The 228106-nt window shown below is 59.6% G+C and carries 214 protein-coding genes, 1 tRNA gene and 3 pseudogenes (2 of these 218 running past the window's edge); 83 read left to right on the top strand and 135 right to left on the bottom strand.

The genetic code is table 11. From position 1 onward, the window contains the following. Nucleotides 1-484, bottom strand: partial view of a sulfite exporter TauE/SafE family protein gene (locus tag AC06G5_RS04860; protein WP_480459043.1) — the 5' portion only. The gene continues 284 nt to the left of window position 1, outside the view; 484 of the gene's 768 nt are visible here — the first part of the coding sequence; its start codon is at nt 482-484; its stop codon lies beyond the left edge, outside the window. A gap of 99 nt (nt 485-583) precedes the next feature. On the opposite strand from AC06G5_RS04860, the gene AC06G5_RS04855 reads away from it, so the two are divergent. The 4 genes from AC06G5_RS04855 (at nt 584) to leuA (ending at nt 5905) form a co-directional block, all read left to right on the top strand. After that, on the top strand, nt 584-1474 hold the full coding sequence (locus AC06G5_RS04855) for a LysR family transcriptional regulator (RefSeq protein WP_413423117.1): 891 nt from the start codon (nt 584-586) through the stop codon (nt 1472-1474). A gap of 42 nt (nt 1475-1516) precedes the next feature. Beyond that, on the top strand, nt 1517-2896 hold the full coding sequence (gene xseA / locus AC06G5_RS04850; RefSeq protein WP_413423119.1) for an exodeoxyribonuclease VII large subunit: 1380 nt from the start codon (nt 1517-1519) through the stop codon (nt 2894-2896). 3 nt (nt 2897-2899) lie between these two features. Continuing rightward, entirely contained in the window at nt 2900-3721 is an 822-nt protein-coding gene (locus AC06G5_RS04845; protein ID WP_413423121.1) for a peptidoglycan DD-metalloendopeptidase family protein, read from the top strand. A 504-nt stretch (nt 3722-4225) separates the two neighbouring features. Next, nucleotides 4226-5905 (top strand): 2-isopropylmalate synthase, encoded by a 1680-nt coding sequence (gene leuA, locus AC06G5_RS04840; RefSeq protein WP_413423123.1) that lies wholly within the window; start codon nt 4226-4228, stop codon nt 5903-5905. A gap of 179 nt (nt 5906-6084) precedes the next feature. Here leuA and AC06G5_RS04835 read toward each other — a convergent pair whose 3' ends face one another. The 21 genes from AC06G5_RS04835 to trmJ all read right to left on the bottom strand — a co-directional run bounded on the left by AC06G5_RS04835 (nt 6085) and on the right by trmJ (nt 25040). Next, entirely contained in the window at nt 6085-6876 is a 792-nt protein-coding gene (locus AC06G5_RS04835; protein WP_480459042.1) for an amidohydrolase, read from the bottom strand. Continuing rightward, nucleotides 6864-8012: a pyridoxal phosphate-dependent aminotransferase gene (locus AC06G5_RS04830; protein WP_480459041.1), complete on the bottom strand. Its 1149-nt coding sequence runs from the start codon at nt 8010-8012 to the stop codon at nt 6864-6866. The genes AC06G5_RS04835 and AC06G5_RS04830 overlap by 13 nt, the downstream gene beginning before the upstream one ends. 122 nt (nt 8013-8134) lie before the next feature. Continuing rightward, nucleotides 8135-9607 carry a ribosome biogenesis GTPase Der gene (der, locus tag AC06G5_RS04825; protein ID WP_413420826.1) on the bottom strand — a complete coding sequence of 491 codons (1473 nt, stop codon included), beginning with the start codon at nt 9605-9607 and terminating at the stop codon, nt 8135-8137. A gap of 236 nt (nt 9608-9843) precedes the next feature. Further along, on the bottom strand, nt 9844-10995 hold the full coding sequence (gene bamB / locus AC06G5_RS04820) for an outer membrane protein assembly factor BamB (protein WP_413420828.1): 1152 nt from the start codon (nt 10993-10995) through the stop codon (nt 9844-9846). After that, the gene (locus AC06G5_RS04815; protein ID WP_413420830.1) at nt 10988-11629 is read right to left on the bottom strand and encodes a YfgM family protein; all 642 of its coding nucleotides are present in this window, start codon (nt 11627-11629) and stop codon (nt 10988-10990) included. The genes bamB and AC06G5_RS04815 overlap by 8 nt, the downstream gene beginning before the upstream one ends. A gap of 41 nt (nt 11630-11670) precedes the next feature. Continuing rightward, nucleotides 11671-12960 (bottom strand): histidine--tRNA ligase, encoded by a 1290-nt coding sequence (gene hisS / locus AC06G5_RS04810; RefSeq protein ID WP_413420832.1) that lies wholly within the window; start codon nt 12958-12960, stop codon nt 11671-11673. A gap of 37 nt (nt 12961-12997) precedes the next feature. Then, nucleotides 12998-14107, bottom strand: coding sequence for a flavodoxin-dependent (E)-4-hydroxy-3-methylbut-2-enyl-diphosphate synthase (ispG, locus tag AC06G5_RS04805; RefSeq protein ID WP_003185136.1), 1110 nt, complete (start codon nt 14105-14107; stop codon nt 12998-13000). A gap of 3 nt (nt 14108-14110) precedes the next feature. Next, nucleotides 14111-15151: a RodZ domain-containing protein gene (locus AC06G5_RS04800; protein ID WP_480459040.1), complete on the bottom strand. Its 1041-nt coding sequence runs from the start codon at nt 15149-15151 to the stop codon at nt 14111-14113. Further along, nucleotides 15151-15909 (bottom strand): type IV pilus biogenesis/stability protein PilW, encoded by a 759-nt coding sequence (gene pilW / locus AC06G5_RS04795; protein WP_480459039.1) that lies wholly within the window; start codon nt 15907-15909, stop codon nt 15151-15153. The genes AC06G5_RS04800 and pilW overlap by 1 nt, the downstream gene beginning before the upstream one ends. 12 nt (nt 15910-15921) lie before the next feature. Continuing rightward, nucleotides 15922-17070: a dual-specificity RNA methyltransferase RlmN gene (gene rlmN, locus AC06G5_RS04790; RefSeq protein ID WP_008020261.1), complete on the bottom strand. Its 1149-nt coding sequence runs from the start codon at nt 17068-17070 to the stop codon at nt 15922-15924. Nucleotides 17071-17098: 28 nt separating this feature from the next. After that, on the bottom strand, nt 17099-17524 hold the full coding sequence (gene ndk / locus AC06G5_RS04785; protein ID WP_007903599.1) for a nucleoside-diphosphate kinase: 426 nt from the start codon (nt 17522-17524) through the stop codon (nt 17099-17101). 88 nt (nt 17525-17612) lie between these two features. Beyond that, on the bottom strand, nt 17613-17813 hold the full coding sequence (gene iscX, locus AC06G5_RS04780; RefSeq protein WP_413420839.1) for a Fe-S cluster assembly protein IscX: 201 nt from the start codon (nt 17811-17813) through the stop codon (nt 17613-17615). Nucleotides 17814-17827: 14 nt separating this feature from the next. After that, complete coding sequence (gene fdx / locus AC06G5_RS04775) at nt 17828-18169, bottom strand: ISC system 2Fe-2S type ferredoxin (RefSeq protein WP_085715824.1); 342 nt, start codon at nt 18167-18169, stop codon at nt 17828-17830. Nucleotides 18170-18171: 2 nt separating this feature from the next. Further along, nucleotides 18172-20034, bottom strand: coding sequence for a Fe-S protein assembly chaperone HscA (hscA, locus tag AC06G5_RS04770; RefSeq protein WP_480459038.1), 1863 nt, complete (start codon nt 20032-20034; stop codon nt 18172-18174). Nucleotides 20035-20085: 51 nt separating this feature from the next. Beyond that, nucleotides 20086-20607, bottom strand: coding sequence for a co-chaperone HscB (gene hscB / locus AC06G5_RS04765; protein WP_413420843.1), 522 nt, complete (start codon nt 20605-20607; stop codon nt 20086-20088). A gap of 8 nt (nt 20608-20615) precedes the next feature. Then, on the bottom strand, nt 20616-20939 hold the full coding sequence (gene iscA / locus AC06G5_RS04760; protein ID WP_003227904.1) for an iron-sulfur cluster assembly protein IscA: 324 nt from the start codon (nt 20937-20939) through the stop codon (nt 20616-20618). Between the two features lie 34 nt (nt 20940-20973). Further along, complete coding sequence (iscU, locus tag AC06G5_RS04755) at nt 20974-21360, bottom strand: Fe-S cluster assembly scaffold IscU (protein ID WP_007982746.1); 387 nt, start codon at nt 21358-21360, stop codon at nt 20974-20976. 101 nt (nt 21361-21461) lie between these two features. After that, a complete protein-coding gene (locus AC06G5_RS04750; RefSeq protein ID WP_413420845.1) occupies nt 21462-22676 on the bottom strand; it encodes an IscS subfamily cysteine desulfurase in 1215 nt (404 codons plus the stop codon). A 50-nt stretch (nt 22677-22726) separates the two neighbouring features. Beyond that, nucleotides 22727-23218 (bottom strand): Fe-S cluster assembly transcriptional regulator IscR, encoded by a 492-nt coding sequence (gene iscR, locus AC06G5_RS04745; RefSeq protein WP_007974010.1) that lies wholly within the window; start codon nt 23216-23218, stop codon nt 22727-22729. A 272-nt stretch (nt 23219-23490) separates the two neighbouring features. Then, nucleotides 23491-24267, bottom strand: a complete 777-nt coding sequence (cysE, locus tag AC06G5_RS04740; protein ID WP_413420847.1) for a serine O-acetyltransferase — start codon at nt 24265-24267, stop codon at nt 23491-23493. A 2-nt stretch (nt 24268-24269) separates the two neighbouring features. Next, nucleotides 24270-25040, bottom strand: coding sequence for a tRNA (cytosine(32)/uridine(32)-2'-O)-methyltransferase TrmJ (gene trmJ / locus AC06G5_RS04735; protein WP_085715829.1), 771 nt, complete (start codon nt 25038-25040; stop codon nt 24270-24272). Between the two features lie 146 nt (nt 25041-25186). On the opposite strand from trmJ, the gene suhB reads away from it, so the two are divergent. After that, complete coding sequence (suhB, locus tag AC06G5_RS04730) at nt 25187-26005, top strand: type III secretion system regulator SuhB (RefSeq protein WP_007982736.1); 819 nt, start codon at nt 25187-25189, stop codon at nt 26003-26005. A 262-nt stretch (nt 26006-26267) separates the two neighbouring features. Here the strand turns inward: suhB and AC06G5_RS04725 are convergent, their stop codons facing one another. The 6 genes from AC06G5_RS04725 to queA all read right to left on the bottom strand — a co-directional run bounded on the left by AC06G5_RS04725 (nt 26268) and on the right by queA (nt 32352). Further along, nucleotides 26268-26816: a glycine zipper 2TM domain-containing protein gene (locus AC06G5_RS04725; protein WP_085717085.1), complete on the bottom strand. Its 549-nt coding sequence runs from the start codon at nt 26814-26816 to the stop codon at nt 26268-26270. A gap of 120 nt (nt 26817-26936) precedes the next feature. Then, on the bottom strand, nt 26937-27851 hold the full coding sequence (gene secF, locus AC06G5_RS04720; RefSeq protein ID WP_008020247.1) for a protein translocase subunit SecF: 915 nt from the start codon (nt 27849-27851) through the stop codon (nt 26937-26939). A gap of 9 nt (nt 27852-27860) precedes the next feature. Continuing rightward, nucleotides 27861-29729, bottom strand: coding sequence for a protein translocase subunit SecD (gene secD, locus AC06G5_RS04715; protein WP_413420851.1), 1869 nt, complete (start codon nt 29727-29729; stop codon nt 27861-27863). A gap of 64 nt (nt 29730-29793) precedes the next feature. Next, complete coding sequence (gene yajC / locus AC06G5_RS04710) at nt 29794-30129, bottom strand: preprotein translocase subunit YajC (RefSeq protein WP_007956696.1); 336 nt, start codon at nt 30127-30129, stop codon at nt 29794-29796. 43 nt (nt 30130-30172) lie between these two features. Continuing rightward, the gene (tgt, locus tag AC06G5_RS04705; RefSeq protein WP_162130437.1) at nt 30173-31288 is read right to left on the bottom strand and encodes a tRNA guanosine(34) transglycosylase Tgt; all 1116 of its coding nucleotides are present in this window, start codon (nt 31286-31288) and stop codon (nt 30173-30175) included. Between the two features lie 14 nt (nt 31289-31302). Then, a complete protein-coding gene (queA, locus tag AC06G5_RS04700) occupies nt 31303-32352 on the bottom strand; it encodes a tRNA preQ1(34) S-adenosylmethionine ribosyltransferase-isomerase QueA (RefSeq protein WP_008020244.1) in 1050 nt (349 codons plus the stop codon). Between the two features lie 107 nt (nt 32353-32459). On the opposite strand from queA, the gene AC06G5_RS04695 reads away from it, so the two are divergent. From AC06G5_RS04695 to AC06G5_RS04645, 11 genes are all read left to right on the top strand, one after another. Further along, nucleotides 32460-32544 (top strand) — tRNA-Leu (locus tag AC06G5_RS04695). A 151-nt stretch (nt 32545-32695) separates the two neighbouring features. Continuing rightward, entirely contained in the window at nt 32696-33025 is a 330-nt protein-coding gene (locus AC06G5_RS04690; protein WP_480459037.1) for a hypothetical protein, read from the top strand. A gap of 499 nt (nt 33026-33524) precedes the next feature. Continuing rightward, nucleotides 33525-34352 (top strand): hypothetical protein, encoded by an 828-nt coding sequence (locus tag AC06G5_RS04685; protein WP_480459036.1) that lies wholly within the window; start codon nt 33525-33527, stop codon nt 34350-34352. A gap of 2 nt (nt 34353-34354) precedes the next feature. Continuing rightward, nucleotides 34355-35470 carry an AAA family ATPase gene (locus tag AC06G5_RS04680; protein WP_480459035.1) on the top strand — a complete coding sequence of 372 codons (1116 nt, stop codon included), beginning with the start codon at nt 34355-34357 and terminating at the stop codon, nt 35468-35470. Continuing rightward, nucleotides 35467-37743, top strand: coding sequence for an alpha-ketoglutarate-dependent dioxygenase AlkB (locus tag AC06G5_RS04675; protein WP_480459034.1), 2277 nt, complete (start codon nt 35467-35469; stop codon nt 37741-37743). Before AC06G5_RS04680 ends, AC06G5_RS04675 begins: the two co-directional genes overlap by 4 nt. A 611-nt stretch (nt 37744-38354) precedes the next feature. Then, nucleotides 38355-38666 carry a DUF3077 domain-containing protein gene (locus AC06G5_RS04670; protein WP_480459033.1) on the top strand — a complete coding sequence of 104 codons (312 nt, stop codon included), beginning with the start codon at nt 38355-38357 and terminating at the stop codon, nt 38664-38666. A 263-nt stretch (nt 38667-38929) separates the two neighbouring features. Then, on the top strand, nt 38930-39370 hold the full coding sequence (locus AC06G5_RS04665; protein WP_480459032.1) for a hypothetical protein: 441 nt from the start codon (nt 38930-38932) through the stop codon (nt 39368-39370). Nucleotides 39371-39899: 529 nt separating this feature from the next. Then, nucleotides 39900-40376, top strand: a complete 477-nt coding sequence (locus tag AC06G5_RS04660) for a formate dehydrogenase subunit gamma (protein WP_413420873.1) — start codon at nt 39900-39902, stop codon at nt 40374-40376. After that, nucleotides 40376-41935: a formate dehydrogenase beta subunit gene (locus AC06G5_RS04655; RefSeq protein ID WP_413703528.1), complete on the top strand. Its 1560-nt coding sequence runs from the start codon at nt 40376-40378 to the stop codon at nt 41933-41935. Before AC06G5_RS04660 ends, AC06G5_RS04655 begins: the two co-directional genes overlap by 1 nt. Next, nucleotides 41932-44808 carry a formate dehydrogenase subunit alpha gene (fdhF, locus tag AC06G5_RS04650; protein WP_413420877.1) on the top strand — a complete coding sequence of 959 codons (2877 nt, stop codon included), beginning with the start codon at nt 41932-41934 and terminating at the stop codon, nt 44806-44808. The genes AC06G5_RS04655 and fdhF overlap by 4 nt, the downstream gene beginning before the upstream one ends. Continuing rightward, nucleotides 44805-45026: a formate dehydrogenase subunit delta gene (locus AC06G5_RS04645; RefSeq protein ID WP_413420879.1), complete on the top strand. Its 222-nt coding sequence runs from the start codon at nt 44805-44807 to the stop codon at nt 45024-45026. Before fdhF ends, AC06G5_RS04645 begins: the two co-directional genes overlap by 4 nt. 114 nt (nt 45027-45140) lie before the next feature. Here the strand turns inward: AC06G5_RS04645 and AC06G5_RS04640 are convergent, their stop codons facing one another. Continuing rightward, the gene (locus AC06G5_RS04640; protein WP_413420881.1) at nt 45141-45482 is read right to left on the bottom strand and encodes a potassium channel family protein; all 342 of its coding nucleotides are present in this window, start codon (nt 45480-45482) and stop codon (nt 45141-45143) included. A 641-nt stretch (nt 45483-46123) separates the two neighbouring features. Here AC06G5_RS04640 and AC06G5_RS04635 point away from each other — a divergent pair. After that, complete coding sequence (locus tag AC06G5_RS04635; RefSeq protein ID WP_413420883.1) at nt 46124-46843, top strand: helix-turn-helix transcriptional regulator; 720 nt, start codon at nt 46124-46126, stop codon at nt 46841-46843. A 73-nt stretch (nt 46844-46916) separates the two neighbouring features. On the opposite strand, the gene AC06G5_RS04630 is transcribed toward AC06G5_RS04635, so the two are convergent. From AC06G5_RS04630 to AC06G5_RS04590, 9 genes are all read right to left on the bottom strand, one after another. Then, nucleotides 46917-47834 carry a metal-dependent hydrolase gene (locus AC06G5_RS04630; RefSeq protein WP_413703529.1) on the bottom strand — a complete coding sequence of 306 codons (918 nt, stop codon included), beginning with the start codon at nt 47832-47834 and terminating at the stop codon, nt 46917-46919. Nucleotides 47835-47896: 62 nt separating this feature from the next. After that, nucleotides 47897-48811 carry a hypothetical protein gene (locus AC06G5_RS04625; protein ID WP_413420887.1) on the bottom strand — a complete coding sequence of 305 codons (915 nt, stop codon included), beginning with the start codon at nt 48809-48811 and terminating at the stop codon, nt 47897-47899. Between the two features lie 72 nt (nt 48812-48883). Continuing rightward, nucleotides 48884-49618, bottom strand: coding sequence for an SDR family NAD(P)-dependent oxidoreductase (locus tag AC06G5_RS04620; RefSeq protein ID WP_413420889.1), 735 nt, complete (start codon nt 49616-49618; stop codon nt 48884-48886). Continuing rightward, nucleotides 49615-50409 carry a MaoC/PaaZ C-terminal domain-containing protein gene (locus AC06G5_RS04615; protein ID WP_413420891.1) on the bottom strand — a complete coding sequence of 265 codons (795 nt, stop codon included), beginning with the start codon at nt 50407-50409 and terminating at the stop codon, nt 49615-49617. The genes AC06G5_RS04620 and AC06G5_RS04615 overlap by 4 nt, the downstream gene beginning before the upstream one ends. A 1-nt stretch (nt 50410) precedes the next feature. Then, on the bottom strand, nt 50411-51667 hold the full coding sequence (locus AC06G5_RS04610; protein WP_413420893.1) for a beta-ketoacyl-[acyl-carrier-protein] synthase family protein: 1257 nt from the start codon (nt 51665-51667) through the stop codon (nt 50411-50413). A 31-nt stretch (nt 51668-51698) separates the two neighbouring features. Beyond that, the gene (locus AC06G5_RS04605) at nt 51699-51953 is read right to left on the bottom strand and encodes a hypothetical protein (RefSeq protein ID WP_413420895.1); all 255 of its coding nucleotides are present in this window, start codon (nt 51951-51953) and stop codon (nt 51699-51701) included. Further along, nucleotides 51953-52642 (bottom strand): flavin reductase family protein, encoded by a 690-nt coding sequence (locus tag AC06G5_RS04600; RefSeq protein WP_413420897.1) that lies wholly within the window; start codon nt 52640-52642, stop codon nt 51953-51955. Before AC06G5_RS04600 ends, AC06G5_RS04605 begins: the two co-directional genes overlap by 1 nt. Before the next feature lie 695 nt (nt 52643-53337). Continuing rightward, nucleotides 53338-54600, bottom strand: a complete 1263-nt coding sequence (gene fabF, locus AC06G5_RS04595) for a beta-ketoacyl-ACP synthase II (protein ID WP_480459030.1) — start codon at nt 54598-54600, stop codon at nt 53338-53340. A 230-nt stretch (nt 54601-54830) separates the two neighbouring features. Then, nucleotides 54831-55403 carry an acyl-homoserine-lactone synthase gene (locus tag AC06G5_RS04590; RefSeq protein ID WP_413420901.1) on the bottom strand — a complete coding sequence of 191 codons (573 nt, stop codon included), beginning with the start codon at nt 55401-55403 and terminating at the stop codon, nt 54831-54833. 224 nt (nt 55404-55627) lie between these two features. On the opposite strand from AC06G5_RS04590, the gene AC06G5_RS04585 reads away from it, so the two are divergent. Next, nucleotides 55628-56425, top strand: a complete 798-nt coding sequence (locus tag AC06G5_RS04585; RefSeq protein WP_480459028.1) for an acyl-CoA thioesterase — start codon at nt 55628-55630, stop codon at nt 56423-56425. 284 nt (nt 56426-56709) lie between these two features. Here AC06G5_RS04585 and AC06G5_RS04580 read toward each other — a convergent pair whose 3' ends face one another. The 7 genes from AC06G5_RS04580 to AC06G5_RS04550 form a co-directional block, all read right to left on the bottom strand. Continuing rightward, the gene (locus AC06G5_RS04580) at nt 56710-58353 is read right to left on the bottom strand and encodes a fatty acid--CoA ligase (protein WP_480459027.1); all 1644 of its coding nucleotides are present in this window, start codon (nt 58351-58353) and stop codon (nt 56710-56712) included. A 24-nt stretch (nt 58354-58377) separates the two neighbouring features. Beyond that, the gene (locus tag AC06G5_RS04575) at nt 58378-60156 is read right to left on the bottom strand and encodes an acyl-CoA dehydrogenase C-terminal domain-containing protein (protein ID WP_413703531.1); all 1779 of its coding nucleotides are present in this window, start codon (nt 60154-60156) and stop codon (nt 58378-58380) included. Between the two features lie 6 nt (nt 60157-60162). Beyond that, nucleotides 60163-62682, bottom strand: a complete 2520-nt coding sequence (locus AC06G5_RS04570; RefSeq protein WP_413420909.1) for an efflux RND transporter permease subunit — start codon at nt 62680-62682, stop codon at nt 60163-60165. Nucleotides 62683-62698: 16 nt separating this feature from the next. Continuing rightward, nucleotides 62699-63790, bottom strand: a complete 1092-nt coding sequence (locus AC06G5_RS04565; RefSeq protein ID WP_480459026.1) for a WD40/YVTN/BNR-like repeat-containing protein — start codon at nt 63788-63790, stop codon at nt 62699-62701. Between the two features lie 227 nt (nt 63791-64017). Next, complete coding sequence (locus tag AC06G5_RS04560) at nt 64018-65376, bottom strand: DUF1329 domain-containing protein (protein WP_480459025.1); 1359 nt, start codon at nt 65374-65376, stop codon at nt 64018-64020. 41 nt (nt 65377-65417) lie between these two features. Next, nucleotides 65418-67421 (bottom strand): DUF1302 domain-containing protein, encoded by a 2004-nt coding sequence (locus AC06G5_RS04555; protein WP_413420914.1) that lies wholly within the window; start codon nt 67419-67421, stop codon nt 65418-65420. Between the two features lie 124 nt (nt 67422-67545). Further along, complete coding sequence (locus AC06G5_RS04550; RefSeq protein WP_413703532.1) at nt 67546-68112, bottom strand: RBBP9/YdeN family alpha/beta hydrolase; 567 nt, start codon at nt 68110-68112, stop codon at nt 67546-67548. 356 nt (nt 68113-68468) lie between these two features. Between AC06G5_RS04550 and AC06G5_RS04545 the strand changes: the two genes are divergently transcribed. Next, on the top strand, nt 68469-69503 hold the full coding sequence (locus tag AC06G5_RS04545) for an AraC family transcriptional regulator (RefSeq protein WP_413420918.1): 1035 nt from the start codon (nt 68469-68471) through the stop codon (nt 69501-69503). 138 nt (nt 69504-69641) lie between these two features. Here the strand turns inward: AC06G5_RS04545 and AC06G5_RS04540 are convergent, their stop codons facing one another. The 7 genes from AC06G5_RS04540 to AC06G5_RS04510 all read right to left on the bottom strand — a co-directional run bounded on the left by AC06G5_RS04540 (nt 69642) and on the right by AC06G5_RS04510 (nt 76037). Beyond that, nucleotides 69642-70652, bottom strand: coding sequence for a YeiH family protein (locus tag AC06G5_RS04540; RefSeq protein ID WP_008020215.1), 1011 nt, complete (start codon nt 70650-70652; stop codon nt 69642-69644). Then, nucleotides 70649-70975, bottom strand: coding sequence for a Rieske (2Fe-2S) protein (locus tag AC06G5_RS04535; RefSeq protein WP_413420921.1), 327 nt, complete (start codon nt 70973-70975; stop codon nt 70649-70651). Before AC06G5_RS04535 ends, AC06G5_RS04540 begins: the two co-directional genes overlap by 4 nt. After that, nucleotides 70972-71634: a DsbA family oxidoreductase gene (locus AC06G5_RS04530; protein ID WP_413703533.1), complete on the bottom strand. Its 663-nt coding sequence runs from the start codon at nt 71632-71634 to the stop codon at nt 70972-70974. Before AC06G5_RS04530 ends, AC06G5_RS04535 begins: the two co-directional genes overlap by 4 nt. Continuing rightward, nucleotides 71631-72962, bottom strand: coding sequence for an MFS transporter (locus AC06G5_RS04525; protein WP_413420925.1), 1332 nt, complete (start codon nt 72960-72962; stop codon nt 71631-71633). The genes AC06G5_RS04530 and AC06G5_RS04525 overlap by 4 nt, the downstream gene beginning before the upstream one ends. A 91-nt stretch (nt 72963-73053) precedes the next feature. Further along, nucleotides 73054-74106, bottom strand: coding sequence for a beta-keto acid cleavage family enzyme (locus AC06G5_RS04520; RefSeq protein WP_413420927.1), 1053 nt, complete (start codon nt 74104-74106; stop codon nt 73054-73056). Between the two features lie 88 nt (nt 74107-74194). After that, nucleotides 74195-75043 (bottom strand): TauD/TfdA dioxygenase family protein, encoded by an 849-nt coding sequence (locus AC06G5_RS04515; protein WP_008001204.1) that lies wholly within the window; start codon nt 75041-75043, stop codon nt 74195-74197. Nucleotides 75044-75056: 13 nt separating this feature from the next. Next, nucleotides 75057-76037 (bottom strand): quinone oxidoreductase family protein, encoded by a 981-nt coding sequence (locus AC06G5_RS04510; protein ID WP_413420929.1) that lies wholly within the window; start codon nt 76035-76037, stop codon nt 75057-75059. Between the two features lie 255 nt (nt 76038-76292). On the opposite strand from AC06G5_RS04510, the gene AC06G5_RS04505 reads away from it, so the two are divergent. The 4 genes from AC06G5_RS04505 (at nt 76293) to AC06G5_RS04490 (ending at nt 80038) form a co-directional block, all read left to right on the top strand. Further along, nucleotides 76293-78215: an alkaline phosphatase D family protein gene (locus AC06G5_RS04505; protein ID WP_413420931.1), complete on the top strand. Its 1923-nt coding sequence runs from the start codon at nt 76293-76295 to the stop codon at nt 78213-78215. Nucleotides 78216-78832: 617 nt separating this feature from the next. Further along, on the top strand, nt 78833-79324 hold the full coding sequence (locus AC06G5_RS04500; RefSeq protein WP_413703535.1) for a P-loop NTPase family protein: 492 nt from the start codon (nt 78833-78835) through the stop codon (nt 79322-79324). 208 nt (nt 79325-79532) lie between these two features. Continuing rightward, a complete protein-coding gene (locus tag AC06G5_RS04495; protein WP_057716335.1) occupies nt 79533-79787 on the top strand; it encodes a type II toxin-antitoxin system prevent-host-death family antitoxin in 255 nt (84 codons plus the stop codon). Then, nucleotides 79784-80038: a Txe/YoeB family addiction module toxin gene (locus AC06G5_RS04490; protein ID WP_413420935.1), complete on the top strand. Its 255-nt coding sequence runs from the start codon at nt 79784-79786 to the stop codon at nt 80036-80038. Before AC06G5_RS04495 ends, AC06G5_RS04490 begins: the two co-directional genes overlap by 4 nt. On the opposite strand, the gene AC06G5_RS04485 is transcribed toward AC06G5_RS04490, so the two are convergent. Continuing rightward, entirely contained in the window at nt 80032-81222 is a 1191-nt protein-coding gene (locus AC06G5_RS04485) for an aspartate aminotransferase family protein (protein ID WP_413420937.1), read from the bottom strand. The genes AC06G5_RS04490 and AC06G5_RS04485 overlap by 7 nt on opposite strands. 102 nt (nt 81223-81324) lie before the next feature. On the opposite strand from AC06G5_RS04485, the gene AC06G5_RS04480 reads away from it, so the two are divergent. Continuing rightward, the gene (locus tag AC06G5_RS04480) at nt 81325-82242 is read left to right on the top strand and encodes a LysR family transcriptional regulator (protein ID WP_413420939.1); all 918 of its coding nucleotides are present in this window, start codon (nt 81325-81327) and stop codon (nt 82240-82242) included. A gap of 23 nt (nt 82243-82265) precedes the next feature. Here AC06G5_RS04480 and msrA read toward each other — a convergent pair whose 3' ends face one another. Genes msrA through msrB form a run of 3 tightly spaced genes read right to left on the bottom strand, consistent with a single transcriptional unit; the run spans nt 82266 to nt 85331 of the window. Then, nucleotides 82266-82973, bottom strand: coding sequence for a peptide-methionine (S)-S-oxide reductase MsrA (gene msrA, locus AC06G5_RS04475; protein ID WP_480459024.1), 708 nt, complete (start codon nt 82971-82973; stop codon nt 82266-82268). A 30-nt stretch (nt 82974-83003) separates the two neighbouring features. After that, nucleotides 83004-84779: a cytochrome c biogenesis protein DipZ gene (locus AC06G5_RS04470; RefSeq protein ID WP_413420943.1), complete on the bottom strand. Its 1776-nt coding sequence runs from the start codon at nt 84777-84779 to the stop codon at nt 83004-83006. 33 nt (nt 84780-84812) lie between these two features. Beyond that, nucleotides 84813-85331, bottom strand: a complete 519-nt coding sequence (msrB, locus tag AC06G5_RS04465) for a peptide-methionine (R)-S-oxide reductase MsrB (protein WP_480459023.1) — start codon at nt 85329-85331, stop codon at nt 84813-84815. A 276-nt stretch (nt 85332-85607) separates the two neighbouring features. On the opposite strand from msrB, the gene AC06G5_RS04460 reads away from it, so the two are divergent. From AC06G5_RS04460 to AC06G5_RS04445, 4 genes are all read left to right on the top strand, one after another. After that, nucleotides 85608-86327, top strand: a complete 720-nt coding sequence (locus AC06G5_RS04460) for a response regulator transcription factor (RefSeq protein WP_480459022.1) — start codon at nt 85608-85610, stop codon at nt 86325-86327. Further along, entirely contained in the window at nt 86324-87844 is a 1521-nt protein-coding gene (locus AC06G5_RS04455; protein WP_413420949.1) for a sensor histidine kinase, read from the top strand. Before AC06G5_RS04460 ends, AC06G5_RS04455 begins: the two co-directional genes overlap by 4 nt. Before the next feature lie 324 nt (nt 87845-88168). Beyond that, nucleotides 88169-88873 (top strand): hypothetical protein, encoded by a 705-nt coding sequence (locus AC06G5_RS04450; RefSeq protein ID WP_413420951.1) that lies wholly within the window; start codon nt 88169-88171, stop codon nt 88871-88873. Between the two features lie 218 nt (nt 88874-89091). Then, the gene (locus tag AC06G5_RS04445) at nt 89092-90522 is read left to right on the top strand and encodes an aminotransferase-like domain-containing protein (protein ID WP_480459021.1); all 1431 of its coding nucleotides are present in this window, start codon (nt 89092-89094) and stop codon (nt 90520-90522) included. A 116-nt stretch (nt 90523-90638) separates the two neighbouring features. Here AC06G5_RS04445 and AC06G5_RS04440 read toward each other — a convergent pair whose 3' ends face one another. From AC06G5_RS04440 to AC06G5_RS04395, 10 genes are all read right to left on the bottom strand, one after another. After that, nucleotides 90639-91439: an N-acyl homoserine lactonase family protein gene (locus AC06G5_RS04440; protein ID WP_413703541.1), complete on the bottom strand. Its 801-nt coding sequence runs from the start codon at nt 91437-91439 to the stop codon at nt 90639-90641. A gap of 14 nt (nt 91440-91453) precedes the next feature. Further along, nucleotides 91454-92413, bottom strand: coding sequence for a diiron oxygenase (locus tag AC06G5_RS04435; protein ID WP_480459020.1), 960 nt, complete (start codon nt 92411-92413; stop codon nt 91454-91456). A 68-nt stretch (nt 92414-92481) separates the two neighbouring features. Beyond that, the gene (locus AC06G5_RS04430) at nt 92482-93240 is read right to left on the bottom strand and encodes a TauD/TfdA family dioxygenase (protein WP_413420959.1); all 759 of its coding nucleotides are present in this window, start codon (nt 93238-93240) and stop codon (nt 92482-92484) included. 21 nt (nt 93241-93261) lie between these two features. Beyond that, nucleotides 93262-94134, bottom strand: a complete 873-nt coding sequence (locus AC06G5_RS04425) for a branched-chain amino acid aminotransferase (RefSeq protein ID WP_413420961.1) — start codon at nt 94132-94134, stop codon at nt 93262-93264. 31 nt (nt 94135-94165) lie between these two features. Further along, nucleotides 94166-95506: a KamA family radical SAM protein gene (locus AC06G5_RS04420; RefSeq protein WP_480459019.1), complete on the bottom strand. Its 1341-nt coding sequence runs from the start codon at nt 95504-95506 to the stop codon at nt 94166-94168. Nucleotides 95507-95538: 32 nt separating this feature from the next. After that, entirely contained in the window at nt 95539-96183 is a 645-nt protein-coding gene (gene yfcF, locus AC06G5_RS04415) for a glutathione transferase (protein ID WP_480459018.1), read from the bottom strand. A 244-nt stretch (nt 96184-96427) separates the two neighbouring features. Then, nucleotides 96428-96913, bottom strand: coding sequence for a cupin domain-containing protein (locus AC06G5_RS04410; protein WP_413420967.1), 486 nt, complete (start codon nt 96911-96913; stop codon nt 96428-96430). 83 nt (nt 96914-96996) lie between these two features. Beyond that, nucleotides 96997-97491 carry a RidA family protein gene (locus AC06G5_RS04405; RefSeq protein ID WP_413420969.1) on the bottom strand — a complete coding sequence of 165 codons (495 nt, stop codon included), beginning with the start codon at nt 97489-97491 and terminating at the stop codon, nt 96997-96999. Between the two features lie 48 nt (nt 97492-97539). Continuing rightward, nucleotides 97540-98820 carry an ATP-grasp domain-containing protein gene (locus tag AC06G5_RS04400; protein ID WP_413420971.1) on the bottom strand — a complete coding sequence of 427 codons (1281 nt, stop codon included), beginning with the start codon at nt 98818-98820 and terminating at the stop codon, nt 97540-97542. Nucleotides 98821-98863: 43 nt separating this feature from the next. After that, the gene (locus tag AC06G5_RS04395) at nt 98864-99964 is read right to left on the bottom strand and encodes a hypothetical protein (RefSeq protein ID WP_480459017.1); all 1101 of its coding nucleotides are present in this window, start codon (nt 99962-99964) and stop codon (nt 98864-98866) included. A 148-nt stretch (nt 99965-100112) separates the two neighbouring features. Here AC06G5_RS04395 and AC06G5_RS04390 point away from each other — a divergent pair, with 148 nt between their 5' ends. After that, entirely contained in the window at nt 100113-101531 is a 1419-nt protein-coding gene (locus tag AC06G5_RS04390) for an aminotransferase-like domain-containing protein (RefSeq protein ID WP_480459016.1), read from the top strand. Between the two features lie 502 nt (nt 101532-102033). Continuing rightward, nucleotides 102034-102312: a DUF3077 domain-containing protein gene (locus tag AC06G5_RS04385; protein WP_480459015.1), complete on the top strand. Its 279-nt coding sequence runs from the start codon at nt 102034-102036 to the stop codon at nt 102310-102312. A gap of 72 nt (nt 102313-102384) precedes the next feature. On the opposite strand, the gene AC06G5_RS04380 is transcribed toward AC06G5_RS04385, so the two are convergent. From AC06G5_RS04380 to cyoA, 7 genes are all read right to left on the bottom strand, one after another. Then, a complete protein-coding gene (locus AC06G5_RS04380) occupies nt 102385-103884 on the bottom strand; it encodes a Fic family protein (RefSeq protein ID WP_413420980.1) in 1500 nt (499 codons plus the stop codon). A 103-nt stretch (nt 103885-103987) separates the two neighbouring features. Beyond that, a complete protein-coding gene (locus AC06G5_RS04375) occupies nt 103988-104170 on the bottom strand; it encodes a hypothetical protein (RefSeq protein ID WP_413420982.1) in 183 nt (60 codons plus the stop codon). Nucleotides 104171-104731: 561 nt separating this feature from the next. After that, nucleotides 104732-105619 carry a heme o synthase gene (gene cyoE / locus AC06G5_RS04370; RefSeq protein ID WP_413420984.1) on the bottom strand — a complete coding sequence of 296 codons (888 nt, stop codon included), beginning with the start codon at nt 105617-105619 and terminating at the stop codon, nt 104732-104734. An 11-nt stretch (nt 105620-105630) separates the two neighbouring features. Beyond that, nucleotides 105631-105978, bottom strand: a complete 348-nt coding sequence (cyoD, locus tag AC06G5_RS04365; protein WP_008018862.1) for a cytochrome o ubiquinol oxidase subunit IV — start codon at nt 105976-105978, stop codon at nt 105631-105633. Beyond that, a complete protein-coding gene (locus AC06G5_RS04360; protein WP_008000700.1) occupies nt 105979-106605 on the bottom strand; it encodes a cytochrome o ubiquinol oxidase subunit III in 627 nt (208 codons plus the stop codon). Nucleotides 106606-106608: 3 nt separating this feature from the next. Next, nucleotides 106609-108639, bottom strand: coding sequence for a cytochrome o ubiquinol oxidase subunit I (cyoB, locus tag AC06G5_RS04355; protein WP_111281029.1), 2031 nt, complete (start codon nt 108637-108639; stop codon nt 106609-106611). Nucleotides 108640-108642: 3 nt separating this feature from the next. After that, on the bottom strand, nt 108643-109578 hold the full coding sequence (cyoA, locus tag AC06G5_RS04350) for a ubiquinol oxidase subunit II (RefSeq protein WP_008018861.1): 936 nt from the start codon (nt 109576-109578) through the stop codon (nt 108643-108645). 27 nt (nt 109579-109605) lie between these two features. Between cyoA and AC06G5_RS04345 the strand changes: the two genes are divergently transcribed. Next, entirely contained in the window at nt 109606-109866 is a 261-nt protein-coding gene (locus tag AC06G5_RS04345) for a hypothetical protein (protein ID WP_413420987.1), read from the top strand. A gap of 550 nt (nt 109867-110416) precedes the next feature. On the opposite strand, the gene AC06G5_RS04340 is transcribed toward AC06G5_RS04345, so the two are convergent. Together AC06G5_RS04340 and hmpA are read right to left on the bottom strand one after the other, a co-directional pair. Beyond that, complete coding sequence (locus tag AC06G5_RS04340) at nt 110417-110926, bottom strand: disulfide bond formation protein B (protein WP_413420989.1); 510 nt, start codon at nt 110924-110926, stop codon at nt 110417-110419. A gap of 292 nt (nt 110927-111218) precedes the next feature. Beyond that, nucleotides 111219-112400 (bottom strand): NO-inducible flavohemoprotein, encoded by a 1182-nt coding sequence (hmpA, locus tag AC06G5_RS04335; RefSeq protein ID WP_413420991.1) that lies wholly within the window; start codon nt 112398-112400, stop codon nt 111219-111221. A 153-nt stretch (nt 112401-112553) separates the two neighbouring features. Here hmpA and norR point away from each other — a divergent pair, with 153 nt between their 5' ends. The 4 genes from norR (at nt 112554) to AC06G5_RS04315 (ending at nt 116159) form a co-directional block, all read left to right on the top strand. Then, nucleotides 112554-114104, top strand: a complete 1551-nt coding sequence (gene norR, locus AC06G5_RS04330) for a nitric oxide reductase transcriptional regulator NorR (RefSeq protein WP_480459014.1) — start codon at nt 112554-112556, stop codon at nt 114102-114104. A 189-nt stretch (nt 114105-114293) separates the two neighbouring features. Then, the gene (locus AC06G5_RS04325; RefSeq protein ID WP_413420995.1) at nt 114294-115196 is read left to right on the top strand and encodes a chemotaxis protein CheV; all 903 of its coding nucleotides are present in this window, start codon (nt 114294-114296) and stop codon (nt 115194-115196) included. A gap of 27 nt (nt 115197-115223) precedes the next feature. Further along, nucleotides 115224-115682 carry a GNAT family N-acetyltransferase gene (locus AC06G5_RS04320; RefSeq protein WP_413420997.1) on the top strand — a complete coding sequence of 153 codons (459 nt, stop codon included), beginning with the start codon at nt 115224-115226 and terminating at the stop codon, nt 115680-115682. Between the two features lie 150 nt (nt 115683-115832). Continuing rightward, entirely contained in the window at nt 115833-116159 is a 327-nt protein-coding gene (locus AC06G5_RS04315) for a hypothetical protein (protein ID WP_413703550.1), read from the top strand. 119 nt (nt 116160-116278) lie between these two features. Here AC06G5_RS04315 and AC06G5_RS04310 read toward each other — a convergent pair whose 3' ends face one another. Further along, nucleotides 116279-116536, bottom strand: a complete 258-nt coding sequence (locus AC06G5_RS04310) for a hypothetical protein (RefSeq protein WP_413421001.1) — start codon at nt 116534-116536, stop codon at nt 116279-116281. A 179-nt stretch (nt 116537-116715) separates the two neighbouring features. On the opposite strand from AC06G5_RS04310, the gene AC06G5_RS04305 reads away from it, so the two are divergent. Together AC06G5_RS04305 and AC06G5_RS04300 are read left to right on the top strand one after the other, a co-directional pair. Continuing rightward, nucleotides 116716-117690: a 2-hydroxyacid dehydrogenase gene (locus AC06G5_RS04305; protein ID WP_413703551.1), complete on the top strand. Its 975-nt coding sequence runs from the start codon at nt 116716-116718 to the stop codon at nt 117688-117690. A gap of 192 nt (nt 117691-117882) precedes the next feature. Continuing rightward, the gene (locus AC06G5_RS04300; protein WP_413421005.1) at nt 117883-118392 is read left to right on the top strand and encodes a DUF2165 family protein; all 510 of its coding nucleotides are present in this window, start codon (nt 117883-117885) and stop codon (nt 118390-118392) included. 12 nt (nt 118393-118404) lie between these two features. Here AC06G5_RS04300 and AC06G5_RS04295 read toward each other — a convergent pair whose 3' ends face one another. Beyond that, entirely contained in the window at nt 118405-119307 is a 903-nt protein-coding gene (locus AC06G5_RS04295; RefSeq protein ID WP_413421007.1) for a DMT family transporter, read from the bottom strand. 151 nt (nt 119308-119458) lie between these two features. On the opposite strand from AC06G5_RS04295, the gene AC06G5_RS04290 reads away from it, so the two are divergent. Next, entirely contained in the window at nt 119459-120334 is an 876-nt protein-coding gene (locus tag AC06G5_RS04290) for a helix-turn-helix domain-containing protein (RefSeq protein WP_413703552.1), read from the top strand. 155 nt (nt 120335-120489) lie between these two features. Here AC06G5_RS04290 and AC06G5_RS04285 read toward each other — a convergent pair whose 3' ends face one another. The 8 genes from AC06G5_RS04285 to AC06G5_RS04250 all read right to left on the bottom strand — a co-directional run bounded on the left by AC06G5_RS04285 (nt 120490) and on the right by AC06G5_RS04250 (nt 128732). Further along, nucleotides 120490-122919: a TonB-dependent siderophore receptor gene (locus tag AC06G5_RS04285; protein WP_480459013.1), complete on the bottom strand. Its 2430-nt coding sequence runs from the start codon at nt 122917-122919 to the stop codon at nt 120490-120492. Nucleotides 122920-123136: 217 nt separating this feature from the next. Continuing rightward, nucleotides 123137-124126, bottom strand: a complete 990-nt coding sequence (locus AC06G5_RS04280; protein ID WP_413703554.1) for a FecR family protein — start codon at nt 124124-124126, stop codon at nt 123137-123139. Beyond that, nucleotides 124123-124695 carry an RNA polymerase sigma factor gene (locus AC06G5_RS04275; RefSeq protein WP_413703555.1) on the bottom strand — a complete coding sequence of 191 codons (573 nt, stop codon included), beginning with the start codon at nt 124693-124695 and terminating at the stop codon, nt 124123-124125. The genes AC06G5_RS04280 and AC06G5_RS04275 overlap by 4 nt, the downstream gene beginning before the upstream one ends. A gap of 4 nt (nt 124696-124699) precedes the next feature. Further along, the gene (locus tag AC06G5_RS04270) at nt 124700-125026 is read right to left on the bottom strand and encodes a DUF3325 domain-containing protein (protein WP_413703556.1); all 327 of its coding nucleotides are present in this window, start codon (nt 125024-125026) and stop codon (nt 124700-124702) included. Then, nucleotides 125027-126598: a PepSY-associated TM helix domain-containing protein gene (locus tag AC06G5_RS04265; protein ID WP_413703557.1), complete on the bottom strand. Its 1572-nt coding sequence runs from the start codon at nt 126596-126598 to the stop codon at nt 125027-125029. It abuts the gene before it with no gap. Beyond that, on the bottom strand, nt 126595-126900 hold the full coding sequence (locus tag AC06G5_RS04260) for a DUF3649 domain-containing protein (RefSeq protein WP_480459012.1): 306 nt from the start codon (nt 126898-126900) through the stop codon (nt 126595-126597). Before AC06G5_RS04260 ends, AC06G5_RS04265 begins: the two co-directional genes overlap by 4 nt. Nucleotides 126901-127159: 259 nt before the next feature. Next, a complete protein-coding gene (locus AC06G5_RS04255) occupies nt 127160-127570 on the bottom strand; it encodes an HPF/RaiA family ribosome-associated protein (protein WP_413421023.1) in 411 nt (136 codons plus the stop codon). Nucleotides 127571-127784: 214 nt separating this feature from the next. Continuing rightward, nucleotides 127785-128732 (bottom strand): LysR substrate-binding domain-containing protein, encoded by a 948-nt coding sequence (locus AC06G5_RS04250; RefSeq protein WP_007986794.1) that lies wholly within the window; start codon nt 128730-128732, stop codon nt 127785-127787. A 135-nt stretch (nt 128733-128867) separates the two neighbouring features. On the opposite strand from AC06G5_RS04250, the gene AC06G5_RS04245 reads away from it, so the two are divergent. Both AC06G5_RS04245 and AC06G5_RS04240 read left to right on the top strand, forming a co-directional pair. Then, nucleotides 128868-130244: an L-serine ammonia-lyase gene (locus AC06G5_RS04245; protein ID WP_413421025.1), complete on the top strand. Its 1377-nt coding sequence runs from the start codon at nt 128868-128870 to the stop codon at nt 130242-130244. 305 nt (nt 130245-130549) lie between these two features. Continuing rightward, nucleotides 130550-130867, top strand: a complete 318-nt coding sequence (locus AC06G5_RS04240; RefSeq protein ID WP_413421027.1) for a DUF3509 domain-containing protein — start codon at nt 130550-130552, stop codon at nt 130865-130867. Here AC06G5_RS04240 and AC06G5_RS04235 read toward each other — a convergent pair. Then, nucleotides 130864-131364, bottom strand: coding sequence for a phosphate-starvation-inducible protein PsiE (locus AC06G5_RS04235; RefSeq protein ID WP_413421029.1), 501 nt, complete (start codon nt 131362-131364; stop codon nt 130864-130866). The genes AC06G5_RS04240 and AC06G5_RS04235 overlap by 4 nt on opposite strands. Nucleotides 131365-131640: 276 nt before the next feature. Between AC06G5_RS04235 and AC06G5_RS04230 the strand changes: the two are divergent. Then, nucleotides 131641-131880: pseudogene (locus AC06G5_RS04230) on the top strand (YebG family protein); the annotation flags it as partial. Nucleotides 131881-132068: 188 nt separating this feature from the next. Here AC06G5_RS04230 and AC06G5_RS04225 read toward each other — a convergent pair. Continuing rightward, entirely contained in the window at nt 132069-133088 is a 1020-nt protein-coding gene (locus AC06G5_RS04225; RefSeq protein ID WP_413421031.1) for a Glu/Leu/Phe/Val dehydrogenase family protein, read from the bottom strand. Between the two features lie 183 nt (nt 133089-133271). On the opposite strand from AC06G5_RS04225, the gene AC06G5_RS04220 reads away from it, so the two are divergent. Then, nucleotides 133272-134075, top strand: a complete 804-nt coding sequence (locus AC06G5_RS04220) for a SirB1 family protein (protein ID WP_413421033.1) — start codon at nt 133272-133274, stop codon at nt 134073-134075. Nucleotides 134076-134119: 44 nt separating this feature from the next. Here AC06G5_RS04220 and AC06G5_RS04215 read toward each other — a convergent pair whose 3' ends face one another. From AC06G5_RS04215 to hmgA, 4 genes are all read right to left on the bottom strand, one after another. Then, entirely contained in the window at nt 134120-135505 is a 1386-nt protein-coding gene (locus AC06G5_RS04215) for an MFS transporter (protein WP_480459011.1), read from the bottom strand. Nucleotides 135506-135670: 165 nt separating this feature from the next. Continuing rightward, on the bottom strand, nt 135671-136306 hold the full coding sequence (gene maiA, locus AC06G5_RS04210; protein ID WP_413703560.1) for a maleylacetoacetate isomerase: 636 nt from the start codon (nt 136304-136306) through the stop codon (nt 135671-135673). A 12-nt stretch (nt 136307-136318) separates the two neighbouring features. Next, complete coding sequence (gene fahA, locus AC06G5_RS04205) at nt 136319-137623, bottom strand: fumarylacetoacetase (RefSeq protein WP_413421039.1); 1305 nt, start codon at nt 137621-137623, stop codon at nt 136319-136321. Nucleotides 137624-137626: 3 nt separating this feature from the next. Further along, a complete protein-coding gene (gene hmgA / locus AC06G5_RS04200) occupies nt 137627-138931 on the bottom strand; it encodes a homogentisate 1,2-dioxygenase (RefSeq protein ID WP_480459010.1) in 1305 nt (434 codons plus the stop codon). Nucleotides 138932-139096: 165 nt separating this feature from the next. Between hmgA and AC06G5_RS04195 the strand changes: the two genes are divergently transcribed. Next, nucleotides 139097-139894: an IclR family transcriptional regulator gene (locus AC06G5_RS04195; protein ID WP_413703562.1), complete on the top strand. Its 798-nt coding sequence runs from the start codon at nt 139097-139099 to the stop codon at nt 139892-139894. Nucleotides 139895-139912: 18 nt separating this feature from the next. Here AC06G5_RS04195 and AC06G5_RS04190 read toward each other — a convergent pair whose 3' ends face one another. From AC06G5_RS04190 to AC06G5_RS04180, 3 genes are all read right to left on the bottom strand, one after another. Then, nucleotides 139913-142456: a LuxR C-terminal-related transcriptional regulator gene (locus tag AC06G5_RS04190; RefSeq protein ID WP_480459009.1), complete on the bottom strand. Its 2544-nt coding sequence runs from the start codon at nt 142454-142456 to the stop codon at nt 139913-139915. 142 nt (nt 142457-142598) lie between these two features. Then, nucleotides 142599-143966 (bottom strand): DUF1329 domain-containing protein, encoded by a 1368-nt coding sequence (locus tag AC06G5_RS04185; RefSeq protein ID WP_413703564.1) that lies wholly within the window; start codon nt 143964-143966, stop codon nt 142599-142601. A 23-nt stretch (nt 143967-143989) separates the two neighbouring features. Beyond that, nucleotides 143990-145783, bottom strand: coding sequence for a DUF1302 domain-containing protein (locus AC06G5_RS04180; protein ID WP_413703565.1), 1794 nt, complete (start codon nt 145781-145783; stop codon nt 143990-143992). A gap of 574 nt (nt 145784-146357) precedes the next feature. Here AC06G5_RS04180 and AC06G5_RS04175 point away from each other — a divergent pair. The 3 genes from AC06G5_RS04175 to AC06G5_RS04165 all read left to right on the top strand — a co-directional run bounded on the left by AC06G5_RS04175 (nt 146358) and on the right by AC06G5_RS04165 (nt 149798). After that, nucleotides 146358-147149, top strand: coding sequence for an N-acetylmuramoyl-L-alanine amidase (locus tag AC06G5_RS04175; RefSeq protein ID WP_480459008.1), 792 nt, complete (start codon nt 146358-146360; stop codon nt 147147-147149). A 668-nt stretch (nt 147150-147817) separates the two neighbouring features. Beyond that, nucleotides 147818-149551, top strand: coding sequence for an S-type pyocin domain-containing protein (locus AC06G5_RS04170; RefSeq protein WP_480459007.1), 1734 nt, complete (start codon nt 147818-147820; stop codon nt 149549-149551). Continuing rightward, a complete protein-coding gene (locus AC06G5_RS04165) occupies nt 149541-149798 on the top strand; it encodes a bacteriocin immunity protein (protein ID WP_413703568.1) in 258 nt (85 codons plus the stop codon). Before AC06G5_RS04170 ends, AC06G5_RS04165 begins: the two co-directional genes overlap by 11 nt. A gap of 56 nt (nt 149799-149854) precedes the next feature. On the opposite strand, the gene AC06G5_RS04160 is transcribed toward AC06G5_RS04165, so the two are convergent. The 4 genes from AC06G5_RS04160 to AC06G5_RS04145 all read right to left on the bottom strand — a co-directional run bounded on the left by AC06G5_RS04160 (nt 149855) and on the right by AC06G5_RS04145 (nt 153291). Continuing rightward, on the bottom strand, nt 149855-150766 hold the full coding sequence (locus AC06G5_RS04160) for an SDR family oxidoreductase (RefSeq protein ID WP_480459006.1): 912 nt from the start codon (nt 150764-150766) through the stop codon (nt 149855-149857). A gap of 161 nt (nt 150767-150927) precedes the next feature. After that, on the bottom strand, nt 150928-151830 hold the full coding sequence (locus AC06G5_RS04155; protein WP_413421055.1) for an alpha/beta fold hydrolase: 903 nt from the start codon (nt 151828-151830) through the stop codon (nt 150928-150930). After that, entirely contained in the window at nt 151830-152612 is a 783-nt protein-coding gene (locus AC06G5_RS04150; protein ID WP_480459005.1) for a class II aldolase/adducin family protein, read from the bottom strand. The genes AC06G5_RS04155 and AC06G5_RS04150 overlap by 1 nt, the downstream gene beginning before the upstream one ends. 223 nt (nt 152613-152835) lie before the next feature. Next, the gene (locus AC06G5_RS04145; protein WP_413421059.1) at nt 152836-153291 is read right to left on the bottom strand and encodes a flavodoxin; all 456 of its coding nucleotides are present in this window, start codon (nt 153289-153291) and stop codon (nt 152836-152838) included. 102 nt (nt 153292-153393) lie between these two features. Here AC06G5_RS04145 and AC06G5_RS04140 point away from each other — a divergent pair, with 102 nt between their 5' ends. Beyond that, nucleotides 153394-153870 (top strand): PAS domain S-box protein, encoded by a 477-nt coding sequence (locus AC06G5_RS04140; RefSeq protein ID WP_413421061.1) that lies wholly within the window; start codon nt 153394-153396, stop codon nt 153868-153870. A 54-nt stretch (nt 153871-153924) separates the two neighbouring features. Beyond that, complete coding sequence (locus tag AC06G5_RS04135; protein ID WP_413421063.1) at nt 153925-154530, top strand: hypothetical protein; 606 nt, start codon at nt 153925-153927, stop codon at nt 154528-154530. A gap of 3 nt (nt 154531-154533) precedes the next feature. Here the strand turns inward: AC06G5_RS04135 and AC06G5_RS04130 are convergent. Beyond that, a pseudogene (locus AC06G5_RS04130) lies at nt 154534-155494 on the bottom strand (MerR family transcriptional regulator). 212 nt (nt 155495-155706) lie between these two features. Between AC06G5_RS04130 and AC06G5_RS04125 the strand changes: the two are divergent. The 7 genes from AC06G5_RS04125 (at nt 155707) to AC06G5_RS04095 (ending at nt 160357) form a co-directional block, all read left to right on the top strand. Next, entirely contained in the window at nt 155707-156276 is a 570-nt protein-coding gene (locus tag AC06G5_RS04125; protein ID WP_413421065.1) for an antibiotic biosynthesis monooxygenase, read from the top strand. A 174-nt stretch (nt 156277-156450) separates the two neighbouring features. After that, nucleotides 156451-157161 carry a dihydromonapterin reductase gene (folM, locus tag AC06G5_RS04120; protein ID WP_413421067.1) on the top strand — a complete coding sequence of 237 codons (711 nt, stop codon included), beginning with the start codon at nt 156451-156453 and terminating at the stop codon, nt 157159-157161. A gap of 20 nt (nt 157162-157181) precedes the next feature. Further along, complete coding sequence (folE, locus tag AC06G5_RS04115) at nt 157182-157757, top strand: GTP cyclohydrolase I FolE (protein ID WP_413421069.1); 576 nt, start codon at nt 157182-157184, stop codon at nt 157755-157757. A gap of 2 nt (nt 157758-157759) precedes the next feature. Beyond that, complete coding sequence (folX, locus tag AC06G5_RS04110) at nt 157760-158131, top strand: dihydroneopterin triphosphate 2'-epimerase (protein WP_007970304.1); 372 nt, start codon at nt 157760-157762, stop codon at nt 158129-158131. Between the two features lie 83 nt (nt 158132-158214). Next, nucleotides 158215-158511 (top strand): DUF1244 domain-containing protein, encoded by a 297-nt coding sequence (locus tag AC06G5_RS04105; protein ID WP_015093518.1) that lies wholly within the window; start codon nt 158215-158217, stop codon nt 158509-158511. Then, the gene (locus tag AC06G5_RS04100; protein WP_413421072.1) at nt 158504-158842 is read left to right on the top strand and encodes a HopJ type III effector protein; all 339 of its coding nucleotides are present in this window, start codon (nt 158504-158506) and stop codon (nt 158840-158842) included. The genes AC06G5_RS04105 and AC06G5_RS04100 overlap by 8 nt, the downstream gene beginning before the upstream one ends. Before the next feature lie 264 nt (nt 158843-159106). Continuing rightward, nucleotides 159107-160357 carry a 2-aminoadipate transaminase gene (locus AC06G5_RS04095; RefSeq protein WP_413421074.1) on the top strand — a complete coding sequence of 417 codons (1251 nt, stop codon included), beginning with the start codon at nt 159107-159109 and terminating at the stop codon, nt 160355-160357. Here the strand turns inward: AC06G5_RS04095 and AC06G5_RS04090 are convergent. After that, a pseudogene (locus AC06G5_RS04090) lies at nt 160357-160449 on the bottom strand (outer membrane lipoprotein carrier protein LolA); the annotation flags it as partial. The gene AC06G5_RS04095 and the pseudogene AC06G5_RS04090 overlap by 1 nt on opposite strands. A gap of 87 nt (nt 160450-160536) precedes the next feature. Continuing rightward, nucleotides 160537-161493: a thioredoxin-disulfide reductase gene (gene trxB, locus AC06G5_RS04085; RefSeq protein WP_007970300.1), complete on the bottom strand. Its 957-nt coding sequence runs from the start codon at nt 161491-161493 to the stop codon at nt 160537-160539. 314 nt (nt 161494-161807) lie between these two features. Between trxB and cysZ the strand changes: the two genes are divergently transcribed. Together cysZ and AC06G5_RS04075 are read left to right on the top strand one after the other, a co-directional pair. Then, nucleotides 161808-162560, top strand: coding sequence for a sulfate transporter CysZ (gene cysZ, locus AC06G5_RS04080; RefSeq protein WP_218429322.1), 753 nt, complete (start codon nt 161808-161810; stop codon nt 162558-162560). 36 nt (nt 162561-162596) lie between these two features. After that, nucleotides 162597-163796 carry a glycosyltransferase family 4 protein gene (locus AC06G5_RS04075; RefSeq protein ID WP_413421077.1) on the top strand — a complete coding sequence of 400 codons (1200 nt, stop codon included), beginning with the start codon at nt 162597-162599 and terminating at the stop codon, nt 163794-163796. Nucleotides 163797-163921: 125 nt separating this feature from the next. Here AC06G5_RS04075 and AC06G5_RS04070 read toward each other — a convergent pair whose 3' ends face one another. From AC06G5_RS04070 to AC06G5_RS04060, 3 genes are all read right to left on the bottom strand, one after another. Next, nucleotides 163922-165025, bottom strand: a complete 1104-nt coding sequence (locus AC06G5_RS04070; protein ID WP_413421079.1) for an NADH:flavin oxidoreductase — start codon at nt 165023-165025, stop codon at nt 163922-163924. 191 nt (nt 165026-165216) lie between these two features. Further along, nucleotides 165217-165699 (bottom strand): glutathione peroxidase, encoded by a 483-nt coding sequence (locus AC06G5_RS04065; RefSeq protein ID WP_413703577.1) that lies wholly within the window; start codon nt 165697-165699, stop codon nt 165217-165219. Nucleotides 165700-165821: 122 nt separating this feature from the next. Then, nucleotides 165822-166307: an FKBP-type peptidyl-prolyl cis-trans isomerase gene (locus tag AC06G5_RS04060; RefSeq protein ID WP_007942189.1), complete on the bottom strand. Its 486-nt coding sequence runs from the start codon at nt 166305-166307 to the stop codon at nt 165822-165824. Here AC06G5_RS04060 and AC06G5_RS04055 point away from each other — a divergent pair. The 3 genes from AC06G5_RS04055 to AC06G5_RS04045 are packed head-to-tail and all read left to right on the top strand — an operon-like array spanning nt 166276 to nt 169667. Beyond that, nucleotides 166276-166602: a DUF3565 domain-containing protein gene (locus AC06G5_RS04055; protein ID WP_322615825.1), complete on the top strand. Its 327-nt coding sequence runs from the start codon at nt 166276-166278 to the stop codon at nt 166600-166602. The two genes, AC06G5_RS04060 and AC06G5_RS04055, sit on opposite strands and share 32 nt — an antisense overlap. Before the next feature lie 59 nt (nt 166603-166661). Next, nucleotides 166662-168761, top strand: a complete 2100-nt coding sequence (gene pta, locus AC06G5_RS04050) for a phosphate acetyltransferase (protein WP_413703578.1) — start codon at nt 166662-166664, stop codon at nt 168759-168761. Further along, on the top strand, nt 168762-169667 hold the full coding sequence (locus tag AC06G5_RS04045; RefSeq protein ID WP_480459003.1) for an acyltransferase: 906 nt from the start codon (nt 168762-168764) through the stop codon (nt 169665-169667). Nucleotides 169668-169834: 167 nt separating this feature from the next. On the opposite strand, the gene cysN is transcribed toward AC06G5_RS04045, so the two are convergent. From cysN to AC06G5_RS04030, 3 genes are all read right to left on the bottom strand, one after another. Then, complete coding sequence (gene cysN, locus AC06G5_RS04040; RefSeq protein WP_413421087.1) at nt 169835-171733, bottom strand: sulfate adenylyltransferase subunit CysN; 1899 nt, start codon at nt 171731-171733, stop codon at nt 169835-169837. 9 nt (nt 171734-171742) lie between these two features. Further along, nucleotides 171743-172660: a sulfate adenylyltransferase subunit CysD gene (gene cysD / locus AC06G5_RS04035; RefSeq protein ID WP_480459002.1), complete on the bottom strand. Its 918-nt coding sequence runs from the start codon at nt 172658-172660 to the stop codon at nt 171743-171745. A 262-nt stretch (nt 172661-172922) separates the two neighbouring features. Continuing rightward, entirely contained in the window at nt 172923-173681 is a 759-nt protein-coding gene (locus AC06G5_RS04030) for a Nif3-like dinuclear metal center hexameric protein (RefSeq protein ID WP_480459001.1), read from the bottom strand. 103 nt (nt 173682-173784) lie between these two features. Between AC06G5_RS04030 and algW the strand changes: the two genes are divergently transcribed. After that, nucleotides 173785-174948 carry a Do family serine endopeptidase AlgW gene (gene algW, locus AC06G5_RS04025; protein ID WP_413421092.1) on the top strand — a complete coding sequence of 388 codons (1164 nt, stop codon included), beginning with the start codon at nt 173785-173787 and terminating at the stop codon, nt 174946-174948. Nucleotides 174949-175078: 130 nt separating this feature from the next. Here the strand turns inward: algW and hisC are convergent, their stop codons facing one another. The 10 genes from hisC to AC06G5_RS03975 form a co-directional block, all read right to left on the bottom strand. Continuing rightward, nucleotides 175079-176131 (bottom strand): histidinol-phosphate transaminase, encoded by a 1053-nt coding sequence (gene hisC, locus AC06G5_RS04020; RefSeq protein ID WP_480459000.1) that lies wholly within the window; start codon nt 176129-176131, stop codon nt 175079-175081. Nucleotides 176132-176133: 2 nt separating this feature from the next. Continuing rightward, entirely contained in the window at nt 176134-177471 is a 1338-nt protein-coding gene (hisD, locus tag AC06G5_RS04015) for a histidinol dehydrogenase (protein WP_413421096.1), read from the bottom strand. Nucleotides 177472-177596: 125 nt separating this feature from the next. Then, the gene (gene hisG, locus AC06G5_RS04010; protein ID WP_007970278.1) at nt 177597-178232 is read right to left on the bottom strand and encodes an ATP phosphoribosyltransferase; all 636 of its coding nucleotides are present in this window, start codon (nt 178230-178232) and stop codon (nt 177597-177599) included. A 125-nt stretch (nt 178233-178357) separates the two neighbouring features. Next, complete coding sequence (murA, locus tag AC06G5_RS04005) at nt 178358-179623, bottom strand: UDP-N-acetylglucosamine 1-carboxyvinyltransferase (protein WP_413421098.1); 1266 nt, start codon at nt 179621-179623, stop codon at nt 178358-178360. A gap of 22 nt (nt 179624-179645) precedes the next feature. Then, entirely contained in the window at nt 179646-179885 is a 240-nt protein-coding gene (locus tag AC06G5_RS04000; RefSeq protein WP_020796650.1) for a BolA family protein, read from the bottom strand. A 114-nt stretch (nt 179886-179999) separates the two neighbouring features. Then, a complete protein-coding gene (locus AC06G5_RS03995) occupies nt 180000-180305 on the bottom strand; it encodes an STAS domain-containing protein (RefSeq protein ID WP_413421101.1) in 306 nt (101 codons plus the stop codon). Further along, entirely contained in the window at nt 180302-180955 is a 654-nt protein-coding gene (locus AC06G5_RS03990; RefSeq protein WP_413421103.1) for an MlaC/ttg2D family ABC transporter substrate-binding protein, read from the bottom strand. The genes AC06G5_RS03995 and AC06G5_RS03990 overlap by 4 nt, the downstream gene beginning before the upstream one ends. A gap of 11 nt (nt 180956-180966) precedes the next feature. Continuing rightward, nucleotides 180967-181434: an outer membrane lipid asymmetry maintenance protein MlaD gene (gene mlaD / locus AC06G5_RS03985; RefSeq protein ID WP_007970271.1), complete on the bottom strand. Its 468-nt coding sequence runs from the start codon at nt 181432-181434 to the stop codon at nt 180967-180969. Then, the gene (gene mlaE, locus AC06G5_RS03980) at nt 181434-182231 is read right to left on the bottom strand and encodes a lipid asymmetry maintenance ABC transporter permease subunit MlaE (RefSeq protein ID WP_008018708.1); all 798 of its coding nucleotides are present in this window, start codon (nt 182229-182231) and stop codon (nt 181434-181436) included. Before mlaE ends, mlaD begins: the two co-directional genes overlap by 1 nt. Next, a complete protein-coding gene (locus AC06G5_RS03975; protein WP_008018709.1) occupies nt 182231-183040 on the bottom strand; it encodes an ATP-binding cassette domain-containing protein in 810 nt (269 codons plus the stop codon). The genes mlaE and AC06G5_RS03975 overlap by 1 nt, the downstream gene beginning before the upstream one ends. Before the next feature lie 276 nt (nt 183041-183316). Between AC06G5_RS03975 and AC06G5_RS03970 the strand changes: the two genes are divergently transcribed. From AC06G5_RS03970 to AC06G5_RS03925, 10 genes are all read left to right on the top strand, one after another. Continuing rightward, nucleotides 183317-184291: a KpsF/GutQ family sugar-phosphate isomerase gene (locus AC06G5_RS03970; protein ID WP_413421106.1), complete on the top strand. Its 975-nt coding sequence runs from the start codon at nt 183317-183319 to the stop codon at nt 184289-184291. Next, entirely contained in the window at nt 184291-184815 is a 525-nt protein-coding gene (locus AC06G5_RS03965; protein WP_413421108.1) for a KdsC family phosphatase, read from the top strand. The genes AC06G5_RS03970 and AC06G5_RS03965 overlap by 1 nt, the downstream gene beginning before the upstream one ends. 7 nt (nt 184816-184822) lie before the next feature. Further along, nucleotides 184823-185395 carry an LPS export ABC transporter periplasmic protein LptC gene (lptC, locus tag AC06G5_RS03960; protein ID WP_413421110.1) on the top strand — a complete coding sequence of 191 codons (573 nt, stop codon included), beginning with the start codon at nt 184823-184825 and terminating at the stop codon, nt 185393-185395. Continuing rightward, entirely contained in the window at nt 185382-185927 is a 546-nt protein-coding gene (gene lptA, locus AC06G5_RS03955; RefSeq protein WP_413421112.1) for a lipopolysaccharide transport periplasmic protein LptA, read from the top strand. The genes lptC and lptA overlap by 14 nt, the downstream gene beginning before the upstream one ends. Next, entirely contained in the window at nt 185927-186652 is a 726-nt protein-coding gene (lptB, locus tag AC06G5_RS03950) for an LPS export ABC transporter ATP-binding protein (protein ID WP_007986698.1), read from the top strand. The genes lptA and lptB overlap by 1 nt, the downstream gene beginning before the upstream one ends. Nucleotides 186653-186836: 184 nt before the next feature. Beyond that, nucleotides 186837-188330: an RNA polymerase factor sigma-54 gene (locus tag AC06G5_RS03945; protein WP_413421114.1), complete on the top strand. Its 1494-nt coding sequence runs from the start codon at nt 186837-186839 to the stop codon at nt 188328-188330. Nucleotides 188331-188404: 74 nt separating this feature from the next. Then, complete coding sequence (gene hpf, locus AC06G5_RS03940; RefSeq protein ID WP_008018717.1) at nt 188405-188713, top strand: ribosome hibernation-promoting factor, HPF/YfiA family; 309 nt, start codon at nt 188405-188407, stop codon at nt 188711-188713. A 12-nt stretch (nt 188714-188725) separates the two neighbouring features. Next, nucleotides 188726-189190 carry a PTS IIA-like nitrogen regulatory protein PtsN gene (ptsN, locus tag AC06G5_RS03935; protein ID WP_008018718.1) on the top strand — a complete coding sequence of 155 codons (465 nt, stop codon included), beginning with the start codon at nt 188726-188728 and terminating at the stop codon, nt 189188-189190. A gap of 2 nt (nt 189191-189192) precedes the next feature. After that, nucleotides 189193-190050, top strand: a complete 858-nt coding sequence (gene rapZ / locus AC06G5_RS03930; protein WP_413421117.1) for an RNase adapter RapZ — start codon at nt 189193-189195, stop codon at nt 190048-190050. A gap of 15 nt (nt 190051-190065) precedes the next feature. Beyond that, entirely contained in the window at nt 190066-190341 is a 276-nt protein-coding gene (locus AC06G5_RS03925; protein ID WP_480458999.1) for an HPr family phosphocarrier protein, read from the top strand. Between the two features lie 148 nt (nt 190342-190489). Here AC06G5_RS03925 and pmbA read toward each other — a convergent pair whose 3' ends face one another. Beyond that, on the bottom strand, nt 190490-191836 hold the full coding sequence (pmbA, locus tag AC06G5_RS03920; protein WP_413428590.1) for a metalloprotease PmbA: 1347 nt from the start codon (nt 191834-191836) through the stop codon (nt 190490-190492). A 108-nt stretch (nt 191837-191944) separates the two neighbouring features. Here pmbA and yjgA point away from each other — a divergent pair, with 108 nt between their 5' ends. Continuing rightward, on the top strand, nt 191945-192469 hold the full coding sequence (gene yjgA, locus AC06G5_RS03915; protein ID WP_008018722.1) for a ribosome biogenesis factor YjgA: 525 nt from the start codon (nt 191945-191947) through the stop codon (nt 192467-192469). 60 nt (nt 192470-192529) lie between these two features. On the opposite strand, the gene tldD is transcribed toward yjgA, so the two are convergent. The 8 genes from tldD to mreB all read right to left on the bottom strand — a co-directional run bounded on the left by tldD (nt 192530) and on the right by mreB (nt 203838). Further along, nucleotides 192530-193972 (bottom strand): metalloprotease TldD, encoded by a 1443-nt coding sequence (gene tldD / locus AC06G5_RS03910; protein ID WP_111280901.1) that lies wholly within the window; start codon nt 193970-193972, stop codon nt 192530-192532. A 12-nt stretch (nt 193973-193984) separates the two neighbouring features. Next, a complete protein-coding gene (locus AC06G5_RS03905) occupies nt 193985-194839 on the bottom strand; it encodes a carbon-nitrogen hydrolase family protein (protein WP_413428591.1) in 855 nt (284 codons plus the stop codon). A 182-nt stretch (nt 194840-195021) separates the two neighbouring features. Continuing rightward, nucleotides 195022-198825: a YhdP family protein gene (locus AC06G5_RS03900; protein WP_480458998.1), complete on the bottom strand. Its 3804-nt coding sequence runs from the start codon at nt 198823-198825 to the stop codon at nt 195022-195024. 75 nt (nt 198826-198900) lie between these two features. Then, the gene (gene rng / locus AC06G5_RS03895; protein WP_007970246.1) at nt 198901-200358 is read right to left on the bottom strand and encodes a ribonuclease G; all 1458 of its coding nucleotides are present in this window, start codon (nt 200356-200358) and stop codon (nt 198901-198903) included. A 45-nt stretch (nt 200359-200403) separates the two neighbouring features. After that, nucleotides 200404-201012, bottom strand: a complete 609-nt coding sequence (locus AC06G5_RS03890; protein ID WP_413428593.1) for a Maf family protein — start codon at nt 201010-201012, stop codon at nt 200404-200406. 32 nt (nt 201013-201044) lie between these two features. Beyond that, complete coding sequence (mreD, locus tag AC06G5_RS03885) at nt 201045-201536, bottom strand: rod shape-determining protein MreD (RefSeq protein ID WP_413428594.1); 492 nt, start codon at nt 201534-201536, stop codon at nt 201045-201047. After that, complete coding sequence (mreC, locus tag AC06G5_RS03880) at nt 201536-202657, bottom strand: rod shape-determining protein MreC (protein ID WP_413705508.1); 1122 nt, start codon at nt 202655-202657, stop codon at nt 201536-201538. Before mreC ends, mreD begins: the two co-directional genes overlap by 1 nt. 143 nt (nt 202658-202800) lie before the next feature. Beyond that, nucleotides 202801-203838, bottom strand: coding sequence for a rod shape-determining protein MreB (gene mreB, locus AC06G5_RS03875; protein ID WP_002555108.1), 1038 nt, complete (start codon nt 203836-203838; stop codon nt 202801-202803). A 211-nt stretch (nt 203839-204049) separates the two neighbouring features. On the opposite strand from mreB, the gene gatC reads away from it, so the two are divergent. From gatC to AC06G5_RS03845, 6 genes are all read left to right on the top strand, one after another. Further along, nucleotides 204050-204337, top strand: coding sequence for an Asp-tRNA(Asn)/Glu-tRNA(Gln) amidotransferase subunit GatC (gatC, locus tag AC06G5_RS03870; RefSeq protein WP_024011606.1), 288 nt, complete (start codon nt 204050-204052; stop codon nt 204335-204337). A 16-nt stretch (nt 204338-204353) separates the two neighbouring features. Then, nucleotides 204354-205805, top strand: a complete 1452-nt coding sequence (gene gatA / locus AC06G5_RS03865) for an Asp-tRNA(Asn)/Glu-tRNA(Gln) amidotransferase subunit GatA (RefSeq protein ID WP_057398872.1) — start codon at nt 204354-204356, stop codon at nt 205803-205805. A gap of 10 nt (nt 205806-205815) precedes the next feature. Beyond that, entirely contained in the window at nt 205816-207261 is a 1446-nt protein-coding gene (gene gatB, locus AC06G5_RS03860; RefSeq protein WP_413426886.1) for an Asp-tRNA(Asn)/Glu-tRNA(Gln) amidotransferase subunit GatB, read from the top strand. A gap of 142 nt (nt 207262-207403) precedes the next feature. Beyond that, nucleotides 207404-207778, top strand: a complete 375-nt coding sequence (locus AC06G5_RS03855) for a septal ring lytic transglycosylase RlpA family protein (protein WP_057398870.1) — start codon at nt 207404-207406, stop codon at nt 207776-207778. A 50-nt stretch (nt 207779-207828) separates the two neighbouring features. After that, complete coding sequence (locus AC06G5_RS03850; RefSeq protein ID WP_413426929.1) at nt 207829-208890, top strand: calcium/sodium antiporter; 1062 nt, start codon at nt 207829-207831, stop codon at nt 208888-208890. 41 nt (nt 208891-208931) lie between these two features. Further along, nucleotides 208932-209267, top strand: coding sequence for a carboxymuconolactone decarboxylase family protein (locus AC06G5_RS03845; RefSeq protein WP_413426931.1), 336 nt, complete (start codon nt 208932-208934; stop codon nt 209265-209267). Nucleotides 209268-209398: 131 nt separating this feature from the next. On the opposite strand, the gene AC06G5_RS03840 is transcribed toward AC06G5_RS03845, so the two are convergent. The 9 genes from AC06G5_RS03840 to AC06G5_RS03800 form a co-directional block, all read right to left on the bottom strand. Next, the gene (locus AC06G5_RS03840) at nt 209399-210340 is read right to left on the bottom strand and encodes an AEC family transporter (protein WP_413703586.1); all 942 of its coding nucleotides are present in this window, start codon (nt 210338-210340) and stop codon (nt 209399-209401) included. A 168-nt stretch (nt 210341-210508) separates the two neighbouring features. Beyond that, nucleotides 210509-212062, bottom strand: a complete 1554-nt coding sequence (gene garD, locus AC06G5_RS03835) for a galactarate dehydratase (RefSeq protein ID WP_413426890.1) — start codon at nt 212060-212062, stop codon at nt 210509-210511. Nucleotides 212063-212073: 11 nt separating this feature from the next. Beyond that, entirely contained in the window at nt 212074-213441 is a 1368-nt protein-coding gene (locus AC06G5_RS03830; protein ID WP_085714532.1) for an MFS transporter, read from the bottom strand. A gap of 188 nt (nt 213442-213629) precedes the next feature. Next, entirely contained in the window at nt 213630-215069 is a 1440-nt protein-coding gene (locus tag AC06G5_RS03825; protein WP_413426892.1) for an aldehyde dehydrogenase family protein, read from the bottom strand. 59 nt (nt 215070-215128) lie between these two features. Beyond that, nucleotides 215129-216040 carry a 5-dehydro-4-deoxyglucarate dehydratase gene (gene kdgD / locus AC06G5_RS03820; RefSeq protein WP_057398863.1) on the bottom strand — a complete coding sequence of 304 codons (912 nt, stop codon included), beginning with the start codon at nt 216038-216040 and terminating at the stop codon, nt 215129-215131. Nucleotides 216041-216465: 425 nt separating this feature from the next. Continuing rightward, the gene (locus tag AC06G5_RS03815) at nt 216466-217215 is read right to left on the bottom strand and encodes a FadR/GntR family transcriptional regulator (RefSeq protein ID WP_181456723.1); all 750 of its coding nucleotides are present in this window, start codon (nt 217213-217215) and stop codon (nt 216466-216468) included. A gap of 193 nt (nt 217216-217408) precedes the next feature. After that, nucleotides 217409-219136 carry an ABC transporter ATP-binding protein/permease gene (locus tag AC06G5_RS03810; RefSeq protein ID WP_413426896.1) on the bottom strand — a complete coding sequence of 576 codons (1728 nt, stop codon included), beginning with the start codon at nt 219134-219136 and terminating at the stop codon, nt 217409-217411. A gap of 97 nt (nt 219137-219233) precedes the next feature. After that, nucleotides 219234-219794 (bottom strand): response regulator transcription factor, encoded by a 561-nt coding sequence (locus tag AC06G5_RS03805; RefSeq protein ID WP_008000948.1) that lies wholly within the window; start codon nt 219792-219794, stop codon nt 219234-219236. Next, entirely contained in the window at nt 219787-221049 is a 1263-nt protein-coding gene (locus tag AC06G5_RS03800) for an ATP-binding protein (RefSeq protein WP_413426898.1), read from the bottom strand. Before AC06G5_RS03800 ends, AC06G5_RS03805 begins: the two co-directional genes overlap by 8 nt. A 305-nt stretch (nt 221050-221354) precedes the next feature. On the opposite strand from AC06G5_RS03800, the gene AC06G5_RS03795 reads away from it, so the two are divergent. The 5 genes from AC06G5_RS03795 to AC06G5_RS03775 all read left to right on the top strand — a co-directional run. Then, nucleotides 221355-222071, top strand: a complete 717-nt coding sequence (locus tag AC06G5_RS03795; protein ID WP_413426900.1) for an SIMPL domain-containing protein — start codon at nt 221355-221357, stop codon at nt 222069-222071. A gap of 472 nt (nt 222072-222543) precedes the next feature. Further along, entirely contained in the window at nt 222544-224169 is a 1626-nt protein-coding gene (locus AC06G5_RS03790; protein ID WP_413426902.1) for an ABC transporter substrate-binding protein, read from the top strand. A gap of 303 nt (nt 224170-224472) precedes the next feature. Then, nucleotides 224473-226074, top strand: coding sequence for an ABC transporter substrate-binding protein (locus AC06G5_RS03785; RefSeq protein ID WP_413426904.1), 1602 nt, complete (start codon nt 224473-224475; stop codon nt 226072-226074). Between the two features lie 174 nt (nt 226075-226248). Then, nucleotides 226249-227682: an OprD family porin gene (locus AC06G5_RS03780; protein WP_413426906.1), complete on the top strand. Its 1434-nt coding sequence runs from the start codon at nt 226249-226251 to the stop codon at nt 227680-227682. A gap of 77 nt (nt 227683-227759) precedes the next feature. Continuing rightward, nucleotides 227760-228106, top strand: partial view of an ABC transporter substrate-binding protein gene (locus AC06G5_RS03775; protein WP_480458997.1) — the 5' portion only. The gene runs 1249 nt beyond the window's last position; only the first 347 of its 1596 coding nucleotides appear in the window; it begins with the start codon at nt 227760-227762; the stop codon falls past the right edge of the window.

The raw sequence follows: 228106 nt of genomic DNA, 5'->3' as shown, positions 1-228106 counted from the left end.
TCGCATAGAGAAAGCCGCCGCTGCCAAACAAGGCGCCAAACATTCCGCCCACCGTCCCCATTGGCAGTGCCCACACCGCGGACAACTGCGTCGGCCGGGTTTTGACCCACAGGCTGTAGATCGCATAGGCGCTGATAAACAGCCCCATTAACAGCAACAACAGGTCGGACTTGAGGTTCAGCAGGAAAATCACCCCCAGCGTGCACCCCACCGCCATGCAAGGCAGCAACCGCAACAGCTCCGGCCTCGCCACATCGCGCCGCGACGGCAGCAGATTGCCGAATGCCCCGACAAAATCGAGCAACACCAGCAACGGCACGATCTTCGACAGCGGCATGAACAGAATCAGAATCGGCCCCGCCACCAGCGCGGTGCCGAAACCGGCGATGCCGAACACGATGTAGGCCAGGGCAATGCCAAAGCCAATCACCAGCCAATCCACTACGCCGAAAGGCCATTGGCTCAACAACGTCAATGCGCTCATTGCAGCGCTCCTCTATTTAAGTTCGCTGACTTTAGCCATCGCTGAGCGTTGCGACTAATATCATCAAAGTCACTGACCCATCTCAAAAAGGCATGCCTTGTGCTTTCAATCCGGCAACTGCGTTACTTCGTTGAAATCGCTGAATGCGGCAGTTTCGGCGCCGCAGCCGAGCGTCTGTTCATCGCCCAGTCGGCCCTGAGCCGGCAAATCAAGGACATGGAAGTCCACCTGCAAACCCCACTTTTCGAACGTACTGCGCGGCGGCCCCAACTCACACCAGCGGGCGAGGCTTTTTTACCCCGCGCCAAAAACCTGTTGAGCGAGCTGATCAAGGCCAGCGACATGGCCACCAGGATCGGCAATGGTCAACACGGCACCTTACGTTTGAGCCATTCCAGCACTGTACCCATGAGCGGCCGACTGCTGCGCAGCGTCGACCGTTATCTCGAACATCATCCCGGCGTGTCCATGGACATCGCTCAGTTGTCTTCCGAGGCGCAGCTGCAAGAGTTGGCAGACGGCCGACTGGACATCGGCCTATTGCGCCTGCCAGTGCTCCGTCAGTGTGAAGAGGTGCAGATCGACCCGCTCTACGACGAACCTTTACTGGTGGCAGTCCCGCCCGATCACTGGCTGGCCAGGGACAAATCCGGGCAGCAAATCAACCTGGGGCAGCTACGCGACGAAGCGTTTATTTCCATCCCGCATCCCCAGCGAGGCGGTCTTAGCTACCTGTCTGCCGAGTTGTGCATGCGCCAGGGCTTCTTTCCCAAAGCAGCTCGGGTAATGTCGCGTAAAACCACGCAACTGCAACTGATCCAAGCGGGATTTGGTATAGCCCTCTTGCCGGAATCGATGCAGGACATTGCGCCACCCGACGTTCATTTCCTGCCTTTGGCAGATCCCGGCAGTCATAGCAGCGTCGCTCTGGCGTACCGCAAACACCCGACGGCACTGGTTCAACAGTTCCTCGAGCATTTGGTGATATAGGGGTCGTGCATTCACTTGAAGAATGCCTTTAAACTGCGCCCCATGATTAAAGATCCCTTTGCAAGACTCGGCCTGGACCGCGAAGTCCTGACCGTCAGCCAGCTCAACGGCCGTGCGCGGGTGTTGCTCGAAGACGTGTTCAGCAACATCTGGGTCGAAGGCGAAATCTCCAACCTCGCCCGCCCGGCTTCCGGCCATGTGTACTTCACCCTAAAGGACAGCGGCGCCCAGGTCCGTTGTGCGCTGTTCCGGCAGAACGCGGCACGGGTTCGCCAGGCATTGAAGGACGGGCTCGCGGTCAAGGTGCGCGGCAAAGTCTCGTTGTTCGAAGGGCGCGGCGATTATCAACTGATCCTCGACACCGTCGAGCCGGCCGGCGATGGCGCCTTGCGCCTGGCCTTCGATGCACTCAAGGAAAAGCTCAGCGCCGAAGGCCTGTTCAGTGCCGAGCGCAAGGTCCCGCTGCCGGCGCACCCGCAACGCATCGGCATCATCAGTTCGCCCACCGGGGCGGTGATCCGCGACATCATCAGCGTGTTCCGCCGTCGCGCACCCCAGGTGCAGTTGACGCTGATCCCCACCGCCGTACAGGGCCGCGAAGCCACCGCGCAAATTGTCCGCGCCCTGAAACTGGCGGATGCCCGCGGCTTCGACGCACTGATCCTGGCCCGCGGCGGTGGTTCGCTGGAAGACCTCTGGTGCTTCAACGAAGAAGCCGTGGCCCGCGCCGTAGATGCTTGCGTGACGCCAATTGTCAGCGCCGTCGGCCATGAAACCGACGTGTCGATCAGCGACTTCGTGGCCGACGTTCGCGCGCCCACCCCTTCCGCTGCCGCCGAATTGCTGGCCCCGGACTCCAGCGATCTGGTGCGCCGAGTCGAAAGCCTGCACCGACGGTTGGTGATGCGCATGCGTGACCGCTTGATGCGCGATCGACTACGCCTGGAAGGCATTTCCCGGCGCCTGCGGCATCCCGGCGAGCGCCTGCGCCAGCAAGCGCAACGCCTGGATGACCTGGACATGCGCATGCGCCGCGCGTTCGAGCGCAGCCTCAACACCCGTCGCGAACGCTTGATCCGCCTGGAAACCCGTTTGGCCGCACAACATCCGGGCCGGCAACTGGCACTGCTTCGCCAGCGTCTCGACAGCCTGGCCGAACGCCTGCCGCGCGCCATCCGCGAAGGGCTGAAAAGTCGTCGCCTGCAATTGCACAGCCAGATGCAGACACTGCATGTGGTCAGCCCGTTGGCAACGCTCGGCCGTGGTTACAGCATTTTGCTGGACGAGCGCGGCAACGCGATCCGCAGCGCCGCACAAACCCATACCGGCCAGCGCCTGAAGGCCAAGCTGGGCGAAGGCGAACTGCAAGTGCGGGTCGAAGACAATCACCTGACACCTGTCACCCTTTCTTTACTGGATTGATCCATGCCGCGTTTCCTGGCTCCATTGCTATTGCTGTGCCTGACCGTCAACGCCCACGCCGACAGCTACATCACCCGGCTGCTGAACAAACCGGTACCGGGCGGCGTTGCGGTGGTGGACCTGGGCACGTCTGCCCAGGTGCCAAAAGCCACTTATCAAGGCAAACCCGTCCTGGTCGTGAAAGAACAGAACAACTGGCTGGCCATCGTCGGCGTGCCGCTGACGGTCAAGCCGGGGACTCAATCGGTCAGCAGCGGCGGTCGTAATCTGGATTTCACGGTTGGCAACAAGAAATACCCGGAACAGCGCATCACTCTGAAGAACACCCAGCAGGTCAATCCAGACCCGGAAAATCTCAAGCGTATCGAGCGTGAACTGGCCGAGCAGATTGCCGCTTACCGCACGTTCAGCCCCAACACCCCGAGTAACCTGCTGCTGGACAAACCGGTGAACGGGCCGCTGTCGAGCAAATTCGGCGTGCGTCGCTTTTTCAATGGTGAAGAGCGCAACCCCCACGCTGGCCTGGACTTCGCCGTGCCGGCTGGCACACCGATCAAGACCCCGGCGGGCGGCCAAGTGATCCTGATCGGCAACTATTTCTTCAACGGCAACACGGTGTTCGTCGACCACGGTCAGGGCTTTATCAGCATGTTCTGCCACATGTCGAAAATCGACGTGAAGGTGGGGCAACAACTGGCTCGGGGCGCGGTGGTCGGGAAAGTCGGTGCAACCGGCCGCGCGACCGGACCGCACATGCACTGGAACATCAGCCTGAACGACGCGCGGGTGGATCCGGCCATCTTTATTGGCGCATTCCAGCCTTGAATCCTTGGCGAGGCTGATGGCCTCTTCGTGGGCAAGCCCGCTCCCACAGTGTCCGGCGGTGTTCACAACATTTGTGTTCACTGCAAAAAACCTGTGGGAGCGGGCTTGCTCGCGAAGACGGCATTGCAGTCACCAGAAAAACCCAAGGCTGCCCCCAACCCCGCCCCCCGAAATCCTGCTTTACACAATTGCGCACAGCTCAAACCTCGCGCAAACAACAAAACAATCACTGCCAATCACAGCAATAAAATCTCGATAAACACTCGTTCACGAGTATTCCTCTCAATTTTTTTCGACTGCTTGCCAACCTTCACCCCCGCGGTTAGGGTTGAAGGCATGAAAACCTCTCACACCCTCATTCAGCTCCGCCAGCACCGCAGCCTGTGCCTCGTCAGCGCACGACTGCCGGGCTGAATCGTGGTGCCTCGTCCCAAGCGTTACGCCAAGAACTTTTGATCCACCGGCAGGCCGCCTTTTTTCGGCCCACACAATAAGGATTTCCTGATGAGCATGCTCAAAGACCCGTCTTCGAAATACCGCGCGTTCCCGACCATCGACATTCCGGATCGCACCTGGCCATCGAAAACCATCACTGCCGCGCCGATCTGGTGCAGTTCCGACCTGCGCGACGGCAACCAGTCGCTGATCGAACCGATGGACGCCGTCAAGAAGCTGCGCTTCTGGAAAACCCTCGTGCAGGTCGGCGTGAAGGAAATCGAAGCGTCGTTCCCGGCCGCCTCGCAAACCGACTTCGACTTCGTGCGCACCCTGATCGAAGGTGGCCACATCCCGGATGACACCACCATCCAGGTGCTGACCCAGGGCCGTGAAGACCTGATCGCGCGCACCTTCGAATCCCTGCGCGGCGCGAAGAAAGCCATCGTTCACCTGTACAACGCGACCTCCCCTTCCTTCCGCCGCATTGTCTTCAACCAGGACAAGGACGGGATCAAGGAAATCGCCGTGAGCGCGGCCAAGCTGTTCGTCAAATATGCCGCCCAGCAACCGGAAACCGAGTGGACTTTCGAGTACTCGCCGGAAACCTTCAGCGCCACCGAGCTTGAATTCGCCAAGGAAGTCTGCGACGCGGTGATCGAAGTGTGGAACCCGACGCCCGAGCACAAGATGATCCTCAATCTGCCGGCCACCGTCGAATGCGCGACCCCGAACATCTATGCCGACCAGATCGAATGGTTTGGCCGTCACATCAACCGTCGTGACAGCGTGATCATCAGCCTGCACACCCACAACGACCGTGGCACCGGCGTTGCCGCCACCGAGCTGGGCCTGATGGCCGGCGCCGACCGTGTCGAAGGCTGCCTGTTCGGTAACGGCGAGCGCACCGGTAACGTCGATCTGGTGACCGTGGCCCTGAACATGTACACCCAGGGCCTTGACCCTGAACTGGACTTCTCCGACATCGACGGCGTGCGCAAAGTCGTCGAAGAGTGCAACCAGATCCAGGTGCACCCGCGTCACCCATACGTCGGCGACCTCGTGCACACCGCGTTCTCCGGCTCGCACCAGGATGCGATCCGCAAGGGCTTTGCCCAGCAGAAACCGGACGCACTGTGGGAAGTACCGTACCTGCCAATCGACCCGGCCGACATCGGCCGCAGCTACGAGGCGGTCATCCGCGTCAACAGCCAGTCGGGCAAGGGTGGTATCGCCTACCTGCTGGAACAGGAATATGGCATCAGCCTGCCGCGTCGCATGCAGATCGAGTTCAGCCAGGTCGTGCAGCGTGAAACCGACCGTCTGGGCCTGGAAATGACCGCCCAGCAAATCCACGCATTGCTGCACAGCGAGTACTTGCAGGCCAACACCCCGTACGCGCTGGTCAGCCATCGCCTGCAGGAAGAAAACGGCCACAGCTCCGTTGAAGTGGAAGTGGCCAGCAAAGGCCAGGGCGAAACCAATCTGCACTGGCGCGGCAAGGGCAACGGCGCCCTGGAAGCGCTGGTGGCCGGCTTGCCGGTACCGGTGGAAATCATGGACTACAACGAGCACGCCATCGGCGCGGGCACCAATGCCAAGGCCGCGGCCTACATTGAACTGCGTGTGAACGGCGAACGCGCGGTGCATGGCGTTGGCATCGACGAAAACATCACCACCGCCAGCTTCAAGGCCCTGTTCAGCGCACTGAACCGCTCGCTGAGCCAGCCGGAAGCGAAAGCGGCGTAACCCATCGCTGAAATGCAAAAGGCCTCAAGGTGCGAACCTTGGGGCCTTTTTGTTTGCCTGCAGATTTTTGTGGTGCCTTTCCCGGCCCCTTCGCGAGCAAGCCCGCTCCCACAGGGGAACGCAATCCAAATGTGGGAGCGGGCTTGCTCGCGAAGAGGCCCTGTCAGACAGTAAAGATTTCAGGTGAACTCGAAGGTATCCGCATCCAGATTCGCCGGAAACCGCGTGCGATAGGCTGCCAGTTCCGCAGCATCCAGCACCACCTTGAACACCCCGTCAGCCTCCCCGGCACTGAGCAACGTCTCGCCCTGGAAATCCAGCACCTGGCTGTCACCGGTGTAGGCAAAGCCTTTGCCGTCGGTCCCGATACGGTTCACTGCCGCCACATAGCACAGGTTCTCGATCGCCCGCGCAGGCAGCAAGCGATTCCAGTGCTGGCGCCGGGCGCCTGGCCAATTGGCGGTGTACAGCAGCAGATCTGTATCCTGGGCGTCACGACTCCACACCGGGAAGCGCAAGTCGTAGCAAATCAGCGGCCGCACTCGCCAGCCCTTGAGCTCGAACTGCACCTGGCGCTCGCCGGGGGTGTAGTGGTTATGTTCACCGGCCATGCGGAACAGGTGACGCTTGTCGTAATGCAACACCTCGCCATCCGGGCGCGCCCACAGCAAGCGATTGCGATGACTGCCGTCGGTTGCCTGGACGATCACGCTGCCGGCAATCACCGCATCAAGCTGCGCCGCCTGAGCCCGCAGCCATTTGCTGGTCGGGCCGTTTTCCGCTTCAGCGAGGGTCTCGGACTCCATGGAAAAACCGGTGGTGAACATCTCCGGCAGAATGATCAGGTCAGCGCCGCGAGCCTGTTCCAGCAATGGCTCGAAATGCTCCAGGTTGGCCTGACGGTCGTGCCAGGCCAGGGACGTCTGGATCAGCGCCACGTTCAGATTGGGCAATGCACTCAGATCACGCATAGTTTTTCCGCCGCTTCACGCAGGGTCTCCTCACGCTTGGCAAAGCACAGCCGCACCAGGCGCTGGCCCTCTGGTGGAGTCTGGTAGAACACCGAGATCGGAATACTGGCCACGCCATGCTCGCGAGTCATCCACAGGGCCATCTCGACGTCATTGAGGTCCGGACGGATCTGCGAGTAATCGACCAGCTGGAAATAGGTGCCGGTCACCCGGGTGAAGCTGAAACGCGACGGTGCCAGCAGATCGCAGAACAGATCACGCTTGGCCTGATAGAAAGCCGGCAGCTCTTCGACGTGCTCAGGATGCTCGGCCATAAAATCGGCCAAGGCATATTGCAGCGGCGTCACACCACAGAAATTGACGTACTGGTGCACCTTGCGCAATTCCGCCGTCAGGGCCGGTGGTGCGACCACATAGCCGGTTTTCCAGCCGGTGACGTGGTAGGTCTTGCCAAACGAACTGACCACGAAAGCACGCTGATACAGCTCTTCATGAGCCAGCACGCTGACGTGGGGCACGCCGTCATACACCAGGTGCTCGTAGACTTCGTCGCTGATCACATAGATATCGCGATCACGGATCAACGCTGCCAACTGATCGAGTTCGGCACGACTGATCAGCGCACCACTAGGGTTGTGCGGGGAGTTGAGAATGATCATCCGCGTGCGCGGGCTCAGTGCCTGGGCAAGCTTCTCGAAGTCGATACTGAAATCGTTCAGGCCCAGTTGCACGTGCACGCAACGACCACCGGCCAACTCTACCGAGGGCTCGTAGCTGTCGTATGCCGGGTCAAACACAATGACTTCATCACCGCTGTGGATAACCGCCTGAATGGCACAGAAAATCGCCTCGGTCGCGCCGGGGGTAACCGTCACTTCAGTATCCACATCCACCTGCGCGCCATAACTGCGGGCGATCTTCGCCGCGATCTGCTGACGCAACACCGGCAGCCCGGTCATTGGCGAGTACTGGTTATGGCCGCTGGCGATATGTCGGCCGACCGCATCGCACAGGGCCTGCGGGGCCGCGAAATCGGGAAAGCCCTGGGACAGATTGAGCGCGCCGGTCTGTGCCGCGAGCTGAGACATCTGAGTGAAAATAGTGATGCCGACATTCGGCAGCTTGCTGGTGATCATCGGTGGTTCCCTGCTCTACACCCGGCTCTACGGCGGCGCGGGGGAGTCCGAGGATAGCCCAAACCGCAGGCATGAAAAAGGGCGCCATCGGCGCCCTCTTCTTCCCACGGGAAAAACCTGAATCAGCGCTTGTCGCGACGCTTCTTGTCGGCCTTCTTGTGGTGCGACATCAAACGACGCTTCTTGTTGACCTGGCGGTCCGTGAGCGTGTTCTTGTTGCCTTCGTACGGGTTCTCGCCGCCCTTGAACTCGATGCGGATCGGCGTACCGACCAGCTTCAGGACACGGCGATAGGTGTTTTCCAGGTAACGCACGTAGGACTTCGGCACCTTCTCGATCTGGTTGCCGTGGATCACGATGATCGGCGGGTTCGCGCCACCGAGGTGGGCATAACGCAGTTTGATCCGGCGGCTGTTAACCATCGGCGGCTGGTGCTCGCTGACCGCGTCTTCGAGGATCTGGGTCAGGCGGCTGGTCGGCCAACGGGTAACCGCAGACTTGAACGAGTTCTGTACCGACGCGTAGAGGTTGCCCACGCCAGTGCCGTGCAGGGCCGAGATGAAGTGGATATCGGCGTAGTCAACGAAGAACAGTCGACGTTGCAGCTCGACCTTCACGAAGTCGCGCTCGCTCGGCGTCATGCCGTCCCACTTGTTGATCGCGATCACCAGCGCACGACCCGACTCAATGGCGAAGCCCAGCAGGTTGAGATCGTGATCCACCACGCCTTCGCGGGCGTCCATCACGAAGATCACCACGTTGGCGTCTTTGATCGCCTGCAGGGTTTTGACCACGGAGAACTTTTCGACTTCTTCGTGGATCTTGCCGCGCTTGCGCACACCGGCGGTATCGATCAGCGTGTACTTCTCGTCATTACGTTCGAACGGGATGTAGATACTGTCGCGGGTGGTGCCGGGTTGGTCATAGACGATTACCCGGTCTTCGCCGAGCATGCGGTTGACCAGCGTCGACTTGCCGACGTTCGGCCGGCCGATGATCGCGATCTTGATCCCGTCTTTTTCGCTTGGGCCAGGGATGCGCTTGGCTTCCTCGCCTTCGGCGACGATCTCTTCCTCTTCACCTTCCTGCGGCTCGTCATCGTCTCGCGGGAATTCACTCAGTGCCGCTTCCAGCAACTGGGTGATACCACGGCCGTGGGCGCCGGCGATCGGGATCGCATGGCCCATGCCCAGCGGGGCGAATTCTGCGCGGGCCATTTCCGGGTCGATGTTGTCGACCTTGTTGGCCACCACGTGAGAACGCTTGTTACGTTTGCGCAAATGCTCGGCGATCATCTGGTCGGCGGCGGTAAAACCGGCCTTGGCATCTACCAGGAACAGAACGACATCCGCTTCTTCGATGGCCAGCAGCGACTGCTCGGCCATCTTTTCGTCCATACCATGCTCGTCACCGGAGATACCGCCGGTGTCGATCAGAATGTAGGAACGCCCTTGCCACTTGGCCTCACCGTACTGGCGATCACGGGTCAGACCGGACAAGTCGCCAACGATGGCGTCACGAGTCCTGGTCAGGCGGTTGAACAAGGTGGACTTGCCGACGTTGGGTCGGCCCACCAGGGCGATTACGGGAACCATGCGGCTCTCCACTTCGTTATTTCAGAAAATACAAAAGCCGCTGCGAGGCAGCGGCTGGTGCTCGGGGCAATCACCGTGTGCTTTTTTGTAGGAGCGAGCTTGCTCGCGAAAAACGCAAAGACACCGCGTTAATCCAGATTGCCAACGTAATCGTTGACGTCCATCGCGAGCAAGCTCGCTCCTACACTCTTACAAACGGTGAAGCAGCCGGGGGTGGTTAACCCCAAGCATAGTTCTTACTTGATGGTCAGGGCTTCCAGTTTGCCGCTGTTGCCATACACATAAATCGTGTCACCCATCACCAGCGGACGGGCACGCAGGCCGTCGCTGTCGATGCGCTCGCGGCCGACGAAACGACCGTCCACCTGACTCAGCAGGTGCAGGTAACCTTCCAGGTCACCGACTGCAACGTAGCTGGAGAACACTTCCGGGGCCGACAGTTGACGACGGGCCAGCGAATCGTTGCTCCACAAGGCTGTGGTGGAACGCTCGTCGACGCCTTCAACGGTACCCGAAGACAGGCTCACATATACGGTGCCAAAACCCTGGGCGACACCGGCGTAGCTGGAAGCATCACGCTGCCAGAGCTGACGGCCGCTTTGCAGGTCCAGAGCGGCAACGCGCCCCTGATAGCTGGCGACATACAGCGTCTCGCCCGACAGCAACAAGCCACCGTCGATATCGACCACGCGCTCCAGCTCCGAGCGACCTTGCGGGATCGCTACGCGCTGTTCCCACACCGGTACGCCGTTGGAGATATCCACGGCAACCACTTTACCGGTCGACAGGCCAGCCACCGCGAGGCGGTTCGTCACGATCGGCGCACTGGTACCACGCAGGGTCAGTACCGCAGGGGTGCTGTCATAGATCCAGCGACGATTACCGGTGGAAGCATCCAGGCCGATCAGACGATCGTCCTGAGTCTGCACCACCACAACGTCACCGTTGTTGGCTGGCGGTGCCAGTACTTCGCTGGACACGCGAGCGCGCCACTTTTCTTCACCGTTGATGGCGTCCAGGGCAACGATTTCGCCCTTGAGCGTACCGATGGTGACCAGACCGTAAGCTACGCCAACGGCGCCAGAGACAGGCAGCTCAAGATCTTTCTTCCATTTGACGTCGCCCGTGTTGCGGTCCATCGCCATCAACACGCCAGTGACGTCGGCGGCATAGATGGTATCGCCATCGATGGCCGGAACCAGCATGTTGTAGGTTTCGCCCTGACCGTCACCGATCGAACGGCTCCACTGCTTGTGCAGAACCACTTCTTCCTTGAAGTCGACCAGTTCGGCCGGAGGCAATTCTTTTTTGCTGTTGCTGCTGCAACCCGCGGCCATCAGGGCCAGAGCCAGCAATGCTGCATGTTTCCAACGAATCACGTCACGCATCCCCTTTGGCCAGGTCGTCCAGCTTGATTTGCAGGCCACCGACCGCCGCTTCATCCGACAGTGCCGCCTTGGCTTTTTGATACGCCGCGCTCGCCTCATCGGTACGACCCAACTGCACCAGCAGGTCGCCCTTGAGCTCTTCACGAGTGGCCAGGAATGCCTTGTCGGCATCGCCTTCGAGCAGTTTCAGCGCTTCGTCGGCCTTGTTCTGCGCACCGAGTACCTGGGCCAGACGCTGACGGGCGATTTCGCCCAGCGCCGGGTTGGCCGGCTTGTCGACGATGGCTTTGAGCTCGCTGGCCGCGTCGTCCAGCTTGCCGCTGTCGACCGCCACTTTGGCGACGAACAGGCTGCCGTACTGCGCGTAGGCGCTGCCGCCGAACTCGCTGTTGAGCTTGCCGGCCAGGTCCGAAACACGGGCCGCATCAGGCTTGCCGTCAGGCGTCAGCGTGGTTTCGAGCAATTGCTGATAGAGAATCGAGGCGCCTTGCGACTGATTGCTCTGATACTTGTGGAACGCCTGCCAGCCGAACACGATGACCAGCGCAAACAGGCCGCCAGTAACCAGGGGCTTACCGTTGCGAGACCACCATTCCTTCAATTCCGCCACATGTTCGTCTTCGGTACTCGACACCCCAATACTCCTTAATCGCTAATTCGGCTGTTTAGACAGCTTCAACCCTGCACGACGCAGGTGGCCAGGTGTGCTGCAAGCGCATCCCAGGCAATGCTTTGTTGTTCGCCCTGGCCACGCAGGGGTTTGAAACCTACCACTTGCTGGGCCATTTCGTCGTCACCGAGGATCAGCGCATACAATGCGCCGCTCTTGTCGGCTTTCTTGAACTGGCTTTTGAAACTGCCGGCACCGGCATTCACTTGCAGGCGCAGGTTCGGCAACTGATCACGCACGCGCTCCGCCAGGGTCAGGCCGGCGAGTTCGGCGGCTTCGCCGAAGGCGCAGAGATAGACATCGACCTGACGGGAGATCTCTTGCGGGATCTGCTCCAGGGTTTCCAGCAACAGCACCAGGCGTTCGATGCCCATGGCAAAACCAACGCCGGCGGTCGGCTTGCCGCCCATTTGCTCCACCAGACCGTCATAACGGCCGCCAGCGCACACGGTGCCCTGGGCGCCGAGTTTGTCGGTGACCCATTCGAAAACGGTCTTGCTGTAGTAATCCAGCCCGCGAACCAGCTTCGGGTTGATCACGTAAGGAATGCCGGCGGCGTCCAGGCGAGCCTTGAGGCCCTCGAAATGCACGCGGGATTCTTCGTCGAGGTAGTCGGCCATTTTCGGCGCATCGACCAATACCGCCTGGGTATCGGCGTTCTTGGTATCAAGAACCCGCAGCGGGTTGGTTTTCAGGCGACGCTGGCTGTCTTCGTCGAGCTTGTCCATGTGCGCCGAGAGGTACTCGACCAGCGCTTCACGATAACGGCCGCGGGATTCGCTGGTACCCAGGCTGTTGAGCTCGAGCTTCACCGCATCGCGGATGCCCAGTTCGCCCCACAGGCGCCAGGTCAGCACGATCAGTTCGGCGTCGATGTCCGGACCGTCGAGGTTGAACACCTCGACACCGATCTGGTGGAACTGGCGATAGCGGCCTTTCTGCGGACGCTCGTGGCGGAACATCGGGCCGATGTACCAGAGTTTCTGCACCTGACCACCGCCGGTGATGCCGTGCTCCAGCACTGCGCGCACACAGGCCGCCGTGCCTTCGGGGCGCAGGGTCAGGGAGTCGCCGTTACGGTCGTCGAAGGTGTACATCTCTTTTTCGACGATGTCGGTCACTTCACCGATGGAACGCTTGAACAGTTCGGTGAACTCGACGATCGGCATGCGGATCTGCTTGTAACCGTAGTTATCCAGCAGGCGCGAAACGGTGCCCTCGAAATGACGCCAAAGGGGAGTCTGTTCGGGCAGGATGTCGTTCATGCCACGAATGGCTTGCAGAGACTTGCTCACATTAAATCCTTAAATTCGTTCGGCTCTTCAGTCGGGCTCAGCCACGCGCAATGACGGCAGCGTCGGCTTCGACCTTTTCGGCCGCTTTCTGGCGGATCAAGCGTTCAAGCTCATCCACCAGATTGTCATTCGTCAGTTTCTGCGACGGCTTGCCGTCGATGTAAATCAGGTTCGGCGTGCCGCCGGTCAAGCCGATATGGGCTTCCTTGGCTTCACCCGGGCCGTTGACCACGCAACCGATCACCGCGACATCCAGCGGCACCAGCAAATCTTCGAGGCGCCCTTCCAGCTCGTTCATGGTCTTGACCACATCGAAGTTCTGCCGCGAGCAGCTCGGGCAGGCGATGAAGTTGATGCCACGGGAACGCAGGTGCAGGGATTTGAGAATGTCGTAGCCGACCTTCACTTCCTCGACCGGGTCGGCCGCCAACGAGATGCGGATAGTATCGCCAATCCCTTCGGCGAGCAGCATACCGAGGCCCACGGCGGATTTCACCGTGCCTGAACGCAAACCACCGGCTTCAGTGATGCCCAGGTGCAGCGGCTGGACGATTTCCTTGGCCAGCAGGCGGTACGCTTCGACGGCCATGAACACGTCGGACGCTTTCACGCTGACCTTGAAATCCTGGAAGTTCAGGCGCTCGAGGTGCTCGACGTGACGCAATGCCGACTCGACCAGCGCAGCCGGGGTCGGCTCGCCGTATTTCTTTTGCAGGTCTTTTTCCAGGGAACCGGCGTTCACGCCGATACGGATCGGGATCCCGCGGTCACGGGCGGCATCGACCACTGCGCGCACGCGGTCTTCGCGGCCGATGTTGCCCGGGTTGATCCGCAGGCAATCGACACCCAGTTCGGCTACGCGCAACGCGATCCGGTAGTCGAAGTGGATATCGGCAACCAGGGGCACCTTGACCAGCTGCTTGATCTTGCCGAAGGCTTCGGCGGCGTCCATGTCCGGTACGGAAACCCGCACGATATCGACGCCGGCCGCTTCAAGGCGGTTGATTTGCGCGACAGTGGCCGCGACATCGTTGGTATCGCTGTTGGTCATGCTCTGCACAGCGATAGGCGCATCGCCGCCAACAGGCACGTTACCGACCCAGATCTTGCGAGATTCGCGACGTTTGATTGGAGATTCGCCGTGCATGACTTATTGACCCAACTTCAGGCGAGCAGTCTCGCCACTGGTGAACGGAGCGACATCGACCGGCTGGCCGTTGTAGCTGACCTGAGCGCCACGGGCAAAGCCCAGACGCACGGCAAACGGTGGTTTGCCATTGACTGCCAGGCTGTCGCCTTTGCGTTTGAGACCGCTGAACAGCACCTTGCCGCTACCGTCGGTCACTTGTGTCCAACAATCGGCAGTGAACTGCACCTGAACCTGGCCTTGGCCGGCCACCGGTGCGGTTACCGCGGGAGCAGGTGCCGGAGCGACAGGAGCGACCGGCGCAGTCACCACCGGGGTCGGGGCGGCAGGAGCAGCCGGGGCCGGAGTTGCCGGGGTCACAGGCGCTGCGACGACTGGCGCTGAATTATGAGCGGGTGCGGCTGGCGTAGCTGGCGCTGCCGGGGTGGCTGGCGCAGTCGCCTGGGCCTCCACTGGTGCTTCAGCCGGAGCGTCGGCCTGTGGCAGCGCGAGGGCGGTTCCGCCTTCGATCTGGCCTTCCGCGACAGCCTGGTCTTCCGGCTCGTCCAGCGGATGAATCTGTGTCGTACCGTCGGCGCCTTCGACTTCAACGTGTTCCGGTGCCAGACCGATCAGGTCCTTGGTGCGCATCGAGGTCTGGTCCTGCCACCAGACAAAACCGCCACCGATCACCGCGATCAGCAACAGCAGGCTGACAATTCGCAAAATGGTGTGGGAAACCCGGACCGGTTCTTCGATACGACCCAGGCTATGAACACTGCTGCCCTGGGAATCGGTACCGGTGGATTGATCGAACTGCTGGACCAGAACCGCCTGGTCCATGCCGAGCAACTTGGCATAGGCGCGAATATAACCACGGGCAAAGGTATGCCCAGGCAGCTTGTCGAAAGCGCCGGCTTCCAGATTGCTCAGGGAAGTGGTGGTGAGGTTGAGCTTGAGGGCCACTTCGGCCAGCGACCAGCCATTGCTTTCGCGAGCCTGGCGCAAAGTCTCACCGGGGTTAACGCGATTCGCTGCTACAACTTCGGGATGCGCCGCTTTCATCATTGCTCCGACAGGTATTGCTGATATTCCGGCGTACCGGGATAGAGTCGTTTTAGTTGCAGGCCTGCACTGGCGGCCTTGTCGCGATCATCAAACACTTTTGCCAGCCGAACGCCGAGCAATAGACTACGTGCATTTTGCTCGGCAAGCAGGCTAAAACGATCGTAGAAGTCACGCGCGGGCACATAATGCCTGTCTTCGTAAGACAACTCAGCCATTTCCAGCAATGCACGAGGTTGTTGGCGGTTCAGGCGCAGGGCTTTTTCCAGTTGCTGCCGGGCCAGCTCACGCTCTCCCAGCATTGAAGCGGTCATGCCGAGGTTTTCGAATACCCGTGAACGTTCAGGATACAGGGTATCGGCGGCCGCTTGTTCAAAGCGCACGTAGGCTTCCTTGTAACGCTTCTGCTCGAACAGAAAACTGCCGTAGTTATTGAGGATTCGTGCATCGGCGGGACGGGAAGACAGCGCCTTGCGAAAATGCTCGTCGGCCAGTTCCGGCTCCATTTCCGCCTGGAACACCAGCCCCAGCGCCGCGTTGGCATCAGGGTCGGCGCCATCCAGTTCCAGGGCCTTTTTCAGCGGGATCTTGGCGCGCTCGGTCATGCCCTGTTGCAAATACCCGATACCGAGTTGCACATATGCCTCACGCGCTTCATCACGGCCCTTGCTGGTCTTCATCGGGCTGTAGTCACCCGAAAGCACACAGCCAGCACACAGGCTGGCCAACAGCAAAAGCAGCGCAAAGCGCAGGGACATAGAGATCCTCTCTCAGTTGTTGTTCGCAGCGCCCGAAGCAACATCGCTGTCGGCGCTCAATTCACGCACGGCGATATAACGTTCGCTACGACGGGTGCGATCCAGCACCTGCCCTACCAATTGACCACAGGCCGCGTCGATGTCTTCACCACGGGTGGTGCGGACGGTGACGTTGAAACCGGCATGATGAAGCTGATCCTGGAAACGACGAATGGCGTTGTTGCTCGGACGCTCGTACCCGGAATGCGGGAACGGGTTGAACGGGATCAGGTTGATCTTGCACGGGATGTTCTTGAGCAGCTCGATCATTTCCACGGCGTGCTCAACCTTGTCATTGACGTCCTTGAGCAAGGTGTACTCGATGGTCAGCACACGCTTTTCGCCCAGGGACGACATGTAGCGCTGGCACGACTCGAGCAGCATCTTAAGCGGATACTTCTTGTTGATCGGCACCAATTGGTTACGCAATGCGTCATTCGGTGCGTGCAGGGACAACGCCAGGGAGACGTCGATGTGCTTGGAGAGCTCATCGATCATCGGCACCACGCCGGAGGTCGACAGGGTCACACGGCGCTTGGAAATGCCGTAGCCCAGGTCGTCCATCATCAAATGCATGGCCGCGACGACGTTGTCGAAGTTCAGCAGCGGCTCACCCATGCCCATCATCACCACGTTGGTGATGGCACGGTCGACGGTTGCCGGGACGCTGCCAAAGGATTTGTTGGCAATCCACACCTGGCCGATAACTTCGGCGGCGGTGAGGTTGCTATTGAAACCTTGCTTGCCGGTGGAGCAGAAACTGCAATCCAGGGCACAGCCTGCCTGGGACGAAACGCACAAGGTGCCGCGCTTGCCCTGGGGAATGTACACGGTCTCGACGCAGCTGCCGGACGCCACGCGCACCACCCACTTGCGGGTGCCGTCGCTGGAGATGTCCTCGCTGACCACTTCCGGACCACGGACCTCGGCAACAGCCTTGAGCTTTTCGCGCAAGGCCTTGCTGACGTTCGTCATGGCATCGAAATCATCGACACCAAAGTGGTGAATCCATTTCATTACCTGACCGGCACGGAAACGCTTCTCCCCGATTGAGTCGAAGAATTTTTCCATTTCCAGCTGAGTCAGACCCAGCAGGTTAGTTTTTACAGTCGATGTAGTCATGGATTCACCTTCACTCTTAAGCCAATGCTTAGCGAGTGGTTACTTCAGTAGCTGCGAAGAAGTACGAGATTTCGCGAGCGGCAGCGGCTTCGGAGTCCGAACCGTGTACAGCGTTAGCGTCGATGGAGTCAGCGAAGTCAGCGCGGATGGTGCCGGCAGCAGCTTCTTTAGGGTTGGTAGCGCCCATCAGCTCACGGTTCAGAGCGATAGCGTTTTCGCCTTCCAGAACCTGAACAACAACCGGACCGGAGATCATGAAAGCAACCAGGTCGTTGAAGAAACCACGAGCGCTGTGCTCAGCGTAGAAGCCTTCGGCTTCGGCTTTGGACAGTTGCTTCAGTTTCGAAGCTACAACGCGCAGGCCTGCTTTTTCGAAACGGGTGGTGATCTCGCCGATCACGTTTTTAGCAACGGCGTCAGGCTTGATGATGGAGAAAGTACGTTGAACAGCCATGGTGTAACTCCAGAAACGGTAATTTACGAAAAATTAAACCCGCGAATTATACGCGGGTTCTCGGGTATTGCCTAACCTGCGGCGTGGCTCAGTCGCGTTCTTCGATCCAGTGGGCCTGAATGGCCTCCAGGATCTTTTCGCCACAATGCTCAGGCATATCGTCGAAGTCGGGCAGTTCCATCACCCATTGACGCAGATCGACGAAATTGACCGACATAGGGTCCACGTCGGGCTTGCTTTCTGCCAGCTGGATCGCGATCTCCAGCACATCAGTCCACTTGAGTTTCATGACAATTCCTTGAATCAGTGTGGTGCTTCGGCTGCGTGGTTGAGCGAATACTTCGGAATTTCGACGGTCAGGTCTTCAGTCCCGACCTTGGCCTGACAGCCCAGGCGCGACTGAGCTTCCAGCCCCCAGGCCTTGTCCAGATAATCTTCTTCCAGTTCGTCGGCCTCTTCCAGCGAGTCGAAACCCTCGCGGATGATGCAGTGACAAGTGGTGCACGCACAGACGCCGCCACAGGCACTTTCCATCTCGATATGGTGCTCATGAGCCAGTTCGAGGATGGACGTACCGGTCTCAGCCTCCACAACCATGCCTTCGGGGCAGAACTTCTCGTGTGGCAGAAAAATGACCTGCGGCATCGTTATTCCTCAATCTCATTCAGGTTGCGCCCCGCCAGCGCGGCTTTCACCGTCGAGTCCAGGCGGCGGGCAGCAAAGGCGTCGGTCACTTGCGACAGACGCTTGGTCTGCTGCTCGATGGCGTAACCATCGGTACCTTTCATCAGTTCGGTCAATTCCTGCACCTGCAGCTCGATGACCATGCGCTCATCGGCGTCGAGCAGACGCTCGCCATCAGCCTCCAGAGCGGCCTGCACCGCTTCGATCAGGCGCTGGGCGTCGACCTGCTGCTCGCGCAGTACGCGGGCAACCTTGTCGTCATTGGCGTGCTGGAACGAGTCCTTGAGCATTTTGGCGATTTCGCCGTCGGTCAGGCCATAAGATGGCTTGACCTGAATGCTGGCTTCGACGCCCGAACCCAGTTCGCGGGCCGAAACGCTCAGCAGACCGTCGGCATCGACCTGGAAGGTCACGCGAATCTTCGCCGCGCCGGCCACCATCGCCGGAATGCCGCGCAATTCGAAGCGTGCCAGGGAGCGGCAGTCGCTGATCAGCTCGCGCTCGCCCTGCAATACGTGGATGGCCATGGCCGACTGGCCGTCTTTATAAGTGGTGAAGTCCTGGGCGCGGGCGACGGGGATCGTGGTGTTGCGCGGAATCACCTTCTCCATCAGGCCGCCCATGGTCTCCAGACCCAGGGACAACGGAATCACGTCCAGCAACAGCAGTTCGCTGCCGTCACGCTTGTTGCCGGCCAAGGTATCGGCCTGGATCGCAGCACCAATGGCCACCACTTGATCCGGGTCGATTTCAGTCAGTGGCTGGCGACCGAAGGCTTCGGCGACGGCTTCGCGAACACGAGGAACGCGAGTCGAACCACCGACCATGACCACGGCGTGCACGTCTTCCAGTTCGATAGCGGAATCACGCACCGCACGACGACAGGCTTTCAGGCTGCGGGCGACCATCGGCTCGATCAGCGCATTGAAGGCTTCGCGGGTCAGCTCGGCTTTCCAGGCACCATAAGCGACTTCAACCGACGCGGCGTTGGTCAGGGCTTCCTTGGCGACACAGGCGGTTTGCAGCAAGTTGCGTTGCGCACCTGGATCGAGGTCGGCGGACAGGCCGGCGCTCTCGATAATCCAGCCGGCGATCGCGTGGTCGAAATCATCGCCGCCCAGGGCGCTGTCGCCGCCGGTAGCCAGGACTTCGAAAACACCGCCGGTCAGGCGCAGAATCGAAATATCGAAGGTGCCGCCGCCCAGGTCATAAATGGCGACCAGGCCTTCGGCGTGTTGATCAAGACCGTAAGCCACCGCCGCTGCGGTCGGCTCGTTGAGCAAACGCAGCACATTCAGGCCGGCCAGCTTGGCCGCATCCTTGGTGGCTTGACGCTGAGCGTCATCGAAATAGGCCGGAACGGTGATGACCGCGCCTACCAGCTCACCACCCAAGGTCGCTTCAGCGCGTTGACGCAGGACCTTGAGGATATCGGCAGAGACTTCGACCGGGCTTTTCGGGCCCTGGATCGTGTCGATGAACGGCATGTGCGACTCGCCATCGACAAAGCGGTACGGCAACTGATCACCAAGCTGCTTGACATCGGACAGACCACGACCCATCAAGCGCTTGACCGACAGCACGGTGTTCAAGGGATCGGTGGCGGCAGCCAGCTTGGCGGATTCGCCCACCTCGACGCGATCGGCGTGGTAGCGCACAGCGGACGGCAGGATAACCCGCCCATCGGCATCGGCAAGAGGCTCGGAAAGACCACTGCGCAATGCAGCGACCAGCGAATTGGTAGTGCCCAAGTCGATCCCCACAGCCAGACGACGCTGGTGCGGTTGAGGACTTTGGCCGGGTTCGGCGATCTGCAGTAGGGCCATCGTTATCAGGACTTATCTGTATATCAGGCGTGCGACCGGAGCGGCACTGGGTTAATCGTCGAGGCGCTCTTCTAACTGGCGCACTTCGTAGGTGAGCTTGTCGAGGAACTGCATGCGCCGCATCAGGCGTTCAGCCTGTTCACGTTGCGCTGCATCATTCCAACAGGCTGCGAAACTGTCGTTCAGTTTTTCCTGAGCAACTTTCAGGCGGCGCTTGAACACTGCAACACCTGCCAGATCGGCACTGCCTTGCAGGTCTTCGAGCTCTTCGCGCAACTCCATCTGTTGCAGCAGGAACTCCGGATCATGCACCGTGACTTCCAGCGGCAGCTCGCCACCATTCAAGGCGAGCAGGTAGCGCGCGCGCTTGGGCGGACTCTTGAGCGTCTGGTAGGCCTCGTTGAGGCTCGCCGATTGCTCCAGGGCCAACCGTTGTTCGCGTTCGGAAGCGTCGGCAAAGCGGTCCGGATGAACGCCGCGCGCCAGCTCGCGATAGCGCGTAGCCAGCTGATCAAGGTCCAGGTTAAAACCCGGTTGCAGCTCGAATAAAGCGAAATGACAAGGAGTACCCACGACAAGCCTCAGATGTTGAAGCTTTCGCCGCAGCCACATTCACCGCGTACGTTGGGGTTGTTGAACTTGAAGCCTTCGTTCAACCCTTCCTTGACGAAATCGAGCTCGGTGCCGTCCAGGTAGGCCAGGCTTTTCGGGTCGATGATCACTTTTTCGCCGTGACTTTCGAACACCTGGTCCTCTGCAACCACCTCGTCGACAAACTCCAGCACGTAGGCAAGGCCGGAACAGCCCGTGGTGCGAACACCCAGACGAATCCCTTCACCTTTGCCGCGCCCGTCGAGGGAGCGCCGCACGTGTCGAGCAGCCGCTTCTGTCATGCTGATAGCCATCGGTGACTCCTTACTCGTCGCCAAAACTCGAAAATCAGATCAAGCCTTTCTTCTGCTTGTAATCGCGAACAGCCGCCTTGATGGCGTCTTCAGCAAGTACCGAGCAGTGGATTTTCACTGGCGGCAGGGCCAGTTCTTCAGCCAGCTGGGTGTTCTTGATGGTTTCTGCTTCGTCCAGGGTCTTGCCCTTCATCCACTCGGTAGCGAGGGAGCTGGAAGCGATAGCCGAACCGCAGCCGTAGGTCTTGAACTTGGCATCTTCGATGATGCCGGCGTCGTTGACCTTGATCTGCAGGCGCATCACGTCGCCGCACGCCGGAGCGCCGACCATGCCGGTGCCGACATCAGGATCTTCCGCGTCCATCTTGCCGACGTTGCGCGGGTTTTCGTAGTGGTCGATGACCTTTTCGCTGTAAGACATGATTCTCAATCCTCACTCATCAGGGCCGCTCTTGAGGCCCTGCAGTTACGCTGCGTCAGTCGCCGCGTCGCTACAGGACCTGTATCCGGCGGCTTCTATAGTTAGTGTGCCGCCCACTCGATCTTCGAGATATCGACGCCGTCTTTGTACATATCCCACAGCGGCGACAGAGCGCGCAGCTTGGTTACGGCCTCGCAGACTTTCTGCGCGGCGTAGTCGATTTCTTCTTCGGTGGTGAAACGACCGAAGGTGAAGCGGATCGAGCTGTGTGCCAGTTCGTCGTTGCGGCCCAGGGCGCGCAGTACGTACGAAGGCTCAAGCGATGCCGAGGTGCAGGCCGAACCGGACGATACCGCCAGATCCTTGAGCGCCATGATCAGCGACTCGCCCTCAACGTAGTTGAAGCTCAGGTTCAGGTTGTGCGGAACGCGGGCGGTCTGGCTGCCGTTGACGTACAACTCTTCCAGGTGCTCGACCTGCTTGAAGAAACGATCGCTCAGGGCCTTGATGCGCGCGTTCTCGGCAGCCATGTCTTCCTTGGCTACGCGGAAGGCTTCACCCATGCCGACGATCTGGTGGGTCGCCAGGGTGCCGGAACGCATGCCTCGCTCGTGACCGCCGCCATGCATGGTCGCTTCGATGCGAACACGTGGCTTGCGGCTCACGTACAGTGCGCCGATACCTTTAGGGCCGTAGGTCTTGTGAGCCGAGAACGACATCAGGTCGACTTTCAGCTTCGAAAGGTCGATGTCGACCTTGCCGGTGGACTGAGCGGCGTCAACGTGGAACAGGATGCCCCTGGCGCGGGTCAGCTCGCCGATGGCCGCGATGTCGTTGACGGTGCCGATTTCGTTGTTCACGTGCATGACCGAAACCAGGATGGTGTCGTCACGCAGTTCAGCTTCGACCATCTCCGGAGTGACCAGACCATCGGTGCGAGGCTCGATGTAAGTCACTTCGAAACCTTCACGCTCCAGTTGGCGCATGGTGTCGAGGACAGCCTTGTGCTCAATCTTGGTGGTGATCAGGTGTTTGCCTTTGGTGGCATAGAAATGCGCCGCACCCTTGATTGCCAGGTTGTCGGACTCGGTGGCACCGGAGGTCCAGACGATTTCGCGCGGGTCGGCGTTGACCAGGTCGGCGACCTGACGACGGGCGTTTTCGACGGACTCTTCGGCTTTCCAGCCGAACACGTGGGAACGGGACGCCGGGTTACCGAAGTTTCCGTCGACCAGCAGGCATTCACTCATTTTTTGCGCAACACGCGGATCAACCGGGGTGGTCGCAGAGTAATCAAGGTAAATCGGCAATTTCATGGACTATCTCCTAAATCAGGCTGGCTGGCGTGCCGCTAGCTCTTTGGCTGTCATTCGACGGCGGACGCTTCAATCTTGTCCAGGCGTGGCACCTTGCTGTTGCAACGGCGCTGGTCCTGACGCTGGGCTACTTCTTGCACCTCACGGCGAGTCACAAGGTCAGCCAAGCTGATACCGCTCAGAAATTCGTGAATCTGCAGGCTCAGATCGCACCACAAGTGGTGAGTCAGGCAGGTGTCGCCTTGATGGCAATCACCCTGGCCCTGGCATTTGGTGGCATCGACCGATTCGTTCACCGCATCGATCACCTGGGCGACCTGGATGCCCTGCATGTCGCGGGACAATTGGTAACCACCGCCCGGACCACGCACGCTAGACACCAGGTTGCTGCGGCGCAGCTTGGCGAAAAGCTGTTCGAGGTAGGACAGGGAGATGCCTTGGCGCTCGGAGATATCGGCCAGGGACACGGGCCCGTGCTGCGCGTGCAACGCCAGGTCAAGCATGGCGGTCACGGCGTATCGGCCTTTTGTAGTCAGTCGCATGGACAATTACCACGGAGTTCGGAATGAGGCGAGTATGCAATTCCCGAGTATTTAAGTCAACTATAAGACCTAGTACTTTAGTCAGGTTTACCCGCAAAAGAGCGGCCGCATCATAACAAAGGCTGGACGGTTACAGCCAGCAGTACTGTAGGAGCGAGCATGCTCGCGATGGTCATCAACGATAACGCTGGGCGCCTGACGCCCCGCGGTGTTCTCAGGTCCATCGCGAGCATGCTCGCTCCTACAGGGTGGGGAGCATGCTCGTAAAACGTCTAGCTGGCCTGGCTCTGATCCTTGTCCTTCACACAGGCAAAGTCTTCTTCGCGCAGCTCGGGCAGATCCTTGGCACAGTAATTACTGCCCAGATCCTTCAACGCCCCGCACATCCCTTCCAGGCGTCCATCGACCGCCTGCAGGTGATCAAGCAACTGGTTAATGGCACGAGCCACCGGATCCGGCATGTCTTCAGTCACACCGTAGGCATCGAAGCCGATCTTCTCGGCCATGGCCTTGCGCTTGGCGTCCTGCTCTTCGTCGGGTTTGACGATGATTCGCCCCGGAATACCCACCACAGTGGCACCCGGCGGTACTTCTTTGGTCACAACGGCATTGGAGCCCACCTTGGCGCCGGCTCCAACAGTGAACGGACCGAGCACCTTCGCGCCCGCCCCGACCACCACACCATCACCCAGAGTCGGGTGACGCTTGCCCTTGTTCCAGCTGGTGCCGCCCAGGGTCACACCCTGATAGATAGTGACGTCGTCGCCAATCTCGGCGGTTTCACCGATGACGATACCCATGCCATGGTCGATGAAGAAACGACGCCCCACCTTGGCTCCGGGATGAATCTCGATCCCGGTCAACCAGCGACCGAAGTTCGACACCAGCCGCGCCAGCCATTTCAGCTCCGCACGCCACAGGGCCGCCGACAAACGGTGAATCCAGATGGCGTGCATGCCCGGGTAGCAAGTCAGGACTTCAAAAGCGTTACGCGCCGCCGGGTCTCGATGGAATACGCTCTGGATATCTTCACGCAAACGCTCAAACATCATTAATCCTTCCGCTTTAGAAGCTCACCACGGGCCGCTTTCTGGGTTTCCGTGAGGATGCCACGCAAAATGTTCATTTCCGCCCGGCTGACCGAGCTGCGTCCGTACAACCGGCGCAGGCGCGCCATCAAGTGCCGTGGCTTTTCCGGATCGAGGAATTCGATGGCCACCAGGGTCTGCTCCAGGTGTTCATAGAATCGCTCCAGCTCATCCATGGTCGCCAGCTCGGCGCTTTTGACCGAGGCCACTTCTTCCTTCTCGACCTTGCTTGGCTGACCTTGCGCGGCCAGCCAGGACATGCGCACTTCATAGCTCAACACCTGCACCGCCGCCCCCAGGTTCAGCGAGCTGAACTCAGGGTCGGATGGGATGTGCACGTGATAGTGACATCGCTGCAGCTCTTCGTTGGTCAGGCCGGAATCTTCACGACCGAACACCAGGGCGATTTCCGCCCCCTGCCCTGCTTCCTCGACCACTTTCGCGCCGCATTCGCGGGGATCGAGCAGCGGCCAGGGAATCCGCCGGTCGCGGGCGCTGGTGCCGAGCACCAGGTTGCAGCCGACCAGGGCATCTTCCAAGGTGGCGACGACTTGCGCTTTTTCAAGGATGTCACCGGCACCGGAAGCTCGGGCATCGGCCTCGTGGTGCGGGAACAGACGAGGCTCGACCAGCACCAGCCGCGACAGGCCCATGTTCTTCATGGCGCGCGCAGTCCCGCCGATATTGCCCGGATGGCTGGTATTGACCAGGACGACACGAATGTTTTGCAGCAAGGGAGGCGCTCTCGAACATATATAGGGGGAGCAGAATCTTACAGCTCAAACTACCGTTAAGCCATGAAAGCGAACGTCGTCCTTCTCCTGTAGAAACTTTCTGATAGAATGCCCGGCTTTCTTTAACAACCTTAGGTGACACATCCATGCAGCCCATGCTGAATATCGCGCTGCGCGCCGCCCGCAGCGCCAGTGAATTGATCTTCCGCTCCATCGAGCGCCTGGATACCATCAAGGTCGACGAAAAAGACGCCAAGGATTACGTATCCGAGGTAGATCGCGCCGCTGAACAGAAAATCATCGACGCGCTGCGCAAGGCTTACCCGAACCACTCGATCATGGGTGAAGAAACCGGTATGCACGCCGGCACCGGCATCGAAGGCGAAGAGTACCTGTGGATCATCGATCCGCTGGACGGCACCACCAACTTCCTGCGCGGCATTCCTCACTTCGCTGTCAGCATCGCCTGCAAATACCGTGGCCGCCTGGAACACGCCGTTGTTCTGGACCCGGTTCGCCAGGAAGAATTCACCGCCAGCCGTGGTCGCGGCGCTCAACTGAACGGTCGTCGCCTGCGCGTCAGCGGTCGCACCAGCCTCGACGGCGCCCTGCTGGGTACCGGCTTCCCGTTCCGTGACGACCAGATGGACAACCTCGACAACTACCTGGGCATGTTCCGCGCCCTGGTTGGCCAGACTGCCGGCATCCGCCGCGCAGGCTCCGCGAGCCTGGACCTGGCCTACGTGGCCGCCGGCCGCTTCGACGCCTTCTGGGAGTCGGGCCTGTCCGAGTGGGACATGGCGGCAGGCGCCCTGCTGATCCAGGAAGCAGGCGGCCTGGTGAGCGACTTCACCGGCGGTCACGACTTCCTTGAAAAAGGCCACGTCGTTGCCGGCAACACCAAATGCTTCAAGGCAGTCCTGACGGCGATCCAGCCGCACCTGCCGGCCTCGCTGAAGCGCTAAGCGCCCAGCGACAGAAAAAGCACCCTTCGGGGTGCTTTTTTTATGCCTGGAATTTGCCCTCCAAAACACCACAATCCCACTGTAGGAGCGAGCTTGCTCGCGATGGTCGTCAACGATAACGCGGGAAGCCTGGCACCCCGCGGTGCTCTGAGGTTCATCGCGAGCAGGCTCGCTCCTACAGAGGGTTTGCAGCAACTCATAAGTCGCGCACACAAAAAAAGCACCCCGCAGGGTGCTTCTTTTTGAATCTGACTTCAGCGGATCAATGAGCCTGCTGATTCTCCGACAAGATCAACTTGCCCTCTTTATCCACAGGGATCTGGTTCCCCGGATCACGATCCATGCGCACATTGCCTTCCTTGCCGTCCAGCGAATAGCGCACGTCGTAACCGACAACCTTGTCGCTGATGTCATTCACCGTATTACAACGGGTCTGGGTCGTGGTGTAGGTGTCACGCTCCTGCATGCCTTCCTGCACCTTGTTGCCGGCGTAACCACCGCCAACAGCACCCGCGACCGTGGCGATCTTCTTGCCGGTACCGCCACCGATCTGGTTACCCAGTAATCCACCCGCCAATGCACCGACCACCGTACCGGCGATCTGATGTTGATCTTTCACCGGCGCCTGCCGGGTGACCGTTACATCCTTGCATACTTCACGTGGAGTCTTGATTTGCGTCTTGACCGGCTCAACGGCGAGTACTTGTGCGTACTCCGGGCCGCTTTTAACCAGGCTGTAGGTGGCCACAGCACCCCCGGCAGTCACACCGACAGCACCCAGTACAGCACCAACCAGCATCGACTTGTTCACATGAACCTCCTGACCATCACATACGGGATAAACCCGCGCTTCTCCCAGCCTTGGAGCATAAAAAAAGGCGCGAGTTCAACTCGCGCCTTTTTCGGACTACATCACTGAAAGAAGCTTCCTTCAAGGACGGTCGTCGACTTCCTTCTCGGTATTGGCAGGAGGAATCAGGTCCTCGGTGCTCAGGTTCAGCCAGATCAGCACCACGTTAGCGATGTAGATCGACGAGTAAGTACCCGCCATGACACCGACGAACAGGGCAATCGAGAAGCCGAACAGGTTGTCGCCACCAAAGAACAGCAGTGCCGCGATCGCCAGCAAGGTGGAGATCGAGGTCGCCATGGTCCGCAGCAGGGTTTGCGTGGTCGAGATGTTGATGTTCTCGATCAGGCTGGCCTTGCGCAGTACACGGAAGTTCTCGCGAACCCGGTCGAATACCACGATGGTGTCGTTGAGCGAGTAACCGATGATCGCCAGTACCGCCGCCAGCACCGTCAGGTCGAAGGTGATCTGGAAAAACGACAGGATACCGATGGTCACGATCACGTCGTGGATCAGGGATACGATCGCGCCAACCGCAAACTTCCACTGAAAGCGGAAAGCCAGGTAGATCAGGATGCCGCCCAGCGCCATCAGCATGCCGAGGCCGCCCTGGTCGCGCAGTTCTTCACCCACCTGCGGGCCGACGAACTCGACACGCTTGACCGTCGCCGGGTTCTCGCCGCCGACCTTTTGCAGGGCTTCGGCCACCTGGTGACCCAGTTGCGGGTCTTCGCCAGGCATGCGCACCAGCAGATCGGTGGTCGCACCGAAGTTCTGCACGATGGCTTCGTGATAACCCGCGGTCACCAGCTGCTCACGCACCTTGGTGACATCGGCCGGACGCTCGTAGGTCAGCTCGATGAGCGTACCGCCGGTGAAGTCCAGGCCCCAGTTCATGCCCTTGTGGAAGACACTGAATATTGCCAGTGCGGTAAGGAACAATGTGACGCCGAACGCAAAGTTGCGGACGCCCATGAAGTTGATTGTACGTAACATGGCAGCCCCTTAAATCCACAACTTCTTGAAGTCACGACCGCCGAAGATCAGGTTGACCATCGCGCGGGTCACCATGATGGCCGTGAACATCGAGGTAAAGATCCCGAGGGACATGGTCACTGCGAAGCCCTTGACCGGACCGGTGCCCATGGCAAACAGGATGCCGCCCACCAACAGAGTGGTCAGGTTGGCGTCGAGAATCGCAGTGAACGCCCGGCCGAAGCCTTCGTTGATTGCACGCTGCACGGTCATGCCGGCGGCGATCTCTTCACGGATCCGCGAGAAGATCAGCACGTTGGCGTCGACCGCCATACCCATGGTCAACACGATACCGGCGATACCCGGCAGGGTCAGCGTTGCACCCAGCAGCGACATCAGGGCCAGCAGCATCACCATGTTCACCGCCAGCGCGACGGTGGCGATGAGGCCGAAGAAGCGGTAGATGGCCATGATGAACAGCGAGACGAACAGCATGCCCCACAACGATGCATCGATACCTTTGGTGATGTTGTCCGCACCCAGGCTCGGGCCGATGGTGCGTTCTTCAGCGAAGTACATCGGAGCCGCCAGGCCACCGGCACGCAGCAGCAGCGCCAGCTCGGAGGACTCGCCCTGGCCGTTCAGGCCAGTGATGCGGAACTGAGCACCCAGCGGCGACTGGATGGTCGCCAGGCTGATGATCTTCTTCTCTTCCTTGAACGACTGCACCGCCACGTCTTTCTCGACGCCATCGACCACTTGCTTGGTGTAAGTGGTGACCGGACGCTGCTCGATGAAGATCACCGCCATGCTGCGACCGACGTTCGAACGGGTCGCACGGCTCATCAGCTCGCCGCCGTGACCGTCCAGACGGATGTTCACTTCCGGCGTGCCGTGCTCACCGAAACCAGCCTTGGCGTCAGTTACCTGGTCGCCAGTGATGATCAGGCCACGCTCGATCAGCGCAGGAGGACGCTTGCCTTCACGGAACTCGAATTCCTCGGAAGTGGCCTTCGAAGCGCCAGGCTCAGCAGCCAGACGGAACTCCAGGTTGGCCGTCTTGCCGAGGATACGCTTGGCTTCGGCGGTGTCTTGCACGCCCGGCAGCTCAACCACGATGCGGTTGGCGCCCTGACGCTGAACGATCGGTTCGGCAACACCCAGCTCGTTGACGCGGTTACGTACCGTGGTCAAGTTCTGCTTGATGGAGTATTCGCGGATTTCCGCCAGCTTGGCCGGGGTCATCGCCAGACGCAGCACCGCCTGACCATTCAGGTCGGCCGGAACAATGTCGAAATCGTTGAAGTTCTTGCGGATGATGCTACGAGCCTGTTCGCGGGTCGCTTCATCAGAGAAGCCCAGCTGAATGGCACCGTTGAGCTGCGGCAGGCTGCGATAGCGCAGTTTCTCTTTACGCAGCAGGCTCTTGACGTCGCCTTCGTAGACTTTCAGGCGTGCATCGAGGGCTTTGTCCATGTCCACTTCCAGCAGGAAGTGCACACCACCGGACAAGTCCAGACCCAGCTTCATCGGGTGCGCAGCGAGGTTGCGCAGCCATTGCGGGGTGGTTTGTGCCAGGTTCAGTGCGACGACGTAGTCATCACCCAGCGCCTTGCGTACAACGTCCTTGGCCGGCAGCTGATCTTCAGCCTTGGTCAGGCGAATCAGGCCGCCCTTGCCGTTGGCGGCCAGGGTGGCAGCCTTGACGTTGATTCCGGATTCCTTGAGCGCAGTGCTTACACGATCCAGATCAGCCTGATTGACCAGCAGCGCAGTGCTTGCACCACTGACCTGAATGGCCGGGTCATCAGGGTAAAGATTGGGAGCGGAATAAATCAGACCGACCGCCAGCACCGCCAGGATCAGAATGTATTTCCACAGAGGATATTTGTTCAGCATCACGCCGCCCGTTTATGACGCGGGGCGCCTTGCGCGCCCCGTCGATTGAATATGAAGTTGAAACTTAGATCGCTTTCAGCGTGCCTTTTGGCAGCGTGGCGGCGATGGCGCCTTTCTGGAATTTCATTTCGACGGTGTCGGAAACTTCCAGAACGACGAAATCGTCGGCCACTTTAGTGATCTTGCCGGCGATGCCGCCGGTGGTCACAACTTCGTCACCCTTTTGCAGGCTGCTCAGCAGGTTTTTCTGCTCTTTGGCGCGCTTGGCCTGTGGACGCCAGATCATCAGGTAGAAGATGACCAGGAAGCCGACCAGGAAAATCCACTCAAAGCCGCCGCCCATAGGGGCTGCCGCAGGTGCTGCAGCGTCTGCCATGGCATTAGAGATAAAAAAGCTCATTTAGCACTCCAGTTGCAAATGTTGAATCTTGGGGTCAGAAAACTCAGTCCAAAGGCGGCACGGGAAGCCCGCGTTTGGCGTAGAAGGCATCGACAAAGGCGGCCAATGTACCCTGTTGAATAGCCTCGCGCAAACCAGCCATAAGCACTTGATAATGGCGCAAGTTATGGATGGTATTGAGCATGCTTCCCAGCATTTCGCCGCACTTGTCCAGGTGATGCAGATAAGCGCGGGAGAAGTTCTGGCAGGTATAGCAATCGCAGGTCGGATCCAGCGGCGAATCATCATGGCGATGGAACGCGTTTCGGATCTTGATCACGCCTGTGTCAATGAACAGATGCCCGTTGCGGGCATTACGGGTTGGCATCACGCAATCGAACATGTCCACACCGCGGCGCACACCCTCAACCAGATCTTCCGGTTTGCCAACGCCCATAAGGTAACGAGGTTTGTCAGCCGGCATCTGGCCCGGCAGGTAATCCAGCACCTTGATCATTTCGTGCTTCGGCTCGCCCACCGACAGACCGCCGATGGCCAGGCCGTCAAAACCGATCTTGTCGAGGCCTTCCAGGGAGCGCATGCGCAGGTCCTGGTGCATGCCGCCCTGAACGATACCGAACAGCGCCGCCGTGTTGTCGGCATGGGCGTTTTTCGAGCGCTGGGCCCAACGCAGCGACAACTCCATCGATACGCGGGCGACGTCTTCATCGGCCGGGTACGGCGTGCATTCGTCGAAAATCATCACGATGTCCGAGCCCAGGTCACGCTGGACCTGCATCGACTCTTCCGGGCCCATGAACACCTTGGCGCCGTCGACCGGAGAGGCGAAGGTCACGCCCTCCTCCTTGATCTTGCGCATCGCGCCCAGGCTGAACACCTGGAAACCACCGGAGTCGGTCAGGATCGGGCCTTTCCACTTCATGAAATCGTGCAGGTCGCCGTGCTTCTTGATCACTTCCGTGCCCGGACGCAGCCACAGGTGGAAGGTGTTGCCCAAAATGATTTCAGCGCCAGTCGCCTCGATATCCCGCGGCAGCATGCCCTTGACCGTGCCGTAGGTGCCCACCGGCATGAAGGCCGGGGTCTCGACGGTACCGCGCGGGAAGGTCAGGCGACCACGACGAGCCTTGCCATCGGTGGCAAGCAGCTCAAACGACATACGACATTGGCGACTCATTCTTTGTCCTCAGGGCCACGTGGTGCGGGGTTACGGGTGATAAACATCGCATCACCGTAGCTGAAAAAGCGGTATTCGTTGTCGACGGCGGCTTTATAGGCGGCCATGGTTTCCGGATAACCGGCAAACGCCGAGACCAGCATCAACAACGTGGATTCAGGCAAATGGAAGTTGGTGACCAGGGCATCGACCACATGAAACGGCCGGCCCGGGTAGATGAATATGTCGGTATCGCCGCTGAACGGCTTGAGCACGCCATCGCGGGCAGCGCTTTCCAGGGAACGCACGCTGGTGGTCCCCACCGCCACCACCCGACCGCCGCGCGCGCGACAGGCGGCAACCGCATCCACCACGTCCTGGCCGACTTCCAGCCATTCGCTGTGCATGTGGTGATCTTCGATCTTCTCCACGCGCACCGGCTGGAACGTGCCGGCGCCAACGTGCAGGGTCACGAACGCCGTCTCGACGCCCTTGGCGGCAATCGCCTCCATCAGCACCTGATCGAAATGCAGCCCCGCCGTCGGCGCCGCCACCGCGCCCAAACGCTCGGCGTAGACGGTCTGGTAACGCTCGCGGTCCGCGCCCTCATCCGGGCGGTCTATATAAGGAGGCAACGGCATGTGCCCGACGCGGTCGAGCAGCGGCAACACCTCTTCGGCAAACCCAAGCTCGAACAACGCATCATGACGCGCCAGCATCTCGGCCTCGCCACCGCCGTCGATCAGGATCTTCGACCCCGGTTTCGGCGACTTGCTGGACCGCACATGGGCCAGCACGCGATGACTGTCCAGCACCCGCTCCACCAGGATTTCCAGCTTGCCGCCGGAAGCCTTCTGGCCAAACAGCCGCGCCGGAATCACCCGGGTATTGTTGAACACCATCAAATCGCCCGGGCGCAAATGCTCAAGCAAATCAGTGAATTGACGGTGTGCCAGGGCGCCGCTGACCCCATCCAGGGTCAACAGGCGACTACCGCGACGCTCGGCCAAAGGATGGCGGGCGATCAGCGAATCAGGGAGCTCGAAAGTAAAGTCAGCAACGCGCATGATGGGGTTCGTCTAGCAGGGCCGGGAAGTCTAGCGGAAATATCAAAAATTCTCCATGTACCTGATTGACCAGCGGTATTCACCTCTCTATACTTCGCCGCCATTGAGCCCTGATGGCGGAATTGGTAGACGCGGCGGATTCAAAATCCGTTTTCGAAAGGAGTGGGAGTTCGAGTCTCCCTCGGGGCACCAAAATTAAGAAAGGTCTTGCTTTGCAAGGCCTTTTTTTTCGCCTGCAGAAAAGCACCTGACACCCCAGCGACCTGTGTAGGAGCTGGCTTGCCAGCGAATTTTTAACCCTCATCCCCCTCGGTCAGTAAGACACTCATCAAGGATTCCCCCCATGGAATTGCAGCTGGAAACCGTTGCCCTCTTCTCCCTCAAACTGGCTTATGAGACGGAAGATCAGAGTCCGATCTTGCGGGATGATTTGGTGATGGGGGATTACCAGCGGGATGTGTTTGAGTTGCTGGTGCGGCGGGGGGATGTTGAGGGAATTCAGGTGAAGGTGGGTGAGTGTGTGGGGTTGGCGTTGGAGGCTGTTGGGGGTGTGGATAAGCCGTTGGGGCGGGAGTTGGGGAGGTTGGCGGGGGAGTTTGCCGGGATTCAGGCAATAGAGGAGCTTGATGTCCCGCTCGTTGCGCTTAAGGATTATTTGAAAGACATTCAATAAATGAACACGTGCGATTTTGCCCCAGGCTGCCGGATTCGTTGAGCCACCCAAATACTTAGCAATTGATGGCCTTGCATCCGATTTCAGGGGCTACATGTAGATCACTCAAAATCAGCTGCCAGAGCCAAATCACATCAACGCCAATAGCCTATGAGAATAGCGCTACGCACATACAGTGGTTATGTCACCGAGACTATCACTACTGAGCCTCTTTAGCAGTGCTACAAGCTGGTCATTGGCGTGAGCAATGTGATGTGATAGTGCGAATTAGTAACAATAAAGCCAAAGCGCTAATACGCTATGTGTTGGTTCCAGTCGGATAAAGGTTGCACCTTCAATTTGCCAACATAAAGGATGAGTGAAAGGTTTTTTTACTGGCCAATCATGATGGCTATGAGCTATCTTTGAGCTAGTAAAATTCCATATTGCAGCTACCGGCCCAAGACCGTCACCGCCTTATGAACAATAACAATGAAAGATTTTCTCTCGGGAGAACAAAATGCCTAATAGAAAGCCTTGGCTAGAAGAACTACGCAGACAGGCAATAGTACTCCCAATTCAAACTGACTGTCGAACCGAACCCAATCAACCGCTCGGACGGAATGTCCCTTGGCTTTTCAACCACGCCATTGGAGGGGGGCAGGCGAATTTTGATCAGCAAATTGAAGACCTTACTCCTCTCAATCGCGTCATGCTGTATGCATATCTTAATCAGAAAGCGCATGTTGATGAGTTAATCCATGCGTTCGACATGCTATTACCTGATTTAGAACGGTTCAAAAACGCGACTGTAATCGATATTGGTTGTGGTCCATTTACGGCGGGGCTTGCACTTGCGAATGTCGTCGGTGCTCGTGTTGCGTACCGATACTTTGGCATTGATCATTCTTCTACGATGTGCGCATTTGGCGAACAACTGGCACTCAAAGTTTGCGATGCGGGCGAGTTTCACGAACGTACCCAGTTCAGTTTTCACCAGAGCATCGACACGCTAAATTTTGGCCAAAAAAATGCCACCGAAATCACAATTTTCGTTCTTTCTTATCTTTTGGCAAGTGACACTATCAACGTCAAAGTGCTTGTCGATCAGATCGTTGCCGCACGAAAGAAAGTTGGCCTAGGCCCGGCCGTTTTACTGTACACAAATACTGGTCGCATCGGAGCGCGCAAACTATATCCAGAATTTATGGAATGTTTGGAGGCTGCCGGATTTAAGGAAGTTGTCGAAAGCACGGAGATTTTTACGGGTAGTGACAAACACCGCTCAATTCACTACGCGCTTTTTTTTAGCCCTGCAGTAGCAATGCTACCCCTTTCAGAGTTTTAACAATGCATCTGCCAAGTTTTAATGATCTCATTCCAGAACAGCACGACGTTTACGACTATCCACCGGACAAGTCCGTTTTGGTGGTCGGCCCGCCTGGCTCGGGCAAGACATCCATGGCTATTTGGCGGGCGCGCCTGCTGGTGAGCCCAGAGCTAGATCGTTCCGTCGTTTTGGTTACTCGAAATCGTCTTCTCGCCGCAGTTGCACTTCAACTGGCAAAGGAGCACGAGGGCGCCGACATTCGCTCGACAACTATGCACTCTTATGTTTCGAAAGATTATTACCAAAAATTCAGCGAATATGCACCTAAGCTGTATGACTACAGATTTGACTGGCCTAAAATTTTAGATAGATATGCACAATCAAACGCTGCGCCTGATTTGGATCATTTGATTATCGATGAAGGGCAGAACTTGCCAATTGACTTTATAATATGGGCCGTTCGCTTTAAAGCAAAAGCTGTCTCAGTTTTTGCCGATGAAAATCAATCTACTCATGAAGGTGGTTGTCACGTTAAAGATTTGCAGGCTGCAGGATTTAATAACGCCCTTGTTTTAACCGTCAATCACCGAAACACACAAGAAATTGCAGACGTTATTGCGCATTTCCATAAGGATCGGGCGCTGCCTGTGGCGACTCCTAGAAGGGGGGCTGGCTTTGATCGACCACAGTTGATGGCCGTGCCTACCTGGGAAGCGCTTGCCGATACGATTGTTGCCCGTCTACAAAATCGAGCTGAGTCTGTTGGCGTCATTGTTTACCTAGTGGCTGACGTCGAACGTATGGCGCAATTATTACGTGAGCGGATGCCGCATGCACGGATCGATTCGTATGTTAATACCGATGGCCAGGGGGCTGAGGCGGCGATTCAAATGCGTGATCCGGGGGTGACTATCATCTCGGGAGAATCAGCCATCGGCCTTGAATTTCATACGCTTTATCTACAGGATCTTAACCGTTCTCTTCCTGTTACAGAGGCTATTCAGGCTCGACGTCTCTACATGTTGTGCGCACGCGCGCGCGACAAATTGGTGCTGGTCAACGGCCCCGCCGGCGTAGGACAGCTATCTCCTTTGCAATTGACCTCGTTACCTCCTAACCATATTCTTGATCAATGAAAAATTACCCCGAAACACAACTGGATTTTCTTAATGATTCAGCCCTCAAGGCAAATTTGCCTGAGGTCCGATTGCCTCTCGTCATTGAGATGGATCATCGCTCTTGGATGCGATTTCTCAGTGAGGAGTGGCTGTTTCCTGAAGCGTTGCGCGGGGTCCTACTGGGGGTGGGTTCACCTTGTGAAACCTGTATCCCAGAAAAATTTACTGCGGTGTGTGTCTGGTTTGACCAGACGAAGCTCCCTAACTCGAACGTTATGGCATGGCGTGAGGGTGCTTGGGTAAGCGTTTCGTTGGCTAACCTGAAACCATCGGATCAAGCGATTCTATGGAACGGGCCGTTACCGCTTTTTGCGGTGGATCATTTCACCGTTCCCTCAGACAATAACCGGGCGCATCTTTTGGCGCAGGTGCGGAATTTTGCAGATATCGAAAGCCCTCAACAACCAGTTGAGGTATTCCTTGGAAGCAAAATTGAGGTGCCGGTCCCAACACGACAAAAGTTTCCTTTTGGCTTGAAGAACCCTCCTGCGAATTGGGATGCCCTGCGAGGCGCGGCGGCCATGGCCCTAGAATGCGTGCCCGCGATTGGCCCTTGGTTGCAAGTCTTGTGTGGTTGGTTCTCGAGGGAGCAATCTGTAGATTTCGCCCGCGTGGTGGATGCTCCATGGCTGGGGTTGGCCCTGTGGTCCCGAAAGGGGGAGGTTTCAGACAATCATGCGCCATTATGGCGTGCGATTATCGAAGTATTTTCTGACCCGAATAACCGAACAGACTGGCGCTCAGATTGGGTACTGAAGGCGGTTTGCAAGCGCGCTTGTGTCCTAGGGGGCGATGAGGAGCGGTTAGCTCACTTTGAAGGGACAACCGAGAAGCTTCTCAAAGATTTTGGCAGTATTCACGACCTTGGGATCAAAGATGATGTATTGGAATTAGCTCTCCAGCTTGTCCTGTTGAGGCATAAACCCGAGCGCTATGTGCTCTGGAAGAAAGACAGGCCATCCATTCCCCCCGGTGCTTGGTGGACAGGGGCGATTCTCACTGGTTACCTAGCAGGATTTCGAGCGTTACCTTTGGAATTGCGCGGCTCTATTGAGGCACGTAAATCCCTTTCGATATCTACTTGGCAGCTAATGGACGAAATTTCGTCCAGTGAGTGGAGTGCCATGTACCCAGGACCAATAAACTGGGTCATTGAGCATGACTCGGTACTATTACGCAAAGGACCTTTAATGCTCGCCGAGCATAAATTCAGTAATAGAGGCCGATGGTACGAGTTAGATTTGACCAAGAAAAACTGCAGAGCCAGCGCCGAAGCCGTTGCGATACAGCATTGTCCTTGGCTGATCAAACAATCCCTACTTTTGAATGAAGGGACTTATGATTTGCTCGGTACAGGTGAGGTTCGAGTCGACACCTCTACTGCGAAGCTACGAGTAGACGGAAGAGTTGAAATTCTTCTTGGGGCGATTGGTAAGGTGCAGCCAAGTCTTGATGTGCGCGGCTTTCGCCATTGGCTTGCGACCTCATCGCTAGAATTACAAATACCCAATCCTTCGACCGCATTAACCGAATTGCCAGCTAGACCCGACTCTCTTGAGCAAGTCTCGGTTCACGTGTCTAGCTCAAGAGTGCAAGTCCCGACTGCTGTGACGAGTTCTAGAACACGCGCTCCTGCTCGCTCCTTTACCAAACAGCTTGATAGAAAACCAACTGACGCCCCGCAAGGCTTGATTATTGTTCCGGAATTCATCACCCCTCGGGATGAAACGGCGTTGCTTGCGGCTATTGATTCGGCGCCTTGGGACTCATCTATGAGTCGCAAAGTGCAACATTATGGTTGGCGATATGACTATAAATCCAAGAAGATTGACCCCTCTGCTTATTTAGGGCCATTGCCGAAATGGGCGGAACTATTGGGGAAGAGGCTCTACAAAGAGAAATACCTAAAAGAGCTACCAGATCAGGTAATCGTGAACGAGTACCTCGAAAATCAAGGCATCTCGAAGCACATTGATTGTATTCCTTGTTTCCGAGGCGCAGTCGTTACAATCAGCCTTCTTGAAAGTTGGGAGATGGTATTTAGCCGCAAGTTACAATCGAATATCGAAGAGAAGTATAAGGTAGTTCTCGAGCGTAGAGGTGCCGCGATTTTGGCTGGAGAGGCTAGAAAGGATTGGTATCACGAAATTCCAAAGCGCTGGAAGGAAGCCGGCGTACCGAGGGCACGTCGCATATCTATCACATTTAGAAAGGTTGACGTCAAGTTTTAGTATATTAAGTGATTAAATATCCTTTGTACAAAAATGGCCATTACAGGGCACTTAATTTAGATGCACCTATCCCGCGTTGAATATTAAATGCCGGCGCACCAACCACAAGTTCGACTTGTACAACGCGCTACGTTTGCCGTGTTTCTCGTCGATGCTGCGTCGGGCAGCGTAGCGGCTGCCCATGCCCAAACGGGTGTAGCACTTTTTTCGTCTCGAGGGCTTGAGATCGAAGCCTTCGAAGGTTGCAGGAAAAGGTTCAGAACGATACCCTCCCACCGTCGCTGCCAATTCAGCGACCGGGCTTGGTAACCCGAGGTAAATCAATGCGCAACAGTGCCATGCGTTCGCAGGCGCTTTTTTTTCGCCTGCGATCTGCGTTATGGCGGCTGTGCGTGGGACGTCTTCGGACGTGCCGGTTTCCTTGATTTCCCGGTTTACCAACCTGCGCACAGCTGCCACCCATTCGCTTGGTAACGAATGCGGCAGCTCTTCAAATTAAGGAGCTTCACAATGCGCAGTATCAATCCGTTTGAAATTTGGCTTTCCCCTCTGCACAACTCCCAATCGCGTAACACCCTCCCCCCTTGCCTCTCCATCCTCGGAGGTGGCCAATGACCGAACAACCCGAACTCAAAACCATCGGTTTAACCCCCGCCATCTACTGCTCCGATCAACCACTGTTCCACGTCACTCGCGGCGTTCCCCTTTGCGATGCGCTATCGATGGCTTCTGATTTTCTGTTCCTGGCCAAGTCGCTCACCGAAGATGCTGCCTACGCCACAGGCACCGACCGTCATGCCTGGGCTGCGCATTATTTGACGTCGATGAGTAAGGCGTTGGTGGATGATGCGGTGAAGGTGCTTACGCGGGAACGGGATATTGAGCTGGCGTCCAAGCGGACGGGGGCTAAGGCTGAGGGATAGTGGGCGAGGCGCCAGAATGGTTTTTGGTTTCAAAAGTCAGACGTGACGCTGTGAGAGCGGGCTTGGTTGCGGTGGCCGGGGTATTCAGCGGGATATGTGGATGTCTTGCGTTTTTCGCGAGCGAGCTCGCTCCTACAGTAGTGGGTTTGCTACAAGCCAATGGCTATTGGACCGACCATCCGAATAACCTCAGGACTTGAACAGCTGACTAAAATTCAGTGGGGATCTCTTCAACGAGCCCTTACAAGGCGGGAGGTTTTACGATGAAGGTCGTAACTTCGCTGGCGTTGCTGGTAGCGGCAGGATGGATCTGCGTGGTTGGTGCAGCCCCGAAGCAAATCGTTGCCGTTCCCTTGAATGCAACTACTTACAATGCCGGGCATATCGCTCAGGCCATTCTGACCCCCTTGAGCAGTAGTGAGACGGCGCTCTCATTGTTCGTGGGCGGTGTACCCAATGGCACTGCAATTCCGGCGCACTTGTATACCTATATCTACTCGGGAAGCTGCGCCAGGCATGAGCCCAAGCCGGCCTATTCACTCAATCGCATCGTGGTTGACAACTTCAACGAGCAGGCGGGCATCCAACTCTGGAAGAGCGTGCCTATGGCTTATGACTCGCTGCGGTCCGGCGGATACGCGCTGGTGATGCGGACAAGCCCGGCCGATGGGAATCCCGATATTTTCTGTGGTGAGCTTGGTTAAGGGTTTTCCCCGCTTCCATGCATAGCGTGGGAGCGGGGGGATTATCCCTCTCAGGCTGTTTGCAGTATGACGGTGCTCATTCAACAGCAGATGTTGATTGCCTTGCGTTTTTCGCGAGCGAGCTCGCTCCTACAGGGGGGCTGCGGAGTGGATCAGCGTATCTGCCCCGTGGAATTACCCTCCGATCTGATGCTGTTTCTCACCGGCAACGCTTGCTGTACATCACCCTTCGGTAGGCCAGTGCGTGAACGGCCCCTGCCTCGCTCATCTAGACTTAATGGATAGTCGTAGACAGAACCAAACACGTCGCTCTGGTGCAGAGAAATCAAAGGCGGCGTGGCAATCTGGCTTTTATGCCCTTACCGATGTGCGGCGAAGACCGCGCCGGGCACAACAAGATGCCCGCCCAGGGTGCCCTGGCCAACGGCCTGAAAATGCCACGATTCCGTGACGTGGTGTGAGTGCCGCAGCCGAGACTTTCGGACAACCGACGACCCTCTGGTGTGTCCGTGACCGTGAGGAATGCTGTATGCCTGATGTTGAGTTGCACCTGCCTGTGGTCAACAGTCTGCTGGAGCGCCATAAGGGCTCTGCGGGTGCGCTGTTGCCCATTCTTCATGATATTCAGGAACGCATCGGTTACATCCCCGATGTCGCCGTCCCCGAGATCGCTCATGCCCTCAATCTGAGTCAGGCGGAGGTTCGCGGGGTGATCAGTTTTTACCATGACTTCCGTACCGCGCCACCGGCCCGGCATATCCTGCGGCTGTGTCGGGCTGAGTCCTGCCAGAGTCGCGGCGCCGAGCAGTTGGCCGCGCAGTTGCGTGAACGCCTGCAACTGGACGACCACGGCAGCAGCGCCGACGGCAGCATCAGTTTGCGTCCGGTGTATTGCCTTGGTGCTTGCGCCTGTTCGCCTGCCCTGGAGCTGGATGGCCGGGTGCATGCGCGGCTGAGCGCTGAGCGTCTGGATGCCTTGCTCGACGCTTGCCGGGAGGACGCGTGATGCCGACTCTCTATCTGCCCTGTGATTCTATTGCCCGTGCCGTGGGTGCCGATGAGGTATCCGTGGCCCTGATCACTCAGGCCAAGGCACTTAATCTGCCGCTGGAGCTACAGCGCACCAGTTCGCGCGGCCTGTACTGGCTGGAACCACTGCTGGAAGTGGACAGCCCGCAAGGCCGGATCGGTTTTGGTCCGCTGACCGCTGCCGATGTGCCGTCTGTGCTAGATGCGCTGCAAGGCGAGCCTTCCAGCCATCCACTGGCCTTGGGCCTGGTGGAAGAGCTGCCTTATCTGAAGACTCAACAACGCCTGCTGTTTGCTCGCGCGGGTATTACCCAGCCGCTGTCGCTGGACGACTACCGGGCTCATGGTGGTTTCGAAGGTTTGACCCGAGCCATCGCGGTGGGCGGCGAACAGACCGCGACTGAGGTATTCGACTCAGGCCTGCGTGGCCGTGGCGGCGCGGCCTTCCCTGCCGGGATCAAATGGCGCACGGTGCGTGGCACTCAGGCGATGCAGAAGTACATTGTGTGCAACGCCGACGAAGGCGACTCCGGCACTTTCGCCGACCGCATGTTGATGGAAGGCGACCCCTTCCTGTTGATCGAAGGCATGGCCATTGCCGGGCTCTGCTGCGGCGCCACTTACGGCTACATCTATGTGCGCTCGGAGTATCCGGATGCCGTGGCTACCCTGCGTCAAGCGCTGAACATTGCCCGTGATGCCGGTTACCTCGGCGCGAATGTCGGCGGCAGCGGCCAGGCTTTCGACATGGAAGTACGAGTGGGTGCCGGCGCGTACATCTGCGGTGAAGAAACCGCGCTGCTGGACTCTCTGGAAGGCAAGCGCGGGATCGTCCGCGCCAAGCCGCCGATCCCCGCGTTGCAGGGGCTGTTCGGCCTGCCGACGCTGGTGCACAACGTGCTGACTTTGGCCTCGGTGCCGCTGATTCTGGCCAAGGGCTCGCAGTTCTATCGCGATTACGGCATGGGCCGTTCGCTGGGCACCATGCCCTTCCAGCTGGCGGGCAATATTCGTCACGGCGGTCTGGTGGAACGGGCCTTTGGTCTGACTCTGCGGGAGCTGGTGGAAGACTACGGCGGTGGCACCGCCAGTGGTCGGCCGCTGAAGGCCGCGCAAGTCGGCGGCCCGCTCGGCGCCTGGGTGCCACCTTCGCAATTCGATACGCCGCTGGATTACGAGGCCTTCGCTGCGATTGGCGCGATGCTCGGTCACGGTGGCGTAGTGGTGGCTGACGACAGCCTGGACATGGCCCGCATGGCGCGCTTCGCGATGCAGTTCTGCGCCGAGGAATCCTGTGGCAAATGCACCCCTTGCCGCATCGGCTCGACCCGTGGCGTGGAGGTGATCGACCGTCTGCTGGCCGCGCCAGATCAGGCCGCTCGCGATGAGCAGGTGATCATCCTCAAGGACCTGTGCGACACGCTGCAATACGGTTCGCTGTGCGCGTTGGGCGGCATGACCTCCTATCCGGTCGCCAGCGCCCTCAAGTACTTCCCCGCTGACTTCGGTCTGCAAGCCTCGGAGGCCGAGCAATGATCACTGTATTCGATCCGAAAACCGATATGGATCTGGGCACGCCGGCCCGCGAAAGCCAGGTGCAAGTCACCCTGAACATCGACGGCCGCAGCATCAGCGTGCCCGAAGGCACCTCGGTGATGCGCGCCGCCGCGCTGCTGGGCACCACCATTCCGAAACTCTGTGCCACCGACAGCCTGGAAGCCTTCGGCTCCTGCCGCATGTGCCTGGTGGAGATCGACGGCATGCGCGGCTACCCCGCGTCCTGCACCACGCCGGTCACTGAAGGCATGACCGTGCATACCCAGACGCCGAAGCTCGCGACCCTGCGGCGCAACGTCATGGAGCTGTACATCTCCGATCACCCGCTGGATTGCCTGACCTGCTCGGCCAACGGCAACTGCGAGCTGCAAACCGTCGCCGGCCAGGTTGGCCTGCGCGAAGTGCGTTATGGCTATGAAGGCGAGAACCATCTGGAGGACGTGAAAGACACCTCCAACCCCTACTTCGATTACGACCCGAGCAAGTGCATCGTCTGCAACCGCTGCGTGCGCGCCTGCGAAGAAACCCAGGGCACCTTTGCCCTGACCATCACCGGGCGTGGTTTTGAATCCCGCGTGGCCGCTGCCGGTGGCGAGAACTTCCTCGACTCGGAATGCGTGTCCTGCGGCGCCTGTGTGCAAGCCTGCCCCACCGCGACGTTGATGGAAAAAAACGTGGTCGAAATGGGTCAGCCGGAACGCAGTGTGATCACCACCTGCGCCTATTGCGGCGTGGGCTGCTCGTTCCGCGCCGAGATGAAAGGCAACCAGCTGGTGCGCATGGTTCCGGACAAGAACGGCCAGGCTAACCACGGCCACTCCTGCGTCAAAGGGCGCTTTGCCTGGGGCTACGCCACCCACCCGGATCGCATCACCAAGCCGATGATCCGCAAAAACATCAGCGACCCTTGGCAGGAAGTCAGTTGGGATGAAGCGGTGACCTACGCCGCCAGCGAATTCCGCCGGCTGCAGCAAAAATATGGCCGCGACTCCATCGGTGGCATCACCTCCAGCCGCTGCACCAACGAAGAAACCTATCTGGTGCAGAAACTGGTGCGTGCGGCCTTCGGCAACAACAACGTCGACACCTGTGCGCGGGTCTGCCACTCGCCGACCGGCTATGGCTTGAAACAAACCCTGGGCGAGTCCGCCGGCACCCAGAGTTTCGACTCGGTGATGCAGGCCGATGTGATCCTGGTGATGGGCGCCAACCCCAGCGACGCCCACCCGGTGTTCGCCTCGCAACTCAAGCGCCGCCTGCGTGAAGGTGCGCGGCTGATCGTCATCGACCCACGGCGCATCGATCTGGTGGACACGGTGCACGCCCGTGCCGAATATCACTTGGCTCTGCGCCCTGGCACCAACGTCGCCATGCTCAATGCCTTGGCCCATGTGATCATCAGTGAAGGCCTGCAAAACCAGGCCTTTATCGACGCCCGTTGCGAGGGCGGCGATTTCGCCCGCTGGAGCGAGTTCGTCAGCCGTGCGGAAAACTCGCCGGAAGCGATTGGCCCGATCTGCGGTGTGCCCGCTGCCGACATCCGTGCCGCCGCTCGCCTGTACGCCACCGGTGGCAATGCGGCGATCTACTACGGCCTGGGCGTCACCGAACACAGCCAGGGCAGCACTTCGGTCATGGGCATCGCCAACCTGGCCATGGCCACCGGCAACATCGGCCGCGAAGGCGTGGGCGTGAACCCGCTGCGGGGGCAGAACAACGTTCAGGGCTCCTGCGACATGGGCTCCTTCCCCCACGAGTTGCCTGGCTACCGGCACATCTCCAACGATGTCATCCGCACGCAATTCGAACAGGCGTGGAACGTCACCCTGCAACCCGACCCGGGCCTGCGCATCCCCAACATGTTCGAGTCTGCCTTGGCCGGCAGCTTCAAGGGCCTGTACTGCCAGGGCGAAGACATCGCCCAGAGCGATCCGAATACCCAGCACGTCACCGCGGCCCTGTCGGCCATGGAATGCGTGGTGGTGCAGGACATTTTCCTCAACGAAACGGCGAAGTTTGCCCACGTGTTCCTGCCGGGCGCTTCGTTCCTGGAAAAGGACGGCACCTTCACCAACGCCGAGCGGCGTATCTCGCGGGTGCGCAAGGTCATGGAGCCGCTGGGCGGCAAGGCCGACTGGGAAGGCACGGTGGCCCTGGCCAACGCCCTGGGTTACCCGATGAACTACAAGCATCCATCGGAAATCATGGATGAGATCGCCAGCCTCACGCCGACCTTCACCAACGTCAGCTATGCCGCACTGGATAGCCACGGCAGCCTGCAATGGCCGTGCAACGCCGAGGCACCGGACGGCACGCCGACCATGCACATCGAGGAATTCGTGCGCGGCAAGGGGCGCTTCATGCTCACCGGCTACGTGCCCACCGAGGAGAAGGTCAACAGCCGCTACCCGCTGCTGCTGACCACCGGGCGCATCCTCAGCCAGTACAACGTCGGCGCCCAGACCCGGCGCACCGAAAACGTTGCCTGGCACGATGAGGACCGGCTGGAAATCCACCCGACCGACGCCGAGAGCCGTGGCATCAACGAAGGCGACTGGGTCGGCATCGGCAGCCGCGCCGGACAGACCGTACTGCGTGCGCGGATCACCGAACGGGTCGCTCCGGGCGTGGTGTACACCACCTTCCACTTCCCTGAGTCGGGCGCCAACGTGATCACCACCGACAACTCCGACTGGGCCACCAACTGTCCGGAGTACAAGGTCACGGCCGTGGAGGTCAGCCGCGTCTACCACCCTTCGGAGTGGCAAAAGCGCTTCCAGGAATTCAGCGACGAACAACACCGCCTGCTCAAGGATCGCGCCCGTGGCGCCAAAGCGGAGGTGCGCCGATGAGTACTGCCAACCTGATCAAGATGGCCAACCAGATCGCCCAGTACTTTACCAGCGAACCGGACCAGCAACTGGGGGCGCTCGGGGTGCGTAATCATCTGCAGATGTACTGGACGCCGGGCATGCGCAAGGAGCTGCTGGCCTGGCAGACGGAACACAAGGGAGCGGACTTGCACCCGCTGGTGCAGGCGGCGGTGATCGGGGCGGGTTGGGAGGCATAGATCGGGGAACCGTAAAAACTGTAGGAGCGAGCCTGCTCGCGATGGACTCAAGAACACCGCGCTTATCCTGGATTCGCGCGTTATCGTTGACGACCATCGCGAGCAAGCTCGCTCCTACATATCTTTGCGTGACGCCGTCACGGTCACTTCAATTGCCCGGACACTGATGGCCGCGAATGTCGCGGTCAGCAGTACGCCGTTGAAACCCAGCAGCACAGCCAGCACTCGCGAGACGCCGAGTTTGGGCACGAGTTCGCCGTAGCCGATGGTCAGGCCCGTGACGAAGGCGAAGTAGATACCGTCATCCGGGCTCCACCCTTCCAGTTGGGCGATGATCAGGCCGAACGCTACGATCACTAACAGCAGTATCGAGAAGATCGGCCACACCACTTTGAAATAGAACCAGACGGCTTTGTAGAACTCGTGGCGGACGTTTGATGCACGGGCGAGGCTCATGGCACGGGCTTCCTGGAGATTTGCGTGGCCGGCATTGGCATGCGCGGCGTTTCAACAACCCGTTAGTGTGGCACAAACAATGGAAACTGTTGGCCAACGTCGGGGGGTGACCAACAACGCACTGTCCGTGAAGGACAGCGACTACCCAGGATCGTGAACTTCATCAATCCACCCGTCACAAACGAAAATGTTAAAAATGCCCATGCCGATGCAAAATGCCAGTTATAAATACCAACAGCCCCTGCAAACATTCGCCCACAGGAGATGTTTGCAGTAGCGACACTAATTATTTATAGAATCGCCTCACCAAACTGGAACTATCGTCTCAACTTTGCAGTACTACCGACATCAGCGTTTTGCTTTCACATCACGATGCTTGACCCAATAAAATAATTTTCATTTATTGGCGTATCGAGTCCGCTCCACACTGTAGAATCCTGGTGCACCGCGGTGTCGGCTGATCCCGGGATCAACGCGCAACGCCCCCCTGGTTACTATGCGAGGAAAGGAAACCCGCTGGCGATGACATTGCCAGACTCACGTCATTGAACATTAAATAGCTCGCGACCGGATCCCGACTACCTGGATTTCGAATACCGCGGCTGTTGTTCAGAACGACTAGATCAGCAAAGGAATGGATCATGATTTCACTGGATGAACTTCTCACCATGTCGGGTTTGTCGCGCAAAAGCGATTGGTTCGAAGCCCTCAAGTCAAATACTACGGCACTGGGTTGTGATGGTGTGTTGTTTGCTTTCAAACCGAACAGCAGTACCGATAATAATCAAGCCATCATTCTCAGTGACTATCCCGCTGCGTGGCGCAAGAAATACGACACTGAAGACTATGCCCGGATAGATCCCGTCGTTGCCCACTGTCTTACCTCAACGGTGCCCATCGTGTGGTTCGACGATATTTACACCTCTGCACAACAACTGAATTTCAGGGAAGAAGCAAAAAATCACGGCCTGATGCAAGGCGTGAGCTTGCCGGTACACGGCGCCGGCGGCCAAGTGGGAATACTGAGCGCCCGACTCGAAGCGATCCCGGAGCGTCAACTCAAATACCATTTGGCGCGAACGCTTCCCAGCCTGACCCTTATTCGCGATTACGCTCTTGATACGCTCCTGAAGCTGATCGGCAACGAAGTAGCCGAAGAGCCCGTTGCGCTCACAAATCGAGAGCTGGAAGTACTCAAATGGAGCGCTTTCGGCAAGACCACTTGGGAGATCGCCCGCATTCTCAGTTGTTCAGAAGCCAACATCAATTATCACTTTTCAAAAGTCAGAACGAAATTCAATGTCGGCTCCAGGAGAATGGCGATAGTCAAAGCCTTGCAAACCGGCGTGTTGGAATTTTAAACCGCAGGCTGCGATCAACAGGCAACGACTGAACAGGTGTATGGAATCAAAACCGGGAACACACCAGCGCTGTTCACAGGCGGGACGTCCGGTTTTCAATCTCTGCAAGCAGTCGTTCCCTGAGCGCGGGTTCCCACACTTCGTCCCATTGCCGCACATAATAATGACGCTGATCAAGAATCTGCTGGCTATTCAAATCAAAATCAGCGCCAATCAGTTCAATCTGCCGCGCCTTGGTATACGACATGAACGGAGAACTGGATAAACGCCGTGCATCCGTATCTATGCCAAGACGCTTTGCACAGTATTGTGCTGCGGCGAGGGCTTCGTGCTCTGAGTGATTGGCGTCCACGACTTCCGACTGGACTCTCTCAGCATTCCAGACCGACTCCTGAAAAATATGTTGATAAACATCAACGGCAACATCGCAGTGTTCTATTTCTTCGGTGAAATGATAGCCCAACAAATAGAGCACACCCAAATTCGCTGAAATATTGCAAGTCCGGGCAAAATTCTTTCCGGAAAACAGTTGCTCAAAAAAAATGAAACTGGAAATACAATTCTTGCTTTCAAACACGGCAATTTTCAGCAAAGCGTCCCTTATACCTTCCCGCTCGCCCCTGGAAACGCTTTGCAGTATGGGCTCATAGTTCTTCACATGAAACTGATGAAGATAGGGATACACCCTGGGGTGTAATTGATCTTTGTACACACTGCCCGGACACAGAAACGAATTCAGGTGTTTATGCGCCTTGGCATGGTGCATCTCCTGGACCAGAAACGTATGTTCAAGGTCCAACAACCCCTCATCGGCAATCAATCCCCGCGAATGTTTGCTGACGAAGTTACAAAAATATTCAATGTATTCCAGGTAAAAGGAATACCCCAGTCCCACTAGTGAAGTCTGATCGTCATAAGCCCAGCGAAAATCGAAATCCGCACCGATTTTCATCGCCTGTTTGATATCAAACGGAATTCTTCTAATTTTCATGCGGCGTCCTGGCTGCCTGTCGCAAAACGGCGCTCGCCTTCGGTAGAGCGCCCCTGACACTGTCAGTTCTGAAGAAACAGAATCCCGTCTTCGCTTTCCGGCGAATGAACCGCTCGGGTCTGCCCCAGCCCTTTAACCAGGAAAGAAACATGCTGGGCACGCATCTGTTCCTGGGTATAAGGGTTTCGGGAACCGAAAATCTGCTCCATCAACTGTGTTTTCTTGCGCACGATACGATCGACAGCGCCCTCTCCGCGCTTGGCCGGCAGGAACAACTGCATCAGTTTGTTTTGCCCTTCAAAGTAGGTTTCATGGACCATTGCATTGTGGTACGTCAAACCGACATCAATCACCGCTAGCGAACGCTCAAGATGAGCGGGGTCGGATTTGACCATTTCCTCGATCACCGCAGCCCACGCCTGAGTGTGCCGTGCCTCGTCTTTCATGATATTGGTTATCAGCGCCTGAAGAGCCGGATGGTGCACTTGACTGCGTACATCCCGGTACAACTCAGTGTTGACCACCTCACCGAACAAATGGGCGAAGGTATAACTGTAAAGATCCCAATACTTTCTATCTTCGTAGCACCAGATGTATTTTTCTGAATATTCGCGGACTGACAGTTTGTCCACATACCCCAGCTCACCTGTTGAAACATAGTGATAAGCCGTCGCTAGCGCGATGCCATGACGCATTTCCTCGTAGGCAATGATGTTGACATACGCAAGAATCTGCCCCCAGTCATTGGCAAGGTCTTTTGGGTAGCCTTCACGGACTTCAGTGAGCAGCAAGTCATGAAACTGCACCGCTGATGCCTGGCCGGAAAACTCTCCATCAGACAAACAGTCGAGCAAGTTCACAATATCCCGATCATGCTCATCCAGTTCCGTCAGCCAGTTCCAGTCATAGCGCTGTGCATCCCACCTTTGTTCATCGGACAGGCAGCCAAAGTTAACGATAGTACTGATCCCGGACATGCAATGTTCTCCTTGAAATGAGTCACCCGGCAGAGAGCGACCCAGTTATCGCCTGGATGATGATAACGACGTTCAGCAACTCAGGCCGCCGTCGACCACGAGCGTCTGACCGGTTATATAGGCCGCGCCCTCGCTCATCAGGTAATCCACCAGTGATGCCACCTCGGAGGTACTTCCGAGACGACGTAGCGGGATGCTTTTTTTCAACCCTGATCCATGCTCTTTCAAGTGCCTGGTCATGTCGGTCTCGATATAGCCTGGCGCGATACTGTTGACGCGCATGTTGAATCGAGCCATTTCAAGCGCCAGCGAGCGGGTCATTCCAATCAACGCAGCCTTACTGGCTGAATACGCTGTCTGGCCGATATTGCCCTTAACTCCTGATACCGAACTGATGTTGATAATGCATGTATCCGACTCCCCCATCATCGACCCAATAAAAGCCCGGGAAACCGAAAATGCAGAAAAGACGTTTTGACTGAAGATCGCGTTAAGGACCGGTTCATCCAGATTGGAAAAAAGTCGATCCTCGGCAACACCCGCATTGTTGATGACCGCATAAGGTGGGCCAAAACGCTGAATGAGCGACTGTGCAACATCATTGACCTGACTTACGTCTGACACGTCGCAGTGAACAGCTTCCACCTGCCTGCCAGGCTCACTGTTCAACTGCTCAGCCAGCAACCGCGCCTCGTCCACGCTGGATTTATAGGTGAACACGACATCGAACTCACGGCTGGCCGAGTGCACGATTTGCGCGCCAATACCCCGAGAGCCACCCGTCACGAAAATCCATTTGCGTTTCATGCCGGCTCCTCCAGCAAATTGGCTATCAACCCCATTTCTACCGCCAATACAGGCCGATCCTGGGTGTACAAGGTAAAGACGACAGAGGCAAAAATAGAATCGTTGACCCTGACCAGATCCTTACCTTTTACGCTGTAATAAGTTGAGTCATAGCCCTCGCCCGGAAGCCGGGACCAATCACTGCCCATCAGTGTCAGCGCATGGGATATCTGATAAACGACGTAAGGCCGCGCCTGGGAAATGCCTTCCCTGGCGAGAAAGCGCTGAACATCACTGGCCAAGGCTGTCTTTCGGTTGTCTTCGATGTAAATGGAAAACAGGATCGCGTCCCAGTACACACTCGTATGTACCGGTGAACCAACAAGCGTCGACAACAACTCGTACTTCTCGTCCAGCTCTTCGGCGCTGAATCGTTCCAGTATCGGGCGGCGCTCGTCCGCTGCTGCCAGGGCTGCAACTTGCGGTGCAGCCCGCGCCTTCACACTGCCCATATACAGAGACTTTCCGTTAGAACTCACTTTAATGTTCTGAACCGGACTGAGTGTGTACTCGACAAACTGGTCAATCGGCACCGCGTGTTTGAGATGCAGTTTTATCTCGCAGGCCTGGGCACAAATGGAAGCTTCCAGCGCTAGTTGATTTTTTAGCGGCAACATGGCCAGCATTCCATGGACAATGCGCCCGGAATGGCCATTTTTTATCGCGAAGTCCGCATCAAAATGCACCGGGTTCCGATCACCGGAAAACTGTGCCCATCTCTCCAGGTCTTCATGATTAAAGTTTCGACGCATTTCACGAATACCTTCTGATTACCAGGCAACTATTTGCCCCGCCGAATCCGTAGTTGATGTTCAGTACGTTGTCGACAACCCCCAGGTACCGATGCTCGTTAGGGATGTAGTCAAGATCGCAAAGTGGATCGGAACGCTCCAGATTGATAGTTGCCGGCGCCATACCGGTCTGGATGGTCTTGATACAAAAGACTGTTTCAATGGCGCCCGCCGCGGCGATGAGATGGCCGGTATAGGACTTCGTACTGGAAATCGGCATCGCATGGGCATGTTCACCAAAAACCTTCTTGATGGTATTGGTCTCGTTCAGATCATTGAGCTGAGTCGAGGTCCCGTGCGCATTGATGTAGTCGATATCCCACGTATTGAGACCGGCATCTTCGATAGCCTTTTCCATCGACATCGCTCGCCCCAACAAGTCCTCGGCCGGGGCAGTGATGTCGTAGGCATCCGAATAGTTGGCGTAGCCGCTGATCTCGGCATAGATCGTAGCGCCTCGCTTGAGCGCCTCATCCAGGTCTTCCAGAACCAGTACGGCGCTGCCTTCCGACAACACAAAGCCGCTACGGTCCTGACTGAATGGACAGCAAGCCTTCGCTGGATTCTCCTGCTCCTTGCTCAAGGCACCGAGGATGTCCACCGACCATACGTTGTAGGCTCCGGTGATGCTCTCACTGCCGCCCGCAAGCATGCATTTGGCCCGACCACTGCGGATAACTTCGCAGGCATCACCGATGGCAATGTTTCCCGTGGCGCAGGCCGCGACCAACGTGTTCTGGTAACCCCTGAGGTTCCAGGCCATCGAAGCCGACCCGGTCCATACGCTATGCATGGAAAAAATGGTACTGAGCGGTGAAGCGAGACCCGACTCGACATACATGTCGTTGTTATCAATGGTCGAGTCGACGCCCCCCCACCCTGTCCCCAGCACGACGCCACGGTCGAAGGGTGAATAATGCTTGTCCATCTCGGCGACCGGGTCATCGCCAAAGGCCATGCACAATGCCTGCTCCGATGCGGACATACCAATCCGCGCAAAGCGGGGAAGATTCTTGGCTATGCGCTTGGGCACCGCTTTGAGCTCTATCGGAAAATCGATTTTTCCGAAAAACCTGGCTGTAACCGACTGATCTTGCATCGGATGCAGGGCGTAACCCATTTGATAGTCTTTTATCGCCCCCCAGATCTCTTCCGTGTTCCGCCCCAAAGCACAGACGGAACCGAACCCCGTGACGACTACCCGTTTCTTGGTTTGCACTGCACGCCTCTCCTTAGCTGTGATTGCATGGTTATGCCGGCGTACTGGACCGGGCCTGCTCGCTTCGGCAGAAGGAGTAAAAATCACCCATCGTGCTGAGCTTCGCCTCAGGCAACTTGTTGACATCGATGGCGATGCCCAGCTCTTTCTTCAGGGCAACCTGAATACTTACGTAATCAAGACTGACCAAATGGATATCGCTGATCAGGGTTTCGTCGGTGATGGTCGCGACATCAAAATCAGTCAGTTCGCCAATCACATTATTAACCACGGTACTTATGTTCATTATTCCACTCCTACTGATTGAGGTTTATTGGCACTGCCGGCCATGATTTCACTCATGATCGCGCGAATTTCATCAGTCATCGGCACTTCCATGGAAAAAGTATTATCGATCACTGAATAATCGAGATATCCCATTCGACCAATGGGCCGAACCTTCTGGATATCGACACAGCCATCCGGCTTTATGTAGTCATCATTAATATGTACACGAATCACCTCACCGATGATCAGGTCCACTGTTCCCAGCTCACTTTTACCCTTTACTACCGTTGTTGAAACATAACGGCACTCAAGGTGGCACGGACTGTCTTTCACCATCGGCACATCGGAAAGATCGGCCTTTACTTTCTCGAGGCCTGCCAGTTCGAACTCACTTTGATTGGAAGGAACAATCATTGCGGAGATATTTACCGCTTCCTTGAGCGCCTCGGTTGCCATATTCCAGACAAACCAACCGGTCTTTTCAGCATTAACGGCCGAATCCTTTCGTTGACCTGTCGGATAATGGTTAGCCGCAAACATGACCATAGGCGGATCAAATGTAAGAATGCCGCACTGGCTGAAAGGAGCCAGGTTTTCATTGCCACTTTCATCGACACTGGATATCCAGGCGATTGGACGGGGCACGACACAACTTCTGAACGGCGAGTGTGGCAGAGGGCAATTATCTTCTTGCGGATCGTATTTCATTTTTTTACTTCACTCCTCATGTATCCAACTAATGTTTACAGTTGAATTTTTTCTGGTCAAGCACATCAACAACTGACTATCTCAAAGAACAGTGACAACCGAAGCGCTCACAAAAAACACGCACACTGATCAATCACACACAATGACAGCACGGCAAGTTCGCCCTTACAAAAAACACCCACAAACACCTGACAACGAGCACCGACTAGCACAACTACTAGTCGATAAAACACCAATAACGCAGAACAACAACACCACACCATCGCTTGAATTATTTAATCAAGCACAACAAATAGAAATGACCCGCAGTAGTCACTGTCGCACCCACGCATAACAAGCGGGTCGCCGTTGTCATACCTGATTCGACGAATGAGCTCAGTGAGTGTTCAGGTGCATGAGTTGATCGGGGATGTAATAACGCGGATGGGTGCTGATCCAGGCTGAACAATGTGTTCGCTGAATCTGTGGAGCAAACCATTGGATGCCGAGGCCGGGAGCCCCTGCTTTCTGGAGGAAGGCCGGGCAGGCATGACGGAAAGCGGCTTGAACAAGCCAGGCGACGGATCGCAGTTCTACGCTGTCTCAGCAGGCCACTGCCGAGCGAACCCGGCAATGACAGTCAGAACAGTTCGATGCCACCCTGCCTGTCGCTCAAGCGACAGGACCGAAGGTAAACACGAACGATGTGGCAGGTGTCAGTCGCGCCACGCCTTAAGCAGTAAACTGGCGTTGACCCCACCAAAGCCGAAGCCGTTGCACAGTGCGTAATCCATCTCTATGGCGCGCGGTTCACCAAGCACCAGGTCGACATCCCGCGCGTCTTCATCAGGTCGGTGGCAGTTGAGGTTGAATGGCACCACTTGGTTAACCAGCGACATGGCCGTAAAAATGCTTGCCAGGCCTCCTGCCGCACCCAGTAGATGTCCGGTAGATGACTTGGTAGAAGACACTGCGACGTTCTTCGGGCCAAACACTGCCTTGACTGCCGCCAGTTCGCCTTTGTCACCGACCATCGTCGAAGTGGAATGCGCGTTGATGTACTTCACTGCGCCCGGTTCAACACCTGCTTTCTTCAAGGCGCCCCGCATGCATCGCTGAGCGCCCGCGCCGTCCTCAGGAGACGCCGTAACGTGATAGGCGTCAGCGCTGGTGCCATAACCGACAATCTCGGCGATAGGTTTGGCACCGCGAGCCAAAGCATGTTCCAGGGTTTCGATGACCATCAACCCGGCGCCCTCCGCAATAATGAAGCCGTCACGATCCGCATCGAAAGGACGGGAGGCCTCTTCCGGGCGATCGTTGAAGCTGGTCGCCATTGCCTTGGCCGCGACGAACCCACCAATGCTGACCTCATTGATGCACGCCTCGCTGCCACCACAAATGGCAATATCAGCTTCATCGTTCTGGATCATTCGCACTGCATCGCCAATTGCTTGCACGCCGGCGGCGCAGGCCGTTGCAGGTGCTCCCAGCGGCCCTCTGAAACCGTATTTGATCGAAACCTGACCGGATGCCATGTTCACCAGAAAACCGGGGACGGTAAAAGGCGAAACACGGCGCACGCCACTTTCGTTGATCGAATTCACTGCATCACGAATGTAGTTCAACCCCCCAATGCCCGAAGCAATGACGGTTGCTGTGCGTGCCTTTTCTTCATCCGTTGACGGAGCCCAGCCTGATTGCCGGATCGCCTCGCTGGCGGCGGCCAGGGCAAAAATGATGAAACGATCCATGCGTCGGGCTTCTTTGGGATTCACGAAGACGCCGGCATCGAAACCGGCTTCAGGGTCGGCACCGATGTCCGGGACAGTGCCCGCAATTTCAACCGGCAGATCGCCTATTCGCTCGATCTTGCGCACGCCAGACTTGCCCTCTAACAGACGCTTCCAGCTGTGTTCAACGCCAACACCCAACGGGGACACCGCCCCCATTCCAGTAATTACAATTCGTTTTGTCATCGCGTTGATTCCTCTGTTTCGATATTTGGCAAGCAGTGAATCTTCCGTCCATTGAACCGGTGGTCGTGGAGGCTGAAACCAAATAGAACATTTGATAGAGGCACCTGCGGCAGGTCAACCTGTGAGCAAATCGACTATCAGAACTGATAGTCGATCATGGTCCAGACACGGACTTTCACCGTAAAACTATCAATTCGCTAACCTTTTTCGAGTGCCCACCGTTGTTTTGTTCACATGGCCAGGGATGCACGAGTGGTGTCATTAAGTTCTATACGCAGCGCAATAGCATTCTCGACACCAATGCGCATGGCCGGGCCAAAACGGCTGATATCGAGCCCCTTTCGCCTGAGCAGTTTTTCCACACCAAGTGTGGTCACAGTTACAAACTGATCGACGCCCCGTTCAATGGCAAAATGAATCAAGGCCTTGATTGCCAGAATTGAATCAAGCGACAGACATTGAGGGGACTTTTCCCGCGGCAAGATAGCGAAACGGCTCAATTCCCATATACGCTCTGAATGAGGGGCTTCGGCACCGTACAGCAACGCCGGAAAAGTGTCCTTGAGCATATAGGGACCAGTGGTCGGCAAGATTCGCCAACATCCGAACAAACGTTCAGAGCCAGGCTCATCCTCCAGGATCAGATAATAGGGGTTCAGCGCATCATAACCATCGATTTCCATGCCGGCGATGATCGAAACATCCCAACGTTTACGCTCCTTGAAAACTTCGGCACGCAGCCTGTGCATTTGTTCAAGTCGCTCGTTATCAAGTTCGATACGGGAACCAATTGCGATAGCCATTATTACCTCCTATTCAGAGCTAATATTATTTGGCCATTTAGCATTAATGATAACTATCAATTGTGTTAAATCACCAATAGCTACTGCAACGACAACTAGCTAATTCACAGGCTTCCGACAACTTTTCTTGATCGTCTTACATACACAACTATCTATTATGTCAGTCGCGAACAAGTGCCGGGCAACTTACCATTGGATCCCCAAAGACTGACAGTGAGCGAATCATGAACTTCTCAGCGCTAATCGACGCAAGTCGTCTACCCCATCGTCCTCTGATGATTCCCGCGAGTTGGAGCCAAGGTCGTGCTGCTTTCGGTGGTGTCGTCGTGGCGCTTGCGCACGAAGCAATGCGCCAGTTCGTTCCTCGGGATCGTTCGCTACGGTCACTTTCGTTGACATTCATCGGCCCCGTAGCGGTAGACAAACCGCTGTTCTTCGAAACCGAAGTGCTTCGCGAAGGCAGTGCAGTGACTCAACTGCATTGCCGGGTCGTGCAGTCGGAACAGACCGTCACCTCCGTGCAGACTTGCTTTGGTTCCGCCAGGTCTTCTGCGTTGACGTTGTCGGCTGAGCCAATGCCAGGGGTGCCAGCCCTGGAGTCGTGCGAGCCCTTGCCCTTGCTGCCTGATGTGGCACCGCGCTACTTACAGCATTTCGACATCCGCTGGGGCTACGGCGGAATGCCGTTTACCGGCGCGTCATCACGGTCGACGGGAGGGTGGATACGATTGAAGGACGCCCCCCTCGACGCAACGTTGAGTGAAACACAGCTACTGGCGATGCTTGATGCCTGGCCGCCAGCGGTATTCTCCCAGCACCGTGCCTTGGCTCAGGGCAGCTCGCTGACCTGGAGCGTGGAGTTCCCACAACCGCTGATCAATCTGCCAGCCAATGCCTGGTGCGTCATGCACGCCTCAACCGATTATGCGCTTGAAGGTTACAGTGCCTGTTCGACCACCCTGCATACACCCGATGGAAAACTGTTGGCACTCAGCCGGCAGTCAGTGGTGGTGTTCGGCTAGCCTTGTGTGACCATCATTTATTTAACGTTTTTCTCCTGTCCCCGAATCAAGAAAGGTCTCGCTTGGCGAGACCTTTTTTTCGGCAGCAGGAAAGTGAACCCACACCGCCGCACCCCCATCCGGTCGCCGTGGTCATGGCAATCAGCGGTTCGTCTTGCCACGATTATGCAATAGATGAGGGCGCAAACGCCGCGCAACGTCCGCCTGCCACCGAGGGCAGTAGCAGGCTGATTCCTTCGCAGCAACTCAATCCCTCGACGATGCCGCGCCCCCGGATGTAGTGGTCAGTTGGCTTCGCTTTCGCGAATCAGTTTCTTGTTGATCTTGCCGACGCTGGTCTTGGGGATTTCGGCGACGAACTTGAACTGCTTGGGGATCGCCCATTTGTTGATGCGGCCGCCGTCGACGAAGGCTTGCAGGTGAGTCTCCAGAATCTTGCGGTCGAGGAAGTGCCCCGGCTCGCTGACGACCATCGCCATGGGCCGTTCGCCCCATTGCTCATCGACGATACCCACCACGGCGACGGACATGACGCCCGGGTGTTCGCTGATCAGGCTTTCCAGTTCCAGGGAGCTGATCCACTCGCCACCGGTCTTGATCACGTCCTTGATGCGGTCCTTGATTTCCACGCCGCCGAGCTTGTCGATCGAGGCCATGTCACCGGTGTGCAGCCAGCCGTTGTGCCACAGCTCCGCGCCTTTGTCCGGGGCTTTCAGGTAGCCCTGGGTCAGCCACGGCGCGCGCACCACGATCTCCCCCAGGGACTCGCCGTCGTGGGCCACGTCATTGCCGTCGGCGTCAATGATCTTCAGGTCGACCATCGGCACCGGCGTGCCGGTCTTGATGCGGGTCGGCAGTTGGGCTTCGGCGGATAGCTGCAGGTCTTCGTCGCGCAGGTAAGTCAGGCACAGCAACGGGCAGGTCTCGGACATGCCGTAGCCGGCGTGCACCACCATGCCTTTGCCACTGGCTTCGCTGGCGATGCCGAGGGTCAGCGCGCTGCCGCCGAGGAGCATTTTCCAGCCGTCGAAACGGGTCGCCTTGCCTTCCTCGCAGTTGAGGATCATCTGCAGGATGGTCGGCACGCAGTGGGAGAAGGTCACCTTCTCTTCGCGGTAGAGCCGGACCAGGCTGTTCGGTTCGTAGCGGCCCGGATACACCTGCTTGATGCCCATCAGGGTCGCGACATACGGCACGCCCCACGCATGCACGTGGAACATCGGCGTGATGGGCATGTACACATCATCGGAACGCAGCAGCGGCTGGCCCTGATAGGCGCCCAAGGTGCCGACGGCGTTCAGGGTGTGCAGGACCAGTTGGCGATGGCTGAAGTACACGCCTTTCGGATCGCCAGTGGTGCCGGTGGTGTAGAACAGCGTGGCAACCGAGTTCTCGTCGAAGTCGGGGAAGTCATACTGGTCCGGAGCCAGGGACAGCAGATGCTCGTATTCGCCCAGCACCGGCAGCGAGGTCGTGGTCGCCTCGTCGTCGGTGAGTTGCAGGTAGCCTTTAACGGTTTCCAGTCGCCCGTGGATTTGTTCGACCAGCGGCAGGAAGTCATCATGCACCAGCACCAGGTCATCCTCGGCGTGGTTCATGGTGAACAGCACCTGCTCCGGCGACAGCCGAATGTTCACCGTGTGCAGCACCGCGCCGATCATCGGCACGGCGAAGAAGCATTCCAGGTAACGGTGGCTGTCCCAGTCGAGCAGGGCCACCGTGTCACCGGCCTTGACCCCGGCTGCGGTCAGCGCATTGGCCAGGCGGCGGATGCGCTGGTTGAGTGTCTGGTAGCTGTAGCGCAGCTTGTCGGCGTAAACGATTTCCCGGCCCGGCTGGTAGCGCACGCCGGACAGCAGCAATTGCTTGATCAGCAAGGGATAGGCATAAGCGCCGTCGGCGGGCGGGATTATTTTTGTCGCCATCATGATTAAGGTTCCTTGTCCTTTCGATCAGAACTGATCAGCCTGCAACTCATAGAGGCACTCGCTGCCAGCCTTGGCCGATGCGCTCAACGAGTGGATACGTGGCAGCAACCGGGCAAAGTAGAAACGCGCGGTGGCCAGTTTGCTGGTATGGAAATCATCCTCGACGTCCGAACTCAGGACGGCCTTGGCCATGCGCGCCCACATGTAGGCATACGCGGTGTAGCCAAACACGTGCAGGTACTCGACCGAGGCCGCGCCGATTTCATTCGGGTTGTTCTGGGCGCGGTCCAGCAGCCACGCGGTGAGTTCGTCGAGGGTGTCCACGGCGGCGTTCAATGGTTTGGTGAACTCGCCAAGGTCAGCGCAGGCATTGGCAGTAAAGTTGCGGATCTCCGAAGCGAACAGGCGGTAGAGCGCCCCGCCGCTACCGACGATCTTGCGCCCGGCCAGGTCCAGGGACTGGATGCCGTTGGTGCCTTCGTAGATCTGGGTGATGCGCACGTCGCGCACCAGTTGCTCCTGGCCCCACTCGCGGATGTAGCCGTGGCCGCCGAAGATCATCTGACCGTGCAAGGTGGTTTCCAGACCCATGTCGGTAAGGAATGCCTTGGCCACCGGGGTCAGCAGTGCCACCAATTCTTGCGCGCGATTGCGAGTGACTTCGTCTTCGCTGTACTTGGCCGTGTCCAGTTGCAACGCGACGTAGCTGGAGAACGCACGGCCACCTTCGTTCAAGGCTTTCATGGTCAACAACATGCGGCGCACGTCCGGATGCACGATGATCGGGTCGGCGGCCTTGTCCTTGAATTGCGCACCGGTCGGCGCACGGCTTTGCAGACGGTCGCGGGCGTAGGCGACGGCGTTCTGGTACGAACGCTCACCCTGCGCCAGACCCTGGATGCCCACGCCCAGTCGCTCGTAGTTCATCATGGTGAACATCGCCGCCAGGCCTTTGTTCGGTGCGTCGACGATCCAGCCGGTGGCGCCATCGAAGTTCATCACGCAGGTGGCGGAGGCCTTGATGCCCATCTTGTGTTCGATGGAGCCGCAAGACAGCGCATTGTTTTCACCCAGCGAACCGTCGGCGTTGACCAGCACCTTGGGTACCAGGAACAGCGAGATGCCTTTGGGGCCGGCCGGTGCATCCGGCAGGCGCGCCAGTACCAGATGGATGATGTTCTCGGTCAGGTCGTGGTCGCCGCCGGTGATGAAAATCTTGCTGCCAGTGACCTTATAGCTACCGTCGGCCTGTGGCTCGGCGCGGGTGCGAATCAGGCCCAGGTCGGTGCCGGCGTGGGCTTCGGTCAGGCACATCGAACCGGTCCAGGTGCCGGCGTACATGTTCGGCAGATAGCGTTGCTTGAGTTCTTCGCTGGCGTGAGCCTTGATCGACAGGCACGCGCCGGCGGTCAGCATCGGGTACAGGCCGAACGACAGGCTGGCCGAGTTGACCATCTCTTCGACCTGCGCGGAAATGGCCTTGGGCATGCCCATGCCACCGTACTGCGGATCACCGCCAACCCCGACCCAACCGCCCTCGGCGAAGGCCTGATAGGCCTGGGCAAAGCCGTCCGGCGCGGTGACCGAGCCATTGCTCCAGGTGCAGCCCTGTTCGTCGGTGGCGCGGTTCAAGGGCGCGATCACTTCGCCGCTGATCTTGCCGGCCTCTTCGAGGATGGCGGCGGCGGTTTCTTCATCGATCACATCGGCCAGGCCAGGCAATTTGGCCCACAGCCGGGACACCTGGAAAACCTCGTTGAGTACGAAGCGCATGTCGCGCAGGGGAGCTTTGTAATCAGACATCTTGGTTTACTCGGAAGTGGTCACGGCAAGAGGCATGCCGGGACGTTCAGTGGATTCAGGGTTTTCGACGGCCGCCACGGAACCGGGCTGCGGTGCCCGTTCGCGCAGCAGGAACCAGGACAGGGCCGGAATCAGGATCAGCGCACCGAGCATGTTCCACAGGAACATGAAGGTCAGCAGGATGCCCATGTCGGCCTGGAACTTGATCGGCGACCAGACCCAGCACACCACGCCGGCCGCGAGGGTGATGCCCACCAGCCCGACCACCCGGCCGGTAAACGACACGGCGTTGCGGTAGGCCTGGGACAGCGGCAGGCCCTGGCGCTGGAAGTGCAGTTGTACGCTGAGCAGATACAAGGCGTAGTCCACGCCGATGCCCACGCCGAGCGCGATCACCGGCAGGGTCGCGACCTTCACGCCGATGCCCATGGCCACCATCAAGGCTTCGCAGAGAATCGACGTCAGCACCAGCGGCAACAGCGCCACCAGCGTGGCGCGCCAGCTGCGAAAGGTGATCAGGCAGAACAGCGTCACCGCCGCATACACGTACAGCAGCATGGTGTGGTTGGCTTCGCGCACGACGATGTTGGTCGCCGCCTCGATCCCGGCACTGCCGGCGGCAAGCAGGAACTGGCGATCGTCGCTGCTGTTTTCCCTGGCGAACTTGTCGGCAATCGCCACCACAGCGTCCAGGGTTTCAGCCTTGTGATCCTTGAGGAAGGCGATCACCGGCATCAGCGAGCACTCGGTGTTGAACAGCTCCGGCGAGTTCACCGAGGCTTGCTGCGCGGCGTAGTTCAGCACGTCCTGGTTGCGCTGGATGCTGTTGAGCTTGGGGTTGCCTTCGTAGGTGCCGGCAGTGATCTGGCGCACCGCGTTGACCAGCGAAGCCGTGGCCTGCACGCCCGGGTGCTGTTGCAGCTCCCACGCCAGGCGATCGGCGAGCACCAGAGTCTTGTAGTTCAGGCAGCCTTCCGGCGCGGTCTTGATCATCACCGCGAACAGGTCGCTGGACAGTGCGTAATGCTGGGTGATGTAGGCATTGTCGCGGTTGTAGCGCGAGTCGGCGCGCAGCTCCGGTGCGCCGCTTTCGAGGTCGCCGATCTTCAGGTTGAGGCTGACCACGTAACCGCCGACACCCATCAACACCGCGACCAGCACCGCGCCCGTGGCCCACTTGGCGGTGGTGAAGCGATCGAGCAGATCCCAGAGCTTGCCGAAGCCTTTGTGCTTTTCTGCACGGGTGTCGATCTTCAGCGCACGCTCGGCGGCCTTGGCACCGACGCCGACATAGGACAGCGCCACCGGCATCAGCAGCAGCGAGGTGAAGATCAGCACCGCGACGCCGATGCTGGCGGTGATCGCCAGATCCTGGATCACCGGGATATCGATCAGCATCAGCACCGCAAAGCCCACGGCATCGGCCAGCAACGCGGTGACGCCGGCAATGAACAGACGGCGGAAGGTGTAGCGCGCGGCGATCAGCTTGTGGGTGCCACGGGCGATGTCCTGCATGATGCCGTTCATCTTCTGCGCGGCGTGGGACACGCCGATGGCGAAGATCAGGAACGGCACCAGCACCGAGTACGGATCAATGGCGTAACCGAGCCAGGCGACGATGCCCAGTTGCCAGACCACCGCGATCAGCGAGCAGCCGACCACCAGCAGGGTGCTGCGCACGCAACGGGTGTAGGCGTAGATGATCACCAGCGAAGTGACGACCGCCAGACCGAAGAACATCATCACCTGAATCAGGCCGTCGATCAGGTCGCCCATCAATTTGGCGAAGCCGATCACCCGCACCTTGTACTGACCGGTGCCTTCTACCCCGGATTTACGCGCAGCGCTGTCGCCGGCGTATTCGATCTTGTCGCGCAACTGCTCTTCGAGCATCTGCGAGAACGCGTGGTAATTGATGCGCTGTCCGCCGGCCGCGGCTTTGTCCAGCAATGGCACGACCAGCATGCTCGATTTGAAATCACTGGCCACCAGGCTGCCGACGACGCCAGCGCGGGAGATGTTCTGACGCAATTGCTCGATTTGTTCAGGCTGCCCCGAATAGGTATCGGGCATCACCGGTCCACCCTGGAAACCGTCCTCGGTGACTTCGGTCCAGCGCACCGCCGGGCTCCACAGCGACTTCATCCAGGCGCGGTCGACGCCTTCGGTGAGGAACAACTGGTCGTTGACCTGCTTGAGCACGTCCAGGTAACCGGGGTCGAAGATATCGCCCTTGGTGTTCTCGACCACCACCCGTACCGAGTTGCCCAACCCGCGCAGCGACTGGCGGTTTTCCAGGAAGTTCTGGATGTACGGCTGGCTCTGCGGAATCATCTTTTCGAAGCTGGGGCGCAGCTCCAGGCGCGTCACCGCCATGTAGCCCAGCACCACCGTGGCCAGCGCCATCAGCAGCATGAACAGCGGGCGATAGTTGAACACCAGCCGTTCCAGCAGGTTGCCGGAGCGACGATCGAAATCACGCACATCGCGGATCACCGGCATGGCGTCTTGTTTGATATTGCCCATGTCTGGGTTCTCGCTCTTAGGGTTCTAGGGCTGGGTCGGCGGATAGCGTGCGGGTACCACGGCTGCCGGCCAGCACCAAGGCGCCATCGGCGGACTGGGTGGCGCCGGCAACCGGCGTCGGTGCCAGCTGTTGCACCAGATGCAACTGCGCGCCCGTCCCCTGGCTGACCAGCATCTGCCCGCCCTGGGTGAACAAGCGATAATTGCCACGGGCATCGATCAGGCCCGCGGTGATGCTGACGTGCAGGCCGGTGTCCAGCGCGGTCCAGCTCTGGCCGCCGTCGGTGCTGCGCAGCACGTTGCCGCGCAGGCCGTAGACCAGCACTTCGCCGGGCTTGCCGAGCACGCCGAAGAAGCTGCCTTGATACGGCGTCGGCACGGCAGCGAAGCGTTGGCTGTTGTCATCCCATTTGAGCAACAGGCCCTGCTCGCCGGCGATGTACAAACCGTCGCCGGTGGAGGCGATGGCGTTGAGGTGAAAGCCCTGCGGGTTGTCGGTGCGATCCTGGAACGGGGCCCAGGTCTGGCCACCGTCCTCGGTGCGCAAAATCAGGTTGAACACACCCACCACGTACCCCAGTTTTTCGTTGGCGAACCAGACGTCGAGTAGCGGTTTGTCCGCGCCCTGTTCGGCTAGTCGTTGGCCTTCCATAGCCAACTGGGGCCATTGCTCATTGCCCGGTTCGGCGCTGGCAAGCGCCGTGTAATGCTTGACCAGCAAGACGCCGATCTGGCGACCGTCGAGCTGCTTTTGCCAGGTCGCACCGGCGTCGCTGCTGTGCAGCACCACGCCGTCATTACCCACCGCCCAGCCTTGGGTGGTGGTCGGAAAATTCACCGCGGTCAGATCGGCGCTGACCGGCACGGCGGCCTGCTGCCAATGCCGGCCGGCGTCATCGGAAAGCAGAATATGGCCACGCTGGCCGACGGCGATCACGCGCCCACCGGCGCGGGCCATGCCGGACAACGGGCTGTTGATCGCCAAGGCGCTGACCCTGGCGGGCAGGTCCAGCACATCGACGTATTCGGCCGCGTGGGTGATGCCCTGCGACAGGCAGAGCACAACGCCAAACGCCAGCTGCAACATATTATTTTTATACGAACACATACTGCGTCCTCTTCGGAAAACCGCGCCGGGACACACATCCGTGTGCCTGACGTTCAAACCTGGCGTCCGCCCGGCGCCACCGCCTCGCGAGCCGTGGACCGTGCAGGCAATGCCGTTGTAGGAGCGAGCTCGCTCGCGATGGACCTGAGGGCGACGCGGGCATCCAGAAAACACGCGCAATCGTTAACGTCCATCGCGAGCAAGCTCGCTCCTACAACGCGGTTGGCTTAGCGAATACCGGCGCCGGCCAGGGATTCCGACGACCACTGCGCCTTGGAGAGCGGCTCGATGTACTTGATGCCGCCATACGGACCGACTACGCCGTTGATGTTGTACGAACCACCCACCAGGTCGTAGATCATGAAAGGCGTGGAGTCCGGCACCTGCTTGTCGTAGCTCTGGCTCAGGAAGGCGAAGGAGCCGCGATAGAGCTGGCCACGGGCGTCATATTGATCCGAGGCCAGAGCGGTCCAGCTGTCTTCGTCGAGGTAGAAGCGGCGCTTGGCGTAGATGTGACGGGCACCGGCCTTGAGGTTGCCTTCGACGACCCAGACACGGTGTTTTTCCCAGCGCACGAAGTCCGGTGCCAGGTGGTTGGCGGTGGTCAGCGACTTTGGATCCTGGACGTAGGTCAGCTTGTAGGTGTTGTAGGGCACGATCATTTCCTGCTTGCCCACCAGCTTCCAGTCGTAGCGGTCCAGCGCACCGTTGAACACGAACACGTCATCGTAGGTGCCCGCACCGGCGGTGCCAGGGTTTGGCGTGTCGTACGCCAGGTTCGGCGCCAGTTTCACCCGACGCTGGCCCGGCAGGTATTGCCAGGCGCGACGTGGCTGCTGCAACGGGTTGGCGGCGTCCTTGAGCATCACCGCTTCGCCGGCCCGGCGCGCAGGGCCGGTGTACGCCAGCTTCATCTGGTAGTACACGTCGGCGCTGCTGATCGGCTGCGACAGGTTTTCATAGATCGGGTAAGAGATGTTCGCTTGCCCGGTGGTGGCCAGGCTCGGCACGCCGGCGGAGTCGACGTTCCAGGAATCGTACTTGGAGCTGATGCTGACGCCTTGGTAGCGCAACAGGAAGTTCCACATCGCTTCGTTGCCCGACTGCGGAATCGGGAACGGCACGCCCGGCAGGACGTTGTCGATGGCCAGGCCACCTTCCAGGGACTTGGCACCGATGGCGTTCTTCACGCCGTTGTCCAGAACGGCCTGGGGCAGCGAAACGGTACGGTGAGTCGGGTAAACATCGACATGGAAGGTCGGGAAGCGCTTGGCCAGTTCAGCGGTGGTTGCGCTGAGCAGGCCCTTGTACTGATCGACGTTCTTGCCGTCGATCACCAGCAACGGTTTCTCGCTGGCAAACGGATCCGGGCGCATGCTGTCACCGGATTTGAAACTGGCCGGCGGCGTAGTCAGGCCACCGCTGTAGGCAGGGATGGAACCATCGGCGTTCCCGGCTTTTTCAGCGCCCACCAGGGTCAGGCTGGTGCCCAGTTTGGCAGCTTCCTGGGTTGAAACAGCGGCCTGTGCCTGGGCGGCAAGGACCATGGCCAGCGAAGCGGCCAACACGGTTTGTGCGAATTTCATCTTGTTATTCTCCTGCTTGCATTGAGCAAATCAGTGGTGCATCAAAAGGTTGTTTTCATCGTCAGGTACACCGCGCCACGGTCCTCAGTCGTGGCACCACCTCCGGAGAAGGACGAGTAGCCTCCGGCGAAACAGGCGTAGTTTTCGTTGCCGCTAAAGGCGTTGGGAGTGGAGCCGTCACCGCCGTTCGGGCCGGTACTTACACCGCTGACGTTGCACTTTTCGGTTTTGCCGAAGGAGTCCACGTACTTCAGGTCGACAAAGTATTTGTTGTAAACAACGGCACCGACGCCCACGGCATAGTTGCCGGTGTCCTTGGCACCGCCACCGGAGACCGGCGACACGCCGGCGATACCGACGTTGACCGACATCGGCGCGTTGAGGTCGACACCGGGGAACACCTGGTACCAGGTCGGTGTGAAGTTGACCGCGATGCCCCAGTTGTCCCGGGTCGGCGCATCGATGCCGCGATAGGTGTCCTTGCCTTTGTAGAGCGCCTCGTTCTTGCTATCGAGCTTGAGCAGGTTGCTGTAGTACAGCTCGGCAAGCACAGTTGCCTGATCGAACACCGGGGTTTTCGGCAGGGTCACCAGGCCGTTGAGCGTCCAGTGCAAGGTGTCGCCGGTGGCGCTCATGCTGTCGCCGCGGCTCGGGGTGTCGTAGATCACGCCCGTGGCATCGGTACGCGCCGGCAACAGGCCGAGGCCCTTGCCCAGGCCCAGCGGGCTGGTGGTGCTGACGATCGCCGGAATACTGGCCAGCGGCATGTTGTGACGGATGTTCAGGTCCGAACCGACGCTGATCCCGCCCACGTCCTTGGACAGGCTCAGGCCAAAGATCTTGATGTTGTCGGCATAGGCCAGTTGATACGTCGCGGTGTCCAGCGAGTTGAGGGTGTTGACCACCGCAGGCACTTGCCCTGCCGGCCGGGTGCCGTTGGGGTTGGCCGAGGTAATGCCCCTGGCATCCAGCCAGGCTTGCGGCAGGATTTCCGAAGTCTCGCGGTAGTAGACGCCGAGGGTGCCATCCAGCCAGGCCGGCGACCACTTGGCCATGATGCCCCAGTCGCCGCTGCTGCCCGGTGTCAGGTCATGTCCGCGACGCACGTTGGTCAACGCGTTGCACGGCGCCAGGCCACAACCCAGCGGACTGCCAGGCACCTTGGCGTTGGTGTTGCCGAGCAGGAACGACTGCGCACCGTAGCCGATCAAATCGGAACCACCGTAGTAAGTACCGGCTTCGGGCAGACGCGCGGCGTCCCAATCGAGGAAGTACTGGGCACCCACGGTCAACTCCGGATTGACGGTGAACGTCATCGACAACTGGTTGCGCGGGACGAACAGTTCCTTGGCTTCGGTACCCGGCGACGCGGCAAGCTTGGCCAGGTCGAGGCCGGACTGGCCGTAGCTGACCGAGTGCACCGGGTTGAGAATGGTCTCGCCCCAGAACACGTTGTGCTGGCCGGCCTTGGCGCTGAACATCGACTCCTCGCCCACTTCGGTGCTGTAGAACACGAAGGCATCGAGGATTTCGCCCGAAGGACCGCTGTAGTAGCGCTGGGCATAGTTGCTCAGGTGCGGGCTGCCATTGCCGACGTTGTCATGGGTGACCGCTGCCAGGCGCGGATCGTTGGCGATCAGGCCCGACGTCGATCCATTGCCGTTGACGAACGGGTTGGAGTTGGAGCCGGTGTTGTCATAGGCCTTGTCGTACCAGCTGGCGGCGCTGACGCGAAAGCCCATGGCGTTCTTGTAGACCACATCCATTTCGGTCAACAGGTCGATACGGTTGGTGATGTTGGTACCGGCCTTGCGGAAGTTGTAGTCGCCGTCGTTGTTGTTCGGCGTTCCCAGCATGCGCTTGTCTGCACTTTCGGTGCGCACGCCGTAGTTGTACTTGACGGTGTTATCCAGGCGCGCGGTCCAGTCCGGATTGCCCAGATCGATCTCGACCCCATGGGCAGCAGGAGCGATGACGGCCAGAATGGCAGAAGCCAGCAAGGTATAGCGTGCTGCGGTGAAGCCGTGACTCTTATTGTTGTGCATTGCGTTGTCTCCGCCTTTTTGTATTTGTTTTAAGCGCAGCCGCCCCCGCGCAATCCGCTTTGGGATTGCGTTTAAGGTATGAGGGCAAATGCCGGTCGGCGTACTGCCAGTCCAGCTCCTTGTACTAGCGGTCCAGCTCCAGAATCAGTGCCTCGGCTTGCTGCCAATGGCCAAATCCTGCGGCCGGATTGAGATGGCCGACATCGCCCAGATTGAGCAATTCGGCGCCCCAGCCTTCTGCCATGCGGGTGACCGCTGGAAGGCTGGCGAGGTGATCGTTGGTGCTGCCGGCCACGATGCTGCGAAATGGCAGCGGGCCTTGGGGCAGAGGATTCCAGCCCTGGCTACGCAGGGTTTCGGAAGATGGATAGTTTGCCGGCCAGACCGCATCGAGGTCCGGTGGCGCGGCCAGCAAGGCGCCCTTGATCGGACGGCTGTAATGCGCCGCCCAGTGCGCGACCATCAGCACGCCGGCGCTGTGGGCGACCAGAATCACGGGGCCGTCGATTTGTTCGAGCTCGTGCTGAATCGCCCGCACACGGGCCATGCAATCGAGCTTGTCGGTCTCCAACGGCGGGACACTGCGCACCTTGCCCAGCCTGGCTGCAAGCAACGTTTGCCAATGTTCGGCCACATGCTCACGCAGACCCGGAACGATCAGAATGGTGGCGGCAGTTTGCAGTTTGTCCACGGTCAACACCTTCGCTTTCTCGATAACTCGACTGGCTGTTTTCGCCAGGGGCTTTTTGTAGTGTCGACATTAAAGAGCGACCACCCGAAGCGCTTTACATTGGACGTCAGGCACTTTTCTTTTGATGACAAATTGTCGGACAGCAGGACAGTGCGACCGCTGGTCGAAAAAACCCGCAGGTTGGCGCAAGGTCACTGTAATCAACGGATGAGGGACGATTGCATCAACCAACACAGAGTGTGCGTGACCGGCCAGCATGAAAACCATCAACGACATGACAACTGTTCAACTGTTGATACGCTGGATATAGTCGCCACGCTCACGCCAATCGCCATCGGCCCAGGGAAGACCTTCGCATGCCCAAGCTTGTCCGCGCCGCCGTCTTGACCAACTACCTGGAGGTCACCCAGTACCTGGGTTTCAACCCGCGGGATGTCATGGCAGGCGTGGGCCTGAGCAGAGCCCAATTGCAAGCGCCTGAAACCCGCATCCCCATCGATGCCGCGGTGCGCCTGCTGGAAGATTCCGCCGCCGCCAGCGGTTGCCAGACCTTCGGCCTGAGCATGGCCGAGTCGCGCCAGCTCTCGGACTTCGGCGTGGTCAGCCTGCTACTCAGCCACCAGCGCACCCTGCGCGATGCCTTGCAGGTCGTGGTCAATTACCGGCACCTGATGAACGATTCGCTGGCCATCTTCATTGAAGAGGCCGGCAAGATGGTGATCATTCGCGAAGAGGTGGTCACCGAAACGCCGATGCCCAGCCGTCAGGCCACGGAGCTGGCCATCGGCGTGATGTTCCGGCTGTGCTCGGCCCTGCTCGGCTCGCACTGGCACCCCTACAGCGTCAACTTCATGCACCAGCCGCCGGAGAACCTGCACCTGCATCGCCGGCTGTTCGGCTGCAACCTGGAGTTCGGCAGCGAGTTCAACGGCATCGTCTGCCCCGACATCAGCCTCGACACCACCAACCCCAACGCCGACCCGGCCATGGCCCGCTACGCCCAGAGCTACCTCGACTCGCTGCAGAACCACGAAGGTGCCTCGATGCTGTTCGAGGTGCGCAAGGCCATCTACCTGCTGCTGCCCATGGGGCGCGCCACCATCGAGCAGGTTGCCCAGAGCCAGGGCATGAACGTACGCACCCTGCAACGCCGCCTCAAGGACGATGGCTGCGCCTTCAACGACGTGATCAACGACGTGCGCCGTGACCTGGTGCTGCGTTACCTGGACAACCCGAACTACTCGCTCAGCCGCATTGCCGACATGCTCGGCTACTCGATGGCGAGCTCGTTTACCCGCTGGTTTATCAGTCAGTTCGGGATGCCGCCGGCGACTTGGCGGGCGCAAAGGCAATCGAGCGCAAAACCTGTCGCAGGTCCGAAAGAGCTCTGAGTCGACCGGGCAAAAAAAACGGCGACTGCTGGTACAGTCGCCGCGAAGAACCGGTGTTTGTGACACCGGTCGGGAGCCCCACGGCATGAGGAGTCAATACCGTGCGGCCCTGCCATAAAACCATGGGTGGTGACGCGCTCAGAGCCCCCAGCGCAGCAGCAAGAGCACCAGCACCACCAGGAACACTGTCTCCCCGACCATCAGCAGGATCGGCTTGATCCCGACCGCCGCCAGTTCCTTGAGCCGGGTCTTCATGCCCAGGGCGCTGATGGAAATCACCAGGCACCAGCGCGACAGTTCGTTGACCGATCCTTGCACCGCAGGCGCCACCCATCCGGTGCTGTTGATGCACGCAAGGATCAGAAAACCAACGGCGAACCACGGCAACAGCGGCGGGCGCTTGCCGGTCGTGTCGGCGCCTTGCATGCGGGTGATCATCGCCGCGGTGACGATCACCGGCAGCAGCATGGCAACGCGCATCAGCTTGACCACCGTGGCCGTGTCGCCGGTCTCGGTCGACATGCTGTAGCCGGCGCCAACCACCTGGGCCACGTCGTGGATCGTGGCGCCGAGGAACACCCCCGCCACCTGCGGCGACAACTGCAGCCAGTTGGCGATCATCGGGTAGACGATCATCGCCAGCGTGGACAGCGCCGAGACGCCAATCACCGTGAACAATGTGGCGCGTTCTTTCTGCGGATGGTTCGGCAGCGCCGCCGCCAGCGCCAGTGCCGCCGAGGCGCCGCAGATGGCCGTTGCTCCACCGGTCAGCATGCCGAACAGGCGCTGGAAACCAAGGGCCTTGGCCGCGACCACCGAGACACTGATGGTCACCACCACCAGGATCACCACCAGCGCTATCGGCTTCCAGCCCAGCGCCGCCATTTGCTCCAGGGTGATGCGCATGCCCAGCAGCGCCACGCCAATGCGCAGCACCGTGCGGGCGGTGAATTCGATACCGGCCTTGCAGGGGCCGTCATCGGCGAGAAAATTCAGGGCCATGCCCAGCAGCAAGGCGAACAGCATGACCGGTGCACCGTAGTGCTCGGACAAAAACGATGCGGCAGCGGCCACGATCAGGCTGACGATAAACCCCGGTGCCAGTTCGCGCGTGCGACTGTGGATACGGGTGAGAGCAATGGCGCTCATGGCGCGGCCTCCTCGGGAACGATGACGATGAACGCCTGGTCGTCGATGATCTCGACCGGGTAGTTCGTGACTTTTACGGCTTTGGAATTAAGCAGGTAGCCGCTGTGCAAATCGAAGCGCAGGCCATGGGCACAACACTGGATCACCCGCCCCTCAAGACGCCCGCCACACAGCGAGGCGCCCTGGTGCGGGCAACTGTCGTCGATGGCAAACAACTGCCCGTCGACGTTGAACAACGCCAGGCTTTTGTCTTCGAATTCGAACAGCGCCCGGCCACCGGCCTGCGGGTGTTTGCCGGCCGGTACCGGAATACGCCGGGTCATGCCGGTTGCCGCTCGAGATCACTGGCCTTGAGGGCTTCGTTCATGGCCCCGAGCAGCGCCTGGGCAGGCTGGGCACCGATCACCGTCATGCGGCGGTCGAACTGGAAGCTCGGCACGCCACTGGTCGCATCGGGGGATCCTTCAAATGGCGTGGCGTCGCCCTTCAGGCAATCGAGCACCGCGTCCGCATCGACGCCACAGGAGCGGGCAATGTCGAGCAAGGTCTCACGGCAACCGAGGTTTTCGCGTCTCAGGAAATACGCGGCGAACAATCGTTCGAGCAACATCTCACGCTGGCTGGCATTGCCCGTCATGCTGACTCGTTCGAACAGACGGTGAGCGTCTGCGGTGTTGGGCATCGTCTCGATGCGGCTGAGGTCGATGGTCAGTCCGACCGCCCCGGCAGCCTGCTGTACCTGGGCCTGGCGCATGGTCACGGCGTCAGCGTTGCCCAGGCGCTTGCGATAGAAATCGGCGAAGGGCTCACCTTGAACCGGCAACTGAGGCAACAACTGCACGCCATGCCACACCGTGGTGATCTGCACATCCGGGTGGCGACTACGAAACTGTACCTGCGCATGCTCCAGTTGGCGTTTGCCGATCAGGCACCAGGGGCAGATAAAATCGAAAAACACATCAATACGTAAACGACGACTCACAACTTCACCTCTAACCCGGCTTCACTGACGGGGTCAGGCACGCGCTGACCCTGAAGGCGGGCAATATCTCTGTGGTAATGACACTTGGCATAAAAGAACACCGCTGCCGCCGCGAGGCTGACCAGTGGCACCAGTTGAAACGCGGCATGCAGACCGATCAGGTCGGACACCCGGCCGGTGATGAACGGCCCCGGTGCCAGCCCCAGCATGTTGTTGGCCAGGGTCAGCGTGGCGAACGCCGTACCGTGCACCGAGTAATGGGTCAGGTTGGCAACCATCGCGCCGCACGGGCCGGTGGTACCGGTGGCAATCAGCATGCCCAGGCAGATCAGCAGCAGTTGCAACGGCCCTGCCTGCAAGGCAAACGCCGCCGACAACAGCAGGCAACTGCCCAGGCAAAATCCGATGGCCAGGCTGACCTTGCGCTCCGGCGAGTGACGACACAGGCGATCGCTGAGCATGCCGCACAGAATCATTCCCGTACCGCTGCACAAAACGATGATCGCCGCCATGCCGCCGGCCTTGTCGGTGGGCATGTCGTAGTAGCGGTTGAGGTAGCTGGGAATCCACACCATCACCGTACCGCCAACGAACAACTGCAAACCGCTGGCGACATAGGTCGCCACTACCGAACGGCTTGACCACAGCGTGCGCAACGGCCGCTTGACCACAACCGCTGCCTTGTTCGCCACTTGAGCGGCACGCTGCGGAGCGATGCGTGCTTCCTTGACGATCAGCGGATAGAGCAGCGCCAGTACCAGGCCAAACAGCGACATGCCGGCGAACGACCAGCGCCAGCCCAGCTTGGCCGCAATGGCACCGCCCAGGGCCATGCCCAATACCGAGCCGAACATCCCGCCGGCCATGAAGGCACTGGCCAGGGTGGCGCGCATGTGTTTGGGGAACACCGAAATCACCACGGCGATGCCCACGCTGCCGTAGGCCGCTTCACCGACGCCGACCATGAATCGCGCGATGAACATCTGCTGGTAGTCCTGCGCCAGCGCGCAGCCCAGAGTCGCCAGACTCCAGAGCATTGCCATCAGCGCCAGGCTCTTGACCCGGCCGAAGCGGTCAGCCATCAACGACAGGGGGAATGTCAGCAGGCCCACCATCAGCGCAACGATGCCGCTGAGCAGTCCGAGCTGACCGTCGCTCAGTGCCCACTCGCCCTTGAGCAACGGGAATACCGCGTTCAGTACCTGACGCGACATGTAATCGGAAATCAACAGGCCGAACGTCAGTGCAAAGACGATCCAGGCATATTGGCGCGCAACGCCGACACTATCTGTGTCGTCATCGCCGGCGGCGATTGGGTGAAAGGCCATGCAGCCTCCTCAAAGCTTCGTTTTATTTTTTTTATCAAGCGTGTTGCAGTTCGGTGCGCGGGAGGTCACGGCCTCTCGCGCACCTGATCGGTCAGCCGCGTTGCGGCACGCCTTTCTGCCCGGCCTTGCGGTTGGGGGCCATGCCGTTGGCCAGCAGCGTTTCCTCGATGGTTTCGTACTGCACGCCAATGCGGTAGATCTCGCGAGCTTCCTTGCCGGTAGCGATTTCACGCCCCAGTTCGTGGGCAATGCGCACGGTTTGCTGGATCTGCGCAACCGAGCCGAAGCGATCGCCCTTGTGATCAATGATAGTGTCTTCGTTGCCCACACGCGGGTGCATGCCCATGGCCATCGACATGGTGTTGAACGGCATCACGTTCTTGAGCAGCGATTCGGAGGTCAGGGTGCAACCGTCCGGCGCCCGGTGGATGAAGTTGAAGAAGTTGAACGGGTTCGGGCCGTCGAAACCGCCACCGATGCCGATCCAGGTCAGGTTCAGCGGACCCTTGTAGATGCCCCTGCGCACCAGGCGCTCGAGGGTTTCCATGGCATGCATGCCGGTCAACTGGAAGTGCGGCTGGATGCCGTTGTCCATCAGGCGCTTGAGGTGCTCGGCGACCCAGGCCGGGCCGGCTGGCACGGTCATTTCGCTGTAGGCGGCATGGATCAACGGGTTGTCCAGGGAAGTGCCTTTCAGGTACTCCGGATACAGCAGCTCCATGATGTTCATCTGGGTGGTGTTGATCGCCACGGTGACCTGATCCGGTTTTGGCGTCAGCTCGGCCAGCATGTGGCGGGTATCGTCGGACAGCCACTTGGCGGCTTCACCATCGCTTTCCGGGGCGAAGGAGATCGAACCGCCGACCTGGATGATCATGTCCGGCACCGCTTCACGCACACCGGCGATCAGCTCGTTGAACTTCGACAGACGCTTGGAACCCTTGCCATCCAGTTCACGTACATGCAGGTGCAGTACGGTGGCGCCGGCTTCATAGCAATCGACCGCTTTCTGGACTTGCTCGTCCATGGTCAGCGGGATGTCTTCCGGGAAATCTTCAGGCATCCATTCCGGGCCGTACGGGGCCACGGTGATGACTACCTTTTCCATGTTTTCCGGGTGCAGGGAATCGTCGAAGAATTGCATGGTCTACTCCAGTTCTTATGATTGTCCCGTCCACCCGGGATCGTGCCGGGCAGACGTGTTAACGAGTGCTAATGCAGGTGGCGTTCGATCAGAACGTCTTGTCGCCGATGATCCCGGCACGCTCCATCTTGCGATGGCACGGCGGGTAGTCCATGACGGCGTAGTGCTGGGTACTGCGGTTGTCCCAGATGGCGATGCTGTTGGGCTTCCAGCGCCAGCGCACCTGATACTCGGGGATGTACGCCTGGCTGATCAGGTAGCGCAACAATTCGCTGGCGCCGGGGTTGGCGTCCTGGCCGAAGCGCACCCGCTCGGGGGTGTGGTAGTTACTGAAATGGGTGGTGAAGGCGTTGACGAACAGCACCTTCTCGCCGGTTTCCGGATGGGTGCGCACCACCGGGTGTTCGGCGTCCGGGTACATCGCCTTGAGCGCCAGGCGCTTTTCGATCGGCATCGCCGCACCGAAACTCGCTTCGATACTGTGGCGGGCGCGCAGGTCGGCGATCTTGACCTTTACGTCTTCCGGCAAGTTTGCATAGGCCTGGACCATGTTGGCCCACATGGTGTCGCCGCCGACCGGCGGGCATTCCACGCAGCGCAACACGCAACCCATTGGCGGCGCCTCGCGCCAGGTGGCGTCGGTGTGCCAGGCGTTTTCATAGCGGTCCATCGGCTGGTCCGGATTCTTGTAGATCCGCACCAGCCCCGGATGATCCGGATCGCTACCGGCCACCGGATGATCCTCCAGCTCGCCAAAGCGACGGGCGAAGGCCACGTGTTCGGCACGGGTGATGTCCTGATCACGCAGGAACACCACGCGGTGCTTGAGCAACTGGGCACGAATCTCGGCAAACAGACCGTCGTCATGGACGGCGTCGGCCAGATTGACGCCGATCAGTTCGGCGCCAATGCTGCAGGTCAATTGTTCGACTTTCATGGCTGGCCGCTCCTTAAATGACGAAAATCGACGAGCCAGTGGTCTTGCGTGATTCAAGGTCGCGATGGGCCTGCACGGCGTCCTGCAACGCGTAGTGCTGGTTGATCTCGATCTTGATCCGGCCGCTGCCGACGTGGTCGAACAGCTCGCCAGCCAGCGCGGCTTTTTCGGCCGGGTCGCTGATGTAGTTGGCCAGGGCCGGACGGGTCAGGTACAGCGAACCTTTCATCGCCAGCATCACCGGGTCGAACGCCGGGATCGGCCCGGATGCGGTACCCACGCAGACCATCAGGCCACGGGGTTTCAACGAATCCAGCGAACCCATGAAGGTGTTCTTGCCAACGCTGTCGAACACCACGTTGACGCCCACACCGTCGGTCAATTCGCGAACACGGGCGGCGACGTCTTCATGACTGTAATTGATCGTATGGTCGCAACCGTGAGCCCGGGCGATTTCGGCCTTTTGCTCGGTCGACACCGTGCCGATCACGTTCAAGCCCAGCAACTTGGCCCACTGCGAAACGATCAGGCCGACACCGCCAGCGGCGGCATGCAACAGGATGCTGTCGCCAGCCTTGAAGTCGTAGATGCGGCGCATCAGGTACGAGGAGGTCAAACCGCGCATGGTCATCGCGGCAGCCGTCTCGAAGCTGATGGTTTCCGGCAGCTTGATCAGCGGCGCGGCCGGGATCAGGCGCTCGGTGCTGTAGGCGCCGAGGGTGTTGAGAAAACCGGTGTAGGTGACGCGATCACCGACCTCGACGTTGGTGACCCCTTCACCAACGGCCTGGACTACGCCAGAGGCCTCGACGCCCATGCCGTTTGGCATAGGAATCGGATAGGTACCGTTACGGAAATAGGTGTCGGCATAGTTCAGGCCGACGGCCACATGACGAAGCCGAACCTGGCCGGGACCGGGCTCGCCGACTTCGACGTCCTCATAACGTAGAACTTCGGGACCACCGGTTTCGTAAAAGCGTACGGCTTTGGCCATTTTTCTTATTCTCCAATCTGCAATATGGGCGTGTTGCATCGAATTGCGCTGATTGGACTGTAGGACGAGGCCCTTTGAGACGCTTCTCATCAGACGACAATGGCTTTTCATTTGATGACAGGCGGGGCGGCTCCCTCCTTGCTATCCGGGGTCTTGTCATTTTTTGTTTCCGGTGGCGGCCGGTGCTGGAGGGTTGTCCGGTCGTCACCTGCGCTATCATCGCCCGCCTCGATGCCCCAAGAGCCTTGACCCCGGATGTCCGAAACACTGCCACTGCCCGATGATCACCAAGCCCTGCCGCCGGTCCTGGCCGGCCCGCTGCTGCGGCGTCTTGAGCCCACGCGGCTGGTGCTGTGGCTGGTGGGTTCCCGGGCGCTGGCGCTGACCTTGCGCTTGCAGGGTGTGGGCGATATCCGTCTCGATGCCACGCAATGCACGGTGATTGCAGTGGGGGCTCATGCCTATGTGCATTTGATCGATGTGCACCTCGATTGCGCCCTGCCCTGCGATGAGTCGATCGACTATGACCTGCTGATCGACGGCACGGAAAAAGGCATCGCCGACTGGGCGCCATACCTGTTGTACGGTGAGGCCGGTTGCCCCAACTTCGTCCTGCGTTCACGGGTTGATCAACTGCTGCACGGTTCCTGCCGCAAGCCTCATCACCCGGCGACCGACGGTTTGCTGTGCGTCGACGCCCTGCTCGCGCAGGAACACCAAGCCACGGATCGCCCGGCGTTGCTAATGATGAGCGGCGATCAGGTCTACGCCGACGATGTCGCGGGGCCGATGTTGCGGGCGATTCACGCCTTGATCGAGCGGTTGGGGTTGTTCGGCGAACATCTGGAAGGTGCCGTGGTCAGCGACAGCGCCGAGTTGTATGGCCACGCTGCCAGTTACTACCACCGCGCCGATTTGCTTCCTGCGCTGAAAAGCAACGAAACCCTGCGCGATCGCTTCTTCGGCGGGGTGCGCAAGCCGATTTTCACCAGCAGCAGCGCCGACAATCACTTGGTGACCTTCGCCGAAGTCATGGCCATGTATTTGCTGGTCTGGTCGCCCACGCCCTGGACCCTGATCACGCCACAGGCACCGACGCTGACGCCGGAACGACTCAAGCGCTACGCCCTTGAACAGACGCGCATCGATGCCTTCAAGGCAGGCCTGGGCAACGTCGCGCGGGCACTGGCGCATCTGCCGACGCTGATGATTTTCGACGACCACGACATCACCGACGACTGGAACCTTTCCGCGCAATGGGAGGAAACGGCCTACGGCCACCCGTTCTCCCGACGCATCATCGGCAATGCACTGCTGGCATACATGTTGTGCCAGGGCTGGGGCAACAATCCGGATGCGTTCGGTGCCGTACTGGAAAAGGCCGGGGCCTTGAGCACCGGCGCACACGAGCGTCACCTCGACAGCACGGTCCAGGATGATCTGATCGATGATCTGCTGAAGTTTCAGCACTGGCATTACCTGCTGCCGACCACACCGGCCATCGTGGTGATCGACACCCGCACCCGGCGCTGGCGCAGCGAGATGAACCTCAAGCAGCCTTCCGGTTTGCTCGACTGGGAAGCCCTCAGCGAACTGCAACAGGAACTGCTGGACCACCCGAGCGCCATCATCGTTTCGCCGGCACCGATCTTCGGCGTCAAACTGATCGAAACCGTACAGCGGGTATTCAGCTGGTGCGGTTATCCACTGCTGGTGGACGCGGAAAACTGGATGGCCCATCGCGGCGCGGCACAGGTGATCCTGAACATTTTCCGCCACTCGCGCACGCCGGGTAACTACGTAGTGCTGTCGGGCGACGTGCACTACTCCTTCGTCTACGAAGTGCTGATCCGCCACCGCAAAGCCGGGCCGCGCATCTGGCAGATCACCAGCAGCGGCATCAAGAATGAATTCCCCGCCACCCTGCTCGAGTGGTTCGACCGCCTCAACCGCTGGCTGTACTCACCACGCTCACCGCTGAACTGGCTGACCAAACGTCGACGCATGCGCATCGTCCCGCACGTCCCGGAACACGCCGAAGCCGGCGAGCGGCTATGGAACTCGGCGGGAATCGGCCAGGTGTTTTTCAACGACCTGGGGCAGCCGCAGACGATCTACCAACACAACTCGAACGGCTCACCGAAAACCCGGATGCTTGCGCCGCAAGTCGACGACTGAGGCAGAGAAGACGCCACGAAAAACTGTAGGAGCGAGCTTGCTCGCGAAAAACGCCAGGACACCGCGGGAATTCAGGCAGCACGCGTTATCGTTGACGTCCATCGCGAGCGAGCTCGCTCCTACAATGGGCCTGCATACGCCCACTGCTTCTCACCACTCAACAGGCCGAGCGTTAGCTCGCCTGCCGCTCTTGATCTTGATCCACCCGCCCCCTCGGTCGGCTGAGCGGAGGTGTTCATCCGGGGAATGGCGCGCAGCGCCGTTCGACGCAGTCGAACCCATTGCATGCAGGTCGCGCGCAGCCGACCGGAGGGCAATGCCCCCGGATGAATGCCGGAGCGAAGGAACCCCGAGCCCATGCGAGGGGCCGGACGTTCGGGGCGAGCGTTTTTTTTGCTTACTTTTTTTGAGGCGCTTGTCAAAAAAAGTGAGTCGCCGTAAGGGCGAAACCAAAAGTCGCCACTACCCAAAAAACGGATATGTACACCGTCAACAAAAGACAGGCTGACTGTCAGGCCGCCTTCGCGAGCAAGCCCGCTCCCACAATTGGATCAGGTGCCGCGGTAATATCAAGTCAGCTTGCAGAAAGTCGCCCCCACATTTGAACGGTGTCGCCCATGGACCTCACCCGAACCCTGATCATCGGCAACTCCGGCTCCGGCAAGAGCTGGCTGGCACAGCGGCTGGCCGAGCAACTACACACCCCCTGGACCGACCTCGACCAGATTCACTGGTTGTCCGACGAACACAGCATCGCCCGCCCCCGAAATGAAGCACTGGGAATGGCGCGCAGGGCAGCAAGTGAAGAACGCTGGGTGATCGAAGGAGTTTACGGCTGGATCCTCAGCGAAATAATCCACCGGGCCACGGCACTGATCTGGCTGAGTATCGGGGACGAAGAATGCGTGGCCAACATTCGACAACGCGAGACCGGACGCGATGAACAGGACCTGTTGCTGATCGCCTTGCTGGAGTGGGCGGGCAGTTATCGCCAACGGCAGGAGTCCAGTGGGTTTGCGGCGCATCAGCAACTGTTCGAGGGGTTTTGCAGTGCGAAAATCCGGTTGGAAGGTCGGGAGGAAATCACGGCACTGGTTCGTCACTCGTAAGCATTCGGAGCTGTGGTCGGACACAAGCCTGTTGGATGGCATGTAGCTCAGAATGGGATTACACCTGTCTCGGAAACGTCCTGAAGAACATTCGGTGATACTTGATACAAATGTGGATGCACTTTCTACGTAACAGCCACTCGTAGGTATCGCCTTGCTAACATGTACTCATTTCTGTACGTTCTCTGCATCAAGCGAGGACAAACACATGGAAACCATCAACTACACCAACGCTCGGGCACATCTGGCGCAAACCATGGACCGGGTGAATGAAGATCGCGCCCCGCTACTGGTAACTCGTCAGAAAGGCGAACCGGTAGTGATGATGTCATTGGCCGAATACAACGCTCTCGAAGAAACCGCCTATCTGCTCCGTTCCCCAGCCAACGCTGAGCGCTTGATCAAATCAATCGGCAACCTGCGAGCCGGCAAAACCAAAGCCAGGCAACTGATTGAAGAATGAATATCGAGTTCACTCCTGAAGCCTGGGACGATTATCTCTGGTTCCAGCAAAACGATAAGGCAGGGCTCAAACGTATCAACCTGTTGATCAAAGCTATCCAACGCGAGCCTTTCGACGGTCTTGGTAAACCCGAACCGCTCAAGCATAACTTGAGCGGGTTCTGGTCACGCCGGATTACGGCTGAGCATCGTCTGGTCTACGCCATTGAAGACGGAGAAATATGCGTCGTGATGTGCAGATACCATTACTGAGCAGGACCTAAGCCCGCTGTCACTACCCGACCCACCCCCCTGACAATCATCTCCACCTCCCGCTCATCAAGGGTCAGCGGCGGCAGCAGGCGAATGGTTTTCCCCCGAGTGACGTTGATCAGCAAGCCATGATCCCGAGCGGCGATCAGGCTCAGGTCGCGGATCGGTTGTTTTAGCTCGATGCCGATCATTAGCCCCTGGCCACGGATCGCCAAGACGTTCGGGTTGCCCGCCAACTCTGTGCGCAATCTATCGAGCAGGCGCTCGCCCTGACGCCGGGCGTTTTCCAGCAGCCCTTGCTCTTCAACGATCTCCAGCACGGTGCAGCCGACCCGGCAAGCCAGCGGATTGCCACCGAAGGTGCTGCCGTGGCTGCCTGGCGTAAACAGTTCGGCCGCCTTGCCGCGGGCCAGGCAAGCGCCGATGGGCACGCCGTTGCCCAGGCCTTTGGCCAGGGTCATGACGTCCGGGACGATGCCTTCGTGCTGGAACGCGAACCACTGGCCGGTACGGCCGATGCCGGTCTGGATTTCATCGAGCATCAATAGCCACGAGCGCCGGTTGCACAGTTCGCGCACGGCCTTGAGATAGCCCGGTGGCGCCAGTTGCACGCCGCTTTCGCCCTGGATCGGCTCCATCAGGATCGCCACGATCCGCGCACCATAGGCCTGTTGCACCTTGTCCAGCGCGTCGAGATCGCCGAACGGCACTTTGACGAAATCCCCCGGCAGCTTGTTGAACCCCAGGCGCACCGCCGGGCCATCGCTGGCAGACAACGTGCCGAGGGTGCGGCCATGGAACGCGTTCTCCATGACCACCACCAGCGGTTGCTCGATACCTTTTTTCCAGCCATGCAGCCGGGCGATTTTCAGTGCGGTTTCGTTGGCTTCGGCCCCGGAGTTGTTGAAAAACACCCGGTCCATGCCCGCCAGCCGCGTCAGTTTCTGCGCCAGCCGTTGTTGCCAGTCGATGCTGTAGAGGTTCGACGTATGCAGCAACAACCCGGCCTGCTCAGTAATCGCGGCAACGATTTTCGGGTGGGAGTGGCCGACGTTGGTCACCGCCACGCCGGCGACCGCATCCAGATATTCGCGCCCGACCTGATCCCACAGGCGAGTGCCCAGGCCCTTGTTGAAACTCAAGGCCAAGGGTTGGTAAGTGTTCATCAGGCAGGCGGCGGTCATGACATCAAGCTCCAGCAAGGGTCGGTGTTTTTGCAGTATGGTTAGCCACCAGAGCTGGATAAACACCGTAAAACTTCAATCATTTAAAAGCAGAGCTTGATAATGGATCTGTTCCAGGCAATGACCGTCTACGTCAAAGTGGTAGAGACCGGCAGCATGACCGCCGCCGCTTTGCAGTGCGAAATGTCCACGACCATGGTCGGCAACCACCTCAAGGCCCTGGAGCAGCGGCTGGGTGTGCGCCTGCTCAACCGCACGACGCGGCGCCAGCGACTGACCGAGTTCGGTGCCGCGTATTACCAGCGGTGCCTGGAAGTCTTGGGGTTGGTGGCCGATTCCGAGCGGCTGGCCGAACAAGCTGTCGACGAACCGAGCGGCATTTTGCGCATCACCGCGCCCTTGACCTTCGGCACCGAGCGCCTGGCACCGGCACTGAGTGAGTTCAGCCTGCAAAACCCGCGGGTGAAACTCGACGTGGTGCTGACCAACCGCCGCCCGGATCTGCTGGAAAACGGCCTGGATGTAGCGTTTCGCCTCGGCGCGCTGGAGCCCTCCAACCTGATCGCCCGTCCGCTGATCGACTACACCCTGACCATGTGCGCCTCACCAGAGTATCTGGCCCGCCGGGGCACGCCCCGGACACCTGAGGACCTGCGTCAGCACGACTGCCTGTCCTTTGCCTATCCGGCCGGGGATGACTGGCAATCGGTGCAAAAGGAGTGGCGCCTGTCCGGGCCCGACGGCGAAGTCAGCGTAGGGGTCAGCGGGCCGATGCTGATCAACAGTTCGGCCGGACTGCATCAAGCGGCGCGAACCGGCATGGGCATCGTGATGATGCCCGACGCCCTGGTCGAGCAGGACCTCAAGGACGGCAAGCTGCTGGCCTTGATGCCTGATTACTGCCCACCCAGTCGGCCGATGCACCTGGTCTACGCCCAGGATCGCCACCGTTTGCCGAAAATGCGCCGTTTCGTCGAATTCGCCGTACAGCGGTGGGGCAAGCACCCGTCGGCCGAATAGGCCATGGCGTCTCTGATCGCCCTTTACATCCCCGCCTTCACCAGCACCGGCTGTTCCTGATAACGATCCGGGTACAGCTGCTTCAATTGCGCCACTTTCGGCAAGTCATTGATCACGATGTACGGATAGGTCGGATGCTCGGTCAGGAAGTCCTGATGCTCCTCCTCCGCCGGGTAGAAACCGTTGAAGGTTTCGAGTTTGGTCACGATCGGCTTGTCGAAAGCATGGGCGGTGTCGAGCTGGGCGATGTAGGCCTGTGCGACCCGCTGCTGCTCGGGGCTTTTGGTGAAAATCGCCGAGCGATACTGGGTGCCACTGTCCGGTCCCTGACGATTGAGTTCGGTCGGGTTGTGCGCCACTGAAAAGTAAATCTGTAGCAAGGTGCCGTAACTGACCTGACTCGGATCGAAGGTCACTTCCACCGATTCCGCATGGCCGGTATTGCCGTCGCTGACGCGCTCGTATTGCGCGGTATTGGCCGCACCGCCCGCGTAGCCGGAAACGGCATTCTTCACCCCTTTGACATGCTGGAATACACCCTGGACGCCCCAGAAGCAGCCGCCGGCGAACACCGCGGTTTCGCTGCGGGCCTGGGTGGTTTCATCGAGTGCCGGCGGTGGAATGATCACCGCCTCTTCGGCACTGCCGAAGGAGAAGGCCGAGCATTGGCTGATGATGCCGGCAGCCGCCAACCCCAGTAGGGTACGGCGCCAGGTAAAAAGGGTTTTCATGGGGCGAACTCCTGAAGCGTTGAAGGGATATCAACCGAAGGTGAAGGCGTAAGCCGACGCGCCCGGATCAAGAAACTCGATGCTGAACGTCCGGTCGGTCACGCCGCCGCTCTGGCGCACCAGTTGATACAAGCGCTGGTCCGTCACGGTGCCGCTGCCGTCGGGGGCCACGTCCATGCCGTGGGCATCACCGGGGGCCTTGCCGTCGATCAGCACCTTGAACCGCACCGGCTTGCCATCGGCGCCAGGGCCGAGCACCAAATGCAAGTCACGGGCGTGGAAGCGATAGACGATGCGACTGGCCGGTGCGCTGGCCGTGGCGCGCTCCGAGCCGACATGCCACTGGCCACCCAGGCTCCAGTCGTTGAGTGCCAGTTGCGTCGGTGGGTTGTAGGCCGCCACCTTGTCCGGTACCAGCGCGGTTTCCGGTACGAAATGTTCCGCACGCTGATAACCGACGTAGGTTTCCGGCGACTGCACGTCGTTGCTGTCCGGCGCCATTTGCACACCGTCAGCCTTGGCATTGATCAGGCCGTCCGAGACCTTGGCGGCGCCGGCTTCACGCAGCAGTTGCTGGATGACCCGCTCCGATTCGTCGTACGCGCCTTCGCCAAAATGGTGATACCGAATTCGGCCCTGAGCGTCGGCAAAGTAATGCGCCGGCCAGTATTCGTTGTTGAACGCGCGCCAGATCTTGAATTCGTTGTCGATGGCCACCGGGTAGTTGATGCCCAGGTCTTTCATTGCCTTGGTGACGTTGTTGACGTCACGCTCGAAGGCAAACTCGGGCGCGTGCACGCCGATCACCACCAGCCCCTGATCGCGATACTTCTCGGCCCAGGCTTTGACATAGGGCAGCGAACGCAGGCAGTTGATGCAGGAGTAGGTCCAGAAATCCACCAGCACGACCTTGCCCTTCAGCGCCTGGGCATCGAGGGGTGGCGAGTTGAGCCATTGCACGGCGCCCTCCAGCGGTGGCAGGTTGCCTTCGACCGGCAAGGTGCCAGGGGTTTTGTCAGCCACTTGCACCGCGCCTTCGGCGGCCGTGCTCTGCGCCATCATCGCCCCGCTATTACGCGGCGATTTGCCGGACAGTCTCTCCACCAACGCCTGCTCGATACCGCCGGTCGATGCCGTGGAAAATCGCGCCAGGACTCCCGTGTCCAGCCCCAGGGCAATCGCCGCCACACCGGCCAGCATGGCCGCGCCCAGGCCACGACGAACCCATTCGCCCGCGCCGATCGAGCGCTTCATCGCCGTGAAAACCTTGCCTCCCAGAAGCAATGCCAGCGCAAGGGAGGTAGCCGCCCCGGCTGCGTAGGCCAGCAACAGCAATGTGGTCTGGATGCTCGCCCCTTGCAGCGCCGCACCGGTCAGCAGCAAGCCCAGGATCGGCCCGGCACAAGGCGCCCACAACAGTCCTGTCGCAACACCGATCAGGAACGAAGCACCGGGACGTGGCCGCGAATCGGCGCCCGCCGCCTCCGACAAACGGCTGCCCGCCGCCACCAACGGCCGGGTCAGGCGCTCGGCCAATTGCGGCAGCAACAGCGTCAGACCGAACAGCGCGACGAACACCAGCGCCAGCCAGCGCCCGTACTGATTGAGCTGCACTACCCAGCCGCCACCCACCGCCGCCAATGTGGCGACCAGCGCAAAGGTCAGTGCCATCCCTGTCAGCAGCGGCAATCCGCTTTTGACGAAGGGTTGTCCGGTGCGGGCGAAGACAAACGGCAACACCGGCAGAATGCACGGGCTGACAATCGTCAGCACACCACCGAGATAAGCGAGGACCAGCAGCCACATGGCGATTACCTGCAAAAAGTGAATGGAAGGGAATCACACCGTCTTCGGCACGAATTTCATCGCCAGGCCGTTCATGCAGTAACGCAAGCCGGTGGGTTTCGGGCCGTCATCGAAGACATGGCCCAGATGCCCGCCGCAGCGCCGGCAGTGCACCTCTTCGCGGACCATGCCGAACGTACGGTCCTGGCGGGTGGCCACGGCCTTGTCCAGTGGTGCCCAGAAACTCGGCCAACCGGTGCGGCTGTCGAACTTGGTCGCCGAGGAAAACAGCGGCAGGTCGCAACCGGCGCAGGCGAAGGTGCCATCGCGGTGCTCGTTGTTCAGCGGGCTGCTGTAGGCCCGCTCGGTGCCTTCTTCGCGAAGGATTTCGTACTGCTCTTCGCTCAGGATCGCGTGCCATTCGCTGTCGCTGTGGGTCACTTCGAACGCCTCGGCCGCGCTGGCCTCGCTGATCAGTGCGGTGCCTGTGGAAAACTTCGGCAACAGGCCAATCGCCAGGGCCGTCATCCCCAGCCCACCGCTTGCCAGAAGAAAATGCCGTCGTGAAAACATGCTCGTCTCCCAAAATTCCAGGGGTGTTTCATGGAACACAGCCTAGGCTTTGGGAGATCGCCAAATCCTCACGGGAAGTTAAACAATTCGTGATAACTCGGGCGCCGAAAAACCCGCACAATGCCTTTGCCACAACTGTAGGAGCGAGCTTGCTCGCGAAGAACCCGAGGGCGCCACGGGGTGCAGGTGTCCCGCGTCATCGTTGGCCTCCATCGCGAGCAGAGCTCGCTCCTACAGTAGTGGCAACACGCACAATGCGCCGAAGGATGGAATGGGATGGAACAGACCAAACGAGTCCTCGTGGTCGAGGACGACCTGCACATCGCCGACCTGATCTGCCTGCATCTGCGTGATGAGCAGTTCGAGGTGGTGCACAGCGCCGATGGCGATGAAGGCATACGCCTGCTGCAGCAAGGCAACTGGGATGCACTGATCCTCGACCTGATGCTGCCCGGTGTCGACGGCCTGGAAATCTGCCGCCGCGCCCGCGCCATGGCCCGCTACACACCGATCATCATCACCAGTGCGCGTTCCAGCGAAGTGCACCGGATTCTCGGCCTCGAACTGGGTGCTGACGACTACCTGGCCAAGCCCTTTTCCATGCTGGAACTGGTGGCCAGGGTCAAGGCGCTGCTGCGCCGGGTCGATGCCATGGCGCGCAACCTGAAGATGGACGCCGGCAGCCTGCTCACCGACGGCCTGGCCATCGACCCGATCACCCGCGAAGTGTCCCTCGACGGACGTCGCCTGGACCTCACGCCCCGGGAGTTCGACTTGCTGTACTTCTTCGCCCGCCAGCCCGGCAAGGTGTTCTCGCGCATGGACCTGCTCAACGCCGTGTGGGGCTACAGCCACGAAGGCTACGAGCACACGGTCAACACCCACATCAACCGCCTGCGCGCCAAGATCGAGGCCGACCCGGCGCAACCGGTGCGCATCCTCACGGTCTGGGGCCGTGGCTACAAATTCGCCACCGGTGAGGAGTCGCAGCCATGAGGCTGACCCTGACGCAACGCCTGTCCCTGGTGTTCGCCGTGCTGCTGCTGGTGTGCTGCGGCACGTCGGCGTGGATGCAGGTGCGCTCCAACCAGATGCATGAGCAGGAAGTGGTGCAAGGGTTGTCCCGGGACCTGGCGCAGCACATCGCCCGTGACACGGTGCTGATGGACACCCAGGGCCTGATGCCCAATGCCGTGCGCGATCTGTTCAGCAAACTGATGCAGGTCAACCCCAGCGTCGAGGTGTACCTGCTCGATACCGAAGGCAAGATTGTCGGCAGCGCCGCGCCCGAGGGCCGGATCCGTCGCGAGCGGGTCGACCTGGTACCGATCCAGCGCCTGTTGCGGGGCGAAGCCCTGCCGATTCTCGGCGACGACCCGCGCAGCGTAGATGCACGCAAGGTGTTCAGCGCTGCACCGCTGAAGGTTGATGGCAAGCCGGCGGGTTATCTCTATGTGGTGCTGCTCGGTGAGGATCACGACCGCCTGGCCGAACGCGGCGCGACCAGCGCGGCGCTCAACACAGCGCTGTGGTCCATCGGACTGGTAGCGCTGCTGTGCCTGATTGCCGGTCTCACCGCGTTTGCCCTGATCACCCGGCCATTGCGCCGCCTGACCGAAACGGTCAGCCAGTTCGACATCGATGGCGTTCCGGTCACACCGGCCCTGCCCGTCGCGGTGGAAAAAGCCGCGAGCCACGATGAAATCGCCGTGCTCGATGCCGCGTTCCGGCAGATGCAGGCCCGCCTGGGCGAACAATGGCGCTCCTTGACCCGCCAGGATCAGGAACGCCGCGAACTGGTGGCGAACATCTCCCACGACCTGCGCACGCCGCTGGCCTCGCTGCACGGTTATCTGGAAACCCTGTCGCTCAAGGACGCCACGCTGTCCCCTGCCGACCGCCGTCGCTATCTCGGCATCGCGCTGGACCAGAGCCGCAAGGTCGGCGGCCTGGCGCAGTCGCTGCTGGAACTGGTGCGGCTGGAACACGGCTTCGTGCAGCCGGTGCTGGAACGCTTTTCCCTGACCGACCTGGCCCAGGACATCTTCCAGAAATTCGAACTCACCGCCGAAGCGCGCAAAGTCGAACTCAAGGCCACGTTCGCGCCAAATGCCTCGGCGGCCTGCGCGGACCTCGGGTTGATCGAGCGGGTGCTGACCAACCTGTTCGACAATGCCCTGCGCCATACCCCGTCCGGTGGCGAAGTCGAACTGGGCCTGCGCCCGCAAGGGTCATTCATCGAAGTCACGGTCAGCGATACAGGCCCCGGCATTGCCCCGGAACTGCGCGAAGGTTTGTTCCTGCGCCCGTTCAACATCGGCGGCGCACGGCGCGATGGCGGGTTGGGGCTGCGGATCGTGCATCGCATCCTGCAATTGCACGGGCGCGAAATTCAGTTGATCGACGTGCCGGGACGGGGGGCGACGTTTCGTTTTTCGTTGCCGATCGATGAAGAGACCGCTTCGGGGTTGGCGGAGCGGTCGATGAACCTGAATACCCCGCGGCAGGCCTGAAAAGTTGTGGTGCCTGACACACCGCTTTCGCGAGCAAGCCCGCTCCCACAGTGTTTTTTGTTGTTCGCAGATTTTGCGTACACCCACTAACCCTGTAGGAGCGAGCCTGCTCGCGATGGTCTCAAAGGCACCGCGTACATCCGGAATGAACGCGTTATCGTTAACGTCCATCGCGAGCGAGCTCGCTCCTACAGGAAGACGAAAACATGACCGGCGGCCAGCCGGACCGTGACAACACCGTCCCGGTCCAATAGATTAGTCGGCCTGAAAAAGCCCCCGGGCTTTTTCGCCCCTATTCAAGTTCAAAGAAGTAGTGAAATTTCAATGTCCGATTCCAACACCGCTGAATCCGTAGTCACCTTGTCGTCCAAAGCGGAATACGAAAACTCCATCAATCTTTCACAACACGTACCCCAGGCGAAAACCATCAGCGAGATGGTGCTGGACGCCTTCCAGTCCACCCGCGAAAGCGACCAGATTCGCGAACTGCGCGCTGCGATCCGCCAGGCCCACGACAGCTTCGATGATGACAAGGCCTACGAACTGATGGGCCAGCTCAAGCAGCTCAAGGACGCTGAAGCGGCGGATATCGCCGCCCTGGAAGACTTGAGCAGCAAGTTCTCGATCAGCCGCATCCTGTCCAGCTTCAAGGACGATCCGGCGTTCCAGGAAATCGTCTACGGCCTGGCCCTGAAGGTGCTGAACCAGACGCACCAAGCCGTCAGCAACCCGAGCGGCGGCAAGAGCAAGGCTGCCAAGGCCAAGAAAGAAGTTGAAGTGTTCACCATCAGCAAGGACGGCATGAGCGTCACCTTGCCGCTGCGCACCCCGCGCTCGCGCCTGAACGTCGACCGTGAAGCCCTGGAGTTCCTCGGTTTCACCTTCGTTGGCGAAGGCGAAGAGGCGGAACTGGAAAGCGAGACGTTCCTGGACAACAGCGGCGCCGAGCAAGCGGTCAACCGCAAGAACATCATCACCGCCCTGCAGCAGCAGACTGCGTTCGACGGCTACAGCATTGCCGCGCAGTAAGGCGCCCCTCGCCACCAGGTCCTGAGGGACTGCCCCAAGAGCCCCGCCATCAGTGCGGGGCTTTTTATTGCCCGTGATTCGGGCAAATCCGCGATTACTCTTCCAGTATCGACGCAGAACAACACTTCCCTTCACCCATGAGCACCACGGGTCCGCCTGCGGGGAGCGTCAACTCACTTTCCAGCCCAGACCTCAGTGGTGCAACTGCCGAGGTCATCATGAACACGACCCCCTTGTATCGCCAGCTGGCCAACCACTACCTGGACGCTATCCGCAGCGGCACCTTGAAAACCGGTGAACGCTTCCCCTCGATCCGGTTGATGATGGAAAAACACGCCGTCAGCCTGTCGACCGCCGTGCAGGTATGCCGCGAACTGGAGGACTACGGAGTGCTGGAAGCCCGGCCGCGTTCCGGCAACTACATTCGCCAGCCCGACAGCGTGCCCAAGCCCCCCCCGATTGCCCTGGCGCCTGCGCTGGATACCAGCGTGTATGTCGGCATTCATCAACAGGTTTCAACGGTGCTCAAGGCCAGTCAGCGCGCGACGATCAAGGTCAATTTCGCCAGTGCCTACTGCGCGCCGGAGCTGTATCCGCTCAAGGCCTTGCAAGACAACATGATCAAGTCGCTGCGCTACGACGCCCGGCTGCTTGGCACCGCGGGCCCGACCTGCGGCAACAGCGCATTGCGCAGCATCCTGGCCCGGCGGGCACTGGCCAGCAAGACCCACCTGGCCCCCGAGCGGATCGTGATCACCAATGGCGCCACTGAAGCGATCAACCTGGCCTTGCGTGCTGTCACCCGCCCCGGTGACACCGTGGCCGTGGAGTCGCCGACGTTCTACGGCCTGCTGCAAATTCTCGAAAGCCTGAGCCTGCGGGTGCTGGAGGTTCCGGCTTCGACCCACACCGGTCTAAATCTGACGGCTTTGCAACTGCTGCTGCAAGGCCCCGAACGGGTCAAGGCACTGATCGTCATTCCCAACCTGCAAAACCCGCTGGGCAGCATCATGCCCGACGCCAACAAGGCACGGCTGGTGAAACTGTGCGCCGAGCACAACACCGTACTGATCGAGGACGACACCTACGGCGACCTGGTGGACACCGAGCAGCCGCTGTCCACACTCAAACAGTGGGACCGCAGCGACAACGTGATCTATTGCGCCTCACTGAACAAAACCCTGGCACCGGGCATGCGCCTGGGCTGGATCAGCGCCGGCAAGTGGCACGACCGTGTGGAGATGCTCAAGCATACGCAGTCACGGGGGTGCGAGGCGTTATCGCAACTGGCTGTCAGCGAATTCATGCGCACACCGTCCTACGAACGTTACCTGCGGCGATTGAGGAAAACCCTGACCGTACAGCGCGAGCAGACGAGCGCGGCGATCACCCGCCACTTTCCCATCGGCACCAGCGTGACCCACCCGCAAGGCGGCACGCTGCTATGGGTGGAATTGCCCCGCCGGTATTCATCGATGGCGTTTTTTCACGAAGCACTGAAGGTCGGCATCCAGATTTCCCCTGGGGATATTTTTTCCAATGCCAGGCGTTTCGATCACTTTGTGCGCATCGGTTGTGGCGCGCCGTATTCGCCGCGGATTGATGAGGCACTGCAGACGTTGGGACGTATCCTGAAAAATCAGGGCTGACACTACTCCCCTGTGGGAGCGGGCTTGCTCGCGAAAGCGGTGTGTCTGTCACATCAATTTTGAATGTGCCGCCGTCTTCGCGAGCAAGCCCGCTCCCACAGGATTGCGGGTGGTTTTCAGATGGGAGGCTGATGCAGGCAAATGATATGCGGGTCGTCATTCCAGTGTGGAAAACACTCTGCAATCAGTGGGTCATGGCCGGGGATGACGTGGTCATCACCGTCGGCCAGGCGATCGATCTCGGTGAACGCTTCAAGGGTTTGCGCCAAGTCATCGAGTATCGGAAACGGACTGCGCTCGCGAATGTTGACCCACAAATGCGCGGCATCCGAGGCCAGCACGATCCAGCCGCGTTCAGTGTTCACCCGCACAACCTGACTGCCGGGTGTATGCCCGCCCACCGGGTGCAGCGTCACGCCAGGCACGACCTCGACAACACCGCTGTGCAAACGCATCCGCCCTTCGAACAGAGGCGGCAGCGCTGACATCACGTCTTCGACCTCGTAGGTTTTATTCACCGTGCGATGGACCATTTTCGGCCCGGTGCAGAAACGCAGTTCCGCTTCCTGCAAATGCACGGTCGCCTTCGGGAACAGCCCGAGGTTGCCGGCATGATCCCAATGCAAATGGGTCAGGATCAGGTGCTCGACCTGCGTCGGATCGATGTCCAGTTGCCGTAGGGATTCTTCCGGTAGGCGATACATCTGGCGATTGCGCCGGTGCGCCGTGGCCGGTTGAAAACAGGTGTCGACCACGATCACCTGCTGCTCGTGGCGGATGACCCAGAAGTAGTAATCCAGTGGCATCGGCGCATTCGGATCACCGCAGCAGGCGTCATAGAGAAAATTCTCCCTGGCGGTGCGCTGGGCATTGGCACCGACACGGATGGCGAACACTTCGTACTCAGGCGTGGACATAAGCACCTCCGGGTTCAGGCGGCCGCCGTGGTTTTGAGGGTCGGACGAAAATCGAAATCGATCTGGTCGCTGATCCCCAGGTCATGGGCCAGTTTATGCAGGCCACTGTAGTCACGCATGATGGTCGCGTTCCTGTTGCTCTCGCGGGTGTCGGCAATGATCAGCACCGCATCCTCGACCCCGAGCTGCGTCAGAATCGCCTCCCACATGGAGTAGTCCTGAGCGATAAAGGCACTCAGCGCCACTGACAGGTTGCGTGCGAAAAATTCCCGCTGGGTGGGCTGCATGTTCGCGTACATGACCTTCGCCACTTCGGCCAGCACCTTGCTGTGGGCATATTCGTCGCGGTTGTGCAGTTCGGCCACCCGGCGGTTCTGCGGCTGAATGGTCTGGTCGTCTGCCAGCAGGTCCAGATAGGCGTTGACGCTGATCTCGGCCACCACCGCAAAAGTGATCGCCGCCAGATCCCGCTGCCATTGCTCCGGCAGTTCTGCATGCAGGGCCTTCAGGCGCAGGTAGGTGACGGACGGCGGCAGATCCAGATCCTGGTCCAGCGCCCGATCCAGTTTGGTCCGCTCAATGGCGCGCAGGTGCATCAGTGTGTGGTAGTGCTCGTCGATCAGGGTTTGCTGCATGGCCTCGCGAAAATGCCAGTCATCCTTGCCCAGATACTGCTTGGCGATAACGCTCAGCGCCGGATTGACCACGTGTTCTTCGGCAGTGACGGTGCGCAGGTTGTAGCCGATCCAGCCCCAGGTCACCACGCTGCTTTTGAGCTCGTCGCTCAAGGCCTGGAATTTCGGATGATGGAAGAACGGCACCATGCACTCCGGGTAATCCGGGCGCGCGGGGTCGAACACTTCTTCAACCTGGCCCCTGTCCGGCGAACACACCGTGGCGCGCTTGGTCCAGGCCTGGTTGAGCCGCACGATCAGTTGATGATCGACCTGGGCGATCTCGATTGCTGTTTGCATGACGCGATACCTGTAAGGCGCGTACCCGCCAAAGGGGTACGCCAAAAGAATGTAGGGCGACGGAAAAGTCAGGCCAGCCAATAGCGGGTCAGGTTGCGCGCCGGGTCAGTGTAACGACTGCGGGCGTGAATCATCCGCCAGTTATCCCAAATCAGCAGGCACCCGTCGGGAATCAACACCGGAACGTTGTGCTCGACGAAGTACGCTTCGCCAAGCACGGCAAACCTGGCCAGCGACGAGCTGTTGTTGGCGACCCGCGATTGCTGCAAGGCTTCTTTGGACGGGTTCACGTCGCCGTAGTGAAACTGGTTGTAGCTGAAGCGGAAAATATCCCCGTCTTCTGTCGGCGTGAGGATGTACTCCTTGACCCGTCGTTGTTCCGGTTCGCCCGGTTTGGCGGTGGCGACGAATTCTACCGGCGTGTCATCCAGCCACTCGCGCAGTTGCGGTTCACTGCGCTCGAGGGACTTTAGAAATTCATAGCCGTCGACCAATCCGGTGTGCCCGCCACCGCACGTGGCCTGTTTATGGCAATGCAACGCCAGATAACGCGGCGGCGGCCCGTATACCGGCGCCTCCGTGTGCGGGCCGATGCCGTTCATGCTCTGGGAATACGGCAAGTCTTCGTAACCCGGCTTGCGGGTAATGGCAAAGGCCGTCTGGCCGTTGAACTGCGGAATGATCCGACCGAACTCCTGCAAGGTGCCTACGACATCATCGGCGAATTCGTCGGGGGTCAGTACCGTCCAGCCCGCCGTCGACAGTTCTTCATGACGATGGCCCAGCGAAATGTAAGGTTGAGACGCAACAATCCCTTGATCTGACATGGTGAAATTCCTGGCGGGTGATCAGGCGTTTACGGTTGAGGTGTAAGCGGCAATGAAGTCGCGGCAGGCGCCGCCCGGTCGATAGCGCTGCTCATCGATGCTCTGCACCGGAGTGATTTCGGCGGCGGTGCCGGTGAGAAAACACTCATCGAAGGCGCCAAGCTCCGTAGGCAAAATCGTGCGTTCGACGACCTGGTAGTCCAGCGCTTTGGCCAACTCGATCACGGTCTGCCGGGTGATGCCGTTGAGGAAGCAATCCGCCAGCGGTGTGTGCAGCATCCGGTCTTTGACGAAAAACACATTGGCGCTGGTGGCTTCGGCAACGTGGCCGCGCCAGTCGAGCATCAGCGCATCGTGGTAACCCGTGTTCTCGGCGTCGTGCTTGCTCAGCGTGGCGATCTGGTAATGCCCGGATGCCTTGGCCTGGAACGGGCTGCTGCTCGGCGGCGGACGGCGCCAGCTCGCGGTTTTCAAACGGATGCCGGCCATGCGCGCCGCCGGGTCGAAATAGCTCGGCCACTGCCAGCAAGCGATAGCCACGTGCACACGGTTGAAACGCGCCGAGGTGGAAATCATTTCACTGCCGCGCCAGGCCACCGGGCGCAGATAACCGTCGACCACCTTGTTGCGTTGCAGCAGTTCAAGGCTCGCCGCTTCCAGCTCCGCCAGCTCATAGGGGATGGCAAAGTCCATCCATTGCGCCGAACGATACAAGCGCTCACTGTGCTCGCGCAGCTTGAAGACCTTGCCGTTGTAGACCCGCTCGCCTTCATACACGGTGCTCGCGTAATGCAGGCCATGGGTCAACACATGCAACTGCGCCCGGGACCACTCGACGAACTCGCCGTCGAGCCAGATAACCCCCTCGCGCTGATCAAACGGGATACTGCTCATCTCCATATCTCCCCATTTTTCATGAAATTTCCTACGCTGTTTCCAGCAACACGGGTATCAATTCCGGCATGGCGCTGAGCTCGGTTTGAAAGAAGAACGAACGCTCGCCGAATGCCGGTTGCAAGTCGTCGAACCAGGTCACTTGCGGGTCGAAGCGCGCATGGAACGTGCGCAACACCCATTGCGGATTGCGTGCCTGGAGGAACTGCAGGACGAAGACCTTTTCCCCGGCGACGGTCTCGATGCCGTTGATCAACACCTTGCCGTAGAAGGTGCTCATGGACGGCCCACGCACCGTGCGCGCCAGCCCGGATACCGTGCGGTACGCCGCCTGGAAGATCTCGAAGGCCCGGGCCAGTGGCATTGCAAAGTAGTGGCTGGGGCCGGTGTCGCGTTCGACAAACATGTAGTACGGCACGGCTCCGAGCCGCACGCCTTCGGTCCACAGCGCGGCCCAGTCTGCGGGGTTTTCGTTGATGTGGCGGATCACCGGCGCCTGCATGCGCAGCGTCGCGCCCGTCGAGCGAATGCGCTCGACGGCCTGGCGGGCGATGGCCGGGCGGATCTCCACCGGGTGGTTGTAGTGCCCCATGATCGACAGGTTTTTCCCCGCCGCAACGATTCGCCGGAATAGCTCCAGTAGCTCAGGCGCATCCTTGTCGCTGACAAAACGTTGCGGCCAGTACGCCACGGACTTGGTGCCGATGCGGATGTTCTTCAGGTGTGGCAATTGCAGCAGCGGTTCGATGTAACCGGCCAGCGAGCGGGTGTTCATGATCATCGGATCGCCGCCGGTAATCAGCACATCGGTCACTTCGCTGTGCAGCCTCAGGTAACTGACCAGTTCCTGGGACTCACGGGCGTTGAACTTGAGTTCTTCCTCGCCAATGAATTGCGCCCAGCGGAAACAGAAAGTGCAGTACGCATGACAGGTCTGACCGGCACCGGGGAAAAACAGCACGGTCTCACGGTACTTGTGCTGGATGCCCGGCAGGACTTTGCCGTTGAGACTGACACCGTTGTGGGTCAACTGCCCGGCCGGATGAGGATTCATGCGCAACCAGATCGCCTCGATCCGACGCTTGATCGCTGCGCTGTCATCCTGCTCGATCAGTTGTTTGAGCGAGGCATATTCCTCCGGCAGCAGCATGTCCTTGTGGGGAAAGGTCATGCGGAAAACCGGATCGTCGGGAATGTTGTTCCAGTCGATCAGCGTGCCCAACACGTATTCGTTGGTGCGAAACGGCATGACCCGGGCTACCACGGTCATGGCCTCCTGCAGCGCCGGCGTCAACTTGTGCCAGTAGGGTGAGTCGCGGATGGTGCGTGAGTTATAGGGTTTGTAGCGTTCGTGCTCCGACAGTCCTTGCATGGCCGCGCTCCTGGTGATTGCCCTGAGTGTTGTTACGCGATGGCCGGCGCTTTGCGCTCTATGTCCATCCACGCCCGGACGCTGTCGCGATCCCACTGGCGGCGCACATAGGTCGCGAGCCGTGCCGGCACTGGGTCGCCGTTGGCAACCAGCCGGTTGAGCATGATTGCCAGGTCGGTGTCGGCAATGCTCCAGTCACCGAACAGGTGCTCGGCACCCTCCTCCAGCAAACGATCGGCGACGAAGAACAGGCGCTCGACGGCGGCTTGGGCATCGGCGCTCAGGGGCACATCTTTTTTACCGAAGTAGACCAGGTCAAACGGGCGCTCCTTACGCACCACCAGCAAGTCACTGCGCAGCCAGGCCTGCAGTTGACGGGCACGGGCGCGCTGCTGGATGTCCTGCGGATAGAGTTTTTTATGCCCTGGGGAGAGTTCATCGAGGTATTCGGCAATCGTCGATGACTCCGACAAGGCAAAACCTGCGTGAACCAGCGTTGGAACTTTGCATGTCAGCGAAAGATCGCGATAAACCGGCATATAGTTTTCGCGCGTCTTTAAATCCACCATAACAAGTTCAAATGAAAGTTGCTTTTCCTTGAGCGCCACAAAAGCCGACATCGCAAAAGCGCTGACATAGTCGGCGCCGATATACAGTTTTAGTTTCCTGTTTTCCATAGAACACTCCATTCACTGACTGCAGGGATTAACGTGCATGGGAAGTGATCGTAATTAGTTGACTGAAGGCTGGATAGATACAGAATTTGCCTGTTTCAATCGATACAGAAAAGTTGTTTTCCAGCGGCAGACGCACAGCCAGGACCCCGGTAATACCGCTGCAAAAGGCGACACCGGAGGCAGGTCGGAAAAACAAAAAAGGGAGCCAACATTGGTTGGCTCCCTTGGCTGATGCGCTGGGAAATTACGGCTGGGTGGTGATCAGGCCATGGCTGTCGGCAAAGTTCGAGAGCAGTGCCATTTGTGGCATGTTGCTCATGTTCAGCATCGCCAGAGGCTCGTATTTGCTGGTGTTGACGAACCCATGCCGGGTCCAGGCCGGCACCAGCAGCACGTCGCCGCTGCTGACCTCGACTTCATCGGCATCGCCGAGGGTCATCACGCCGCTGCCGCACTGGATAATGAACAGATGCCACCAGGAATGAGCATGACCGTTGAGCGTCACACCGGGATTCAGCCATTGCATGGCGATCGCCATGCCAGGCGTCACTTCACAACCCTCAATGCTTTTGTCGTGAGCCAAAGCGACAATATCAATGTCGCTGGCTTCAAGGGCCTGACGCATACCCGCTAGTTCGGTGCCTTTCCATACCTTGGGACTTGGCGCTCGATGGTGCAGGCTTTGACGAAAGTCCTTATATGAAAAAAATGCACCTTGAAAGTTATCCATTCGCACATCCTTTCATCTTATTCTCCATACTTTAGCGCCAAACCTTAAGTTAACGGTTCAGCGCTGTAAAGTCTGGAAATAACTTATAAAACCGATGGGCGCAAGGCTGCAATCATGTCCACTTCTATCGCGGCATTCTTGGGTAGCTGATAAACACCGACTGTGGTGCGTGTATGTTTACCGGCATCGCCCAGTACATGGCTGAATACATCCGAGGCGCCGTTGGCCACTTCGCTCAAATCGACAAAGTCCGCCGTGGACTTCACATAGACCGTTACCCGGATCAATGACTTGATCTTGTCCAGCGAACCAATGGCATCGACGATCAGTGCCAGCCCACGCATCGCACTGATGCTGGCGGCCGCTTGCGCATCAGCCATGGTGAGGTCCAGTCCGACGCGGCCGGGGTAATGGATCTTGCCGTTCATGCGCGGCACCAGGCCGCTGATGTACAGCTCATCGTGATGACGGATCAGCGGCGCGTAGTGCCCACCTGCGGTGTTTTCGCCGTAGATGTCATAACCAAATTCTTTGGCCAGGGCGATGAAGCGTTCATCGCAGGTCATGTGATGGATCATGGATCGAACCCTCTAGATCAGTAATGCAAAAAACGGCTGCTTGCTGGCTCAACACACGGCGCGGGTGGCCGGTACCAGGCAAGTCACCTCAGTGCGTGACTCAATCGCCTCGGCCAGACGCAACAGGTCGTTGCTCAGTTGCCCGTAGTGTTCGTTGAACAACACGATGTGGCCGATGAATGAGAAGTTGTCCTTGACCAGCGCGCTGACCGAGTCGCCGATACGCTTTGCGTACTGCCCCTCCACCAGGTCGATACGCAGTGCGCGGGCCAGGGCCTCGATGTCAGGCGTTGCGCGCAAGATGCCACCGGTCGGTGCCTTGAGCAGGCGAATGCCGCAGTAGCCGCGAGCCTCTGGCTGGTGCTGTTCGGCCTTGCCTTCCACCGCCCAGCGCACCCAGCGCTCCCACGGATCGAAATTGACGAAGGCGCGTTTGGCCAGGTCCCAGATGTGCATGCCGCCGGGGCGCATGTTGGTTTCCACGGCGGAGGTGAGGTTGTCGCTGCGCAGGAACACTTCGTTGTGCCAGGCGCCATTGTCCTGGGACACCAAAGACGACATGTGCCGACCGGCTGCCATCAAACGCGTCTGTACCTCAGCCGGAAGCGGTGCGGGTACGACTTGCTGGATCTCTGCGCGATAGGCGCCTTCGGTGGTGGTTTTTTCAGTGACCCAGGTGCTGCCGGCCACGTAGTCCCAGCTGTATTCGCGGGCGTCCTGCACCAGCTCTTCAAGGACGATGCCGCCTTCGCGATAAGGTTTCAGGGCGAGCCAGGCGTCATCGCACTCCGAAGGGTGATGGATGACGCGACAGCCCCGGCTCGCGCCTTCGCACGCGGGTTTGATGAAAGCCTTGCCGCCCAGTTCGACGACGCGTTGGCGCAGTTCCGGCAGGCTTTCGACCCGCGCGGAAAACACCGGACGGTATTCTTCGGGTGAGGTATCGGCAGCCGCTTCGAGCCCGCGAAAGATCTGCTTGTCGAGGCCCGCCCGGGCTTCGCCGGTAGTAATGCCCGGCAGACCGAAGTGACTGGCCAGCGCAGCGCCGAGCAGCACGCCACGGTCGGAGAACGGCAGAACACCGATCAACTTCCAGCTGTCGGCATTCAGGCACCCGACCACCAGTTCAAGGGACGCCGCCACATCTTTCTCGGCCAGCGAAGTGCTGCAGACGTGATCAGCCACCTGATCGTCATGGGGCTGAATCTTCTCGACCAGCAGGATGAGCCTGGCGTTGTAGAGCGACTTGCACAACTCGCGCAGCTTCTGGATGTCGTGCACGCGATTGCCGTTGTAACCGACCACTACTACGCATGAAGTCGTATTCATTGATGCCCCCGACCTGCAAGGTGAAAACCGCAACGACGCTGACTCAGTCATGCAGCGACGCATTGGATTTACGGTTGAGCCAGTACCAGGCCAGGATCCCGCCGGCGCCGATGGCAGCGAGGACCAGCGCGTTGTACGGCGCCGGCACCACTCGCATGATCAACACGGTCAGCCCGGCCCCCACACCCAGGGACACTTCCTTGACGAACATGTTGTTTTGCTTGACCGAGAAATAATCGAGGTAACTGAAGGCGCATTCGGCGATCGACAGCAGTGCCACCCAGATCAACGCCCCGGCGAGGGTTTCGACGTGGAACGCGGCTGGCGAAGACAGCACCGCAAAACCGCCGACGATGATCCCGATCACCGCCACGACCTTGAAGCGTCCGGTGCGCTCGATCAGCTTCATCACCGGCACCTGGGCAAACACCACCACGGCGCTGTTGAGGATCAGCATCAAGCCGTACCAGGCCGGCAGTTCGCCGGTCTTGAGCAGGATCGCCTGTGGCAGGATCGAGAACACCCCGAACAGCTTGATGCCCATGATGATCCCGGCAATCACCCAGGGCAGTTTGTTGCCCCAATTGCTGCCGACCTGACTGGCCGGGCGAGCTACCACCGGTTCGGTGGTGAAGGTGGCGCCGAGGGCGATCGGCAGGCACAGCAACACGAACGCCGCCGCACCGAGGAAAAACATCGCAGGCGTGAGAAGCGGCGACAGCAGGATCAAACCGGCCACTAGGCTGCCCATGTTCATGGCCACGCGGTTGTAGGCTGCGCCTTCCTTGGTCTGGGCCGCTTCGCTCTTGATCAGGTACCCGGCAATGGCAATGCCGTAGGCAAACAGGGCGGCGGCAAACATCACCATGCCTTGATTGCTGGTCAGCGCCAGCAACACCAGGCCAAGGCCGGCACACAGCAGCGTGACGCTCAGGGAGCGACGGCCAAGCACCAGTAAAGTCAGGGGCAACAGCAGCAACAGGGCGCGGTATCCAAGGGCCAGGATGCTGTTGGTGGCAGTGTCGAGCCAGACGTTGGCCTTGCCCAGCACCGCGAACAGCGAGACAGCGGTGATGATCCGGATCGTGAATAGGCGCAGGTTAATGACCGGCTTGGCCACTGCGACCGTTGTTTCGACACCCATGCAACACCTCAAGAACCGGATCAATGCCCGCCGACAAAGGCCGGCACTCAGAAAAGTCTGTAAGGGCATGGTAGTGAGAGAGGCGTGTCCTGATCAGGGCAAGTTCGTATAGAATCCAACGAACTTTACTGCTGCAGAGACCAGTAAAATGCAGGTTCAACGTGCAGTCATTGCCGCCATTGAATTCCAGCCCGGCATGCCGCTGGTGCAGCAGATCGTCGATCAACTGACCCGGGCGATCAGTACCGGTGGCCTGCCCCATGGCGCCAAGCTGCCGCCGATTCGCGAACTCTCCGACTTGATGAACGTGGGCAAGTCCACGGTGGTCGATGCACTGGACCGCTTGCGGGCCAAGGGGCTGGTGGTGTCACGCCAGGGTTCGGGGCATTACGTGCATCGCTCCAGCGCCGCGCTGCAAAGCGGCACCGGCCCGGACCTGCAACCCCAGGACACCCTGAGCGTGGTACGCCGCGCACTGCTGCTGGACAACGGCGCGTTGCGCCCCGGCTGCGGTTTTCTGCCGACCTCCTGGCTACCTGCCGATGAATTGCAGAAGGCCGTACGCAGTACCCTGCGAGCGACGTCGTTGCGCATGGGCGAGTACGGCGTGGCCGGCGGTTACTTGCCGTTGCGCCAGGCCTTGCGGGTCAAACTGGCGACCTTCGGCATCGAAGCGCCGGTGGACCAGATCATCACAACCGCCAATACCATGCAGGCCATCGACCTGCTGATGCGCCTGTTGGTCAAACCCGGCGACACCGTACTGCTCGACGACCCCTGCTACTTCAACATGCACGCCAATCTGGCGCTGCACGGGGCCAGGGTCATCACCATCGCCCGGGATTGCGACGGCATGGACCTCGACGCGTTCGAGCAACTGCTGGTTACCCACAAACCCGTGCTGTACATGACCAACAGCACACTGCATAACCCGACCGGTCACTCGTTCACCCCGGCCCAGGTTTACCGCTTGGTGGAGTTGAGCCACCGCTACGGTTTTCACATTGTCGAGGACGATCTGTACTGCGACATCCAGCAACGCCGCACTCCGCGCCTGGCTGCCAGCGGGCTGGACAATGTGAGTTACGTCTCCGGCTTCTCCAAGACCCTGACCGCCAACAGCCGGGTCAGCTACACCGTGCTGTCGCCACAACTGGCGGCACGCATGGTCGCGCTGAAAATGGCCTGCGGTGGCGTGACCTCGGAACTGGCGGAGCAGATCACCTGCACCATGCTCAGCGATGGCAGCTACGCCAAGCATGCGCGGCGCACGGTGGATCGGCTGTATGAATCCAATAGCCGTGTGGCGGGTTGGCTGGCGGAGGCCGGGTGTTCATTGTCTTCATTGCCGGGAGAAGGCGTGTTTATCTGGGCGCGGTTGCCGGATGGCTTGCACGCCGAGACGCTGGCTCGACAGGGGCTGGAAAACAATATGGTATTGGCGCCGGGCACGTTGCTGAGCAAAGCCCCGAATGCCAGTCAGTTCCTGCGCTTCAACGTGGCGCACAGCGATAGTTTGCAGGTGCGCGAGCGGTTTTTCCGGTTGCTTGATAAACAAAGTAAATAACCGTCGACCCCAAATCCTGTGGGAGCGGGCTTGCTCGCGAAGGGGCCGTAACATCCAGCATCACTGTCGCCTGACACACCGCCTTCGCGAGCAAGCCCGCTCCCACAGGGATTGCGGTGTCCAATGAGATCCCCGGCCACCAGATCGCTACGATTGCCGACCTCATCCTTGCCGGCTAACTTCGCCCGGTCGCTGCCAATTCAGCGACCGGGCCTGAGAATCCGAGTAAGATACGGGCGCACAAGCGCCACCAATCACGATTGCCGGCGCTTTTTTTATGCCAGTACATTCGTGCAATGGCGGCTGTGCGTGGGAGACCTGCGGGTCTGCCGGATTCCTGTATCTCCGGTTTCTCAGCCCGCGCATAGCTGCCACCCATTCGCCTGAGAACGAACGTGGTAGCTCTCAATTTGATACGGGAGTTTTACTCATGAACGCTATCGATCCGTCTGCTACAGCAGTCATCCCCCTCCACCTCCAGCCCAATAGGAGGTGAAGCCCAATGACCTACCCCCAAGACCTCAAAACCATCGGCCTCACCCCATTCTCCTACCACGCCAACGAACCCCTGTTCCGCATCAACGCCGGTGTCCCGGTTATCTCTGCCCTCTCCCACGCCTCCGACCTGCTCCACCTCGCCAAACTCCTCGCCTCAGACACCTCCATGGTTCGCGATTCCGACCGACATGCCTGGGCCTCACATTTTTTGCAGGACATGAGCAAGGCAATCATCGATGACGTGGTGAAGGTACTCGATGCACCCTGTAACAACCGCGCATGAATGAAAAAGCCCCGTGCATCTCTTGATGCACGGGGCTTTTTGTATGAACACCGATAACCATCGCGCCATGCGCTACCAGTCAGAGACTTCGCCCTCCTCCTGGCCCTTAAGCAGGGCCTGCGAGACCTGCTCGATATAGTCAAACACCTCCTCCTGAACCGAATACTTGTACTGCTTACGACGGTGTTTGGAGACCGTGCCGTTTTGCGATAGACACATCATCACCAGGCTGGACAAGTCACTACCCCGAACGTCGTAGCGCTCATCAACCGCTTTTACGATCATGTCGTAATTTTGAAGAAAAACGGTCTCTTCACGAAGCTCGACTTCGAGTGCATGTTTAGCCATTTCCAGAGTAAATCGTACGCTTGGCGTAGCATCCCAGTAACGATAGATTGCCGGGTGTCCCGTGAAGTTGAACGACAGATTCCCCTGATCAATCCATCGAACCTCCCAGAACTCACGCGCTGGTCGGGAGAATTCCTGCAGTGTTTCCAGATACAGACGCTCCTCTCGTTTCATTGCAACTGACACTGGCAGCAACAAGCCATTTTGCAAGCTCCCGGCACGGCACAGTGTCTGGTGAACAAGGAAGCGGGAAAGACGCCCATTGCCATCCATGAACGGGTGAAGGAAAACGAATCCAAAGGAGATTATCCCGGCTGCAACCAACGGATCGATGTGCTTTGTCGATTCATTTCCCAAGGCCATAAGCTGTTCCATCAGTTCTCGACACAGCTCTGGTGCGGGCGGCACATAGGTAACCCCCGCAGCGCCGTGCAAACCATTTGCCAAATGGTTCTGTTCGTGACGAAACGCAACAGCCTTATCGTACGGATTGGAAAGCGTTGCATTCTGGAGGGTCACCAAGTAATCCTCGCTCAGTGGGATGCGTTCATGCGCCTGTCTGAGCAACTGAATAAAACGCCGGGATTTGTCCTCGCTCGGCGATTCCTTCTCGATGGCGAACGAATCCTGGGTTTCACTCAGGTAGGCCCAGTTGATTGCCCGGTCCATCATTCCAGATGGGAGGCTTTGAATGAATTGCTGCGCGCGCGCAAGGATGTCGTGCTGTAGCAATTCGATGATTTGAGGTGTTCGTTCAACAGTGGCGCAGTAAGCCAGCGTGCCAATACCATTGAACTCCACACGCCAGCGGGAATTGCGCTCCCCAGGCATCGTCAAGTACTGCTTCGGGTCGAACAGGGGGATGAAGCCACCTTTTACTGGAGAGTGTTGAGCCAACTCTTTGCCAGTGAACGCTTCGTAAAGGAAACAAGCCTTGCGGATGTAGATCCCGTTTGGCGCTTTTTGCAATTCGGCTTCAAGCGCCTGTACCGGAATCTGAGGTAACGCTTGGGCTAGAATGGTGAGGTTAATGCCTTCATGCTTCAAGGCGAATAGTACATGTCCCAGCAGGTCGTCTGATGCAGGGGCAATACCAGGAGGGACTCCCAGTGTCGCACCTATTCGTTCAAGCCGTGTAACGGGCTGCACGCTGGCAGTTTGGCGCAAAGGGAAAGCTGAAAGCCGCAGAGTGTCTTGTAAACAGGCATATCCCGCTAAGCTCATCGCGCAAATCCTCATTTTTGAGAGAGCCTCGCAGTTTTTCTTTAGCGGGCCAATAAAATCTTAAGATTTAAAGATTATCTCAATTTTTTCTTAAGTAGCAGCTTTAGCGGTTGTCAGCTGGCGGCGTATGCACCATTGTCTGCTGCACCAGGAGTTCGTTCGTTTCCAAGTCGGGAATCGGCGTGCCCACCACTGAATCAATACCTTTCGCAAATCTGCGTTCACGTTGAGCCGCCATCTCGTCAACGCCCTGCATCAACTCTCCAAAAAGATCACGACTTCTCATGCGGCCTCCTGCTGTCCATCGAGTACAGATACCCTGCCAATATCATCTGCTCCAACGTGAACGCTTCGCTCATGGCTGGTCCAGGCAGACCATACCTAGCACCGCAGGTGCTGTCGTTAGGACGTTTCCCAAATGCCATACTCCTCTTTCCTGAATGATCAGATCCTTCTTTGCAGAGGACGACGAGTAAGGAGGTTTGAATGAAAAAGCCCCGCGTTTTTTTGAAACTTCCTACAGGCACAAAGCAACGAATTATCCTCGCGAAATGCCTGAAACACCGCGTCGCGATGGCGACAACACGGTCCATCAGAACTCCCCCAACAAAAGGGTTCTCACACATTCCCGGGAAACTGTAGGAGCCGGCTCGCTGGCGATTGACTCAAATGCGCCGCGTTTATCCAGTTCACGCGCGTTATCGTTAACGACCATCGCTGGCAAGCCAGCTCCTACAAGAGACCGCGTCCGAGTCGAAAACGAAGTGGCCCCCAAACCAGTGAAAGCCCCAACAAAAAGCCCCGCGCTTCTCTCGAAGGCGGGGCTTTTCGTTACAGCATCTAAACCTTAAGGCGCGTACGTCAGCAGCAACTCGGTCGGCACTTTGAAGTCCAGGGACATCATCACGCTCAACGCGGTAATGGTGAAGATCGAGAACACGAACAGCTTGCGTGCCCAGACCGTGTCATCCACTGCCTTGTAGCCGGTCCAGGCCATGTACAGCCAGTACATGCCCATGGCCGCGGCGACGGCGAGGTAGCTCATGCCGGCGTAGCCGCTGAAGGTCAGCATCAAGGTCGCCACGAGGAAGGCCAGGATGTAGATCAGGATGTGCTTCTTGGCCACCTGGATCCCGCGCTTGACTGGCAGCACCGGAATCGATGCGGCCAGGTAATCGTTGAAGCGAAAGATCGCAATGGCATAGGAATGCGGCATCTGCCACAGGCTGAACATCACCAGCAGGGTCAGCGCGGCCATGTCGAAGGTGTTGCTCACCGCGACGTAACCGATCACCGGCGGCATGGCGCCCGACAGACTGCCCACCAGCGTGCCGTGAACCGACTTGCGCTTGAGGTACAGGCTGTAGAAGCCGACGTAGATGATGAAGCCGATGACTGCGAACAGCGCGGCCAACGGGTTGGCCACCTTGTACAACAGCGCAACGCCGGCGACACCCAGGACGGTCGCATAGGCCAGGGCCAGCTTCAGGGAGATCAAGCCCTGGACCAGCACCCGGTTCTTGGTGCGTTCCATCTTCAGGTCGATGTCGCGGTCGATGCAGTTGTTGAACACGCAACCGGAGGCAACCACCAGGGACGTGCCGATCATGGCGGCCAGGAAAATGGCCAGATCGACATGCCCTTTGGAGGCCAGGAAAAATCCGCCTGCCACAGAAAGCACGTTACCGAAAATGATCCCCGGTTTGGTGATTTGGATAAAGTGCTTGAGGGACATGCGGACTTACCTCACTTCGCCATCATGAACGTGTGGATGCTGAACATGATCCACAGCGACAAGCCAACCAGCAGGACAATCACGATCGCGGCAAAGACAAACGCGATCACGTTGTTACGCTGCGCGGCCGAGCGGTCCAGATGGAGGAAGTACACCAGGTGCACCAGCACCTGGATGACTGCGAACGCGACGACGATCATCAGGGTGATCGACTTCGGCAGCGTCGGGTACATCACCAGACCGAACGGGATCAGGGTCAGGATCACCGACAGGATGAAGCCGATGGCGTAGGACTTGACGCTGCCGTGACCGGCATCGTGGCTGTCATGGCCATGTTGGGAATGAGCTGCGTTAGCCATTTACATAGTCCCCATCAGATAAACAACGGTGAATACGCAGATCCACACAACGTCCAGGAAGTGCCAGAACAGGCTCAGGCAGCTCAGACGGGTCTTGTTGGTCGCCGTCAGGCCTTTTTTCTGCACCTGGTACATCATGATCGCCATCCAGATCAGACCGCTGGTCACGTGCAGACCGTGGGTGCCGACCAGGGTGAAGAACCCGGACAGGAAGCCGCTGCGGTTCGGGCCGTAGCCTTCGGAGATCAGCATGTGGAACTCGTTGATCTCCATGCCGATGAAGCCGGCACCGAACAGGAAGGTCATGGCCAGCCAGCCCAGGACCTGCTTCTTGTTACCCCGGAAGAACGCCAGCATGGCGAAGCCGTAGGTGATCGAACTGAACAGCAGCAGAGCGGTTTCGCCCAGTACGTATGGCAGTTCGAAGATGTCGTGGCCCGACGGGCCACCCGCTACGTTGTTAACCAGTACCGCGTACGCCGCGAAGATCGATGCAAACAGAATGCAGTCGGTCATCAGGTAGAGCCAGAAACCGTATACGGTCATCTCGCCCGAGTCGTGGTGATGGTCATCATGCCCATGTCCATCGACATGGGTGTGTCCAGCATTGGTCACTAAGTTCGACATGGTTTAAGCCTGTTCCAACGAGGTTTCAACACGGGTGGCAGTGGCCGGGATTTTCCCTGCCGCGACCAGACGCTTGTGCTGCTCGGCTTCGATGCGCTCGATCACGTCGACCGGCACCATATAGCCTTGATCATCACGGGCCGCGTGGATCGCGAAGTAGATCACGGTGCCTGCCAGGCTAGCGATCGCCAGCCACCAGATGTGCCAGATCATCGCGAAACCGAACACGGTCAACAGCGCGCCCATGACCACACCGGTCGCGGTGTTGTTTGGCATGTGGATCGGCTCGTACTTGGCCGCAACCTTGTACGCGGTGCCGTTTTCCTTGGCTTCGGTGAACGGGTCGACAACGTCGGCTTTCGGCAGCACGGCGAAGTTGTAGAACGGAGGTGGCGACGAGGTCGACCATTCCAGGGTGTGTGCATTCCACGGGTCGCCGTGTTCGCACATGTTTTCCGGCTTGTTGCGGTCACGCACGCTGACGTACAGCTGGATCAGCTGGCAAGCGATACCGACTGCGATCATCACCGCACCGAACATGGCGACGTACAGGTACGGCACCCACTCAGGGTTGGTGGTGGCGTTCAGGCGACGGGTCATGCCCATGAAGCCCAGTGCATAGAGCGGCATGAACGCGACGAAGAAGCCGCTGATCCAGAACCAGAACGCTGCCTTGCCCCAACCTTCGTGCAGCTTGAAGCCGAACGCTTTAGGGAAGTAGAAGCCGAAGCCGGCGATGTAACCGAATACCGCACCGCCGATGATCACGTTGTGGAAGTGCGCGATCACGAACAGGCTGTTGTGCAGAACGAAGTCGGCACCCGGGATGGCCAGCAGTACGCCGGTCATGCCGCCGATGGCGAAGGTCACCATGAAGCCCAGGGTCCACAGAACCTGGCTGGTGAAACGCAGACGGCCTTGATAGATGGTGAACAGCCAGTTGAACAGCTTCACACCCGTCGGGATGGAAATCAGCATCGTTGCCAGACCGAAGAAGGCGTTGACGCTGGCACCCGAACCCATGGTGAAGAAGTGGTGCAGCCAAACCATGAAGCCCAGGATCGAGATCGCGCCCGATGCGTAGATCATCGAGTGGTGGCCGAACAGTTTCTTGCCGGTGAAGGTCGAGATGACTTCGGAGAAGATACCGAACGCCGGCAGGATCAGGATGTACACCTCAGGGTGACCCCAAGCCCAGAACAGGTTGACGTACATCATCGGATTGCCACCAAGTTCATTGGTGAAAATGTGGAAATCCATGTAACGGTCAAGCGTCAGCAGAGCCAGGGTAGCGGTCAGGATCGGGAACGAAGCCACGATCAGGACGTTGGCCCAGGTGCAGGTCCAGGTGAAGATCGGCATGTCCATCAGCTTCATGCCAGGGGTACGCATTTTCAGCACGGTGGCCAGGAAGTTGACCCCCGTCAGCGTTGTCCCCAGACCCGATAGCTGTAGCGCCCAGATGTAGTAATCCATCCCCACGCCAGGGCTGTATTGCAGGCCCGACAGCGGCGGATAGGCAACCCAGCCGGTCTTGGCGAATTCGCCGACGCCCAGGGACAGGTTGATCAGCACCACGCCGGAAACCAGCAGCCAGAAGCTCAGGGAGTTCAGGAACGGGAAGGCAACGTCACGCGCGCCGATCTGCAGCGGCACTGCAAGGTTCATCAGGCCGGTGAAGAATGGCATCGCCATGAAGATGATCATGATCACACCGTGGGCGGTGAAGATCTGGTCATAGTGTTCAGGTGGCAGGTAGCCAGGCGAACCTTCGGTGGCCATGGCCAACTGGGTACGCATCATGATGGCGTCGGCAAAGCCGCGCAGCAGCATGACCATGGCGACGATGATGTACATCACGCCAATTTTCTTGTGGTCGACCGACGTCAGCCACTCGGTCCACAGGTAGGTCCACTTCTTGAAGTAGGTGATTGCAGCGAACAACGCCAGACCACCGAGCGCGATCATGGAGATGGTCACCATGACAATCGGCTCGTGGAACGGGATCGCTTCCCAACTTAATTTACCAAACATCGTTTACTCCTCTGCCCCGGCAGCTGAATGCGAGTTCATGTCCGTAGCGGCCACTTCTTTCTCTTCTTTCTCGTGGTGCACCTTAGGACCCGGTTTCATGCCTTCGTACTTGTCGACGATGGTCTGGAACAGGTTCGGCGTAACCGAGGAGTAGAGCTCGACTGGGTTGTTCTGGCTTGGCTTGGAAAGGGCTGCGTATTCAGCTTGTTCAAGCTGTTTAGGTGCCTTTTTGACTTCGCTTACCCAGGCGTCGAAATCTTCCTGAGTCGTGGCGATCGCTTTGAATTTCATGCCGGTGAAACCAGCGCCGCTGTAGTTGGCGGAGATACCGTCCATTTCAGCGTTCTCGTTGGCGATCAGGTGCAGCTTGGTCTGCATGCCCGCCATCGCGTAGATCTGGCCGCCCAGAGCAGGGATGAAGAACGAGTTCATCACGGCGTCGGAAGTGATCTTGAAGTTGACCGGGGTGTGCGCCGGGAACACGATCTTGTTGACCGTGGCGATGCCTTGTTCCGGATAGATGAACAGCCACTTCCAGTCCAGCGCGACCACTTCGATGGTCACCGGCTTGACGTCGGATTCCAGCGGCTTGTACGGGTCGAGGGCGTGGGTCGACTTGTAGGTGACGTAACCCAAGGCAATGATGATCAGCACTGGAACAGCCCACACCGCGATCTCGATCTTGGTGGAGTGGTTCCATTTCGGGGTGTAGGTAGCGTTGGTGTTGGAGGCGCGGTATTTCCAGGCGAACAGGAAGGTCATGACGATGACCGGAACCACGACCAACAGCATCAGCAGCGTTGCGGTGATGATCAGGTTTCGCTCATCCAGACCAACCTGGCCCTTGGGATTGAGCAAGGTCATGTTGCAGCCTGACAGCAGCAATGTGCCGATCAGCGGCAATAAGCCTAGTAGTCTGGGGTACCTGTTTTTACTCATCTCACGACCTCTAAAGCAGCTTGCGCAATGCAGTTGGGTTTTGATCGCCAACACTTCACCCTGCCAAGGGTTGGCATTTTTCTTGGATTGAATAAGGGCATGCCCGTCGTGCGTCAGACGCGTTTCGACAAATCCTGGGCCTGCGGTGAGTTCTTATTCGAATTCGTGGTCAAAGGCCTTTTTACAGACCAATTCCATTTGGTGCGGATAGTTGGAGACTCCGACACCTGGGCATCGCATGAAGCCACCAGACTTCTCGACACCCTGTTTCTGCTCACGCCTGGTTAAGATTTGAGCAGTGCCGGGAATTCAGTGCGGGCGATTGTAGATATGTAACGTTTTATAAACCATGTCTCATCCCGAAATAATTTTTATCCGAACCGGCAACAATCATTAACCGTTTTCGCAAAAGTGGCGCATCTTATCGAAATTAATTCTCAACAAAAACACCAAAATTAGTAGGTCTTCCGCCCACAGTTCAGACAGTATCGGGTCCCTCTTCACTGCCCTTTACCTTGCCTGAGCCCCGATATGACGGGGGCTCTGGCTATTCGCCAAGCCGTGTTAAAACTGCCTGATTGCGCTCGGAACGGAAAAAACCGGAAGCCTGCAAATCAGCCCAATTTCGTTACGTTTCCATGCACCAATCCGGCCTCCTCGAAGGCCCTGCGACACCGGCTCTGTGACAACATGTCGCACATGTGTCGCACCCTTGGCTGTCACACATCACGGTCTTTTTATCTGGCCTCTGAAATGGCTCGGCAAGACAAAAAAAGCCCCGGTCCTCTCTGCGAGGAACGGGGCTTTTTTGTCCGACAATGCGTGGCGGCAGATGACCTCAGCGCAGCGCTTTGCGGTTACGCGACGTCAGCAATGGCACCAGCACCACGATCAGCACGAAGGCGACCAGCGCCCACTGCGCCAGCGACAGACCGAGGATCGGCGGGTATGGCGTGGAGCAGAAACCATCGACCTGGAAGCCCAACGGGAAGATCTTCGCCAGCGGCAACCCATCGACAATCGGTTGCAGCACATCGATGCCGCAGCTGACCGCCGGATAGAACTGCGTAAAGACGTGATGCCCGGCAACGCCTGCGCCTGCCAGCGCGCAGATCACCACCAGGGTTTCGAATGCCGTGATGCTGCGGCGGGTGTGCATGGCCGCGCCGATGAAGGCGAAGATCGCGATCAGCAGCAACGCATAACGTTGCAGGATGCACAGCGGGCAAGGCGCCTCGCCCAGAACAATTTGCATGTACAACGCGCCGCCGATCAGCGCCAGGCAAATGATGCCCAACAACACCAGGTAGCGCCGTTCACGCCCCAACCGCATGGATTCATCGCTCATCGCGTTTCCCTTCAAGATTTCCAGTGCCCGCCAGTCTACACGCTGGCCCGGACCTTTGAGAGTCTGGAGCGTGTCCGGGGGGATTCGGGGGAATAGACGACAAGGCGGTTAAGCAGGGATTAACTTTCTGGCTTTTTTCAGTTCAGGACCGAGGTGAAGCTATCGCGGGCAAGCCACGCTCCCACAGGGATTTGTGTCGATCCAGATTGATGTGAACGACACAAAACCTGTGGGAGCATGGCTTGCCCGCGATGAAGGCGACGCGGTGAGGCAGACTCACCGCGCCAGAGCCTTACTCCAGTGCCGCTGCCGGCCCGAAGAACTCGTAACGACTTTGCTTCTCCGGCACGCCCAGTGCCTTGAGGTGGCGTTTCACTGCAGCCATGAAGCCTTTTGGCCCCAGGAAGTAAGCGTCCAGGTCACGCTGCTCCGGCAGCCATGCATTCAACTGCTGCTGGCTCAACAAACCAACCTTGTGTGCCGCCGGGCTCACACCGTCATCTTCGGAGTAGCAGTAGAACCGCTTGAGTTGCGGGTGACGCTCGGCCAAGCCGTCGATCCAGTCACGGAAGGCATGCACGCTGCCATTGCGCGCGCAGTGGATGAAATGTACCGGCCGCTGGGTCTCCAGCGCCGCTTCGAGCATCGCCAGGGTCGGGGTAATGCCAACGCCGCCACTGATCAGCACCAGCGGTTTGTCGCTGGCGCTCAGGACGAACTCGCCCGATGGCGGGAACAACTGGATGCTGGCGCCGACATGCAATTGGTCGTGCAGGAAGTTGGAAGCGCGGCCACCGTCCTCGCGTTTTACGCTGATGCGGTACTGGCCCTTGTTCGCCAGCGCCGACAGCGAGTAGTTACGACGGATCTCTTCACCGTCGAGGATCAGTTTCATGCCGATGTACTGGCCGGGTTCCGCCACCAGGATCGGGCCTTTGTCCGCCGGTTCGAAGTAGAACGAGGTGATCTCTGCGCTCTCCTCGACCTTACCGGCCACGATGAATTCCCGCGCCCCGCGCCAGCCGCCGTGGGCCTGCTCCTTCTGGTCGTAGATGCTGGATTCGGCACCGATCAGAATGTCCGCCAGCTGGCCATAGGCCGCGCCCCAGGCCGCGATCACTTCAGGGGTGGCGATCTCTTCGCCCAGCACTTCGGCAATGGCCCGCAGCAGGCAGTTACCGACAATCGGATAGTGTTCCGGCAGGATCTGCAGGGCCACGTGCTTGTTGATGATCTTGGCCACCAGGTCGCCCAACTGGTCGAGTTGGTCGATATGGCGCGCATACATCAATACGCCGTTGGCCAGGGCACGCGGCTGATCACCGCTGGCCTGGTGGGCCTGGTTGAACAGCGGGCGGACTTCCGGGTATTCGGAGAGCATCATGCGGTAGAAGTGCGTGATCAGCGCTTCGCCACCGCTTTCGAGCAACGGTACGGTGGATTTGACGATGGCACGGTCTTGAACGCTCAGCATAAGGTGACTCCTGGTTCTCGGGTTGCTAACGGATTACCTATGCTTATCAGCTTCCATGCCAACTATTTAATCGTTATAAATCAATAAGATAAGAACATAATAGTCATTAAGACACCACCTGATTTATAGTCATGTCGACTACACGGAGTCACTATGACTGCAAAACCCCTGCTCACTGCCCTGCTGCCCCTGGTCTCCGACCTGTCCCGCGAACTGCCCGAGGGCGAGCGTTATCGCCGCCTGCTGGAAGCCATGCGCGCCCTGCTGCCCTGCGACGCCGCCGCCCTGCTGCGCCTTGACGGTGAATGGCTGGTGCCGCTGGCTGTCGACGGCTTGAGCACCGACACTCTCGGTCGGCGCTTCAAGGTCAGCGAGCACCCGCGTTTCGAAGCGCTGCTCAGCGGCCCTGGCCCGACCCGTTTCGCTGCCGACAGCGACTTGCCTGACCCCTATGACGGTCTGGTCGATGGCCTGGATGATCATCTGGAAGTCCACGACTGCATGGGCTGCCCATTGTTCATCGACGAGCGGCCATGGGGTCTGCTGACCCTCGACGCCCTCGATCCGGAGCGCTTCGAGCCCATCGAACTGGATGCCCTGCAAGCCTTCGCCAGCCTCGCGGCCGCCACGGTCAACGCCGCCGAACGCATCGAGCGGTTGAACAACCGGGTCGAAGATGAACATCAGCGCGCCGAGGTTTACCGTCAGGCCAGCGGCCAGCAGAATCGCGAGATGATTGGCCAGAGCAAGGCCCACAAACGTCTGGTCGAAGAAATCAGCCTGGTGGGCGGCAGCGACCTGACCGTGCTGATCACTGGCGAAACCGGGGTCGGCAAGGAGTTGGTGGCCCAGGCCATCCATGCCGCTTCGCCCCGCGCCGACAAACCGATCATCAGCCTCAACTGCGCCGCGCTGCCCGACACATTGGTGGAAAGCGAGTTGTTCGGCCATGTCCGCGGCGCCTTTACCGGGGCGATGAACGACCGCCGTGGCAAGTTCGAACTGGCCAATGGCGGCACGCTGTTTCTTGATGAAGTCGGTGAGCTGTCGCTGACCGTGCAGGCCAAGTTGCTGCGGGTGTTGCAGAGCGGTCAACTGCAGCGACTGGGTTCGGACAGGGAGCATCAGGTGAACGTGCGCCTGATCGCGGCGACCAACCGCGACCTCGCCGAAGAAGTGCGCAGCGGCCGTTATCGCGCCGACTTCTACCATCGCCTCAGCGTTTATCCGTTGCTGGTGCCGGCCCTGCGCGATCGCGGGCGCGATGTGCTGCTGCTCAGCGGTTACTTCCTGGAGCAGAACCGCTCGCGCATGGGCCTCAATAGCCTGCGCCTGAACAGCGACGCCCAGGCCGCGCTATTGGCCTACGACTGGCCCGGCAACGTGCGCGAGCTTGAACATTTGATTGGCCGCAGCGCCTTGAAAGCCTTGGGCAATTGCAAGGAACGGCCGAAGATTCTCAGCCTGAGCGCCGCTGACCTGGACTTGCCCAATGCCAGCATTGAAGCCGCTACCGAGCAGCCCGCTGCCACCGTCACGCCGGTGGTGACCGGCGATTTGCGCGACGCGACCGAAAACTATCAGCGCCAGTTGATCGGTGCCTGCCTGGAACGGCACAACAACAACTGGGCAAGCGCGGCCCGTGAGCTAGGCCTGGATCGGGCGAATCTTGGGCGGATGGCCAAGAGACTGGGTATGAAGTGAGGACCCCTTCGCGAGCAAGCCCGCTCCCACATTTGGAATGCGATCAACTGTGCGGGCAGGCTTGCTCGCGAAGACGAACTACCATTCACCCGAATAGCTAAAGCCTGCCCTGTACGAGTCGATAACCCGGCATCGATAGCTTTTGGCGATTGTTCACTCGCCCATCACCTTTTTCCACAGAAGGTTTTTATGTCCACCACCAAAGCCCGCGCAGACTCACTTTCGCTTCTGCTGTTTACCTTGCGCAGCGGCAAGCTGATGGCGATCAACCTGCTCAAGGTCAGTGAAATCATTCCCTGCCCGCCGCTGACCAGGCTGCCGGAGTCGCATCCCCACGTCAAAGGCATCGCCACCCTGCGCGGTTCGTCGCTGTCGGTGATTGATCTCAGCCGTGCCATCGGCGAGCGGCCGCTGGAAGACCCGAACGGCGGCTGCCTGATCGTTACTGACGTCAGCCGCTCCAAGCAGGGCCTGCACGTGCAGGCAGTGAGCAAGATCGTCCATTGCCTGACTACCGACATCCGCCCGCCGCCCTTCGGCTCCGGTGGTTTGCGTGCCTACATCACCGGCGTGACGTCGGTCGATGGCACCCTGGTACAAGTGCTGGACATCGAAAAAGTCATCCACGGCATTGCTCCTGCCCAAATCGAAATGGCGCCGACCGAGCTGAGCATGGAAGACGCCGAGTTGCTCGGCAACGCGCGCATCCTGGTAGTCGACGACAGTCAGGTCGCCTTGCAACAATCGGTACACACCCTGCGTAACCTGGGCCTGCAATGCCATACGGCCCGCAGCGCCAAGGAAGCCATCGACTGCCTGCTGGACCTGCAAGGCACCGCGCAGCAGATCAACCTGATTGTCTCGGACATCGAAATGTCCGAGATGGACGGCTACGCCTTCACCCGCACCCTGCGAGAAACCCCGGATTTCGCGCATCTTTATGTACTGCTGCACACGTCGCTGGACAGTGCGATGAATGCAGAGAAAGCACGACTGGCCGGGGCCAACGCGGTGCTGACCAAATTTTCTTCGCCGGAACTGACCCAGTGCCTGATCACTGCGGCCAAGGCGGTTGCCGAACAGGGTTACTGAGTGCTGACGGAAGAATTCTGCTGGCTGATGCGGCGCGACCTCTCAGTCGTCGTGCCGCCCGCCGATTGGCCAGCCGGCCTGCAACTGAGCGAATACCGCCCCGAACTGGGCGCCGCCGTGCACCGGTTGATGGAGTTCGGTTATCTCGACGGCGGCGGGCGTGTCGCCGCGCTGGACATGTGGCAACGGCAGTTTGAAACCGATCCGGAATATGACCCGACCCTGTGCTTCATTGCCTGGGATGCCGAAGGCGTGGTGGGCGTGTGTCAGTGCTGGACCAGTGCCTATATCAAGAACCTGGTGGTGCACCCGCGGTTTCAGGGCCGGGGGTTGGGGCGCGCACTGTTGTTGCAGGCGTTCAAGGTGTTCCAGCAGCGGCGCGAAGGATTTGTGGATTTGAAGGTGCGCGAAGACAACCATAGGGCGCGGCGGCTATATGAAAGCGTCGGGATGCATGCCGTTCGCCGAGAGCCGGTTCCGGTCTGATACGCCGCCTTCGCGAGCAAGCCCGCTCCCACAGGTTCAATGCAGTCCTTTGTGGGAGCGGGCTTGCTCGCGAAGAGGCCGGCACATCCACTCCAAAACCGTCAGGCATACTCCACCCTTGGCCATTGCACATCCAAGGACGCCAGAACCATGAAAGCAGCAACCCTGACTTTTCTCTGCATCACCGCCCTCGCCCCCCAGGCCCACGCCTCAAGCCCTGATGCCTGGGCCACCTACGACAAAGCCGTACTCGTCAGTTGCACCAAGGCCAGCGGTCTGAAGGACGCCAAACCCGTGGGCAACGCCGCGCAGTTCGATGACCGGGTCGGCTACACCGCACTCCTGCTCCAGGGCCAGTACCCGCAAAAGCACATGAAAGGCGCACAAGGCACCGAGCTGTGCCTCTACAACAAAAAGGGCAAGACCGCGTACGTCACCGAATGGGACTCCATCCGCCCGACCGGCAAGGCGAACTGAGTGGCGCATGATCAGCTTCGATAGCGGCCTTTACAGCGGCATCATGAAAGAACGCAGATCCCTTGTGGGAGCGGGCTTGCTGGCGAAGACGGCAGATCAGGCACCGCGGAGCTGAAAGCTCAGCGCTTGCCCATCGACCGACGAGTCCCCGGCGGAGCCATGCCCGGCGTCTTGGTGTGGCCGTTCTTGGCGCCATTTTTGTACCACGGCTGGTTCGAGCCCTTGGCGGCCGCCAGCTCACCCGGCTTGAACGGGAATTTGAATGCCGGGATCCCGGCTTCGGTTGCGCTGTCGGCGCTGGAGTCGACGCTGTCTGGCAGCTCTGCCTGCACGTCGCTCAAAGCGTCGGCTACCGGCGGTTGTTTCGGGGATGTCATGAAAGCTCCGGGTGGTGCGCAAATTGTCGGGCCCAGTGAGCGAGCCGCGAAAGGCCGCAGTATAACTGGATGACGCCCGGCAAGCTGCTAGCTTGCAACGACCGCTGGGCGACTCGCACAAATCCCGCGAAGAATGTTAGCGTGCTCACCATTATCTCCGTCCGACGAGCCCGCCTCCCATGAAAAAGACTGTCCTGGCCTTCAGCCGCGTCACTGCGCAAATGGTCGAACGCCTGCAACAGGATTTCGACGTCATCGTGCCGAATCCGAAAAACGGCGACATCAGCGCCCAATTCAACGAAGCCCTGCCCCACGCCCACGGCCTGATCGGCGTCGGTCGCAAACTCGGCCGCGCCCAACTGGAAAACGCCGCCAGGCTGGAGGTGGTATCCAGCGTCTCGGTGGGCTACGACAACTATGACGTGGCGTATTTCAACGAACGCGGGATCATGCTGACCAACACGCCGGATGTGCTTACCGAAAGCACCGCCGACCTGGCATTTGCGCTGCTGATGAGCAGCGCGCGCCGCGTCGCCGAACTGGATGCCTGGACCAAGGCCGGACAATGGCAAGCCACCGTCGGTGCGCCGTTGTTCGGTTGTGATGTGCATGGCAAGACCCTGGGCATCGTCGGCATGGGTAACATCGGTGCCGCCATCGCCCGGCGCGGTCGATTGGGGTTCAACATGCCGGTCATCTACAGCGGCAACAGCCGCAAGACCGACCTGGAACAGGAGCTCGGCGCACAGTTTCGCAGCCTCGATCAACTGCTGGCCGAGGCCGACTTCGTCTGCCTGGTGGTGCCGCTCAGCGAGAAAACCAGACACTTGATCAGCCATCGCGAACTGGCGCTGATGAAGCCGAGCGCCATATTGGTGAACATCGCCCGTGGCCCGGTGGTGGATGAGCCGGCGCTGATCGAAGCCCTGCAAAACAACCGCATTCGTGGTGCCGGGCTGGACGTGTACGAAAAAGAACCGCTGGCCGAGTCGCCACTGTTCCAGCTGAAAAACGCCGTGACCTTGCCGCACATTGGCTCGGCCACCCACGAGACCCGCGATGCGATGGCCAATCGTGCCCTGGCCAACTTGCGCAGTGCCTTGCTGGGCGAGCGGCCACAAGACCTGGTCAATCCGCAAGTGTGGAAAGGTTGATAGAACCCGGGTACGTCTTGGCAGATGTACCCGCCCATTAAAAAACCTGAATAACCTTTCCAGTCACTCCCGTACTTCATCAAATAAACAATCGAAACAACCTGCAACGCAAGGCTTTCAACAACTTGCGGTCACCGACTATAGACTCCGATCAAGACAAACGCACTAGCCATGCTCTCGGAGAACGATCACATGTACAAAAACACGACCGCAGACATAATAAGACGAAGCAAACTAACCATTGTATTGCTGGCGACGCTTTTCGGGATCATGACCCTCATCAACAACTTCACCGACTATACGGCATACGCCGAATACATCGGCAGAATCATCAGCATGAGCGCGACCGAAGGCAATGAATCCAGGCGCTACCGGGCGATCAGCTCAGGTCTTTTTCATCATCGCTTCTACTGGGCGATAATAACACTGGAGACCATATTCACATTGAGCTGTCTGATCGGGACTTATCAGCTCTATCGAAAACTCGATGCACCGCACAATGAGTTTCACGAAGCGAAGAAATTCGCCATCATTGGTTTAACCACCGCAATCTTTGTTTACCAGATGTTATACGTAACGATACTCAACGAATGGTTCGACCTGGAGTATTCCGCTCAACGCAGTGCTTTTGACTGGGCACGAAACAATATTGAATATATGTTTCTCGGCCTGATCTACCTGGTAGCGGTAAAGGATAGTTGAACGGCATGCGATTCATGCCAGTTTGCCTGACACCGGGCTGGCGCTCGCCCTGGCCTTGCGAAACACCAGCACGTTACCCAGCATCACCATCACCAGCCCCACCAAAGCCGGTGCCGTCCATTGGTAGCCCTCGGCAAACGCCGAGACATTCAGCGCCACCACCGGAAACAGCACAGTGCAATAGGCCGCGCGCTCAGGCCCCATGCGACCGACCAGCGTCAGATAGGCGGTAAAACCGATCACCGAACCCGGAATCACCAGGTACAACAGTGACCCGATGTAACGCACGCTCATTTCCATGTCGAATGGAATGCCTTTGACCAGGCACCACACCGACAACATGGCCGCCCCGTAGGCCATGCCCCAGGCATTGGTGGTCAGTGGCTTGAGACCGGCCTTCTGTTGCAGGCTCGAGAGCATGTTGCCCGCCGAGAAACACAAGGTGCCGCACAGGGCCAGGCCAAGGCCGAGCAGAGTTTCCGGGCTGGCGGTATGCCCAGCCAGTTCCGGCCAGAACAGCAGTCCCAGCCCAAGCAGGCCCAGCGCACCGCCCATCAGCACGTTGCGGGCGATTTTCTGACCGAAGAACACCCGCGCGTTAAGCGCATTCCACAGAGTGGCAGTGGAAAACACCACGGCCACCAGACCACTGGGGATCCACTGGCTTGCGGTGAGGAAACACATGAAGTTGACGCAGAACAGGCACAGGCCCTGAGCCAGGCAGATCAGGTGCCCGCGACGGTTCATCACTTGCAGGCGTCGGCTGAGCAGCAGGATCACGAACAGCACCAGCGCAGCGAGGCCGAAGCGATAGACGATCGACACGGGAATGGCCACCACGCCCAGCTGCCACTTCAAGGCAATCCAGGTGGTGCCCCAGATCAGCACGGTCAGCAGGTACAAAGAAAGGTTCATGACAAAGGCTCCTCGACAGGAGCCCAGTGTCCGGCGCCACGCCTGGGCGCACTTGCATAAACTTGCGCTTTTGTCTGGCGACAGGCTGGCAGGCGCACTCCTACGGGGTAGGATGCAAGGCGTTGGATGCAGGTGTTAGAGAGCAACGATCATGGCTGCACTGGATACCCTACAAGTCTTTCAAGCCCTCAACCGTTCGCCGAATGCTCGCCTCGAGCACAGCGCCGAGCTCGGTGACGGCTTGTCTGCGGCCTTGTGGAGCAATCACCACGACGCCCAGGAATATGAAGCGCCCAGCCACCACACGCTGTCCTGCTATCTCGCTGGCGGCACCGGCACCTTTCGCCGCGACCAGCCCGGCAACAAGGGGGGGCCGGACAAACTGTGCATCCTGCCGGCCGATCACCAGTCAGGCTGGGTGATCAACGGCGATATTCGCCTGGCCCACCTGTATTTCAGCCCCGAACAGTTTGCCCTCGGCTGCGTCACCCTGCTCGATCGCGAACCACGGGAAATGCAGCTGCGCGAGCAGACCTTTCTCGATGATCCACAGCAGGCGCTGCGCTTTCGGCGGTTGATCGCCTTGAACTGGGACGAGCCGGGCGAGCGTCTGCTCACCAGCAGCCTGGCTCACGAACTGCTCAGCCATGCCCTGCTCAGCCAGGTGAATATGCGTCAGGGCCTGCGCCTTAAGGGTGGGTTGGCCGCGCATCAACGTCGGCATCTGGTGGAGTTCATCGACAGCCATCTGGACGAGGCCATCAGCCTCGGTCAGTTGGCGGCGTTGTGCGCGCTGTCGGAATACCACTTCGCGCGGATGTTTCGCGAGAGCTTCGGCTTGCCGCCCCACCAGTACGTGCTGGCACGGCGCCTTGACCGGGCGCGAGCGTTGCTGCGCATGACCTCGCAGCCGCTGGGGGAGATTGCCCTGGCTTGCGGCTTTTCCAGTGCCAGCCACTTCACAAACCGCTTTCGCCGGGCCCTGGGAGGAACGCCCGGCGAGTATCGACAGGCATTTTTGCGCTAGCCCCGTTTTTTTATCGCCTGTACTGCCGCCTTCGTCGGATCGCCGCCCGGACCAAGCCCGCTCCCACAGGTTTGGTGGTGCTCACCTGTTTTGTGGCTACCCTGCTCCCCTGTGGGAGCGGGCTTGCTCGCGAAGAACGATGACGCGGTCTGTCGTCAGAACTCCAAAGTGCTCGACAACGTCACCTGCCGCGAATCACCCATCGACACAAAGAACCGGCTCGCCGCCGAGGTGTAATAGGTGCGGTCGAACAGGTTCTTCACGTTGAGCTGGAACTTGACCTTCTGCCCTTCGACCCTGGTGTCGTAGGTGGCGAACGCATCGGCCACGGTGTAGCTCGGCAATTCGAAATCATTCACGGCGTTACCTTGCCTTTCACCTACGTAACGCGCCCCGGCACCGACCCGCAACTGATCGCCGCCAACAATGGTGCCAAAGTCATAGACCGCCGACAGCGAGCCGCTGTTCTTCGCCACGTTTTGCAGTTGATTGCCTTTGTAAACCGGGTCTTCGGTGACTTCGGCATCGGTGTAGGCGTAGCTGCCGATCATGCTCCAGCGATCGGTGAGCTGACCGCTCAAGTCCACTTCCAGGCCACGGGAACGCACTTCGCCGGCGGCGCTGTAAATCGTGGTCGGGCCTTCGGCATTGGCCACCAGCACGTTGCGTTTCCTGATGTCGAACAACGCAATGTTGCCGGTGATGCGGCCCGGCAGGTCAAGCTTGGCACCCAGCTCCCAGGACTTGGCTTCTTCCGGCGCGATGCTGCCGTCCAGCACGGTACTGCTGCCGCTCAACGGCGCGATGGTCGAGTTGGGTTTGAACGACTCGGTGTAGCTGCCGTAGAACGACAAGGCATCGGTGTACTTGTATACCAGGCCAGCACGCGGCACCCATTTCTGCCCGTTACTGTCGGTGTTGGCGTGGAACGGCACGCCTTTGCCAGCAAATTGGTCGTACGCCTGGAAGCGCGCGCCGGCCACCAGAATCCATTGCTCGTTGAGGTGGATGGAATCCTGCAGGAACACCGAATCGCTGCGCAGCTCATCGGTCTGCGCGCTATCAGCCGCGCTGACGGTGGAACCCGGCACTTCCTGGCCATACACCGGGTTCACGTAGCTGAACGTGGTGCGACTTTTCTGGCGGATCAAATCTTCGCGAAAAATCTTGCGGTACTCGTCATCGACGCCGAACAGCAGGTCGTGCTGCATGCCGAGCACATTCACGTTGCCTTCCAGGCTCGCGGTGGTGAAACGGTCGGTGCTGATCGCGTTTTGAGTACCGTCCATGCTGCGGGTCAGGGTGCCCTTTTTGGTGTCGATGGCGGTCACGCGCACTTGGCTGGCGTCGTAGGCTTCGCGGTTCCAGCTGTAGCCGAAATGGGCTTTCCAGTTGTCGTTGAGTTCGTGATCGGCCTCGAAGTGATAGAGGTCCGAACGCCCTTCCATGTTGTTGAACGGCTCGTCGAGACGCTCGTTGCGCGAGATGTCCAGCGGATGGTTGGTCCGTGGATCGATCAGCGTGCCACGGTCGAAGGGTGTGAGGAATTCGCGGTGCTCATAGGCGAACAACAGCTTAGTGCTTTCGCCGGACCACGCCAGCGATGGCGCGATCAAGCTCTCGCGATGCACGCCGAAGTTACGCCAGTAATCTTCGTCTTCGTGATCCAGCACCATGCGGTAGGCCAGTCCGGAATCGCCGAGGGCACCGGTACTGTCCAGGCTACCGCCGCTGCCGTTCTTGCCGTCGCCATAGCTCGAGCCGCGCAAGGTCAAGGCGTTGTACTGCTCGAGCTCGGGCTTCTTGCTGACCATATTGACCACGCCACCCGGATCCTGGATGCCATAGAGCAGCGAGGCCGGCCCTTTGAGCACTTCGACCCGATCCACGCTGGCGTTGAGGCCCCGCCCCTGCACGATCGGCATCCCGTCACGCATGATCGAGCCATTACGGTTGTCGCCAAAACCGCGGACCATCACCGAGTCCTGAGTGCTGCCCAGGGTGTTGGCCTGGGTGATGCCGCTGACGTTGGCCAGGGCGTCATCAAGATTGCGCGGGGCCTGGTCGCGGATGACCTGGGCCGGGACGACATTGATGGTCTGCGGGATCTCCTGAACGGGAGCCGAGGAACGCATCACTGAAGTGGTGGGAGGCGGCTGGTAACTCATGGACTCATCCATCACCGAGGTGATGGTGGTCGCGCCCAGGTTCAACGCACCCTCAGTCGGCCGTGGTTCCAGTGCAATGGTGTGGCCGTCGGTGCGACGGAACGTCAGGCCCGAGCCGGTGAGCAGACGTTGCAGGGCCTGTTCGGCGCTCATCTGGCCATTGATTGCCGGCGCATTGAGTCCGTAAGGCGCTTCATCGGTGTAGACGACGCTGATGCCGGTCACCCGGCTGAAATCACTCAGGGCCTGGGGCAGCGGTTTGGCGGCCAGAGAAAAACTGAACTGTGCACGCGGCTGACGGTTGCCCGTCTCTGCAGCCAGCGCCACGCTCAGCGGCAACAACGCCAATGCCGAAAAGCTCAGCGCAGAGACACCCAACCATTGTTTGACCGAACCCGATTTTGCCCTGGACTTCATGACTCATGACCTGTGTAGAACCGCAACGGATGCGAATGACTCGCAGTTTCAGTCACTACACGGATGGCAATCGGATTTACCTCAGCAAAAATTTGAAAATATTTTTATTCGGGGGTGATGTGGTGTTTGAACTGGCCCCTTCGCGGGCAAGCCCGCTCCCACATTTGCAATGCATTTCCCTGTGGGAGCGGGCTTGCTCGCGAAGGGGCCGGCAGCTTCAACGCAAAATAATCAGATGCCCCAACACCTGATGCTGCTCAAACCCCATCACCCCTTGCAACGAACTCAATACGGCCTGCGGATTCCTGCTCGGGAAGCTGCCACTGACCCGGCGTGCCGCCAGTTCATCATTGAGCATCACGATCCGCCCCGGGTAATAGCGCCCCAAATCCCGCACCACATCGGCCAACGTCGCCTTGTAGTAATTGAGCCAGCCCTGACGCCATGCCAATTGCGCTTCGCTATCCACCGCGTGGAGTTTCTCCGCCGAGCCTTCGCCGTAGGCGACTTGCTGGCCGGCGGTGAGGATTTGCTGTTCGGCGTTTTTGTCCGCGGTCACGCCGACTCGCCCGGACAGCACCGTGACCTGTGCTCCGCGGGGCTGCAAACGGACTTCGAACTGCGTGCCCAGGACCCGCGCCTGACCTTTTTCCGCATCGACCACAAACGGTTGCCCCGTATGCGTCACGCTGAAAAAACCGGCGCCGCGACGCAATTGCACATGCCGCTCGCCATGACTGAAATCCACGGCGATGGCACTGTCGGCATCCAGTGTCACCTGAGACTGATCGGCCAGGGTGACGGTGCGGATTTCCCCCGGTGCCGAGACGAAGTCCGCGCCCAGGTCATCGATCCAGCGCGATGGCTGCCAGCCTGTGCCGAGACTGATCATCAACAGCAGACACGCGGCCATCGCCAGCGCACCGGACCAGCGTCCGAGCGTGCTGCGCCGCGACTTGTCCATGGCGTTCAGATACCCCTGCAAGGCCAGGGCGTCCTCATCGGCGAGCGTGCGCGCCGGTCCTTCGCTCAGCTCCCACATGACCTGCGCCTGAGAATAAGCCTCGGCATGGGCGGGGTCGGCCTGCAACCAATGACTGAAAGCAGTCTGGTCAGCGCTGCTGGGCCGGTCATGCAACAGACTCAGCCAGGCCAGCGCTTGCTGCTCCTGAGCGGGCGTCGGGGTGACGCGTTCGAAGTTGTTCACGGTGCTTTCCCTGGCGTACGCGTTTCGGGTTCCCGAAGGCTCGCCTTGCAGGCTTCGAGGGCGCGCATCATATGTTTTTCCACGGCACTTTGGGACAAGCCCATGGCCTTGGCGATCTCGGCGTATTTGCGGCCGTGAATGCGATTGAGCAAAAAGATCTGCCGCGTACGCTCCGGTAACGCACGCAACGCCGCTTCAACGTGGCGCAAATCGTTGCCCGCCTCCAGTGCCGCTTGCGGTCCGCTGTCATGGCTGTCCGGGGGTTCCACCATCAAGCCTTCGCTGGCCCGGACCCGCGTGCCTTCACTGCGCAAATGGTCGATGGCGATGTTACCGGCGCAGCGCAACAAGTAGGTGCTAAGTTCCTCGACTTGCACCAGCGGCCGTCGCCAGAATCGCAGGAACAAGTCCTGTACCAGGTCAGCCGCCGTCGCCCGGCAACCGACACGCCGACTCACCAGCGCTTCCATCTGCGAACGCTGGGAGAGAAACACCTGGAGAAAGTGCGCACGGTCACCGCGCTGTTGGTCGCGCTCGATATCGTGGGGTTCGGGAGGGAGAGTGATCATTGATTCAATACCGCGCAAACACGGCAATCGGACTGGCCAGCAGACACAGCCCGGCCAGGGACAAGGCCAGGTGCGGACGGTATGGCATCAGTAAAACCAGCAGCAATGCACTGAGCATCAGCATGCCGAACCACTGCACCAGGCCCGATCCCCAGCCTGCCGCCACCACTGCCGCCCACAACGACCAACTCAACAAAAGCCAGCCAAGCAGTTTCAGGCCGAAACGCCGACGCGGTGTCGGTTTATGCCCAAGCAGCTCGGCGTGATGCCGGTCCATCGATAAACACAGCGCGGTAAACCCGGCATAACAGAGCAACGCGGCGAGCAACATTCAGTTCGCCTCCTGTTCGAGCACCATCGATCGCGGGCGTTTTGTGCTGACGGCTTGAGTCCTTCCCGAGCGACGTATTTTCCAGGCCGACCAGGCGAAAAACAGGCCGCTGGCCAGGCATGCCAGATCGAACCCGGCCATGGCCCCATCGCTCTGCGCCAGCGACATACCCAGGTGATACGGCGTGGTCAGGGCGTTCAACAGCGGCACCGCGCCAAACAGCAACGCCGCCAGCGCCAGTTGCTCGACCCAGGCCGCACGCCCTCGGCGAAGCATGGCGTGCAGCAGGCTCAAGCCCCAGACGATGAAGAAACCGTTGACCTCCCAATCCGAGCGTCCGGCCATGGCCACCGGCAACAATCGATTGGCCCAGAAGTACGTCGCCACCGCGAGCATCAGCCCCGACATGCTGGCGATGTTCAGCACGTCCACCAGCCTAAGCTCCAAAGGCATCCCAGCGCTTTGGGCATGTTTGAGTTGACGTTTGCCGACCCAGATCACCATCCCGGTACCGATCATGGCCGTGCCGGCCAGGCCACACAGGAAGTACAGCCAGCGCAGCACCGGGCTGGCGAAATGGCCCATGTGCAGGCCGAAAAAACTGCCGGCAATTGCCACAGGCAGCGAGCGCTCCGGCGTCGCGTCCAATTGCCGGCCCGTTACGCCATCGAAGGTCACGGTGCGGCCGAAATCGTGAACCACACGGTCCGCCCCGTCGAACGCCATCACCACCGAAGCATTGGCATCGCCGGGGTGGTTCACCGTCACTTCTGCAACCCTGCCCCCCGTTCCGAGCCGGTTAGCCTGTTCCAGTAACGGCGCCAGGGACAGCAATTGACCTGGATTGCCCACGGCTGGCCGGACTTCGTCTTCAGGCAGCGCCTCTTGGTAAAAGGTTTGGGCGTTGTCCTTGTAAACGGCCAGGATGCCCGCTGGCATCACCATCATCATGAACATCACCAGGCTGCTGTAGGTGATCATCAGGTGAAACGGCAACACCAGCACGCCCACCGCGTAGTGCCCGTCGAGCCAGGAACGCCGGCCCTTGCGCGGACGAAACGTGAAGAAGTCCTTGAAGATTTTCTTGTGGGTGATGATGCCGCTGATCAGCGCCACGAACATCAACATGGCCGCGATGCTGGCCAGCCAGCGCCCCCACGGATAGGGCATTTGCAACTCGAAGTGGAAGCGATAGAAGAACTCCCCGCCCAGCGTCTCACGGGGATGCACTTCGGTGCCGGTCAGCGGATCGAGCAGTTGTTCGCCGTGTTGGCCAGGCTTGCCCGCTGCCGCTTCCCAGTGCACTGACAAGCCCTGCCGCCGGGCGCCGGGCAACTCGATCAACCAATGTGAGGCGCCCGCTGCGTGTTGCTCAAGATAGTGTTGAGCCACGGTCAGACTGGTTTCGGCGGAGACGGAACGAACCGGGATTTCCGGTTGCATCCAGCGGCTGGTTTCACTTTTGAAATAGGCCAGCGTGCCGGTCAGGAAAATCGCGAACAGCAGCCAGCCGAGAATCAACCCGGCCCAGGTGTGCAACCAGGCCATCGCCTGGCGAAAGCCCTCTTTCATGGACGGCCCATCCCGTACGCCAGACCAGCCAGCGCTGCCAGCATCAGGCCTGGCACCATCAGACCGAACCAGGCTCGCCACGCACTGGCGCAGGCAAAGCACCAGATCACGGCCAGCAAGTACACCAGGAACGAAGTCATCATCCCGATCACCACCGCTTCGGCGCGAGCGCCAGGCAGCCAAAGACTGAGGCTGACACTGACCAGAGCCGCGACGAGGTAACCGCCAAATACGGCAGCAAGCACCCGTGAAGCGACCGCCAATCGATAGGAAACGGGAAGTGTGCGGGGTTTGGCGTTCATGGTTCGACCTGAAAACCGGGTGAGGCTACGACAGCGTCAGGGCCGGCAAGCCCGCAATATTAATGATAAATATTCTCATACGCAAAGAAGCTCGAATGAAGCCCTCTATTACGCCCGTCACAACTGGCTCAGCGATTGGTTGCGACGCAAACTCGGCTGTCCCGACGGCACATGCCAATCGCTATGGAATCCAAAAGCCACAGAAAACAAAACGGGCCTGCAATGCAGGCCCGTTTTCATTGGGAAGGCAAGTCAGGCTTCAGCCGTTTTGGGCAGCCTGCTCGTTTTCAAGAAACTCTTCTTCCAGCAGCTTGTCGGCGTGAGGCCTGCGCTCGAATGGCACCACGGCGGCGCGTGGTTTGCCGCGCAATTTGCCGAACAAGTGTTCAAGCGCGTGCTCGAGTTTTTCGGCTGCGCCGTCGATCGCCAGTTCCAGGTTGGCGGCTTTATGGGTGACAGAAATCGGTTGGTGGCCTTTTGGCCGCGCTTCCAGTTGGCAGCGTAAATCGTGGGGACCCGGCTTGTCGCCGTTCTCGTCCCGCAAGTGAACCTCGACCCGTGTCAGGTCCTCTTCGTAGCGTTCGAGCGTGCTCTCAATGGTTGTACGTACCCACTCCTCCAGTCGTTTACTGCTTTGAATATGGTTATCGCTATTGACTTGGATTTGCATAGTTCATCCCTTATTTCAGCTAGCTCGCGAGAGGCCGGTCAGCTAAGCCCTTGGGCGTCATCACCGTGACCTCTTGGTTACACAATCGGTCTGTACGCTGAACAATTCAACCCCTGTAAAAAGATAAATATTCATACGCAAAAAAAGCCGGACAACGAGCAAAAGCGCTGTTAATGTCGGGAGTTGGGTCGCCCTGCCTGGCAACCCGAATTCCTTACATCTGCCGCTCACCCAGCGGGTGCAGGCTGCGGAAAATCCCCGCTTCTTCCACCAGCCAGTCATGCACCGCACGCACGCCGGGATGGCTCAGCGCACCCGGTGCATAGAGCAGCATGTAGCGTTTGTGGTTTGGCACCGCCAGTCCGAAAGGCACGATCAACGCCCCGCGCTCCAGCTCATCGTTGAGCAGCGTTCGTCGGGCAATCGCCACCCCCATCCCGGCAATGGCCGCTTCGATCGTCAGGTGATTGCGATTGAAGGTATGCCCACGTCGCACATCCGCTCCCTCGAAGCCAATGGCGTTGAGGTAAAACTCCCATTCCGCGTACTCGTAGCTGCCGCGCCAGGCGGTGATGTCGTGCAGCAAGGGAAAGTGCATCAGGTCTGCCGGGCCGTGCAAAGGCGGACGGCCACGCAACAGGCCCGGCGCGCACACCGGAAAAATCTGTTCATCGAGCAAGGCTGTGGATAACAGGCCCGGGTAGCTGCCGTCGTTCAGGTCGATCGCCAGATCGAAGTCACCTTCATGCAACGGCACGCTGCTGTCCTCGGCCACCAGGCGCAATTGAATGTCCGGAAAACGCTGCTGCAAACGTGGCAGGCGCGGCGTCAGCCATTTGCTCAGGAATGACGGGATCGAACGCACCCGCAGAATCCCGCTGATCATGCCCGCATCCAGTCGCCGCAATTCCGCGTCGATGCTGCCGAAGGCCTCGTTGACGGTAATGGCCAGGCGCTGCCCCTCAGCGCTGAGCTCCACTCCGCGGGCGCGGCGGTGAAACAGGCGAAAGCCCAGGCGTTCTTCCAGCTGGCGGATCTGCTGGCTGACGGCTCCCGGGGTAATGTGCAGTTCCTCGGCGCAGCGGGTGAACGACAGGTGCCGAGCGGCACAGGCGAACACGTTCAGCCAGACATACGTCTGGGCGTGCAATTGACGGCTCATCGTTTAGTCCTGCTAAAGGATGTCTTAGGAAATTTCGTTGGTCACGTAGGACCTTGACGGGCAGTATCGCCGGAATTGCGCTTGTCCTACAAAAATGGCGGCGATTCCTCTTCCATTACTTGTGCAGGCTTTAGCATGGCTATCAGTGTTTTCGATCTCTTCAAAGTCGGCATCGGCCCGTCCAGCTCCCATACCGTTGGTCCGATGCGCGCTGCCGCGACCTTTGCTCAACAACTGCTCGAACAGGGTTTTCTGGCTGACGTGCGACGCGTGGAGATTCGCCTTTACGGTTCTCTGTCGGCGACCGGCGTCGGCCATGCAACGGACCGCGCCTGCGTCATGGGCCTGATGGGCGAATGGCCCGACCGCATCGATCCCGACACCATCGACAGCCGCATCCACACCCTGCGCGAGACCGGCAAACTGTGTCTGGCAGGCGTTGCAGAAATTGCCTTCGACTGGCAAACCGATCTCCTGCTGCTCAACGAAAGCCTGCCCTATCACCCCAATGCCATGTCTCTGACAGCCTTCGGCGAAACCGGTGAGCTGTTCGAGCAAACCTATTACTCGGTGGGCGGCGGCTTCATCATCGAAGCGGCTGAAGCCGAATCCGGGATCGCACCGGCCGGCGATGTGCTGCTGCCTTACGACTTTTCCAGTGCCGCCGAACTGCTCAAGTTGTGCAACGAGCACGGGCTGCGGGTGAGTGAACTGATGATGGCCAATGAACGGGCTTGGCGCGGTGACGCCGAGATCCGCCAAGGCCTGTTGCACATCTGGTCGGTGATGCGCGAATGCGTCGAGCAAGGCTTGCGCCATGAAGGCATCCTGCCCGGCGGTCTGAATGTTCCACGTCGAGCGGCGAAACTGCATCGCAGCCTGCAGGAAATCGGCAAGCCGAATGTCATTACGTCCACCTTGTCAGCAATGGAATGGGTCAACCTGTACGCCCTCGCCGTGAACGAAGAAAACGCGGCCGGCGGACGCATGGTCACGGCGCCGACCAACGGCGCGGCAGGAATTATTCCGGCGGTGCTGCACTACTACATGAAGTTCAATGCCGATGCGTCCGACGACGACGTGGTCGCGTTCTTCCTCGGCGCAGCGGCCGTCGGCATCCTGTGCAAGAAAAACGCTTCGATCTCCGGGGCCGAAGTCGGCTGCCAGGGCGAAGTCGGTTCCGCCTGCGCCATGGCCGCCGCAGGCCTGGCAGAGGTGCTTGGTGCCACCCCGGAGCAGCTGGAGAACGCCGCCGAAATCGGCCTGGAACACAACCTCGGCCTCACCTGCGACCCGGTCGGCGGACTGGTGCAAGTGCCGTGTATCGAGCGCAACGCGATCGCCGCCGTGAAGGCAATCAACGCCACGCAAATGGCCTTGCGCGGCGATGGCCAGCACTTCATTTCCCTGGACCGGGTGATCCGCACCATGCGTGACACCGGGGCCGACATGCACGACAAGTACAAAGAGACGTCACGGGGCGGACTGGCAGTGAACTGGGTGGAGTGTTGACCGCTTTGGAGGCACGTCGAGGTTTATTGCCCTGAAACGTGCAGAAAACGCGGCCCACTGTAGGAGCGAGCCTGCTCGCGAAAAACCCTCAGGCGCCGCGAACCTTCTGATTTGACGCGTTATCGTTCACGACCATCGCGAGCAAGCTCGCGCCTACAAAGGGATGGGTTGTCCGATAACCCATCCGGCATGCCCCTTGCTACATCCCTGATGCAAGCCATGGAATGGCCGATGGTCCGGTGTTGCGAACTAATCCCGATATCGACCGGTCAACAACTGCACGTTCAATCAGGCGGTGACGCATCATGGACAACCCTTTCCAGCTCATTACCGATGCCTTTGCAGCGGATTACCAGATCAACCTGAGCATTCAGGGCCTGGACGGCAGCATCATGCTGACCCTTTCCAACAGTGGCCACGTGGTGGCCAAACGCATGATCAGCGCCGAACAACGCAATGACCCCCAGCGCCTCAAGCGTCTGGTTCAAAGCATTCAATTCGGCATTGCCATCGAGCAAGGCCACAGCGCCGTGACCATCCTCGAAGCCATGACCACCGGCAGCGCTCGGACCCTGCCGCCCCCTCCCGTCAAAGGGCGGCCGCGCCCTACGCTTGGGCTCTAGATTTCGCCCTTCTCGACCTCTGGATGTTCACTGGAACCCGCACCGATCTTGCGTTGCGGGTTCTCGATCTTCACCGAGGGAAATTGCGACGAAGCGTAACGCACCACCAGAATCGCAAACGCCAGCAGCAGAATCCCGCCGCACAGGTAGATGATCCCCAGGTCCGGCGGATTGTGGTGCGAAACGTTGGAAATCAGCAGCCGCGTCAACGCCGTAATCGCCACGTAGATCAGGAAGCGCACAGGCATGTGGTTGGTCTTGAAGTAAATCCCGACCATCGCCCCCAGTTCCAGGTAGATGAACAGCAACAAGATGTCATCGATCTTGATGTGCCCCTCTTCGATCATTCCGAGAAATTCCATCACCGCCGCCCACGCGGTCACCGCACCAATGGCGAACAGCGCCAGGTAGTGAAAGGTTTCGACGAACAGATTGCCCAGGGACTCGGCCAGTTCATGTACGTTCCGCCGCAGTTTTTCGGCCCAGTTGATTTTCACGATGATGCTTCCTTAGGTCGGCTCGACCGGATGATGCGGGTTGGACGTGACGGTTATTCTGCATGCAGAAAAAAGGCCAGCCCATGATGGCGAGCCGCTCTGGATTGCGCGCCGTGGCGTTTGGTCGCACCCGTGCAGCGCCTCACCTGACAAATGTCGAATCCGGTCTACATTAAAAAGCCACTACCCAAAAGACAGGGATTCGCTTATCCTTTCGCTGTATATAGATACAGTAGTCGAAACCGACAACCAATGTGAAGGCATGTGAGGTGGTGAATGGCCGTCGAAGTGGTATACCGCAGCAGCCGAGATCTGGAGCGCTTGTTCATGGATAAAGCCGAAGCTGACCGTCATGACAAAATGCTCGAACTGGCCGAATTGCTGGCTGAAGTGTTGCACAAAGCCGTTCCGTCCCTGACCGAGCAGCAAGTGGAAGAAGCCGGGATCTACATGGCGAAGAATCGAGATGTGTTCGCCAAGGCGTTCAAGAGCCAGCCGGACGCCCTGTCCGAACTGCTCAGCGCACCGGTCGAAGTTGCAGAACCTGTTGCAGCGGCCGAGGTTGTTGAAGCCGCCGAGCCAGTCACCCCGGCCAAGCCTGCCAAGGCTCCAAAAGCCGCCAGGTAAGCAAAGCCCAAATTGAACAGGCCCTGAGTCGAATGGCGCAGGGCCTTTTTCATGCCTGTGGAAAACTCATATCCAACTCAGCGATACAACACTTTCTCCGCCAAGTCATCGGCCACCCGGGCGGGGGAGCGTTTTTCCGCCTGGGCATGGGCGAACACCTCGGTCAGGCGTGAACTGATTTTCGACAGGTGCGCAGTGATGGTTCCCAGCTCTTCGCCCCGATGCTTGAGCGAGACATAAATCAAACCGCCGGCATTGATCACGTAGTCCGGCGCATACAAGATGCCCCGTCGTTCCAACTGATCGGCGACGTCCAGATGCGTCAGCTGATTGTTCGCCGAACCGGCCACTGCCGAGCAGCGCAGTTGTGTCACGCTGTGGCTGTTCAGCACCCCGCCCAAACCGCACGGCGCAAGAATATCGCAAGGTGTGCTGAGCAATGCGTCGTTGGCGATGGGGTGAGCCCCGAGTTGCTCCATCGCCAGTTGCACCTTGCCGTGATCGATATCGCTGACCAGCAGTTCGGCCCCGGCGGCGTGCAACTGTTCTGCCAGGGCATAACCGACGTTGCCCAGACCTTGAATGGCGACGCGCAGGCCTTCGAGGTTATCGCTGCCCAGTCGCGCCATCGCCGTGGCGCGAATGCCGGTGAATACGCCCATCGCGGCGTGCGGCGCAGGGTCACCCGCCGCGGTGGTGCTAGTGACGTGCTGGGTTTGCTGGGCGATGCAATCCATGTCCGCCACTGAGGTGCCACTGTCGATGGCCGTGATGTAGCGCCCGTCGAGCTGATTGATACAGCGCCCGAAGGCTTCGAACAGCGCGGCACGGTTGGCCACGTGAACCGGGCGAATGATCACCCCCACGCCGCCGCCCTGGGCCAGGCCGGCCAGTGCCGCCTTGTAACTCATGCCTTGGGCAAGGCGCACCGCATCCTCGACCGCAGACTCGTCGCTGGGATAGGCAAGGTAACGACAGCCGCCCAGGGCAGGCCCCAGGCGGCTATTATGAATGGCAATGACCGCCTTCAACCCGGTGGCCGGGTCGACGCTCAGATGCAGCGATTCAAGGCGAGTGCTTTGCATGAGAGCGAACATCGTAGGGCTCCCGAATCACTTCTTGTAGTCGCCAGTATAGGCTTGCGCCCAAAAATTGCAGAAGCGCACAGGAATAAGCACGGCCACGATGCAATCTTTCGGAAATAATCCGTGATCGCCCTTTTGCGGCACTGGACGAATGCCGGAGAGGGGGCTAAAACGAGGCATTGCCCGGAGATTTTGATGACCCCGCGCCAATCGTTCTTCGCCTGCCTGCAACGTTCACCGCCCGCGCTGTTCGAGGCGGCGTTGTGGATTGCGGCCGAGCACGACAGCGAGGTGGAACCGCAAGCGCTGCTGGCCGATTTCCAGGCGTTGCAACAACGGATCAGCGGCGGCTTGCCGATGCTGCCGGTCAGTGAACTGGCCCAGCCGCTGTTGCGGCGCATGAACGACCTTGGCTTCGCCCAGGACGACTTCACACCCTTGCGCCCACAAGTGGCACTGCTTGACAAAGTACTGGAACGCCGACGTGGACAACCCTTGACGCTGGGGCTGATTGCGCTGGAGTTGGCCAGGGGCCTGGAGATTCCCATGGTCGGGGTCAACTTCCCCGGACATTTCCTGCTGCGGGTGCCGGGCGCCGATCATTTGCTCGATCCCTGCGGCGGCCGTCGCCTTTACCCCAACGATTGTCGGGAATTACTGCTCCGCCAGTACGGCCCGAACATCAAGCTCAGCGCCGAGCACCTGGAAACCGCCGAGCCGGTGCAGATGCTGCAACGGCTGTCGCGCAACCTGCGCCAGTTGTACCTGTCCCACGACGATGTCATCAATGCCTTGATCGACGCCGATCGCGTCCTGGAGCTGGGCAACGCCAGTGCCACCGACTACCTGGCCCGGGCCAGCCTGTACCAGCGGCTGGACTGTCCGAACGCTGAGCGTTTTGACCTGGAGCACGCACTGCTGCTCAGCGACGATCCGATCCAGCGAATTCGCCTGACCGAACGGCTGGGGCATTTGCCGCCAAACGCCATTGTTCACTAATCACAAAACCTTGTGGGAGCGGGCTTGCTCGTGAAAGCGGACAGTCAGTCGACATCATTGTTGGCTGACACGACGCCTTCGCGAGCAAGCCCGCTCCCACAGGGGGTTGGAGTTGCGTCTGAGGGCGAGCGCACCTGGATGATCAGCAGCGCGGCAATGACTGCCGGAATCGCACAGAAGAAGAAAATCTGCTGCACCGGAATGTGCATTGCCAACAGCAGGCTGCCAAACAACGGGCCGAGGATCGAGCCGAAACGCCCTACCCCCAGCGCCCAACCGGTGCCCGTCGCCCGAACCTGCGCAGGGTAGAAATTACTGGCGAAGGCATTGAGGGTCAGTTGCCCGCCGATGATGCAGAACCCTGCGGCAAACACGCAGGCCACCAGGTAACGCGGATTGTCATGGTTCAAACCCAACAGTAGCGTGCAGACCGCCGCTGCGGCCAACACGCACGACAGCAGTCGGACTTTGCTTTTCAAGCGGTCGGCGATCGAGGCCATGCCTATCGCACCGACGGTGCCGGCAAACAGGAACATGGAGGTCACCAGGTTGGCCTCGTTGAGTTTCAAACCACTTTCCAGCAGCAGCGACGGCAACCAGCTGATCATGAAATACAGCAGGATCAGGCTGACGAAGAATGTCGCCCAGATCAGCAACGTCGGCCGTGCATAACCATTGCGGAATAACTCCACCACCGTCAGTTTGCTGCCCTGCTCCCGTTCGTTTTGTTCGATGGACGCGGCAGGTGGTTGCCAGTCCGGCAACATGCGCGCGGTGACTTTGTTCAAACGGGCATACGGCGGTGCATCACGCAACAGACGCGGCAGGGATTCGGGCAGCAACCAGAACAGAAACGGAAACAGCAGCAATGGCGTCACACCACCGGCGAGGAACACGGCTTGCCAACCGAAGCTGTCGATGAACCCGGCGGCGACAAAACCGCCCGCCGCGCCACCAAAGGAAAACCCGCAAGCGGCCAGTGTCACCATCAGGGTACGCAGGCGAGGTGGCGAGTATTCCGACATCAGCGCCATGGCGCTGGGCATAGCCCCGCCCATGCCGATGCCGCAGATGAAACGAGCGGCCATCAAGGTGTTCAGGGAATCGGCGAACACCATCAACACAGTGAGAGTGGCGTAGATCAGCACACAGCAGAGCAGAATCCGCCGCACACCGAACCGGTCCGCCAAGGGCGTCACCGCCAGAGAGCCAAGCGTCAGGCCTAGCAGGTTGGCGCTGAACACCGGTCCGAACGCGGCTTTTTCCAGTCCCCAATCCTGCGCCAGGGCAGGCACCACGTAACCCAGCACCTGCGCGTCATAGCCGTCAGTTACCAATAACAGGGCCAGGAGCAACAGGATCAGCCACTGATAACGGGACACAGGACGGGCATCAAGTGCCGCGCGAAAGCTGGCAATCTGGTTGTGCATGGCAAGGTTCCCGATTCTTTTTATGGTTTTGGCAATGCCCCCCTTGTGGGAGCGGGCTTGCTCGCGAAGGCGGCGGCACATCCGATAAAAATGTGACTGACAGACCGCTTTCGTCGGAACGCCGCCCGGAGCAAGCCCGCTCCCACATGGGGTTGGTGTAGGGCTTTAAGGCGTATCCGGCTGGTTCGCCGGATGCGCCTTGATGAATGCCGGGTGCGTCGCCGCCAATGCCGCCACTCGCCGGATCCGTGGATAAGCCTCAAGAGAAACGTTGAAACGCTCGGCCGCATACAGCTGCGGGATCAGGTAGACGTCCGCCAACCCGGGCTCGGCGCCGAAGCAGTAACCGTCATCACCGATCAACTGCTCTACCGTGGCCAATCCCTGGCCGATCCAGTGGCCGATCCACTCAACCACCTGCGGTTCGTCGTAGCCCGACTGGCGTAGTCGATTGAGCACGCTGACGTTGTGCAACGGGTGCACATCGCAGCCGATCACTGCCGCCACGCCGCGCTCTTGAGCGCGGGCAGCCAGGTCCCTGGACAGCAGTGGCACCTGTGGATAACGTTCCTCCAGGTATTCGATGATCGCGGGAGACTGGATCAGCAATTCGCCTTCATCGGTGCGCAAGGCCGGCACGCGGCCCTGCGGGTTGATGCCCAGATAAGGCGGCTGCCGATGCTCGCCGCCCTGCGGTGCGATCAGGTTGACTGGCAAGGATTGATAATCCAGGCCCTTGAGCGCCAACGCGATACGCACCCGGTACGAAGATGTCGAACGGTAGTAGGTATAGAGTTCCATGCCCCGCTCCTCTCAGCGTGCCGGCAACACTTTGCCACGGCACTCGCCGAAACCGATGGAGGCGAAACCGTCACGGCTGCAACGGCCGCGCAGGATGATTTCGTCACCGTCTTCAAGGAATTTGCGCACCTCGCCCGATGCCAGCTCGATCGGTTTTTTACCGCCCTCGGTAATTTCCAGCAGGCTGCCGAACTGACCGCTCTCCGGCCCCGACAACGTGCCCGAGCCGAACAGATCACCGGCCTGCAATTGGCAACCATTGACGCTATGGTGCGCAACCATTTGCGCCACGGTCCAGTACATGTGCCGGGTGTTGCTCAGGGTCAGGCGATGGGCCGGCAGGTTCTGCTCACGCATGGCCTCGGTGAGCAGCAGGACTTCCAGTTCGATATCGAACGCGCCAGCGGCCTGATCGCGCTTGTCGAGCAGGTATGGCAGCGGCTGCGGATCGCCTTGCGGACGCGCAGGCTGGGCACGACGGAACGGCTCCAGCGCTTCGGCGGTGACAACCCACGGCGAAATGCTGGTGATGAAGCTTTTCGACAGGAACGGCCCCAGTGGCTGATATTCCCAGGCCTGGATGTCCCGTGCCGACCAGTCGTTGAGCAGGCAGAAACCGGCGATGTGATTGGCAGCGTCGCCAATGGCTATCGAGTCGCCCATGTCGTTGCCCTGGCCGATCCAGATGCCCAGCTCCAGTTCGTAGTCCAGGCGTGCGCAAGGGCCGAACGTCGGTTCGCTCTGACCGGCCGGCAACGTCTGGCCTTTCGGACGGCGCACGTCGGTACCGGACGGACGAATGGTCGACGCACGACCGTGGTAGCCGATTGGCACGTACTTGTAGTTCGGCAGCAACGGGTTGTCCGGGCGGAACAGTTTGCCGACGTTCTGCGCGTGTTCGATACCAACATAGAAGTCGGTGTAATCGTTGATTTTCGCCGGCAGGTGCATCTCGCAATCCGCCGCCAGCGGCAGCAGTTTTGCGCCCTGGGCTTCGATCTTGCCGTGCAGGGTGCTGCCCTCGGCGAACAGTTCCAGCAAACGCTCGCGCAACGCGACGCGAGCCTCGCGGCCCAGTTCGAAAAAGGCATTCAACTGGCCGCCACAGGTGGCCTCGACGGCAGCCTTCGCGGCGCCATCGAACAGCCCGGCCTCCAGGGCTGCTTGCAGATCAAAGATATGCTCGCCAATGGCCACGCCACTACGCGGTGCCGAACCGTTGAGGCTGAACACGCCCAGCGGCAGGTTTTGCAGCGGGAAATCAGCATGGCCGTTGGCGGATGCAACCCAGCTGCGAGTGATGGAAGTCTGCGTCATGGGTTATCTCCGGGTTGGGTCGAAAGTGGCGGGCAGCGTCGCCCAGCAAGCATCGTAAGTGTTTTGCAGTTGCGGGCAATCGAGGGCGAAACGGCTTGGGCGCAACACCTGGCTGGTCTCGAACATGAACGCCATGGTGTTGTCGATTTTCGCCGGCTTGAGCTCAGCGTTGACCGCCTTGGTGCAAGTTTCGCCGTCCGGACCATGGGCGCTCATGCAGCTGTGCAGAGACGCGCCACCTGGCACGAAACCTTCAGCCTTGGCGTCGTATTCGCCCTGAATCAAGCCCATGTATTCGTTCATCAGATTGCGGTGGAACCACGGCGGACGGAAGGTTTTCTCGGCCACCATCCAGCGTGGGGGGAAGATCACGAAGTCGAGGTTGGCCAGGCCGTGGACGCTGGTTGGCGAGGTCAGCACGGTGAAGATCGACGGATCAGGGTGATCGAAACTGACGGTGCCGATGGTGTTGAAACGGCGCAGGTCATATTTGTACGGCACGTTATTACCGTGCCAGGCAACCACGTTGAGCGGCGAATGATTGAGTTCGCACGCCCACAACTGGCCGAGGAATTTCTGCACCAGCGTGGTGGGTTGCTGCAGGTTTTCGTAGGCCGCGACCGGGGTCAGGAAGTCCCGCGGATTGGCCAGGCCATTGCTGCCGATCGGCCCCAGGTCTGGCAGACGCAGCGGCGCACCATGGTTTTCGGCGACGTAACCGCGTGCTTGCGGGTCGAGCAGTTCGATGCGGAACTTCAGGCCGCGTGGCAGTACGGCAATTTCCAGCGGTTCCAGTTCAAGCACACCCAGTTCGGTGGCAATGCGCAGGCGCCCCAGCTCAGGCACCAGCAACATCTCGCCGTCGGCATTGAAGAACACACGCTCCATGGAACGGTTGGCGCAGTAGTTGTAGATGCTGATCCCGGCCGGTTTTTCTGCGCCCGAGTTGGCGGCCATGCTCACCAGGCCGTCGATGAAATCGGTCGGCTCGGCGGGAATGTCCAGCGGGTTCCAGCGCAGGCGATTGGGGGTCACGTCACCCAGTGGGCCGCCGGCCAGTTGCCGATCAAGCTTGACGAACGCCGGATGGTTGGCCGACGGCTGAATGCGGTACATCCAGGTTCGACGCGCCTCGCTGCGCGGCATGGTGAACGCCGTGCCGGAGAACAGTTCGGTGTAGAGGCCGTACGGGGCTTTTTGCGGGGAGTTCTGGCCGACGGGCAGTGCGCCGGGCAACGCTTCGCTGCTGAATTCGTTGCCGAAGCCTGACAGGTAAGCCAACGCTGGCGTCGTTGAATCGGGGTTCATGGAGCCTCCTGAACAGGGAGTCGGCCGTGGCCGCTCGCTCTGATGCAGAGGTCGAGGCACGCCCGAGTTGTTTTTATCGTAATTTGATTACGCATAACGTAATTTGATCGACATCCACCGTCAAGCTATAAAGACGCCAATTTGTTTCCGGATCACAGCGCCACCATGGAAAAAACCAGCGACAACAACGGTAAACAGAAAGTCCGCTCGGCCGAGGTTGGCACCGACATCCTCAAGGCTCTGGCCGAGTTGTCGCCCTCGACTTCTCTGTCGCGCCTGGCCGAACATGTGCAGATGCCGGCGAGCAAGGTTCACCGCTATTTGCAGGCCCTGATCGCCAGCGGCTTTGCCGAGCAGAACGCTGCCACCAACCATTACGGCCTGGGCCGTGAAGCCCTGCGCGTGGGGTTGGCGGCACTCAATAGTATGGACGTGCTGAAAGTCGCCGCCCTGCCGCTCGCCGAGTTGCGCGATGACTTGAACGAAACCTGCTTTCTGGCGGTGTGGGGCAATCAGGGCGCGACCGTGGTGCATATCGAACCGGCGGTGCGCGCGGTGACGGTGGTGACACAACTGGGCTCGGTGTTGCCATTGCTCAGTTCTTCGACAGGGCTGGTATTTGGCGCTTACCTGCCCGCACGTGAAACCGTGGACCTGCGCGATCAGGAGTTGCACAACAGCAGCGCCCACGCCTTGGCCGATCCGCAGGTGTACACGACGATGTGCGAGCAGATCCGTCAAAGGGGCCTGCATCATGTGCATGGGTTGTTGATGCCCGGCGTGGATGCCTTGTCGGCACCTGTGTTCAACGCGATGGGCAAGATTGCGGCAGTACTGACCGTGGTCGGGCCGACCTCGCTGTTTCACGCCGATGAAAACGGTCCGGCTGCGCAGCGCTTGTTGGCGGCCACCCGAGCGGTGAGTTGGCGCATGGGGTTCGATCCCGCCACGTCGCCCCTCTGAACGCAGCGGTTGTGCCGGCTACGCGTGCAATATCAACCCCATCTTCTTCGCCATGGCCACGGCTTGAGTACGACGTTCAACACCCAACTTGCTATGAATTCGCCGGGCATGGGTTTTAACCGTATGCAATGAAATGAACAGTTGCTCGGCGATTTGCTGATTGGAGTTGCCTTGAGCAATCAGGCCAAGCACTTCAAGCTCTCGTCCACTCAACAGGCTGGCGTCGGTGGTCATGTCCGCCGTTGGTGCCACCCCCTGTAATCGGCTGAGCAAACCAGGCTGGCGCAAAGCCAATTCGCGTAATGCCTGCTGCCCGTTGCAGCGGCTCACCAGCGCCAGTCCCGCATCGAGTGCAGCCTTGGCCGACGCAGTGTCGCCCGTCCGGTCCGCCACTTCGCATAGCGCCAGTTGCAGCTCTGTTTCCAGCGCCAACATGGCGTGCTGTTGTGCGTGATCGAGCAATTCCCTGAGCCGACCCAGTGGGTCTGGCGCCTGGTCCAGATGGGGTTGTGCCAACACCAATTGGTATTCCACCCGGGCAATCAGCTGAAGCGTGGCCGGTGGCGCCTGGCGCGCACGAGGCCCGCGATAGTGACGCAAAACACGGGTCAGCGCCTCACAGGCCAACTCCGGTCGCCCTTGTTGCAGCCAGAAATGGCTGCTGATCTGCAGCAGCACACTACGATAAACGGTATCGGGAATCTGCCGCTGCTGCATCACGCGCTCGGCTTCGCGCAGGCGATCAAACGCGTGGGCGTAATCGCGCTGATTCGCGGCTATCTGCGCTTGCCCAAGAAAGCCATACAGCGCGTGCTTGTCCTGGCTTTGCAGGCAATCCTCGAGGCCGGACTGGAAGAAACCGGCGGCCAACTCATCTTGTCCCTGACAGAGGGCCAGCCGTCCTCGCCGCAGGGCAATTCGCCCCAACAACGGCGTCGGTCGATCAGCCTGTCGGGACAACAGTGCAAAAACATCAGCCAACAAGCTCTCGGCGCGCCGGGACGCTCCGCGCAGCTCCAGCAACTGTGCGTGATCGAGTTCAAGCAGCCCTTCGAACAACAGCGAACCCTGGGCGCGCGCCAGACACAACGCCTCGCGATTGAACGCCTGTGCCGCATCGAGTTCGGCGTTGAGCAACGCCTGCTGGGTCAGGCCCGACAGGCACAACAATCGCGCCGGCCAGGCATCGACGCTCAACTCGCCCAGCGCATCGAGAAAGTGCGCGCGGGCCGCCTCCATGCGGCCTTGCAAATGCAGCAACCAGCCCTGTTGCGCCTGCCAGCGCGCCAGCAGTTGCCGCTGCAGCGCCTCCGTAGGCTGCGGGGTAAATCGTGCCAGTTGCTCGATGCACTCGGCGGCATGATCGAAGCGCCCGGCAAACAACAACGCAGCGGTAACCAGCCCCACCAATTGCGGCGTGACCAGGGTCAGCTCAGCATGCTGACGCTCGTGGAGTTTCAACAACAGACAGACATTTTCGCGCCGGAACAAATGCTCGAAACTGAAGTGCTGCAACAGGCTGACAGCGACTTCGTACTCTTGAGCCAGCAGCGCCTGCTCGAATGCGCCTTGCCAGTCTTCTTCGGCGCTGAACCATTGGCATGCGCGGCGGTGCCAGGATCGCCCCGCCGGAGTCGGCTCTTCACGCATCGCCCGGGCCAGTGGCTCGAAGATCCGCAACCACTCGACGGAGTCTTCCCAGGGCTCGATGAAGCAGCCCATTTCCTGCAACGCGTGCAGCCACTGCGCGCCCTCCCCCATACCGAAAAGATGCTCGCACAAGCTGGCGTTGAAGCGTGGCAGATGAACCAATACCAGCCAGACCTCAATCAACTCCGATGGCAAGGTGTTGAACAACTCGTGTTGCAGATAATCGAGCAATGTTGCCGAACGCCCCTGCTCACCCGCCCACGGGCAACCATTGAGTAACGCGATCCGCACGCCAGCGCACCAGCCTCCGCTGCGCTCAACCACCCTTTTGGCGGTTTGTGCTGCCAGGGTCGGCTCGACATGACTGAGCAACTGCCCGACCTCGGCCTCGGTAAACGCCAGCGCCCGACCTTCGCACTCGTACAACTCATCATCCAGCAGCAGCCGCGGCCAGTTGCAGGCTGGTCGTCGACGGGAGCTCAGCCACCAGGTAACCGTCGGGCTGGCGACGGCCAACAGGCGATCGAGCATCCGGTCGAGTTCCGGGTTGGGTGCGCGACAGAAATCGTCGAGAAACAGCCAGGTCGGCGCCTGTAATCGGGCCAAATGCGCCAGCAGCCCCGGCTCGTCCGCCGAGGGCAGATCCAGCGCTTGCGTCAGGCGCAACAGAAAATCCGCCGCACTCAACGGCTGCCCCGCCAGCGGCAGCCAACAGACCCGACAGTGCTCCGGCGCTCGCAACAGGCATTCGGTGAGCAACGCGCTCTTGCCACTACCGGCCGGTGCACAAAGCAACTTCACCCGCGCAGTCGAGACCAGCATAGGCTCAATCAGCCGCTCGCGGGACAGATGATGGGACGACAGTCGGGGCAGGAAGCCAGGGCGGTCCAGACAGTGCGTCATTGCAGTCATTGTGGTGCGCCTTTTTTTATAATTCTGGCGCCACCCTAGCCCCCTCCCGAGCGCTTGTTGAAGAAGTATTCAACACACTGATCGCCCTCTATAAAAAAGGTGACCATGAAGTCACCCTTTTATGTAGGAGGCTGTAGGAAACCTACCTTACCCCCGTGCTACGCAAGGCCGCTGGTGTGTAGTCCCCCGCCTTTGCATCGATGTTGAATTCGAAACTGCGCTTCTCTTCGTTCTTCATTCCCAGGGCGATATAGCGACCGGCAATCAGGTCATACAGCGCTTCGACGGTGTAGGCCGGCACCTGGTGATCGTAGTAGAACTGGGCATGACCTTCGGCAACGCGCCAGAGCTGGCCACGCCCGTCGTAGTGGTCGGCCAGCGCCACTTGCCAGCTGTCTTCATCGATGTACATGTGGCGCTTGGCGTACACGTGCCGCTCACTCGGCTTGACCGTGGCGACGATTTCCCAGACCCGGTGCAACTCATAGCGAGTCAGGTCCTGATTGATGTGCCCGGCCTTGATCACGTCGGTGTACTTGAGGTCTGGCGAGTCGAGCTTGTAGCTGTTGTAGGGGATGTACATCTCCTTCTTGCCGACCAGTTTCCAGTCGTAGCGATCCGGCGCGCCGGAAAACATGTCGAAGTTGTCGGTGGTGCGCAGTCCGTCGGATGAGGTGCCGACACCGTCATAGGCTACCTGTGGCGCACGCCGCACCCGCCGCTGGCCTGCGTTGTAGATCCAGGCCTTGCGCGGTTCCTTGACCTGGTCGAGGGTTTCGTGAACCAGCAACACGTTGCCCGCCAGCCGCGCCGGTGCGGTCACTTCCTGCTTGAAGTAGTTGAGGACGTTATCGTCGCTGCCCGGTTTCAGATCGCTGAGCAACGACGGCACGGCGACCTCGTCCTTGAAGCGGATCACCGTGAAATCGCCATTGGACTGCGGTGTTGCCTGGGTGATGGTGCGCCGCAGATTGCCGCCGTGGTAACGGGTCACGTGGTTCCAGATCACTTCCACGCCGTTCTTCGGAATCGGGAATGCGTAGTAGCGATTGCCGGTGAAATTGGCCAGACCGTTACCGTCGTTGATCGGTGTTACGTTCAGCGCACTGCGCTTGGCCGACTCATAAATCTCCGTCGGCAATGCCACGGTACGGTGGCTTGGGTAGACCGGAATCCGGTAGGTCTCGGGGTAGCGCTTGAACATCGCTATCTGGCCGTCGGAGAGCTTGTCCTTGTACTTGTCGACGGTCGCCGCGGTGATCACGAACAACGGTTTTTCGCCGGCGAAAGGGTCAGCCAGGAAACCCTTGCTGTCCACCGCGCCCGCGTTTTTCGGGATGCCGCCGGTCCAGGCCGGAATCGAGCCATCGGCATTGCCGGCCTTCTCCGCACCGAGCGGCGTAAGGCTGGTGCCGAGCTTGTTGGCTTCTTCCGGCGCCACTGCGGCCATCACGTTGGCGGCCAGCAACCCGAGGGTCAGCGCGCCCAGTTGCAACATTGTCTTGCGCATCGAAATCATCCTTATCAGCCAGATCAGAAGTTCACGCCAAAGCTCAACGCCACGAAGTCCCGGTCGGTCAGGGTGTTGAAGTCCCCGCCGAAAAAGTCGGTGTAACTGAGGCTCGCGGTATAGGTGTTGCGATAGTCCGCATCGACACCGAGGCTGATGGCCTTGGCGCCTTCGTTGAACAGACCGTTGGGGCCAAAGCCTGAGACGTCGTGGGACCACGAGAGGTTGGGCCTGAAATTGATCCCGGCGATGAGGTTGTTGTAGTCGAGGATGGCCCGGGCGCGATAACCCCATGAAGTCGAGGTCACGAAGCCGTCGGTATCACCGCCGAATCCATACTGGCCATACACCGAGTCGCGGCCGTAGCGCAGTTTGGTACGTGCTTCCAGACCACCGACCCGAACCACCGCCGCCTCGCCCACCAGCGTCAGGCGATCCGCACCCGCGACCTGATCGAAGAAGTGCGTCAGGGTGCTCTGGATCTGCGTCACCTCCTTGCGGCGATAGCCTTTGTTGTCGGCCCCCGGTGACGTGGCAATGGGCGATGCTGCTCCACCCGCGATAGGGTTGAGCAACGCCAGGGTCAGGTCATTGGTGTTGACCTGCACCGGGGCGTTGGGGCGGTAGCTGATTTCCCCGCTCCATGCGGTGCCGGTGGGTAACGTGGTGGCGAAGCTGGCGCCGTAGAGGCGGATGTCCTCCGGGTATTCGAGGTAATACTGGCCGCGACCGAGCATCACACTTTGGGCCAGGCCTGAACCGGTGCCAGGCGCGATGCGGTTGGCGGTAGCGACGATCCCCGGAATGCTCGCCAGCGTACTGAGGCCGGCGGTGGTGGTCCCGACGCTCGGGCCGCGGCTGTGGTAGTTCAAGAAATACAGGCCGTATTCGGTGTCATCCCCCAGCCAGCGCAACGCCGTACCCCACTGCCCGGAATCCCGGGCATCGCGGTCGCCGCCACGGGGAACGATCACGCCCTCCTTGCTGACCTCGAAGCCCTGGCCAAAGGCAGCCGCAATCGGCTGCAACGGTGCAATGGCCGGGCTGGCGACGGTGTAGCCCTTGTTGCAGCCGTCCGCCACCACATCGACACCAAAGAAGGTGCCACAGTTGTCGACGACCGTCTGGTCCCATTCCAGTTGGTAGAAGCCTTCGACAGTCAACTTCTCCGTCAGGCCCTGGGAGGCGAACAGCATGTTGACCGGGATCAGGCCCTCCTTGATCTCGGCACCAGGACGACGGAACGCAGACACGTCGACCGGGTTGATGCTGTTGATGGAGTTGCCGATGAAAGTGCTCTCTCCCCAACTGACCACCTGCTTGCCGGCGCGCACCGTGCCCGGCAAATCGGCGAGGGAGTAGTTGTGGTAGACGAAAGCGTCGAGGATTTGTCCGCCAGAAGACTTGGCGCCTTCTTTGCGATTGTGATCGCTGATGTCCTTGAACGGGCGGCTCTCATCCTTCAGTTCGAAGTCGTACCAGTACTTGCCACGCACAAACGCACCGGTGTCGCCGTACTTCAACTCGAGGTCGTGAATACCTTTGAAGATCTTCGAGTAGGTTTCGCCCTTCTTGAAGTTCAATCGCCCGTCGTCGCCGGTCGAAGACTGGCCGGAACCGCCGTTGACAATGCCCACCAGGGATTTATCTGCGTCACGCATGCCCCAGCTCGCGCCGACCGACAACGAGGAGTCGAACGTCCCCTCGATTTCCCCGATGTTGAATGAAAGGGCCTGCGCCTGGGCGCAACAGCCTAATGCGACCGCAGCCGCCAGCGCCTGCGGTGTGAAGATGGCGCGCATTGTTGTTTTTGTCATGCGTCTTCCCCGGTGAGTGACAGAAGGCCTCACCCTACTGCCGGGCACCGGGGTCGATAAGCGCACCAAGGAGGTATTCGTGGTGTACCTCTAAAGGATGACTGGCACCGGGGCATCATCCAGGCGAAGAGCGCCCGATTCCTGACTGTTGCCCGGACTGCAACAGTGCATGTCCGGAATTGGTATTTTTCCTACAACACCAAGGGCTTATTCTTATCTGGCTGCTACAGTAAACCGTCGTAAGGCACGATGTGCCGGCTCGCGCCGTGATGAAAGATTTCAGATGAATCGAAGATTCGGTTTATCGCCCCATGTTCACTGACGTTGATTTGTAGCTCCTGATCCAACGTCTTACCTTGGCCGCTGCGTTTGCAGCGGCCTTTTTTATGGGCAATGATTTTTGATGAGTAACGGTTGCCAGTCGGTAACCCTGACCATCCAGACAAAATTTCGCACGCCTACATTTCTTTCAGAAAACGGCTACAAGCACAGGTAACCACCAACAGCACTCACGCCATTAAGTTGAACAGCAAGTCGGCGAACGACTTCAAACTTACTTATTGCGAGTGCAACCATGAAACCCATCAACTACAACCAGTATCGCTCGACCAGAAGCGTCAACAGTCGAGTACGCTTTCTGATCCTTCACTACACGGCTGCTAACTTTTCAAGTTCTGTCAGCGCCCTGACCGGCCCGAATGTCAGCGCGCACTATCTGATTCCGGATATCACCGACCCCAGTTACCTGAGAGCCGGTTATACCGGGCAGGAAGTATTCAGTCTGGTGGATGAAACTTATCGCGCGTGGCACGCGGGCGTCAGCCAGTGGGGTAACCGCAGCAATCTGAATGACACGTCCATCGGCATTGAAGTCGTCAACCTGGCGACTGACAACAACGGTGAATTCACCTTCCCGCCGTACCACCCCGAGCAGATTGCTGCAATTGAACAACTGGCGCTGAACATCCTCAAGCGCTACCCGGATATCACGCCGACGCAGGTTTTGGGCCACTCCGATGTTTCGATCGGCCGCAAAAGTGACCCGGGGCCTATGTTTCCCTGGCAGGCGCTGTACTTGAAAGGCATCGGCGCCTGGTTCGATGAAAGCACTCGGGACAAGTATTTGTGCCAATACAGGACATCGGGCATCCCGGCCCGAAGCGAATTGCTGGGTTTGTTCAAAACCTATGGATACGATATTTCGGGGGCATCAATGGAGGGTGGTTTTAAACAGTTGGTGCGGGCATTCCAGATGCATTTTCGTCCGGACAATCACGATGGGCTGATAGACGCGCAGACAGCCGCAAACCTGGCCGCGCTGGTACACAAGTACTTCCCTGAACCACCTGCGAAAACCGGACTGTGATCCGACATTGAAAAACCGGCAAGGTCACTGTACGTGACCTTGCCGGCACTGGAGAAGCGAATAGCTCTACCCATTTCACCATTTTAATTGGGTTTCTTACAGAGCTCTGGCAAACCGCTCGTGTAAAACGCCTCCTGTAAGCACGTAAGAAATTTCCATCTTTTAAAGAGAATTAATTCTTACCCTCGAAATTCCCACAAATTCCTTACGCAATTACTCACAGCCTTCTCAGACCATTCATCCGCGAGTCTGCTGTAAATTAAAACGTATCAAGAATTCGCCGGTGACACGGACATCACTACCAGCCACTCTCGCGCATTTAATGCTCAGCGATTCATCAAGCACATTCAAAAAGGACATGAATATGCAGAAGCCTCCACCATTGGTATTAACTGAAGCTATCCATACAACTGCAATAGCGCCTCCCCACATACCCATAATTCGCGGAACATTCCCAACCCTCCCTCACAGTGGAATGTTTGGCATTCCCCATAACGTAGTAGCCAATTCACGGGAACATACTACTCACAGCATGAGAACTGATCAGGAGTTTCAAACACGTACAGAACAAATAGCACAATCCATAGAGCAAGATCTGGCCGCAACGCGGTTAGAAGGCCCCACTCACCCCCTTTCCTCCTGCGCAGGTAATAACTCGAGAGTTAGGAGTGCGCCACACGCTAATTGCCAGAAAGACCGCTGAAGCACATCAAAAAATTCTGCTTTCCCACCAGTTCTTTGGGGATAACCCGCTCAATAAAGACTTTCATGATTACTATCGAAAAGCGCGGAGCATCGATAGTAAGGTTAGTCCAAAAGGAATTGCCATGCAGAATTGGGCCGCGTCGTACAGAGCTGCCCACGAAGCGAATTTGCTAACGCTATCAATCCAGATGCTCAACCAGCAACAAGCTGAAGTCTATAAGTGGTTGGCCACCGTACAGGCCATTGATCAGGAGCACGCAGCCGCAGCCGCAGCGGCAGCGGCAGAAGCCCAACGAATCGCTGCTGAACAGGCACGAATCAGGGCGGAATCTGAAGCACAAGCCCTTGCGCAAGAGCAGGCCCGGTTAGCCACATTGGCAGAAGCCGAACGAGTCGCCGCCGAGCAAGCCCGGATTGCCGCTGAGGCCGCCGCACGGTACATCGCCGCGGAGCAGGCTCGCCAGGAAGCGGAGGCCGAAGTACAGCGTCAAGTCGAGGAGCTGCGCCTGGAAAATCAACGGTTAGCCGAGGAAGAAGCCCGTCGCAATGCAATGGACTCGCTGAACACCGCACAAAGCCTTCGCCTGTTTCCCATATCGGGTGCGGCGGCGGCAAGCGGTCCGGTGTTCACAGTTGCAGCGGGAACGTTAGCGCTCGATGCGGCAACCACCCTCGCGATCAGGACTGCTGTGCGCTCAGCCGCCGCCACTGCAATCACGGCTTTGGCAGCGGTCGTCGGAACAGCTTCAGGCGTTGTGATAGTTGTTGGCGTTGCAGCACTGGTTTACTACGCGCTACGGGATAACAAAGAACCGTACGCCTTGAGCGTGCCGCTCTCGGATCTCACGGCCTATGATGTCGACGAGTTGCATGCCATCGCCCACACCAATGGTGAAGTCGAACTGTCGGTCGCCATGGGCTCCAAAACCACGGAAAACACCACGGAGTTCGCTGTTGCCGTTGCAAATGGCACAACGGTGCTTGGCAAAGTGCCGGTGCGGCTCGCCACCTATGATCCAGTTCTAAACCTTTACAGGAGCGAGACCCCGGACGCCCGGTCCCCCGGAATGACATGGACGCCAATTATCAGCCCGGGCAATGCGTCAACGGCTCTTCCTGTGGAACAACCGGTCGCTGCCCCCTACACCGGCGCAACCGCAACCGCCCTCGAAGGAAGGATAGATACAAACCCGGAACTGGATCTATACAGTTTTGGCGGATCTATTTACATATTCCCGACTGACTCGGGTATTCCGCCGCAGTTTGTGATGTTCAGGGATCGGCGGAGCGAACCCGGTGCATCTAGCGGTGCTGGAAAGTTAGTATCTGAAAATTGGATGAGGACTGCCTCAATGCCCGAAGGTGCACCGATCCCCGCGCAGATTGCGGATAAACTCCGAGGACGGAGGTTTTCGTCATTTAAAAATTTCCGGAGTGAATTTTGGAAGGCTGTGAGTAACGATGAGCTACTGAGCGGCCAGTTTACAAAACTAAGGCAAATGGACATGAAGCAGGGACTCGCTCCAGCTACTTCCCCTCAAGATCAAGTGGGTAGGAGAATCAAGTATGAAATCCACCATATCATCCCAATCGGGGAAGGTGGCGAAGTCTACGACATGGACAATCTCCAAATCATGACACCTAAATCGCATATCCAAATTCACGCAAAGACAAAAGGAGTAAAAAATGACTCTTAAAAACAAATTAGAAGAATACACAGAAGCCGAATACATGGCTTTAATCGAGCGCTTGTTCGAAGGCAATTACGCCTCTGAAGAAGAACACGATGCAATTGTTGAAAACATTGTTGCCACTTCAGAGCATCCCGATGGCACAGGCATTTTGTATGACCCTAGAGAGGGTGTTGAGGATAGCCCGACAGGTGTGATAAATGCAATAAAACAGTGGCGGTCAGATAACGGGAAAACTGGCTTTAAAGTCTAGAACAGGTAAATAAAAGAGGAGCAAGCACCTAAGCTTTCTCCTCTTTCAAACTTTCTTTACAAAGAATACCTCTGCAAATTCCCCATCATTTCCTTCAGCGCTTCGATGTTGTCCTTCGGATGCGCCGCGCCTTCGAAATCGCAAATCTGCTGCCAGTGCGCCGCCACGTCTTCCGGGGAGAAACCTGCCCGTGGATCGAACCCGACACCGAGGCTGCGCTCCCAGCGGACCTTGCCCATCCAGCCGCCGCCGACTTCGAACAGGCCGGAAGTTTCCTGGCAGCTCTCGCTGGCCAGGTACACCACCAGCGGGCTGACCAGCTCCGGTTTGAGCTGTTCGAAGACTTGCGGCGGGATCAGGCCTTCGGTCATGCGCGTACCGCCGGTGGGGGCGATGGCGTTGACCAGGATGTTGTTCTTGCGGCCTTCGATGGCCAGGGTGCGGGTCAGCCCATAGAGACCGAGCTTGGCCATGCCGTAGTTGGACTGGCCGAAGTTGCCATAGATGCCCGAGGTCGACGCAGTGAAAATCACCCGGCCGTAATTCTGTTCACGCATGTGCGGCCAGGCGGCGCGGGTGACTTTGTAGGCGCCTTCGACGTGAACGCGGTAAACCAGGTCCCAGTCCGCGTCTTCCATTTTGTGGAAGGTCTTGTCGCGCAGGATCCCTGCGTTGTTGACCACCACGTCGACGCGACCGAACACGTCGAGGGCGTTTTGCACCAGTTTGTCGCCGTCGGTGACCGAGTCGTGGTTGGACTCGGCGATGCCGCCGGCCTCGCGAATCTCCGCGACCACGCGGTCGGCGGCCGAAGCGTTGGCGCCTTCACCCTGGGCCGAGCCGCCAAGATCGTTGACCAGCACCCTGGCGCCCTGTTTGGCGAACAGCAGTGCATGCGCCCGTCCCAGGCCGCCACCGGCACCGGTGATGATCACGACTTTATCTTCGAAGCGCACAGACTCATTCATGGGGGGACTCCAGCAGGCCAAGTGACAATGAGTCCGAGTTTCAGGCACGGCGCTGCCGGTCACAATGAACACGGGGGAGGCTGAATGGTGCGCAATAAGGCTGGGGGATGATTGATGGAGAAATAGACAGGCCCCCTCGCCACAACAGTTCAATCCAAGGCTCAGGAACACGCCACCTTGCGCGGCGGCAAGAGCAGTTGATCGCGAAACGCCAGGTAGTGCTTGAGCACCTCGCAGGGTGCCTCGATCTGTGGGTAATGGCCAATGTCAGGCAACACCACCGTGTCCGCGTCCGGGATCAGCTCCCGATAACGCTCGACCATGTGTACACCGGAGACCGGATCGACCCCGCCATCGATCACCCGCAGCGGCACTTCACCGCGTTGCATCGCGCTCACCCAGCGGTTGCGCCACACGCGTCGCTCCGGGATGTAGGCGATCAGTTTATGCATGATCCGTGGTCCGCGATGGCTTTCGACCAGGCTCCAGAAGTCATCCATCTGGCTTTCGCTGGGACGGGTCTGCGGACCGAAAATCCGTCGAAAGCTTCTCACCAGACCATCACGGCTGAAGGCGCGGCCAATCATCCAGCCCAAAGGGCTGAGCAAGAGTTTTTGCATCAGTACCGGGCGATGGGTTTCTGGAAACAACCCGCCATTGAGAAACACGCAACTGGCCAGTTCCACCTTCGATTCGTAATGCCTGGCCAGCAGTTCCTGGGCCACGCTGTCGCCATAATCGTGGGCGAACAGGTGCACCGGCTGCTCGACATTCAAGTGCTCAAGCAGTGCCTGCTGCAGATCCGCTTGCTCCAGCAGGCTGTATTGGTGATTCGCCGGTTTGGCCGAATCGCCGAAACCCAGCATGTCACAGGCAATCACGCGAAAACGCTGGGTCAATGGCTGCCACAGGTAATGCCAGTCCCAACTGGCGGACGGAAAGCCGTGAATGAGCAACAGCGGCTCACCCTGCCCCGCTGTCCAGTAACGGATGCTCTGGCCATGGAATACGAACTCCTGGCTGCGTTTGCGCCAGACACACAGGGGGATCTCGGCGAGTTCCATCAGAGTTTATAACCCGGGTCCAGTTTATCGAGTTTACGTAGCAGCGCCGGCCAGGCCAGCGCTCCGCCCATTCCTTGAGTACTTCTGGTGACACCCGCGATCATGGCTTTGGCGCCGGCCAGAATCTGCGGTTCGATGGCGATCAGTTCCGCGCCACCGTTTTGCGCCATGACCTGAATGTCGCAGGCACGCTGGAAGGTAAACATCATCAGGAACGTATCGGCGATGGTGCTGCCGCAGGTCAGCAGACCGTGGTTATGCAGCATCAGGAAGTTGTTTTCACCGAGGTCGGCCTGCAGCCGCACTTTCTCGTCATGGTTGAGCGCCACGCCTTCGTAGGCGTGGTAGGCCAGGCTGGAAAGCACGAACAACGACTGTTGGCTGATCGGCAAGACCCCCTGCTTCTGTGCCGACACGGCAACCCCCGAAGCCGTGTGGGTGTGGAGCACGCAGACGACATCGTGACGGACTTCATGCACGGCGCTGTGGATGGTGTACCCCGCCGGATTGATCTCGTAAGGGCTGTCCATCAGCTTGTTGCCGGCCTGATCCACCTTGACCAGGCTCGACGCGGTAATTTCATGAAACATCAACCCGAACGGGTTGATCAGGAAGTCTTCGGTGCCCGGCACTTTGGCGGAGATGTGGGTAAAAACCAGATCGTCCCAGCCATGCTGGGCCACCAGACGATAACAGGCAGCGAGATCGACGCGGGTTTGCCACTCGGCAGCACTGACCTGGTCTTTGACGCTATGGGGCGATTGGACGGGAGCGACAGTCACGGCTAGGAACCTCGGTTTTTATTATGGAGTGTTTCCAATGAATACCGAGTCTAGTCACCCCTTGAGGTTCGTGTAGTTGCATTGGCAGCCAGCTTTATGGCCCAGCGAGTCAGTCAACCGGCAACTCTGGATCCATGTCAAATGACCGGCGCCAGTAAGGGGCTGGCAGGCAGCGTTTACTGCACTGTCAGAACCCTGACTGGCATGGGTGTCGTGGCAACGGTCAGGCGCGAAGTGCGCCGACCAGTTCCGCCAGCCAGGGCTCGGCATCCGTTTCGGGGGTCACACTTTCGCTGGCATCCAGGCGCAGCATTGGCAGTACTTCGCGAATGCCCAATTCACCGAACAATTCGCGCATCAGTTCACCGCCCCCACAAAACGTATCGCCATAGCTCGCATCGCCCAGGCCGATCACCGCACCCGGCAAGCCACGCCAGGCAGCGGGCAACTGGTCACGAATCGCGAAATACAGCGGTTGCAGGTTGTCCGGCAGCTCGCCCATGCCAGTGGTCGATGTCACAGCCAGAAAGGCTTCGGGGCCAAACGCCTGGATATCGGCGAGGGTCGCACGCGGGTTATGCCAGGTTTCGAAACCGGCGGCTTTCAACTGGCTGGCGGCGTGGCGGGCAACTTCTTCGGCCGTGCCGTACACCGAGCCGGAAATGATGGCGACTTTCATAAATCTGATCCTGAATCCGGGTAAAAGACCCGGATATTAACAGCACGGTCGGGATTGTTCTTTTAGAATGCGATCGACAATCAATCAGGAAAGGATACTCCGATGATTGACGCTCAACTGCTGCAAATGGTGATCAACGCTTCAAACGACGGTATCGTGATTGCCGAAAAGGAAGGCGAGCAAGACAACATCCTCATTTACGTCAACCCCGCGTTCGAACGCCTGACGGGGTACTCCAGCGAAGAAATTCTCTATCAGGATTGCCGCTTCCTGCAGTCGGGGGACCGTGACCAGGAAGCCCTGCCATTGATTCGCGACGCCTTGAACCGTGAAGGATCCTGTCGGGAAATACTGCGCAACTACCGCAAGGACGGCACATCGTTCTGGAATGAGTTGTCCCTTTCAACGGTGAAAAATCCAGCGGACGGGCAAACCTACTTTGTCGGTGTACAGAAAGACATCACCGTGCAGGTCAAGGCGCAGCAACGCGTGGCTCACCTGGAGGGGCCGTTGGCTGAACTCCAGGCCGAGCTTGCTGCGCTCAAGGCGACGAACGGCAAAAACCAAATCCGGAATTAATGGTCAGTAAATATAATCACCACTGACTTTGTAATTATATCTTGCGAGTTGGCCATGCAACGCGACGCACTCCTGACCCAGGATGAGCTGGATTTCATCCAGACCATGCAGCACAACCCGCAACTCAATGTGCGGGATGCGACGTCGAGCCTGCTGGTCAACGGTGGATCGCAAATCCGTGACCTGCTCACCCGCCTGGCGGCCCATGAGCAGGTCACCATTCACGCCAGCTTCGAAAACCAGCAAATGACCTTCCCCCTGCATCTGGTGGAAGACGAGTTCCATGCGCTGCATTTGCGTCTCGGCGTGCCGAGCATCTATGAAGGCGGGCCGATGGTCCGGCCTTGGCGCCTGGTACTGGACGAACCGGTAGCGCTGGAAAACGCCAAGGGTCAACCTGGCGCCCTGTGGGTACACGAAGTGTCGTGCAAAGGGGTTTTGCTGGAGGTTCGCAACAAGACCAAGCCGCCGAAGCATTTCGCCTTGTGGTTCAGCCCGTCAGGCTATGAGCGGATTGCCTTGCGCGGCACTTTCGAGAAAGAAAACGAACAGGGCTTCTACGCCTATCAGCTGAGCCAGAGCGATACGGACGAAACCGAGCGTCTGCGCCAGTTCATCCTGCAACAGCATCGCTTGACTCATCCAGCGCTGCACCTCTGAACTTCAAGTATCCAGAGTACCCGCCAGGAACTGCTTCAGACGCTGGCTCATGACCTCCCCTTCATTGCCCAGGCAACCGATCGATGAGCTGGCGAGGCTCTCCCGTGCCAGGTCAGAAGCATCACCGGCCAACAACAATCGACACTCCAGGCTCATGGCCAGGCGATTCAAACGCCGGGGCAGCTCGGGAGCCGGCGCATGATTGGAAAACAGCACCAGCGCCTGGGGCTTGGTCCGTTCACAGACCAGGGTCAACTCATCGAACGGCTGACCAATGGGCAGCACTCGAACCCCCATTTGCGGGCTGCTCAGGAACAAGGCGGCAATCAGTAATTCGAGTTCCCGGCAATGGCCAACCAAGGCACAGATGATCACTCGCCGTGGCCGGGTATCGCGAATCAACAGCAGGCGTTGCAACACCCGCGACCGCAGGAAACCATCGAAAAAGATCCATTCGCTGGCCCCGCCGAATTGATCCTGGCGTTGCAGCAATTGCCTCCATACCGGGAGAAGAATGTCTTGAAATACCACCGGCAGGGAGTAGCTGGAAAAAACCTGTCCGTACACCTGCTCCAGCTGAACGTCGTCAAACGCGCTGACGGCAACCCGGATCTGCTGTTGCCATTGAGCGTAGTCGGCCAGCACGAGGTCGTTGGGAATGATGTGGGACAGCGTTTGCAGGGGGGACCGCCCTGGCCAGTAACGTGCCGATTTTGCTGACCGCCACCCCGCGGTCGATCCAGCCGAGAATGCTGCGAACACGCTCGATATCGGTCATTGAATAGAGGCGATGCCCACTTTCAGTGCGTGTCGGCACGATCAGACCGTAGCGCCGCTCCCATGCGCGAAGGGTGACCGGGTTGATACCGGTCAGGCGCGCCACCTCGCGAATCGGAAAGAGCTGCGCCTGATCAAGGAAGACAGCCTGCGGTACACCTGAGGTTACGCCAGTAAGGACAGGCATCTGGAGTTGTACATTCATGTGCAGATGAATTCCCATTCTAACTCCGCTGTACTGTAATGATTCAAGTTCATAATCGAAGAAAAACGCTAAAAGACGAAACCGGCAGAATCAGGAATAATCCTTGCTTGTTCCGAGTCGCAGCCCACCACCCCGGCGCTGCGCCTGGCGAAGTTCCTATCCGGAGCGACGCGAATGTCTTATGGAGATACACAATGTCTACCCCACCCGTCACGCTGATGGTCGCGCGTCGCGTTGCCAACGGTCGCTATCAAGACCTGATCACCTGGTTGCGCGAAGGCGAACAACTGGCCACCGACTTTCCTGGCTACCTCGGCTCCGGCGTACTCGCACCTCCGCCCGGCGATGACGAATTCCAGATTATCTTTCGCTTCGCCGACGAGCAGACCCTGCATGCCTGGGAGCATTCCGCCTCGCGCAGCGCCTGGCTCGGACGCGGCAGCGAGCTGTTCGCCCACCCGACGGAACATCGGGTCAGCGGCATTGAGGGTTGGTTCGGTGCCACCGGCCAACGCCCGCCGCGCTGGAAACAGGCCGTGGCGATCTGGCTGGCGTTCTTTCCGGTTTCACTGCTGTTCAACTTTGTGCTGGGGCCGCTGCTGAGCGAGATGGCGCTACTGCCCCGGGTGTTCATCAGCACCCTGTGCCTGACGCCGTTGATGGTGTATTTCTTCATCCCGCTTTCGACCCGTCTGCTGGCCAATTGGCTGAACAGCACACCCGTGCGCCGCTTGCCCGTCGAACCCTCCACACAAAACCACTGATGATCTCTTGTGGGAGCGGGCTTGCTCGCGAAGGCGGCGTATCAGTCAACATTTGTACTGTCTGACATCACGCTTTCGCGAGCAAGCCCGCTCCCACACAGGCCCGTTTTACACAATAGGTAGAGTGCTCCCGTCGCTGGTATAGTTTTGCTCTCACCGCGACGCGAGCCGTTCATGACTTCTTCCGCAGCCCCTATCCTCATTACCGGCGCCGGCCAGCGTGTCGGCCTGCACTGCGCCCGGCGACTGCTGGAAGATGGCCATCGCGTGATTTTCAGCTACCGCAGCGAGCGTCCCGGTGTGCAAGCCCTGCGCGATCTGGGGGCCACTGCGATGTTCGCGGACTTCGCCAGCGAGGCCGGGATCCTCGCCTTCATCGGCGAACTGAAAACCCACACCGACTGTTTGCGGGCGATTGTCCACAACGCCTCCGAATGGCTGGCCGAAACACCGGACACTGACGCCGCAGCATTCACCCGCATGTTCAGCGTGCACATGCTGGCGCCTTACCTGATCAACCTGCATTGCGCCGAACTGCTGCAACGCTCGAGCCCCGCCGACATCGTGCACATCAGCGATGACGTGACCCGCAGGGGCAGCAGCAAGCACATCGGCTATTGCGCCAGCAAAGCCGGGCTCGACAGCCTGACCCTGTCCTTCGCCGCCAGGTACGCGCCGGCCATCAAGGTCAACGGGATTGCGCCAGCCCTGCTACTGTTCAAGCCTGAGGACGACGCCGCCTACCGCGCCAAAGCGCTGGCCAAGTCCGCGCTGGGCATCGAGCCTGGCTGCGAAGTGATCTACCAGAGCCTGCGCTATCTGCTCGACAACCCTTATGTCACCGGCACCACCCTGACCGTCAATGGCGGAAGGCACATCAAATAAGTGTCCCGCGAGGATTTACCATGACGTTATCCCTGCCCCAGAACGCCCTGTCCCAGAGCTATCGCGAGATCCTCATCGGCGTCGGCGAAAACCCCGACCGCGAAGGGTTGCTCGATACGCCGATGCGCGCGGCCAAAGCCATGCAGTACCTTTGCCATGGTTACGAGCAAAGTGTCGAAGAGATCGTCAATGGCGCGCTGTTCGCCTCCGACAACGATGAAATGGTGATCGTCGACAACATCGAGCTGTACTCGCTTTGCGAACACCACATGCTGCCCTTCATCGGCAAGGCGCATGTGGCTTATATTCCAACCGGCAAGGTGCTGGGCCTGTCGAAGATTGCACGGCTGGTGGACATGTTCGCCCGGCGCCTGCAAATCCAGGAAAACCTCACCCGGCAAATCGCCGAAGCCGTGCAACAGGTGACCGGCGCAGCAGGCGTCGCAGTGGTCATCGAAGCGCAGCACATGTGCATGATGATGCGCGGCGTCGAGAAACAGAATTCGACCATGAACACCTCGGTGATGCTCGGCGCCTTCCGCGAGTCGAGCAACACCCGCCAGGAGTTCCTGCAATTGATTGGACGGAGCAAGTAGCAATGCCACAACTTCAGCCAGGCATGGCACGCATCCGGGTCAAAGACCTGTGCCTGCGTACCTTCATCGGCATCAATGAGGACGAAATCCTCAACAAGCAGGATGTGCTGATCAACCTCACCATTCTGTACGCAGCCCAGGAAGCGGTACGGGACAACGACATCGATCACGCGTTGAACTACCGCACGATCACCAAGGCGATCATCGCCCACGTGGAAGGCAACCGCTTTGCGCTGCTCGAACGCCTGACCCAGGAAATTCTCGACCTGGTGATGGCCAACGCATCGGTGCTCTACGCCGAGGTGGAAGTCGACAAGCCCCACGCGCTGCGATTCGCCGAGTCGGTATCGATTACGCTTGCAGCGAGCCGCTAGCTACAAGCTTCAAGCGCCAGGCTGTAAACTTCGACCTACCGCAATCCATCTTGCAGCTCCCAGCTGTCTCGCAGAGACCTCCCATGAACGATCAACAACGCCTGGAACTCGAAGCCGCCGCCTTTCGCCGGCTGGTGGCCCACCTGGACAGCCGCAAGGATGTGCAGAACATCGACCTGATGAACCTCTCGGGCTTCTGCCGCAACTGCCTGTCCAAGTGGTACAAGGCGGCGGCTGACGAGCGCCAGATCGAGGTCAGCCTCGACGAAGCCCGCGAAGTGGTTTACGGCATGCCGTACGCCGAATGGAAAGCCCAATATCAGCAAGAAGCCAGCGCCGAACAACAAGCGGCGTTCGCCAAAGGAAAACCCAATGAGTGATTTGAACACCCTGCGCGCCAGCCTCAACAGCGGCGAACACGCCTTCGCCGACACCCTGGCCTTCATCGCCGCCGGTTACGACTATCAGCCTCAGGCCTTCAACAATGGCGGCGTGGAAAACGCGGCCGGGCAAAACGAAGGCTCGTGCAAGACCCTGGGTCTGGCGCTGCTCGAAGGCTTGAGCGATGCGGAAGCCCTGCTGGCTTTCGGCGAGCATTACCGCTCGGTGTTGGCGACGCCGGAAGGCAGCGATCACGGCAATATCCGCGCGTTGATCGCCCATGGTCTGGCCGGTGTGAAGTTCTCTCAGCAACCGCTGACTCGCCGCTGATTTAATTCGCTGCCGATTAAACCTGTAGGAGCGAGCCCGCTCGCGATGGACTGAAGAACGCCACGGGGTGTCAGGCACCCAGCGTCATCGTTCACGACCATCGCGAGCAAGCTCGCTCCTACAGGTTTTGCGTTCATGGCGCGGAATGGATCACAAGCACAACCCGACTTTTAAGATTGACCCGGCAACTTTATTTCGTTTGCCGCGCACCACCGCTCACGGCTTAGATAAAAAGAAGTCCTCCTACTTCCGAGCCGGTCATTCATGCGCAGCGAAACCATCAGCCAGTCGATCAACATCGTTCACCCTGTCACCCTCAGCCACGGCAAAAACGCCGAGGTCTGGGACACTGACGGCAAACGCTACATCGACTTTGTCGGCGGCATCGGCGTGCTGAACCTTGGCCATTGCCATCCGCGCATCGTCGAGGCCATTCGCGAACAAGCCACCCGACTGACCCACTATGCGTTCAACGCCGCGCCCCATGTGCCCTACCTCGAGTTGATGGATCGCCTCAGCACGTTCATACCGGTGGATTACCCGGTCAGCGGCATGCTCACCAACAGCGGCGCGGAAGCGGCGGAGAACGCCCTGAAGATCGTCCGTGGCGCCACCGGCCGCACCGCGGTTATCGCCTTCGACGGCGCGTTTCACGGCCGCACGCTGGCAACGCTCAACCTCAATGGCAAAGTCGCGCCCTACAAACAGAAAGTCGGCGTGCTGCCGGGGCCGGTGTATCACCTGCCTTTCCCCAGCCAGGACAACGGCGTGACTTGCGCCGATGCGCTGAAGGCCATGGAGCGCCTGTTCAGCGTCGAGATCGATGTCGACGACGTGGCGTGTTTTATTGTCGAGCCGGTGCAGGGCGAAGCAGGTTTCCTGGCCATGGAGGCCGAGTTCGCCCAGACGTTGCGCAAATTCTGCGACGACAAGGGCATTGTGCTGATCGCCGATGAAATCCAGTCCGGTTTCGGTCGTACCGGCCAACGCTTTGCATTTTCGCGACTGGGTATCGAGCCTGACTTGATCCTGCTCGGCAAAAGCATCGCCGGCGGCGTGCCGCTGGGAGCGGTGGTCGGGCGCAGATCGCTGCTGGATAACCTGCCCAAGGGCGGCCTTGGAGGCACCTATTCCGGCAACCCCATCGCCTGTGCGGCGGCATTGGCGACCCTGGACGAAATGACCGATGCCAACCTGCACGCCTGGGGCACGCAACAGGAAGAGGCGATTGTCGGCCGCTATGAAGCCTGGCGCTCAAGTAGGCTGACGCCGTATCTGGGGCGTCTGACCGGCGTCGGCGCCATGCGCGGCATCGAGTTGATCAACGCCGATGGCTCGCCAGCACCGGCACAATTGACCCAACTGCTGGCCCTGGCGCGGGACTCCGGGTTGCTGCTGATGCCCAGCGGCAAGTCGCGGCACATCATTCGCTTGCTGGCGCCATTGACCACCGAGGCGACGGTGCTGGAGGAAGGGCTGGATATCCTTGAGGCGTGCCTGAAGAAACTGGCCTGAACCACAGCGCCCACTGTAGGAGCGAGCATGCTCGCGAAGAACCTGAGAGCTCCGCGGGGTGTCAGGCTCCCAGCGTTATCGTTGACGACCATCGCGAGCGAGCTCGCTCCTACAGGGACATGTGTATTTTCCGAAGGCAAAAAAAACCGGCCGAAGCCGGTTTTTTCGTTTCTACTGAATCAAGCGTTCTGCAGATTGTCCAGGTAACGCTCGGCATCCAGTGCCGCCATGCAACCGGCGCCAGCCGAGGTAATGGCCTGACGGTACACGTGGTCAGCCACGTCACCGGCGGCGAAGATGCCTTCGAGGTTGGTGGCAGTGGCGTTGCCGTCACGACCGCCCTGCACGACCAGGTAGCCGTCTTTCAGGGTCAGTTGGCCTTCGAACAGCGAAGTGTTCGGAGTGTGGCCGATGGCGATGAACACGCCGTCGACTTTCACTTCGTCGAAGCTGCCGTCGTTGTTCTTCAGGCGGGCACCGGTCACGCCCATGTTGTCGCCCAGCACTTCATCCAGGGTTGCGTTGAGCTTCAGCTCGATCTTGCCTTCGGCAACGCGGGCGTTCAGCTTGTCGATCAGGATCTTCTCGGCGCGGAAGGTTTCGCGACGGTGGATCAGAGTGACCTTGCTGGCGATGTTGGCCAGGTACAGGGCTTCTTCGACAGCGGTGTTGCCGCCGCCAACCACGGCAACCGGCTTGTTGCGATAGAAGAAACCGTCGCAGGTTGCGCAGGCGGAGACGCCTTTGCCCATGAACGCTTCTTCCGATGGCAGGCCCAGGTAACGAGCGCTGGCGCCGGTGGCGATGATCAGGGCGTCGCAAGTGTAAGTCGCGCTGTCGCCGGTCAGGGTGTACGGCTTGGCAGCGAAGTCCACGGCATTGATGTGATCGAAAACGATCTCGGTTTCAAAGCGCTCGGCGTGCTCGCGCATCCGCTCCATCAGCGCCGGGCCGGTCAGGCCGTGGACGTCGCCCGGCCAGTTGTCGACTTCGGTGGTGGTGGTCAGTTGACCGCCGGCCTGCATGCCGGTGATCAGCAGTGGCTTGAGGTTGGCACGGGCGGCATAGACCGCGGCGCTGTAACCGGCAGGGCCGGAACCGAGAATAATCACTCGCGAATGACGGACTTCAGACATGACCTGCTCCTGTTGACCGGCCCGGAACACCTGGCGCGGAACGCCGGATTGCCGGCTGGAATAAAAAAGAACGGTTGAAAGCACTTGGGGAAGGCTTGAACCCGACCGTCCTGTAAAAGATTGGGTGCAGCGTATCGAGGGGGCGAAGATTAAGGAAATACGGTTTAACAATCCAGCTCATAGGTGGTCTCTATGCAATCTGCCCGACGATATCGACGTCTTTGTTACAGTGAATGTCGATACCGCCACCGCGCTTTCGCATGTGCAGCAAAGCCGGTAAGGTCGGCGCGTTTTCCCTCTGCCCGGAGCACCTTATGCCCGCCCCTGTCCTGTCCGGCCCGCAATACCTGCGCGAAGGCCTCAAGCTGGTGCTCAGCCCCAGCCTGCGTTTGTTTGTGTTGTTGCCACTGGCGATCAACCTGGTGCTGTTCGTCGGATTGATCTATCTGGCCGGCCATCAATTCAGCCTGTGGGTCGACACGCTGATGCCGTCCCTGCCCGACTGGCTGAGTTTTCTCAGCTACATCCTCTGGCCGCTGTTCGTGGTGCTCGTCGTACTGATGGTGTTCTTCACTTTCACCATGCTCGCCAACGTCATTGCCGCGCCGTTCAACGGCTTCCTCGCGGAGAAAGTCGAAGTGGTGGTGCGCGGCACCGATGATTTTCCGACCTTCAGCTGGGGTGAACTGATTGCGATGATCCCGCGCACCCTGGCCCGGGAAATGCGCAAGCTCGGCTATTTTCTGCCCCGGGCGATCGGGTTGTTCATCCTCTCGTTCATCCCGGTGGTGAACATCATCGCCGCGCCGCTGTGGCTGTTGTTCGGGGTGTGGATGATGGCGATCCAGTACATCGACTACCCGGCGGACAACCACAAGCTGGGCTGGAACGAGATGCTCGCGTGGCTGCGACAGAAGCGCTGGCAGAGCATGAGCTTCGGCGGCAGCGTCTATCTGGTGCTGCTGATACCGGTGGTCAACATCCTGATGATGCCGGCCGCCGTGGCCGGGGCGACGCTGTTCTGGGTGCGTGAACGCGGCGCGGAAAACCTGGTGGCACAGCGCTGAGTCACAAATCCATCATCCCGACGTCACACTGACGACATGGCCCCAACCGACACTGGGGTCATGACGACAGCTCTGCATATCACCCTGATCACCGAAACCTTCCCTCCCGAAATCAACGGCGTGGCCAATACCCTTGGTCGCTTGTGCGACGGCTTGCGCGCGCGCGGGCATCAAGTGGAGTTGGTGCGACCGCGTCAGGGCTGCGACCAGCAGTTGGGCAGCGACGATGAGTTGCTGCTGTGCCGCGGCTGGCCGCTACCGGGCTATCCCGGTTTGCAATGGGGTCAGTCGTCGATGCACAAACTGCTGCGGCGCTGGACGCGCCACCGCCCGGACGTGCTCTACATTGCCACCGAGGGCCCGCTGGGCCTGTCGGCCTTGCGTGCGGCACGGCGACTGGGAATTTCCGTGGTCAGCGGGTTCCACACCAATTTCCAGCAGTACTCCAACCAGTACGGGCTTGGTTTGCTCACGCGCCTGCTGACTCACTACCTGCGCTGGTTCCACAACCGCTCGACCATGACCCTGGTGCCCAGCGTCAGTCAGCGCATGGAACTGGAGCGGCGGCATTTCGAGCGACTCGCGTTGCTGTCCCGAGGGGTCGACAGCGAACTGTTTCACCCGGCCAAACGTCTGAATGCCCTGCGCGAGCAATGGGGACTGGCCGAGGAAGACATCGCCGTCATTCATGTCGGACGCCTGGCCGCGGAAAAAAATCTCGGCCTGCTCAAGCGCACCTTCAATACCCTCAAGGCGAGTTATCCCCAGCGCATCCTGAAACTGATCGTGGTCGGCGATGGCCCGCAGCGCCAGGAACTGCAAAACGAAATGCCCGAGGCGATTTTCTGCGGTACCCAACGGGGTGAAGCACTGGCGTGTCACTACGCGTCAGGCGACGTGTTTCTGTTTCCGAGCCTGACTGAAACGTTCGGCAATGTGGTACTTGAAGCACTTGCCTCGGGGCTCGGCGTGGTGGCCTACGATCAGGCGGCGGCCGCCCAGCATATACGTCATGGCTACAACGGAGTGTTGGCGATGCCGGGGGATGAAGAAGCATTCTGCGATGCCGCGGCATGGCTGCTGGAGGAAAGGGAAACCTTGCGCAATGTACGTCTCAATGCGCGCCAGCATGCCAGTCGCCAGGGCTGGGCGACGATCATCGAGCAGTTCGAGGGACAGCTGCGCGGGGCGTGTGCCGGGGAGATGGTGGTGCCGAATGCACCGACTGTTCCCTGATTTGCTGTGTTTTTGAGTCAGCCTTCGCGAGCAAGCCCGCTCCCACACTTGATCGCATTTCCCTGAGAGAACGCGGTTACTTGTGGGAGCGGGCTTGCTCGCGAAAGCGTCAGTCCAAGTGCCGCTTAAACCAAGGTCATCAACGCCTCACGGCTGAACGGCAGAATGTCTTCCTCACGGCCGTCACGCACTTTCTGCGCCCAGTCCGGGTCCACCAGCAACGCGCGACCGACCGCCACCAGGTCGAACTCGTCGTTGTTCAAGCGCTCCAGCAGCTTTTCCAGGCTGGCCGGTTGTGCGACCTTGTCGGTGTTGACCATGAACTGCAGGAACTCGCCGTCCAGGCCGACGCTGCCCACGGTGATGGTCGGCTTGCCGGTGAGTTGGCGGGTCCAGCCAGCCAGGTTCAACTCGGAACCGTCGAACTCCGGCTCCCAGAAGCGGCGGGTCGAGCAGTGGAAAATATCCACGCCTGCGTCGGCCAACGGTTTGAGGAACTCGCCCAAGGCTTCCGGGGTTTGCACCAGGCGTGCGGTGTAGTCCTGCTGCTTCCACTGGGAGAAACGGAAGATGATCGGGAAACCCTCACCGACCGCGGCACGCACCGCCTGAATCAATTCAATGGCGAAGCGCGAACGGTTGGCCAGGCTGCCGCCGTACTCGTCGGTACGCTGGTTGCTGCCTTCCCAGAAGAACTGGTCGATCAGGTAACCGTGGGCACCGTGGATTTCCACGCCGTCCATGCCGATGCTTTGCGCATCCTTGGCGGCCTGGGCGAACGCGGCGATCACGTCCTGGATATCCTGCTTGGTCATGCCATGCACCACGACCTGACCTTCCTTGATTTTTTCCGACGGGCCATAACCCGGCACGCTGGCGTCCGGCTCGGTGCCGATACGACGTACGCTGCCCACATGCCACAACTGCGGCACGATCTTGCCACCTTCGGCGTGAACGGCGTCGACGACTTTCTTCCAGCCGGCCAGGGCCGCTTCACCGTAGAAATGCGGAACGTTCGGGTAACCGTTGGAAGCCTTGTGACCGACGGTGGTGCCTTCGGTGATGATCAGGCCGACGCCCGCAGCGGCGCGTCGACGGTAGTATTCGATCACCTTGGAATTAGGCACGCCGCCCGGAGAAAAGGAGCGGGTCATCGGCGCCATGACGACGCGGGTCGGCAGCTCGAGGGTGCCGAGGTGGAACGGTTTGAACAGGGCTTTGACGGGCATGGGACGCTCCACATGGAATGACTTTATGACGGTGATAATATGGAGGTTCGCGCGTACTGAACAGCACTATTGATTTGGGTGATGTAGGAGCGAGCTTGCTCGCGATGGTGGTCAACGATAACGCTGGCGGTCTGATGCCCCGCGGTGTTCCTACAACCATCGCGAGCGAGCTCGCTCCTACAAAGGGAGGATTACTTCAGGGCTTTTTCAATCGCCTGAACGACGCTGGGATCGTCCGGAGCAGTACGTGGCGAGAACCGTGCCAGTACGCGGCCGTCCTTGCCCAGCAGGAACTTCTCGAAGTTCCAGGTGATATCGCCGGGAAACTCCGCGCCCTCGCCCGCCAGCAAGCGGTAGAGCTGATGACGATCGTGACCATTGACTTCCAGCTTGCTGGACAACGGAAAGGTCACGCCATAGTTGAGGCTGCAGAAATCCTTGATCTCCTGCTCGGTCCCCGGTTCCTGCCCGGCAAATTGGTTGCACGGCAAGCCCAACACGCTGAAGCCTTTGGCCTTGTATTGCTGGTAGAGGTTTTCCAGCGCCGCGTACTGCGGGGTCAAGCCGCATTTGGAAGCGACGTTGACCACCAGCACGACTTGGCCTTTGAAAGGCGCCAGAGGTAGCTCCTGACCATTCAGGGCTGTCAATTTAAGGTCGTGAAAAGCACTCATGACGTACTCCAGATTCCCGTGTTCTTTTCGAAACAGCCACTTGGCGGCGTCGTCAGGGACAGCCGCATACTAAAAAGGCGCCCACAGGGCGCCTCTCCAGTTATCTGAGCTTAGCGCAGAAATCAGTGGTGATGGCCACCTTCGCCATGGACGTGGCCATGAGCGATTTCTTCCTGGCTGGCGTCACGGATAGCAACGATCTTGACCTGGAAATTCAGGCGCTGACCGGCCAACGGGTGGTTGCCGTCAACGGTCACGTCGTCGCCGTCCAGATCACGGATGGTCACGATCTGCATCTGGCCGTCCGGAGCGGAAGCGTGGAACTGCATGCCCACTTCCAGTTCGTCGACGCCTTCGAACATGCTGCGGCTCAGGGTGCTGACCAGTTCGGCAGCGTATTCGCCGTAAGCATCTTCCGGTTCAACGGCTACGGTCAGCTCGTCGCCGACAGCCTTGCCTTCCAGAGCCTTTTCCAGGCCCGGGATGATGTTGCCTGCGCCTTGCAGGTAGACCAGCGGCGCGCCGCCGGCGGAGCTGTCGATGACCTCACCAGCGTCGTTGGTCAGGGTATAGTCAATGGAGACAGCCTTATTGGCGGCGATCAGCATGGGGCGAGACCTTTTGCATAAGAAGATTGAAGGGCCAAGTTTAGCGAAGCAATCGTCCGAAAGCGAACACAACCCGGACAGACGGGATTCGACGGTCACAGGCTTTCATCAGGACGAGGACGGTCACTGGGTGGCCGAGCTTTCCTGCGGCCATACCCAACACCTGCGGCACCAACCACCCTGGCAATCCCGCGCCTGGGTCATGGACCCTGCGCAACGCCAGGAAAAAATAGGCCAACCCTTTGCCTGCGGTTGGTGCGCACAAGGCTCGGTTAGCGATAACCTTGGCGACTGAATTTCGGTAGATCGCCAGTCATAGGTGCTCACCATTGCCTGCTCCCTTAGAGAATCCGCATGCAAACTTTTTTTATCGCGCCCACCGATTTTGGTGTGGGTCTGACCTCCATCAGCCTCGGGCTGGTGCGTACCCTTGAGCGAGCCGGGCTCAAGGTCGGCTTTTTCAAACCGATTGCCCAGCCGCATCCAGGCGACACGGGCCCGGAACGTTCCACCGAACTGGTGGCGCGCACCCACGGCCTGAAACCGCCTCAGCCACTGGGCCTGGCCCATGTCGAGCGCATGCTCGGCGACGGCCAGCTCGATGAGTTGCTCGAAGAAATCATCACCCTGTATCAGCAGGCCGCCATCGGCAAGGACGTGCTGATCGTCGAAGGCATGGTGCCGACCCGCAGCGCCAGTTACGCCGCGCGGGTCAACCTGCACCTGGCCAAGAGCCTCGACGCCGAGGTGATCCTGGTCTCGGCACCGGAAAACGAAGTGTTGACCGAGCTCTCCGGTCGCGTCGAGTTGCAGGCGCAATTGTTCGGCGGCCCGAAAGACCCGAAAGTCCTCGGCGTGATCCTCAACAAGGTCAAGACCGAAGAAAGCATGGAGGCCTTCGCCACGCGCCTGAAGGAGCATTCGCCGTTGCTGCGCAGCGGTGATTTCCGCTTGCTCGGCTGCATTCCGTTCCAACCGGAACTGAACGCCCCGCGCACCCGCGACGTCGCCGACCTGATGGGTGCGCAAGTGCTCAACGCCGGTGATTATGAAACCCGGCGCATGACCAAAATCATCATTTGCGCCCGCACCATGCGCAACACCGTGGAGTTGCTCAAGCCCGGCGTGCTGGTGGTGACCCCCGGCGACCGCGACGACATCATCCTCGCCGTCAGCCTGGCGGCGTTGAACGGCGTGCCTCTGGCCGGCCTGCTGCTGACCAGCGACACCTTGCCCGACCCACGCATCATGGACCTGTGCCGTGGCGCCCTGCAGGCCGGACTGCCGGTGCTGTCGGTGAGCACCGGCTCCTACGACACCGCCAACCTGCTCAATGGCCTGAACAAGGAAATCCCTATCGATGACCGCGAGCGCGCGGAAATCATCACCGACTTCATCGCCGGCCACCTCGATGCCAACTGGTTGCATCAGCGCTGCGGCACACCACGGGAGATGCGTCTGTCGCCAGCGGTGTTCCGCTATCAACTGATCCAGCGCGCCCAGGCGGCCAACAAGCGCATCGTGTTGCCCGAAGGCAGCGAGCCGCTGACCGTGCAGGCCGCCGCGATCTGCCAGGCCCGTGGCATCGCTCGCTGCGTGTTGCTGGCCAAGCCCGAGGACGTGCAGGCTGTCGCCCGCGCCCAGGGCATCGAGTTGCCACCTGGCTTGGAAATCATTGATCCGGACTTGATCCGCGAGCGCTATGTCGAGCCGATGGTTGCGCTGCGCAAGAGCAAAAGCCTCAATGCGCCGATGGCCGAGCAACAACTGGAAGACACCGTGGTGATCGGCACCATGATGCTGGCCCTGGATGAAGTCGACGGTCTCGTCTCGGGCGTGATCAACACCACCGCCAACACCATCCGCCCGGCCCTGCAGCTGATCAAGACGGCGCCGGGCTGCACCCTGGTGTCGTCGGTGTTCTTCATGCTGTTTCCGGAAGAGGTGCTGGTCTATGGCGACTGCGTGATGAACCCGCACCCAAGCGCCAGCGAACTGGCTGAGATCGCCCTGCAAAGCGCTGATTCGGCCGCCGCATTCGGCATCACGCCACGGGTGGCGATGATCAGCTACTCCAGTGGCGATTCGGCGAGCGGCGAAGAAGTCGAGAAGGTCCGCGAGGCTACCCTGCTCGCCCACGAACAACAGCACTCGCTGCTCATCGACGGCCCTTTGCAGTACGACGCCGCCGCCAACGAAAACGTGGCCCGGCAATTGGCGCCGAACAGTCAGGTGGCCGGCCGCGCCACGGTGTACGTGTTCCCCGACCTCAACACCGGCAATACCACCCACAAGGCCGTGCAGCGCAGCGCCGACTGCGTCAGCCTCGGGCCGATGCTGCAAGGCCTGCGCAAACCGGTGAACGATTTGCCGCGCGGCGCGCAGGTCGATGACATCGTCTACACCATCGCCCTGACCGCGATTCAAGCCGCCAACCGACCTATGGATGTGTAAATGCTGGACTTCCTCCCCGCCCCGTTGCGCGGCGTGATCGCCGCGCTGCTGTTGGCACTGAACACAATATTGCTCTGCTCGTTCCTGTTCTGCGTGGCGCTGGTCAAGGTATTGCCGTTCACTTTCACCCAGCGCATCGCACGCTGGCTGATGAGCCATACCCATGAAGCCTGGATCAGCATCAACAAAGGCTGGATGAACCTGGTCCGTCGCACCCGCTGGCACATCAGCGGTCTGCAGGGTCTCGACTACCAGCACTCGTACCTGATCACCAGCAACCACCAGAGCTGGGTCGACATTCTGGTGCTGCAATACGTGCTCAACCGGCGCATTCAACCGCTGAAGTTCTTTCTCAAGCAGGAGCTGATCTGGGTCCCGGTGATCGGCCTGGCCTGGTGGGCGCTGGGCTTTCCGTTCATGAAGCGCTACTCCAAGGCGTACCTGGAGAAGCACCCGGAAAAGAAAGGCAAGGACCTGGAAACCACCCGCAAGACCTGTGCGAAATTCCGCGACAACCCGGTGGGCATTTTCAACTTCGTCGAAGGCACGCGCTTCACCGAGGGCAAGCATGCCCAGCAACAGTCCCCCTTCAAGTACCTGCTCAAGCCCAAGGCCGGCGGTATTGCCTTTGTGCTGGATGCGATGGGTGAGCAACTGGAGTCCATCGTCAACGTGACCATCCACTACCCGGGCGGGCGTCCCGGTTTTTGGGATTTGTTGTGCGGGAACGTTGCGGACGTGGTGGTGCACTTTGAAGAGCTGAGGATTCCGCCACAGTTCATTGGCAAGAACTACGACCAGGATGGTGAGTATCGCCTGCAATTCCAGGGCTGGATCAATCAGTTGTGGCAGGACAAGGATGCTCTGCTGGAACAGATGCACCGCGAATTTCCTGACCGCCGCTGAACCAATGTGGGAGCGGGCTTGCTCGCGAAGGCAGACTGACATTCAACATAGATATTGACTGACTCACCGCATTCGCGAGCAAGCCCGCTCCCACATTTGAATATCACAAGGCATAAAAAACCCGCCGATGATCACTCATCGGCGGGTTTTTCAATTACGGCCAAGCCTTAGATCGCGCCACGCTCACGCAGCAGACCCAGCACTTGCTTGACGCCTTCTTCCAGCGACACGGACTGGGTGTCGATGACCAGGTCGGCATCCAGCGGTACGTCGTACGGGAAGGACTCGCCCGGGATGTTATCCCCGGCCGCCGCGTACAGGCCTTGCGGATCACGCTCGGCGCAGACCGTTGGCGAAGCCTGGACGTAGACCGTCAGCAGACGCTCCTTGCCGATCAGTTCCCGGGCCTGTTCACGACCTTCGGCACTCGGCGCAACGAACGCCGCCAGGGTCAGCAGGCCGGCTTCGTTAAACTGACGCGCCACGTGCGCGGCACGACGCCAGTTTTCGGTACGCCCGGCGCGATCCTGTGGCAGCCCCTTGTTCAGGTCGTGACGCAGGTTCTGGCCATCGAGTACGAACACCGCACGACCCAGGTCGAACAGCTTGCGCTCGACCGCATAGGCCAGGGTGCTTTTGCCCGCGCCCGACAAGCCGCTGAACAACACGGTGGCCGGTTGCTGGCCGAAGCGCTGTGCGCGCTCTTCGGTGGCGACGTGGGCCAGTTTGCCGTGGTGCGTGGAGCTACCATGGGCCAGAGGCTGGGCGACGATCATGCCCGCGCCAACGGTGCCGTTGGTCAGGCGGTCGATGATGATGAAGGCGCCGGTGGTGCGGTTGCTGTCGTAACCGTCGAGGGCAATCGGCGCATCGAGCGCGATCTTGACCTTGCCGATTTCGTTCAACTGCAACGCGCTGGCCGGGCCTTCTTCCAGGGTGTTCACATCGACCTTGTTGACGATGCTGGCGATGGAGCCCGGCACGTAACTGGTGGCGCGCTTGATGTCGTATTTCTTGCCCGGCAGCATCGGCTCTTCAGCCATCCACACCAGCATGGCTTCGAAGCTGTCGGTCACCGGCGGCACGTTGTCGGCGTGAACCAACAGGTCGCCACGGGAGATGTCGATTTCATCTTCCATGGTCAGCGTGACTGCCTGACCTGGACCGGCATGTTCCAGTTCACCTTCGAAGGTGACGATGGACTTCACGCGGCTGCTCTTGCCCGACGGCAGCACCACGACTTCGTCACCTTTCTTGACGATGCCGCTGGCCAGCGTACCGGCGAAACCACGGAAGTTCAGGTTCGGACGGTTGACGTACTGCACCGGGAAACGCAGGTCGGTGAAGTTGCGATCGCCCGCCACTTCCACGGTCTCGAGGATTTCCATCAGCGACTGGCCGGTGTACCACGGCGAACGCTCGGACTTGTTCACCACGTTGTCGCCCTTCAGAGCGGACATCGGCACGAAGTGCATGCTGGTGGGCTTCATCTTCAGGCCTTCGGCGAACTGCAGGTAGTCGGCCTTGATCGACTCGAACACGCCCTGGTCGAAGTCCTTGAGGTCCATCTTGTTGATGGCCACAACGATGTGCTTGATGCCCAGCAACGAGGCGATGAAGCTGTGGCGACGGGTCTGGGTCTGCACGCCGTAACGGGCGTCGACCAGGATGATCGCCAGGTCACAGGTGGAAGCACCGGTGGCCATGTTGCGGGTGTACTGCTCATGGCCGGGGGTGTCGGCGATGATGAATTTGCGCTTGGCGGTGGAGAAATAGCGGTACGCGACATCGATGGTGATGCCCTGCTCACGCTCGGCCTGCAGGCCGTCGACCAGCAACGCCAGGTCGATGTCTTCGCCGGTGGTGCCGACTTTTTTCGAGTCGCGGGTAATGGCTTCCAGGTGATCTTCGTAGATCATCTTGGAGTCGTGCAGCAGGCGCCCGATCAGGGTGCTCTTGCCGTCGTCGACGTTACCGCAGGTCAGAAAGCGCAGCAGCTCTTTACGTTCGTGCTGGCCCAGGTAGGCGAGGATGTCCTCGCTGATCAAATCAGATTGATGCGACATGACAGCCCCTTAGAAATAACCTTGACGTTTCTTGTCTTCCATCGAGCCTGCGCCATCGTGGTCGATGACACGGCCCTGGCGCTCGGAAGTTCGCGTCAGGAGCATTTCCTGAATGATGTCCGTGAGGCTTTCGGCCTCGGACTCCACCGCGCCCGTCAACGGGTAGCAACCAAGGGTACGGAAACGCACTTTCTTTTTGACGATGCGGGCTTTGTCTTCATCGCTCAGGTGTTCGAGGATGCGCTCGTCGTCGATCATGATCAGCGTGCCGTTCTTCTCGATGACTTCACGCTCGGCGGCGAAGTACAGCGGAACGATCGGGATGCCTTCAAGGTAGATGTACTGCCAGATGTCCAGCTCGGTCCAGTTCGACAACGGGAAGACGCGGATCGACTCGCCCTTGTTGACCTTGCCGTTGTAGACGTTCCACAGCTCGGGACGCTGGTTCTTCGGATCCCAGCGGTGCTTGCTGTCGCGGAACGAGTACACACGCTCCTTGGCGCGGGATTTCTCTTCATCGCGACGGGCGCCGCCAAAAGCTGCGTCGAAACCATGCTTGTCGAGTGCCTGCTTGAGGCCCTCGGTCTTCATGATGTCGGTGTGCTTGGCGCTGCCGTGGGTGAACGGGTTGATGTCCTGCGCCACGCCGTCCGGGTTGACGTGGGTGATCAGGTCCAGGCCCAGCTCGGCGACCATCTTGTCGCGGAAGGCGTACATCTCCTGGAATTTCCAGCGAGTGTCGACGTGCATCACCGGAAACGGCAGCTTGCCCGGGAAGAACGCCTTGCGTGCCAGATGCAGCATCACGGCGGAGTCTTTACCGATGGAGTACAGCATCACCGGGTTGTCGAACTCGGCGGCCACCTCGCGGATGATGTGGATGCTTTCCGCCTCCAGCTGTTTCAGATGCGTCAGTTTGTCGACCATGGCTACTCACGAAAGCTTTCTTATGAACGGCCAGCGGGCCGTGTTCGAGCGGGGATCCTAGCACAGCGACCTCTTCTAATCAGGACGCCAACTAGATCGAAAGAGCATATGAATATGCCTGCCTGTTTGGCCGCCCTCCCCCCTGTGGGAGCGAGCTTGCTCGCGATGGTCGTCAACGATAACGCTGGGAATCTGACACCCCGTGGCGCTCTCAGGTTTATCGCGAGCGAGCTCGCTCCTACAGTATCAGGATCTCGCGCGTTCAGATCGGATTCGGGCAATCGATGAAGATGTGCTCCAGCGCAAACCGCCGCGCCAGGTAATCCCCCAGCGCCTGGACGCCGTAGCGTTCGGTCGCATGGTGACCGGCGGCGATGAAACTGATGTCGTTTTCCCGGGCACTGTGGAAGGTTTGCTCGGAAGCTTCGCCGCTGAGGTACAGATCGACTCCGGCCAGAATGGCCTGGTCGATGTAACCCTGGCCGCCACCGGTGCACCAGCCGACGCGGCGGATCATGGCGCTGCCTTCGATCAACAGCGGCTCACGGCCCATGACTTCCTGCACGCGGCGGGCGAAATCCCGGGGCGTCATCGGCTCATTCAGCGAGCCGACCAGGCCGACGATCTTCAGGTTGTCCGGGTCCAGCGGCCCTTCCACGGTGATGTCCAACTGACGGGCAAGTTGCACGTTATTGCCGACGTCCGGGTGCAGGTCCAGCGGCAGGTGATAGGACAACAGGCTGATATCGTGCTTGAGCAGGGTCTTCAAGCGGCGCTGTTTCATGCCGGTGATGCACGGATTTTCGCCTTTCCAGAAGTAGCCGTGATGCACCAGCGCCAGGTCGGCATTGGCCTCCACGGCGGCATCGAGCAAAGCCTGGCTCGCGGTGACGCCGCTGACAATGCGCATCACTTGCGGCCGCCCCTCGACCTGCAGGCCGTTGGGGCAATAATCGGCAATCTTGGCACTGTTAAGGTAGCGGTCGGCTTCTTCGACCAGGGTGCTCAGGGCGACGGCCATAAAAGACTCCTAAATATCCCGTTCAGAGGCGCGTTCGGCCTCGTATAATGCGCGTCATTATGAGCGGTCTCATACCGCCTGCAACTCTCTCAGGAAGTGCTTAATGCTCAAGGCGCTGCGTTTTTCCGGCTGGCCGCTGTTGGCCGGCGTGCTTGTCGCTCTTTTGATAATCCAGCGTTACCCGCAGTGGGTCGGGCTCCCGAGCCTCGACGTCAATCTGCAACAAGCGCCGCAAACCACCAGCATGCAGCAGGGTCCGGTGTCCTATGCCGACGCGGTAACCACCGCGGCGCCGTCGGTGGTGAACCTGTACACCACCAAAGTCATCAACAAACCCAACCATCCGTTGTTCGAAGATCCGCAGTTCCGGCGCTTCTTCGGCGACAACTCACCCAAGCAGAAACGCATGGAGTCGAGCCTTGGCTCCGGCGTGATCATGAGCCCGGAAGGCTACATCCTGACCAACAACCATGTGACCAGCGGCGCTGACCAGATCGTGGTGGCGCTCAAGGACGGCCGGGAAACCCTGGCGCGGGTGATCGGCAGCGACCCTGAGACTGACCTCGCGGTTCTGAAAATCGACCTGAAAAACCTGCCGTCGATCACGGTGGGGCGTTCCGACAACATCCGCATCGGCGACGTCGCACTGGCCATCGGCAACCCGTTCGGCGTCGGCCAGACCGTGACCATGGGCATCATCAGCGCCACCGGCCGCAACCAGCTGGGCCTGAACAACTACGAAGACTTCATCCAGACCGACGCCGCCATCAACCCCGGCAACTCTGGCGGCGCGCTGGTGGATGCCGTCGGCAATCTGACCGGCATCAACACGGCGATCTTCTCCAAGTCCGGAGGCTCCCAGGGCATCGGTTTCGCGATCCCGGTGAAACTGGCGATGGAAGTGATGAAGTCGATCATCGAGCACGGCCAGGTGATTCGTGGCTGGCTGGGTATCGAAGTGCAGCCGCTGACCCAGGAACTCGCCGAATCGTTCGGCTTGTCCGGGCGCCCGGGCATTGTCGTGGCGGGGATTTTCCGTGACGGTCCGGCACAGAAGGCCGGTCTGCAACTGGGTGATGTGATTCTTTCCATCGATGGCGAACCGGCCGGTGATGGCCGTCGCTCGATGAATCAGGTGGCGCGGATCAAGCCGACTGACAAGGTTACGATCCAGGTCATGCGCAATGGCAAGGAACTCAAGCTGACCGCGGAAATCGGTTTGCGTCCGCCACCGGCACCGGCCAAAGACCAGGAAGAAGCAGAGTAAGCGGCCAATACAATCCCTTGTAGGAGCGAGCTTGCTCCGGGCGGCGATCCGACGATGGTGTGTCAGTGACACCGCTTAACCTGACACTCCATCGCGAGCAAGCTCGCTCCTACAGGGGGGCAGCGATGGTTTAGAGGTCGCCGAGACCGTCGATCAGCGCCTGATTCTGCTCTGGCGTGCCGATGGAGATCCGCAGGAACTGGGCAATCCGCTCCTGCTTGAAGTGCCGGACGATCACGCCTTGCTCACGCAACTTCGCTGCCAGGCCCGCTGCATCATGCCGGGGGTGACGAGCGAAAATGAAGTTCGCCGCCGAAGGCAGGACTTCAAAACCCTTGGCCTCTAATTGCCCGACGACCTTGTCGCGACTCTCGACCACCAACGCGCAGGTCTTGTCGAAGTACTCACGATCTTCGAACGCGGCCGCCGCCCCCACAATCGCCAGACGATCCAGCGGATAGGAGTTGAAACTGTTCTTGATCCGCTCCAGCGCCTCGATCAGGTCCGGATGCCCCACCGCCAGGCCAACTCGCAGACCGGCCAGGGAACGGGACTTGGACAGGGTCTGGGTGACCAGCAGGTTCGGATAACGATCGACCAGCGTGATTGCCGTCTCGCCGCCGAAATCGATGTAAGCCTCATCCACAACGACCACCGAATCCGGGCTGGCCTTGAGAATCTGCTCCACCGCCTCCAGCGCCAACAGGCAGCCGGTCGGCGCATTCGGGTTGGGGAAAATGATCCCGCCGTTTGGCTTGGCGTAGTCCGCCGGGTTGATCTGGAATTGCTCGTCCAGCGGCACCGCGTCGAACCGGATGCCGTACAACCCGCAGTAGACCGGGTAGAAGCTGTAGCTGATGTCCGGGAACAGCAGCGGCTGATCGTGCTGCAGCAAACCGTGGAAGATGTGCGCCAGCACTTCATCGGAACCGTTGCCGAGGAACACCTGATTGCCTTGCACGCCGTAGTACCTGGCGACGGCTTGCTTGAGCAGATCGCTGTTCGGGTCCGGGTACAGACGCAGGTTGTCATTCAATTCGATTTGCATCGCGGCCAAGGCTTTCGGCGATGGGCCGTACGGGTTTTCGTTGGTGTTGAGCTTGACCAGTTTGGTCAGCTTAGGCTGTTCGCCCGGTACGTAAGGCACCAGATTCTTGACGAACGGGCTCCAGAATTTACTCATGCTCAGTTCCCCTGCCCTTGTGGAAAGTCTTCGTCGACGATGCGGTATTCGGCGCTACGCGCGTGGGCGCTCAGCGACTCGCCACGGGCCAGTACGGAAGCGGTTTTGCCCAACTCGGAAGCGCCCTGCTCGGAGCAGAAGATGATCGACGAGCGTTTCTGGAAGTCATACACACCCAGCGGCGAAGAGAACCGTGCGGTGCCGGAAGTCGGCAACACGTGGTTCGGGCCGGCGCAGTAATCGCCCAGTGCTTCGGAAGTGTGACGGCCCATGAAGATTGCGCCGGCGTGGCGGATCTGCGGCAGCCAGGCTTGTGGATCGGCAACGGACAATTCGAGGTGCTCCGGCGCGATGCGGTTGGCGACTTCGATGGCTTGCTCCATGTCACGCACCTTGATCAAGGCACCACGGCCATTGATCGAGGTTTCGATAATCGCGGCACGCTCCATGGTCGGCAACAACTTGGCGATGCTGGCGGCGACCTTGTCGAGGAACTCGGCGTCGGGGCTGACCAGAATGGCCTGGGCGTCTTCGTCGTGCTCGGCCTGGGAGAACAGGTCCATGGCGATCCAGTCCGGATCGGTCTGGCCGTCGCACACCACGAGGATCTCGGAAGGACCGGCGATCATGTCGATCCCGACCTGGCCAAACACGTGGCGCTTGGCCGTAGCCACATAGATGTTGCCCGGGCCGACGACCTTGTCGACCTGCGGCACGCTTTCGGTGCCGTAAGCCAGGGCCGCGACGGCCTGGGCGCCGCCGATGGTGAATACGCGGTCGACACCGGCGATGCAGGCCGCAGCCAGCACAAGCTCATTGATTTCACCGCGCGGGGTCGGAACAACCATGACCACTTCGGTGACACCGGCGACCTTGGCCGGAATCGCATTCATCAGCACCGACGACGGGTACGACGCCTTGCCACCCGGTACGTACAGACCGGCGCGATCCAGCGGCGTGACCTTCTGGCCCAGCACGGTGCCGTCTGCCTCGGTGTAGCTCCAGGAGTCCTGCTTCTGTTTTTCGTGGTAGCTGCGCACACGAGCCGCGGCGACTTCCAGGGCTTCACGCTGGGCCACGGAGATGCGGGTGAGTGCCAGCTCCAGACGCTCGCGCGGCAGGATCAGGTCGGCCATGGACTTCACGTCCAGGCCATCGAACTGGCGGGTGTAGTCCACCAGTGCCGCGTCGCCACGCTCACGCACGGTCTTGATGATGTCCAGCACCCGCTGATTGACCGAGTCGTCAGACACACTTTCCCAGCTCAGCAGATGATCCAGATGATGCGCGAAATCCGGGTCAGCAGCGTTGAGTCGGCGAATTGCAGTCAGTGCGGTCATAGCGAGAGCCTCATAGGAATGGCAAAAACTCAGGCGCCCGAAGCTAGCACTCCATCCGCTTGGGCACCTGAGAATTCTGGCTATGAGGCGGATAGACGGGCGCGACTCAACGTCGCGCAGGTGAGTCAGCCGCGGTGTCGAGACTCCACTGCCTTGCGCAGGGTGTCGATCAACGCCTGGATACGGGCGTGCTGCATCTTCATCGATGCCTTGTTGACGATCAGCCGCGAGCTGATGGCCGCGATGAAATCCTGTGGCTCCAGGCCGTTGGCCCGCAGCGTGTTACCAGTGTCGACCACGTCGATGATCTTGTCCGCCAGACCGATCAGCGGCGCCAGCTCCATCGAACCGTAGAGCTTGATGATGTCGACCTGACGTCCCTGTTCGGCATAGTAGCGCTTGGCAACGTTGACGAATTTGGTGGCGATACGCAGACGGCCCTTGGGCTCGACCGCGCCGACTTTACCGGCGGTCATCAGCTTGCACTGGGCAATCTGCAGGTCCAGCGGCTCGTACAGGCCCTGGCCGCCGTATTCCATCAGCACATCTTTACCGGCGACACCGAGGTCGGCAGCACCATGCTCGACATAGGTCGGCACATCGGTGGCACGCACGATCAGCAGACGAACATCGTCCTGGGTCGTGGGGATGATCAGCTTGCGGCTCTTGTCCGGATTCTCGGTCGGCACGATGCCCGCTTCAGCCAGAAGCGGCAGGGTGTCGTCGAGGATGCGGCCCTTGGACAGTGCGATAGTCAGCATGGGAAACGCCTTAATCAGGAATCTTATGCCCGGTCACAATCGGCGCCGGACACGCATCGAGCCGGAAACCGGCTCGACCTCTACAACAATTCAACGGGCACCTCCCTGTGCCCATGCAGCAGAAACTAGCCCGGAACGCGACGGATCCTGGCGCCCAGCATCTGCAGTTTTTCTTCGATGCACTCGTAGCCACGATCTATGTGGTAGATGCGATCGATCAGCGTGTCGCCTTCGGCGACCAGGGCCGAGATCACCAGGCTGGCCGAAGCACGCAGGTCGGTCGCCATGACTGGCGCGCCCTTGAGCTTTTCGGTGCCGGTGACGATCGCGGTGTTGCCCTCGACCTGGATCTTGGCGCCCATGCGGTGCAGTTCGTAGACGTGCATGAAACGGTTTTCGAAGATCGTCTCGATCACGGCGCCAGTGCCTTCGGCAATGGCGTTGAGGGAGATGAACTGCGCCTGCATGTCGGTCGGGAACGCCGGGTACGGTGCGGTCCGCACGTTCACGGCTTTAGGCCGCTTGCCATGCATGTTCAGCTCGATCCAGTCTTCGCCGGTGGTGATTTCGGCACCGGACTCGCGGAGTTTTTCCAGAACGGCTTCAAGGATGGTCGGATCCGTGTCCTTGACCTTCACGCGGCCACCGGTGACGGCTGCCGCCACCAGATAGGTGCCGGTTTCGATACGGTCGGGCATCACTTTATAAGTGGTGGTGTGCAGACGCTCGACGCCATCGATGGTGATGGTATCGGTACCGGCGCCGGAAACCTTGGCACCCATGGCGTTCAGGAAGTTCGCCAGGTCGACCACTTCGGGCTCGCGTGCGGCGTTTGCCAGTACGCTACGGCCCTTGGCCAGGGCAGCGGCCATCATGATGTTTTCGGTACCGGTCACGCTGACGGTATCGAAGAAGAAGTGCGCACCGCGCAGGCCGCCTTCAGGGGCCTTGGCCTTGATGTAGCCGCCTTCGACATCAATGACCGCGCCCATGGCTTCCAGGCCACGGATGTGCAGGTCTACCGGACGCGAACCGATGGCGCAACCGCCAGGCAAGGCGACTTCGGCTTCACCGAAACGGGCAACCATCGGGCCCAGCACCAGAATCGACGCACGCATGGTTTTAACCAGCTCGTACGGTGCGACCAGAGTCTTGATGGTGCGCGGGTCGATTTCGACGGCGAGCTTCTCATCGATCACCGGCTCAATGCCCATGCGACCGAACAGCTCGATCATGGTGGTGATGTCGTGCAGGTGCGGCAGGTTGGCCACGGTCACCGGGCCATCGCACAGCAAAGTGGCAGCCAGGATCGGCAGGGCAGAGTTCTTTGCCCCGGAAATGCGGATCTCGCCATCAAGACGAGCGCCACCGGTAATAATCAGTTTATCCATAAGAATCTCGACGCCCTTGGGCTCAGGTGCGCTCGGCCCAGGCCGCGCTGCTGAAAAATTTCATAGTGACCGCATGGATGCTGCCATCGGTGATCCATGGGTTCAAATGGGCATAGACCTGCTGCTGACGCTTCACCGGGCTCAACGCCGCCAGTTCATCGCTAATCACGTTCAGCTGGAAATTGCAGCCTTCGCCCTCGACTTCTACTTTCGTTCCGGGCAGCTTTCCTTCAAGAAAGCTCTTAACTTCGTTGGCCTGCATGCTCAACCTCAATCGGCGCCCTGTGCGCGCGGGTCGGACATCATACAAAAAAGCCCCGCGCCTGCGAACCCCGCCAAGCAGGACTCGGACGGAGGGCTTCTTTATAGATGCGGTTCAGGGTTGCGCAAACAGCTCGGTCAGCTCGCTGACCTGAGCGATTTCACGCATGTCTTCCGGCATCCCGCGGATGCTCAGGGCCTTGCCGGCCGCCTGCGCATCGCGGATGAAGCACAGCAGCAACGACAAACCGACACTGCTGGACTTGGTCACCGCCGAGCAATCGATTACCAGCGCCGCGGCCTTGCTGGCCTTGATCAGCGCTTTGCCCTGCTCGCGCAGGCCAGGGCCGGTGCGGTAATCCAGCACGCCACTGAGTCGCAGCTCGCCCGCTTCGTCCATCCGGACTGCCGACTCATTCATTGGGCCGGCTGCTCTGGTTTCTTGTCGGTGGCTTCCTTGGCCTTGGCGACTTCCCCGGCCCAACCATTGATGGTCTTGTCCAGGTCGTTGCCATTGCGCTGCATCGCATCGGCGAACTGATCGCGGAACAGCTTGCCGATGTTGATGCCGTTGATGATGACGTTACGCAGCTTCCACTCGCCGTTGATCTTTTCCAGCGTGTAGGACACCGGATAGATCGCGCCGCTGCTGCCCTTGACGGTCATGCCAACGCTGGTACGGTCGCCCGACTCGTCTTTGGCCGGTTCAACAGTGATCCCCTGGTTGTTGTACTCCAGCAAGGCGTTGCCGTAGAACTGGAACAGACCCTTCTTGAAGTTTTCTTCGAAGGTCTTCATCTGCGCAGGCGTAGCTTTCTTCGAGTATTTGACCGTCATGATGCTCTTGGAAATACCCTCGGCATCCACAACCGGCCCGACGATGTTGTCCAGCGCCGTATAGAAGTCCTGCGGGTCCTTCTTGTACTTCTCTTTGTTTGCCGCCAGATCCGCGAGCATACGGTTGGTTGTGTCCTGCACCAGTTCGTGCGCCGAAGGCGCCGCTACGGCATGGGACACCAACGGAAACACCGCGAGCATTACCAACAGGCCACGTCGCAAGATAGAGATCATTTAACAGTTCCTCATTTAGCTTCTTTGCTAACGGTATTGAGCAGGAATTTACCGATCAGGTCTTCGAGCACCAGCGATGACTGCGTGTCATGGATGGTTCCACCATCCTTGAGCAGGGTGTCTTCCCCGCCCACGCTGATACCGATGTACTTCTCGCCCAACAGGCCAGCAGTCAGGATAGATGCAGTAGAGTCCGCCGGAAGATTATCGATGCGTTTTTCCAGCTGCATGGTCACCCGACCGGTGAAACTGTCGCGATCCAGATCGATAGCCGTGACCTTGCCGATGGTCACACCGGCCATGGTCACCTTTGCTCTGACAGTCAAACCGGCGATATTGTCGAAGTAGGCGTAAAGTTTATACGTGTCGGTGCTCGGAGTCGGGGACAGGCCGCTGACCCGCAACGCCAACAAGAGCAAAGCCAGGATGCCAGCCAGCAAGAAAAGGCCGACACCGATTTCCAGGGTGCGGTTTTGCATCAGAAATCTCCAAACATCAAGGCGGTCAGAATAAAGTCCAGGCCGAGTACTGCCAACGAGGCATATACAACGGTCTTGGTAGTGGCACGACTGATCCCCTCGGAAGTGGGTTCGCAGTCATAGCCTTGGAATACGGCGATCCAGGTCACAACAAAGGCAAAGACGATACTTTTGATGATCCCGTTGAGCACATCGTCGGTGAACGTCACGCTGTTCTGCATGTTCGACCAGTAGGAACCTTCATAGACCCCCAGCCAGTCGACAGCCACCCACGAGCCGCCCCAGATACCCACCACGCTGAAAATCATCGCCAGCACCGGCAGGGAAATGAAACCGGCCCACAAGCGTGGCGCGATGATGTACTTGAGCGGGTCAACCCCGATCATTTCCAGGCTGGACAGCTGCTCGGTGGACTTCATGTTGCCGATTTCGGCGGTCAACGCCGAACCGGCACGCCCGGCGAACAGCAAGGCAGTCACCACCGGCCCCAGCTCACGCAGCAGCGTCAGGGCAACCATCTGCCCGACAGCCTGCTCTGAACCATAGCTGGAAAGAATGTTGAAGCCCTGCAGCGCCAGCACCATGCCGATGAACACCCCGGAGACCACGATGATCACCAGGGACATCACGCCCACCGAATGCAATTGCTTGACCAGTAGCCCGAAGCCGCCGCCGATACCGCCCCGGCCCAGCAAGGCATGGAACAGGAACAGGCTCGAACGCCCGAACACCGCCAGCGCATCGATGCCGGCCTGGCCGAAGCGGCGAACGCGCTCTATCAATGAAATTCTGCGCATCAGCGCTTCCCCAGAAGATCTGCGCGGTAATCCGTCGCTGGAAAGTGGTACGGAACCGGGCCGTCGGGTTCGCCGGTCATGAACTGACGAATGCGCGGTTCATCCGAGTTCATCAACTCGTCCGGTGTCCCCTGCCCCAACACCTGACCATCGCCCACCACATAAATGTAATCGGCAATGCTCGCGGTCTCGGCCAGGTCGTGGGATACCACGATGCTGGTGATGCCCAGCGCATCGTTGAGCAGACGAATGAGGCGCACCAGAACGCCCATTGCGATAGGGTCCTGGCCGACAAAGGGCTCGTCGTACATGAGGATCTGCGGGTCGAGCGCAATTGCCCGGGCCAGCGCGACACGACGCTTCATGCCGCCGGAAAGCTCGTCGGGCATCAGATCGATGGCACCGCGCAAGCCCACGGCCTGCAGTTTGAGCAGGACGATGTCGCGGATCATTTCATCCGGCAGTTGCGTATGAACCCGCAACGGAAAAGCGACGTTCTCGAACACATCGAGGTCGGTAAACAGTGCGCCGCTCTGAAAAAGCACGCCCATATGCTTGCGCGCATCGAACAGGTCGCTGCGCGACAGCTTGGGCAGATTCTGACCGTTGACCCAGACTTCGCCCTTGGTGGGCCGCAGTTGGGCGCCCATCAGGCGCAAAAGCGTGGTCTTGCCACACCCGGAAGGCCCCATGATTCCGGTGACCTTGCCGCGTGGGATACGGATATCGACATTATTGAAAATGCTGCGCGCACCGCGCTTGAAGGACAGTCCCTTCAGCTCGACCGCGTAGGCGTTATCGGCACTCATCTAAACTCCTTGCGATGCAGCCTCTCACTCGGACGCCTGGCTTTCCGAGGAAAGCACATACCTCCCGGGCAGGCCGAACTGGCGGCGAACTATATCACCGCAAAGGGTACGCGCCCAAGGCCAAAGCCGAGCCAAGTTCAACCGCATGGCCGCTTGAAAGCCCCGTTTAGAAGGTTTTCGGTAACCGGGAATAACAATGCGCGACGAACATGCGTGAGGGATTCGATCATAACCGCTATAATCGCCGCCTTTTCATCAGGCTATACGATTTCTGACATGAGCCAATCCAGCGACCTGATTCAATCAGCACAACGCACCATCCGCCTCGAGGTAGAAGCCGTGCAAGGCCTGCTACCCCATATCGACGCAGATTTCGTACGCGCTTGCGAGATGATTCTGGCCAGCAAAGGCCGCGTGGTCGTGGTCGGCATGGGCAAGTCGGGGCACATCGGCAACAAGATCGCCGCGACCCTGGCCAGCACCGGCACCACGGCATTTTTCGTGCACCCGGCTGAAGCCAGCCACGGCGACATGGGCATGATTACCCGCGACGACATCATCCTGGCGCTCTCGAACTCCGGCTCCACCAATGAAATCGTTACCCTGCTGCCACTGATCAAGCGCCTGGGCATTCAATTGATCAGCATGACCGGCAACCCTGACTCGCCGCTGGCCAAGGCCGCCGAGGTCAACCTGAATGTTCACGTCGAACACGAAGCCTGCCCGTTGAACCTGGCTCCCACTTCGTCGACCACCGCCGCCCTGGTCATGGGCGACGCCCTGGCAGTCGCGCTGCTGGAAGCCCGCGGCTTTACCGCCGAAGACTTCGCCTTTTCCCATCCCGGCGGCGCCCTGGGCCGACGCCTGTTGCTGAAAGTGGAAAATGTCATGCACGCCGGCCAGGACCTGCCGCAGGTCCAGCGCGGCACCCTGCTCAAGGATGCCCTGATGGAAATGACCCGCAAGGGCCTGGGGATGACCGTCATTCTGGAGTCCGACGGCAAACTGGCCGGGATCTTCACCGACGGTGACTTGCGCCGCACACTGGACCGCAGCATCGATATCCACAGCGCCATCATCGACCAGGTCATGACGGCCCATGGCAAGACCGCGCGCGCCGAGATGCTCGCCGCCGAAGCACTGAAAATCATGGAAGACCATAAAATCAACGCATTGGTCGTGGTCGACCGCGAAGACCGCCCGGTCGGCGCCCTGAACATGCACGACTTGCTGCGTGCGGGAGTAATGTAATGAGTGCGGACCTGCTGCAACGTGGCAAACAGATCAAACTGGCGGTGTTCGATGTCGATGGCGTGCTGACCGATGGACGCCTGTACTTCCTCGAAGACGGCAGCGAATTCAAGACGTTCAATACACTCGATGGCCAGGGTATCAAGATGCTGATGGCGGCCGGCGTGCAAACCGCCATCATCAGTGGCCGCAAAACCCCGGTGGTCGAGCGACGCGCGAAGAACCTCGGTATCCCGCATCTTTATCAGGGGCGCGAAGACAAACTGGTGGTACTCGACGAACTACTGGCCCAACTGAACCTGGGCTATGAACAGGTGGCCTACCTCGGCGACGACCTGCCGGACCTGCCGGTGATTCGCCGCGTCGGCCTGGGCATGGCGGTGGCCAATGCCGCCAGCTTCGTGCGTGAACACGCTCACGGCATCACCCTCGCCCGTGGCGGCGAAGGTGCCGCTCGCGAATTCTGCGAATTGATCCTGCGCGCCCAGGACCGCCTCGATGCGGCCAATGCCGCGTACCTGTGAGCCCACCATGCTGAGCAAAAAGTTTCGCAACACCCTGTTGTTCAGTTGCATCGCGGCGATATTCGCCGCGGTTGGCTACTGGAACATCAGCCCGGAGCGCTTCCTCGACAAGCCGGTAACGCCGGTCGATGAAAGCGCGATCGACTATTACGCCATCAACGCCCACAGCGTGCAGTACCTGCCCGACGGCAGGCTGCAATATGATCTGGTGTCCGACAAGGTCGAGCACCTGAAGGCGACCGAGGTGACGTTGCTGACCAACCCCGACCTGAATGTGTTCCGCGGCACTGAATTCCCGTGGCACGTCCAGAGCCTGCAGGGCGAGGTCAACCCTGACGGCACACAGGTCGAACTGATCGATGACGTGCGCATCACGCGCTTCGACGAGAAAAACCGTAAAACCCTGATCACCAGCACCCGCATGACGGTGTTCCCGCAGCAGCAATATGCGCAGACCGAGCAAGACGTTAGAATCGACGGCGCTGGCGGTGTATCGACTGGCAAGGGAATGAAAGCGTATTTGAAAGAAAGCAGGATACACCTGCTATCGAACGTAAGAGGACAGTATGAGGCTCGTTAAAACCCTCCCGATTTTGCTCAGTCTGGGCGCAGCACTGGGAAGCGTGAGCGCCTGGGCTCTGCCGGAAGATCAACAGCAGCCTATCCGCATTCAGGCCGACGATGCCCAACTGGACGACAAGCAAGGTATTGCTACCTACAAGGGTGACGTGATCATCACCCAGGGCTCGATGAAGGTGACCGGCAACACCGTGACCATCACCCGCACCCCGACTGGCGACATCGACGTGGTGACCTCGGTGGGCAACCTGGCGTACTTCGAGCAATTGCAAACAGCTGGCGACACCAAGCCCGTTCAGGGCTGGGGCGTGACGATCCAGTATCACGCCGCACAAAACCGCGTCGTACTGATCGACAAGGCCAAAGTTGTCGACAAGGACAACAACACCACCCAAGGCGAAAAAATCGTCTACGACACGGTCAAGAAGCTCGCCAGCGCCGGTCGCGCCACGGGCAGCAAGGTCACCGAGGCACGTCCGCGTATCGACATGGTGATCCAGCCGAAGAAGAAAACCGACGAGAAAACCCAGTAATGGCAACTCTGAAAGCTCAGCATCTGGCCAAGAGCTACAAGAGCCGCCAGGTCGTGCGTGATGTCAGCCTGTCCATCGACAGCGGCCAGATCGTCGGCCTGCTTGGTCCGAACGGCGCCGGCAAGACCACCTGCTTCTACATGATCGTCGGCCTGGTGCAAGCCGACCAGGGCCGCGTCCTGATCGACGACCACGATGTCAGCCACCAGCCCATGCACGGCCGCGCAAAGGCCGGTATTGGCTACTTGCCACAAGAAGCATCGATCTTTCGCAAACTGTCGGTGGCCGACAACATCATGGCCATCCTCGAGACCCGCAAGGAACTCGACAAGGCCGGCCGTCGCAAGGAGCTGGAAAGCCTGCTACAGGAATTCCACATCAGCCACATCCGCGACAACCTCGGCATGAGCCTGTCCGGTGGTGAGCGCCGTCGCGTGGAAATCGCCCGCGCCCTGGCCACCAACCCGAAATTCATCCTCCTCGACGAACCCTTCGCCGGCGTGGACCCGATTTCGGTCGGGGACATCAAGCAGATCATCTACCACCTCAAGGCCAAGGGCATTGGCGTACTGATCACGGACCACAACGTTCGTGAAACCCTGGATATCTGTGAAACCGCCTATATCGTCAATGACGGCCAACTGATCGCCGAAGGTGACGCAGAGACCATCCTGGCCAACAACCTGGTCAAGGAAGTGTATCTGGGCCATGAGTTCCGCCTGTAAAGGCAGAGGTATCTGGCAGGTCGTCCGAGCGCTTGTCCCGATAAAAAATCAACACTTTTTTATTGTTACAGCGCTCTAGGCAAACGCTGCAGTTTCGGGCATATAATTTGCTTATGTTTGGCGCTCCGGCGCCCTGTAGTGGATGGCGCATGTGCGCCGGCGAATAAGGTGTTAAGCCCCTGCCATGAAACCATCGCTAGTCTTGAGAATGGGCCAGCAGCTGACGATGACACCGCAGCTGCAACAGGCCATCCGCCTGCTCCAATTGTCGACCCTGGACCTGCAACAGGAAATCCAGGAGGCCTTGGAGTCCAATCCGATGCTCGAACGCCAGGAAGAAGGCGACGACTTCGACAATTCCGATCCCTTGGCCGACAACGCCGAACAAAAGCCCAACACCGATATCCAGGAACCCTCCTACCAGGAAAGCGCCCCGACGGTTGATAACCTCGAAGAAGGCGACTGGAACGAGCGCATCCCCAACGATCTCCCCGTCGACACCGCGTGGGAAGACGTTTACCAGACCAGCGCCAGCAGCCTGCCCAGCAACGATGACGACGAGTGGGACTTCACCACCCGCACCTCGGCCGGCGAAAGCCTGCAAAGCCACTTGCTGTGGCAACTGAACCTGGCTCCGATGTCCGACACCGATCGCCTGATCGCCGTGACCCTGATCGATTGCATCAACAATCAGGGCTATCTGGACGAAACCCTCGAGGAAATCCTCGAAGCCTTCGATCCGGAGCTGGACATCGAACTGGACGAAATCGAAGCCGTCCTGCACCGCATCCAGCAATTCGAGCCCGCCGGCATCGGTGCCCGCAACCTGGGCGAATGCCTGCTGCTGCAATTGCGCCAGTTGCCAGCCAAGACCCCTTGGCTGGCCGAGGCCAAGCGCCTGGTCAGCGATTACATCGACCTGCTCGGCAGCCGCGACTACAGCCAGTTGATGCGCCGCATGAAGCTCAAGGAAGATGAACTGCGCCAGGTCATCGAACTGGTCCAGAGCCTCAACCCGCGTCCGGGCTCGCAGATCGAGTCCACCGAAGCCGAGTACGTCGTTCCCGACGTGATCGTGCGCAAGGACAACGAGCGCTGGCTGGTGGAGCTGAATCAGGAGTCGGTGCCACGGCTGCGGGTCAACGCCCAGTACGCCGGTTTCGTGCGCCGCGCTGACACCAGCGCCGATAACACGTTCATGCGCAATCAGTTGCAGGAGGCCCGCTGGTTCATCAAGAGCCTGCAAAGCCGCAATGAAACCCTGATGAAAGTAGCCACCCAGATCGTCGAGCATCAGCGCGGGTTCCTCGAATATGGCGACGAAGCCATGAAGCCGCTGGTCCTGCACGACATCGCCGAAGCGGTCGGCATGCATGAGTCGACGATTTCACGGGTGACCACCCAGAAGTTCATGCATACCCCCCGGGGCATATATGAACTGAAATACTTTTTCTCAAGTCACGTAAGCACCTCCGAAGGCGGCGAATGCTCGTCCACGGCGATCCGGGCGATCATCAAAAAACTGGTTGCCGCGGAAAATCAGAAAAAGCCGTTGAGTGACAGCAAGATCGCTGGTTTACTGGAGGCACAAGGCATTCAGGTGGCCCGCCGCACCGTCGCCAAGTATCGCGAATCCCTCGGGATCGCGCCTTCGAGCGAACGCAAGCGGTTGATGTAGGGCCACGCCACAGCGTTCCAGTGGTAGATCATCTGGTCTACCGCTTTATGCACTGGCAACGAAGGAGAAGCTGTATGCAAGTCAACATCAGTGGACACCAACTGGAAGTGACCGAACCTCTCCGCTCCTACATCGGCGAAAAACTCGAACGACTGGAGCGACACTTCGACAAGATCACTAACGTGCAGGTCACGATGACCGTCGAAAAGTTGAAGCAGAAAATCGAAGCCACATTGCATATTCCCGGGAATGAAGTGGTCGCGAACGCGGAACATACCGATATGTACGCCGCGATCGATGCACTCACCGACAAGCTGGATAAACAACTCAAAAAGCATAAGGAAAAGACCCAGAGCCTCCTTCAGGGCGCAACCGGTCGCTAACACTCCCAACCCATGATCCGACTTGAAAGTATCCTGACCCCCGGCCGTTCCCTGGTGAACGTGCCGGGTGGCAGTAAAAAGAAAGCCCTCGAACAAATTGCCAATCTGATCGCCCGCGAAGTGCCGGGTCTGGAGATGCAAGATGTCTTCGAGGCGCTGATTGCCCGTGAAAAACTCGGCTCCACCGGTTTTGGCAACGGCATCGCCATTCCACATTGCCGTCTCAAGGGCTGTGTATCGCCCATCAGTGCATTGATGCACCTTGACGCCCCTATCGATTTCGACGCCATCGATGGTGCGCCGGTTGACCTGCTGTTCGTATTGCTGGTCCCGGAAGCCGCCACCGATGCGCACCTTGAACTGCTTCGGCAGATCGCCAGCATGCTCGATCGCAAGGACGTGCGCGACAAACTGCGCAGCGCTCCGAGCAATGAAGCCCTGTATCAGGTTGTCCTGGACGAGCAAAACGGTCAGTAATCATGCGCTTGATCATCGTCAGTGGCCGCTCCGGCTCAGGTAAAAGCACCGCCCTCGACGTCCTTGAGGACAACGGGTACTACTGCATCGACAATTTGCCTGCCGGCCTGCTGCCGGAACTGGCCGAACGAGCGCTGATTCATACTGAACTGGTGCAGCCGCTGGTCGCCGTTTCCATTGACGCCCGCAACCTGCCCAGCCACCTGTCACGCTTCCCCGACCTGCTCGAAGAAGTCCGCAGCCGCCACATCCAGTGCGATGTCCTGTACCTGGACGCCGACGAAGAAACACTGCTCAAGCGCTTCTCGGAAACCCGCCGACGTCACCCCCTGACCAACGCCAACCGCTCGCTGGCCGAAGCCATCAGCGTCGAGAGCGTCCTGCTCGGGCCGATTGCCGACCTCGCCGATCTCAAGATCAACACTACCAGCCTGAACCTGTATCAACTGCGCGATGCCATCAAACTGCGCCTGTTGAATCAACCGGAACCCGGCACTGCGTTCCTGGTGGAATCCTTCGGGTTCAAACGCGGCATGCCGGTGGACGCCGACCTGGTGTTCGATGTGCGTTGCCTGCCAAACCCTTACTGGAAACCGGAATTGCGCGAGCAGTCCGGGCTCGATCAACCGGTTGCCGAATATCTGGCGGCACAGCCGGATGTCGAAGAGATGTTCCAGGACATTTCCACATACCTGCTAAAGTGGCTGCCTCGTTTTGCCGCCAGCAACCGCGCCTACGTCACCATTGCCATTGGCTGCACGGGCGGACATCACCGCTCCGTCTACCTGACCGAGCGTCTGGGGCAGACGCTGCAAAAATCCCTGAAGAACGTCCAGGTTCGCCACCGCGACCTCAGCTAAAGGACTCACATCGCGATGCCTGCTCTGGAAATCGAAATCATCAACAAGCTGGGCCTGCATGCCCGCGCTTCTGCAAAATTCGTTGGTGTCGCCGGCCAATTCACGGGTTGCACGATCCGCGTGGGACGCACGCCAGAATCCACCGTCGATGGAAAAAGCATCATGGCCATGATGATGCTCGCCGCCGGCAAGGGCACCAAAATCCATCTGAGCACGGAAGGCGAGCAGGAACGGGAAGCGATGGATGCGCTGGTGGCCTTGATCAACAATTACTTCGACGAAGGCGAGTAAACGCGCGGCTTTGTGGCGAGCGCCGTATCCATCACCATCATCAAGCAAAACGGCGTTTTTGTTTCTGTGTTTCCCGAAACTCCGCGAAGAACCATAAAAAAGGCGCGCCACCCATTGGGTGGCGCGCCTTTTTGTGTCACAGGAAGGGTTAGCTGCCCGCCACCGTCATCCGCTCGATCAGCACCGAACCGGTGCGGATGTTGCTGCGAAGTTCGAGATCATTACCGATCGCGACGATCTGTTTGAACATGTCGCGCATGTTGCCGGCGATGGTCACTTCCTGGACCGCGAACTGGATTTCGCCGTTCTCGACCCAGTAACCCGCCGCGCCCCGGGAATAATCACCGGTGACCATGTTCAGCCCCTGGCCCATCAACTCAGTGACCAACAGCCCGCGCCCCATACGCCGCAGCAAGGCCGCCTGGTCTTCATCGCCGTGGGTGACGAACAGGTTGTGCACGCCGCCAGCGTTGGCCGTACTCGGCATGCCGAGCTTGCGGCCGGAGTAGGTGCCGAGGATGTAGGACACCAATTCGCCTTTTTCGACGAACGGCTTGGCGTAGGTTGCCAGGCCATCGCCATCGAACGCAGCACTACCCAATGCCCGCATCAGGTGCGGACGCTCGTCGATGGTCAGCCACTCCGGAAACAGCTTCTGACCGAGAGTGCCCTCGAGGAACGAAGACTTGCGATACAGGCTGCCGCCGGAAATCGCCGACAGGAAACTGCCGAACAGCCCCCCGGCCAATTCTGCGGAAAACAGCACCGGCACCTCGCAAGTCGGCACCGGACGCGCGCCCAGACGGCTCGCCGCCCGTTGCGCAGCGCGCTGGCCGATGCTGACCGGGTCGGCGAGCAAATTGCCCTGTCGGTTCACGTCGTACCAGTAATCACGCTGCATCTGGCCGTCGGCTTCAGCGATCATCACGCAGCTCAGGCTGTGGCGAGTGGACGCGTAACCGCCGATAAACCCATGGCTGTTGCCGTAGACGCGGCAGCCCTGATGGGTGCTGAGGGTGGTGCCGTCGGCGTTCTTGATCCGGCTGTCGGCGGCAAACGCCGCGGCTTCGCAGGCCAGGGCCTGTTCGATGGCTTGTTCCGGAGTAATGTCCCATTGGTGGAACAAGTCGAAATCCTGAATATCCCGCGCCATCAGCGCGGCATCCGCAAGGCCCGAGGCTTCGTCTTCCGAAGTGTGTTTGGCGATGGCCAGTGCAGCGGCAACCGTTTCGCGAATCGCTTCCGGACCGCTGGCCGAAGTGCTGGCCGAGCCTTTGCGCTGGCCGACATACAAGGTGATGCCAAATCCCTGATCGCGGTTGAATTCGACCGTTTCGACTTCACGCTGGCGCACCGTAGTCGACAAACCCTGCTCAAGCGACACCGCCACTTCACAGGCACTGGCCCCCTGGCGCCTGGCTTCAGCGATGATCTGCTCGACTTGTTCCTGCAGTGCCGGCAACGCTTGTGGGCCGACGCTTTCAACTGCACTCATGCTGTTCTCCACTCAAATTCTGCTTTCGGTAACGGTCATCGAGCGACCGGGCCGGACAAGCGGCCCCCGACTGGTTATCATGGCGGCGTTTCTTAGCGGACTGCCACCATGGTTGATTCTTACGACGACTCCCTCGATACGGGAGAAAAAAGCAAATCCCAGGTCAAACGCGAGCTGCATGCTCTGGTTGACCTTGGCGAGCGCCTTACAACACTCAAGCCTGACTTGGTTGCAAAGCTGCCCTTGACCGACGCCTTGCGCCGGGCCTTGGCCGATGCACCCAAGCACACCGCGAACATCGCGCGTAAACGGCACCTTCAGTTCATCGGCAAGCTGATGCGCGATCAGGACACTGACGCCATTCTGGTCTTGCTCGATCAACTCGATGCCTCCACTCGCCAGTACAACGAGCGTTTCCATAACCTGGAGCGCTGGCGAGATCGCCTGATTGCCGGTGACGATGCCGTTCTGGAAAAGTTCGTCGTCGACTACCCTGACGCCGATCGCCAGCAACTGCGTTCCATGATCCGTCAGGCCCAGCATGAGGTTGCGCAAAACAAGCCTCCTGCTTCCAGCCGTAAAATCTTCAAGTACATCCGTGAGCTGGACGAGACTCAACGCGGTCTGCGTTGAATCCCTGATCGGGTGAGTTGCCCTGCAACTCACCCGAAGCTTCACTGTTTCAAAAACCGCTTACGCGCCCGTGCCACCCACGGTGATCGCATCAATCTTCAGCGTTGGCTGGCCGACACCCACCGGCACCGACTGCCCATCCTTGCCGCACGTGCCCACGCCGCTGTCCAGCGCCAGATCATTACCGACCATCGACACCTTGCTCATGGCTTCCGGCCCGTTGCCGATCAACGTCGCACCTTTGACCGGTGCAGTGATCTTGCCGTCCTCGATCAGGTACGCCTCGCTGGTGGAAAACACGAACTTGCCGCTGGTGATGTCCACCTGACCGCCACCCAGGTTGGCGCAGTAGATGCCGCGTTTCACCGAGGCGATGATTTCCTCCGGGTCGCTTTCACCGGCGAGCATGTAGGTATTGGTCATGCGCGGCATCGGCAGGTGCGCGTAGGATTCGCGACGGCCGTTACCGGTGCGAGCCACACCCATCAGGCGGGCATTGAGCTTGTCCTGCATGTAGCCCTTGAGTACGCCGTTTTCGATCAGCGTGGTGCATTCGGTCGGCGTGCCCTCGTCATCGACGCTCAACGAGCCGCGACGACCGGCCAGGGTGCCGTCATCGACAATGGTGCACAGCTTCGACGCAACCATCTCGCCCATGCGCCCGCTATAAGCCGAGCTGCCCTTGCGGTTGAAGTCGCCCTCCAGGCCATGACCGACGGCTTCATGCAGCAGCACACCCGACCAGCCGGAACCGAGCACCACCGGCAAGGTTCCGGCCGGTGCCGGAATGGCTTCAAGGTTGACCAGCGCCTGGCGCAACGCTTCACGGGCATAGCCCATGGCGCGGTCTTCGCCGAGGAAATAACGGTAATCGGTCCGACCGCCACCGCCATGACCGCCGCGCTCGCGGCGACCGTTCTGCTCGACGATCACGCTGACATTGAAACGCACCAACGGCCGCACATCCGCCGCCAGACCGCCGTCGGTGGAAGCCACCAGAATCCGCTCCCAGACACCGGCCATGCTCACGGTGACTTGCTGGATGCGTGGGTCGAGGGCGCGGGTCGCGGCGTCGACTCGCTTGAGCAAATCGACTTTCTCGGCACGGGTCAGCACTTCCAGGGGATTGTCCGGCGCATACAACTGCGCGACGTCCTGGCTGGTGAATGCCTGTACCGTGCCGTGTTGCCCGGCCCGGGAAATCGAACGGGCGGCACGCGCCGCAGCGCCCAGGGCTTCAAGAGTGATGGCATTGCTGTAGGCAAAACCGGTTTTTTCACCCGATTGCGCGCGCACGCCCACACCTTGGTCAAGGTTGAAGCTGCCCTCCTTGACGATGCCGTCTTCCAGCGCCCAGGACTCGGAGATCTGTCCCTGGAAATACAGGTCGGCCGCATCGATGCCCGGCCCGGCCAGATCGCCAAGCACGCCTTGCAGGCTCTCGATCGTGACGCCACCGGGCGCCAACAGGTGTTCACTGACTGAGGACAACAACTCGCTCATATGCTTTACGCCTTAAATTCGTCGTTCTGATGCAGGTCGCTGGGCGCCCTGCGAGAAAAAGCGCCGGTGACTGGACACCGGCATCCGCGCCCGGATGGACGCCTGTTCGCTACTGTCGCGTTCGGCCAGCAGCACGGCCTCGCCTTGATCCTGTTGTGCCAGCACACGACCCCATGGGTCGATTATTGCCGCATGCCCCCAAGTTTCCCGCGGCCCCGGATGCGTCCCACCTTGGGCTGCCGCGAGCACATAACACTGGGTTTCGATGGCTCGCGCGCGAATCAGCACGTCCCAGTGCGCAGCGCCGGTCACGGCGGTAAAGGCCGACGGCGCGGTAATCAATTCCGCTCCGGCAGCACGCAATTCGCTGTAGAGCTCCGGGAAGCGCAAGTCATAACAAACCGTCAGTCCGACCCGGCCGACCGGTGTGTCCGCCACGACCACCCCGCTGCCATAAGCATAGTCATCGGATTCACGATAACGGCCACGATTGTCCGCCACATCGACGTCGAACAGGTGCAGCTTGTCGTAGCGCGCCACCGTTTCGCCCTGGTCGTCGACCAGCAACGAACAGGCATGCACTTTGGCCGTCGGTTGATCCACCGGCGGCAACGGCAATGTGCCGGCCACTATCCATAACTTGAGGTCGCGTGCGGTCTGTTTCAACCAGGGCAGGATCGGGCCTTCGCCCAGTGCTTCGGCGCGCCCGATGTCGGCAATGTCGCGCCGGCCCATAGCGGCGAAGTTTTCCGGCAATACCGCCAGTTTCGCACCGCCAGCAGCCGCTTGTTCAAGTAGCCGACGGGCCTGGGCCAGATTGGCCAGCACATCGCTCTGGCTGACCATTTGAATCACCGCGACAGACATGACCTTTTCCTTATTGAAATCAACACAGTCCTGTAGGAGCGAGCTTGCTCGCGATGAGTTTGAATGCGACGCGTGTTTTCAGGCGGCCCACGTCATCGTTCACGTCCATCGCGAGCGAGCTCGCTCCTACAAGGGGCGAGCCGCAATGGTCATGCTACTCCATAGGCCCGAAGGATGGCTTTTCAAAAAGGCTTGTCGAAGGTGATTTTCGGTTCTTTCCACGGCCCGTTGACGGTGTATTTCACACTGGCGAAACGGGCGACCCGGTCACCGATCAGCTTGTCGATCAGGAACAGCGCCCCACCGACCGCCGGTGCACCGACGATCAGTGCGGCGATCGGCAGGTTATTGGTCACCGGCAAGGTCACCAACAGTTTCGCATCGATCTGATCGGCCACCATGTTCAGGGTGCCGTCGAGTTCGATCGTGCTGGACGGCCCCGTCAGCCGGATCGGCTCACGGGTGACATACACTCCGTTCGTCCCAACCAGCAGCCCCTTGACCCGGTCATAACTCAGGCCTTTGCCGAACAGGTCGGAGAAGTCCAGGCGCAGGCGCCGGCCGATGGAGTTGAAGTTGAGTAAACCAAATACCCGCAGCGCCTGGGCACTGCCTTCAACCTCGACGAACTGGCCCTGATTGAGCGTCGCATCGAGCGAACCGGAGAAACGCTTGGTCGCTACCCAGGCCGGCGATCCGGGCCAGCGGCCATCGACATCCATATAAAAGTCCTTGCTGGTGACGCTCGGTGCATACCCCCAGTTCTTCAGCACATCGGCGAGGTTCTTGCCGCTGATGCGTCCCTTGTACCAGCTTGAGCTGGCGCCGGGCACGCCTTCCCAGCCACCGCTGCCCACCAACAGAATGCCCTTGAGGCCCAGGTCCAGCGAGTTGAACACGATGCCGTTGGCCGTCGGGCGAATTTTCAGCGACCAGCCGCCCACCAGATCCTGGCCCTGGAATAACTGATTGATGGTGATGTCCATCGCGGGGATTTTCGTCGGGTCTACCGACGCCAGCGGATCCGGTGAGTTTTCATCGGCCAGCACGGCCGGGTCCGGTGCGGGCAGGCGCACGGTTTGCAGATTGATCGTGATCGGCACCGCGTTCGTATCGGGCAGGTTGGCGTTGCCCTTGATCTGCTGGCTGTCGAGTTGCAGCGCCCAGGCGGAAGCCTTGCGCGTCAGCTGGATCGAGGCCTGATCGAGCGTGGTGCCGATACCGCTGAGCTTGCCCACCTTGAAGTCCGCACCGCTGAGCAATTGCCTGGCGCTGCCGCCAGGGTCCTGTCCGGCGTATTTATCCACCAGGTCCTTCCACGGGCCAACGTCCAGCTCCGACAGCACGCCTCGTACCCGCAGGCCTTTGGTGTCAGGCAATACCGCCTCGCCGCCACCGAGGGACAATTCCCCGCGACCGTCAGCGAAATTGCTGGCCGGGGCCGCGAACGTGAAGCTCGCCAGATCCCCGTAGTTGACCCAATAGCGCCGTTCGTCGCCCTGCAAGGTCATACGGAACTTCGTGTCGCGCCCGGTATCGGCGGTGATGCCGAACGGCGCAGGCAAGTCGACAGCCACGCCCTTGAGGCTGGAATTGACCAGCAACTGGCTGTCGGCGCCGTTCAAGGTCAGTTGCAGTTGATAAGGGATCACGCCACTCGCCGGCAGAGGCTGGGCCACCTTCAGCCAATCGGTCAGTTTCTTGACCTCGACCTGGCCCGACGCGGTCACCCGGGTATTGAGTTTACCCGGGCTGCCATCAGCAAAAATCTGTGCGGTAACCGGCTTGTCGAATGCCCTTGCGCTGATGTTCTGCCCGCTCAGGCCTTTGGCACTGTCGAAACGGAAGTCACCTTTGAGCTGGGTCAGTTCCAGTACAGGCTCGGCCAGTTTCAAACGTGCCTTGGCGGTCTTGAAATCGACGAGGATCTTCGGCTCCTCGCCTTTTGCCAGTGGAATGTCCAGGTTCAACTTGCCTTGCAGGTCTCCCTCGCCTTCCCAGCCGGCAAAGGTTGCCCCGGTGCCGATCGGCGCTTCCTGGAGGATTTTCAGGCCATCGCCCAAACCGCCGGCAAATCCGCCTTCGAGGAACAGATGAACGTTCTGCCCGGCAGGCACATGGGGAATGTTGACGTAAACATCGTTGACCTGGGTGTCGAGCAATTGGCCCTTGCTGGCCAGAATCCGCACACCGCTGTCTTCGACGAACACGTCGCCGCTGACCTTGCCGACATGGGGCCAGCCCGGCTGGAAGGCCAGTTCGGCATCGTGAACCTTGAAGTACAGGCTGATGCTGCGATCCACGTCTGCGGCACCGTGACTGAGCGAGCCTTGATACTGGAAGAAGCCTTGATCCACCGCGCCTTTGAGAATCGCGGTGCGCAGCCATTCATCCAGCGCCGGGCTGAGAACCGCCGGCAAGTACTTGGCGGTGTAGCGACCGTCACCGTCCACCAGGCCGACCCGCAGGTCCATGTAATCTTCCTGGGTGTGATCGAAATGCAGGCGAATCAGGAAGTCGCCAGCGATCTTGCCCTCCTCGCCCAGCACTTTCAGGTACGGCGCGATCAGGGTGAAACCTTCTTTATCGAGTTTCCAGGTCAGCCGCGCATTGGCCTGAATGTACTGCCAAGGCTTGGCGAAAATCGGGTCCAGGTGCAGCATGAAATCCTTGCTGTCCATGCGCAGTTCGCCGTGTCCCAGGTCACCGCTGATGCTGCCGCTGACATTTCGGGCCGCCGGCGCACCGTGATAGGCATCGAAGCCTACCTGGTCGAGGTTGGCGGCAAACCCGAACTTGCTGTCGTCGGTGGCATTCGGGCGCAAGTCGACCAGCACGTTACGCAATCCACCCGTGACTTTCAGCCGCTCGACGACCTTGGCAAAACCTTCCGGCAACGGCGCCAGGGCGTTGAGCAACGGCGTAAGCGGAGTGAGATCGACCCGGTCGGCTTGCAGGTGCCAGAGCTCTTCGGTTGTATTAGTGGCGGCGCTTTGCTTGAGCTGCAAATGCGTTTCCCAGCGGGTCTCGCCGAGGTTCATCGCCAGGGAATCCAGAGTCACTGACACGCCTTCGGCGCTGCGCTGGAAGTAACCATTGAGCGCCAGGTTATTGATCTGGATCGGCTTGCGCTCGGCGTAGGCGCCCTTGAGTTGTGGCGCGTTCAAGCGCACTGCTGCGCTTTGCAGGGTGCCTTTGCCCCAGGTCAGCCAAAGCTCGCCACCGGCCTTGATCTCGGAAAAACTCCACTCCTGGGTCACTCGCTCGGGCAACCACTTCGACCAGTCGCTTTGCGGCAGGCTCAGGTAGGCCTCGGCTTCACCGTCCTTCCATTGGCTGGCACGAATGCGGGTGCGCAGACTCATGGCCACCGGCTGGCCGTCGGGCAGGGTCAGGCGGGCGTCGAGTCGCTGCCGGGTAGCACCTGTTTTCAGATTCACGCCGACGTAAGTCAGAGTCAGCGGCGACTGGGCAAATGGCTGCAACGTTACCTGGCTGTCCAGCACCGTCAGTTGCTGGATCATCTGCATGCGATCGAGCAGTTGTTCCGGATCAGTTGGCTGGTCCTGCTGCACCGGCAATCCTTCCAGCGCCCATTGACCGTCGTTGCCCTCCTTGACGCTGATCTTCAGGCCGCTGAGTTCCAGATGAGCGATGCGTACCTGACGGGCCAGCAGGCTGGCCCAAAGGTCCGGCACCGCACGCACCTGATCCAGGTGCAAGGCATTGGCGCCCTCGCCGACCGTCACATCGTGCGCCATCAATATGGGAGCGAATCCACTCCAGCTGCCTTCGAGCTCGCCGATCTGCAATGGCATGCCCAAGGTATCGCTGGCTTTGCTTTCGATGTCGGCACGGTACTCGGCGACTAACGGCGTCAGCTCCCGGCCAAGGCTGACGTAGAGCGCCATCAACACCAAAACCAACGCGCACAGGCCCAGACCCCAGCGGGTCAGTGCGGCCAAAATGCGTGTCAGACGGTCCATGTCAGATGGCCCCCATGGCAAAAAATTTGCAAAAAGCTGAGGCCAGCCATTCTTGAACAATCAAAACGATACGCTTCAGAGCAGCACCACGTCGTATTGTTCCTGGGAATACATGGTTTCGACCTGGAAGCGGATGGTGCGCCCGATAAACCCTTCCAGCTCGGCGACGTTGCCCGACTCTTCGTCGAGCAGGCGGTCCACCACTTTCTGGTTCGCCAATACACGATAGCCTTCCGCCTGATAGGCGCGAGCCTCACGCAGGATTTCGCGGAAGATTTCGTAGCAAACGGTTTCCGGGGTCTTGAGCTTGCCGCGTCCCTGACAGGCGTTGCACGGCTCGCACAACACTTGCTCAAGGCTTTCGCGGGTCCGCTTGCGGGTCATCTGCACCAGGCCCAGTTCGGTGATACCGATGATGTTGGTCTTGGCGTGATCGCGTTCCAATTGCTTTTCGAGCGTGCGCAACACCTGGCGCTGGTGTTCTTCATCTTCCATGTCGATGAAGTCGATGATGATGATTCCGCCGAGGTTACGCAGGCGCAATTGACGGGCGATGGCCGTCGCGGCTTCGAGGTTGGTCTTGAAGATGGTTTCTTCGAGGTTGCGATGGCCGACGAACGCCCCGGTGTTGACGTCGATGGTGCTCATGGCTTCCGCCGGATCGACCACCAGATAACCGCCGGACTTGAGCGGGACCTTGCGCTCGAGCGCCTTCTGGATTTCGTCTTCGACGCCATACAGGTCGAAAATCGGCCGCTCGCCCGGGTAATGCTCCAGACGGTCGGCAATCTCGGGCATCAATTCGGCGACGAATTGCGTGGTTTTCTGGAAGGTTTCCCGGGAGTCGATGCGGATCTTCTCGATTTTCGGGCTCACCAGATCACGCAGGGTGCGCAGCGCCAATCCGAGGTCTTCGTAGATAACGCTGGGCGCACTGATGGTCTTGATCTGGGCGCTGATCTGATCCCAGAGCCTGCGCAGGTAGCGGATGTCCATGAGGATTTCATCGGCGCCTGCGCCTTCGGCTGCCGTGCGCAGGATGAAACCGCCGGCCTCCTTGATACCTTCCTTGGCCACGCAATCAGTGACCACTTGCTTGAGGCGTTCGCGCTCGGCTTCGTCTTCGATCTTCAGGGAAATGCCGACATGTGCGGTGCGTGGCATGTACACCAGGTAACGCGAAGGGATCGACAACTGAGTAGTCAGGCGTGCGCCCTTGGAACCGATCGGGTCCTTGGTCACTTGCACCACCAGGCTCTGGCCTTCGTGCACCAGGGCACTGATGCTCTCGACCGCTGGGCCTTCGCGCAGGGAAATTTCCGACGCATGAATGAACGCGGCACGATCGAGGCCGATATCGACGAATGCCGCCTGCATCCCCGGCAATACCCGCACGACTTTGCCTTTATAGATGTTGCCGACGATCCCGCGCTTTTGCGTACGCTCGACGTGGACCTCTTGCAGGACACCGTTTTCGACCACCGCCACGCGCGACTCCATCGGCGTGATGTTGATCAGGATCTCTTCACTCATGGCAGGGTCTCGTTCAGGCATGTTCACGATAATGGCCGCATCTGTTCAGAACGTTGCTTGGTCTGCGTTCCGGGCTTGCCAACAGGGTATGCCGAAATGGCCGAGCAGTTCCGCGGTTTCGCAAAGCGGTAGTCCGACCACCGCTGAATAACTTCCATTGAGCCCGGCGACAAACACCGCACCCAGTCCTTGAATACCATAACCGCCCGCCTTGTCCCTTGGTTCGCTGCTGGCCCAATAGGCGGCGGCTTCTTCACGACTGATATCACGAAAGCGCACCCGACTGGTGACAACCCGGGACTCGCAACGTTCGCCATCGAGCACGGCAATCGCGGTCAGGACCTCATGCTCACACCCTGACAACATCATCAACATGGTGCACGCATCCGCTTGATCAACCGGTTTGCCGAGAATCTTTCCGTCGAGCACCACGGCGGTATCGGCTCCGAGCACACAGAACGGGCCATCGGACACGACAGCGCTGCGCCCTGCTTCGGCTTTGCCGCGCGCCAGGCGCTCGACGTAGGCCGAAGGGGATTCTTGTGGTAAAGGGGTTTCATCGATGTCCGCACTGACGGCGGAGAATGGAACGCCGATCTGCGTGAGCAGTTCACGTCGACGCGGCGAACCAGAGGCGAGGTACAACCGTTTCATCAAGACCTCTCCCTGTCTAATGCCAGACCGAATCAATTGATTTTGTAGCGTCGACGCAATCCGCGCAAACCGAAACTGATCCAGGGCCAGAGCAATGCACTGACCAGTGCCGGCAGCACCAGCGCCAGCGTCGGCTGACGATTGCCGGTCAAGGCACTGAGCCATAGCTGTACAAGTTGGGCGAGGCCGAAGATCACCAGGATCACCAGGCTCTGCTGCCACATCGGGAACATCCGCAGGCGTTGTTGCAGCGCCAGTACGAGGTAGGTGATGAGCGTCAGGATCAATGCGTTCTGGCCCAACAAGGTGCCGTAGAGCACGTCTTCAGCCAGTCCCAGGCAAAACGCCGTTACCATCCCGACTGTCTGCGGCATGTTCAACGCCCAGAATGCCAGCAGCAAGGCCAGCCACAGCGGGCGCAGGATTTCCATGAATTGCGGCAGGGGCGAAACGCTCAGCAGCAGCCCGACGGCGAACGTCAGCCAGACTATCCAGCCGTTTCGGGATGCTTTTACACCGCCCATTATTCTCTCCCCACTGGAGTGGCCGGCGCGGCGACTGGCGGTTTGGCGGCAGGCTTCGCGGCAGCGGGTTTAGTCGCCGCAGGATGCGTGGCCGCAGGCTTGGCTGGCGTGGTGGCTGGCTTGGCTGGCGCAGTGGCCGCAGGCGCCGCCGTGGCAGGAGTCGCCGGTGCGGCGGCCGGCGCAGCGGGAGCTGCAGGGTTGACCAGTTTCGGAACTGTCGCCGGAATGATCGGACCACCGCCCTGTGCGTCCAGGTTTTCCTGGGCCTGGGCGGCGTCGTTGGCGCGCTCTTCGGCAGTACGATTGTCACTGAACACCAGCAGCAGGTAACGGCTGCGGTTCAAGGCGGCGGTCGGAATGGCGCGGACAATGGCAAACGGCTGGCCGGAATCGTGAATCACTTCCTTGACCGTCGCCACCGGGTAACCGGCCGGAAAACGTTGCCCGAGGCCGGAGCTGACGAGCAAGTCGCCTTCCTTGATGTCGGCGGTATCGGCCACATGACGCAACTCGAGACGCTCCGGGTTGCCGGTGCCGCTTGCAATCGCCCGCAAACCGTTACGGTTCACCTGCACCGGAATGCTATGGGTGGTATCGGTCAATAGCAGGACGCGAGAGGTGTAGGGCATCAACTCGACCACCTGGCCCATCAGGCCACGGGCATCGAGTACCGGCTGACCGAGGACCACGCCGTCGCGCTCGCCTTTATTGATGATGATGCGATGGGTGAAGGGGTTGGGGTCCATGCCGATCAACTCGGCCACTTCGACTTTCTCGTTGACCAGTGCCGAAGAGTTGAGCAACTCGCGCAGCCGAACGTTCTGCTCGGTCAGGGCGGCAAGTTTCTGCATGCGCCCCTGCAACAGCAGGTTTTCAGTCTTGAGTTTTTCGTTTTCGGCGACGAGTTCGGTCCGGCTGCCAAACTGACTGGCAACGCCTTCCCACAGTCGTCCGGGCAGGTCGGTGATCCAGTAGGCGTCCATCAGCACCAGCGACATCTGGCTGCGTGCAGGCTTGAGCAGACTGAAACGGGCGTCGACCACCATCAGCGCGACCGATAGCACGACCAGCACCAACAGGCGCACGCCCAGTGAAGGGCCCTTGGTGAAAAGCGGTTTAATAAGCCGCTCCTCCCAGGCAAATGTTCTGTTTATTCATACGGCGGCAATCCGGCCTGGATGCAGACTGACAGAAGATAAACGCGAACAGGCAGCACTGCAAAGTGCCGCCTGCGCGCTCAACAGCATAGAGGCGATCCGGCGACTTATTCGCTGGAAAGCAGGTCCATGGTGTGTTTATCCATCATTTCCAATGCACGGCCACCACCGCGAGCAACGCAGGTCAGCGGGTCTTCGGCAACGATCACCGGCAGACCGGTTTCCTGGGCCAGCAGCTTGTCCAGGTCACGCAGCAAGGCGCCACCACCGGTCAATACCAGGCCGCGCTCGGCGATGTCGGAAGCCAGTTCCGGAGGCGATTGCTCCAAGGCGCTTTTCACGGCCTGAACGATGGTTGCCAGGGACTCTTGCAGAGCTTCCAGCACTTCGTTGGAGTTCAGGGTGAATGCGCGTGGAACGCCTTCGGCCAGGTTGCGGCCACGAACGTCGACTTCGCGAACTTCGCCGCCCGGGTAGGCCGTACCGATTTCCTGCTTGATGCGCTCTGCAGTCGACTCACCGATCAGGCTGCCGTAGTTGCGACGCACATAGGTGATGATCGCTTCGTCGAAGCGGTCGCCGCCAACGCGGACGGATTCGGCGTAAACCACACCGTTCAGGGAGATCAGCGCGATTTCGGTGGTACCGCCACCGATATCCACGACCATCGAACCGCGGGCTTCTTCAACCGGCAGGCCGGCACCGATGGCAGCGGCCATTGGCTCTTCGATCAGGAATACTTCGCGGGCACCGGCACCGAGGGCCGATTCGCGGATGGCACGACGCTCAACCTGGGTGGATTTGCATGGAACACAGATCAACACGCGAGGGCTAGGCTGCAGGAAGCTGTTTTCGTGAACCTTGTTGATAAAGTACTGCAGCATTTTTTCGCACACGCTGAAGTCGGCGATAACGCCGTCCTTCATCGGACGAATGGCAGCGATGTTGCCCGGAGTACGGCCGAGCATGCGCTTGGCTTCGGTGCCGACAGCAACGACACTTTTCTGGTTACCGTGTGTCCGAATGGCCACAACGGAGGGCTCATTCAGGACGATACCGCGCTCGCGCACGTAAATAAGGGTGTTGGCAGTGCCCAGGTCAATGGAAAGATCGCTGGAAAACATGCCACGCAGTTTCTTGAACATGGGAAAGGGACCCTAGGCAACGCGTGGGTAAAAAAGTGCGGCAAACTCTAACAACGACAGGGATTTTGGGCAAGGCGCCAATATGTTAAATTGGCCGCTTTTCTGTGCACCAAGCCCCACAATCGCGGCCTTATGACCGTAGAAGTGCGGTAGTGTTCCGACAATCTAACACACGGACGCCGTCCGTTTTGTTTTCCACTGGAGAATCCCAATGGCGCTAGAACGCTCCGACGTGGAAAAAATCGCTCATCTGGCCTGCCTTGGCCTCAATGATGCCGATCTTCCACACATCACTTCGGCCCTCAACAGCATTCTCGGGCTGGTCGACGAAATGCAGGCGGTCGATACCGACGGTATCGAACCGCTGGCCCACCCGCTGGAAGCCAGCCAGCGCCTGCGCGCGGACGTCGTGACCGAGACCAATAACCGCGAGGCCTACCAGTCCATCGCACCAGCGGTCGAAAACGGCCTGTACCTGGTTCCGAAAGTCATCGACTAAAGGGAAAGAGCCTGCAATGCATCAATTGACTCTGGCCGAGATCGCCCGCGGACTCGCCGATAAAAAGTTTTCCTCCGAAGAGCTGACCAAAGTCCTGCTGGCGCGCATCGCCCAGCTCGATCCACAGCTCAACAGCTTCATCAGCCTCACCGAGGACCTGGCGCTCACGCAGGCGAAAGCCGCTGATGCACGCCGCGCCAATGGTGAGAGCGGCGCCCTGCTCGGCGCGCCGATCGCCCACAAGGACCTGTTCTGCACCCAGGGCATTCGCACCAGTTGCGGCTCGAAGATGCTCGACAACTTCAAGGCCCCGTACGACGCCACTGTCGTCGCCAAGCTGGCCGCTGCCGGCGCCGTGACCCTGGGCAAGACCAACATGGACGAATTCGCCATGGGTTCGGCCAACGAGTCGAGCTACTACGGCGCGGTGAAAAACCCGTGGAACCTGGAACACGTGCCTGGCGGTTCGTCCGGCGGTTCGGCTGCCGCGGTTGCCGCTCGTCTGTTGCCTGCGGCCACCGGCACCGACACCGGCGGCTCGATTCGTCAGCCAGCAGCCCTGACCAACCTCACCGGCCTGAAACCGACGTACGGTCGCGTATCGCGCTGGGGCATGATCGCTTACGCCTCCAGCCTCGATCAGGGCGGTCCGTTGGCGCGCACTGCCGAAGACTGCGCAATTTTGTTGCAAGGTATGGCCGGCTTCGATCCGAATGACTCCACCAGCATCGACGAACCCGTGCCGGACTACAGCGCCAGCCTCAACGGTTCGCTGCAAGGCCTGCGTATCGGCGTGCCGAAGGAGTACTTCAGCGCCGGTCTCGATCCACGCATTGCCGACCTGGTCATGGCCAGCGTCGAAGAGCTGAAAAAGCTCGGCGCCGTGGTCAAGGAAATCAGCCTGCCGAACATGCAGCACGCGATTCCTGCGTACTACGTGATCGCCCCGGCGGAAGCCTCTTCCAACCTGTCGCGCTTCGACGGCGTGCGTTTCGGCTACCGTTGCGCAGACCCGAAAAACCTGGAAGACCTGTACAAGCGCTCCCGTGGCGAAGGTTTCGGGACAGAAGTGCAGCGCCGGATCATGGTCGGTGCCTACGCCCTGTCCGCCGGTTACTACGATGCCTACTACCTGAAGGCGCAGAAGATTCGTCGCCTGATCAAGAACGACTTCATGGCCGCTTTCAATGAGGTCGACATCATCCTCGGCCCAACCACGCCGAACCCGGCCTGGAAGCTTGGCGCCAAGAACAGCGACCCGGTCGCTGCGTACCTGGAAGACGTCTACACCATCACCGCCAACCTCGCGGGCCTGCCAGGCCTGTCGATGCCGGCCGGTTTCGTCGACGGTCTGCCGGTCGGCGTGCAACTGCTCGCCCCGTATTTCCAGGAAGGCCGCTTGCTCAACGTTGCGCACCAGTACCAGTTGAACACTGACTGGCACACCCGCACCCCAACCGGCTTCTGAGGAGACACACATGCAATGGGAAGTCGTGATCGGGCTGGAGATTCACACCCAGCTCACCACCCGGTCGAAAATCTTTTCCGGTAGTTCCACCACCTTCGGTTCCGAACCGAACACCCAGGCCAGCCTGGTAGACCTGGGCATGCCCGGCGTGCTGCCGGTGCTGAACCAGGAAGCGGTGCGCATGGCGGTGATGTTCGGTCTGGCGATTGACGCCGAGATCGGCCAGCACAACGTGTTCGCCCGTAAAAACTACTTCTACCCGGACCTGCCCAAGGGCTACCAGATCAGCCAGATGGAATTGCCGATCGTCGGCAAGGGCCACCTGGACATCGCCCTGGAAGACGGCACGGTCAAACGTGTCGGCATCACCCGGGCGCACCTGGAAGAAGACGCCGGCAAGAGCCTGCACGAAGAGTTCAGCGGCGCCAGCGGCATCGACCTGAACCGTGCCGGCACGCCGTTGCTGGAAATCGTCTCCGAGCCGGACATGCGCAGCGCCAAGGAAGCCGTGGCTTACGTCAAGGCGATCCACGCGCTGGTGCGTTACCTGGGCATCTGTGACGGCAACATGGCCGAAGGCTCGCTGCGTTGCGACTGCAACGTATCGATCCGTCCAAAGGGTCAGGTCGAGTTCGGCACGCGCTGCGAGATCAAGAACGTCAACTCGTTCCGTTTCATCGAGAAGGCGATCAACAGCGAAATCCAGCGTCAGATCGAATTGATCGAAGACGGCGGCAAAGTGATCCAGCAGACCCGTCTGTACGATCCGAACAAGGACGAGACCCGTCCGATGCGCAGCAAAGAGGAAGCCAACGACTACCGTTACTTCCCTGATCCGGACCTGCTGCCGGTGGTCATCGAGGACTCGTTCCTCAGCGACGTACGCGCCACGCTGCCCGAGTTGCCACCGCAGAAACGCGAACGCTTCCAGGAGCAGTTCGGTCTGTCGGTCTACGACGCCAGCGTGCTGGCCACCAGCCGCGAACAAGCCGATTACTTCGAGAAAGTCGCGAGCATCGGTGGCGACGCCAAACTGGCGGCGAACTGGGTGATGGTCGAGTTGGGCAGCCTGCTCAACAAGCAAGGCCTGGACATCGATCAATCGCCGGTTTCCGCCGAGCAACTGGGCGGCATGCTGCTGCGCATCAAGGACAACACCATCTCCGGCAAAATCGCCAAGGTGGTGTTCGAAGCGATGGCCAACGGCGAAGGCAGCGCGGACGAGATCATCGACAAGCGCGGCCTCAAGCAAGTGACCGACACCGGCGCCATCTCGGCGGTGCTGGACGAAATGCTCGCGGCCAACGCCGAGCAGGTCGAACAATACCGCGCGGCAGACGAAGCCAAGCGCGGCAAGATGTTCGGCTTCTTCGTCGGCCAGGCCATGAAAGCCTCCAAAGGCAAGGCCAACCCGCAACAAGTGAACGAATTGCTCAAAAGCAAGCTCGAAGGCTGATAGAAATGGAGCCAGATTTCAGGCCTGGCTCAAAACCTTATAGGAGCGAGCTTGCTCGCGATGGAATGTCAGTTGGCATCGACGTGACTGACACACCATCGCGAGCAAGCTCGCTCCTGCAGTTATTTCGGGAAACCTTCGAATGAAACGTCTGCTCGGCGCCTGCGCCCTCCTCTCGCTCCTGGCCGGTTGCGCCAGCACCGACACCGTCGATCCGCATGGTTACGATAAAACCGGCGTGGCTTCGTACTACGGTGCCAAACACCAAGGCAAACGCACCGCCAATGGCGAGCGTTTCGACAAGAATTCCATGACTGCCGCCCATCGCCAGCTACCCTTCGGTACGCGGGTGAAGGTGACCAATCTCAATAACGACAAATCCTGCGTGGTGCGCATCAATGATCGTGGGCCGCACACCCGTGGCCGCCTGATCGACCTGTCCCACGAAGCCGCCGCACGCCTGGGCATGCTCAAAAGCGGCACAGCCCGGGTGCGGGTCCAGGCTCTCGACGACTGACCGATGGAGCCCCGACCATTTTCGGATTAGCCGATTTGCCCCTGATCAGCGTGATCGAATTGCTCAGCGGATTGTTCCTGCTGATCATCGGCGCCGAATTGATGGTGCGCGCCGCCGTACGCATTGCCGCGCGGTTGCACATACGCCCACTGATCATCGGCCTGACCATCGTTGCTCTCGGCAGCAGCGCACCGCAAATGGCGGTCAGCCTGCAAGCGACCCTGGCGCATAACGCCGACATTGCCGTCGGCAGCGTGATCGGCAGCAGCATTTTCAACATCCTCGTCACCCTCGGGTTGTCTGCGCTGATCATTCCATTGCGGGTTTCCCGGCAACTGGTACGCCTGGATATCCCGCTGATGATCGGCGCCAGCCTGTTGGTGTTCGTACTCGCCTGGAATGAAGAACTGACCCGTGCCGACGGCGTGATGTTGCTGACGGCACTGGCGATTTACCTGGGCCTGTTGCTGCGCCAGTCACGGCATTCGGCGCGGCCGGTATCGAGTCATGACCACCACGGCGACGCGCCATGGCTGAGCAGCCTGCTGATGATTATCGCCGGGCTGGCGATGCTGGTGTACGCCGGGCACTTGCTGTTGGGGGCTGCCGTTGCGGTCGCCACCGATCTTGGGCTGTCGGAGCGGATCATCGGCCTGACCATCGTCGCTGTCAGCACATCACTGCCTGAGCTCGCCACTTCGTTGATCGCCGCGATGCGCGGCGAGCGTGATATTGCCGTGGGCAACGTGATTGGCAGTAACCTGTTCAACCTGTTGGGCGTGCTCGGCTTTACCGCTCTGGTGGCGCCGTCGCCGCTGTCGGTGTCGCCCAACGCCCTGGATTTCGACCTGCCGGTGATGCTCGGCGTCGCGGCGCTGTGCCTGCCGGTGTTCTACTCCGGCTACCGGGTGACTCGCGCCGAAGGCTTGCTGTTACTGGGCTTGTACCTGGCGTATGGGCTGCACGTGGTGTCGTTCACCACCGGCATGCCACTGGCCGGCAAGCTGGAACACTTGATGCTGTTTTTCGTCCTGCCGGCACTGGTGGCGTTCTTGCTGTTCACGTCACTACGCGCCTGGCGTCGCCAACACCATAAGAGGGAAATCCCGTGACCGAGAATAAAAAACCCGGCGTTGAAGTCCGCCGCCAAGTGATGGGCGACGCCTTCGTCGACCGCGCACTGGGCAACGCTACCGAGTTCACCCAGCCGCTGCAGGATTTCGTCAACGAACACGCCTGGGGCGGTGTATGGAATCGCGACGGCCTGCCGCTGAAAACCCGCAGCCTGATCACGCTCGCCGCTCTGACCGCGCTGAAGTGCCCGCAGGAGTTGAAAGGTCACGTGCGCGGTGCGCTGAACAACGGCTGCACCGTGGAGGAGATTCGCGAGGCGCTGCTGCATTGCGCGGTGTATGCCGGCGTGCCGGCGGCGATTGATGCGTTTCGCGCGGCGCAGGAAGTGATTGATAGCTACCAGAAGCCGGAGTAACTATCCGAAAGTTGCAGTGTTGGTTGCGCCGTCTTCGCGAGCAAGCCCGCTCCCACATTTGGAACGAATTCCCCCTGTGGGAGCGGGCTTGCTCGCGAAGACGGCCCTTCAATTCACCGCAAATCCTGACGCTAGATCCACCCACCCCACTGCAAAAAGAAGATCCCGACGTTGGTGGTGACCGCCGCCATCAACGTGGTGATCACGATGATCGCCGCCGCCAGTTCATGGTTACCATCCGCCGCCCGGGCCATGACGAAACTGGCAGCGGCGGTCGGGCTGCCGAAGTACAGAAACAGAATCCCCAGTTCCGCACCACGAAAGCCCCACAGCCATGCGCCCAGCGTCGCCAGCACCGGCAGGCCGATCATCTTCACCAGGCTGGAGCTCAGCGCCATGTTGCCGCTTTTGCGCAGCGCCGCCAGCGACAGCGTGCCGCCGATGCAGATCAACGCCAGCGGCAGGGTGGTTTGCGCCAGATACTGGCCGGAGGTCTCGAGCCATCCCGGCAAGCCGATCTTGAAAAAGGCGAACGGCGCAGCCGCAATCACGCTGATGATCAGCGGATTGCTGAACACGCTTTTGCAGATGCTCCACGGATCGGACTTGATCACCGGGCTGTACACCGCCAGCACGATGGTCGACAGCGTGTTGTAGAACAGGATCACCAGCGCCGCGAGGATCGCCCCGAGGGAAATCCCGTAGTCGCCATACATGCTTGCCGCCAGCGCCAGGCCGATGACCCCGTTGTTACCGCGAAAGGCACCCTGGGTGTAGATCCCCCGATCTTCCCGCGGGCACTTCCAGATCGCCCAGCCCCAGGCGATGGCAAAACACACCAGCGTTGCCAGGGAGAAGTAGATCAACAACGCCGGCTGCAACGCCGCGTGCAGGTCGGCATGCAGGATGCCCAGAAACAGCAGCGCCGGCATGGTGACGTTGAACACCAATGCTGACGCGGTGTGGATGAAGTTGTCGTTGATCCAGTCGATGCGCTTGAGCAGCACCCCCAGAAACAGCATGGCAAACACCGGCGCGGTGATGTTCAGGGTTTCGAGGAAAATTGCCAGCATGCCGGAAGGACCTTGGGGTGTGCGTCGTTAGGGGGCTAATGATAAGCCACCGGCGACCTCGGCGTCTGGTAGATCGCCTTCGCGAGCAAGCCCGCTCCCACATTTGATCTTCATGCGACGCTGATCCAATGTGGGAGCGGGCTTGCTCGCGAAGCAGGCGACTCGGTCTTACGTAATCGGCGCCGGGTTGAACAGGGTAATGTCGTTATGCAGCTTGTGCTTCTCCGCCCACGTCTGCTGCTTGCCGCTGGCCACGTCCAGGTAGTAGTGGAACAGTTCCCAGCCGAGCTCCTCGATGGATGCGCGCCCGGTGGCAATGCGCCCGGCGTCGATGTCGATCAGGTCCGGCCAGCGTTGCGCCAGTTCGGTCCGTGTCGATACCTTCACCACCGGCGCCATGGCCAGCCCGTAAGGCGTGCCGCGACCGGTAGTGAATACATGCAGGTTCATCCCCGCCGCCAACTGCAATGTACCGCAGACAAAGTCGCTGGCCGGGGTCGCACAGAAAATCAGGCCTTTGCGCTTGAAACGCTCGCCAGGGCCAAGCACGCCATTGATCGCGCTGCTGCCGGACTTGACGATCGAGCCCAATGACTTCTCGACAATGTTCGACAGCCCGCCCTTCTTGTTACCCGGCGTGGTGTTGGCACTGCGATCGGCTTCGCCCTTGGCCAGGTAACGGTCGTACCAGTCCATTTCCCGTACCAGTTCCTGGGCGACGTCCTGGTTTTCCGCGCGGGAGGTCAGCAGATAAATGGCATCGCGCACCTCAGTGACTTCGGAAAACATCACCGTCGCACCGGCCCGCAGCAGCAAGTCCGAGGCATAGCCGAGTGCCGGATTCGCGGTGATGCCGGAGAACGCATCACTACCGCCGCACTGCATACCGAGGATCAGCTCGGATGCCGGCACGGTTTCCCGGCGGCGTTGATCAAGCTTCTTCAGACGGACTTCGGCCAGCTCCATGATCTGCTCGATCATCTCGGTGAAACCGTGGCTGGAATCCTGCAAGCGGTACAACCACGGTTCGCTGAGATCCACCGAGCTGTCGTTGTCGTGCATCACCTGTCCGGCCTGCAACTTCTCGCAGCCCAGGCTGATCACCAGGGCTTCACCGCCCAGGTTCGGGTTGCGCGCCAGGTTGCGCACCGTGCGGATCGGGATGTAGGCGTCGGTAGCGGTAATGGCCACGCCGCAGCCGTAGCTGTGGGTCAGCGCCACCACGTCATCGACGTGCGGGTACTTGGGCAGCAACTCGGCCTTGATGCGCTTGACCGCATGATCGAGCACGCCGGTCACGCATTGCACGGTGGTGGTGATACCGAGAATGTTGCGCGTGCCGACGGTGCCGTCGGCGTTGCGATAACCCTCGAACGTGAAGCCTTCCAGCGGTGCTTGCGCGGCCGGCACGTCGGTGGACAGCGGCAGGCTGTCCAGCGGCGGCGCGGTCGGCATGCGCAGTTGATCTTCCTTGACCCAACTGCCGCGGGGAATCGGCTGCAAGGCGTAGCCAATGACCTGGCCATAACGAATCACCTGGCCACCCTGGGGAATGTCTTCCAGGGTGACCTTGTGGCTCTGTGGCACGAAGTCCACGGTGACCAGGCCGTCCGCAAACTCGGTACCGGCCGGTACGCCTTGATCGTTGACCACGATCACTACGTTGTCCCGCTCGTGCAGGCGGATGTAGCGCGGCGAGTCGGAATGTTCAATCAACTGCATGACGCCGCTCCTCAGGAATGCGCTTGAGACAATTTGCCAGGGGCTTGAGAACCGTTCGCTGGTGGCTCTTTGAGCACCACACGTTTGATCGGGCCCACGATGACCAGATAGCTGAACACCGCGACCAAAGCGTTGCAACCGACAAACACCAGCGCCCACTTGAACGAACCGGTGGAGCTGATGATGTAGCCGATAACGATCGGCGTGGTGATGGAAGCCAGGTTGCCGAAGGTATTGAACAGGCCGCCGCTCAGGCCGGCGATCTGCTTCGGCGAGGTGTCGGATACCACCGCCCAGCCCAATGCACCAACGCCTTTGCCGAAGAATGCCAGGGCCATGAAGCCGACGACCATCCATTCAACATCGACGTAGTTGCACGCCACGATGCTACTGGAAACCAGCAGGCCGGCGATGATCGGCGCCTTGCGGGCGAAGGTCAGCGAATGGCCCTTGCGCAGCAGGTAATCGGAGATCACCCCGCCGAGCACACCACCGATGAAGCCGCAGATCGCCGGTAACGACGCAATGAAACCGGCCTTGAGAATGGTCATGCCGCGCTCCTGTACCAGGTACACCGGGAACCAGGTCAGGAAGAAGTAAGTGATGCCGTTGATGCAGTACTGGCCCAGGTACACGCCGAGCATCATGCGGTTGGTCAGCAGTTGGCGAATGTAGTCCCACTTCGGGCCGTCGACCTTCTTGCCTTTGCCCTTGTCCTGGTCCATGTCGACCATGCCGCCGTTGTCGGCGATGTGTTTGAACTCGGCGTCATTGATCATCGGATGCTGGCGCGGGCTGTGAATAACCTTCAGCCAGATCCCGGAGAAGATGATGCCAATCACGCCCATGACGATGAACACGTGTTGCCAGCCGAAGCTGTAGACGATCCAGCCCATCAGCGGTGCGAACAGCACGGTGGCGAAGTATTGCGCCGAGTTGAAGATCGCCGAGGCGGTGCCGCGTTCAGCGGTAGGGAACCAGGCCGCCACGATGCGCGCGTTACCGGGGAAAGACGGCGCTTCGGCCAGGCCCACCAGGAAACGCAGCATGAACAGCGCAACCACCGCCGTGGACATGCCGAACTCGCCGACATACCCCTGCAGGACGGTGAACAGCGACCAGGTGAAGATGCTCAACGCATAGATTTTTTTCGATCCGAAACGGTCCAGCAGCCAGCCGCCAGGAATTTGCCCGGCCACGTAGGCCCAACCGAATGCGGAGAAGATGTAGCCGAGGGTAACGGCATCGATGCCCAGGTCTTTCTGCAGGCTGGAGCCGGCGATGGCGATGGTAGCGCGGTCCGCGTAGTTGATCGTGGTCACCAGAAACAGCATGAGCAGGATCAGGTAGCGGACGTGAGTCGGCTTGGTCGATTGCATGTAGATGTACTCCCACTGATTATTTTTATGCGGGTAATAACGGTGTTCTGTAGGAGCGAGCTTGCTCGCGATGGTCGTCAACGATGACGCTGGGCATCAGGCTGAACTTCGCGACCTCGAGACCATCGCGAGCAGAGCTCGCTCCTACAGGGGGCGCGGTATCGTTGCCAATACCACGGAGTTTCTTGTTACGAGCCGATGTAGCTGGTCTTTACGACCGTGTAGAACTCTTGCGCATAGCGACCTTGCTCACGTGATCCATAGGATGAACCTTTACGCCCACCGAACGGAACGTGGTAATCCACACCGGCGGTCGGCAGGTTGACCATCACCATCCCGGCCTGGGAGTGGCGCTTGAAGTGGTTGGCGTATTTCAACGAGCTGGTGGCAATGCCCGCCGACAGGCCGAACTCGGTGTCGTTGGCCATGGCCAGCGCGGCTTCGTAATCAGCTACGCGAACAATGTTGGCCACCGGGCCGAAGATCTCTTCACGGCTGATGCGCATCGCAGCTGTGCTGTCGGCAAACAGGGTTGGCGCGAGGAAGTAGCCTTCGGTGTCGCAGGTCACCAGGCCACCGCCGCTGACCAGGCGTGCACCTTCGGACTGGCCGATGTCGATGTACTTCATGTCCTGTTCAAGTTGAGCTTGCGAGACCACCGGACCGATGTCGGTGCCAGCCTTCAAGGCGTGGCCGACCTTGATCGACTTCATGCGCTCGGCCATGGCTTCGACGAACTTGTCGTGGATGCCGGCGGTGACGATGAAGCGGCTCGATGCGGTGCAACGCTGGCCAGTGGAATAGAACGCACTCTGCACCGACAACTCGACCGCTTGCTGGAGGTCGGCATCGTCGAGAATGATCTGCGGGTTCTTGCCGCCCATTTCCAGCTGGACCTTGGCCTGGCGCGACACACAGCTGACCGCGATCTGACGGCCTACACCGACGGAGCCGGTGAAGCTGATGCCATCGACTTTCGGGCTGTTGACCAGTGCATCACCCACCACGCGACCGCTGCCCATCACCAGGTTGAACACACCGGCCGGGAAGCCGGCGCGTGAGATGATTTCGGCCAGGGCCCAGGCGCAACCCGGTACCAGGTCGGCAGGCTTGAGCACGACGCAGTTGCCGTAGGCCAGGGCCGGAGCGATTTTCCATGCGGGGATGGCAATCGGGAAGTTCCACGGGGTGATCAGACCGACCACGCCCAAGGCTTCGCGAGTGACTTCAACGTTGACGCCCGGACGCACCGACGGCAGGTAGTCGCCGGACAGACGCAGGCACTCGCCGGCGAAGAATTTGAAGATGTTGCCGGCGCGGGTCACTTCACCGATGGCTTCAGGCAGGGTCTTGCCCTCTTCCCTGGCCAGCAGGGTGCCGAGCTCTTCGCGACGGGCGAGGATCTCGCTACCGACTTTATCCAGGGAGTCGTGACGGGCCTGGATGCCCGAAACCGACCACGCCGGGAATGCGGCACGGGCAGCGTCAATGGCGGCGTGGACCTGCGCCAGGTCAGCCTTGGCGTAATCGCCGATGGCGTCGCTCAGTTCGGACGGGTTGATGTTGACCGAGTAATCGGCACCGGCGACCCATTCACCGTTGATGTAGTTGTCGTAGCGCTTTGTCACGAGTCGTTCTCCTCACGCAAAAAGCCGCTGATCGCTCAGCGGCTCCGGTTTGATCGTTGTTATTGCGCGCCCTGCTTGTCGATCAGCGCGGCGAGCATTTCGTACTCTTCGCCGGTCAGATCGGTCAGCGGCGCACGCACGGGACCTGCGTCGTAGCCGGCAATTCTTGCCCCGGCCTTGACGATGCTCACCGCATAACCGGCCTTGCGGTTACGGATGTCCAGGTACGGCAGGAAGAAGTCGTCGATGATCTTGCCAACGGTGGCGTGATCTTCACGAGCGATGGCGTGGTAGAAGTCCATCGCGGTTTTCGGGATGAAGTTGAACACCGCCGAGGAGTAGACCGGTACGCCCAGGGCCTTGTAGGCCGCGGCGTAGACTTCGGCGGTCGGCAAGCCACCCAGGTAGCTGAAGCGATCACCGAGGCGGCGACGGATCGACACCATCAACTCGATATCACCCAGGCCATCCTTGTAGCCGATCAGGTTCGGGCAGCGCTCGGCCAGACGTTCCAGCAGCGGCGCGGTCAGGCGGCAAACGTTACGGTTGTAGACCACTACGCCGATGTTGACTGATTTGCACACGGCTTCAACGTGGGCGGCAACTCCGTCCTGGCTGGCTTCAGTCAGGTAGTGCGGCAGCAGCAACAAGCCTTTGGCGCCCAGACGCTCGGCTTCCTGTGCATATTCGATAGCCTGGCGGGTCGAGCCACCCACGCCGGCCAGGATTGGCACGCTGGAGGCGCATGTGTCGACGGCAGTCTTGATGATTTCCGAATATTCGCTGGCCGCCAGAGAGAAGAACTCACCGGTGCCGCCCGCGGCGAACAGCGCCGAGGCGCCGTATGGGGCCAGCCATTCGAGACGCTTGATGTAACCCGCGCGATTGAAGTCGCCCTGAGCATTGAAATCGGTGACCGGGAAAGACAGCAGACCGGCAGAGAGGATGGACTTCAGTTCTTGTGGATTCATTATTCGAACACCCTGGATAGCGACGTTGTGTGAGAAAACCGTTCAGCCTGCGCCGAAGTTGTAGGTCATCGTACAACTTAAAATACAACCGTCAACTGCATTTCATCGCTGCGGGGGAAAATTGTTCGACAAGAAGGGTGATTAGCCCATGCTTATGGGCCTTTGGTGTTGCGATGGCATGGGGAATTGGCTCGACCGACGGACTTAGTGGAGATACGTTGTCGGAAGAGAAAGATTTTTTGGACTGACTGAAGGTTTGTGAGATGACTACTGGCCCCTTCGTCGGATCGCCGCCCGGAGACAAGCCCGCTCCCACATTGAATCTTCAGTGAACACAAAACTTGTGAGCGCCGGAGATCAAATGTGGGAGCGGGCTTGCTCGCGAAGGCGGAAGATCAGACGATGAATCGCGTGAAGCAGAAAGCCTAACCTCGCTGCGCCTCAGCCTCTTCATGGGCATGGCGCAACCGCTCGCGGCTGTTGGTCAGGTGCAGGCGCATCGCCGCACGGGCGGCATCGGAATCCTGACGGGCAATGGCGTCGTAGATTTCCTCGTGCTCACGGCTCAGGCGACTCATGTAGTGCTGCTGGTCGTCATGGGCCAGGCGCGCGGAATTCAGCCGTGTGCGCGGAATGATGCTGGTGCCCAGGTGAGTCATGATGTCGGTGAAATAGCGGTTGCCGGTGGACAGCGCGATCTCGAGGTGGAAGGCGAAGTCCGACGCCACGGCATCACTGGCGTGGGCGGCGCTTTCATTCAACGCATCGAGGGCGGCGCGCATGTTGGCCAGTTGCTGCGGGCTGCGACGTTGTGCCGCCAGCCCGGCAGACTCCACTTCGAGGCTGATGCGCAGTTCCAGGATCGCCAGTACATCGCGCAAGGTCACCACGGTGGCCGGGTCGATACGAAAGCCGCTCGGGCTCGGTGTGTCGAGCACGAAGGTGCCGATACCGTGGCGGGTTTCCACCTGGCCGGCCGCCTGCAAACGGGATATCGCTTCGCGTACCACCGTGCGGCTGACACCATGGGCATCCATGATGGCCGACTCGGTGGGCAGCTTGTCGCCACGCTTGAGATGACCATCGCGGATCTGCTCGGACAGCACCGTCACCAGTTCCTGAGCGAGGCTGCGGCGCTTGCGTGGGAGGCGTGGTGCGTCGTTCGGGTTTTCCATGGTGAACATCTGTCTCGAAAAGTTCGGCTGCTGTAACGCGCATCATAGCGCAACGCGGTTGTACGATCACCTCACCCCTGTAGGAGCGAGCTTGCTCGCGATGGAGGTTAACGATAACGCGTGCGTCCTGAATCCACGCGGCGTTTTCAAGTCCATCGCGAGCAAGCTCGCTCCTACAAGGGTGTGGTGGTGTTCAGGCAGTCACGGTCTGGTCCACCAGATGGCCATTCTCGATACGGATGTGCCGCGGATGGAAGCGCTTCAGACTGCTGCGATGACCGACGCTGACAATGCTCAGCCCCGGCAACTCATCGATCAGCGCCTGATACAGCGTGGCCTCGTCTTCTTCGTCCATCGCCGAGGTCGCTTCGTCCATATACAGCCATTGCGGTGCATAAAGCAGCGCACGGGCAAAGGCCAGGCGCTGCTGCTCACCCGGCGACAGCATGCGTTGCCAGTGGTTGGCTTCGTCGAGACGGGCAATCAGGTGCGGCAGGCGACAGGTTTCCAGCACGTGCACGTAGCGCTCCTTCGGATAGGTATCGCCGGGCTGTGGATAACTGAGGACATCACGCAGGGTGCCAATCGGCAAATACGGTTTTTGCGGCAGGAACAGGTAGCGCGCCGATGGCAGGCGAATACTGCCGTGGCCGGTCGGCCAAAGATGTCCCATCGCCCGCAGCAGGGTCGACTTGCCGCTGCCGGAACGACCGCTGAGCATCACTCGGTCGCCCTCCTCCACGGTCATGTCGGCGTTGGTCAGCAGGTGACGACCATCAGCCAGGTCGAGGCCGAGGCTGTGCACCTTCAGAGCGGAGCCCGAATTCTGTACGTCGATGGCCGGTGCACGCCCTTCGTTGTCACCCATGGCCTGGTGGAAGCTCAGCAGACGATCACAGGTAGCGCGCCAGGAAGCGAGGTTCTGGTACGCACTGATAAACCAGCTGAAGCTTTCCTGCACATTGCCGAATGCCGAGCTGATCTGCATCAGTTCGCCGAGTTCGATCTTGCCGGAGAGATAACGCGGCGCCGCCACCATGAAGGGGAAGATGATGGCGGCCTGACTGTAACCGGCGGTGAAGAAAGTCAGGCGCTTGGACACTTTCATGATGTCCCAGAAGTTATGCCAGACCATCCCGAAGCGGCCGCTCAACCGACGATTTTCGTTCGGCTCGCCGTTGTACAACGCAATGCTTTCGGCATTCTCGCGAATCCGCACCATGGAGAAACGCAGGTCGGCTTCGAAGCGTTGTTGTTGGTTGTTCAGGCCTATCAGGCGACGACCGATCAAATGTGTCAGCCAGCTGCCGACCACGGCGTAAACCAGCACGCACCAGAACATGTAGCCGGGAATGGTGATGCCGAATACTTCAATGCTGCCCGACACGCCCCACAGAATGATCGAGAACGACACCAGGCTGACGATATTGCGCAGCAACCCGATACCCAGCTCAAGGGTGTTGGAGGTGAAGTTGTTGAGGTCTTCGGAAATCCGCTGGTCCGGGTTATCGGTGTAACCGCCCTGCTCCAGCTGGTAGTAGTTCTTGTCACCCAGCCAGCGGGTGAAATGCTTTTCAGTGAGCCATGCCCGCCAGCGGATCGTCAGCATCTGCGTCAGGTAGAGCCGATACACCGCGCCGACGATCGCCACCGCCGCAATCGCGCAGAAATACAGGATCAGTTGCCAGAACGCGGCCTCGTCCTTCTTTTGCAGGGCGTTGTAGAAGTCCTTGTACCAGGTGTTGAACCACACCGAGATCCCCACGCTGATCAGCGACAGCGCAATCACCGCGATCAGAAGAGTCCAGGCCTTGACCTTCTCTTCACTGCGCCAGTAAGGCGTGATCATCGCCCACACTTTGCGAAAAAACTGCCCGCGCACGGCATCGTTGACCGCGGAATACTCAGCGTTCTGATTCATGGATAAGGCTCGATAGAGAAAAGAAGACGCACGAACCGATCATAGAGGATCGGTTCGGTTTGTTGCGAGATATGGCCCGCATTCGTTCAGCACCGGTTCAGCGGCGAACGGGACGCTTCTGCAGTTTGCGCTGCAGGGTGCGGCGGTGCATGCCCAGGGCGCGGGCCGTGGCGGAGATGTTGCCTTCGTGCTCGGTCAGCACGCGCTGGATGTGTTCCCACTGCAGGCGGTCCACGGACATCGGGTTTTCCGGTACCAGGCTGTCGAGATCGGCGTGTTCGGACAGCAGCGCCGCCAGCACGTCGTCGGCGTCCGCCGGTTTGCACAGGTAGTTGCAGGCACCGCGCTTGATCGCCTCGACGGCAGTGGCAATGCTCGAATAGCCGGTAAGGATCACCACGCGCATTTCCGGGTCCATTTCCAGCAACTTGGGCAGCAGCACCAGGCCCGAATCGCCGTCCATCTTCAGGTCCAGGGCGGCGTAATCCGGCAGATCGGCCTTGGCCAGTTCCAGGCCTTCCTCGGCCGAACTGGCAGTGCTGACGCGAAAACCGCGGCGGGCCATGGCGCGAGCCATGACGCGGGTGAATGTGGCGTCGTCATCGACCAGCAACAAATGCGGCAGTTCTTCGCCTTCGACTTGGATCTCGTCACTCATGTTCGTCTCCTCGGGCGACACGGGGCAGGCGCAGCTCGGTGAGCGTGCCGCCTTCCTCATGACTGTAGAGTTTCACTGAGCCGCCGGCGCGTGTCACGCTGGCCTTGCTCAAAAACAGGCCCAGGCCGAAGCCTTTGCCCTTGGTGGTAAAAAACGGTTTGCCGATTTGCTCGGCGATGGCCAGCGGCACACCGGCACCATGGTCACGAATGCTGATGGTGAGGTTTTCCCAATCCCAGTCCAGCGTCACTTGCAGCCCTTCGGGGCAGGCATCGGCGGCGTTGTTCAACAGATTCAGCAAAGCCTGGGTCAAGTCCGGCGGCGGCGCCATGCGCGGCACTGCGCCCTGGCCGAGACGCTGAAAGCGATAACTGGCTTCCGGGCGCATCAGGTGCCAGCGATTGAGGGCTTCATCAAGCCAATCGGTGACGTCCTGCATCTCCACCGCCAAACGGCGATTGGCCTCCGCGGCGCGCACCAGGTGCTGCAAGGTTTCCTTGCACAGTTTGACCTGATCCTGCAAAACGCTCAGGTCGTCCTGCAACATCGGATCATGGTGGTCCTGACGCATTTCCTTGAGTAGCACACTCATGGTCGCCAGCGGCGTGCCCAATTCATGGGCCGCACCGGCGGCCTGGGTGGCGACGGCCAGCAGTTGCTGGTCGCGCAGGCCTTCTTCGCGACGAATGGCGCGAAGTTCTTCCTGACGGCGCAGCTCTTCGGCCATGCGCGCAGCGAAGAACGTGATCACTGCGGCGGCGAGGGCGAAGCTCAACCACATCCCGTACACCTGCAGGTTTTCCCGCGCGATCGGGAAGGTTTGCAACGGGTAAAACTGTGCCAGCAGCAGCGTGTACATCGTCAGCGCGATACCCGACAGGATCACCGAATAACGCCATGGCAACGTCACCGCGGCAATGGTCAGCGGCACCAGGTAATAGGAAACGAAGGGGTTGGTCGAGCCACCGGAGAAATACAGCAATGCGCTGTGGATAAACAGGTCGCAGGCCAGTTGCACGGCGTATTCGAGCTCGGTCACCGGCCACGAGGTGCGCAGGCGAATCGCCGTGAACACGCACAACAGCATCGAACAACCGAGGGTCGCGGCCAATTGAAACCAGGGCAGCGGCAGCAATTCGAGCCAGTAGGCCAGGCCCACGGAACCGGCTTGGGCGGCCAGCACCAACGTGCGGATGAACGTCAGCCGCCAGAGGTTCTGGCGAGTGGCGGAAGTGATTTGAACGGGGGCGAGCATGAGCTCTCCTGATGAGCGCTCCAGGCGGATCGCTGGGAGTATAACCAAGCGCGGGGGCCGACAGGCAAAACTGCGGCAAACGGCCACATGTAGGAGCGAGCATGCTCGCGATGGTCGCCAACGATTACGCGGGAATTCTGACTTCCCGTGACGCTTCCGGATTTTTCGCGAGCAAGCTCGCTCCTACAAAGGGCATGCGCATCTGTATAGAAGTTGTAACTGTGCGAACCAGTGCATAAAAGCTAGAGTCTGATGGTTTCACGCAGGCCCGGACCGAACCCCTGCGCAACTTTCAAGGAGCCTTCATGCACACATTCCGCCGCAGCGCCGCCCTCCTCGCCCTGAGCGTTGGCACCGTCGCCAGCCTCCCGGCCGTGGCCGCCGACGAGCTTCATTACAACCAGATTTCCCTGCGCGCCGAAGTCAGTCAGGAAGTGGCCCGCGACCTGATGATCGTGACCCTCTACACCGAAGAACAGAACAGCGACCCGGCCAAACTCGCCGCCGACGTCAGCACCACCATGAACAAGGCGCTGGCCAAGGCCAAACAAGTCAAGGACATCACCCTGCGCCAGGGCAGTCGCAACAGCTACCCGATCTACGACACCAAGGGCCAGAAAATCACCGGCTGGCGCGAGCGCGCCGAACTGCGCCTGGAAAGCCCGGACTTCGCCGCGCTGTCGAAGCTGACCGGCGAACTGCTCACCGACCTGAAAATGGGCGGCATGGACTTCGCCATCGCCACCCCGACCCGCAAGGCCAGCGAAGACGCCCTGCTCAAGGACGCCATAAGCGCCTTCAAGGCCCGCGCTCAACTGGCCACCGATGCCCTCGGCGGCAAGAGCTACAAGATCGTCAACCTGAACCTCAACAGCAACGGTTATCCACAGCCTTACTTGCGCGCGCCGATGATGATGAAAGCCGCTGCCATGGACGCCGCCCCGGTGACACCGGATGTCGAAGCCGGTACCAGCCAGGTCAGCATGACCGCCGATGGTTCGATTGAAGTGCTGATGCCTTGAATCGATAGCCCGTAATCAGAAGAACGGCGATCACTCACATGATCGCCGTTTTTTTTGGGCAGTTTTCAGGCATGAGCTATAACTGGATAGTCCACTGAGAAAAGCTGGCAGTTGCACGAGGTGCAACTGAGATTAATTAGCCACTATCAGTGCAACAATAACCACTCTTATTCACGCCATACCCACCGCACAAAACGGGGTATAAATAAGTAACACCCCGCCCTGATCGGGAGCACCAGGCGTCCGGGACGCACCCTAAAAGTGCGTCGTTTGCACCGTAAAAAAGCTGCGCAAACGGTCAAATGCGTCAGGAGTTATACAAATGCGACATTAAGGTACGTTCGTGCCACCGTTTAAGGCTTGTAGTCACTCTGGATCTTGCATTGGGTATGGCCCCTGCATAAGTATCCGCAGGCACGACTCACGAGGTCGTCCTCTAATTCCAAAAATGACAACAAATCATGAGGCCACCATGCTTAAACACGCGGTCATTCCGTTTTTAGTTGGCGCAAGCTTGTTAGCCAGCGCACCGTTCGCCCAAGCAGCGACTAACCTGGTGTTCTGCTCCGAAGGGAGCCCGGCCGGTTTCGATCCAGGTCAATACACCACCGGAACCGACTTCGACGCCTCTGCAGAAACCATGTTCAACCGCCTCACCCAGTTCGAGCGCGGCGGCACCGCCGTTGTTCCTGGTCTGGCGACCAAGTGGGACATCTCCGATGACGGCCTGACCTACACCTTCCACCTGCGTGAAGGCGTCAAGTTCCACACTACTCCGTACTTCAAGCCGACTCGTGAGTTCAACGCCGACGACGTGCTGTTCACCTTCAATCGCATGATTAACAAGGATGACCCGTTCCGTAAGGCGTACCCGACCGAATTCCCGTACTTCACCGACATGGGGATGGACACCAACATCACCAAGATCGATAAAGTCGACGACCACACCGTCAAGTTCACCCTCAAGGAAGTTGACGCCGCGTTCATCCAGAACATGGCCATGAGTTTCGCTTCGGTACAGTCCGCCGAGTACGCTGCCCAGCTGCTCAAGGAAGGCAAAGCCGCCGACATCAACCAGAAGCCGGTCGGCACCGGTCCGTTCGTGTTCAAGAGCTACCAGAAAGACTCTAACATCCGCTACACCGGGAACAAGGACTACTGGAAGCCTGACGACGTGAAGATCGACAACCTGATCTTCGCCATCACCACCGACCCGTCGGTACGTATCCAGAAGCTGAAGAAGAACGAGTGCCAGATCACTCTGTTCCCGCGTCCGGCCGACCTGAAGGCGCTCAAGGAAGACAAAACCCTGAAAGTGCCTGATCAGGCTGGTTTCAACCTGGGTTACATCGCCTACAACGTGATGGACAAGATCAAGGGTGACGACAAGCCGAACCCGATGGCCCAACTGAAAGTGCGTCAGGCACTGGACATGGCCGTCAACAAGCAGCAGATCATCGACTCGGTTTACCAGGGCGCGGGCCAACTGGCCGTCAACGCCATGCCACCGACCCAGTGGTCCTACGACACCACTATCAAGGATGCACCGTACAACCCTGAGAAAGCCAAAGAGCTGCTCAAGGAAGCCGGTGTGAAGGAAGGCACCGAAATCGTTCTGTGGGCGATGCCGGTACAGCGTCCGTACAACCCGAACGCCAAGCTGATGGCAGAAATGCTGCAGTCCGACTGGGCGAAGATCGGTATCAAGGCCAAAATCCAGAGCTACGAATGGGGCGAGTACATCAAGCGCTCCAAAGGCGGCGAGAACGGCGCGATGCTGATTGGCTGGAGCGGCGACAACGGTGACCCGGACAACTGGCTGAACGTGCTGTTCGGCTGCGACTCCCTGCAAGGCAACAACTTCTCCAAGTGGTGCGACAAGAAGTTCGACGGCATCGTGAAAGAAGCCAAGCGCACGACCGATCAGGGCAAGCGCACCGAACTGTACAAGCAGGCGCAACACGTCCTCAAAGACGCTGTTCCAATGACACCTATCGCTCACTCGACGGTGTTCCAGCCTATGCGCAACGAAGTGCAGGATTTCAAGATCAGCCCATTTGGCTTGAACTCCTTCTACGGCGTCAGCGTCAGCAAATAAGGTTTTGCAACGGCGACGTTTCTGACGTCGCCGTTGCTTTATCTACCGAGAAAGCAGGAATTCGCCTACATCCAAATCCGCAGCTGACTACAGCGTCGGGTAAGGACGCGTCGCCATTTCCTACGAGTCTTTAGGACTCTACGCATTTACTGCCGGACCCGTGGCTCATACCGTCGGGATCCGACCAGTGCACGCGTGGGTCATCGGTTACTGCTGCGTGCATGGCTTGAAATCAGTGATGCCTCTACGTCTGCGCACGGGACGGCAGCTCATTGATAACACTTTGAGAGATAAGGGAGCGTTATGCGCCATACCTTGGTTTTATCCGCATTGCTGGGCACCGGCCTGTTGGCCGCCACTTCCATCAGCCAGGCCGCCAACAACAGCCTGGTGTTCTGCTCTGAAGGCAGCCCCGCCGGTTTCGATACGGCGCAGTACACCACTGCGACCGACAACGATGCCGCCGAGCCGCTGTACAACCGATTGGCAGAGTTTGAGAAAGGCGCGACCAACGTCGTACCGGGCCTGGCCACGAGCTGGGATATTTCCGAGGATGGCCTCAAGTACACCTTCCACCTGCGCGAAGGGGTGAAGTTTCATACCACCAAATACTTCACGCCAACCCGTGATTTCAATGCCGATGACGTGCTGTTCACGTTCAATCGCATGCTCGACCCGCAACAGCCTTTCCGTAAGGCTTATCCGACAGAGTTTCCGTACTTCAACGGCATGAGCCTGAACAAGAACATCGCCAAGGTCGAAAAGACCGGGCCGCTGACCGTGGTCATGACGCTCAACAGCGTGGACGCCGCGTTCATCCAGAACATCGCCATGAGCTTCGCCGCCATCCTTTCGGCCGAATACGCTGACAAGCTGCTGGCGCAAGGCAAACCGAGCGACATCAACCAGAAGCCGGTCGGCACCGGGCCGTTCGTGTTCAAGAGCTACCAGAAAGACTCGAACATCCGTTACACCGGCAACAAGCATTACTGGGACCCGAGCCGGGTCAAGCTCGACAACCTGATTTTCGCCATCAACACCGACGCCTCGGTGCGCGTGCAGAAACTCAAGGCCGGCGAATGCCAGATCACCCTGCACCCGCGCCCTGCCGATGTGACCGCGCTGAAGAACGACCCGGCCCTGCAACTGATCGAGAAGCCTGGTTTCAACCTCGGCTACATCGCCTACAACGTGCGCCACAAACCTTTCGACCAGCTCGAAGTGCGTCAGGCGCTGGACATGGCGGTGAACAAGCAAGGCATTCTCAATGCCGTTTACCAGGGCGCGGGGCAACTGGCGGTCAACGCCATGCCGCCGACCCAATGGTCCTACGACGACACGATCAAGGACGCCGCCTACAACCCGGAAAAAGCCAGGGAATTGCTCAAGGCTGCCGGCGTCAAGGAAGGCACTGAAATCACCCTCTGGGCCATGCCGGTCCAGCGTCCGTACAACCCCAACGCCAAGTTGATGGCCGAGATGCTCCAGGCTGACTGGGCGAAGATCGGCCTCAAGGTCAATATCGTCAGCTATGAGTGGGGCGAGTACATCAAGCGCACCAAGAATGGCGAGCACGACATCAGCCTGATTGGCTGGACCGGTGACAATGGTGATCCGGACAACTGGCTGGGCACGCTCTACAGCTGCGATGCCATTGGCGGCAACAACTACTCGATGTGGTGTGATCCGGCTTACGACAAGCTGATCAAGCAGGCCAAGGTCGTCACCGACCGGGACCAGCGCACCCTGCTCTACAAACAGGCGCAGCAGTTGCTTAAACAGCAAGTGCCGATCACGCCAGTCGCCCACTCAACGGTCAACCAGCCGCTGAGCGCCAAAATCGAAGGGTTCAAGGTGAGCCCGTTCGGCCGCAATGTGTTCTCGGGTGTCAGCATAGAAAAATAACCGATTAGCCAGAAATGCCAGGGGGCGGATTTTTCCGCCCCCACGCAGACGCTTTGCCGTCTTTCGCCAAATTGGCCGACAGCAAACGTTTGCGATGCCGTGAATGAGTTCTAAACCAATAGCCGGATCACAAAAAAAGACCGGTATAAAAAAAGAAAGTAAGGAGCTTTACCCATGAAACTGAGCAGCACCGCGTTATTGGCCCTGGCCATCAGCAGCGTAACCGCCACGGCTTACGCAGAAACCCAAAGCCAGGCTTTCACCCCGGTTACCGTGAACGAGAAAAGCGCCCAGAGCGAAGCCACCGGCTTTGTCGAAGGCCAGTCGATCACCGGCACCACGCGTAACTGGTACGCCAACGAGCAACTGCAACGCGGCGCCAAATTCGCCTACAAGAAGGACGGCGTTTCGACTCCGACCGATCGCCGGATCAACTGGGTCCAGGGCACCATCCTCAAGTACAACTCGGGCTTCACCGAAGGCACTGTCGGCTTCAGCACTGAAGTGGCGGCCTATAACGCTATCGCCCTGGATCGCGACCGCAAGGACCTGGCATCCAACAACGGTGGCGCACCGGGCACTCGTCCAGGCGCGGGCAACAACCGTACCCTGACCAAGGAAGGCGGCGACGCTCAAGGCCAGTGGAGCAAACTGGGCCTGGCCAACGTCAAGGCGCGTATCTCCAACACCACCCTGACCGCCGGCCGCATGAACTTCAGCAGCCCGATGGTCGACGTGATCGGCAACCGTGCACTGCCTTCGAGCTTCGAAGGTCTGGCCATCCACAGCGAAGAGCTGAACAACCTGACCTTCGACCTGGCCACCTTCGACCGCAACTCACCGCGTACCGAAGAAAGCCAGCGCAAGTTCCGCACCGAATACGCCAACGGCATCGTCGAAACCGACCACGTCTACACCGGCGGTATCACCTACAACCCGCTCGCCAGCCTGACCACCAGCCTCTGGGCGACCCAGGCTGAAGACATCTGGAACCAGTACTACTTCGGCGCCTCTCACGTACTGGGCGATAGCCAGGTACTGAGCCTGACCACCGGCCTGAACTACTACAAAACCAAGGAAACCGGTAAGGCGCTGATCGGCGACATCGACAACGACACCTATTCCCTGTCGTTCGGCCTGACCCACCAGGCTCACAGCCTGACCTTCTCGTACCAGGAAGTGAACGGTAACGAGTACTTCGACTACCTGCACGAAACCAACGGCATCTACCTGGCCAACTCCCTGCTGTCGGACTTCAACGGCCCGAACGAAAAATCGTTCCAGGTTGCCTACGGTCTGAACATGGCCGAATACGGCGTACCGGGCCTGAAGTTCAACATCTACCAGGCTCGCGGCTGGGGTATCGACGGTACTCACTACACCGGCAACGGCGGCGTGGCAGGCAAGGGTTACGACGGCATCCAGGCCCAGGATGGCGAAACCCATTATGAATACGGTATCGGCGCGACCTACGCCGTGCAGAGCGGCCCGCTCAAGGCCACCACGATCCGCGGTACCTACACCGCTCACCGTGCCAGCGAAAACCAGGCTGACGGCAGCATCAACGAGTTCCGTCTCGTGACCACGGTTCCGTTCAACATCCTGTAATACCGCTGCCGAACGGCTGGTTCAGCGATGAATCGGCCGTTCGGCTTTGTCCTTTAACTGATTGCAGAGGGTTCTTGATGAAAATGCTTCCCCTACGTGCGGCCATCGCGGCTGCTTTGCTCAGTGTCGCAGTCGGCGTTTCGGCCAAACCCCTGGTGGTTTGCACCGAAAACAGCCCCGAAGGCTTCGACATGGTCCAGTACACGACTGCAGTCACAGCCGATGCGGTGGCCGAAACCATCTTCAATCGTCTGGCGGACTTCAAGCCCGGCACCACTGATGTGATTCCGGCACTGGCCGAATCCTGGGACATCAGCGAGGACGGTCTGACGTACACGTTCCACCTGCGTAAAGGCGTCAAGTTCCACACCACCGAATACTTCAAGCCGACCCGCGACATGAATGCCGACGACGTAGTCTGGAG

It is taken from the genome of Pseudomonas sp. WT-JTC (assembly GCF_056711565.1).
The sequence above is the reverse complement of the archived record's forward strand: the minus strand, read 5'-3'. Positions and strand labels throughout refer to the sequence as shown.

Excerpts from the sequence above, each read along its gene's own strand:
- xseA (WP_413423119.1), top strand. The coding sequence starts at position 1,517 with ATGATTAAAGATCCCTTTGCAAGACTCGGCCTGGACCGCGAAGTCCTG.
- AC06G5_RS04845 (WP_413423121.1), top strand. The coding sequence starts at position 2,900 with ATGCCGCGTTTCCTGGCTCCATTGCTATTGCTGTGCCTGACCGTCAAC.
- leuA (WP_413423123.1), top strand. The coding sequence starts at position 4,226 with ATGAGCATGCTCAAAGACCCGTCTTCGAAATACCGCGCGTTCCCGACC.
- AC06G5_RS04835 (WP_480459042.1), bottom strand. The coding sequence starts at position 6,876 with ATGCGTGATCTGAGTGCATTGCCCAATCTGAACGTGGCGCTGATCCAG.
- AC06G5_RS04830 (WP_480459041.1), bottom strand. The coding sequence starts at position 8,012 with ATGATCACCAGCAAGCTGCCGAATGTCGGCATCACTATTTTCACTCAG.
- der (WP_413420826.1), bottom strand. The coding sequence starts at position 9,607 with ATGGTTCCCGTAATCGCCCTGGTGGGCCGACCCAACGTCGGCAAGTCC.
- bamB (WP_413420828.1), bottom strand. The coding sequence starts at position 10,995 with ATGCGTGACGTGATTCGTTGGAAACATGCAGCATTGCTGGCTCTGGCC.
- ispG (WP_003185136.1), bottom strand. The coding sequence starts at position 14,107 with ATGCACGGCGAATCTCCAATCAAACGTCGCGAATCTCGCAAGATCTGG.
- AC06G5_RS04800 (WP_480459040.1), bottom strand. The coding sequence starts at position 15,151 with ATGAAAGCGGCGCATCCCGAAGTTGTAGCAGCGAATCGCGTTAACCCC.
- pilW (WP_480459039.1), bottom strand. The coding sequence starts at position 15,909 with ATGTCCCTGCGCTTTGCGCTGCTTTTGCTGTTGGCCAGCCTGTGTGCT.
- rlmN (WP_008020261.1), bottom strand. The coding sequence starts at position 17,070 with ATGACTACATCGACTGTAAAAACTAACCTGCTGGGTCTGACTCAGCTG.
- ndk (WP_007903599.1), bottom strand. The coding sequence starts at position 17,524 with ATGGCTGTTCAACGTACTTTCTCCATCATCAAGCCTGACGCCGTTGCT.
- iscX (WP_413420839.1), bottom strand. The coding sequence starts at position 17,813 with ATGAAACTCAAGTGGACTGATGTGCTGGAGATCGCGATCCAGCTGGCA.
- fdx (WP_085715824.1), bottom strand. The coding sequence starts at position 18,169 with ATGCCGCAGGTCATTTTTCTGCCACACGAGAAGTTCTGCCCCGAAGGC.
- hscA (WP_480459038.1), bottom strand. The coding sequence starts at position 20,034 with ATGGCCCTACTGCAGATCGCCGAACCCGGCCAAAGTCCTCAACCGCAC.
- iscA (WP_003227904.1), bottom strand. The coding sequence starts at position 20,939 with ATGGCTATCAGCATGACAGAAGCGGCTGCTCGACACGTGCGGCGCTCC.
- iscU (WP_007982746.1), bottom strand. The coding sequence starts at position 21,360 with ATGTCTTACAGCGAAAAGGTCATCGACCACTACGAAAACCCGCGCAAC.
- AC06G5_RS04750 (WP_413420845.1), bottom strand. The coding sequence starts at position 22,676 with ATGAAATTGCCGATTTACCTTGATTACTCTGCGACCACCCCGGTTGAT.
- iscR (WP_007974010.1), bottom strand. The coding sequence starts at position 23,218 with ATGCGACTGACTACAAAAGGCCGATACGCCGTGACCGCCATGCTTGAC.
- cysE (WP_413420847.1), bottom strand. The coding sequence starts at position 24,267 with ATGTTTGAGCGTTTGCGTGAAGATATCCAGAGCGTATTCCATCGAGAC.
- suhB (WP_007982736.1), top strand. The coding sequence starts at position 25,187 with ATGCAGCCCATGCTGAATATCGCGCTGCGCGCCGCCCGCAGCGCCAGT.
- secF (WP_008020247.1), bottom strand. The coding sequence starts at position 27,851 with ATGTTACGTACAATCAACTTCATGGGCGTCCGCAACTTTGCGTTCGGC.
- secD (WP_413420851.1), bottom strand. The coding sequence starts at position 29,729 with ATGCTGAACAAATATCCTCTGTGGAAATACATTCTGATCCTGGCGGTG.
- yajC (WP_007956696.1), bottom strand. The coding sequence starts at position 30,129 with ATGAGCTTTTTTATCTCTAATGCCATGGCAGACGCTGCAGCACCTGCG.
- tgt (WP_162130437.1), bottom strand. The coding sequence starts at position 31,288 with ATGTCGTTTGAGCTGCTTGCCACCGATGGCAAGGCTCGTCGTGGTCGC.
- queA (WP_008020244.1), bottom strand. The coding sequence starts at position 32,352 with ATGCGCGTTGCTGACTTTACTTTCGAGCTCCCTGATTCGCTGATCGCC.
- AC06G5_RS04690 (WP_480459037.1), top strand. The coding sequence starts at position 32,696 with ATGGAATTGCAGCTGGAAACCGTTGCCCTCTTCTCCCTCAAACTGGCT.
- AC06G5_RS04685 (WP_480459036.1), top strand. The coding sequence starts at position 33,525 with ATGCCTAATAGAAAGCCTTGGCTAGAAGAACTACGCAGACAGGCAATA.
- AC06G5_RS04680 (WP_480459035.1), top strand. The coding sequence starts at position 34,355 with ATGCATCTGCCAAGTTTTAATGATCTCATTCCAGAACAGCACGACGTT.
- AC06G5_RS04675 (WP_480459034.1), top strand. The coding sequence starts at position 35,467 with ATGAAAAATTACCCCGAAACACAACTGGATTTTCTTAATGATTCAGCC.
- AC06G5_RS04670 (WP_480459033.1), top strand. The coding sequence starts at position 38,355 with ATGACCGAACAACCCGAACTCAAAACCATCGGTTTAACCCCCGCCATC.
- AC06G5_RS04665 (WP_480459032.1), top strand. The coding sequence starts at position 38,930 with ATGAAGGTCGTAACTTCGCTGGCGTTGCTGGTAGCGGCAGGATGGATC.
- AC06G5_RS04660 (WP_413420873.1), top strand. The coding sequence starts at position 39,900 with ATGCCTGATGTTGAGTTGCACCTGCCTGTGGTCAACAGTCTGCTGGAG.
- AC06G5_RS04655 (WP_413703528.1), top strand. The coding sequence starts at position 40,376 with ATGCCGACTCTCTATCTGCCCTGTGATTCTATTGCCCGTGCCGTGGGT.
- fdhF (WP_413420877.1), top strand. The coding sequence starts at position 41,932 with ATGATCACTGTATTCGATCCGAAAACCGATATGGATCTGGGCACGCCG.
- AC06G5_RS04645 (WP_413420879.1), top strand. The coding sequence starts at position 44,805 with ATGAGTACTGCCAACCTGATCAAGATGGCCAACCAGATCGCCCAGTAC.
- AC06G5_RS04640 (WP_413420881.1), bottom strand. The coding sequence starts at position 45,482 with ATGAGCCTCGCCCGTGCATCAAACGTCCGCCACGAGTTCTACAAAGCC.
- AC06G5_RS04635 (WP_413420883.1), top strand. The coding sequence starts at position 46,124 with ATGATTTCACTGGATGAACTTCTCACCATGTCGGGTTTGTCGCGCAAA.
- AC06G5_RS04630 (WP_413703529.1), bottom strand. The coding sequence starts at position 47,834 with ATGAAAATTAGAAGAATTCCGTTTGATATCAAACAGGCGATGAAAATC.
- AC06G5_RS04625 (WP_413420887.1), bottom strand. The coding sequence starts at position 48,811 with ATGTCCGGGATCAGTACTATCGTTAACTTTGGCTGCCTGTCCGATGAA.
- AC06G5_RS04620 (WP_413420889.1), bottom strand. The coding sequence starts at position 49,618 with ATGAAACGCAAATGGATTTTCGTGACGGGTGGCTCTCGGGGTATTGGC.
- AC06G5_RS04615 (WP_413420891.1), bottom strand. The coding sequence starts at position 50,409 with ATGCGTCGAAACTTTAATCATGAAGACCTGGAGAGATGGGCACAGTTT.
- AC06G5_RS04605 (WP_413420895.1), bottom strand. The coding sequence starts at position 51,953 with ATGAACATAAGTACCGTGGTTAATAATGTGATTGGCGAACTGACTGAT.
- AC06G5_RS04600 (WP_413420897.1), bottom strand. The coding sequence starts at position 52,642 with ATGAAATACGATCCGCAAGAAGATAATTGCCCTCTGCCACACTCGCCG.
- fabF (WP_480459030.1), bottom strand. The coding sequence starts at position 54,600 with ATGACAAAACGAATTGTAATTACTGGAATGGGGGCGGTGTCCCCGTTG.
- AC06G5_RS04590 (WP_413420901.1), bottom strand. The coding sequence starts at position 55,403 with ATGGCTATCGCAATTGGTTCCCGTATCGAACTTGATAACGAGCGACTT.
- AC06G5_RS04585 (WP_480459028.1), top strand. The coding sequence starts at position 55,628 with ATGAACTTCTCAGCGCTAATCGACGCAAGTCGTCTACCCCATCGTCCT.
- AC06G5_RS04580 (WP_480459027.1), bottom strand. The coding sequence starts at position 58,353 with ATGATGGCGACAAAAATAATCCCGCCCGCCGACGGCGCTTATGCCTAT.
- AC06G5_RS04575 (WP_413703531.1), bottom strand. The coding sequence starts at position 60,156 with ATGTCTGATTACAAAGCTCCCCTGCGCGACATGCGCTTCGTACTCAAC.
- AC06G5_RS04570 (WP_413420909.1), bottom strand. The coding sequence starts at position 62,682 with ATGGGCAATATCAAACAAGACGCCATGCCGGTGATCCGCGATGTGCGT.
- AC06G5_RS04565 (WP_480459026.1), bottom strand. The coding sequence starts at position 63,790 with ATGTGTTCGTATAAAAATAATATGTTGCAGCTGGCGTTTGGCGTTGTG.
- AC06G5_RS04560 (WP_480459025.1), bottom strand. The coding sequence starts at position 65,376 with ATGAAATTCGCACAAACCGTGTTGGCCGCTTCGCTGGCCATGGTCCTT.
- AC06G5_RS04555 (WP_413420914.1), bottom strand. The coding sequence starts at position 67,421 with ATGCACAACAATAAGAGTCACGGCTTCACCGCAGCACGCTATACCTTG.
- AC06G5_RS04545 (WP_413420918.1), top strand. The coding sequence starts at position 68,469 with ATGCCCAAGCTTGTCCGCGCCGCCGTCTTGACCAACTACCTGGAGGTC.
- AC06G5_RS04540 (WP_008020215.1), bottom strand. The coding sequence starts at position 70,652 with ATGAGCGCCATTGCTCTCACCCGTATCCACAGTCGCACGCGCGAACTG.
- AC06G5_RS04535 (WP_413420921.1), bottom strand. The coding sequence starts at position 70,975 with ATGACCCGGCGTATTCCGGTACCGGCCGGCAAACACCCGCAGGCCGGT.
- AC06G5_RS04525 (WP_413420925.1), bottom strand. The coding sequence starts at position 72,962 with ATGGCCTTTCACCCAATCGCCGCCGGCGATGACGACACAGATAGTGTC.
- AC06G5_RS04520 (WP_413420927.1), bottom strand. The coding sequence starts at position 74,106 with ATGCAATTCTTCGACGATTCCCTGCACCCGGAAAACATGGAAAAGGTA.
- AC06G5_RS04515 (WP_008001204.1), bottom strand. The coding sequence starts at position 75,043 with ATGAAAGTCGAACAATTGACCTGCAGCATTGGCGCCGAACTGATCGGC.
- AC06G5_RS04510 (WP_413420929.1), bottom strand. The coding sequence starts at position 76,037 with ATGGCCAAAGCCGTACGCTTTTACGAAACCGGTGGTCCCGAAGTTCTA.
- AC06G5_RS04505 (WP_413420931.1), top strand. The coding sequence starts at position 76,293 with ATGTCCGAAACACTGCCACTGCCCGATGATCACCAAGCCCTGCCGCCG.
- AC06G5_RS04500 (WP_413703535.1), top strand. The coding sequence starts at position 78,833 with ATGGACCTCACCCGAACCCTGATCATCGGCAACTCCGGCTCCGGCAAG.
- AC06G5_RS04495 (WP_057716335.1), top strand. The coding sequence starts at position 79,533 with ATGGAAACCATCAACTACACCAACGCTCGGGCACATCTGGCGCAAACC.
- AC06G5_RS04490 (WP_413420935.1), top strand. The coding sequence starts at position 79,784 with ATGAATATCGAGTTCACTCCTGAAGCCTGGGACGATTATCTCTGGTTC.
- AC06G5_RS04485 (WP_413420937.1), bottom strand. The coding sequence starts at position 81,222 with ATGACCGCCGCCTGCCTGATGAACACTTACCAACCCTTGGCCTTGAGT.
- AC06G5_RS04480 (WP_413420939.1), top strand. The coding sequence starts at position 81,325 with ATGGATCTGTTCCAGGCAATGACCGTCTACGTCAAAGTGGTAGAGACC.
- msrA (WP_480459024.1), bottom strand. The coding sequence starts at position 82,973 with ATGAAAACCCTTTTTACCTGGCGCCGTACCCTACTGGGGTTGGCGGCT.
- AC06G5_RS04470 (WP_413420943.1), bottom strand. The coding sequence starts at position 84,779 with ATGTGGCTGCTGGTCCTCGCTTATCTCGGTGGTGTGCTGACGATTGTC.
- msrB (WP_480459023.1), bottom strand. The coding sequence starts at position 85,331 with ATGTTTTCACGACGGCATTTTCTTCTGGCAAGCGGTGGGCTGGGGATG.
- AC06G5_RS04460 (WP_480459022.1), top strand. The coding sequence starts at position 85,608 with ATGGAACAGACCAAACGAGTCCTCGTGGTCGAGGACGACCTGCACATC.
- AC06G5_RS04455 (WP_413420949.1), top strand. The coding sequence starts at position 86,324 with ATGAGGCTGACCCTGACGCAACGCCTGTCCCTGGTGTTCGCCGTGCTG.
- AC06G5_RS04450 (WP_413420951.1), top strand. The coding sequence starts at position 88,169 with ATGTCCGATTCCAACACCGCTGAATCCGTAGTCACCTTGTCGTCCAAA.
- AC06G5_RS04445 (WP_480459021.1), top strand. The coding sequence starts at position 89,092 with ATGAACACGACCCCCTTGTATCGCCAGCTGGCCAACCACTACCTGGAC.
- AC06G5_RS04440 (WP_413703541.1), bottom strand. The coding sequence starts at position 91,439 with ATGTCCACGCCTGAGTACGAAGTGTTCGCCATCCGTGTCGGTGCCAAT.
- AC06G5_RS04435 (WP_480459020.1), bottom strand. The coding sequence starts at position 92,413 with ATGCAAACAGCAATCGAGATCGCCCAGGTCGATCATCAACTGATCGTG.
- AC06G5_RS04430 (WP_413420959.1), bottom strand. The coding sequence starts at position 93,240 with ATGTCAGATCAAGGGATTGTTGCGTCTCAACCTTACATTTCGCTGGGC.
- AC06G5_RS04425 (WP_413420961.1), bottom strand. The coding sequence starts at position 94,134 with ATGAGCAGTATCCCGTTTGATCAGCGCGAGGGGGTTATCTGGCTCGAC.
- AC06G5_RS04420 (WP_480459019.1), bottom strand. The coding sequence starts at position 95,506 with ATGCAAGGACTGTCGGAGCACGAACGCTACAAACCCTATAACTCACGC.
- yfcF (WP_480459018.1), bottom strand. The coding sequence starts at position 96,183 with ATGGAAAACAGGAAACTAAAACTGTATATCGGCGCCGACTATGTCAGC.
- AC06G5_RS04410 (WP_413420967.1), bottom strand. The coding sequence starts at position 96,913 with ATGGATAACTTTCAAGGTGCATTTTTTTCATATAAGGACTTTCGTCAA.
- AC06G5_RS04405 (WP_413420969.1), bottom strand. The coding sequence starts at position 97,491 with ATGATCCATCACATGACCTGCGATGAACGCTTCATCGCCCTGGCCAAA.
- AC06G5_RS04400 (WP_413420971.1), bottom strand. The coding sequence starts at position 98,820 with ATGAATACGACTTCATGCGTAGTAGTGGTCGGTTACAACGGCAATCGC.
- AC06G5_RS04395 (WP_480459017.1), bottom strand. The coding sequence starts at position 99,964 with ATGGGTGTCGAAACAACGGTCGCAGTGGCCAAGCCGGTCATTAACCTG.
- AC06G5_RS04390 (WP_480459016.1), top strand. The coding sequence starts at position 100,113 with ATGCAGGTTCAACGTGCAGTCATTGCCGCCATTGAATTCCAGCCCGGC.
- AC06G5_RS04385 (WP_480459015.1), top strand. The coding sequence starts at position 102,034 with ATGACCTACCCCCAAGACCTCAAAACCATCGGCCTCACCCCATTCTCC.
- AC06G5_RS04380 (WP_413420980.1), bottom strand. The coding sequence starts at position 103,884 with ATGAGCTTAGCGGGATATGCCTGTTTACAAGACACTCTGCGGCTTTCA.
- AC06G5_RS04375 (WP_413420982.1), bottom strand. The coding sequence starts at position 104,170 with ATGAGAAGTCGTGATCTTTTTGGAGAGTTGATGCAGGGCGTTGACGAG.
- cyoE (WP_413420984.1), bottom strand. The coding sequence starts at position 105,619 with ATGTCCCTCAAGCACTTTATCCAAATCACCAAACCGGGGATCATTTTC.
- cyoD (WP_008018862.1), bottom strand. The coding sequence starts at position 105,978 with ATGGCTAACGCAGCTCATTCCCAACATGGCCATGACAGCCACGATGCC.
- AC06G5_RS04360 (WP_008000700.1), bottom strand. The coding sequence starts at position 106,605 with ATGTCGAACTTAGTGACCAATGCTGGACACACCCATGTCGATGGACAT.
- cyoB (WP_111281029.1), bottom strand. The coding sequence starts at position 108,639 with ATGTTTGGTAAATTAAGTTGGGAAGCGATCCCGTTCCACGAGCCGATT.
- cyoA (WP_008018861.1), bottom strand. The coding sequence starts at position 109,578 with ATGAGTAAAAACAGGTACCCCAGACTACTAGGCTTATTGCCGCTGATC.
- AC06G5_RS04345 (WP_413420987.1), top strand. The coding sequence starts at position 109,606 with ATGCAGTTGGGTTTTGATCGCCAACACTTCACCCTGCCAAGGGTTGGC.
- AC06G5_RS04340 (WP_413420989.1), bottom strand. The coding sequence starts at position 110,926 with ATGAGCGATGAATCCATGCGGTTGGGGCGTGAACGGCGCTACCTGGTG.
- hmpA (WP_413420991.1), bottom strand. The coding sequence starts at position 112,400 with ATGCTGAGCGTTCAAGACCGTGCCATCGTCAAATCCACCGTACCGTTG.
- norR (WP_480459014.1), top strand. The coding sequence starts at position 112,554 with ATGACTGCAAAACCCCTGCTCACTGCCCTGCTGCCCCTGGTCTCCGAC.
- AC06G5_RS04325 (WP_413420995.1), top strand. The coding sequence starts at position 114,294 with ATGTCCACCACCAAAGCCCGCGCAGACTCACTTTCGCTTCTGCTGTTT.
- AC06G5_RS04320 (WP_413420997.1), top strand. The coding sequence starts at position 115,224 with ATGCGGCGCGACCTCTCAGTCGTCGTGCCGCCCGCCGATTGGCCAGCC.
- AC06G5_RS04315 (WP_413703550.1), top strand. The coding sequence starts at position 115,833 with ATGAAAGCAGCAACCCTGACTTTTCTCTGCATCACCGCCCTCGCCCCC.
- AC06G5_RS04310 (WP_413421001.1), bottom strand. The coding sequence starts at position 116,536 with ATGACATCCCCGAAACAACCGCCGGTAGCCGACGCTTTGAGCGACGTG.
- AC06G5_RS04305 (WP_413703551.1), top strand. The coding sequence starts at position 116,716 with ATGAAAAAGACTGTCCTGGCCTTCAGCCGCGTCACTGCGCAAATGGTC.
- AC06G5_RS04300 (WP_413421005.1), top strand. The coding sequence starts at position 117,883 with ATGTACAAAAACACGACCGCAGACATAATAAGACGAAGCAAACTAACC.
- AC06G5_RS04295 (WP_413421007.1), bottom strand. The coding sequence starts at position 119,307 with ATGAACCTTTCTTTGTACCTGCTGACCGTGCTGATCTGGGGCACCACC.
- AC06G5_RS04290 (WP_413703552.1), top strand. The coding sequence starts at position 119,459 with ATGGCTGCACTGGATACCCTACAAGTCTTTCAAGCCCTCAACCGTTCG.
- AC06G5_RS04285 (WP_480459013.1), bottom strand. The coding sequence starts at position 122,919 with ATGAAGTCCAGGGCAAAATCGGGTTCGGTCAAACAATGGTTGGGTGTC.
- AC06G5_RS04275 (WP_413703555.1), bottom strand. The coding sequence starts at position 124,695 with ATGATCACTCTCCCTCCCGAACCCCACGATATCGAGCGCGACCAACAG.
- AC06G5_RS04270 (WP_413703556.1), bottom strand. The coding sequence starts at position 125,026 with ATGTTGCTCGCCGCGTTGCTCTGTTATGCCGGGTTTACCGCGCTGTGT.
- AC06G5_RS04265 (WP_413703557.1), bottom strand. The coding sequence starts at position 126,598 with ATGAAAGAGGGCTTTCGCCAGGCGATGGCCTGGTTGCACACCTGGGCC.
- AC06G5_RS04260 (WP_480459012.1), bottom strand. The coding sequence starts at position 126,900 with ATGAACGCCAAACCCCGCACACTTCCCGTTTCCTATCGATTGGCGGTC.
- AC06G5_RS04255 (WP_413421023.1), bottom strand. The coding sequence starts at position 127,570 with ATGCAAATCCAAGTCAATAGCGATAACCATATTCAAAGCAGTAAACGA.
- AC06G5_RS04250 (WP_007986794.1), bottom strand. The coding sequence starts at position 128,732 with ATGAGCCGTCAATTGCACGCCCAGACGTATGTCTGGCTGAACGTGTTC.
- AC06G5_RS04245 (WP_413421025.1), top strand. The coding sequence starts at position 128,868 with ATGGCTATCAGTGTTTTCGATCTCTTCAAAGTCGGCATCGGCCCGTCC.
- AC06G5_RS04240 (WP_413421027.1), top strand. The coding sequence starts at position 130,550 with ATGGACAACCCTTTCCAGCTCATTACCGATGCCTTTGCAGCGGATTAC.
- AC06G5_RS04225 (WP_413421031.1), bottom strand. The coding sequence starts at position 133,088 with ATGTTCGCTCTCATGCAAAGCACTCGCCTTGAATCGCTGCATCTGAGC.
- AC06G5_RS04220 (WP_413421033.1), top strand. The coding sequence starts at position 133,272 with ATGACCCCGCGCCAATCGTTCTTCGCCTGCCTGCAACGTTCACCGCCC.
- AC06G5_RS04215 (WP_480459011.1), bottom strand. The coding sequence starts at position 135,505 with ATGCACAACCAGATTGCCAGCTTTCGCGCGGCACTTGATGCCCGTCCT.
- maiA (WP_413703560.1), bottom strand. The coding sequence starts at position 136,306 with ATGGAACTCTATACCTACTACCGTTCGACATCTTCGTACCGGGTGCGT.
- fahA (WP_413421039.1), bottom strand. The coding sequence starts at position 137,623 with ATGACGCAGACTTCCATCACTCGCAGCTGGGTTGCATCCGCCAACGGC.
- hmgA (WP_480459010.1), bottom strand. The coding sequence starts at position 138,931 with ATGAACCCCGATTCAACGACGCCAGCGTTGGCTTACCTGTCAGGCTTC.
- AC06G5_RS04195 (WP_413703562.1), top strand. The coding sequence starts at position 139,097 with ATGGAAAAAACCAGCGACAACAACGGTAAACAGAAAGTCCGCTCGGCC.
- AC06G5_RS04190 (WP_480459009.1), bottom strand. The coding sequence starts at position 142,456 with ATGACTGCAATGACGCACTGTCTGGACCGCCCTGGCTTCCTGCCCCGA.
- AC06G5_RS04185 (WP_413703564.1), bottom strand. The coding sequence starts at position 143,966 with ATGCGCAAGACAATGTTGCAACTGGGCGCGCTGACCCTCGGGTTGCTG.
- AC06G5_RS04180 (WP_413703565.1), bottom strand. The coding sequence starts at position 145,783 with ATGACAAAAACAACAATGCGCGCCATCTTCACACCGCAGGCGCTGGCG.
- AC06G5_RS04175 (WP_480459008.1), top strand. The coding sequence starts at position 146,358 with ATGAAACCCATCAACTACAACCAGTATCGCTCGACCAGAAGCGTCAAC.
- AC06G5_RS04165 (WP_413703568.1), top strand. The coding sequence starts at position 149,541 with ATGACTCTTAAAAACAAATTAGAAGAATACACAGAAGCCGAATACATG.
- AC06G5_RS04160 (WP_480459006.1), bottom strand. The coding sequence starts at position 150,766 with ATGAATGAGTCTGTGCGCTTCGAAGATAAAGTCGTGATCATCACCGGT.
- AC06G5_RS04155 (WP_413421055.1), bottom strand. The coding sequence starts at position 151,830 with ATGGAACTCGCCGAGATCCCCCTGTGTGTCTGGCGCAAACGCAGCCAG.
- AC06G5_RS04145 (WP_413421059.1), bottom strand. The coding sequence starts at position 153,291 with ATGAAAGTCGCCATCATTTCCGGCTCGGTGTACGGCACGGCCGAAGAA.
- AC06G5_RS04140 (WP_413421061.1), top strand. The coding sequence starts at position 153,394 with ATGATTGACGCTCAACTGCTGCAAATGGTGATCAACGCTTCAAACGAC.
- AC06G5_RS04135 (WP_413421063.1), top strand. The coding sequence starts at position 153,925 with ATGCAACGCGACGCACTCCTGACCCAGGATGAGCTGGATTTCATCCAG.
- AC06G5_RS04125 (WP_413421065.1), top strand. The coding sequence starts at position 155,707 with ATGTCTACCCCACCCGTCACGCTGATGGTCGCGCGTCGCGTTGCCAAC.
- folM (WP_413421067.1), top strand. The coding sequence starts at position 156,451 with ATGACTTCTTCCGCAGCCCCTATCCTCATTACCGGCGCCGGCCAGCGT.
- folE (WP_413421069.1), top strand. The coding sequence starts at position 157,182 with ATGACGTTATCCCTGCCCCAGAACGCCCTGTCCCAGAGCTATCGCGAG.
- folX (WP_007970304.1), top strand. The coding sequence starts at position 157,760 with ATGCCACAACTTCAGCCAGGCATGGCACGCATCCGGGTCAAAGACCTG.
- AC06G5_RS04105 (WP_015093518.1), top strand. The coding sequence starts at position 158,215 with ATGAACGATCAACAACGCCTGGAACTCGAAGCCGCCGCCTTTCGCCGG.
- AC06G5_RS04100 (WP_413421072.1), top strand. The coding sequence starts at position 158,504 with ATGAGTGATTTGAACACCCTGCGCGCCAGCCTCAACAGCGGCGAACAC.
- AC06G5_RS04095 (WP_413421074.1), top strand. The coding sequence starts at position 159,107 with ATGCGCAGCGAAACCATCAGCCAGTCGATCAACATCGTTCACCCTGTC.
- trxB (WP_007970300.1), bottom strand. The coding sequence starts at position 161,493 with ATGTCTGAAGTCCGTCATTCGCGAGTGATTATTCTCGGTTCCGGCCCT.
- cysZ (WP_218429322.1), top strand. The coding sequence starts at position 161,808 with ATGCCCGCCCCTGTCCTGTCCGGCCCGCAATACCTGCGCGAAGGCCTC.
- AC06G5_RS04075 (WP_413421077.1), top strand. The coding sequence starts at position 162,597 with ATGGCCCCAACCGACACTGGGGTCATGACGACAGCTCTGCATATCACC.
- AC06G5_RS04070 (WP_413421079.1), bottom strand. The coding sequence starts at position 165,025 with ATGCCCGTCAAAGCCCTGTTCAAACCGTTCCACCTCGGCACCCTCGAG.
- AC06G5_RS04065 (WP_413703577.1), bottom strand. The coding sequence starts at position 165,699 with ATGAGTGCTTTTCACGACCTTAAATTGACAGCCCTGAATGGTCAGGAG.
- AC06G5_RS04055 (WP_322615825.1), top strand. The coding sequence starts at position 166,276 with ATGGAGACAGCCTTATTGGCGGCGATCAGCATGGGGCGAGACCTTTTG.
- AC06G5_RS04060 (WP_007942189.1), bottom strand. The coding sequence starts at position 166,307 with ATGCTGATCGCCGCCAATAAGGCTGTCTCCATTGACTATACCCTGACC.
- pta (WP_413703578.1), top strand. The coding sequence starts at position 166,662 with ATGCAAACTTTTTTTATCGCGCCCACCGATTTTGGTGTGGGTCTGACC.
- AC06G5_RS04045 (WP_480459003.1), top strand. The coding sequence starts at position 168,762 with ATGCTGGACTTCCTCCCCGCCCCGTTGCGCGGCGTGATCGCCGCGCTG.
- cysN (WP_413421087.1), bottom strand. The coding sequence starts at position 171,733 with ATGTCGCATCAATCTGATTTGATCAGCGAGGACATCCTCGCCTACCTG.
- cysD (WP_480459002.1), bottom strand. The coding sequence starts at position 172,660 with ATGGTCGACAAACTGACGCATCTGAAACAGCTGGAGGCGGAAAGCATC.
- AC06G5_RS04030 (WP_480459001.1), bottom strand. The coding sequence starts at position 173,681 with ATGGCCGTCGCCCTGAGCACCCTGGTCGAAGAAGCCGACCGCTACCTT.
- algW (WP_413421092.1), top strand. The coding sequence starts at position 173,785 with ATGCTCAAGGCGCTGCGTTTTTCCGGCTGGCCGCTGTTGGCCGGCGTG.
- hisC (WP_480459000.1), bottom strand. The coding sequence starts at position 176,131 with ATGAGTAAATTCTGGAGCCCGTTCGTCAAGAATCTGGTGCCTTACGTA.
- hisD (WP_413421096.1), bottom strand. The coding sequence starts at position 177,471 with ATGACCGCACTGACTGCAATTCGCCGACTCAACGCTGCTGACCCGGAT.
- hisG (WP_007970278.1), bottom strand. The coding sequence starts at position 178,232 with ATGCTGACTATCGCACTGTCCAAGGGCCGCATCCTCGACGACACCCTG.
- murA (WP_413421098.1), bottom strand. The coding sequence starts at position 179,623 with ATGGATAAACTGATTATTACCGGTGGCGCTCGTCTTGATGGCGAGATC.
- AC06G5_RS04000 (WP_020796650.1), bottom strand. The coding sequence starts at position 179,885 with ATGCAGGCCAACGAAGTTAAGAGCTTTCTTGAAGGAAAGCTGCCCGGA.
- AC06G5_RS03995 (WP_413421101.1), bottom strand. The coding sequence starts at position 180,305 with ATGAATGAGTCGGCAGTCCGGATGGACGAAGCGGGCGAGCTGCGACTC.
- AC06G5_RS03990 (WP_413421103.1), bottom strand. The coding sequence starts at position 180,955 with ATGATCTCTATCTTGCGACGTGGCCTGTTGGTAATGCTCGCGGTGTTT.
- mlaD (WP_007970271.1), bottom strand. The coding sequence starts at position 181,434 with ATGCAAAACCGCACCCTGGAAATCGGTGTCGGCCTTTTCTTGCTGGCT.
- mlaE (WP_008018708.1), bottom strand. The coding sequence starts at position 182,231 with ATGCGCAGAATTTCATTGATAGAGCGCGTTCGCCGCTTCGGCCAGGCC.
- AC06G5_RS03975 (WP_008018709.1), bottom strand. The coding sequence starts at position 183,040 with ATGAGTGCCGATAACGCCTACGCGGTCGAGCTGAAGGGACTGTCCTTC.
- AC06G5_RS03970 (WP_413421106.1), top strand. The coding sequence starts at position 183,317 with ATGAGCCAATCCAGCGACCTGATTCAATCAGCACAACGCACCATCCGC.
- AC06G5_RS03965 (WP_413421108.1), top strand. The coding sequence starts at position 184,291 with ATGAGTGCGGACCTGCTGCAACGTGGCAAACAGATCAAACTGGCGGTG.
- lptC (WP_413421110.1), top strand. The coding sequence starts at position 184,823 with ATGCTGAGCAAAAAGTTTCGCAACACCCTGTTGTTCAGTTGCATCGCG.
- lptA (WP_413421112.1), top strand. The coding sequence starts at position 185,382 with ATGAGGCTCGTTAAAACCCTCCCGATTTTGCTCAGTCTGGGCGCAGCA.
- lptB (WP_007986698.1), top strand. The coding sequence starts at position 185,927 with ATGGCAACTCTGAAAGCTCAGCATCTGGCCAAGAGCTACAAGAGCCGC.
- AC06G5_RS03945 (WP_413421114.1), top strand. The coding sequence starts at position 186,837 with ATGAAACCATCGCTAGTCTTGAGAATGGGCCAGCAGCTGACGATGACA.
- hpf (WP_008018717.1), top strand. The coding sequence starts at position 188,405 with ATGCAAGTCAACATCAGTGGACACCAACTGGAAGTGACCGAACCTCTC.
- ptsN (WP_008018718.1), top strand. The coding sequence starts at position 188,726 with ATGATCCGACTTGAAAGTATCCTGACCCCCGGCCGTTCCCTGGTGAAC.
- rapZ (WP_413421117.1), top strand. The coding sequence starts at position 189,193 with ATGCGCTTGATCATCGTCAGTGGCCGCTCCGGCTCAGGTAAAAGCACC.
- AC06G5_RS03925 (WP_480458999.1), top strand. The coding sequence starts at position 190,066 with ATGCCTGCTCTGGAAATCGAAATCATCAACAAGCTGGGCCTGCATGCC.
- pmbA (WP_413428590.1), bottom strand. The coding sequence starts at position 191,836 with ATGAGTGCAGTTGAAAGCGTCGGCCCACAAGCGTTGCCGGCACTGCAG.
- yjgA (WP_008018722.1), top strand. The coding sequence starts at position 191,945 with ATGGTTGATTCTTACGACGACTCCCTCGATACGGGAGAAAAAAGCAAA.
- tldD (WP_111280901.1), bottom strand. The coding sequence starts at position 193,972 with ATGAGCGAGTTGTTGTCCTCAGTCAGTGAACACCTGTTGGCGCCCGGT.
- AC06G5_RS03905 (WP_413428591.1), bottom strand. The coding sequence starts at position 194,839 with ATGTCTGTCGCGGTGATTCAAATGGTCAGCCAGAGCGATGTGCTGGCC.
- AC06G5_RS03900 (WP_480458998.1), bottom strand. The coding sequence starts at position 198,825 with ATGGACCGTCTGACACGCATTTTGGCCGCACTGACCCGCTGGGGTCTG.
- rng (WP_007970246.1), bottom strand. The coding sequence starts at position 200,358 with ATGAGTGAAGAGATCCTGATCAACATCACGCCGATGGAGTCGCGCGTG.
- AC06G5_RS03890 (WP_413428593.1), bottom strand. The coding sequence starts at position 201,012 with ATGAAACGGTTGTACCTCGCCTCTGGTTCGCCGCGTCGACGTGAACTG.
- mreD (WP_413428594.1), bottom strand. The coding sequence starts at position 201,536 with ATGGGCGGTGTAAAAGCATCCCGAAACGGCTGGATAGTCTGGCTGACG.
- mreB (WP_002555108.1), bottom strand. The coding sequence starts at position 203,838 with ATGTTCAAGAAACTGCGTGGCATGTTTTCCAGCGATCTTTCCATTGAC.
- gatC (WP_024011606.1), top strand. The coding sequence starts at position 204,050 with ATGGCGCTAGAACGCTCCGACGTGGAAAAAATCGCTCATCTGGCCTGC.
- gatA (WP_057398872.1), top strand. The coding sequence starts at position 204,354 with ATGCATCAATTGACTCTGGCCGAGATCGCCCGCGGACTCGCCGATAAA.
- gatB (WP_413426886.1), top strand. The coding sequence starts at position 205,816 with ATGCAATGGGAAGTCGTGATCGGGCTGGAGATTCACACCCAGCTCACC.
- AC06G5_RS03855 (WP_057398870.1), top strand. The coding sequence starts at position 207,404 with ATGAAACGTCTGCTCGGCGCCTGCGCCCTCCTCTCGCTCCTGGCCGGT.
- AC06G5_RS03845 (WP_413426931.1), top strand. The coding sequence starts at position 208,932 with ATGGGCGACGCCTTCGTCGACCGCGCACTGGGCAACGCTACCGAGTTC.
- AC06G5_RS03840 (WP_413703586.1), bottom strand. The coding sequence starts at position 210,340 with ATGCTGGCAATTTTCCTCGAAACCCTGAACATCACCGCGCCGGTGTTT.
- garD (WP_413426890.1), bottom strand. The coding sequence starts at position 212,062 with ATGCAGTTGATTGAACATTCCGACTCGCCGCGCTACATCCGCCTGCAC.
- AC06G5_RS03830 (WP_085714532.1), bottom strand. The coding sequence starts at position 213,441 with ATGCAATCGACCAAGCCGACTCACGTCCGCTACCTGATCCTGCTCATG.
- kdgD (WP_057398863.1), bottom strand. The coding sequence starts at position 216,040 with ATGAATCCACAAGAACTGAAGTCCATCCTCTCTGCCGGTCTGCTGTCT.
- AC06G5_RS03815 (WP_181456723.1), bottom strand. The coding sequence starts at position 217,215 with ATGGAAAACCCGAACGACGCACCACGCCTCCCACGCAAGCGCCGCAGC.
- AC06G5_RS03810 (WP_413426896.1), bottom strand. The coding sequence starts at position 219,136 with ATGAATCAGAACGCTGAGTATTCCGCGGTCAACGATGCCGTGCGCGGG.
- AC06G5_RS03805 (WP_008000948.1), bottom strand. The coding sequence starts at position 219,794 with ATGAGTGACGAGATCCAAGTCGAAGGCGAAGAACTGCCGCATTTGTTG.
- AC06G5_RS03800 (WP_413426898.1), bottom strand. The coding sequence starts at position 221,049 with ATGCTCGCCCCCGTTCAAATCACTTCCGCCACTCGCCAGAACCTCTGG.
- AC06G5_RS03795 (WP_413426900.1), top strand. The coding sequence starts at position 221,355 with ATGCACACATTCCGCCGCAGCGCCGCCCTCCTCGCCCTGAGCGTTGGC.
- AC06G5_RS03790 (WP_413426902.1), top strand. The coding sequence starts at position 222,544 with ATGCTTAAACACGCGGTCATTCCGTTTTTAGTTGGCGCAAGCTTGTTA.
- AC06G5_RS03785 (WP_413426904.1), top strand. The coding sequence starts at position 224,473 with ATGCGCCATACCTTGGTTTTATCCGCATTGCTGGGCACCGGCCTGTTG.
- AC06G5_RS03780 (WP_413426906.1), top strand. The coding sequence starts at position 226,249 with ATGAAACTGAGCAGCACCGCGTTATTGGCCCTGGCCATCAGCAGCGTA.